We start from the raw sequence: 190,814 nt of genomic DNA on the forward strand, positions 1-190,814 counted from the left end.
GTTGGGGTGGTGGCGATGCGCGAGCATTTCAATGAGATTCGCGAACTGCGCGCGGCGCTGCCGGCTGGCCAATACCTATGGCTGAACGCCTACGACCGGCGGGGCCCTGGCTACTATGCGCCCGAAGACCTTGTCTGGCTGGAGGCCATCGACCCGTGGTTCCTCCATAACCGCCGGCCAGCGCCTTCGCGCGGCGCTCCCTGCGCCGCCGGCGAGGACTCTGTTACCGTGGATGGCGACGGCGAGGTGCAGCGCTGTCACTTCGTCCCGCAAAGACTGGGAAACCTGTACAGCGACTCGCTTGAGACGATGCTTGGAGAGCGCCCGTGCAGCCGCTTGAAATGCGATTGTTATATCGGATACGTGCACCGGCGCGATTTGCCGTTTCAGGCGGAGTTCGGGATCGGAACCCTGGCCCGAATCCCGCTACGATTGCAGGTGAACTTGGGCTAACGTAGACGACGGCTAAGGGTGTGGTGTGACCGTTTAAAAATCTAAATACTTGAAGATGTAGACCCCACGCACAATCTAAGTCGATGCCATTAGCCCAGGCTTGTGCCTCGGGTTTTGATCCGAAGGTTTTGCTGTGAACTGGAAATCCGCGCTTGCGGATGATCGCCTGCCACTGGTGGGGACCGCGTTTTCTGATTGTTGCCACATTTGCCTCACATGAAAGTGTGCCAGACGTGTGACAAAAACCAACTTGTCCGTGGGTGGGGAGACTCGCCTACTGGCGGGGTACCCAGCGGAGAACGGCTCAGATACTAGGTAGGAGACGAATTGTTTCTTGGTGCCCCGGGCCGGAATCGAACCGGCACGCCCTTGCAGGCAACGGATTTTAAGTCCGGTGTGTCTACCAATTTCACCACCGGGGCATGCTTGAAGCCCGCTATTATGACATGCCTATTCGTTAACTGCCAGTAATTGAGAATTTGGCAACGCTTGTAATCGGCCCGGAATGTTGTAGCATGCTGGTCGCAGAATTCCAGGAAAGACCCCATGCAAATCCAAATCAATGACGTCCTGCGGGACTATATCGAACCCTTGACCGAGGCTGAGCGCACCGCGCTGGAACGCAGCCTCCTGGCCGAGGGCTGCCGCGATGCGCTGGTGCTGTGGAACGATGTTTTGGTCGATGGCCATAACCGCTACTCGATCTGCCAGCAGCACGGTATTCCATTCAAGGTCACCCAGAACACGAGCTTCAAGAATATGGAAGACGTGATGCTGTGGATGATCGACAACCACCTGGGCCGCCGCAGCGTGTCGGACTTCCAGCGCGGCGTACTGGCTTTGCGCCAGCAGGAAATCCTGGCCAAGCGCGAGCAGGCGGTCAAGGAGCGCGCCCAGGCCGAAGATGCGGCGATTGCGCCGCCCGACCCCGAGAGCGAGGAGCCGGCTGCGCCGCCCAAACCGAAAGCCAAGCGCGAAGACATCGCCCGCGCGGCGCGCCTGAGCGCGAATACCCTTGGCCAAATCGAAAAGATCACCCGCAGCGCTACGCCGGAATTGGTGGAAGCGGTGCGCTCCGGTACGATTTCCATCAACGCCGCCGCGACCGTGGCCTCGCTGCCGGAAGAAGACCAGAAGTCGGCAGTGGCTGGTGGCCGCAAGTTCCTGCAGCAGGCCGCCCGCGAAATCCGCGAGCAGCGTGCCGCCAATCGTCCGGCAAAGCCGCCGAGAGACGATGCGGGCGCCTACGATGCCCCCGAGCGCCCGGCGCCGTTGACCGAAGTCGAAGTGCTGCGCCTGGAAATCTCGCAACTGAAGGAAAAGAATGCCGCGCTGCGCGCCGAAAATGCCGAACTGCGCGAGCGCATTGCACAACTCGTGGAGCAATAAAGCATGCAAAGACTGAGTGCCGCGCTGTTCGCCTGCTGTGCCATCCCTGCGATTGCCGCCCCGGCCGCGCCACAGGCGCCGGGGCAATTGAATCCCGCTGAAGTGCTGCGCCTGCAATCGGTTGCCAAGCGCGTCACCATCATGCGCGACAAATGGGGCATTCCGCATATTTATGGCAAGAGCGATGCGGACGCGGTATTCGGCATGATGTACGCCCAGTCGGAGGATGACTTCAAGCGCATCGAGCTGAATTTCATCAACGCCATGGGACGCCTGGCGGAAGTCGAGGGCGAAAAGGCGCTGTACCAGGATTTGCGCATGAAGCTCTTCATCACCCCGGATCAGCTGAAAGCGCAGTACAAGGCCAGCCCGGATTGGCTGAAGAAGTTGATGGGAGCATGGGCCGACGGCCTGAATTTCTACCTGCATACGCATCCGACAGTACAGCCACGCCTGATCACGCGCTTCGAGCCGTGGATGGCCTTGAGCTTCAGCGAGGGCAGCATTGGCGGCGATATTGAAACGGTCAATATCGAGCAATTGAAGGCGTTCTATGGCGAGCGCCCGGCGCCGTCGCTGGCTGCGCGGGGCAGCGACCTGGATAAGGAGTCAGCCGGTTCGAACGGCTTTGCCATTGCGCCGGCCTTGAGCAAGTCGGGACACGCGCTGTTGATGATCAACCCGCATACGTCGTTCTACTTCCGCCCCGAAATCCATGTGAGCAGCCAGGAAGGCCTGAATGCCTACGGTGCCGTGACTTGGGGCCAGTTCTTCGTCTACCAGGGCTTTAACGACCGCATCGGCTGGATGCATACCTCCGGCGGCGGCGACGTGATCGACGAATACCTGGAAACGGTGGTTGAAAAGAACGGCAAGTTCTTCTACCAGTATGGCAAGGAACTGCGTCCCTTCCGCACCGAGTATATTCGCTTGCCATACAAGGCTTCCGACGGCAGTGTGGCCGAGAAGACTGTGACCGCCTACTTCACGCATCGCGGCCCTGTGGTGCGAGAGAAGGATGGCAAGTGGGTGTCGGTGGCCATGATGAACGAGCCGTTGAAGGCGCTGACGCAGTCCTTCATCCGCACCAAGGCGCGCAATTATCCGGCTTTCTACAAATCGATGGAGTTGCGCACCAATTCCTCGAACAATACCGTGTACGCCGATGCCGACGGTAATATCGCTTATTTCCACGGCAATTTCATGCCTGTGCGCGATACGCGTTTCGACTATAGCAAACCGGTCGATGGCGCGGAGCCGGCGACTGACTGGAAGGGCTTGCACCAGGTGCGCGAGACCATCCAGCTGTTCAACCCGAAAAGCGGCTGGATCCAGAACACCAACAACTGGCCGTTTTCGGCGGCCGGCGCCTACAGCCCGCGTCCGGAAGACTATCCGGCCTATATGTCGGTCAATCCCGAGAATGCGCGCGGCATCCATGCTGTGCGCGTGCTGCAAGGGAAGAAGGACTTCACCATCGACAGCCTGATCGCCGCCGCCTACGACAGCCAGCTGACCGCTTTCGAGCCGCTGCTGCCGCTGCTTGTGCGTGCCTATGACGAGTCGCCGGCCAGCGACCTGGCCAAAGCCGCTGTGATCGAGCAGGTCACACTGCTGCGCGACTGGGATATGCGCTATTCGCTCGCGTCGGTGCCGACCTCGGTGGCGATCTACTGGCTGCAGGACCAGGTCAAGACATTCGGTCCGGCGGCGAAAGAGAAGGGCATGCCGGTGCTGGACTACCTGGCCAGTCAGCTGACGTCGAAGCAGCGCCTGGAGTCGCTGGTGCGTGCCTCCAACAAGCTGTCTTCGGACTTCGGCACCTGGAAGACGCCATGGGGCGAGATCAACCGCTTCCAGCGCCTGAGCGGCGACATCGCGCAGACCTTCGACGACACCAAGCCAAGCATTCCGGTGCCTTACGCTTCCGGCAACTGGGGAGCGCTGGCCGCCTTCGGCATGACCTCGCAGCAACGCAGCAAGCGCATTTATGGCGAACGCGGCAACAGCTTTGTGGCGGCCGTGGAGTTCGGGCCGAAGATCAAAGCGAAAAGCATCCTGGCCGGCGGCGAAAGCGGCGATCCGGCTTCGCCGCATTTCAACGACCAGGCCGAGATGTACGCGCGGGGCGAGTTCAAGGATGTGCTGTTCTACAAGGACGACATCGAAAAGAACCTGGAACGCAAGTATCATCCGGGCGAATAAGGCTCACGTTTGAGCTAGCGCAAAGTCCTTCCGGCATTGGCAGGCGCACAATGAAGTAACAAACTGCCAATTGGGGAGGCGCCATGTCTTCCGACGACGAGAACGGCAGCGCCGCCTGCCAAAGGATCGAAGACTTCATTTTCGTGCGCGAGCTGAATGAAGTCTTCCTGCTGCTCGACCACATCTCCGGACGCTGGGACAAGAGCTTCTACAACTTTCACAACCACGACGATGGCGAGCCGCACATCGACGAATTATGCGCCATCGGGCTGACGCCGCCCGACAACGACCAGCAGCGCGTGGCGCAGGCGGTCAAGGTGCTGTGCGCCAAAGACCGGCTGAATGCCGTGGCGCGCCCGGCCACCGGACTGACCATCGCCTTTACCCTGCTGGTGGTGGGGGAGGACAACCAGCGCGATTGGCGCAACTGGCTGCGTTCGGCGGTGCTGCGCGGAGCAGGGCATGGCCAGGCGCGGGCGGGGCATTTCGACAAGCCTACGCGCCTGACGCTGGCGCGCTATGCCTTTCCCGGCCTGGTGAAGGCGGCCGACCGTTTCAACCGGCGCGTATTCCGCATCGTGGTCCTGCTGCTCATCGGCCTGGTGCTGACTTGTCTGACGTCCTGGCACATCACCGGTGGCAATGCGATGTTGCAGCACCTCGATACTCTGCTGGCGCAGCAGGTGGCATTGTCCAAATCGATCGACGACGCCGAGATCAAGCATGCCGTCAACGTCGCGGCGCCTCCGGTGCAGTTTTGCAGCGAGGTCGACAAGGCGGGGCAGGTGCGCTTCCGCAGCACAGAGGAATATCAGCTCTGCACCCGGCGCCGCGTCTTGTCGGAGCAGGTGGGGATTGTCCGCCTGAATCTTGGCGATTGGCTGGCGCCCTGGCGCACTTGCTACGGCAAGGTGGCGGGCCTGTTCGGGCGCAGTCCGGACGCGCTGGCGGCTCAGGTCGAAACCTCGTCTGCGGGGCGCGAACGCTACCTGCGCGGCACCACGGAGGAGCAGGCGCGCGTGGTGACGCTGGTGGTGGGAACGGCCGTGCTGCCCCTATGCTATGGCATTCTCGGCGCCGGCGCGGCGGTGGTGCGGGGCTTGTGGGCGAAGATGCGCGAAAGCCTGCTCTCGCCACGCGACTATACCCTGGCCCTGCTGCAGCTGGCGCTGGGCGCCACCATCGGCGCCTGCATTGCCCTGTTCATCAATCCGTCCGGCCAGACGCCTGGCAGCGAAATCGGCCTGCTGGGAAACTGGGCGCTCAGCACGTCAGCGCTTTCCTTCATCGCAGGATTCGGGGTGGAGGGCGTGTTCGTGGCGCTGGAAAGCTTGGTGCGAAGGGTGTTCAATATTTCCGACCCGGCGCGCAGGCCGGCCGACTAGCGCGCATCCAATACTTCGATGATGTGAAAGCCGTCCTCGGCCAGCATGGGCGGGCTGATCTCATGGACAGGCAGGCAGAAGGCCGCGCGCTCCACGGCGGCCAGGGTTGCGCCGCGGCGGAAGAAATCGGATGGCATGCTGGCCGGCGTCGCGGTGGGGACGCCGTAGCGCTCCTGGAGCATGTCGAACGCGCCGCTATTGAGCCATTCGATGCGTATGGAAGCGGCGCCCGCGTAAGCCGCCTGCATTTCGCTGTAGGTGGCCATCCCCGTATTCGTCCCCGGCCTGCCCGGCACGATCAGCAACTGGCGCACCAGCGCTTCGCGGCGTACCGCCGAATTCGGGTCGCAGCGCATGGCAGCTTCGCGAAAGCGTGGAAAGTAGGACGCGAAAGGGGCCGCTTGCGCTGCCGGCTCGCCGCGCCTCGGTGGGCGATGCTGGGCCAGGAAACTCATGATGCACAGGGCGGCGATCAGCAGGCCCACCGACATCTTGAATTCGAAATTCGTCCTCCATTGACCGTGCCGGCCTTCCGCATAAGTATTCATGGCGAGCTGCATGGCCAGCGCATTGGCGGCACTGGCAGCGGCTTCCTGGCGCTTGCGGTGCGCCCGGTCGGCCGATTGCGCCAACTCCGATGCGTTCGCCGCCGCCGCCGCGGCATCGCCGGTATCGTGGCGCAGCACCGGCGCATGGCAATGCGGGCAGTAGATGTCGCGCGACTGGTCGATCGCGCCGCCGCAGGCATGGCATTTGTGCTGGTCGACCGCCGTCGACGCCGGCGGGCGCTGTTCATCGTGGCGGTCGATGGCCATGGCCAGCCGGGTCGGGTCGATGACCTCGATGGCGGATTTGCAGGCCGGGCATGCGTCGATGGGCCGGTCGGGCAGGGGATAGCCGCAATCGGCGCAGTAGAGCTTCTTGCCCGCTTCCAGCAGGGAGCGGATATCGGCCCAAGCCAGGGGCCGGACAAATCCTTTTTCGGCCAGGTAGAGAATGTAGGTTTGGTAATAGCCGTGCCCCGCCGGGCATTCCAGCTGAGTGGTGCGCCCGAAGCGGGTGCGGTTGGCCACGGTTTTCAGCGCGGCGCGGCATACCGGGCAGGTTTGAACGCTTGACAGCGAGACCGCTTGCGCGTGCTCCCCGCTGGCCTGCATGGCGAAATGGATTTCGCGCACGAATTCGGCGATGCCCGGCCCCGCCAGGCGCACCGATTCGGTGTCGTCGAACCACACCAGGCAGCAGTGGGGACAGGTATCGATCTCCACCCGCCGCTGGTAGTGGCCGGACAAATCGAGCACCCGCATGGGGCGCTCGCAGTTGCTGCAATGGCGTTCAGATGGCGTCAAGGGCATTGCGCAGGTCTTGGCGCAGGTCCTCGATATCTTCGATGCCGACGGACAGGCGGATCAAGCCGTCGCCGATGCCCAGCGCAGCGCGCTGCGCCGGCGGGATGGATGCATGGGTCATCAGGGCCGGATGCTCGATCAGCGACTCCACCCCGCCCAGGCTTTCGGCCAGGGCGAACACTTCGCAGCGTTCGAGGAAGCGGCGGGCGCCGGCCAGGTCCGTGTCAAGGTCGATCGATATGATGCCGCCGAAGCCGTCCATCTGGGCCTTGGCCAGCGTGTGCTGGGGATGCGACTCCAGGCCCGGATAGAACACCTTCTTCACCTTCGGCTCGCGCTCCAGCCAGCGCGCCAGTTCCAGGGCGCTCTTGCAGTGGCGCTCCATGCGGATCGCCAGCGTCTTCACGCCGCGCAGGGCCAGGAAGGCATCGAACGGACCGGCGATGGCGCCCACGGAATTCTGCAGGAAGGCCAGTTGCTCGCGCCATGCCGACTGGCGCTCTTCGCCGCCGACTACGGCGATGCCGCCGATGATGTCGGAGTGGCCGTTCAGGTATTTGGTTGTCGAGTGCACCACGATGTCGAAGCCCAGTTCCAGCGGGCGCTGCACGATCGGGCTGGCGAAGGTGTTGTCGGCCACCGCCAGGATACCGCGCTCGCGGCAGATGCGCGCGATGGCGGCCAGGTCGGCCAGCTTGAGCATCGGGTTGGTCGGGGTCTCGACCCAGACCATTTTCGTTTCCGGACGCAGCGCCGCCAGCAGGTTTTCCGGATTGGTCAGGTCGGCGTAGGTGAATTCATGGCCGGCGCTGCGGCGGCGCACGCGTTCGAACAGGCGGAAGGTGCCGCCATACATATCGTCGCCGGCCACGATGTGGGAGCCAGCATCGAGCAGTTCCAGCACTGTCGAAATGGCGGCCAGGCCGGAGGCGAAGGCGAACGCCTGGGCGCCGCTTTCCAGGTCGGCGACGCAGCGCTCCAGGGCCCAGCGCGTCGGGTTGTGCGAACGGCCGTAATCGAGGCCCTTGTGCACGCCCGGACTTTGCTGGACGAAGGTTGATGTGGCATAGATCGGCGGCATGATGGCGCCGGTCGATGGATCGGGCTGCTGGCCAGCGTGGATGACGCGCGTGGCCAGGCCGGCCTTGGTATCGGCTTTTTTCTTTTCGTGGTTCAAGATAAGGTCCTGCGCAAGTGGTTAAGTAAGTCGTAGCGGGTGATCAGGCCATAGAACTTTCCGCCTTCAGCAATAATAGCCGTTAAACCGCGGTCCAGCGTATCCCTGAGGGCGGGCATGCCGGCCGATGGGGCCAGGGTCTCGACCCGGGAGGTCATGGTGGCGCCGACTTCGCCCTTGAACTGGCCGGCGTCGCCGTCGACCTTGAGCAGGATGTCCGATTCGTCGATGATGCCCACCAGCTTGCCCTGCTCGATCACGGGCAACTGCGCCAGGTCGGCCGAGCGCATGCGGTTGAAGGCGATCAGAAGGGTATCGCCGGGCGCCACGCTGACCACGTCACCGTTTTCGAAACGGCGTCCGATCAGGTCGCGCAGGTCGCCTAGCTTCTGGCGCTGCAGCAGGCCCTGGTCGAACATCCAGCTGTCGTTATAGACCTTGGACAGGTAGCGCGTGCCGGTATCGCAGACGAAGGTCAGCACCCGCTGCGGCGTGCTTTGCTCGCGGCAGTATTTCAGGGCCGCGGCCAGCAGGGTGCCGGTCGAGGAGCCGGCCAGGATGCCTTCGGCGCGCAGCAGGGAGCGCGCGCTGTCGAAGCTTTCCTGGTCGGTGATGGTGTAGGCCTGCGAAATCGCGTCCATATTGGCGATGGCCGGGATGAAGTCCTCGCCGATGCCTTCCACCGCCCAGGAGCCGCTGGTATCGGATACCTTGCCGGTGTCCACGTATTCCTTGAGGATCGAACCCTTGGGGTCGGCCAGGATGAATTTGACGTGCGGCGCCACTTTGCGGAAGTAGCGCGACAGGCCGGTCAGGGTGCCGGACGAACCGACGCCGACCACGATGGCGTCGATCTCGCGCGCCATCTGCTCCCAGATTTCCGGACCGGTGGTGGTTTCATGGGCCAGGGGATTGGCCTGGTTGTTGAACTGGTCGGCAAAGAAGGCGCCCGGGATCTCGCTGGCCAGGCGGGCTGCATAGTCCTGGTAGTACTCGGGGTGGCCCTTGCCGACGTCGGAACGGGTGATGCGCACATCGGCGCCCAGCGCCTTCAGGTGCAGCACCTTTTCTGTGGCCATCTTGTCCGGCACCACCAGCAGCACCTTGTAGCCCTTGATGGCGCCGACCAGGGCCAGGCCCAGGCCGGTATTGCCGGCGGTGGCTTCGATGATGGTGCCGCCCGGCTTCAGCAAGCCGTCGCGTTCAGCCGCTTCGATGATGGACAGGCCGATGCGGTCCTTGATGGAGCCGCCGGGATTCTGGGATTCGAGCTTGAGGAATAACCGGCAAGGGCCGGTATCGAGGCGTGTGACTTCGGCCAGTGGCGTATTGCCGATCAGGCTGAATAGTGCTGCAGGGCGTTCGTTCTGCATTGTCTCTCCTTGCGAAAAGCGCGCATTGTGGAGCGCGCCGTGTGAACCAAGAAGGAATATCTTCGCGCTAGCTTATGCGGATCGCGCATGCTGGCAACAGCAGTATGCACCTTTTTTGGCGGATGGCGGCCGGCCCTTTATAATCGCGCAAGTCTGATACAAGATATTTCACTGTGGCAAAACTATACTTCCGCTATTCTGCGATGAACGCAGGCAAATCGACCTCCATGCTGCAGGTCGCCCACAACTATGAAGAGCAGGGCCTGATGGTGCGCCTGTTCACGGCCGCCATCGACGACCGTTACGGGGTCGGCAAGGTGACGTCCCGCCTCGGCCCGCAGCGCGAGGTCGAATTGTTCGATTCCCGCCGCAACTTCCTGGAAAATATGCAGAAAGTTGCTTGCGTGCTGGTCGACGAGGCCCAGTTCCTGCTGCCGGAGCAGGTCAAGCAGCTGCACCAGCTGGCCCAGGCCCAAGGCGTGCCGGTGATCTGCTACGGCCTGCGCAGCGACTTCCGCGGCGAGCCTTTCCCCGGCTCGGCCTACTTGCTTGCGCTGGCCGACGATATCGAGGAAATCAAGAATATCTGCACCTGCGGCAAAAAGGCCACCATGAATATCCGGGTGGACGAGAAGGGCGAGCGTATCCGCGAAGGCGAGCAAATCAGCATCGGCGGCAACGAAGCCTACCGCCAGGCCTGCGGCCGCTGCTTCTACACCGGCTAATTGGATAAGCTGTTTTACCTGATGCCGTCGCTGGCCCTGGCGGCGGCGATCTGGCTGCTGTCGCGGCGCTACATCATTTTCGTGCTGCTGCAGCTGCCCGGCACCTTGTGCCATGAACTGGTACGTGCAAGTAAATGGAAATTGACCATATCTGCAAGTGAACTTGAAATGGACTGCGCCTTTGCGCATTTCCCCGGATGGCATCACAAGATCTAGTTACCCCCGATTTCACAGCTTCAGCGATCTTGGTGTTCGGGTGGCTTTTGACGTTGTATTCCTTGAGGCGCTATGGCTTCGTATTAGCGCTATTTAGTCTTGGCGCAACGGTTCTTCATGAGGCCTGTCACTGGCTTGTTGGCCTATTGCTCAACGCGAAGCCCGTGTCTTTTTCGTTGTGGCCTAAGCGTCAGGGTAACGGTTGGCAATTGGGAGCAGTGACTTTCGCCCGACTCAATATTTGGAACGCGGCATTTGTAGCGTTCGCTCCACTTTGCCTGGCACCACTCGCGTGGTACGTGTTTAAGGGGGTGTCGATACCCGCATTTCAAAGTGGCTCTTTCATCGAGTGGATCGCGTCAGGCTACTTTGTCGCCTGTTGTGTCTTTGCCTCCTTTCCATCAGCTGCTGATGTTAGAGCCGGACTCCTTTCCGCGTTGATGTATGGCAGTAGCGCTATCTGCTTGGCGCTGCTAGCCTCGCATCGGTGGCAGTAAAGCTAATGGCCGTTTAAATTCAACTCTTCGATTTGTCTTTGATTTGATAAAAATCTGACACCAAACGTACTCGCGCCTTCACCAAACTTTTCATCCAAGTAGTTAGTTAGTTAGCTCTGACTCATTTTGCTCGGGAACTGCCTCTACGTCTTCAGCGTGAACGATTGTCACCTCGGGATTCGGCGTGGCCTGCCGCACCAGGAATGCGAAAGGTTGCCCGCGCGGCCAAGCGGCGGCATATGCGACCTGTAATTCAACGCCAAGAGCGTATCGTTCTTTAGGATACGGAGCTTTACCTTTGTTAATTTGCACTGAAAATTGACCCACTTGCCCACGAATTTGCAACTGAATCTGGCCCTCGTTCATAGCACAATCCTTCCTGTCTTTTCGGCAGGAGATCGGAGTGATCGACGTGGCTTTACTAGGCATAATTCGACGCTGGCACCTTCGTGACCAGGTCCCCCTCCGGGAGATCGCCAGGCGACTTGGCATCTCCCGCAATACGGTCCGGCGGTACCTGCGGTCGGAAACCACAGAGCCCTCCTACGCGGAGCGGCGATCATCAAGCCTCTCGGACAAATATTCGGTGCAGCTTTCAGCGTGGCTCAAGGCCGAGGCAAGCAAGCCCCGCAAACAGCGGCGCAATTTGAAACAGCTCCACTTGGACCTTAAGGAGCTGGGCTATGAAGGGTCATATGACCGCGTGGCTGCATTTGCCAGGCAGTGGAAGGTGGGTCAATTGGAGTGGGTCAATTCCCCGAGAGCAAACGAACGGCGAGGACGGCAGCGATGCTATGCGAGGACGCGCAGGGTAGGGCGCTGCGCCAGAACTCGCGATTTGGTCTCCTCTTGAACACGCGGTTCATTTCGCCGTAATTGAATCCAGGGGGCGACGGGTATGTTCACCTGTCCAGACTCGAATCGTGCGCCGATAGATAAAAAAACAATGTCATAATTATACTTTTGTCTAATTCTTCATCATGAGCGACGCGCTGTCACGCGTTGATCGCTCTTGAAATCAGCGATCAATAGATATTTTTATGGTCAACCGTCCGTTCATCGGCCAACATAACCGCCTTATCAAATTAACCACTCCACTCGGCCTGGATTCCCTGCTTCCCCAGCGTGTGTATGCGCGCGACCAGCTCGGCAGGGGGTATGAATACACAGTTGATTGCCTGGCGGTGCACGATCACATTGAGTTGAAAAAGCTGATTGCGCAACCGGTTACGCTTTGGGTAAAGCAAGCAAACCAGGACTACTTGCCAGTTCACGGCTATGTAAATACTGCGAAACGTTTGGGTAGCGACGGTCAATTCACGTATTGTCAGATTTCTTTCGCACCGTGGCTGCACTTTCTGAAGTTTCGCAAGGACGCGCGGATCTGGCAGGACAAAACCGCCGACGATATCCTCAGCGACGTTTTCAACGCCCATCCTCAGGCGCAGGGCAATTTCCGCTTTGAGGTCCGTGAACCTGCCGTCAAGCGCTCTTACTGCACGCAGTATGAAACGGATTGGCATTTCGCCCAGCGATTGATGGAGGAAGAAGGCTGGTTCGCCTATCATGAACAGCTAGCGGACGGCTCAGGCCACGTGCTGGTCATTGCCGACAACACTAACCAGCTCAAACCCATCGCCTTGGAAAGCATCCATTTCCACGGGGCAGGGACGGAAGACGAGCTGCATAAGATTGCACATTGGGGTGCTGGCCGAAGCCTGGGCTCGCGCACCTTTACTTCTCGAACTCACGACTACAAATCCGCAGCCTTGTTCAAGCAAGGCAGCGGCAGCGTCGATGCGGCACATGGCGACCTGCCTGCCCAGTTGGAAGTGTACGAGTATACCGGCGCCTATTCAATGCAGGAACAAGGTAACAAGCAAGCACTGATTCAGGTAGAACAAGCCGAATCAAGCATGAAAAGGTTTTCTGCCGTTTCTGGCGTCCGCTCCTTGCCGGTCGGCGCGTGGTTCACGTTTGAAGACCATCCAACACATCTGAGGGAGTCAGCTGAAGATCGCCAATTCGTTGTCATTGCAGCAGAATGGTGTATCGAGAACAACCTGCCACTATCAAACAAGGTTAAGGACTTTCCGGGCGACCTGGCATCCCAACTCGCTGCGGCAAAGATTGCGATGGGCCGCACCATGGCGGACTCCGACGCGACAGGAATGAGCGCACGTACAGGCCTTTGTTTGAACCGAATGGAAGTCCAACGACGGAAGGTAGCATTCCGCAGTCCGTTCGAGCACACGAAGCCAATGCTGCATCCACAGACTGCAGTCGTTGTTGGCCCAGCCAATGAAGAGGTCTACACGGACGCCCTGAATCGCGTCAAAGTCCAGTTCCGCTGGGACCGGCAAAACCCCGGCGACGAATGCGCTTCCTGCTGGGTGCGCGTCAGCTACCCCAACGCCGGGCAAGGTTGGGGGGCACTGAATGTACCCCGCATTGGCCAGGAAGTCATTGTCACGTTCCTCGACGGGGATGCAGATCGTCCCGTGATCACCGGACGGCTTTACAACGAGGATCAAGCGCCCAAATGGCATACGGACGGTAAGCTTTCCGGCTACAAATCCAAGGAATACAAGGGCAATGGATTCAACCAGCTTGTACTTGACGACACTACCCAGCAAAACCGGGTGCATCTCTATAGCACCAATACACATGCACAACTGAACCTCGGCTACCTTGTCACCCAGAATGGCAACAAACGTAGCAATTTCTATGGCTCAGGTTTCGCTCTCAGTACCGATGATTTCGGCGCGATCGTCACGCAAAAGGGGCTGTATCTCAGTACGTTTGGACGCCCCGGCCCGCAAGGAACGCAACTCGACTCAACGGAAGCTACCAGTCAGCTTAAGGCTAGTGCATCTCTCACCAAAAGCCTTTCTGATACGGCGCTCAAAGGAGGCGCGGAAGCACTTGCTGGACAGGATGCTCTCAACAACTTCATTGAGGCCACGGTAGACCGGTACGACGGTGAGGGGCAAGGCAATGCCAATCGATTCAAAGAACCGATTCTGTTGGTGGGTTCGCCGGCAGGTATCGGCTTGGCCACTCCTAAGGGCACACATGTTCATGCTGGAGCTGAGGTAACGGTGTCGTCGGGCCAGGACACCAACCTCGCCATCGGAAAGAGCCTGATTGCCAGCGTCGCTGAAAAGATAAGCCTATTCGCCTTCAATGCTGGCATCAAGCTGTTTGCATCCAAAGGAAAAGTGGAGGTACAGGCGCAAAGCAACGATCTTGACCTCATCGCAGAAAAAGTAGTTCGCCTGCTTTCAACAACTGCACGGATTGAGATTCATGCGAAGGAAGAAGTCATTATCTCCGCCGGAGGCTCATTCATCAAGATTGACGCCTCAGGCATCAGCAACGGAACACCTGGCAAGTGGAGCGCGAAAGCTTCGATGCACGAAATGCCGGGACCAACCAGCAATCCCTATGTAATGCCGCATGTGCTCAAACCTGAACTGGAGAAAACCGATCTGGAGTTCCGCCATCTCACCGATTGGGGCGCACCGTTGGCAGGCGCTGCGTATAAAGCCACATTAAGTGATGGCAGCGTACGCAAAGGCATGCTCGACGCGATGGGCATTGCCCGCATCAGCGGCCTTCCTCCTGGCGCGACGGCAAAGATCGAGTACGACTACAAGCCGCTACAGGCTAGCTCCACGGTAAGCACTGAAATGAATAGCGATGTGCAAGAACTTCTGAACTGGGCGCCGCTCATGGTTTCGAAAGGCAAAGCATGACCCAGCGAACTCCGGACCAGCAATCTATATTGGATGATGCCTGGGCACAGATCGTCGGCAGCATGGACTGGCTCAAATCGGTATTCTTTGGTGAATTTGCCGACCACCGCCCCCTGTCTGCGGTCGTTGCCGACATGCTGGTCAGCTTTATCCCAGGCGTAGTCATTGTCACGAGCGCACGCGATGCAGTCGCCGTCATTCTGAGACTGGCGAATCATCCAGAGAAGCGCGAAGAGCTCATGGAGTGGGTGTTACTCAGTGCCTGCCTGATCGTCATAGCCTTGCCATTGGCCATGGCCGCTGGCGGTTTAGCGGCGGCCGGTGTGGGAGCCATTGTTGGCGGTATCGCTGGCTCGGAACTCGGTGCAGCTCTGCGAGCTGTGATGCTCATGTTGATCAAGGAAGCGTCAAAGCTGGTAGAGCTGGTGCGCTTCCTGCAAAAATTCATCAAGGGAGATGTCCTCAAATTTTTGCGCGCAGTTAAGTTTGCCAAATACGAAAAACCGCTGATCCAAGCATTAAACAAGATTTCCGGAAAACTCGTCGACATCGTTAAGTCATTGCGCGCGCATCTGGAAAGCCTGCAGTACTTCGATACCGTCAAAGCCGCAATTCTCAAACTTATCGAATGGGAAAAGAAGTTTTACGCGGTACAGCAGGACGCTTTGAAGTATGTGCCCAAAGCCCTTGCTGAATTGGATGCAAGACTAGCGAAAGTTCTGGCGCAGACAGCACCGAAAGAAGGACACACGGTAGCAAGCGGGGTTCAAGCAGACAAAACTGCTGCGGCGGCACCAGCCCCACAGCGGATCAAAGACACGCCGGGAAAGGTACTCGCTAAGGTGGAGGAAGACGCGCCAAAGGCCGCTTCCACTCCGAAGAGTGAGCCGAAGCCCGAAACGCCCCCTGCGCCGCCGCCCAAAGATAATCCCGAGCCGCCGAAACCTCCAGATGAAGGGCCGAATTCTAAGAAGCAGGCGGCACAGGATGCACAGGCCGCAGCTAACCAGGAAAAGGCGGCAAGGATCAAAGAGCAGATTGGATCAGACATCAAGAACCATCCGCTACGGCAGGCTTACGAGGCGGAAGTTGCCGGACTCAAGGAAGAGGCTGAAGCAATGGCTAAATCAGGTGCCACAGACGAAGAGATAGCGAGGAAAATGTGGGCTCGCCGCCGGGAAATCGGGGTGAAATACAAAAACGTAACGCCGGAACCTCTGCGGGACTATATTTACGAAGTCAACACTGGCCGGTATAACGATCCACTTGGACCTTCTTTCGAAAGCCTTGTGAAGTCTGCGGAAAAGAAGATGCTGGATCCTTATAAGACGATCGCGGAATCCTCCTCAAGGCCAAACGGCGACGTAAACGGACTGCTGTCGAAGTTTGAAGAGTGGCTGAACACCAAAGACTCCTCTTATCTCGATGAAGCATTAAAGAAGATTGGGAACTGATATGACGGGTAAGACCATTGCAATCAGTCAATTTGACGGCACCGTCAAGCTGATGAAAATTGAACTGTCCACTGGGGCGAGAGAGATCATTCCAGCCAAGGACATAGGCGAGGACAAGGTTAGCTTCGGGCTTTTCGAGGTGGAGGAGAGCAACCACCACTCAGAATCCATTGCCTTGGTAGCGACTCCTAATGGCCCACTTTTGATCTTCAACGATACCCTGTACCGCCCCAACGCCGCAGAGACAAAAGTAGACATAAAGGATGACGGTGAATTCTCGCACTTCCGCATCCTTCACCAAGGTAAACCAATTTTCGGATTGTTTTACAAGGAAAAATTTGGTATCGGCCTACATCCCTACAATAGTGATCGAGAGGACATTGATTTCTATTTCTGGCTTAAGGGAAAAATCAACGAGCCAAAATTCTATAAGGCCTACACTCGAGAAATCGTGTTCTTGGATTAACATGCTGGCTGAGCGCAAAGCGTTTATGTAGATCTGCTGGCATGCGAGCGGACACTTCTTGCAATTTGATTTGTCATACGAGTAGAGCTAATGGCATTACCAATCATTCGTCTCGGCGACCTCACTTCACATGGGGGCAAAGTCATTACCGCTTCGCTTACTCACAGTATTGCAGGCATCGGCATTGCTCGCGTAGGTGATACTGTTTTATGTCCAATACCAGGGCATGGCGCGAATCCGATAATCGAAGGAGTGCCAACTTATCTGATTGGCGGGCGCATGGTCGCCTTGCAAGGCCATCGTAGCGCTTGCGGATGCACTCTGATTTCTACGCTTGTTACGGCAACGCATGGATGAACTGAGGCTGCCTGCAAATCAGCGGCAAGCGTGTATTGGCCAGATTCGTTAATTAAGTGTAGGGAGCGAACCGCATGGAAGTAGTCCATTCATACCGGTGAGAGATGGACTTCTCATAAAATGCTTTTTCCTTATAAATCAATGGGTTAGTGGGTCCATTTTTCTTGTTCTTGCACGTAAGTGGGCCCATTTTCTGGTCGGACTGCTCACTTTCGCCCGGCCTGCTTCGCTGTCCATTGTGCCCCGCCAGGGCCGGCTGGGGGAGGTCAAGCTGGCCAATGTGCGCTGGTACAACGCCGCGCCGACCGCGCTGGCGCCCCTGCTGCTGGCGCTGATTCCCTGGGCGATCGCGGTGCTGCGCACCCGCCAAGGATGGCATTTCACGCCGCTGGACGCCGGTCTGGCCTTCCTCATCGCCCCGCAATTCCTGGCCTGCTGGCCGTCGGCGACGGACTGGAAGCTGTCGCTGCGCTCCTGGCCGTTGTTGCTGCTGGGCGCCACTGCATGGTGGATCAAGCTTAATGGAATGGCATTTTTCAGGCTGGCTTAAGCATTCGTGTGCACGCACCCTGTTACCCTTACTTCCCAAGCATGTCCTATCCTGTAGAATGGAATGAGCAATATTCTTTTGGAATCACCAACGTTCGGAGCAAGCCGATGAAGAAGCACACCCTGTTGGCCACCATGTCCCTGGCACTGGTTACCGCGTATGCCAGCGCAACCCAGGCGGACAAGGCGACAGACGCACCCGTTAAGCCAGCAGCACAGCAGACGCAGGCCGCCCTGTGGGCTTCCCGCGTGCTGTCGCGCTATCATTACAAGGCTACGCCGCTGGACGATGCGATGTCGGAGAAAATCTTCGACCGCTATTTCAAGACGCTCGACAGCGAAAAGCTGTTTTTCACCCAGGCCGACGTGGATTCCTTCAACAAGGAGAAATCCCGCCTGGACGATGCGATCAATACAGAAAACCTGCAGACGCCTTTCTCCATTTATAACCTTTACCAGCAACGTTTCTCGGAGCGCATGGCTTATGCGCGCGAGCTGCTGAAGTCCAAGTTCGACTTCACCCAGGACGAGAGCTACCAGTTCGACCGCGAAAAGGCCGAGTGGGCGAAAACCGAAGCTGAAGTGAAAGACCTGTGGCGCAAGCGCGTGAAAAACGACTGGCTGCGCCTGAAGCTGGCCGGCAAGGAAGAGAAGGCGATCCGCGAAACGCTGGACAAGCGCTACGAGAACTATGTCACCCGCTCGCGCAAGCTGAATAGCGAAGACGTGTTCCAGACCTTCATGAACGCCTACGCCATGTCGATCGAACCGCATACCAACTACCTTGGTCCGCGCGCTTCCGAGAACTTCGACATCGCCATGCGCCTGTCGCTGGAAGGGATCGGCGCCGTGCTGCAAAACCGCGACGAATACACCGTGATCCGCGAGGTCGTGCCGGGCAGCCCGGCCGGTTTGTCCAACAAACTGAAGGTGGGCGACCGCATCATCGGCGTGGCCCAGGGCGATTCGGATAAATTCACGGACGTGCTGGGCTGGCGCATCGACGATGTGGTGCAGCAGGTGCGCGGCCCGAAAGATTCGACCGTGAAGTTGCAGATCCTGGGCGCCGACGCGGGCCCGGACGGCAAGCCCTTCGTGGTTTCGCTGGTGCGTAAGAAAATCAGCATGGAAGAACAGTCGGCCAAGAAATCCATCCTGGAAGTGAAGGATGGGGCGGTGAAACGCCGTATCGGCGTGGTCTCGCTGCCGACCTTCTACCAGGACTGGGATGCGCGCCGTAAAGGCGACAAGGACTACAAGAGCGCGACGCGCGACGTGGCCCGCCTGCTGGGAGAGCTGAAGAAAGAGAAGGTCGACAATGTGCTGATCGACCTGCGCAACAACGGCGGCGGTTCCCTGACAGAGGCGGTCGAGCTGACCGGCCTGTTCATCGATCGCGGTCCGGTGGTGCAGCAACGCAACGCCGAAGGCCGTGTCGAAGTGGAAGCGGACAATGTTCCGGGGCTGGCATGGGACGGTCCGGTCGGCGTGCTGATTAACCGCGGCTCGGCCTCGGCTTCCGAGATCTTTGCCGCCGCGATCCAGGATTACGGCCGTGGTCTGGTGATCGGTGAACCGAGCTTCGGCAAGGGCACCGTGCAGACCCTGGTCAACCTGGACCGCTTCGGGCAGAACGACAAGGCGCGTTATGGTGAGCTGAAGATGACGATTGCGCAGTTCTTCCGCATCAACGGCGGCACCACCCAGCTGCGCGGCGTGCTGCCGGACATCAAGCTGGCGGCCACCAGCGATGCCGATAGCTTCGGCGAGTCGAGCTACGACAACGCGCTGCCGTACACCCAGATCAAGCCTGCCGTGTACATCCCAGCCGGTGAGCTGAAAGAAATCGTGCCGATCCTGGATAAAAAGCACGAAGCGCGCATTGCCAAGGACAAGGACTACCAGTACCTGCTGGACGACATCAATTTCGTGAAGAAGCAGCGCAAGGAAAACCTGGTCTCGCTGAATGAAACGGTGCGCCGCAAGGAGCGCGACCAGCAGGAAGCCCGCGCCAAACTGCGCGAGCAGCGCCTGGCTGCCGGCCCGTCGCCGGACGACCCGATCCCGATGGCCGATCCGAAGGATGCGCTGAATAAGGCCATCGCGGCCAAACCGGCCAATCCGCGCGCGTCCCAGCGCCAGGCCGGCCAGGTGCGCGGCGCGATCCGTACCGACGATGGCCTGCAAGCGGATGAACGTTCGCTGTCGGCCGAGCTGGATGCGGAGAAGGCGGCCAAGAATGCCAAGGACGTACTGCTGAACGAAGCGGTGCACATCCTGGCCGACGAGGTGAGCGTACTGCGCACCGATACCCGCCTGGCCAGCCGCGTACTGCCCTATGTGAGCGACAAGTGATATTGCGAGCGGTTATATCTAGTATAACTACAATAAAGTAGACGGATATACCGCGCTGCAGCATAATTGCACCTGTCTCCTCTATTCTCCTCCAAGGAAATAGACTTCAACCCGCTCCCTGAGCGGGTTTTTTTTGCCCGGTGTATTGCTAATTTATTATTCTTGCTTGTGATGCCAAGCGGCGACGGGCTCCGAGAAAACCGGCGTTTGCGGCGCATTGGACCCGGGGTCGAAATGGTGCCGTTCTAATCGAGCCGGTGGAAGTACAATCCTGTCCGTGCCTACCTTGATCAAAATGACTGCTATCGGTGTTGCGGTGCTGGCGATTGCCGGCGCCAGCGGCTATTTCTACTTCTCTCCCGCTGCCCACAGTGTCGTGGAGCGCTTGCCGGTGCTGGTCAAGCGCGGCCCGGCTCCGACCGAGCGGGCCTGGCCTGCGCGCCTGGAGACCTTGCGCGATACCGGAATGGAAGACCCGTATGGGGTTGCCGTCGACGCCAAAGGCAATGTGTACTTCTCCGACGGCGGAGAGCAAAACACGGTGTCGGTGCTGGCGCTGGATGGCAGCGTACGCGTGGTGGCCGGCGGGACGGAGGGTTATCGCGACGGCGTAGGAGCCGCAGCCTCCTTCAACACGCCCTCCGGCATCGCGCTGGACAAGTTTGGCAGCCTGTACGTGGCCGACACCGGCAACCACGTCATCCGCAAGATTACTGCGGACGGCACCGTTACCACACTCGCCGGCAGCGGCGTTGCCGGATACGCCGACGGACAGGGCGCCCAGGCGCAGTTCAACGGCCCGGTCGGCGTGGCGGTCGGTTCGGACGGCTCGGTGTATGTCGCCGACACCTACAACGACAGGATTCGCCGCATCGCTGCCGATGGCAGCGTGACCACGCTGGCCGGTAGCGGGCAGCCCGGCTTTGTCGACGGCCTCGGCGCCGAGGCACAGTTCGACACGCCATGCGGCATCGCTGTCGGCAAGGACGGCATCTACATTGCCGACTCGCGCAATGATGCGGTGCGGCTGATCGGCGCGGACGGCGCTGTGGTGACGCTGGCTGTCGCGCCGGAACTGGAAAAGGAACCGCTGCTGCGCCGCCCGATGGCGCTGGCTGTCACGCATGACGGCTTCGTCTACATCGCCGTCGCCTCGCGTGGACGCCTGCTGCAATGGACGCCGGACGGCACGCTGGCCGGCTTGCCCGACGCCGCCCACCCCGCCGATCCGGCAACCGGGCTCGATGGCAATGTGCAGGTGTACGGGCCGCGCAGCGTGGCCCTGGCGCCGAACGGGACGCTGGTTCTCGCCGACGGTACGGCGCAGCGCCTGCACCGTGTCAGCCCGGCTTCCTCCCCGGTGCCGGCCAAGGCAGCTGCCGCGAGCCCGCTGATCGCCGCCGCGCACGCCACCGAACCTGATGCAACGGCCGCAACGGCCGTCCCGGATGGCGGCATGATGGCCCGGCGCAGCCAAGGCCCGATGCCCTGGCCTGTATTGCCGCAAAACCGCCCGCACGAAGTGGTCGGCCTGATGGGCGAAGTACGTGGAAGTTATGACGGCGACAGCCGCCACCACTTCCATGCCGGCCTGGACGTGCAAGCCGACGTTGGCAGTTCGGTGCATGTGGTCGAAAAGGCCAAAGTCAGCGACCCGCTTCCCAACTGGGCCTTTGGTTCGGTGGGCGAGGGGATCAACCTTGGCACCACCAGCTACATCCACATGAAGGTTGGGCGCGACCGGAAGAACCGTCCGCTCGACGAACGTTTCCAGCTCCTGCTGGACGCCAAGGGCAAGCCGGAGCGCGTACGTGTGCGCCGCGGCACGCGCTTCTACGTGGGCGAACAATTGGGCGTCGTAAACCAGATGGCGCACGTCCACCTCGACCTGTACGACCGTGGCCGGGTCGTCAACCCGCTGGCGCTGCCATTCCCCGGCCTGCGCGACACCATATTACCGACGATCCAGGGCATCGCCCTGTACGACGCCAACGACAAGCGCCTGCCCGGCAAGAAAGGCAAGCGCCTTGAAGTATCGCGCGAACTGGGCGAGGTCAATGTGGTGGTCGACGCCTTCGACCAGATGGACGGCAACCTGGCGCGCCGCCGACTCGGGCTATACGAATTGGGCTATCAGCTGCTGCAGACCGACGGCACGCCGCTGCCAGGCTACGAACAGCCGCGCATCATGCAAACCTACGACCAGCTGCCGAAGCAGCGGGAAGCGGTCAAAGTGGTGTACTCCGCCGACAGCGGCATTACCGTCTACGGCAGCAAGTCCACCCGCTTCACCTACTCGCTGCTAAGCCGCCTGTCGCATGGCGAAGTCACGCCCGGCCGCTGGAAGGTCAGCGAACTGGCGCCAGGCGACTACACCCTGCGCATCTATGCCGCCGACTACGCCGGCAACACGGCCGTCGCCGGCCGCGATCTCGCACTGACAATCAATTAGAAAGTCGTGGTCGGCTCTGGCCCCGACTTTTATTATTGAATCGACGTGTTGCGGCCGTAGATATTGCGCTGGACAGGGTTGCCGTTGACGGCGATACGGCCGGAGCCATTGGCGCGGGCTTCTACCTTTTGTAATACCCAGGCTTGTACTCCGCCGGAGCCGTTGCTGGTGATATTCGCTTCGTCGGCACGCAAGTCGCCCAACTGCACGCTGCCGGAACCTTGCAGCTGCACGTCCAGCATACGTACGATGCCGCGCGCGTAGATGCTGCCGGAACCCGTGGCCGAAACTCGCAGTGCGTCGCCGCGTACCGAGCCGATATTCACGCGTCCCGAACCCGTCCTATCCACCGTGGCCTCGCTGCTTTCCAGTCCATCCGCATACAGCTGGCCGGAGCCGGTATGGCGCACACCGAGCTTGCCGACATGCCCGTGCAATTCAATGTAGCCTGAGCCGGTCTGGGAAACTGTCAGCGGGCCGCCCGCCAGGCCTTGCACGTCGGCGCGCATCGGGCCCGAGGCATCAATGTTTTCCAGGCGCGGTGTGGTGTAGCGCACGCGGATTGGCTTGCTGCTTTCCAGGCGGTCGTCGGTCCAGACGCGCAGGGTGTCGCCTAGCACTTCGGTATGCACGCGCGGCACCAGATTGCCCTCACCCTCGATGGTCAGCGACGGTGCGCCGCCCACTCGCACGTCCACTTCCATCTCGATGCGGTGGCGGTTTTCGATGCGCAGGCCGCTGACGCTGGCGATGGAGCGCGTTTCAACGGTGGTCGATCCATTGCCCTTGACGTAGTCGCTGCTGTCGTTAACGACAATGACGCAACCAGCCAGGCTAAGAGAGATCAGGGCGGCGAGAGTAAGTTTGGTGCGCATTTGGCGTCCTTGTTCTGCGTGCTTGTTGGGATGTCGCCATCTTATCCATGCAGCGTCTTTACCCCAGCTGGAATGCGATGAACTGCAGAAATCAGGTATTGAAGTGTAAAAATTGATAAGATGAAAGTGTCGGCAAACGTCGGCCCGGCAGCGCGCCTGCTGAGCATAATCGAGTCAATACCCCTTATTGGCGCCGTGGATAGGCCATCTGCGGCGTTTCTTTTTTTAGCGTATTTTTCATCAATAAAATCAGTTACTTGGAATTTTGTGATTGATTTTTGATTAAGTCCGTGGGACACCTGTGGGACACTCTCTCGTAACAGGCAGCGCCGCCATGACGTAAACTATTCGCTTGAGTTCGCAACCAGGCGGGGAGTTATGGCAGTCATCGAAAAGCGCGCAGGCAGTGACGGTAAGGCTTCTTACCGCGTGAAAGTCCGGATTAAGGGCTTTGCGCCAGAGACAGCGACGTTCGAGCGCAAGACCGACGCGAAAGACTGGGCCACAAAGATCGAAGCTGACATGAAGGCTGGTCGACACTTCGGCCAGAGCAAGCGGCACACACTGAAGGATCTGATTGGCAAGTACGTCGACGGCCCGCTGCAAGCGCTCAAATCTAAGAAGTCTGTCGAGACACGGCTCAATTGGTGGATCGGACGCGATGGAGAGAAGCTGCTATCGGAGTTGACGCCAGATGTCGTCGCACAGGCGCGTGATGCGCTCTTGGCTACGCCCAAACAGCGAGGACAGGGCAAGCGCACACCCGCAGATGTGAATCGCACCTTGGCGGCGCTTTCGAGTGCCTGCCGATACGGCATCTTGGAACTAGGGTGGCTTGAACGGAACCCTGTTGACCGCGTATCGAAGGGCAAGGAGGGTAGGGGGCGGGTGCGTTTCTTAGACGAACAGGAGCGCGATGCATTCCTGAAAGCCTGCCGTGAATCGAAGAGTCGGCACCTCTACTTGGCCGTGGTACTTAGCCTGACAACCGGCGGGCGCGAGTCCGAGGTCATGGGATTGCGCTGGGCGCAGCTTGATCTGGTGCGCCGGACCGCGCTGCTTGGTGACACGAAGAACGGCGATGTCCGTGTGTTGCCACTGGCCGGCGAAGCGTTGGACCTGCTGAAGGCTCGCTCGAAGGTGAGGGCACTTGATGATGACCGCCTGTTCCCTCCGCGCGCCAAGAGCAAGGCGCCTTATGCTGAACTACGTGAGTCGTTCCGCAAGGCGCTCAAGACTGCCAACATCATCGACTTCCGTTGGCATGACCTTCGCCACACTGCTGCGAGCTACCTGGCAATGGCGGGCGTGTCGCCGCTCGAAATCAGCAAGATCCTGGGCCATCGCACGATGTCGATGGTCTCGCGGTAGCCAAAGTGCGAAAGCTGAGCAAAGGCCGGTGCCCCCTGGCTGATGCACTTTCCTGTCTGGCCACGCACTTTTCTCAGCGCGATAAAGCCGAACGATAATGCCGAACTCCGGTCGCCCGGCCTTGTCTCGCAAACCCTCCATCATTTCGTCGCCCCCCCAGGCTCGCTACTCCGACTACCGTTCCTTAACGGTGACACTACCGTAGCACTACGGTAGAACTCCAGAGTGAAACGGAACTAGTCCCGCTTCAGTGCCTGCGTCCCAAATCAGGGCACGCGTAACCCTTCCCGAAGGGTATCGAAAGGCTTTCGGTAAGCGTTGCTGCAAGTCTTCGGGGAAGGCTTTCGCTGTCCTGCCGTTGTCTATCGTGACATCGTAGAGACATCGAAGGGACTTCAGCAACCAAGGCCCAACCCAGGAAAACCCAGCCGGTTGGCGCTAGGATTCCGCCGTCGGGACGATTGGTTTCCGCCTGAATTCCAGCGGAAATAGCTGGCCGTGAAACGCATTTCCACGCTGTTTCGAAACGCAAAGGTAACGCCGCAATCGTTACTGGGAAAGTCCCTTCGAAGCCCCATCCAAGCCCCTCTCGGGGGCCTTCGAAGTTGGCGAGAACCCTCGCGAGCCCTCGCGAATGGGCCTTTGAGCATGCGTCCATCGCAATGCTGGAGATCGCGGGATTCGTGCTTGGCCTGAATTGCATCCTGGTGGGAGTATTGGTATGAATCGTATGCAGGCGGCCAGTCAGCGTTTGCGAACTGAACTCAGGACCCAAATCGCGCAACGAACCCGTTACCGCACCTGAGTTTGAAACCCAGTAAGCGCGTCAGGATTGTATCCAATCATAGTAAGTCCCGGGATATCTGTATGTGGCGACTCAACCAGTTCAGACGCAATGCGCCGTGCCGACGCCAAATTGACATGCCCTTTGACGTATGTGTCGATTGCTCTTCGAGTACCCCATCGTCGTGACAAAATCAGCGTGTCCGACTGAGCGTCATAAACGCTGAACTGAAATACCTCAACCGTATCTCCTTCAGTTAATATCGCAGGCATTTGGACTCCTTGAAGTTGGTAATTTGTTATTGCAATGGCTTTCTTAGAGTTCGCCTCATCTGTCATCGCCAACCAATACATCCAATTTAACTAGCCCAACGGACTAAAAAACCGTTGCGCTGGAGGTGGTGCCGGTTCGATTCCGGCCCGGGGCACCAGCGCAGTGCGAGGCGATATGACTCCAAGAAGCTGAAGGTGCTCAGGCGTGCAGGTTAGCTTAGAAAGCTTTTCGAGTATCAGATTCGCTCTTTGCTCCGTCGTATGTTTTGCATCGCACCTCCCGTTCATCGCGGCCAGTTGGCCTACTGTTTCATCTGATCGAGGACTTTTGCCGCGTTGGCATCGGCAGTCTCTCGCGCCGCGCGGCGTTCGTTCTCACGTGCGACCAGCTCCCTAACGTGCTCCGCTGACACCCGGTTAATGCTCGCAGTTTCGTTCTTCAGCGTAATCTCCACAAGCTCGTTGGGGTGCACATAGCGGTCGTAGCCACCTTTGCTCGTGCGGCCTAGCCACCCGGCGTCCTTGAGCCTTTGCGAGACATGCCCAATAGTGTTCTTGTTGACGATGCACGAAGCCGGCAGATCGTAGCCACCATTTTTCTCGCGATACTTCGCCGTGCATTTCAGGTCATAGTCAGAGATTGCGAACGTGAGTATGACATCGCGGTACGCGAGCTTCTCAGGAGGGAGCTGTCGCACGTCGCCATCGGGGCCAACCGGCGTCAGGTAGGCGTCTGCAAAGTAGTCGCCGCCGTCCATCTTCAGCGCGGCGCCAACCGCCTTGATGCCGAACAGGTCGGATGGTACGGCGCGCGAGCACTTGTACCCGTAATAGTCGGCTTTGCAATCGGTGAAGCCGGTTGCCTTCGCGTCAGCAATGCGACCAGGGACAGTGAAGCCTTGGAAAGACGCGGCCTTGAAGCGCCCCTTTTCGCCGGCACGCTCGGCATCTATGGTATTGGTTGGCCGAGTACTCGGTGCCGCTGCTGGCACAGTCTTCTCAACGGGGCCAAAGACCATCAGGCAGATGGAACCTACTGCAGCCGGAATGCCGTAGTACTTCGTGACCTTCTGCCGGGTGGCTGTCGGGCCGAGGAGCACCTTGGTGGGGAAAAGCTGGCCAACGGCCATCAAAAGCAGCAATGCAACGGTGCTAAGAACGACGAAAACGAGCATTTTAAGTAACTATTTTGTGAAAATTTCAATATACAGGAGTCAACAATCCTAGAAAAGCCCCGACGGGCGCAGACTCGTTCGGAAAGCATGTTATTTCCGGTTTTGGCCGATGCGTGGATTGGAGCAGGGGCTTGGCCAACTTGCATTCCGGCTCGATTCCAGTCGGGGGAATCGTACCGGCCTGTTACCATTGATTCAGACGAAGAATTTCTTGTAAACCCGCAAAGTTGTACTAGGCTGGAAGCGTCCCTAGAAAACGGGAACGGGTTTGGCGACCCGGAATACATACGGCGGACGACCGCCACCAGGCGGTATTTTTTTGTCCATGCACCATTCCTCCATGAGAGGCAGTGGTGGGGGCATCTTCGGATGCGCAGGTTGCCGTGTGTGCCTGTTCGCCAACCCTGCTATCTGCCTCTCCCCTCTTTTTGCGACGACGGGATACCAATGCGCTGATGGAGCGTCTCGGCGCAGGCAACCAAACGACTGAGCGGATTAACGCGGTTCGTGAGCACTCGTCCCGCATGGAGCGCGAGTTGCGCGAAAAGATCCTGCGCGAAACCACCAACAAGGAAAGTCACTTCGCCAGCAACGCGCTTCGTGAGCACGTGAGCCAGGGCGCCCGCGAACTTGGTGGCCCTGTGTCGGCCAATGCCGCCTACCGCGTCAACGAGCGCGGCCCTGAGCTGCTGAAGGTCGCGGACAAGGAATATCTCATGATGGGCAACCAACCAGGGAGCGTTAAATCAGCTAGTGAATCGGCGAATCGCGGACTTGGCCGGGTGCCGGAAAACGAACGATTTCCAACAGGCAGGAAAGGGAAAGTAAGTCTATGTTAGAAAAATATCCCTAGACATTTCTAACACATGAACTATTCTGACAGTGATTTCTAACAGTCTCTGTCGGGAGAACATCATGGCAACCTTTGCATACGGTCGGGTCAGCACCAGCGAGCAAAGCGCTGACAACCAACGCTTAGAGATCGAGAGCGCCGGCCACAAGGTTGATTACTGGTTCGCGGACACCATCAGTGGTAAGACCAGTGCAAGTCAGCGTCCGCAGTTTTCGAAGCTGCTCGACCAGATCCGTGACGGCGAAACGCTGGTGGTCGCCAAGCTGGATCGACTGGGCCGCGACGCCCAAGACGTCGGCGCCACCGTCAAACTCCTGGCGAGCCGCAAGATTGCTGTCATCGTTCTACAACTCGGCAAACTTGACCTCACCTCGCCAGCGGGTAAGTTGATGCTTACGATGCTGGCCGCCGTTGCGGAAATGGAGCGGGACTTGCTGGTAGAACGTACCCAGGCCGGGCTAACCAGAGCAAGAAGCGAAGGCAAGACGCTGGGGCGGCCCCTGAAGACAACCCCTGAACAGCGCGCGGATATCATCGCCAAATACACCGCCGGCGAAAGTATCAGCGCATTGGCTCGGCATTACAGCGTATCGCGGGCCAATATCCTCGGCGTGGTGACGCCCGCGAGAACATCGCTCCTTACTTAAGCTCAGCGCGATGCGCCCCGTCCAAGCGATACTGGGGAAAATGGGCCTGAGAACGACAAATTTACTGGTTGTCCATACAGTGTGTTGGCGGTTTTTGGGAAATTAGGGCAGTTCCCGTAAAGATTTCGTAAGATCCGACGTATATACTTACAACGTATGGCACTCGTATGGTTGCTATACATACTGAATCTGTTTAGACTGCCTCTAAGGCGCAACTTTATTGCCGGAGGGAATTATGGCTGTACGAAAAGTCACGTTTAACTTACCGCAGGAAATGATCGATTTCCTGCAAAAACAGGCGGAAGAGAATCACATCACCGTGACCGATGTGATTCGCCGTTCAATCAATTCCGAGCGCTTCTTTGTGGAGCAAGAGGCTGCCGGGCATAAGATCCTGATCGAGGACCAAGCGCAGAAGCAGCGTCAAGTTATGCGTATGAACCGATAGCATTGGGGGCTTACTTTGGAAGCAGCCAATGAAAAGCCAATTTCGGCGAGTAACGAACCACTAGACCTGTCGAATGAAATCCCCGTCGAGGGGGCGTCATACTCACCAGCGCCCTACAACCCCGCACCGCATGAGGATCGCGCAAGGCGCCACATCGCATACTTGCTGATCGGACTCCTGTGGGTCATCGTAGGGTCAATCTTCATCCTTGTCGCCTGCCATTCAGTAACGGTCGGAGACGTGAAGGAGTTTGCGGTGGTTTTAGGGCCTGTTGTGACGCTGGTATCAGCCGCAACTGGCTTCTATTACGGAACAAAGTCCAACAATAAGTAAATCGCGTCATTCGGCCCGCAGAGAGCGGGCTTTCTTTTTGCGCGCACATTACTCAACAGTAATTCGCGCGCACAATGTTCCGATCCGCGAGCGCACAGAAACGTTTTCGGAGTTCGGAGAGGATGCGGGATAACAATTAGGAATGGGATTTTGAAATGTGCTCTTCCATAGCCAAAACACCCAGGTCATGAGCATTGGTCGCGGCAGCCCGTTCGCTGTCATACGGATTCGCAACGGCTTTTTCGTCGACTACCACGGAGCCTTTGAGTAACTTGTAGGATCCTAACCATTTCCCTGGTTGTTTCGCTTCATAGGCTGCGTAAAGAATAGTGTAGTCACCTTCAAAAGTAGCCTTCTGGTAAGCGAGTTGTCGCGGGTAGCTCATGTTGCCTCCATAGAAAGTCGGAGGATAGCATGACCCGCGTTGCAACTTAAACGACGACCGGGCCTGCGAAATCCCCCACCCAATATCACCAGCATCGCGACGGTTACTGATTTACTAAGGTGGCGTCGCCGATCGACCGTTCTTGATGCGCTGAATGCGCGCCAATCAACTTGCTTTCAATTGATGTCTCGATCTTTAACGTCCATGTGCTTCGAAACAATTTCGAACAGTTCATCGACCTTATTGCAATGGATTAATATGTTTCGCTGTCGTACGTGAGGTGTCTCGTGGCTCATGGTTGGGTAGAGCGATCGAGACTTGAACTCGGGATCCTGATCGAGGTTATCAATTGCCTCGATCAAGAATCCACATTGAATTTTGATCTCCATAAAAGCGTTGATGGCTTCAGCGCTCCCTATTTCGTAAGCTGGCGCTGATTCCATACCGGTCAGGATACCGCGAATAAGATCGTGGTGGTAAAGACTGTATCGTGCGGCAAAGTCATATTCGGTCACGAAGACTTTGCGAACCAAATCGCTGCGACACTTAGCGGCGCGGCACAGCTCAAGGATGGCCTGGCGCTTGTGTTGCATCTCGATCCTTACAAGGTCAAGCGCATCCTTGCGAGCTTTCGCTGCTTGGCGTTCTCCGAGAATAAACGCCGAAAAGATCGCTATCACCGAGCCAATCGCTTGCGCCCAACCAGAATCGATGGTTGCCCAGGTAACGATTGTCACGGCTCCCCTTATCACCAGGAGCGTAAGGATAAAAATCACAAGGGCGAACAAACAAAATCCGAAAAAGTTCACGATTTTTTCGCGCATGTGCCTTTCCTGATTGATAAAAGAGGGATCGTAGCATGCAGCGCTCCAATCGCGATCTGAAGAATCGCCACCATCCAAAACCGTGGGACACTCATGGGACACTGTGGGACAAAAAAACAGCAAAATCCAGAGCAAAACAGAGTAAATGGAAGAGCTTAAGTCGTTGATTCCATTGCGCTGTTTTGTTCTGGAATCTTGCGATTTATCAACGCCCCACGATAGGCCATCTGCGGCGTTTTTCTTTTGGCATGGCCGTGCAATTTTCGCGTCCCCAAGCTTGTGCCACCACAACGCTAGCCACCGCTGGCTTAACTAAGCTGTTGAAAGGCGCAGGTTTTTTCGAAGAGGGACTTGATCATGTGTGCATTGGCAAGAAAATTAGCCCTGGCGGCTACGAGCCTGGTGTTGGCCGCAAGCGCTTGGGGCGCGACCACTCCAGGCAACATCTCGGCCGACGACGTCACGCTCGGCGGCTTCGATTCGGACGCTTATGTCTTTGCCGACGGCTGGAATCCGCATGCCGGACCGAATGGCGACACCAGCGGCTTCGGCACGGCGTTCGACAGCTACGGCAGCGGCCCTTGGAGCTTGCTCGACAAATACGATATGAGCGCGGCCTTCAACAATACCGGCGTGCTCAAATTCGGTTTTGCGATGAGCAGCGGTACCGCTGGTACCTGGTCGGTGCACAATAGCGGCGCCGCGAATATGGTGCTGGACCTGGTGTTTGCCATGCATGCCGGCGACGGCGGCGCAGGCTTCCTGTTCGATAACCAGGCCATTAATGGCGGGCAGACTTTGAACGGGACCTGGCGCATCGAATGGTTCACCGGGAATAATAACGCCAATCCGGACTTTTCCAACCTGAGTATGTTTGCCCGCGATATCGCAGCGGTGCCCGAACCGGGGGAATACGCGATGTTGATGGCGGGCTGTGGGGTGCTGGCTTGGCTGGCGCGCAGGCGCAGGGCGCAGTGACCGCTGTCCCCCAGGCACGGCATGGGGAGTGACCGCGTACTGAACACGGTGCGTTGCTGATTGGCCGAAGCGGCGCTATTGCTGAACGCAGCTGGCGACGCAGAAGCGATTGCGGCCGCTTTCCTTGGCCTGGTAGAGGGCATGGTCGGCGCTGCGCACCAGCGCGTCGGCGTCGCAATGGCCGTCGGCTGGCATGACGGTGGCCACGCCAAGGCTGACGGTGACGGTGTCGCTGGCCGAAGACATCCGGTGCGGGATCGCCAGCTCGCGCACGGACGCCAGGATGCGCTGGGCCACCGTTTCCGCGCCTTGCTGGCCGACCTGGGGCAGCAGGATCACGAATTCCTCGCCGCCATAGCGTGCCAGCAGGTCCGGGGTGCGGCCGGCGCAAGGCACCATCGCGTTGGCGACTTGCCGCAGGCAGATGTCGCCCGCCTGGTGGCCGTAGGCGTCGTTGTAGCGCTTGAAATGGTCGATGTCGATCATGATCACAGAGAGCATGGCCTGCGCGCGGGCGCAGCGGCGCCATTCGTTATCTAGCGTGTCGTTGAAGCTGCGGCGGTTGGCGACGCCTGTCAGCGCATCGGTCAGGGTCAGCTCGCGCATGGCGTCGGATTGGCGCTTCAGCGTCAGGTGGGTACGCACCCGTGCGCGGACGACCGCGATATTGAATGGCTTGGTGATGAAGTCGACCGCGCCGGCTTCCAGCGCCCGCGTCTCGTCTTCCGGCGTGGTCAGGGCGGTGACGAAGATGACCGGGATGCCCAGAACATCGGGCGATGCGCGCAGGGCGGCGCACACGTCGTAGCCGTCAAGGCCCGGCATGACGGCGTCCAGGAGGATCAGGTCGGGACGCTGCTCGTGCGCCAGTTCCAGCGCCTTTTCCCCGTTCAGGGCGAACAGCACTTCATGTTCTCCGCCCAGCGCATGGTTCAGGATCTGGATATTTTCCATGGCGTCGTCGACGATCAGCAGGCGTCCGTTGCGCGCCTGGTCGGTCCATGTCATGCGGTTTCCTCCCGTTTCAGGATCTCCTGCACCTTGTGTTCGGCGTTGGAGAAGTCGAGCGTTTCAATGGCATTGGCAAGCGCCGGCAGCAGGTCGGGGCAGCGCTGTTCCAGCAGCGGGCTGATGGCTTTGAAGGCGGCCAGGGCGCGCATATTGCTGTTGTTTAGCAGCATGAGCAAGTCCCCCAGGGCTTGCGACAGGCTGCCGGTGGGGATACTGTTGGCGACCGGCAGCACCGGCACCGGCAGTTCGCGCGCGGCGGTGGTGACCACGGCCAGCGCCTGTTCCAGCGACAGCAACAGGGCGGCGGCGGAACTGTCCTGTCCTTCCGCGAGCGCGGTCTCGGCCTGGGCGCTCAGCCTGGCCACCTCGGTGGCGCCAAGATTGGCGGAGACGCCTTTCAGTCGATGCAGCACGCGCGTGGCGGCATAACGTTTATCTTGGGCCAGGCATTCGCGCACTTCCTGCACGGCGTCGCCTTGGGAATTCTCGAAGCGCTTGAGCAGGCCGGCGAAGGCGGCATAGTTGCCGGCCACGCGGCGCAGCGCCGCCTCCAGGTCGATCCCCGCTACCGACGCGGGGCGGCCGTCGCCGCGGACGTCGCTGTGCACCGCGCGGGGCTGGCCGGTGGCCATTTCGGGATGCAAGGGCGCCAGGCGGGACAAGGTGGCGATCATTTCGTCGACGTCGATCGGCTTGGCGATGTGGGCGTCGACGCCCGCCTCGATGGCGCGCTGGCGGTCTTCCGGCATGACGTTGGCCGTCATGGCGATGATGGGCAGGCTGCGCAGGCCCATGGAGCGGATCGATTCGGTGGCCCGGTAGCCGTCCATCACCGGCATCTGCAGGTCCATCAGCACGGCGTCGAAGCGCTGCGGGTCGTCGCGCAGCAGGTCGAGCGCAATTTCGCCATTGGAGGCCACTTCCACCAGCGCGCCGCAATGGAGCAGGATGTAGCGCGCCATTTCCTGGTTGATCTCGTTGTCTTCGACCAGCAGCACGCGCATGCCGGCCAGGCTGCCCGACAGGCCGGCATGGTTGCTTCGATGCTCCGGCTGGCTGGCGCCGGTGAGCGCGGCCAGCGCCGCATCGCGCAGGCTGGCCGGGGTGAAGGGCTTGGCGAGGACGGCGTCGATTTGCAGGCTGTCGGCAAGCTGGAGCAGGTCTTCGCTGGAACGCTCCGAGGCCATCATCACCACTTTGGGCAAGGGCAGGGCGCCGCTGCGCGCTTCGACCAGCATGGCAATGCCGTCGGTGCCCGGCATGGCGCTGTCGGCCACCAGCAGGTCGAAGCGCTGGCTGCTCAGCGCTTGCAAGCCTTCGGCCGCATTGGCGGCGGCGACGACGGCCCATTGCATCGCTTCGCCGGCGCTGCGCAGCGCCTGGCGCACGCTGGCCCGGTCGTCCACCACCAGGACGGAGAGTGCCTGCAGGCTGGCGGGAACCGCGGGCGCTTCGCTGGCGGCGCAGCGCTGCATGGGGCAGACGAAGCGGAAGGTGGAGCCTTTGCCCAGCCGGCTTTCGACGCTGATCACGCCGCCCATCAGGTCGGACAGGCGGCGCGCAATGGCCAGGCCGAGCCCCGTGCCGCCATAGCGCCGGCTGGTGCTGCTGTCGCCCTGGGAGAAGGCGTCGAACATATGCTGCTGCTGTTCGGCGGGAATGCCGATGCCGGTATCGCGCACCGTGAATTCCAGCGTGAGCCAGTTGGCGCTGCTATGGGTTTCGCGCACGGACAGCAGCACTTCGCCCTGTTCGGTGAACTTGATGGCATTGCTCAGGAGGTTCAGCAGCACCTGCTGCAGGCGCATGGCGTCACCCGAGATTTCAGCGGGCAGCGCCGGCGCCAGGTCGAACACCGGTTCCACGCCCTTGTCCCAGGCGCTGTTGGCCAGGAGGACGGCGGTCCCGGCCAGCAGCTGGTCCAGGCTGAAGGGCGCCTGTTCGAGCTGCAGCTGTCCGGCCTCGATCTTGGAGAAATCCAGCACGTCGTTGACCACGCCGAGCAGGCTTTGCGTCGCCAGCTGGATCTTGCTGACGTAGCTGCGTTCGCGCCGCTCCAGGGGCGCTTCCTCGAGCAGGCGCGCCAGGCCGGTGATGGCGTTCATTGGCGTGCGGATTTCATGGCTCATATTGGCCACGAAGTCGCTCTTGGCCCGGCTGGCCGCCTCGGCGCGGTCGCGGGCCCGCACCAGTTGATCGTTTAGCTCCTGCAATTTCAATTCGCTGCGTTTGAGTTCCGATACATCCGAGCCTAAGGCAAAGAAGCCGCGTACGGCGCCCGAATCGCCGCGGTCGGGAATGAAGTTGAACCAGGCGTAGCGCAGCTCGCCGGACGGCAGTTCCAGCTCGCACAGAAAGTGCTGCGGGCTGCCTTCCAGTACGGCGCCGATCTGCGGGCGGATCTGCTCGAGCAGGCTGGCCGGCAGCACGTCGCCGATCGGCTCGGCCATGGCCTGATCCAGGGTCTTGCCGAACCAGTCGAGGAAGAATTTGTTGGCGAAGCGGCAGCGCAGATCGGTATCCCAGTAGGCCACCACGCCGGGCAGGTTTTCCGTCACCGTGTGCAGGAAGCTGGTGCTGCGCGCCAGGCTGAGCGAAGTCTGCTGCAGTGCTTCGTCGGCGCGCTTGCGGTCGGTGATGTCGAGCGCGATCCCGAGCAGATGGGTCGCCGTGCCGTTCTCGTCGCGCAGGGCGACCTTGCGGGTGGTCAGGTAGCGCGTTTCGCCGCCGGCGCCGCGCAGGGTTTCCTCGGCAATCTCCAGCACCTGTCCGGAAGCGAGCACCTTGCGGTCCGCCTCCTGGAAGGCGGCGGCTTGCTCGGGCGGGAAGAGATCGCGGTCGCTCTTGCCGAGCAGGTCTTCGCGGGGCCGGCCCAGCAGGAGCTCGCCCTGCCGGTTCAGCAGTTCAAAGCGCAGCTGCTGGGCATCCTTGACGAAGACCATGGCCGGCATATTTTCCAGCACGGACTTGAACAGCGCCTTGGACTGGCGCAGCGCCGCTTCAGTGTCCTTTTGCTGGGTGATGTCCATCAGCATGGCTGTGATCCCGACCATGACGCCGTCGGCGCCGAACACGGGATAATATCCGGCGATGAAATGGCTGGTGCGGCCGGGCCGCGAAGCAGGGACGCCGGTCAGCTCTGCAATGGGCACGGCCTGGCCGGTGTCCAGCACGCTACGGTACGCCTGGCTGACCTGGGCCACCAGGTCACGGTCGTTGATCACTTCATCGAAGCGGCGCCCGATATGTTCGTTGACCGGTAAGCCGTTCAGCGCCGCCAGGTAGTCGTTGATCATCAGGATGCGCAAGCGTGTATCGACAAAACTCAGGCCGACTGGCGCCGTGGCGTAGATGGTCTCGAGCAGGGCATTGGAATTTTCCAGCTGTTGCGTGCGCTCTTCCACCACCCGTTCCAGGTCTTGCCGGTGGCGGGTCAGGTCGCGGTCCAGTTGCTGCAAGGTGGCGCCGATCTGCTGCGCTTCCAGGAACTCGGCGCGCGGCAGCTCGACCGGCTTGCCGTCGGCCAGCGCCTGGGCCGGAAAATGCAGCGCTTCGACCGAACGCGCGATGCGGCGGGCGGCAACGGCGGCTGTCGCAAAGCCGGCCAGGATCAGCGCCGCCAGGAGCGCTGCCAGCCCGAGGAAGGCGCCGTCGAAGCCGCCCGCCGCAGCGTTGTCCGGCATGGCGACGGTCACCGTCCATGAGGTGTCGGGGCCGCGCAGGTAGCTGGATTGGAGTGGCAGCCCGCGCAAGGCTTCCGCTGCAGGATGGCCGCTACTGCGCCCATCGTCATTGCTGCGGGCGACCAGCTGGCCGCCGGGCGCCAGCACTGCAATCGCGGCGCCGGAAGGCAGGCGCATTTCCTCCGCCACCTTGTCCAGCGCATCGGCCGGCAGCAGCACGCTGAGGATGGCTGTCGGTTTGCCCGGCCGGGGCACCTGCACATCAACCGCCAAATGTGCCGGCTCCTTCCCGCTGGCGGGCAACAGGCTGGTAAGCGAACGGGCGTTGGGCGGGAATTTGAGGCGCTCCGCGTTGGCGGTGCGGTCGACCGGGAAAGGCCGGCCCGCGATCAGCTGCGGCGCGCCGTTCTCGGTGAGCAGGACATGCGATTGATGGGGTAAGCCAGGCGCCAGGGCCCCGGCCGCATGGCTGCGCATGGCGGCCAGGTCGCCGTTGCGGGCACTGGGGCTATTGGCCAGCGCGATGGCCGCGGCTTCGGCAGCCAGCAGCTGGCGGTCCACGACGGCGGCGGTGGCGCGGGCCAAACGCCCGGATTCCAGCTCGGCGCGGCCCAGGTCGCGCTGCTGGGAAAACACCAGTAATAAAGCAATTGCCAGCAGGGTAGGCGCAGCGCAAGCCACGGCCAGCAGCGCAATCTGCGACCGCAAGGGCGGCAAGGGCTTGCTGGAATCGTCCTGCACGGCACATCCTTTCGGGAAAGTGGCTGCAGGTCGATGATAGCTCAGCTTGTCTTGGACGAAAAGCGCGCAATCTCCAGCTTGGCAATGGCATTGCGGTGGACTTCATCGGGGCCGTCGGCCAGGCGCAGCGTGCGGTTGCCGGCCCATTGGTAGGCCAGCGGGAAATCGTCCGATACCCCGGCCGCGCCGTGCGCCTGGATGGCCCAGTCCAGCACCTGCTGCGCCACATTCGGCGCCAGCACCTTGATCATGGCGATCTCCGATTGCGCCACCTTGTTGCCGACCGTGTCCATCATATAGGCGGCTTTCAGGGTGAGCAGGCGCGCCGTATCGATGCGGATGCGCGCTTCCGCGATGCGTTCGCGCCACACGCCCTGGTCGGAAAGACGCTTGCCGAATGCAATCCTTGTCGTCAGGCGCTGCACCATCAGCTCCAGCGCCCGTTCCGCCACGCCGATCGCGCGCATGCAGTGGTGGATGCGGCCCGGGCCCAGCCGGCCCTGCGCGATTTCGAAACCGCGGCCCTCGCCCAGCAGGAGATTGGAAGCGGGGACGCGTACGTTCTCGAACACCATTTCGCAGTGGCCGTGCGGGGCGTCGTCATAGCCGAACACCGGCAAGGGCCGCAGTACGGTCAGGCCCGGAGTGCCGGCCGGCACCAGTATCATCGATTGCTGGGCATGGCGCGGCGCCGCGAAGTCGGTCTTGCCCATGGCGATATACACCTGGCAGCGCGGGTCGCCCGCGCCGGAAATCCACCATTTGCGGCCGTTGATCACGTAATCGCCGCCATCGCGCTCGATGCGGGTTTCGATATTGGTGGCGTCGGACGAGGCCACGGCCGGTTCGGTCATCGCGAAGGCGGAGCGTATTTCGCCGCGCAGCAGCGGTTCCAGCCAGCGCTGCTTATGCTCCTCGGTGCCGTAGCGCTCCAGCGTTTCCATATTGCCGGTGTCGGGCGCGGAGCAGTTGAACACTTCCGCAGCCCATGGCACGCGACCCATGATTTCGCACAGGGGCGCGTAATCGAGGTTGGTCAGACCTTCCGGCGCACGGCTGGAACGGGGCAGGAACAGGTTCCACAGCCCCTGCTCGCAGGCCAGCGGCTTGAGGCGTTCAATCAATCCGGTGGGGATCCAGCGGTTGCCTTGCTCGCGGCCGTTGCGGTCCACCTCTTCATGGAAGGCCTTTTCGTTCGGGTAGATGTGCTGGTCCATAAAGGCCAGCAGGCGCGCCTGCAGTTCCTTGGTGCGCGCGGAGTAGTCGAAGTCCATTGCGGTTCCCTTATTCGATTGCCTTGCCCTGGGCGTAGGCCCAGCCCATGGCCGCCATCGGGCGCGCCAGCTTGCCCGATTCCAGCGCCTGCGCACTGGAAGCCGTGCCGTCCACATAGCGCTTCATGATGCCCTGCATGATGCTGGCCAGGCGGAACATATTGAAGGCGAGGTAGAAATTGAAGTCTTCCAGGCGGATTGCCTTGCCGGTGCGTTCGGCATAGCGCGCAATATACTCGCGCTGCGACGGGATGCCGAGGGCTTTCAAATCCAGGCCCGCGATGCCGCGGAACTGGCCCGGCGCGATGTGCCAGCTCATGCAGTGATAGCTGAAATCGGCGAACGGGTGGCCCAGGGTGGACAGCTCCCAGTCCAGCACCGCCAGGATGCGCGGCTCGGTGGGGTGGAAGATCATGTTATCGAGGCGGAAATCGCCATGCACGATGGCGGTGGCTTCGCCGGGCGGGATATGGGCCGGCAGCCATGCGATCAGGCTGTCCATCGCTTCGATGGTTTCGGTTTCGGAGGCTTTGTACTGCCTGCTCCAGCGTTCGATCTGGCGCTGGAAGTAATTGCCCGGCTTGCCGTAGTCGCCCAGGCCGATGGCTTCGTAGTCAATGGTGTGCAGTTGCGCGATGACGCGATTCAGCTCGTCGTAGATCGCCGCGCGCTCGGCCGGTGTCATGCCCGGCAAGGACTGGTCCCACAGGACGCGCCCTTCGACGAATTGCATGACATAGAAAGCACGGCCGATCACCGCTTCGTCCATGCACAGGCAATACTGGCGGGCGGCCGGGAAGCCGGCTTTGTGCAGCGCGTCCATGACGCGGAATTCCCGTTCGATGGCGTGGGCCGATGGCAGCAGCTTGGCCGCCGGCGCCGGCTTGGTGCGCAGGACATAGTGCTGGTCGCCGACCGACAGCTTGAAGGTGGGATTGGACTGGCCGCCCTTGAACTGCTCGACCTTCAATTCCCCTTGCGGATAGCCGTCCACATGCTGGCGCAGGTAAGCGTTCAGCGCGGCGGTGTCAAAGCGGTGGCGCTCCGACACCTCCTTGGTGCCCATGAATTCTTCGAACATAAGTCCTCCTTGCGAACGATCGTACTATTTTTGTGGGCGGGAAAGCAAGCGCGATGTTGAATATTCCTTGAGCAGCTGTTCCATCGTGGTGCTGCGTGTGGCGGCCTGCAGGGGCGCGTGCGGCGCGTAGTTTGAGAAGCGTACGATCCAGTCGTGCGGCTGCTGGCCCACGTCGAGCGCATTGATGCAGCCGGCAGCCTGCGACAGATTGCCGAGGAAGAGGCGCTGGCCGCCCGTCAAGGCATAGGACAGGATGGCCCGATTGACCCCGCCGTGCAGGACCAGCAGTACGGTGTCCCAGCTCTCGTCGGCCAGCAGCCTGGCGATGGCGGGATGGATGCGGTCCATCAATTCGCCCACCGATTCGCCGCCCAGGAAGCGGCGCTGCTCGGGCACCACGCCCTCGAAAGCGCCGGTGAAAGCGTCGCGCAGCTTGTCGTCGGGGATGCCGGACAGCTTGCCGCCGCGGATTTCCGCCAACTCCGGCCAGGTTTCGAGCGCGATCCGCTGGCCGGTTTCCGCCAGCACGCCCATGGCAGTTTCCACGGTGCGCGGCAAGCCGGAAACGATGACGCGATCGAACTTGATGCCGTCGGCCGCGAACGCCTGGCCCGCCGCTGACGCCTGGGCGCGGCCCGCTTCGTTCAGGGGAACGGTTTCGGGAAGATGGGGCTTGCCGGCTTCGTCAAAGTAAGTGACGCTGCCGTGCCGCATCAGGAAGACGCGGCGTCGTTCAGGGTTTTCTGTCATGAGCTCTCAAAAAAAGATTGCCAGGCGCGTGATGATGGTTCCGTTATTAGTATAAGGCCCGGTTGCCCGCACGTTGCCGGAATCCGGTTTGCCGTCATCCAGCTTGGCATCGATCTCCTGTGCGAAGGTATCGGGCAGGTTGTCGAAACGGATGCCATTGCCGCCCCGGCCGCCCACCACATCGTTGTAGATGTAGACGGCGCCGCCCTGGGCGCTGGTCATGAAGTCCGTGCTTCCATTGTAGGAGCCGGTGATCAGGCCGGCCAGCGCGAGGTGCTGCGGCGCCAACTGGTATTCGCTGATCTGGCCGTCGCCGTTACCGTTGCCGGCGGCGCCGGGAACGTGGGTGGTGGCGAGGATATCGTCGCCGGGCAGGGCGCGGAAACGGTCCTGGTAGGCGTTGACGGCCGCCTGCAGTGCGGTCGCCTGCTGGATGATGCTCTTGACCTTGGCGTTGTCGATCAAGGCCTGGCCTTTGAGCACACCGCCCAGCAGCAGGCCGATGATCACAAGGACGATGGCGATTTCAACGAGGGTAAAGCCGCGGTGTCGCATGGCATTCTCCTTTCACGGCAAACGTTGGGCGGCAAGCATGCGGTTGAACAGGATGTTGGGGGATAGCCAGAGCACGATGTCATCATAGGCGCCGCCCGCCGCCGCGGGGTTGTCGGCCTGGCCGCGCGCGATGAAGATGCGGCCATCAGCCTGGAAGTTGGCTTTTTCATCGGCATTTCCCTGGCCCATGTCGGCGGCCTGTACCCCGGCATCGCTGAAGGCGCCGTAGCCATTGCGGCCTTGCGACAGCACCACGGCGGGAATGTCGTTCGGTGCGCTGGCCGCCACCAGGGCGCCGGCGGCATCGCGGCTGGCGATGCTGATATCGCGCGGCGTGTTGAGACGGAACGGCGCGCCGCTGTCGCTGAAGGCGGGCGTAACACTGTACAGGTAGAGGTGCTGCCAGGCGTCGAGCTTGGGCAGGCCCAGCGTCGCCCAGGGAAGGAAGCCGAGGCGGCGCTCGTTGCTGCAGCGCGTGCCGGTGCGGTCTTCCAGGCCGTTCGAGGCGGAGACGGCGGGACAAGGCAGGTAGCCATTACGGGCTGCGAAGCCGGCCAGCGCGTCGCGCGCTTCTTCCAGCGCTTTGCTGGTGTCCGCCACGCGGCGCTGCTCCATCTGGGCCGACAGCGGCGCCAGCATGCCGCCCAGCAGCAGGCCTACGATGACCAGCACAATCGCCATTTCGACCAGGGTGAAAGCTTTGTTCTTCATGGCAGTGTTTTGGCGGCCGCCATCCTGTCGTAAAGCGTTTGCAGGGGGATCGTCACCAGCAGGTCGTCGAATGCTCCCCCCGGGGCGTTCGCTTCGCTGCTGCGCGGGCGCTGCATGAAACTGGCGGTGGCCATCAGGTTGCCGGCCTCGTCCTGGCTGTCGGGCGCGTCGTTGCGTCCGCGCGAGAGGATCACGGCGGGAGCGCACTGGGCCGCCAGGGAGCAGGCATCCTGGCCGGCGACATAGAACAGCGCGCCGCCCGCATCGCGCGACAGCACACGCTTGGTGGCGATGGCGGCGGTCCGCGCCAGCGGAGCCGAGGTGAATTCCGGTGTCACGCTATAGCGCAAGGAGTGGCCCCAATTGTCCTGGGCCGGAAGGCCGAGATCGAGCCAGGGGAGGAGGCCGGTGCAATCCGCTTCGCTTGCGCACAACGCCTTTTTCTCCCGGCCATCTTCTCCCGGCGCCTCTGGGAGCGCCGGGAGCGCCGGGCGCGGCAGGCGGCCGTGCGTCGCGGCGAAGCCGATCAGCGCCTCATTCGCCTGCGCCATCAGGGCGTACGTCCGCTCTTCGCGTGCCCGTTCGATACGGCCGCCGCTGAAGGCGGACAGCAGGATGGCAGCGGTTGCCGCGACGGCAATCAGCAGCATCACCAGCAGTGTCGCGCCGCGTTGTCTAGCGATCCGGCTCATGGATTTCTCCCGAAGCGGAATCATAGCGCTGCCCCGGCTTGAGAACGACGGCATGTCCATCGGCCTGCAAGCGGACCGCGCCGCGCAAGACAGCGCTTGGCGGTGCGGCCTGGACTTCGCCATTCAGAATGAGCACGGCGCTGCCGTTGCCTCGCCGGATCAGCCCATCGAGCCGAAGTCCGGCCGCGTCGGGACCGTCCGCCGTGCCTGGCGCTTCCGCCGCGGGCGCGGTCTGTGGCGGGCATCCCGGTGCGGCCGCACCGGGCAGGCATCCGACCACCATGCCGGGGTTGGCGCCTTGCCCGCCGACCGCGGCGGCATTGGCTGCCGCCTGCGATGCCTGGCCGCGTAGCGCGTCGAGCTGGGCCCGTTCGCCCGGCGTGGTGAACAACCTTCCCATGCTGACGAAGTTCTGCGCATTGGCCTGGGCCGCCAGCATCATGAACAGCATTGGCATGGCGACTCTCATAGCGTCCCTCCGAGCGGGGCATGGGCCGGAGCGGGAGTCAAGGTCAGCCAATTCAGCGTGCAATCCGCATTCAAGGTCGGCGCCGGCGCGCCTGGTGCCGGCGCGGCGCCGGCCGAACGCCTGATCACGCAATCCTGCACGGCGAACGTTCCTGCCTGCCGCAGGTCGGCAAGAAAATTCAGTAAGTCCAGTTCATGCAGCAGATCCATATGCAGGGCCATGCGGCTGCCCAGCATGGCGTAGTCGCCGGTTGGCAGCGCGGTCTCAAGCTTGTACGGCTGCTGCACCTCGATCTCGTACGTCAGCGGCAGCAGGCGGCGCTGCTCCTGGATCTGGCGGATAGCCTCCACCCAGTCGAGCCGTCGTTCCGGTCCCACCAGGCCGCGGCGGCGCAATTCGATGAACTGCGGCTGATACAGGCGGATTTCCTCCTTCTCGGTTTCCGCGTGGGCGAGCCGCGAGCGGGCGCCGTCGCGTTCCAGCAGCGCCGCCGCCTCGCCGAGGTGCGCTTGCCGCAGCTGCCACCAGCTGGCAAAGACGGCGGCAAGCGAGATAGCAAGGGTGCCAAGGAATACCAGGGTCGCGTTACGCAACAGGGAATACTCGCGCAGGAGCATCATGGGGCCCACCTGACGTTCAGGGTGAACTTTGCCCGCTCGCCCAAGCCGGGTGCCGCCCCTGCCTTGCCGCTGAGTTTGACGTTCGGCCGCACGTCGAACGGCAATTGCTCGATTTCCACCTGCATGCCCGGCGTCCGGGCCAGCTCCTGTGCGAAGCGGTTCATGCTAAGCAGCACGCTGCGATAGTCGTCCTGCTCCACCAGGACTTCGGCCTGCAGGCGCAACTGCTGCGACGGCGCCTTGGGAATCCCGATCAGCATGGAAGACAGCGGCGCCAGCAGGGTCGCCGAGGCGGCCGCACCCGGCAGGGCGCTGCTGGCTGCCACTGGCACGATGCCGGGCGCATTGGCGCGCCAATCGAGCTGCGTCAGGCGGATCTGGGGAGATCGTTCCAATACTTCGCTGAGCATCGTCATTGCGGCCTGCGGCCAGGGGCCCTGGCGCGCCACCATTTGCGCAATCTGCACCGCCGCCTTCATATTCGCCGTCTTGTCGACGGCCGGAGGCATGCTGGACATGCTATTACGGTAAGCGCCGCCCAATCGCTCGGTTTCCTTGCGCAGCTCCTTCAAATGGCCGTTTGCCAGCATGGAGCCGACGAGATTCGCCGCTGTCCAAATCAGGCAGCAGGCGGCCATGACTGCGCTGGAGGCATACAAGGCCTGGCGCGTACGCCACAGGCTGTAATAGCGCTGTCGCGCGCCAAGCGGATAGTGGCCTGGCGGCGAAGTGCGCGCCGCCAGGCCGAGGAACAGGTCGTCCGGCTTATCCGCTGCGGCCAGGCGCTGCCGTGCCGCCGCCTCTTCCAGCGGAATGACCCGCCAATCGAGCAGCGGGGCGATGCTGGCCGCGGGTGGCGCGGCGATGCGTGCCAGTGGCAGCAAGGCCAGCACCCGCAACATGGCGTCGCGCTGGAGCATATGCGCGCCGGCCAGGAATTGCCGCGTCCTTTCCGCCTCCTGCTCTGCGCCCGCCGCCGATTGCGCCAGCCGTGAAAAGCGCACCTTGCCTCGTTGGAAGTAGGTCTGGCGTATTCCGGTGTCGTGCTGCGTGACCAGCAGCAGGTGCGGCTCTTCCAGCGCATCCTCAGGCAACAGGGCAGCGCTTAGCAGGGCGGGAGAGTAAAGAGCGGCCAGCGGCACGCGCTGGTTTTCGAGCGTATCGAGCCAGGGCCGCAGGATGTCCGGATTGGTCAGGGCCGAGAACAGCACAATATCATCGCGCCGGCCTTGATCTTCGCGGCCCTGGATGTGCGAGCTCCGGAACGGTGTGTCGCGATAGGACTGGGCCAGCCGCCGTTCGCGCATTGCCATGCCCGCGCGGCCGGCAACGTGGGGCAGCAGGAGGCGCTGGAAGTCCTCTTCCACCAGGTCGGCGAGCATCAAGGCCGGGGTGTCCTGGCGCTCCTGGAGCCAGGCGGCGAAATGCGCCGGGCCACCTGCGGCAAGCTCGAAGCACGGTCCGGCTGCCAGCCTGCCGCGCTCCCACAGGCGGCAGTAAAGACGTTCCGCTGTCAGGTGAAGCAGGATTTTTCGCGTCATGAGGTCAGATCCTGATTGAGCTGATGGTGTCGTAAATCGGCCCGAGCACCGAGAGCATGATCCAGCCCAGGAGGAGGCCAAGCACCACCGTCATCGCCGGTTCGATCATCGCCTGCATGCGCTCGATCCGCTCCCGCACTTCCCGGTTGTAGAAGTAGGCGACATTGCGCAGGGTTGCGTCGAGAGCTCCGGTCGATTCGCCCACGCGCAGCATGCGCACCACCAGGGGAGGGAACAGGCCGGCTTGCCTGAATGCAGCCGCCACGCCATGGCCCTCCGCAATCAGTTCCCTGGCGCGCCGCATGGCGGCTGCCACCACCCGGTTATTGGCAATGCCTTCCGACAGCCGGATGCACTCCAGGACGGGGATGCCGGCGGCATACATCAGGGCGAAATAGGTCGCGAAACGGGCCATGACCAGCTTGTGCAGCACCGGCACGATGCGCAGCAGCAGGCGATCGAAGGCGAAAGCGGTGCGTTCGCTGCGCCGCAATTGCCAGAGCGTGCCCTGCCAAAGCAGTACGGGCATCGCCAGCAGGAGGTACCAGTAGTGGATGAAGAAGTCGGAAAGGGCAATCAGCGCGCGCGTATGGAAAGGCAGCTCCTGTCCCATATTCTTGATGAAGGCGGTCAGCTGGGGCACCAGGTAGATCATCAGGAAAAACATCACGCCAACGACGACCAGCAACACGAAGGCCGGATAGGTGACCGCCTTGCGCGCCTGCGCCGCGAGTTCGTCCTGCCATTTGAGGTTTTCGGCAAGGTCGCGGAATATCTCGTTCACCTTGCCGCTTTGCTCCCCGGCGCGCACCAGGCTGGTGAAGCCCGGGTCGAAGATCTCCGGGTAAGCCGCCAGGGCGCTCGACAGCTGCAGGCCGCCTTCGATTTTCTCCACCAGGTCGGTGATGATTTCGCGCAGCCGCAAGTGGTCGGTGCTGTCGCGCAGGTCGCGCAAGCCGTCGAGAAGCGGGACGCCGGCGCTGCTCATTTGCTCGAGATGGAAGCACAGGTTGATCAGGTCGCGCCGCTTGACTGCGCGGCTGCCGAATAGCGGTTTGCGCTGGCGGGTTTCGCGGTAATCGATTAGGTCGAGCGCCATGCGCTGCAGGCGCAGCTCCAGATCGGGCGCGTTATGCGCGTCCATATTGCCCGGAATGATACTGCCGTCGGCATCCATGGCGCGATAGATAAATTGTGGCATATCAGTTCAACCTGTCGGTGAGGTCGACCACGCGCGATACTTCGTCCAGCGTGGTCAGTCCCTCCAGCACCCGCCGCATGCCGTCGTCGACCAGCGTACGGAAGCCGGCGGCACGGGCCGCATTGCGCAGTTCGCGGGCCGGCGCCCGGCGCGCGACCATTTCGTCGAATTCGGCATTCATGCGCAGCAGCTCCATGATGGCCATGCGGCCCTTGTAGCCCTGGTGGAGGCAGCGGTCGCAGGCACCGGCGCGGTAGATGGTGGGGGCTGGATCCTGGTCGCCCAGGCCGAGCAGGCGCCGCTCCAGTTCGTCCGCCAGGGCGGGCTGGCGGCAATGCGGGCAAACCTTGCGCACCAGGCGCTGGGCCACAATGCCGATGATGTTCCCAGCCAGGACGTCGGCCACCACGCCCAGATCGAGCAGGCGTGGAATGGCGCCGGCGGCAGAATTGGTGTGGAGCGTGGAATACACCTGGTGGCCGGTCATCGCCGCCGCCAAGGCCATGTCGGCGGTTTCCTTGTCGCGGATCTCGCCCACCAGGATCACGTCCGGATCCTGCCGCATCATGGAGCGGATGCCATCGGCGAAATCGAGTTTGGCCGATTCGTTGACGGACGTCTGGCGGATCTGGTGCATCGGGTATTCCACCGGATCTTCCATCGTCATGATGTTGATGGTTTCGGTGTTGATGTGGTTCAGGATGGAATACAGGGTGGTGGTCTTGCCGCTGCCTGTGGGCCCGGTGACCAGTATCAGCCCGTCGGGGCGGGCGATCATCAGCTTCAAGACGTCAAGCTCATGTTCGGCCAGCCCGAGCTGATCGAGCGGAACGATGCCTTTCAGCCGGTCCAGCACGCGCAGCACGACGTTTTCGCCGTGCGTGGTGGGCTGGGTGCTGGCGCGGAAATCGATCTGGCGCCCGGAGAACTGGATCGAGATGCGCCCATCCTGCGGCGCGCGCGTCTCGGCGATATTCATCTGGCTGATGACCTTCAGCCGCACCACCATGGCCGGCCAATAGGAGCGGTGCAGACTTCTTATTTGGCGCAGGATGCCGTCGATGCGGTAGCGGATGCGCAGGAAGCCTTGCTCCGGTTCGAAATGGATGTCGGACGCGCCGTTTTGCACCGCATCGGCCAGCAATGCATCGATCAGGCGCACCATGGGCTGGCTGTATTCGTCCGAAGCGGCGTCCAGCGCCACCTCGCCCGTTTCAATTTCATGCAGGATGCCGTCAATCGACAGCTCGAACCCGTAGTAATGGTCGATGGCGTGGGCGATATCGGAATCGTTGACCAGCAGCGGCAGCAAGGTGATGCCTTTGACCAGCATGGCGCTGATCTGGTCCAGCGCGACGATGTTCGTGGTGTCGGACATCGCCAGCACCAATTCGTCGGTCGCGCGCTCGTACACGATGGGGAAGACGCGATAGCGCTTGGCGACGTCCTTGGGAATCAGTTTGAGCGCAAGCGCATCGACCACCAGGCTTTTCAAGTCGGCCGAGCGTGTGTTGAGTTTTTCGCTCAGCGCCTCCCGCATGGTTGCCTCGGTGACGAAGCCGAGGGCAATCAGCAATCTGCCCAAAGGCTCGTTGCTGCGCTTTTGCTCGGTCAGCGCGATCCTGAGCTGGTCCTGGCTAATGACGCCTTTCTGGATCAGCAGTTTGCCGAGCAGGATTTTCTGGGTGTCGGCCATGATGCGTTACCGGGGCGGCGCTTCGAGGACTTGCAGTCGCCTGTGGACGGCATCGATGCTGAAGGCCGGCGGGGTGGATTGCGCCAGCTCCAGCGCACGCCGGTAATAGGTTCGTGCCAGGCGCGGCTGGTTCATGTGGTCCAGCCCGACCCCGAGATTGAAGGCGTAATCCGCGTTGTCCGGCATGGCATTGACGGCGCGAAAATAGCTTTGCTGGGCTTCCGGCCAGCGTCCCTGGCGCGCAAACAGGTTACCCAGGGCGAATTGCACGGGACCCGATTCGGGATGCTGCCGCGCCAGGCCACGCAGCCTGGTTTCGCTGGTCTGCAGGTCGCCGGGATGGAGTTCCGACAGCCCGGCCAGGGCATCCGGATCGTTGGGATCGAGCTCCAGCAAGCGCAAGTAGTTGCCGGACGCTTGCCTGCCATCGTGTTCGCGCAGCGCCACAGCGGCGGAACCGAGCAAGGCATCGCGGCTGTTCGGGTCTTCCAACAGGGCCCGGTCGTATTGCTGGCGAGCGGTTGCCAGGTCGCCCGACTTGAGCGCGGCATAGCCGTTCTGCACCGACGGAGCAATTTGTGCGGCTGCTCCGCCATGCACGAAGCGTACGTCGCCGCTTTCGCCGACAGCCGTTCGCAGCGGGCCAGTATCGTTCGAATGCATGCCCCCGGCGTTTGCAGCCGCGGCGCGGGTCGTGGGTTTGACAGGCTCAGCACCGGGCGGTCGGTGAATTTCTACAGGCGGAGCAGCTTCGCCCTGGACGCGGCTGGCCGGCGTGGATGCCGGCCCCGTCTCAGCGCGCAGGTTACGCGCCGCGCGTTCCGCGGCATCGCGCATGGCTTCGGCGCGGATCGCCGGGTCGGCAATGGCCGCCAGTTGTTCCGGCGAGGGAATTGTGACCTCCGCGCTGGGGCGCGTTGCCGGGGCGGGGGCCGCTGCCGCTGGTGCGGCGACCGCAACAGGGGCCGCAACGGGCGGCGCTTCGGCCACTCCCTGGAGGTCCGGCGGCGGGGCAGACGGCGTCACCGGGATGGCGGCCGCTTGCTGGGCAGTGGCCGGTGCCATTGCGGGGGCTCCCGCTGCTGGCATCGGTACCATGGGCAGCCGCGCGCCCGGCCCCGGCCCCGACACCGCGCGCCAATAGATAATCGCGAAGACCGCCAGCAGGACGACCAGCGCCCCGGCCAAAATTGGCAGCCTGCGTTGCGCTGTAACGTCAGGGCGGGCTTCAGGCTTGCGCGCGGCCGTCTCCTGCGGGCGCGCAGGCGCGGGTGTCTGTTGCGACGGGGACGGACGCAGCGGCTCATGGCGCGCCTGCGGCGGGACCGGATCGTGCACAGCCTCCTGTGCGGCGACCACGGGCGGATCGGCGTCCAGTGGTTCGAGCCGCCAGGCATTCGGCTCGTCCCCAAACGCGGGGCCGCCTTCCACCGGCGGCGATGGCAGGGATTCGGCGCCGACCTCGGCCGACTCCCGTTCCTCGTCCCGTCCGTGCCGGGCGCGTTCGGCCTTGCGCAGTGCCTGCATGAGCAAGCTCATAGTCCCTCCGCAGGCCGTGCAGGCAAAAGATTGCGGTAGTCGCGGTAATCTCCCGCCAGGCTGGCGTCTTTGACCACCACCGGGCGCAGGAAGATCACCAGCTCCGTCTTGCTGGCCGCTTCATTCCGGTAGGAGAACAGGTTGCCGACCACCGGCATTGAGCCCAGGAGCGGGATACTGTCCTTCTTGTTGTCGACCGAATCCTGCATCAAGCCGCCCATGACCGCCACCTGGCCGCTTTGGACCTTGAGGATGGATTCCAGCTCGCGGGCCTGGATCACGGGCACCCGGCTGATCACGTTCTGCTTACGCAATTCCGGATTCGGGTCTTGGACGTAATCGACAATCCGCGTAATGGTTGGCCGCACATTCAGCGTCACCTCGTCGTCGGCGGAAATCTGCGGCGTCACGCTCATGACGAAACCCACGGGCACCGTTTCGACCTTGGACTCGTAGGTCGCCGGCGTGGCGATGGTGCCGGTCGAGGTCAGTACCGCAGGCGTGACCTTGAGGGTGAAGAAGATGCTGTTATCCACGACCTTGAGCAAGGCGGTCTGGTTATTCAACACGCTGATTTTCGGGCTGCTCAAAACCTTCACCTTGCCGAACGATTCCAGCAGCTGGATGGTGGCGCTGATATTGCCGAAGCGGGTAGTGGGATTGGCGTAATCGAAAATGAAGAAGCCCGCGGAGCTGTTCGGCACCACGCCCGACGACAGCGGTGTCGTCCCCACCTGGCCTTGCCCCAGCTTGCCGTTGCCATTGATGCGCGACCAGTTGATGCCTTGCTGGTACTGGTCGCTCAGCTTGACTTCGATGATGGTGGCCTCGATCAGGACCTGCCGCTTGGCGGTCGACAGGATGATGTCGAGGAACTCCTGCACCTTCTCGTGCTGCCGGCTGGTGGCCCGCACCGACAGCAGGCCTCCTTCGGGATTGGCGATGACGGAGGCGGCGTTGCGCGCCTGGCCCGTTGCGCCGGGGCTGAATGCGGAAGCGGCGTTGCCTGCAGCCGGTGCGCGCGCCTGCGCCGCTGCGGCCTGTGCGCCCGGATAGCTCGATTCGGCCGGCGCGGCGGCTGTCTGCGCCTGCTGCAGCATGGCGCTGGCCTGTTCCCGCATCTGCGCCAGCGGGTCCGTGAGCGGATCGTTCAGGGTGGTGGGCCGCAGCATGTCGCGCACATTCTTCTCAAGGCTATACCAGAAGTTATTGTCGGAACGGTTGGCGACCGAAGTGGTCGAATTGTTGTTGCCGCCACTGACCAGCGAGGCGCTGGCAACCGGCATCGGATTCGACGGCGTGCCGCCGCCGGCCGCCGAGCCGCCCGTGGTCGAAATTTGGGTCGCAATACTCACGCTGCTGTTGGTGCTGCGCGCCATATTGACGTAATCGATCTTGTAGTGGTTCCAGTAAGGCAGGTCCGGCAGCACCACCAGGTTTTTCCCTTGCAGCTCGTAGCGCATGTCGACCTGTTTGCCTATTCTTGCAAGCAACTGCGGCAAGGTCTGGTCCAGCGCGTTCAGGGTCACGATGCCATCAATGGCGGGATGGACATCCACGTTCAAGCCGGCATCGCGCGCCAGCGCGAACAGAACGGACTGTACCGGTACGCGATGCACGGACACGCTGTAGGTTTCTTCGCGCGCGGCAGGGCGCGGCGGAGCGAGGGCGGTACTTTGCTGCACCGGTTCCGGAATGGCGCCGGGAACCGGTTCGGCTTCAGCCACATGGGCAGTCGACTGCGGAAGCCTCGGCGCAGCACAGGCCGCAAGCAGGACGCATAACAGGGAAGCCGCAAGGTTCTTCATGCCGATCGCCGCCTGAAGCAAGTTGCCAGGAATTTATCGAAAACGATCATACTGCGATTGCCACGCACCGCCGCGCACGAATAGCGGCTGTCTTCAATCGCCTGGCGCACGTGATACGAATTTACGAAAGGCAAATCCTCGGCGAAGGCCGCCATCAGCGATTTGTCGGCCAGCACGTTGATGCGCCGGACAATGCCCTGCGAGCCGCGCGCAATCAGCTTGACGGCGCCGCGACTGAACAGTTCCGGTCCCTGGTAGCCGGCGGCGCGCAGCCGGTGCGAAAGAAAGTAGGGAATCTGCTCGCGGGGCATGGGCGGCACCTTGAAGCTGTGCGTGATGCGCTCGCGTAGCTGGCGCATGCGCGGCAGGGAAAGATGCTCATCAAGCTCGGGCTGGCCGAACAGTACGATCTGCAGCAGCTTGCTGCGCTCGGTTTCCAGGTTGGTCAGCAGGCGCAAGGCTTCGAGCGTGTCGAGCGGCATTGCCTGGGCTTCTTCAACCAGCAGGACGACGCGCTGCTTTGCCGCGTGGCGGGCGATCAGGTCGGCATGCAAGGCGCGCAGGACTTCGTCGGCGCGGCGTCCGCCGGTATCGAGCCCGAGTTCGGCTGCAATGGCGTGCAGGACTTCGTGCGGGCCCAGCGTCGGGTTGACGAGGTAGAGCACCTCCACGCCGCGCGGCAGGCGCGACTCCAGCATGCGGCACAGCATGGTCTTGCCGCTGCCAACCTCGCCGGTCACCTTGACGATGCCTTCGCCCTGGGTGACAGCGTAGAGCAGGGCGGAGAGAATCTCGCCGCGCGTATTCCCGCTATAGAAGAACGCGGGGTTCGGCGTGATGCCGAAGGGGGCCTCTTGCAGGCCAAAATGTTGCTGGTACATGGCGGCGTGCAGGCATGATGTCGGGTGGATGGGACCACGCCATTGGATCACGTATCGCGGGAATTCGTCGCCCGTCAGCCACGCCCCGGGATCGTGGTGAATCTGGCAACGGGTTTTGCTATGCGTGCACGATTCGTTCGCATACAATTCCTACCACCAAGTGAAATCGGGGACGCGGATATGACGAGGCCGGAAAAGGTTCGTTTAGGTGAAATCCTGGTGCAGCAAAAGCTGCTGTCGGAAGAGCAGCTGGGCATGGCGCTGGCGGAGCAGAAACGCAGCGGCCGCAAGCTGGGGCGGGTCTTCGTCGAGCACGGGTTCGTCACTGAAGAGCAGATTTCGGGCGCCCTGGCGCGCCAGCTCAACATCCCCTATATCAACCTCAAGTTCTATCAGATCAATACCGACCTGGTGCGCCTGTTGCCCGAGACCCAGGCCCGCCGCTTCCGCGCCCTGGTATTGGAGGACCGCAAGGGTTCCATGCTGATCGGCCTGTCCGACCCGACCGACCTGTTTGCGTATGACGAAATCACCCGCCTGCTGAAGCAGAAGATCGAGCTGGCCGTGGTCAACGAGACCGAGGTGCTGGCTGCCATCGACCGCATCTACCGCCGCACGGAAGACATCTCGGGCCTGGCGCGCGAGCTGGAACAGGAGATGGGCGAGGCTTCGGTGGACTTCGGCGCGCTGGCCGCCGCCAGCCCGGGGCTGGAAGAGGCGCCGGTGGTCAAGCTGCTGCAATCGCTGTTCGATGATGCGGCCCAGGTGCGCGCTTCGGACATCCATATCGAACCGCAGGAAGCCCGGCTGCAAATCCGCTTCCGCATCGACGGCATGCTGCACCTGCAGACGGAAGCCGACATCAAGATCGCCCAGGCGCTTGCCTTGCGGCTGAAGCTGATGTCCGACCTCGATATTTCGGAAAAACGCTTGCCGCAGGATGGCCGTTTCGCCGTGCGCGTGAAAAACGCCCGGATCGACGTCCGTATTTCCACCATGCCGACCCAGTACGGCGAATCGATCGTCATGCGCTTGCTGAACCAGAGCGGAATGACCTTGCGCCTTGACGCGATCGGCATGCCCAAGCTGCTGCTGGACAAATTCCGCGCCGTTGTCGCGCGCCCGAACGGCCTGGTGCTGGTGACCGGCCCGACCGGGAGCGGCAAGACCACCACCCTGTATTGCGCGCTGGCCGAATTGAATTCGATGGAAAAGAAACTGATCACCGTCGAAGACCCGGTCGAATACCGCCTGCCTGGCATCAACCAGGTGCAGGTCAACGAAAAGATCGAACTCGATTTCGCCCGCGTGCTGCGTTCCGCCTTGCGCCAGGACCCGGACATCGTGCTGGTGGGCGAGATGCGCGACCAGGAAACCGCCCAGATCGGCCTGCGCGCCGCCATGACGGGCCACCTGGTGCTCTCGACCCTGCACACCAACGACGCCGCCAGCACGCCTTTGCGCCTGATGGACATGGGCGTGCCGCGTTATATGGTGGGCAGCTCGCTGCAGGCCGTGCTGGCGCAGCGCCTGGTGCGCGTGATCTGCGAATCCTGTACTACCCCGTACACCCCGACGCCGAACGAGCATGAGTGGCTTGGCCTTGAGCTGAAGGACAAGGTCGACATGGGCCGCTATTTCCACGGCAAGGGCTGCTCGCATTGCAACGGCCTGGGCTATCGCGGGCGAACCGGCGTATACGAATTGCTGGAGATGACGCAGGCGGTGGTGGATGCCGCCAACGACGTCGACCCGGCCGTGTTCCTGAAAGCGGCAGCGCAGCAGATGGAGGGGCAGACCTTGCGCCGCCATGCGGTGCAGCTGGTGATCCAGGGCCGGACCACCGTGGCGGAAGCCATGCGCATCAGCAGCCAGCTGGAGGATTGACGTGCCGCTGTTCGCCTACAAAGGCCGCAATGCGCGCGGCGAATTGATGCAAGGGGTGCTGGAGGCGACCGACAGTGGCGCGGTGGCGGACCAGCTGTTCAGCACCGGTGTGACGCCCATCGAAATCAACGTCACCAAGGCCGTCGCCAAACAGGGCGAAGACAGCCTGTGGGAACGCCTGACCGAGAAAAAGGTCACGTCCATGGACGTGCAGCTGTTCAGCCGCCAGATGTACACCCTGCTCAAATCGGGCGTGCCGATCATGCGCGGACTCGCGGGCTTGCAGGAGTCGGCGATCAGCAAATCGTTCGGGCGCGTGATCAAGGACCTGCGCGAGTCGCTCGATTCGGGCCGCGAGCTCTCGGCTTCGATGCGCCGCCATCCGGATGTATTCTCGGCCTTCTACCTGTCGATGATACGGGTCGGCGAAATGACCGGCCGCCTGGAAGAGGTTTTCCTGCGCCTGTTCGATCATATGGAGCTCGATCGCGACATGCGCGACCGCGTCAAAACGGCGCTGCGCTATCCGATGTTCGTGATTATCGCGATGGTGATTGCGATGATCGTGGTGAACGTCTTTGTGATTCCGGCGTTTGCCAAGGTGTTCGCCAGTTTCAATGCCCAGTTGCCCTTGATGACGCGCATCCTGCTCGGGACTTCGAATTTTGTGCAGACTTATTGGGCGCCGCTGCAGGGCGTTACCGTTGCGGCTTTCTTCGGCTTCCGCAGCTGGATCAAAACCGTCGATGGGCGTTACGAGTGGGACCGCCTCAAGCTGCGCATCCCGATTGCCGGCAAGATCATCCACAAAGCGACGATGGCGCGTTTTGCGCGCAGTTTCGCGCTGTCGGCGCGTAGCGGCGTGCCGATTGTGCAGGCGCTGACGGTGGTCTCGCAGACGGTCGATAACGCCTACCTGAGCTCGCGCATCGAACAGATGCGCGATGGGGTGGAGCGGGGCGAATCCATCCTTCGCACCGCGGTGACGGCGGCGGTGTTCACGCCGGTGGTGCTGCAGATGATCGCGGTGGGCGAGGAATCCGGTTCGCTGGACGACCTCATGGAAGAAATCGCCCAGATGTATGAGCGGGAAGTGGACTATGAATTGAAAACGCTCGCCTCGCAGATCGAGCCGATCCTGATTACCTTCCTCGGCGCGATGGTGCTGGTGCTGGCACTTGGCATCTTCCTGCCGATCTGGGACCTGGGCAAGACAGCGCTGCGGCGATGAACCACCCAAACCGCAAGTCATCTAATGTAGCTTTGCCGCAACAGCGATGGCAGCGTGGCTCGGGGTACTTCGAGTTCGCGGTGGCGGCGATCATTGTTGCTATCCTGGCAGGGGTATTGCTGCAAAAATTGCAGTTTTACCAGGAAGAGGCGGAGCGCCTTGCAGTACAGCAGGTAGTTACAAGTTTGCGTGCGGCCCTTGCGAGCCGAGCCGCTTCGTTATATTTAAGAGGCAAGGACGCGGAAATTGCGTTGCTGCTGAAGCAGAACCCGATGGACTGGCTCGAACGGCGTCCGCCAAACTATGCGGGCGAGTTCAGCGCCCCGAAACCGGGCGAAATGGCGGAGGGCCAATGGTATTTCGACCGGTCGGCTGAAACCTTGTCATATACGTTAAATACGCGCGAATTTTTTGGAGGAGGCATCGCGAGACGCTTGAATTTCAAGGTAAAATTTGTTCGAACCCCTCAAATTCTCACGAATTCCCACGAGGGGCCAGGGCCGGGCGGTGTGGCCTTGGAACAAATCGATTAATAAAAACCGCGACACTCACAGTATCTGGAGAAGCTTAATGAAACAGTCTCAGACCTCGAAGCAGTCTGGTTTTACCCTGATCGAATTGATCGTGGTGATGGTTATCCTCGGCATCCTGGCGGCGACTGCGCTGCCCCGCTTTATCAATATGGGCGGCGATGCGCGTGCAGCCAGCCTTGCGGGTGCCCGCGGTGCGCTGAATTCCACTGTTGCGATGGTTCATGGCCGTTGGCTGGCAACGGGTTCCGGCGCGGCAGGTAACGTGACAGTAGAGGGCAACCTGGCCGTACCGGTCGACGCCTTTGGCTATCCGACCGCCACCGCGGCGTTGCTGACCGCGGCAGGCATCGATGCAGCTGACTATACGATTTATGCAGCGAGCAATAATGCGGCGGGTACGCCCGCGAATAGCGCGAGCCAGATTTCGTTCGTTCCGCGCAGTGTCGTGGGCTCGGCCGCCGGTGCCACCTGCTTCATCCAATATACCGCTGCCGTTAATGCGAATACGCCGCCCGTGATTTCGGCTGCACCGGCCGCTGCCAACTGCGGCTGATCGTAGCGCGCTCAAAAAAGCCAGGCGTGTGCCTGGCTTTTTTATTTTTAGCAGGGCGTGCCGGTGGCCAGTCCAGCGGCGTTGTTCAGCGAACAGGCCGTCACGACGCGGCTGCGTTCCGTATAGTCGAGGCCGGTCACGCGCGCGATGTCGGGGCAGGCGGCTGAATTGCAGGCCACCGCTGTGATGGTGTAGGAGGTTTTTCCCTGCGGCAGAAATGCGCCCGGATTGGCCGGGTCCTCCATCTCGCCTTCAAAGAACACCGTCGATGCGCAGCTCACCGTGACGTTGAAGCCGTTACCCACATTGATGGTCGTCGCGGCCGCGCAGTTCTGACTGCGCAGGGCGCGGTACATGCCCCATTCGGTGCCTGCGCGCGCCGCTTGCCAGGCGCGCGACGAGAGCAGATCCTGGTTGGCGCCAGTTTGCTGCGTTGTCGACAAGCGCGCCGCCGCTACGCCGAGTGCGGCCAGTACGACCACAATCACGATCGCTGCGATATAGCCGAAGCCTTGTAGTTGCCGGTTCTTCACGGTGCGTTATCCACGATGACGCTGAAGTGCAGGCGGACATTCTCATTGGCTTCGGTGAGCGTCAGATCCACTTCTGCGAGGCCGCTTAATTGCGTCGCGCCCGGATTTGGCGTGAAGCTGATACTGCAGGCGGACACTTTGGTTGCGACGACCGGGGTAACGCCTTGCGTCGCGGTGGGGCAGGTCAAGGGGGCCGCGCCAATGGCATGTCCCCAAACGCGATAAAGGATGCCGCTACCATTGCCTTTTGCATCCAGGCCGGCATTGCTGCAAATGTAGGCGACCACCTGCTGCGCCGCGGGTACGACGAAGAAGCGTGCACCATCGTATCCCCTTGGAACTGGCATGGGGGTCTGAAGTGTTACGCGCCTGATGCCGAGGCGAGGATCCGGCGGCGGTCCGAGATCGGCGCTCAGACGGCCATGGTTGGCGACAGTGTAAACATCTGAGTAGTTCTGGTTGCCGATCAATATCCAGTCGTTTTGGGCGCCCTCAGCGGCAGTGGTCGCGTCGAATGCAGCGACAGTCATGCCTGGCGTGGCGGGCTTGGACTGGTCGGCTGCGGCGGGATGCGCATTGTCCCAGGCAACATCGCGATCAGTACGGAAGCGTCCTCCGCTCGAAGATGGAAGCATGCCGATGCAGGGCCCTTGGCTGCTGCTGCGTATGTCGACCGAATTCGGTACCGAAATCCGGATATCGCGCGACATGCGGCGCATCACGCCGTCCGCTGCGTCGGTCAGCATGGCGCGGCGCGAACTGGCGAAGTAGTTGTTCAGCGCTGGCATGAAGAAGACCACCAGGATGCCCGCCAGGATGCCGGTAACGACCATGACGACGATCAGTTCAACCAAAGTAAAGCCGTACTGCGATGACTTCATGCTTAAGCTCCGCCGAAATTGCTGCGCCAGCCGACAAGCTGGTAGCTGTTTCCGCCGTTCTGGACGGTGACCGTGATCTGCCGTGTATCGCTTGCTGGAATGCCGCCGCTCAGGATGCCGCCGGCGCCATTCACGACCTGCACGCGGACGGTGTATCCGGCAGGTCCAGGCGAACCGTCGATATTGCAAACGGGGATGCCGCTTGCGCCGCCGTAGCCGTTATAGTCGTCGACGTCGTCGAAGCTACTCCTGTTGCAGCCGTTTGCGGGCAGCCCGCCCGGGCCTGCCAGGAAAGGCTTGAGCTGGATTTCTTCCATCATGCCGTCCGCGATGGCGGTCATTTGCTTGGCGATCATCGGGTCCGTGCTCGTGACTGCGGTACGCGAAAGTACGCTGAGTACGCCCGCGAGGCCGACGCTGATGATCACCATGGCGATGATCATTTCCACCAAAGTGAAGCCGCGCCGGCGCTTATTCCACATGGCCGGTACTCCCGTCGATACCGACATCGGGCTGGCCGGTGATACTGATCAGGCCTGTCGCATATACAGTTCCTGCACCATTCATCGTAATTTCGCCGGACGGCTGGAAGAATATCGGTACACCGACCAATGGTCCGTTTTGCGCGCGTTCTGTGCCGTGGCTTGAGTATGGCGAGCCGTCAGGACTCGAAAATGTGCGCGCATTGGCGCCGCAAGCCTGGTCGCCGGGGCTCAGCGCAATCTGCAGCTGCACATTCTGGGCGTTGACAGTTGCACAGACCAGGCGGCGGTGGCTCACGGCGCTTTTCTGTGCGTGGTGCAGGGCGCTCAGCACTTCATTGCGGTAGGCTGAGGATGTGAATGCATCTAGCTGGCCGATGCGCGGCACGGCGATTGCCGCCAGGATGCCGATCACCACCATGATCGTCACCAGTTCGACGATGGTGAAGCCTGGCGCGCGGCGCTTCAATTGAACACCTCGCGGCCATAGATCGTCGAGCGGTTTTCAGGATTGGTCGCGCCGAATGTGGCGCGGGCTGATGGGTCCTGGGTCCAGTTGGCGTTGCATGAACCATACAGTGACCGCAGCCAGGACTGGTTGGCGCCCGTACTTGCCGGGCGCGGCGCCACCAGGCAGGAATTGTCGGCGGTGGTGGCACCGAGGTTGGCGGCAACGTCGATTGTCCCCGAGCCATTCTTGTCGTTGGCGGCATTGCTTGGCTTGCTCAGGCGGATACTGCCGCGTCCTGCTTTGATGCTGGCGCCGAGCGAAACGGAAACACCCGTCATCAGGGCGGGTGGGGACAGTGCAAACGCACCAGGCGGCAATACCGTCGTATCGTCTGCAAGGTGAAGCAGCCATGAATTACCCGAATAGTATTCGGCCCTTATCGGGACATCGAGATCCCGGCCACGGCTGCCAAAAGAGTTGCTGATCCGGATGCGCCCACTGCGGATTTCGATCTTCGCTTCGCTGAATCCTGATGAACTTGTACCGTCCGCGTCGGTGGCGCGAACGACTATTTTGGTCGGCTTGGTGAGCGGCGTAGCGAAGGTGTAGCGTGGGCTTCCGTTGGCCGTGCCTTCGCCCGCAAGCGTGAAGGCGCCTGCCAGCAGCGTGTCAGTGGTCATTGATCCCGGGCCGGGATTTGCGGTGCCTGCAGGCGCATCGCTCCATGCCGTGAAGCTAACGTCGCGCGAAAAGAGATCGCCGCCTTTGACGTAGTAGTTTTGTGTGGGGGAACCGGCCGCGTTCAATGCGTTCACCTTGACGCCGAAGGGCTGGCCGGAATAGGCCCAGGTGGCGGCAGGTTCCAGCACGGTGGTGAAATGGTGTGGGCGGAAGCGGCCGAACGCGCCGGTGCAACCACTGCCCGCTACATTGCTGCTGCCGGTGATCGTACGTCCAGTGGCAAGATAATTGGCGCTGGTTGCCACGATGTCGCCAGTTCCGGCTTCATCCCATGTACTGTCGGCCGAATCGGCGGAGCCGCCGCTGAAGGCGCCTAGTGTCCCGGAGAAGAGACCGCTGTCCCCGTCGACCGGCTTACATTTGATGAACGAAAGGTCCACGTGCGCAGGCGTCGATTCCCGGCCAAAATTCGGCGTGGCCGCCGGGCTGGCAGCACCATTTATTGCCACGACCCTGGCATTGAACGGGGCACCCGCAGCGATTGTTGCCGCATGCGGCGTCGGCCAGTTGACCTGGAAACTAGCCGGATAGGCGGTGAACGAGTCACTACCTTGCATGGATGCCGTGGCATATTGGGCGGAGAGCTGGATCTTGCCTGCATCAGGATAGGTCACGCCGATCTGCGCCTTGGCGCTGCTGTCGAAAGCCAGGTCGAGCGCTTGCGCGTTGCCGCTGTTGCAGGTCAACGACTTGCTTACGCCATTGCTTTCGACCAGGACACTACGGGTGTTTCCGGGGGCGGCGCTTGATGGATCGACGTACGTGCAGGTGAGTGCGACAGTTTTGGCGCCGGAGAATGCCGGGGCGCAGGAATTCGACCCCGCAAGCTTGATGGCCGAAACGGTAACAGTCTGCTTTACCGCTGCAACGTGATCGGGCACATTGAAATCGAAGCCTGAATCGTTGTAGACATGCTGGCAACTGGCCGTCGCACCGTTCCAGCATGCCGTGCCGGCAACGTCGGTGCCCAGCGTGATGCTCTTGGTGCCGCTGTATGGAACGGCGATTGTAGTCGATGTCTGCCCAGAAGGGATCGTAATGGCATAGCTTGCGATGACCGCGCCAGCGGCATTCTTGACCTGTAGCGTTCCGTTTGCACCGGACGTCGTTGTCGGGCAAGTGCCGCCGCTGGCCGCGCTTCCGCATGCCCAGACTGTAATTTGGGAGGGCGCACAGGTCAGGCCCGTGCCCGCATGTTCGACCAGGAAATGGTCTAACGATGAGGGCGGCGTGACCTTATGACAGTTGTAGTTGGTGGTCGTGTAGGAGCAATCGCCGGTGATACTGCTGTTTTTGTCTACCGTGAGGTCGTTCTTGGTAAAGACATCGCCGTCGATTAGGGAGTTTTTGTCGATGCTGATGTCGTCGCCCGAATTCAGGTCGCCATAAAGGATGGTGTTCATACCGAATTTCATGCTGCCTGTAGATATGATGTCCAGATAGCCGTTCATGTCTTTCGCAAAGGTCACCTTGCCTTTGACGTCAAGCAGCAAGGCTTTGCCCTGCGGGATGATGAAGTTTTTTGCAGCCGAAAAATCGCCATTGACGTGCACGGTGATCGGGGCCGCGATGACGATGTATGCGTCCTTGGAAAAATCCATGGCCGGGCAGTTGTATTGGCCAGCGGAAGCGAGGGTGCAATTGAAATCGGCGCCGGTCAGGTCTGCTGGCCACGTGTAGCTCTGCGCATGCGCCAACGTCGCTGCGCACCACAGGAAAATGGCGATGATCGCGCGGAAAATCATAAGCAATCAGACCATGTGGCAACAGAATGTGTCAAGACCGTAACACCACAGGAAAAATAAATTGATAATTGGTGAAAATTTGGTAAAAGTGTAATGTAATCTTGAATATAATCAATCGTCTACGTCGCGAAGCTCGCGTAACGTTTTCTTTCTAGATTGGCGGCATGCGTTTCTTCTCTAAGACAAGAAAAAAAGAAGGCATCCTTGTGACGTCATTCCACGCAGATGGCATCTGTGTGGCACGCGTCGAGCGGCAGCCTGCCGCCAAACCAATCGTCAAACTTGCAGCATTCCATCCCGCCGCACCGAGCCTGTCGGCCGACGCCTTGTCGCGCGCGGCACGCGATGCGCAGGCCAATAACTATGTGGGCTCGACCCTGCTGGCCGGCGGCGAATACCAGCTGCTGCAGGTGGAGGCGCCCAATGTGCCGCAGGACGAGTTGAAGACGGCCGTGCGCTGGCGCCTGAAGGACATGCTGGATTTCCATGTCGACGATGCCACGATCGATGTGCTGGACGTCCCGGTCGACAAGAGTGGCGGCAACCGCACGCATTCGATGTTCGCCATCGCAGCGCGCAATAGCCTGATCCAGTCGCGCCAGGATATGTTTGCCGAGGCCCAGGTTCCTCTCTCTGTGATCGATATTCCCGAAATGGCGCAGCGGAATATCTCCGCGCTCATGGAGCCGGAAGGACGCGGTCTTGCCATGCTGTCTTTCGATGCGTCGGGCGGCCTGTTGACGGTGAGCTTCAACAAGGAGCTGTACCTGGCGCGCCATCTCGATGTGACGCTGGAGATGCTGCAAGAGCATGACGTCGAGCGCCGCCATGCGGCCTTCGACAAGATCGCGCTGGAATTGCAGCGTTCACTGGATCACTTTGACCGCCAATACCACTTCATCTCGGTATCGCGCCTGATGCTGGCGCCGACCGGCGTCTCTTCGCTGCAGGATTTCCTGTCCGCCCAGGTGTATATGCCGGTTGAACCTTTCGGGCTGGACGAGGTATTCGACCTGTCCGAGGCGCCGGGACTGAATTCCCTGGAACAGCAGGTGCGGCATTTCCTGACGCTGGGCGCGGCCCTGCGCCACGAGGAGCTTGTGCTGTGAGCCAGCAGATCAACCTGTTCAATCCCATCTTCCTCAAGCAGAAGAAGATCTTCACCACCTCGCATATGGCGCAGACCCTTGGCCTGGTGGCGGCGGGAGCCTTGCTGCTGGCCGCCTACGGCGCCGTGAAGACCTCGCAGCTGGAAAAACATGCGGAGGCCGGCAAGGTGGCGTTGGCAGCGGCGGAAGCGCGCCTGGCGCAGGTGGGCAGGGAGTTTCCTCCGCGCCAAAAGAGCAAGGCGCTCGAGGCGGAAGTGGTGCGGGTGCAGGGCGAACTGAAATCCCTGCGCGAAGTGCAGTCGGTGCTGCAACGGGGCGAATTAGGCAATACCGCCGGCTACTCGGAGTATTTCCGCGCCTTTGCGCGCGAGACCATTCCCGGCGTGTGGCTCACCAATGTCAACGTTGTCGGCGCAGGGAAAGAAGTTGGGCTTGAGGGCAGGGCGCTGCAGCCCGAACTGTTGCCCGGGTATATCCAGAAGCTGACCCGCGAAGCCGTCCTGCAAGGGAAAACCTTCGGCAGCCTGGAGATTTCACGGCCGGGCGCGGTGGCGCGTGCCGGAACTGCGGCGGCGGGTGGTGCAGAGACTCCGTCCACGCCCTACGTTGAATTCCGGCTTGCGGCGCAGCCCGCGCAGGCGAAGGAGGCGGCGAAATGAAGGCGCAGTGGGCAAAAATCAGCGCTCGCATCGATGGCATGAGCCTGCGCGAACGCATTGCCATGTTCATTGCGGCCGTGGCGGTGGTACTGTTTGTGATCAATGCGCTCGTACTGGAACCGCTTTTCGCACGCAACAAGGGATTGGCGGAGCAGATCCAGCAGCAGAATGCGCAGCTGGAGGCGGCAAACGCCAGCGTGGCCGCGCAGATGGCTGCGTTCAATGAAAACCCGGATGCCGCCACGCAGAAGCAGTTGGCCGAGATGAACCGCGAAGCGGCTTCGTTGGCGGGAGGGCTGCGCGCCATGCAGCACGGCCTGGTCGCGCCGGAGAAAATGGGCCAGCTGCTGCAGCAGTTGCTGCGCTCCAATGGCAAGCTGAAGCTGCTCTCCCTACGGACGCTGCCGGTCAGCGGCATGGGCGGTGGATCCAGCGACCCGAAGGCCGCGCCTGCGCCGCGGGAACTGCTGTACCGTCATGGCGTGGAAGTGGTGCTGCAAGGCGGCTATCTCGATATGCTCGATTACATGGAAGCCCTGGAAGGCTCGCCGCAGCAAGTGTTTTGGGGCCGGGCGCAACTCGATGCGCGCACTTACCCGTCCTCCACCTTGACATTGACGCTGTACACGATGGGGCTGGACGAAAAATGGATGACGCTATGAGCGCGCGCCTGATTGCCGCGGCTTTGCTGGCTGCGCCATTGGCGGCGGCCGCACAATCGCACGTCGGCCTGGTCGACCCCACTCGGCCGCCGCCGGAAATCCTGCAACTGCAGTCGCCGGGTTCTGTTTCCGTGCCGAGCGGGCCGCATAAGCCGGTCTTGCAATCGGTCCTGGTCGGTAAAGGCCATGCGGGGCGCGAGGTTGCCGTCATCGATGGTGTAGTCGTGCGTAAGGGCGAAAAATTCCAGGATGCCGTGCTGGAGGAAGTGGGGGCGAATGTCGCAGTGCTCCGCCGCGGCAAAAAGACCGAGACGCTGATTTTATTTCCCCTTGCGGCAAGCGGCCGCAAGAAGTGAGAACGACAATGCGAAACTTCCTCAAGCAGGCAAGCATGCTCTCTGTAGCCATAGCGCTGGCGGGATGCAGCATGGACCCGCCGCGCGATACCTACAATAAGATCAACCAGGAGATGGCGGCCGTCAGCAAACAGGCAACGTCGGCGCCGGCGCAGCCCGATGCGGTGGCGAATGCCCTGGTGCCGCCGGTGAGCTCCCTGGCGGGGGCGCTGCCGCAGGCGCGCACGGTGATGGAAGAGCGTTTCAATGTCGCCTTCAATAATGTGCCGGCGCAGCAGTTCTTCAATTCCCTGGCGGCCGGTACGCGCTACAACATGCTGGTGCATCCCGAAGTGTCGGGAAACATCACCGCCAATCTGCGAGATGTGACCATGGCCGAGGCGCTGGACGCGGTCCGTGAGCTGTACGGCTATGACTACCGCATTGAAGGCACCCGCGTCTACATTCGTCCGCTGAATGTCCAGACCCGCATGTTCCAGGTAAATTACCTGACGGCGCAGCGCCTGGGAACGTCCAACTTGCGCGTGAGCTCGACGTCGGTGTCCGATGTCGCCGGCAACAATAGCGGCAATAGCGGCGGTAACGGCAACAATAGCGGCAACAACCAGCAGAATAATGGCCAGGACAGTGGCAATAACCAAGGCAATAGCGGCTCCGGGGGCCGCGTACGCGATGCCAGCAACGTCATGACGCGGACCGAGTCCGATTTCTGGAAGGAGCTCAAGCTTGCGCTGGAGTCCCTGGTGGGCGGCAAGGAAGGCGGCCGCTCGGTGGTGATCAGTCCGCAGTCCGGCGTGATCGTGGTGCGCGGCATGCCCGATGAATTGCGCGCGGTCGACCGCTACCTGCGTGCGACCCAGTTGTCGGTCGAACGGCAGGTGATCCTCGAGGCGAAGATACTGGAGGTGGAATTGAACTCCGGCTTCCAGTCGGGGATTAACTGGGCGGCCTTTGGCAGCGGTAATAACCATAAGATTTCGGGCGGCGTGGTGCAGCCTGGCACGGGCCTGGCCGCCTTGCCCCGCAACGGCGGGCGCAGTGCCACAGTGGACCCGATCGGCAATACCGTGAGCGGGCTGGCGGCGAACAGCGGAGTCAATCTCTCCAACGCGGCGGAGGCGGCCGGCACGTTGTTCGGCATGGCTTTCCAGACCAGTAATTTCGCGGCCCTGATTTCCTTCCTGGAGTCGCAAGGCACCGTGCATGTGCTCTCCAGCCCCCGCATCACGGCCACCAATAACCAGAAAGCCGTGCTGAAGATCGGCACCGATGAGTTCTTTGTCACCGGCGTGAGCACGACGACGACGACCAATTCCTCCGGCAACGGCACCGTATCGCCGAATGTGACGCTGCAGCCGTTCTTCTCGGGCGTGGTGCTGGATGTGACGCCGCAAATCGATGAACACGGCAATATCCTGATGCACGTCCATCCGTCGGTAAGCCAGGTCTCGACGGTCAACAAAAGCGTGAACCTGGGCAGTGCGGGCAACCTGAATCTGCCGCTGGCGTCGTCCACCACGTCGGAATTCGACAGCCTGGTGCGCGGCCAGGACGGCAAGGTGGTGGCGATCGGCGGCTTGATGCGCCAGGCGACCACCAGCGACCGTTCCGGCGTTCCCGGCGTGGGCGGCCTGCCGGTGATCGGCAACTTGTTCAGCAGCCGCCAGGAAGTGCTGCAGAAGCGCGAACTGGTGGTACTGATCAAGCCGACCATCGTGGAGGGCGAGGACAGCTGGAGCGACGACCTGGTGAATGCCGAGCGCCGCATCAAGGCCCTGGACCCGGCGCGCAGGGGAGAGCGCTGATGTACCGCCAGCACTTCGGCCTGCGCGAGCTGCCGTTCGGGATTACTCCCGACACCTCGTATTTCTTTACCAGCGCCCATTCGCAGGAAGCCTTGAATACGCTGCTCGTTGCCGCCCGCAGCGGCGAAGGCTTCATCAAGATCACGGGCGAGGTGGGCACCGGCAAGACCCTGTTGTGCCGCAAGTTCCTGGCAACGGTGGGCGAGGGCTTTGTTACGGCCTACATCCCCAATCCCTACCTCGAGCCGCGGACGCTGATGCTGGCCCTGGCCGACGAGCTGGAAGTGCCGCTGGAGCGCGATGTCGACCAGCACCAGATGCTGAAGGCGATCACACAGAAGCTGATGGAGCTCGCCGGCAGCGGCAAACAGGTGATCCTGTGCCTGGACGAGGCGCAGGCGATTCCGGTGCAGACCCTGGAAGCCCTGCGCCTGTTGACCAATCTCGAAACCGAGAAGCGCAAGCTGCTGCAGATCGTTTTGTTTGGCCAGCCGGAGCTGAACCGGCACCTGGAAGTGGAGTCAATCCGACAACTGGCCCAGCGCATCACGTTCCATTACCACATGGGCGCGTTGTCGCGCGACGACCTGGACTTTTATCTGGCGCACCGGCTGCGCGTTGCCGGCTTCACCGGAGCGCGGCTTTTCAGCCAGGCGGCGGTGAAGCGGATGTATGCTGCCAGCAAGGGCATTCCGCGTCTGGTGAATATCGTGGCCCATAAATCCCTGATGCTGGCTTATGGCGAGGGACGGCAGCGGGTTGAGAAGAAACATGTCGAGATGGCGGCCCGGGATACCGTCGGGCGGCCGGACGGCGCTGCCAGCCGACGACGGCGTTGGCCCTGGCTGGCTGCCGGCGCAGTAGCCTTGATGGCCGCGGGCGGTGTCGCGTGGGCGGTGCTGAAATGAGCTTGATTAACAAGATGCTGCAGGATCTGGATGCGCGCGGCGCGGATGGCGAGCGGAGCGCCGCATCGTCCATGGTGCGGCCGGTTGGCAACCGTTCAGGCGGGAGTCTTTCGCCGGCGGGCATCGGTGCTGGCGTTCTTGCGCTGGCGGTGCTGGTTGGCGGCGGATTCGCGGCATGGACGTATTTCCGTGGCGCTCAGCGGCCGCTGGCAGCGACAGCGGCCGCTCCCGCATCGTCTGTTATCAGGAAAAGCGGGCCTGTGGCCGCAGCGGCGGGCGACGAAGGACCGCCTGTGGTACCGGGCGACATAACGCCCGAGGCGCACCAGGCCGCCGGGGAAAAGCTGGCGCGCAAGTTGGAGGAACGCCACGCAGCCGCACAGCGCGCGGCCGAAGAAGTGGTGCGTCTCAACGATGCGCAGCCCCGCGCCGAGCGGCGCCAGGAGGTCCGGCGCGACACCGTTTCGCCCGCCAAGCCACAGCCCAAGGCACCGGCTGCGAGCGTGATCGCGGAGGGGGGGGAAGCGGCCCTGAACTCGCAGCAGCAGGCCGAGAATGAATATCGGCGTGCGCTGGTAAAGCTGCAGGAGGCGCGTGTCAGCGAAGCGCTGGCGAGCCTGGAGCAGGCGGTCTACCTTTATCCGCGCCATGAGGCGGCCAGGCAAACCCTGATCGGCTTGTTGTTGGAGGCGGGCCGCACGCAGGAAGCAATCCGTCACCTGACTTTCGCCACCAACCTCGATCCGCGCCAGGTGCATTTGGCGATGCTGCTGGCGCGGATGCAGCTGGAAAACGGCGGCAACGCGCTCGATACCCTGAAACGCAGCCTGCCTTACGCAGAATCGAATGCCGATTACCGGGCGCTGATGGCGGGCATCCTGCAGCGGGCGAATCGCCATGGGGAAGCTGTCGAGCACTACCAGGCGGCGCTCCGGTTGCAGCCGGCCAATGCCGTATGGTGGATGGGGATGGGTATTTCGTTGCAGGCCGAGCAGCGCGGCGCGGAAGCGAAAAGCGCATTCCAGCGCGCCGCCGATTCAGGCCGGCTGTCGCCGGAACTGCAGACTTTCGTAGAGCGCCGCCTGCAGCAGCTCAATTAAAGCGCCGCTTGCGCGCCCCAGATCTGCTTCATGCTGAAGCGCAGCTCCGCCTGGTCCTCGGTAAGGGCTTGGTGGATGGCGCAATCGGGTTCGTTGGTGCGGCGATGCACAGATGCGGGCAAGGTCTTGCCGGCCGCATCGCGCATGCAGTGCACTTCCAGCACGCCGTCGCCGTTGTCGCGGCAGGTGACCACGCCCAATTCCCCGTTGGCCAGCCTGACCAGGGCACCGGGAGGGAATCTGCCGACCTGGCGGTGGAACTGGTTCTGCAATTCGGGGTCGGCCGGGTGCGCTGGATCGTGCAGCAGCTTGTCGAGCGCCTCGTCGGGCAGCATCGAACAGCGGTAGTTGCGGGCCGAGACGCGTGCGCAATAGCGGTCCGCCAGGCTTAGCAAGCGCGCATTATGCGAGATCTGGTCGCGTGTGATGCCGGAAGGGTAGCCGGTGCCGTCGTCGTTCTCGTGGTGCATCAGCACGCAGGATAGCCACTCGTCGTCCTCGACGCCCGCGTATTTCAGCATTTCCGCGCTGTCTTCCGGGTGGCGCCGCACGATCGCCATTTCCTCGCTGTTGAGCAGGCCGGGTTTGCTCTGGAAATTATCATGGTGGCGTATCATGCCCACGTTCATGGTGAGCGCCGCCGCCGTCAGGGAAATCACTTCGTCGGAGGCCTTGTCCATGCCGCGTGCGACCAGCACCACCACGATGGCGGTCTCGATGCAGTGGCGCACCGCATAGGTGCCCGCAATCTGGTTCAGGAACAGGCAGGCCAGGGCCACATCCGGATTCAACTCGACCGCGCGCACCACTTCCCTGGCGATATTGCGCAAGTCGGCGTCCGCATTGCGCTCGTTGCGCAAATCCCCCAAGAGCTTTTCCAGGCGGCGGTTGGCCAGGTTCAGTTCATGCAGGACCGACGGCGGCGGTTCGAGCCGCGCGCCACCTTCCATGCCGAGGTCCTGCAGGCTGTTCATGTAGCGGTTCATGGTGATCCCCAGAATTTTTACACGCGCGCCAGTCGCTCCAATGCAAGCGCCAGCGTCTCGTCTTTCTTGGCAAAGCAGAAGCGCACAATGCCGGAATCCTTGCCGTCGCGGTAAAACGCCGAGACAGGGATTGCGGCTACTTTGATTTCCGCCGTCAGCCATTCGGCGAATTCGGCTTCGGTCTGGTTCGAAATCCGGTCGTAGCGCACGCACTGGAAATAGGTGCCGTCGGCTGGCAGCAGTTCGAAGCGGCTGTTGGCCAGCCCCTTGCGGAACAGGTCGCGCTTGCGCTGGTAGAAAGCGGGCAGGGCGGCATACGGGACCGGATCCTGCATATAGGATGCGATACCGTGCTGCATGGGCGTGTTGACCGAGAATACGTTGTACTGGTGGACCTTGCGGAATTCGGTCGTCAGCGCCGCCGGCGCGGCGACGTAGCCCACTTTCCAGCCCGTTACATGGTAAGTCTTGCCGAAACTGGAAACGATGAAAGAGCGTTCCGCCAGCTCCGGATAGCGGCACATGGACTCATGGCGCTCGCCATCGTAGACCATATGCTCGTAGACCTCATCCGACAGGATCAGGATGTCGGTGTCGCGCACGATTTCGACCAGCGCTGCCAGGTCGGAAGCGCGCAGCACGCTGCCGGTGGGGTTGTGCGGCGTATTGATGATGATCATGCGGGTGCTCTGCGTGATCGCAGCTTCCACACGGCTCCATGGCACGCTGAAGCCGCCGTGCTTCGCCACTTCCATCTGCACCAGCACCGGCACACCGCCGGCCAGCTCGATGGCGGGCAGGTAGCTGTCGTAGGCAGGCTCGATGACGATCACCTCATCGCCCGGATGGACGCTGCACAGGATGGCCGTGGTCAGGGCTTCCGTCGCGCCGGGGGTTACGGTGATTTCCGTATTGACGTCATAGCGGTGGCCGTAGATGCGCGCGATTTTTTCGGCGATGGCCTGGCGCAGCTCAAGCGCGCCGACACCGGTTGGATACTGGTTGAAGCCTTCGCGCATGGCGACGGTGACCATGTCGACCAGTTTCGGGTCGCAGGCGAAATCGGGGAAGCCCTGGCCAAGATTGACTGCGCCATATTGAGCGGCCAATGCCGACATGCGCGAAAAAATGGTGGTGCCGACGTGGGGCAGGCGGGAAGTCAGTTGTTTCATTGCGCTTGGAAAGTGGACATTTTTTCCATTCTAGCGCAGCCAAATAAAACAAGTGTTGCCCTAAGGTGAAAACGCAAATGTCAAGCGTCCAGGCTCCATTTTTCCGGCAGCATGACCTTGAACATGCCCGCTTTCGCCAACCGCTTGGCCAGTTTGAGCAGGGCCTTGTCCTTGGTGATCAGGATGTCGGCCTGGGCGTCGCGCGCCAGTTCGAGGAACTTCTGGTCGTCGCGGTCGGTGCATACCGGCAGTCGCACGCCGGATTCGGGCGGCTGGACCACCTTGATGTACTGGTCGAAGCGGGCCGCGCTTGCGGGGCGCGAGCTATCGTCCAGCGGCAGGTGCGGGTAGTTCAGGACGTACAGGTATTCGGCCCGGCAGTCGGCGCGGGTGATCGCTTCGACTGCGCCGCTTTCGATCGCCGCCAGCAGGGATGCCCAGCGCGGGTCCTGGAAAACAAACAGGTCGAGGCAGACATTGGTGTCGATGACGATGCGTTTTGGTGGAACAGGTATCATGTCGGGGTTTTTCGTTTGAATTTTGAATCTTATGCTGATTGTGCTGTCGCCTGCAAAAAGTCTTGACCTGGAAACCCCGCCCACCACCCAACTCGCAACGCAGCCCGCGTTCCTCGATCATTCGGAACAGCTGATCGAGCGCCTGCGCGTCTTTTCGCCCAACCAGCTGGGCGAGCTGATGGACCTGTCGGATGCCTTGTCCACCCTGAACGTGGCGCGCTACGCCACCTGGAGCAAGGACACCAGCGAAGCGCGGCAGGCGGTGATGACCTTCAACGGCGACGTCTACGACGGCCTGGATGCGCGCTCGATGTCGGCCAAACAGCTCGATTACACGCAATCGCGCATCCGCATCCTGTCCGGCCTGTACGGCATGCTGAAGCCGCTGGACCTGATCCACCCGCACCGCCTGGAGATGGGCACCCGCCTGCAGAACCCGCGCGGCAAGAACCTGTACGAGTTCTGGGGCGACATGATTACCGAAGCGCTCAACAAGGAAGGTTCGCCGGTGCTGGTAAACCTGGCCTCGGACGAGTACTTCAAGTCGGTCAAGCCGAAGAAATTGCGTATGCCGGTCATTACGCCAGTGTTCGAAGACTGGAAAGGCGGCAAATACAAGATCATTTCCTTCTTCGCCAAGCGGGCGCGGGGCATGCTGGCGCGCTATGCGGCGGTGAACGATATCACCGACCCGGAAAAGCTGAAAAAGTTCGATAGGGATGGATACAAGTTCGAGGCGGATGCGTCGAACGATACGACCTGGGTATTCCGGCGCAAGATCGCCGCGTGACGGAGGGCGCGCCCGCCCGGCGGGCGGACGCGCATGGCATTACCAGACGTGGTACCAGGGCGTCTTCTTGCTGCCGTCGTCGTCCAGCATCTTGCTGTCAGGGAAGTTCTTTACAAAGACGCGCTTGGTATCGTCGCGCAGGGTCGAATTGCCCATCTTGTCGTAGCCGCGGTACATGATGGCCAGTGCTTCTTCGATGGACGGCGAATCCGCGTAGTCCGTCAACACGCCCTGGGCCCGGTTGATGGCGGCCAGGTAGGCGCCGCGGCGGTAGTAGTAGCGCGCCACGTAGACTTCGTACTTTGCCATTGCATTGATCAGGTACTTCATGCGATCAATGGCGTCCGGCGTGTATTTGCTTTCAGGAAACTTTTCGACCAGGGCCTTGAAGGCGGCAAATGCTTCGCGGGTGGCTTTCGGGTCGCGTTCGGCCGGATCCTGCTCATACAGGAAGTTCAGCAGGCCGACCGAGTCGTTGAAATTGACCAGGCCGCGCAGGTAGTACATATAGTCAACATTCGGGTGGTTCGGGTGCAGCTTGATGAAGCGCTCCACGGCCGCCAGGGCCTGGGCCTGGTCGTTGGCCTTGTAGTGCGAATAAGCGATTTCCATCTGCGCCTGCTGCGCATAGGTGCCGAACGGGTAGCTCGATTCGAGGCGCTCGAACAGCTGGACAGCACGTTCATGGTTGCCGCTCGTCTGTTCGGACTTGGCCTCCGAGTATAATTTGTTTGCGGACCAGCCTCGAGTCTCGTCCACATGTTCTGGTAACAGGCCACAAGCTGACAAACTAAACAGAACGACTGTTGCTGCAACTACCGATAATTTTTTTTGCATGTTGATGTGCAAGGAATCGTTAACCAAAATACTAAACTTGGCTGATTATAGCCGATGGGAATGCTGTGATATTGAAACCTGAGATGAATTCGGCAGAACAATTGCCTGATAACGATTTTGACGCCGATTTTGAAGGTGAACTGGCGGGCGACCCGCTCGCCCCGATTGAACTCGAACTGACCAAGGAAGTCTGTGGCGAACGCCTGGACAAGGTGGTGGCGCGCCTGGTGCCACAGTTTTCGCGCGGCCGCCTGCAATCCTGGATTGAAGAAGGCCATATTACTGTCGATGGCAAGCCGGCCAAGATCCGCGCCACCGTGTATGGCGATGAAAAGATCCTGGTGATGCCGCAGCCGGCGCCGGAGGACGTGGCTTTCGCGCCGGAAGACGTGCCGCTGGACGTGGTGTTCGAAGACGACAACCTGCTGGTGATCAACAAGCCGGCCGGCCTGGTGGTGCATCCTGGCGCCGGCAACTGGTCCGGCACCATGCTGAACGGCCTGCTGCACCGCTGGCCCCAGCTGGGCGGCGTGCCGCGCGCCGGCATCGTGCACCGTCTGGACAAGGACACCAGCGGCCTGATGGTGGTGGGCAAGGACCTGCCGACCCAGACCGACCTGGTGCGCCAGCTGCAGGCGCGCAGCGTCAAGCGCGTCTACTGGTGCATCGTGTGGGGCACGCCGCGCATGAGCGGAACCATCGACGCTTCGATGGGCCGCGACCAGAAGGACCGCGTGAAGATGGCCGTGTCCACCAGCATGGGCTCGAAACCGGCCATCACCCATTACCAGCGTCTGGCTGAAGGTGTCCTGGACGGCCGTCCGGTGTCCCTGGTGCAGTGCCGCCTGGAGACCGGCCGCACCCACCAGATCCGTGTTCACATGGCGCACCTGGGCTTCTCGCTGATTGGCGACCAGGTCTATGGCAAGCAGCATATGACCAGCGTCTTCCCGCGCCAGGCGTTGCAGGCACGCCGCCTGGGCCTGGTGCATCCGTCAACCGGCGAGCAGATGGAGTGGGTGGTACCGCTGGCGGATGACTTCGCCGAGCTGATGGAACGCGCCGGTATCGAGGAGCCGGACGAGTCGGTCCTGTCCGCCGCCGCCGGCGAGCATGGCGAGTACGAAGACTACGATATCTACGACGACGAATTCGACGACGAATAAATGCAGCAAACTTTCCAAGGGGCGCAATGGCTGCTGCCCGACTGGCCGGGCGCGCCCGCCAATATCGGTGTTGTCTGCACCACCCGGCGCGGCGGCGTGAGCCCGGAGCCCTATGGCGCCGGCCCGCAGGCGATTGCCAATGCCGGCGGCGGCCTGAACCTGGGTGTCCATGTCGGCGACGATCCCGCCAATGTGGCCTTCAACCGGGCGATCCTGAAGGGGCGCTTGCCGTCTGAGCCGGCGTGGCTGTCCCAGGTGCACGGCACCGCGGTGGTGCGCGCCGACCTGCAGGGCCGCGGCAGGGCGCCGCAGGCCGATGCAAGCATTGCCCTTATGCCGGGCGCCGTTTGCGTCATCCAGACGGCCGATTGCCTGCCGGTGCTGCTGACCAACCGCGCTGGTACGGCGGTCGGCGCCGCCCACGCCGGCTGGCGCAGCCTGGCCGGCGGAGTGCTGGAGGCGACCGTCGCCGCCATGCGCGCCGAAGCAGGCGGGGACGAGATCGTTGCCTGGCTTGGCCCGGCGATCGGCCCGCAGGAATTCGAGGTTGGCGACGATGTGCTGGCGGCCTTCCTGCAAGGTGCGCCGGACGACGCTGCGGTGCGCGCCGCCTTCAAGGCGCGACCCGGATTGCCGGGCAAATACCTGGCCGATATTTACGCGCTGGCCCGCCTGAGGCTGGCCGGAATAGGGGTCAGGGACGTGGCCGGCGGGGATTTATGCACGGTCACGGACGCCAGCCGCTTCTATTCCTACCGGCGCGACAAGGTCACCGGGCGGCAGGCGAGTTTGATCTGGATCAAACAGTAGGTGGTTCATGACGACGGGCGGCTTCGGCTGCCCGTTTGCGTTTGCGGCGTTTGCCACCTGTTAGATAAAATAGTATTCCTAATGGCAACAAGCCATACAGCAGGAAGGTCATGATGCCGGCGACCACGGTTGGTTCCGTGAACGCCATCAGCACTGTGACGTAGAGCCAGGCAATAGCAACAATCAACATATGCAGTCTTTTTAAAATCTGAATGGACTCAAACATGAACATGCCCGACCCGCAAGCTTTCGCAAACGCATGGATGGCGCAAATCAGCGATCCGAACCAGTGGCAGTCCTGGATCAAGATGCTGCCGGAGATGGAGGCCGTGCCTGGCGCCGCGCTGTTGCGCGATGCCGGCGCCATCGTCCGTCCCGAGGCGATGGAGCAGATGCGTCACGATTACATGGGCGAGTTCGGTGCGCTGTGGCAGGAATTCCTGGCCGGCAAGGCGCCTTCGCTGAAGGACCGCCGCTTTTCGTCCGCAGCCTGGCAGGGCAACCCGGTGTCCGCCTTCAATGCGGCATCATACCTGCTAAACAGCAAATTCCTCATGCAAATGGCGGAAGCCGTTGACGCAAGCCCGCAGCAGAAACAGAAAATCCGCTTCGCCGTGCAGCAGGTGGTGGACGCCATGTCGCCCGCCAACTTCCTGGCCACCAATCCGGAAGCGCACCAGAAACTGCTCGAAACCAAGGGTGAAAGCCTGACCAAGGGCCTGGCCAACCTGCTGGGCGATATCAAGAAGGGCCATATTTCCCTGTCCGACGAGACGGCTTTCGAAGTGGGGCGCAACCTGGCCACCACCGAAGGCCAGGTGGTGTACGAGAACGAGCTGTTCCAGCTGATCCAGTACACGCCGCTGACCAAGAGTGTGCACGAGCGCCCGCTGTTGATGGTGCCGCCTTGCATCAACAAATACTACATCCTCGACCTGCAGCCGGAGAATTCGCTGGTGCGCTATGCGGTGGAGCAGGGCAATACCGTGTTCCTGGTCTCCTGGCGCAATCCGGACCAGTCGCTGGCCGGCACGACCTGGGACGATTACATCGAAAAAGGCACGATCAACGCCATCCATATTGCGCGCGAAATCACCAAGCAGGAAAAGCTGAATGTGCTCGGCTTCTGCGTGGGCGGCACCTTGCTGTCGACCGCGCTGGCCGTCATGGCGGCGCGCGGCGAACAGCCAGCGGCCAGCATCACCTTGCTGACCACCTTCCTCGATTTCAGCGATACCGGGGTGCTCAACGTGTTCGTCGACGAGCCGCAGGTGCAGCTGCGCGAGCAGACCCTGAAATCCGGCGGCCTGATGCCGGGCCGCGACCTGGCCAGCACCTTCTCCAGCCTGCGTCCGAACGACCTGGTGTGGAACTATGTGCAGTCGAACTACCTGAAGGGCAATGAACCGCCGCCGTTCGACCTGCTGTACTGGAATTCCGATTCGACCAACCTGCCGGGCCCGATGTTCTGCTGGTATCTGCGCAATACCTACCTGGAAAACAGCTTGAAAGTGCCGGGCAAGCTGACTGTCGCGGGCGAGCGGGTGGACCTGTCGAAGATCCATGCGCCAGCCTTTATCTACGCCTCGCGCGAGGACCATATCGTGCCGTGGAATTCGGCCTACCTGTCGACCCGGATTCTGAACAACAAGAATCCGGAGTTGAATAAGTTTATCCTCGGGGCGTCCGGCCATATCGCCGGTGTGATTAATCCGGCAGCCAAGAACAAGCGCAATTATTGGACCAATGCGGCCAGGCCGGCCTCGCATGAAGAGTGGTTCAGCGGCGCGACCGAGCATCCTGGCAGCTGGTGGGGCGAATGGTCCGAATTCCTGGCGGCGCACGGCGGCAAGGAGGTCAAGGCGCGCAGCAAACTCGGCAATACCAAATACGAACCAATCGAAGCAGCCCCTGGTCGTTACGTAAAAGTAAAAGCCGATTGATGCAAGGCAATATTAAGTTGCGTTGCAATATTGGCTACGATTGTCGCCCAACGTATAACATTGTCGTGCCAAAAGCTTTTTTTTCGCCCTATAATGGGGTCAAAAATATTATCAACGGCAGCTAAACGCGCTGCGGCGCAAAAATTGGATGAGTGATGAGTGGTGCAAAGAAAAGTACTGAACGTTTGATTAAGAAATACCCGAACCGCCGACTTTACGACACGCAGACCAGTTCCTACATTACCCTGACGGACGTAAAGCAGCTCGTGCTGGATGCCGAGGAATTCACCGTCGTGGATGCCAAGACGAATGAAGACCTGACCCGCAGCATCCTGCTCCAGATTATTCTGGAGGAAGAAGCGAGTGGCGTTCCCATGTTTTCAACGGACGTACTGGCCCAGATCATTCGTTTTTATGGCCACGCAATGCAAGGCATGATGGGTTCTTATCTGGAAAAGAATATCCAGGCATTTACCGATATCCAGCGCAAATTCACGCAAGGCGCCGCGACTTTCGATGGCAAGTCATTCAGCCCCGAAATGTGGACCCAGTTCATGAATGTGCAGGCACCGATCATGCAGGGCATGATGAATAACTATATCGACCAGTCGAAGAGCCTGTTTGTGCAAATGCAGGAGCAAATGCAAAACCAGAGCAAGAATATCTTCGGCACCTTCCCGTTCGGCGCGCCGCCGGGCGAGAAAAAGTAAGCTTTCAGCAAGCTAAAAAGGCGGGGGCAATGCCCCCGCTTTTGCTATAATGGTGGATTGCCCTGAATCATCAGCTCTCTGCCATGCAATCCAAGCCAATCACCCGCATCACTCCCACCGACGGTACCCCGGCACCAAAAGTAGGTTTTGTCTCCCTCGGCTGCCCGAAGGCGCTGGTCGACTCCGAACAGATTCTGACCCAGCTGCGCGCTGAAGGCTACGAAACCGCCAAGTCCTACGACGGCGCGGACCTCGTGATCGTGAACACCTGCGGTTTCATCGACGCCGCCGTGCAGGAATCGCTGGACGCCATCGGCGAAGCGCTGGCTGAAAACGGCAAGGTGATCGTGACCGGCTGCCTGGGCGCCAAGAAGGACAAGGACGGCGACGACATCATCCAGAAGGTGCACCCGAAGGTGCTGGCCGTGACCGGTCCCCACGCCGTGGGCGAAGTGATGGCGCAGGTGCATACCCACCTGCCAAAACCGCACGAGCCGTTCATCGACCTGCTGCCGCCGCAGGGCATCAAGCTGACCCCGAAACACTACGCCTATCTGAAGATTTCCGAAGGCTGCAACCATCGCTGCTCGTTCTGCATCATCCCATCGATGCGCGGCGACCTGGTATCGCGCCCGATCGCGGAACTGATGCTGGAAGCCGAAAACCTGTTCAAGGCCGGCGTGAAAGAGCTGCTGGTGATTTCGCAGGATACCTCCGCATATGGCGTGGACGTGAAATTCCGCTCCGGTTTCTGGAACGGCCGTCCGATGAAGACCCATATGACCCAACTGACCCAGGCCCTGGGCGAGCTGGCCAAGCAGTATGGCGCGTGGGTGCGCCTGCACTATGTTTATCCTTACCCGCACGTGGACGAAATCATCCCGATGATGGGCGACGGCCATATCCTGCCTTACCTGGACATCCCAATGCAGCACGCGCATCCTGACGTGCTGAAGCGCATGAAGCGCCCTGCATCCGGCGAGAAGAACCTGGAGCGCATCCTGAAATGGCGCGAGATGAATCCTGATCTGGTGATCCGCTCGACCTTCATCGCCGGCTTCCCTGGCGAGACCGAGGCCGAGTTCGAGTATTTGCTGGACTTCCTGAAGGAAGCGCAGATCGACCGCCTGGGCTGCTTCGCCTACTCGCCGGTGGAGGGCGCCACTGCCAATGAGTTGGCGAACCCGGTACCGGATGAAGTGCGCGAAGAGCGCCGCGGCCGCGTGATGCTGCTGCAGGAGGAGATTTCGCGCAAGCGCCTGAAGGCCAAGATCGGCAAGACCGTCAAGGTGCTGATCGATGAGCTGACGCCAAGCGGCGCGATCGGCCGCTCCGCCGCGGATGCGCCGGAGATCGATGGCGTGGTGCATGTGAAGCGTCCGTTCGATCCGAAGAAGAAGCTGGCTGTGGGGCAGTTCTTTGACGTGGAGATCACCACTGCCGATGCGCACGACCTGTGGGGCGAGGCGCAGTAAAACCGGTAAGCCGGTGTCGGGCCTGCGGGGCCTGACACCCTCCGGGTTAGAATAGGTGCCATGACCAAAAAGCACCTCCAAACCCAAATCATCCACACGGACTACGTGCCGCCGGAAGGCTTCGCCGCCTTCCCCAGTGCGATCCACCACGCGTCCACCGTCCTGTTCAAGAACGTCGCCGCCATGCGCTCGGGCGACTGGAAAGAAAAGAACGCCTATACCTACGGCCTGCACGGCACGCCCACCACCTTCACCCTGGAAGCCCGGCTGGCTGAAATCGAAGGCGGCACGCATTGCCTCCTGGCCCCAAGCGGCCTGGCAGCCATCGCCATGTGCGACTTCGCGCTGCTGAAGTCTGGCGACGATGTTCTCCTGCCCGACAATGTCTACGGCCCAAACCGCGACTTAAGCAGGTGGTTGACCGCCGATTTCGGCATCACCGCGCGCCTGTACGACCCGATGATCGGCGCCGGCATCGAGCAATTGATCCAGCCCAACACCAAATTGATCTGGACCGAAGCCCCCGGCTCGGTTTCGATGGAAGTCCCCGACCTGCGCGCGATCTGCGGCGTGGCAAAGCGGAAGGGTGTGCTGGTCGCACTCGACAACACCTGGTCCGCGGGCCTGGCCCTGCGCGGATTCGACTTGGGCGTCGACATCGTGATGCAGGCGCTGACCAAGTATCAGTCAGGCGGCTCAGACGTGCTGATGGGGGCCCTGGTGACACGCGACGTGTTACTGCACGAACGCCTCAGCATGGCGCATATGCGTCTGGGCATGGGCGTTAGCGCCGACGATACCTATCTCGTGCTGCGCAACCTGCCGACACTTAAGCTGCGCTTCGACGCCCACGATGCCGCTGCGCGCAAGGTTGCCGCCTGGTTGAAGGCTCGCCCTGAAATCACCAAGGTCCTGCACCCGGCATTCGAAGACTGCCCTGGCCACGAACACTGGAAGCGAGACTTCACCGGCGCCGGCGGTCTGTTCTCCGTGCTGTTTGACGAGAGGTTCACGGAAGAGCAAACGGACCGTTTCGTCGACTCTTTAAAACTGTTCGGCATCGGCTACAGCTGGGGCGGGGCGCACAGCCTGTGCATTCCCTACCGCATCCAGGCCATGCGCAAGCACTGGAAAGAGCAAGGCACCCTGGTGCGTTTCAACATCGGCCTGGAAGACCCGGACGACCTGATTGCCGATATCGAAATGGCCTTGGCAGGAATGGCGGCTCGCTGAACGCTAGTCAGCTATCCATGCGATTGATCAATACAATGGCGTGCGCGTATTGATCGGACTTCCCTATATGCTTACAGTGGTTGGACATTGAGCAGGGGAGACCGTCATGCAAATTCTGAAGATTGCAGTGGGCGCCGTGCTGGGTGGCGCAGCGTGTTTGATTTTTGCCGCGCCGCCTACCAGCTATATGCCGGTGGTGGCGAAAGAAGACTTCCAGACGACGTACGAGCGGATGAAGGCAGCGCGCGCCGGCTTGATGCGTGAGCAGGCGGCCTTCCTGGAAAGCCGGTATGACTTGTCGAATCGTCCGGCCAAGGGAGTCACCATGTTTCGCGGCAAGCCGGTGCAGGAAGGTATCAGAGCCAAACTTCCGCGTGGCACCACATGGGAAAAGCTCGGATCAATGAGCCCGGACGAAATCCGCGAGAAAGGCCTGTACCCGCAAGGCTTTCTGCCGCTGCCGCACCCGAATCACCCTGAAGGCGGGATGCTGTTCCCGCAGTTCCATATCGACGAAATCAAGAAGCAGGAGCAGCGCGACTTGAACCGCTTCGACCTGGCTTTCGACTTCCCCGATCACCTGCTGCCGGAATTTCCCGCGCCGATTTTCCTGACCACGCGCCCTGACTTGGGGGATGTCTCAAAAGGCAGGCTGCTGACCATCGACAATTTCCACGAGATGTTCAACGGCATCCTCAACCCCAAGCAGCTGGAAGGCTTGCGCTTATTGCTGACACCTTTCCCGCAGCAGCAATTCAACCAGACCGAAGACAGGCGGTCGGAGCGTCCAAGTCGCGGGGTGAGCTGCTTTGACTGTCATTCGAATGGCCACACCAACGCTTCCACCCACCTGGTAGGCGACATCAGGCCGCAAGAATTCAGGCATCGGCTCGATACGCCGACGCTGCGCGGGGTAAACCTGCAACGCCTGTTTGGCTCGCAGCGTGCACTGAAATCGGTGGAAGACTTTACGGAATTCGAGCAAAGAGCTGCCTACTTTGACGGCGATCCGGTGATCGCCACGAAAAAGGGGGTAAATGTGCTGGAACGCGGCAGCCAGGTGCATTTTATGGGCGAGTTCCAGAACATCCTCGACTTCCCACCGGCCCCGAAACTGGGCGTGATGGGCAAACTGGACCCGCGCAAGGCCAACGAGCAAGAGCTGCGCGGCCAATCCATCTTCTTCGGCAAAGCCCAATGCGCGAGCTGCCACATGCCGCCGCACTACAGCGACAACATGATGCACGACCTGCACACGGAACGCTTCTTCAAGCCGCACCAGGCCAAAGGGGCGATGATGGTGGGAGATGGCCCGATCAAGACTTTCCCGCTGCGTGGCATCAAGGAATCGCCGCCGTATCTGCACGATGGCAGGCTGCTGACGCTCGAGGATACGGTGGAATTCTTCAACCTGATCCTCGAGACGAAGCTGACGTCGGCGGAAAAGGCCGACCTGGTGGCGTTCCTGCGAACCTTATGAGTTACCGACCGGGACGTTGCTGTTGAGTGCAGTAATGCCCCGGATCAGGCGGTAGATCTTCCACAGCCAGGCGCCGACCCACACCAGGTAGGCGAGTGGAATGCCCAGCAATGTGGCGAACAGCGCCCAGCCGACGCAGGCCCATGCCAGGTACCACCAGAACGAGCGGATCATCCAGCGATGGTGACTGTGAATGAAGGTGCCGGCACTATCGTCGCTCTTGATGTAGTTAAGGATGACGGGGATGAAGGACGCCAGGCCAAGTGTGAAAAACATGCTCAGGCCGTGGCCGAGGTAAAGCCAGAAGGCCCAGTCTTTGGCAGACTGGGCGCGTTCGTCGAAAATCAGTTCTTGAGCCATATGCGCTCCTTAGAGTTTGCGTCCGTCGTAATGATGGACGGCAAATGAATCGAGATCGATGTCTTCCAGCACGCGCGCATTGACGGCCGCCACAGCATTGCCTTTCGGGTCCGTGCCTTCGCCGTAGGTGTGAATGCCGCATTTCGGGCAGAAGCGGTGTTGGATGACGTGCTTATTGAAGACGTAGCTGGCCTGGTCTTCCTCCTGCGTGAGCAGTTTCAGCTGGCCGCGGGGAATGAACCACATCAGCGCACCCTTGCGCTGGCAAATCGAGCAGTTGCAGGCCGTCAGTCCTTCGATAGAGCCCTCAGCTTCAAACTTCACATTGCCGCAATGGCAGCTTCCTTTGTACAGCATTTTGCGCCTCCGGTTAGAATAATTGGCTACGCGCTAATGATAATGTAAATGCAAGAGGAGTGTGCAAATGGCGGGTCCGTTGCAGGGAATCAAGGTTATCGAGATTGGGACGCTGATCGCAGCGCCGTTTGCCGCCCGCCTGATGGCGGAATTCGGCGCCGACGTGATCAAGATTGAAGCGCCGGGCGAGGGCGATCCGATCCGCAAATGGCGCAAGCTGCACAAGGGAACCTCGCTGTGGTGGTACCTCCAGTCGCGTAACAAGAAGTCGATTTCGATCAACCTCAAAGCGCCCGAAGGCATTACGCTCGTCAAGCAGCTCTGCGGCGACGCCGACGTGCTGGTGGAGAACATGAAGCCGGGCGCGCTGGAAAAGCTGGGCCTTGGCTGGGATGTGCTGCATGCGCTCAATCCCAAACTGACCATGGTGCGGATTTCCGGCTACGGCCAGACGGGGCCCTACAAAGATCGTCCCGGCTTTGGCGCCATTGGCGAAGCGATGGGCGGCATCCGTTATACCACCGGCGAAGCGGGTGGCGTTCCGGCCCGCGTCGGTGTCAGCCTCGGCGATTCGTTGGCCTCGCTGCACGCGGTAATGGGGGCATTGATGTCGGTGCTGCGCGTGAAAATGGGGAAGGGCGACGGGCAAGTGGTGGATGTCTCACTGGTCGAAAGCGTGTTCAACCTGATGGAATCGCTGGTGCCGGAATACGACCTGCTCGGGCATGTGCGTGAACGCAGCGGCGGTGCGCTGCCCGGCATTGCGCCATCCAATACTTATCCGACACGCGATGGCTCTTATGTCGTCATCGCGGGCAACAGCAACCCGATCTACAAGCGCCTGATGCATGCGATCGGCCGGGCCGACATGGCCGAAGATCCGCAATTCGCCCAGAACGACGGCCGTGCCGCGCAGGAAAAGCTGATCGACGCCGCGATTGCCGGCTGGACCTCGGCGCACACGATCGAAGAAGTCCTGTCGGTGCTGGAGCAGGCCGAAGTCCCTGCTGGCCGCATCTATTCGGTGAAGGACATCGTCTCCGACCCGCATTACCAGGCGCGCGAGATGCTGCTGGATACCGAACTGCCGGACGGCGTGCACGTCAAAATGCCAGGTATCGTGCCGAAGCTGTCCGAGACACCCGGCGAAGTACGCTGGCAAGGGCCAACCCTTGGCGAGCACACCGACAGCGTATTGTCCGCATTAGGCATGGCGGCTGAGCAGATTGCAGCCCTGCGTCAGCGCGGGGTCGTAGCTTAGTTTATAAAAGCCGGGGTCAGCTCTGGCAATCGGACATTTTAAGGTCAACGCGCAGAGGACAAGCCTCCGCTTTACACCTGTTGATTGCCAGTTTTGATTTTCCATGAGCGGATTATCAGCGATAGATCGAAATACCGCAGATTCAGGAAGCAGGTAAGCCAGCGGTGGACCATGGCGAGATAACGCTCCAGCCAAGGCGCGTATAAAGTGCACGCCCATCCTCAGTGGCGACGAGCAGTCGCTCGTTCACACCGGCCTGGGCGGCCATGGAATCGAGCGCCTGCATGACGACACTTCCAAGCCCGCGCCGGCGATGGGATTCCGCGGTCTCGATCTGGTCAAACACCGCGCACCTGCCATGGATGGCCATGCGGCCGGACGCTGCCAGGTCTTCATCGCCGTGGATCACTCGTACGACGTGAACCCCTTGCTGTGTATCCAAAAGCAGCCGATACCCTGGCGGAATAGCCAGGTGCTGGCTCGCTTGTGAAGGGCCGATCATGAGGTAGCCGGGACTTTCGATCTTCCACCGCGAAGGCAGCGCCCGGCGCAGGGTTTCGGGATCGACTGCCGCTTTGAGGAAGATATAGGGGTCGCGTATGCGCTCGGCGCAGGCCCGGAGTGCGAGGCCGGCATCGACAAAGACAAAGCGCCTTATTTGCTCCGGCTTTCCCACTTCCACGAGCAGGCCGCCGTCGTACGGGAGCGGCTTTGAAACGCCGCGGGATAACGTCCAGCCCGTGAGCCAGCGTTCGGCAAGCGCAAGGTCAATTGTCTTCAATCGGTGCTCTCTGCATATGTCGGGACCGACAGGCTAGCACCAATTGCCAAGCGTTGCAGACGGAGGCTCAAAGTCAGAGGAAGGTCGGGGCTTTTAATGCGATAAGAGGTTGAGGATGCCGTCCAGGCCGACGTGGTTGAGGGCTACGCTGGCTTGCTCGCGCACGACCGGTTTGGCGCGGAAGGCGACCGAGAGGCCGGCGATGCTCATCATCTTCAGGTCGTTCGCGCCGTCGCCCATGACGATGGCTTGCTCGGTCCTGATCCCCATGGCGGCGCAGACGTGTTCCACCGTCTTGCGCTTCACGTCGGCGTCGACGATTTCGCCGATCACCTTGCCGGTCAGCTTGCCGTCCACGATTTCCAGTTCGTTGGCGCGCGTGTAGTCGAGCTTGAGGCGCGGTTTCAGGCGTTCGGTAAAGAAGGTGAAGCCGCCCGAGACCAGCAGGGTTTTCAGGCCGGCTGCCTGCACCGCCTTCAGCATTTCTTCGGCGCCCATCGACAGGCGCAGGCGTTCTTCGTACACGCGCTCCAGCGCCGATGCGTCGAGGCCTTCCAGCAGCGCGACGCGGCGTTTCAGGCTTTCCGAAAAATCGAGCTCGCCGCGCATGGCGGCTTCGGTAATTTCCGCCACCTGCGGCTTCAATCCCTGCATGTCGGCGATCTCGTCGATGCATTCGATGGTGATCAGGGTCGAATCCATATCCATCGCCACCAGCTTGAATTCGTCCAGGCGGCGTACGCCCATCATGTAGGTGGCGTCCAGCTGGGCGGCTTCGGCGGCGATCTCGATGGTCTGGCGCAGGGCCGGCGTGTAGCTGATGCCTTCGCAACGCACGGCGTTGGCGGATATCGTGATGACGCGCTTCGGTGCCGTCAGGGCGGCGATGCGCTGCAGGCGGGCGGCGCAATCGCCGACGCCTTGCAGCACAATGTTCATGGTCATGTCGTTGTTCATGTCAGTTGTTTGATGGCGGTCTTGATCTGGTTCACGCGGGCCGCCAGGTCGGGCATATTAGCGGTGATCTTGAGCTTGTCCTGGCCATTCAGCTTGATGTGGCGCTGGTTCTGGATCAGGTGGATGATGCGCATCGGGTCGATCGGCGGCTGCGGCATGAACTGCAGGTTGACCGCTTCCGAGTGGGCGTCGATTTTCACGATGCCGACGGTCTTGGCGGCGATGCGCAGGCGGTGGGTTTCCACCAGGGCCTTGGCAGGGTCGGGCAGTTTGCCGAAGCGGTCGATCAGCTCCTCTTGCAGATCGTCGATTGCGTTTTGGGTTTCGCAGTTGGCCAGGCGCTTGTAGATCGACAGGCGTTCGTGCACGTCGCCGCAGAAGTCCGCGGGTAGCAGGGCAGGCGTGTGCAGGTTGATTTCGGTGGTGCTGGCCAACGGGGCCGCCAGGTCGGGTTCCCGGCCGGCTTTCAGGGCGCGCACGGCTTCGTTGAGCATGTCGGTGTAGAGCTGGAAGCCCACTTCCAGCATTTCGCCGGACTGGTTTTCGCCCAGGACTTCGCCGGCGCCGCGGATTTCCAGGTCGTGCATCGCGAGATAGAAGCCGGATCCCAGTTCTTCCATCTGCTGGATGGCATCCAGGCGGCGCTGCGCCTGCTTGCTCAGGCCTTGCACGTCGTTGACCAGCAGGTAGGCGTAGGCCTGGTGGTGCGAGCGGCCCACCCGGCCGCGTAGCTGGTGCAGCTGCGCCAGGCCGAATTTGTCGGCGCGGTGCATGATGATGGTGTTCGCGGTCGGCACGTCGATACCGGTTTCGATGATCGTGGTGCACAGCAGGATGTTATAGCGCTGCGCTACGAAGTCGCGCATCACTTTTTCCAGGTCGCGTTCGTGCATCTGGCCGTGGGCCACGGCGATGCGCGCTTCGGGCAGCATTTCGGTCAGCTTGGCCAGGCGGTTCTGGATGGTTTCCACTTCGTTGTGTAGGAAGTAGACCTGGCCGCCGCGCTTCAGTTCGCGCAGCACGGCTTCGCGGATGATCGAATCGTTTTCGCTGCGCACGAAGGTCTTGATGGCCAGGCGCTTTTGCGGGGCGGTGGCGATCACGGAAAAGTCGCGCAGGCCTTCCAGCGCCATGCCGAGGGTACGCGGGATCGGCGTTGCCGTCAGGGTCAGCACGTCCACTTCGGCGCGCAGCGATTTCAGCGCTTCCTTCTGGCGCACGCCGAAACGGTGCTCTTCGTCGATGATGACCAGGCCGAGGCGGGTGAACTTGACGTCGTCCGAGAGCAGCTTGTGGGTGCCGATGACGATGTCCAGGGTGCCGTCCTGCATGCCTTTGATGGCGCTGGCGATCTCTTTTCCGGTGCGGAAGCGCGACATTTCGGCGATGCGCACCGGCCAGTCCGCGAAGCGGTCGGCGAAGGTTTGCGCATGCTGTTCGGCCAGCAGGGTGGTCGGGGCCAGGATGGCGACCTGCTTGCCGCCCATGACGGCGATGAAGGCGGCGCGCAGGGCTACTTCGGTCTTGCCGAAGCCGACGTCGCCGCATACCAGGCGGTCCATCGGTTTACCCGAGGTCATATCCTTGATCACGTTGCCGATGGCGGCTGCCTGGTCCGGCGTTTCGTCGAAACCGAAGCTGTCGGCGAAGCGCTCGTAATCGTGGGCCGAGTATTCGAAGGAATGCCCCTGGCGTGCGGCGCGGCGGGCATACAGGTTAAGCAGTTCGGCGGCGGTGTCGCGCACCTGCTCGGCGGCCTTGCGCTTGGCTTTGTCCCACTGGCCGGAACCGAGGGTGTGCAGCGGTGCGTCGTCCGGCGAGGCGCCGGAGTAGCGCGAAATCACATGCAGTTGCGAGACCGGCACATACAGCTTGCTCTCCTTGGCGTATTCCAGGTGCAGGAATTCGGTCTCGCCTTCGCCCAGGTCCATGCTGATCAGACCCATATAGCGGCCGATGCCGTGGTTGATGTGCACCACCGGGTCGCCGATCTTGAGCTCGGACAGGTCGCGCACCATCGATTCGACCTGCGTGACCGCTTCCTGCTTCTTACGCCCGGCGCGGCGACCGCTGCCGGCATATAGCTCGGTCTCGGTGATGAAGGCGATGCCCTCGTCCAGCTCAAAGCCGGCATGCAGCGGGGCGACGCCCAGCACCAGCTTGGCGTCGCTGGCGAGGAAGCCCGCAAAGCCCTCGATCAGGGCGGGCGACAGGTCGAATTCGGCGAAATACTGCTGCAGGGTCTCGCGGCGGCCGTTGGTTTCGGCGCAGATCATCACGCGGCGGCCCGACTGCATCAGGTAGGCGCGCAAGTTGGTCAGCGGGTCGTCCAGGTGGCGGTTCACCGCGATGTTCGGGATCGGCGCCGACAGCTCGGAGGCCGGCAGCGACATGTCGCGCGAGATGGCGATGCGCGGGTGCGGTTTGGCCAGGACAAAGAACTGTTCGTCGCCAAGGAAGATTTCCTGCGGCGGCAGGATAGGCCGTTCGCGGTCGGCCTTCAGGAATTTGTAGCGCGATTCGGTGTCGGCCCAGAAGCGCTTGATGGCGCCGTCGATGTCGCCCACCATGGCCACGCTGGCTTCCTCCGGCAGGTAGTCGAAGAAGGTGGCGGTTTCGTCGAAGAACAGCGGCAGGTAATACTCGATGCCGGCCGAAGCGATGCCGCTGCTGATGTCCTTGTAGACGACGGAGCGCGACGGGTCGCCTTCGAAAGTCTCGCGCCAGCGGCTGCGGAAGGCGGTGCGCGAGGCTTCGTCCATCGGGAATTCCCGGCCCGGCAGCAGGCGCACTTCGCGCACCGGATACAGGGAGCGCTGGGTGTCCGCGTCGAAGGTGCGGATGGTTTCGATGGTGTCGCCGAACAGGTCCAGGCGGTAAGGCAGGGCGGATCCCATCGGGAACAGGTCGATCAGACCGCCGCGCACCGAATATTCGCCGGGCGACATGACCTGGCTGACGTGGGTGTAGCCGGCCAGCGTCAGTTGCGACTTCAGTTTGGCCTCGTCCAGCGACTCGCCCTGCTTGAAGAAGAAGGTGTAGGCGGCCAGGAAGGAGGGCGGCGCCATGCGGACCAGGGCTGTGGTGGCCGGGATGATGGCGACGTCGCACTGGCCGTTCTGGATTTCGTGCAGAGTGGCCAGGCGTTCGGAAACCAGGTCCTGGTGCGGCGAAAACGCGTCGTAAGGCAGGGTTTCCCAGTCCGGCAGCAAATGGCAGCGCAAGGCGCCGTTGGCGAACCATGGGATTTCGGCCAGCAGGCGCTGGCCGTCGCTGGCCTGGGCCACGACCACGGCCAGCATCTGGCCGCGTGTCTTCAATTCGAGCGCGGTTTGCGCCAACACATAGGCGTCACCGGAGCCGAACAGGTTGGGCAACGCAAATCGGTTGCCGGGCTTGGGGATTGCTTTTTTGAAGTCGAAAGGCATGCAAACGTGGCGCTAACAGGGGACAAAGATGCTGGCCCCACATTATAGTGCAAGCCTTTATTCGTAGGCGCCCAGCCGTTTTTGCTCGCCTGGCGTGAACAGGCTGTCCCGTAGTTGCTGGATGGCGGCCGGATTTTCGCCCAGGTTGCCGCTTGCGGAACGGTAGGCGGCGATGCGGCGCAGCCAGTCGGCCTGTTCCCGGTCCAGTTGGGCCAGGCGTCCGGCGGCGACCGGGCCGGTGGCCGCTGCCCGCAGGCGGAACACGTCGTCGTCGCTGGCGCCGGCGGCACGGGCGGCGTCGACCTGCTCCTCCAGCTTCAGGACCCGTTGCGGGGCCGTCCGCTCTTCCTGCAGTGCTGCCGGCAGCTTGCGGTCCAGTTCCCGCATGCGCGCCTGGCGCTCGGTGTCGGCCAGCGATTGATCGTCCGCCAGCTCCAGGCGGGCGATCGCGTCCTGGTCGCGGGCGTCGGCGTCGCCGAACAGGCCTGCCGCCTCGGTGGGCGTGAAATACCGAGTGCGGAGGGTTTGCATGGCACGCAGGCGGCCGCGGGCCGCGGCGGCGAGGGTGGCGCCGGGGGCGGTGCCCGGGGCAGTTTCCGCTTGCGCCAGGGCGCGCTTGTAGGACAGGTATTGGCCCAGCAGCCGCTTGGCTTGGGCGGCGGCCGCCGGTGTCAGGCGCCGCGCCAGTTCCTGCTCGATGCCGGCGCGGATGGCGGGCAGTTCCGCCTCGCCCAGCGCCGAGAGGTAGTAGTCGAACAGGTGCCGCAGTTCGGCGTCGATGCGCAATTGGTCGCCGGTGGCATGCAGACGTCCGTCGGGCTGCGTGCCGGCCATCGAGGGCACAAAGGGCGCTGTGGGCGGGGCCGTCGCCGGCATGGCCGGACTGACATCCGGGCCGGGGCGCTGTGGCGGCGGATCTCCCGCGCCAACACTCCAGAGCGCAGCCAGTCCTGCCGCTGCCAGGGCGGCCCCCCACAGCGCCCGCGCGCTCACAGGCCCATTCCCTGCAGACGGTTGGCGTGCTGGCGGAACAGCGTCACCGGGCTGGTTTCGAACAGGTGTGTGATGCCGACCATCTGGTTGACCTCATCCAGGTGGTTCATCCGGTAGTCGTCGCGGATCACGCGGCCAAGGTGGCTCGAGCAGCTGGCCACCAGGCCGTCGTTTTTCGCGCCGCCGAAGGCGAGGGAGGTGACAGCCAGGAAGGGATCGGCCGGGTCGAAGATATTGGTATAGGAGTTCGCCCCGCTCCAGGAGAAGTAATACACGCCGTTGGCCTGGTAGGCGCCTTCGCCGCAGTCGCTCGAGGGCAGGCCGGCGGGATGGCGGGCGTTGAATTGCGCCGTGCCGGCGGTGCTGAGCGACTGCGCCGCGGCGCGCGCGTTCTGGGGCAGCGTCGGGCTGCCGGAAATCAGGCCGAGGAAGCCGCCCAGCGCGTTGCCAACTGAGTACAGCACATCCGGCGCCGCGCCGACCAGGGCGTCCGCCACCCTTGACCCCTTATTGACGCCGCCGATGCTGGTCACCGAAGCGACCAGGTCGGGCCGTACCGAGGCGACATAGCGCGAGGTCGGGCCGCCATGGCTATGGCCGATCAGGTGGACTTTTTCCGCGCCGGTGGCGGCAAGAATCTGGCGCACCTGGAACAGCAGTTGTTCGCCGCGCACTTCGGTGCTGTTGGCGGCCGAAACCGACGTCACATACACCTGGGCCCCGCCGCTGCGCAGCGCGCCGGGGATGCCGTAGAAGTATTCAAGGGGGCCGAGATTGTCGAAGCCGAACAGGCCGTGGACCAGGACGATGGGGTAGCGGGTTTGCGTGTAGCCGGTGGCGGAAGCGGGAAGTGCGGTAATTGCGATGACCAGGACCGTTAACAGCTGCCAGACAAGCTTCTTCATGGGGCCTCCCGTGCTGATTGGTTGATGGAGCGTCCAATCTAGCATTGGCTGCGCCGCGCAAAACGCGATTGCTCAAATAGCACGGTGGGTTCCTTCAGTAGCAAAGCGCTTTGTTGTATGGATGGCGCGCACCATATGGCAGTTGTTGACGCACGGTAAAGAACCTTCGATATTTGTTCGGCAGGGGCACAATCTCACCAAATATAACAAGTTATACAAAGTTGTTTAAGATGAAAGGCGTGGTGCGATGTTCAAAAACCTTCTGATTAAGTGGAAACTCGCCGTGCTGGTGGCGGTAATGCTGCTGGCCCTGGCCGTCCTGGGCATGTCCGGCTACCGCGGCATTTCCAACGTGGGCGCGTCGGTCAATGAAATCGGCATTGTGCGCCTGCCATCGATCTACGGGCTGCTGGTCATGAGCGAAGGCCAGACGGCGATCGACAAGGCGACGCTGCAAACGGCCATCTTCGAAAACGATTACAAGGCCCAGGCGATGTTCGCGCAGGTTGCCAAGGCGCGCGATGCGGCATGGGCCAAGGCCATGTCCGGCTGGAAGAAGTACGAGCCGCTGCCGCAAACCGACGAGGAAGCCGTGCTGTGGAAGCAGTTTGTCGGCGAATGGGAAGCCTGGAAGGCGGCCGATGCAAAGCTGGGCGGCACCGTGTCCTCCCTGGCCGGCAATAGCGACGAGGCCAAACAGAAGGAGCTGTTCGCCCAGTTCTTCCAGCAATACCACGCATCCGAGCCGCTGTTCGCCAAGGCGGAACAGACGCTGAACAAGATCATCGACCTGAACGACCGCGTCGCCACCGATTCCATCAAATCGGGGGCCGAGGCCGTGGTCTCGGCGGAGCGGGCCATGGTGGTGACGGTATTGGCGGCCATGGCGCTGGCGATCGTGATTGCCTGGTATATCGCGATGGCGATCACGCGCCCCATCGAAGCGGCCGTGAAAGTGGCCCAGACCGTCGCGGCGGGCGACCTGACCAGCGATATCCCGGTCGAGACCAGGGAGGAAACCGGCCAGCTGCTGCAGGCATTAAAGGACATGAACGGGAGCCTGATTCGCGTGGTCGGCCAGGTGCGCAAGGGCACGAACACAATCGCGGGCGCGACCTCGGAAATCGCCAGCGGGAACATGGATTTGTCGAGCCGGACCGAGGAGCAGGCCAGTTCGCTCGAAGAAACCGCGTCGTCGATGGAGGAATTGACTTCCACCGTGCGTCATAACTCGGACAATGCGCTGCAGGCGAACCAGCTGGCCAAGACCGCTTCCGCTGTGGCGGCAAAGGGCGGCGAGGTGGTGGCGCGCGTGGTGGAAACCATGGATTCCATCAATGAATCGTCCAGCAAGATCGTCGATATCATCAGCGTGATCGACGGGATTGCCTTCCAGACCAATATCCTGGCCTTGAATGCTGCGGTGGAAGCGGCGCGCGCCGGCGAGCAGGGGCGCGGGTTTGCGGTGGTGGCGTCGGAAGTGCGCAACCTGGCGCAGCGCTCGGCGGCTGCGGCGAAAGAGATCAAACAACTGATCGGCGACTCGGTCGAAAAGGTCGGGGCGGGCAGCAAGCTGGTAGGCGAGGCCGGCGCCACCATGGGCGAGGTGGTCACCAGCGTGCAGCGGGTGACCGATATCATTTCCGAAATCAGCCTGGCCACCCAGGAGCAAAGTTCAGGCATCGACCAGATCAATACCGCGATCAGCCAGATGGATCATGTGACGCAGCAGAACGCGGCGCTGGTCGAGGAAGCCGCGGCGGCGTCGGCGGCGCTGGAAGAACAGGCGGCGCGGCTGATGGACGTGGTCAGCGTCTTCAAACTGGATGCCGCGGCGCTGGCGGCCGAAGATGTGCAGGTGCGGCGTCCTTCGACGCAGGCGAGGGCGCTGGCGGCGGCGCGGCCTGCGCGCGGCGCCGCACAGCGTGCGGTGCCGCGCGGATCGGCCGATGCGGGCGCGGGGAAGGCGGCTGAAGCGCCCGCTGTGGCCAAAGCGCCAGCGGTCGCAGGCACGCGCCGCCCGGCGGTGGCAGTGTCCAAGCCCGGCGACGACTGGGAAGAATTTTAAGCGGCTGGGCAGAGCAGCAGGACGGCCGTGATGTTATCGCGGCTGCCGTCCTGCTTGGCCTTTTCCACCAGTTCCACACAGCTTTCCGGCAGGTTGTCCGGTCCTGCGCCTGCCAGGATGGCGGCCAGGGTCGCATCGTCGGATGCACCGTACAAGCCGTCACTGCACAGCAGGTAGATGTCGCCCGGCGCCAGCGGATGGGCGAAGACGTCGGGCCGTACATCCTGCGCCGGTCCGATCGCCTGCAGCAGCAGGTTGCGTGGCGGGAGGACGCCCGTCATACCCGCCTCCAGCGCCTGCTGGTACAGGGTCTGGTCATGGGTCAGCTGCGCCAGCTGGCCGTTGCGGTAGCGGTAAATGCGGCTGTCGCCCACGTGGAAAAGCAGCGCCGGGCCGCCGCCTTGCGGCTGCCACATGCCGGTCAGCGTGGTTCCCATGCCGTAGCCGTCCGCCAGTCCAGCGGCCGCATTGTTGCGGAACAGGGTGGCGTTGGCGAAAAGGACCGCATCCTGCAATTGACTCAAGGCCTCGGCCTCGCTGGCGGCGGGCGGCAGGGCGCGTAAATGCTTCCACACCAGGGTCAGCGCTTCCGTGCTGGCGATATCGCCGCCCACGTGGCCGCCCATGCCGTCGGCGACGGCAAGGAAATTCAGTTCGGGCAGCAGCAGCAGGTTGTCCTGGTTGCTCGGCCGGACTGTGCCGACATCCGTCAGGCCATAGGCCAGGCCCATGGGCATTTGCTGCAATACCGGCGGCGACAGCGGGATCATCGTATTTGCTCCGCAATCTGCAGCACGCGGCCCGGCGGCATCATGCCGAGCTTGCGCGCCACGTCCATGTTGACGAGGTAGGAGTAGCTGCCCGGCGTTTCAATCGGAAGCGCGGCGGGCTTGACGCGATGGTACAGGATTTGCGCGGCTTTATGGGCGGTAAGACGGCCCACGTTGGCGTAGCCGGCCACCAGCCCGAACAGGGCGCGGCCGTCGCGCAGGGCCGCTTCGACGGACGAGAAGACCGGCAGCCCGAGTTCCACGGCGGCTTCGGTCAGCAGTTTGCGCTGCGATGCGAGGAAACTGTCGGGCCCCACATACACCAATTGGGCGCCCTGTTCGGCAAACTGCTTGATGATGTCGGGGATGGCGTCGGCGCGCGGATGTCCGTTGTCATCCAGGGGCAGGGCTTTGACGGTGAATTCGGTTCCCGTGCGTTCCGCCTCGGCGCGCATCTCGCGCATGCTGACCTGGGCATTGATTTCATTCGGCGTGAAGATGCCGGCGATGCGGGCAAAGGGGCGGTAATTGCGGATCGCAATCATCTGCTGGCGCGCCGGGACGACGTGGCTGACCCCCGTCAGGTTGCGCTGCGAGGACGCGAGGTTGGGCACCAGCCCCGCCGCCACCGGTGTCGAGACCATGGTGAACACGATGGGGATATTGAATTCCTTTGCGGCCACGGCCACGCTGACCGGCGTGCCCCATGAGTAGATCAGGTCCGCGCGCCAGGCGCGGGCCTCGTCCAGCAGGGCCGGCACGCGGGCCACATCCATGTCCACGCTGCGCACCAGGAATTCCGCATCCATCCGATTATCCCTGAACCACTGGCGGAAGCCGGTTTCGACATCGGTCTCGCCGCGGAACAGGATCATGTAAATGCGCGGCGGGTGGCCGCTGGTGTGCATGGCCAGCGCCGGCGTTGCGGCCGCCAGCAGGGCCGTGGCCCCAAGCAGGCGCCGGCGCCGCATGGAAGACGGTCGTTGTTCCGGCATGGTCAGGCGCCCACCGGCGCTTGCGCTTGCGGGACCGGCTGCAACGGCGGCTGTCCCGGCGCCGGCTGCTGCTGCGGCGCCGGCGCCGTACCGTCGGCCGGGGCGGGCTGCTCTTCGTCGCCCGGCGCGGCGTCCATGTCCACGGCCAGCACGGTCGGATCGTTGGCGTATTCCTCCAGGACCCAGTCGCCGCGGATCTGCACCACGCCCTCGGGCGCCGGGCGGTCGATCGGCGGATGCTTGGGCAGTGCCACCCGCATATAGTCCATCCAGATCGGCAGCGACAGCGTGGCGCCGAACTCGCGCCCGCCGAGCGACTTCGGCTCGTCGTAGCCCATCCAGGCCACTGCCACCACGCCGCCGCCGTAGCCGGCGAACCAGCCGTCGAAGGCATCGCTGGTGGTGCCGGTCTTGCCGGCCAGGTCAGGGCGGCCAAGGCGGCCAGCTGCAGCGCCGGTACCGCTGCGGGTCACGTCGCGCATCATATTGTCCATGATGAAGGCATTGCGCTGGTCGATCACGCGCTCGCCCGCGTTGGCAGGCGAAGGCGGGTTGACGTCCATGATGGCGGCGCCCTTGGCGTCGGTGACGCGGGAAATCAGGTAAGGCGTCACCTTGTAGCCGCCGTTGGCGAAGACCGCATAGGCGCCTGCCAGTTGCAGCGGCGTGACGGCGCCGGTGCCGAGCGCCATGGTGAAGTTCTTCGGATGGCGCGGCAATTCAAAGCCGAAGCGCGCCAGGTAGGCGTGCGTGTCATCCAGCCCGGCGGCGCGCAGCAGGCGCACCGATGGCACGTTTTTCGACGCTGCCAGGGCGCGGCGCATGGTGACGGAACCGTCGTACTTGCCGTCGTCGTTCTGCGGCTTCCATGGCTGGCCGAAGGCGCTGCCGGGCAGTTCCAGCGGCTCGTCGGCGATCAGGGTACCCGGGCCGAAGCCCTTGGCGACGGCGGCGGAATACACGAACGGCTTGATCGAGGAACCCGGCTGGCGCCAGGCCTGCGTCACGTGGTTGAACTTCTGCAGACCGAAGTCGAAACCGCCGACCATGGCCTGGTAGGCGCCGGTATTGGCGTCCAGCGATACGAAGGCCGCCGCGACTTTCGGCACCTGGGTGATGGCCCAGGACTTCTTGTCGACCTGCATGACGCGCACCACGGCGCCCGGACGGATGGCGATCTCCGGCTTGGCCTTGTCGGACAGCGCCGATGCGACCAGTTTCAAGCCTTCGCCGCTGATGGAGAACACGTCGCCATCCGACGTCTCGACCTTGACCAGCTTGGGACTGGCCTGCACCACCACGGCCGGGGTCAGGCCGTCGCTGACGACGCGCTTTGAGAGCACTTCGTCGATGGCGTCATCGCGTTCGTCCTCGTCGGCCGGCAGCTCGATAAAGGCTTCCGGGCCGCGGTAGCCGTGGCGCTGGTCGTAGGCCACCACGTTGCTGCGCACGGAGGCATAGGCCGCGTCCTGGTCTTTCGACAGGATGGTGGTGTAGACATTGATGCCGCGCGTGTAGGCTTCTTCCTTCAATTCCGCGAAGACGGCCTGGCGCGCCAGTTCGGCCACGTATTCGGCATGGGTGTCGAATTCCTGGCCGCGGTGGTTGATATGCAGCTGTTCCGTCTTGGCTTTGTCGTATTGCGCCTGGGTGATGTACTCAAGTTCGAACATCCGCTTCAACACCACTTGCTGGCGCGAGCGCGCCTTCTTCGGATTGACCGCGGGATTGTGGCGCGAAGGGTTCTGCGGCAAGCCGGCCAGCATCGCCGTTTCCGCGACCGACAGTTCCTTCAGCGACTTGCCGAAGTAAGCCTGGGCGGCGCTGGCGAAGCCGTAAGAGCGCTGGCCCAGGTAGATATTGTTCATGTACAGCTCGAGGATCTTGTCCTTGTCGAGCGCCGATTCGATGCGGTAGGCCAGCATCACTTCGGCCAGTTTGCGCGAAATGAATTTGTCTTTGCTGAGGTAGAAATCGCGGGCGACCTGCATGGTGATGGTCGAACCGCCTTGGCGGAAGCTGCCGCGCAGGTTGGCGCGCACGGCGCCCAGGGCGCGGATCCAGTCAATGCCGCCGTGTTCGTAGAAGCGCGTGTCTTCAATGGCCAGCACGGCTTTCTTCATCAGGTCCGGCACTTCGCCGATCGGGGTGAAGTCGCGGTGTTCTTCGCCGAATTCGCCGATCAGCACTTTGTCGGCGGTATAGATGCGCAGCGGGATTTTGGGGTGGTAGTCGGTGACAGCTTCCAGCGTCGGCAGGCTGGGGCGAATAACGAAGGCCGCGTAGCAGGCCAGGGCGATGCCGCCTGCGAGGGCGGTGAGACCCGCACCGATGCCGGCGCGGAAGATGTTTCGGCGGTTCAGCCAGGAAGGACGATTGATCAAATCAGCTCTCAAGGTTGCTAGATCGGGCAATTATAGACTATGCGGTAGTTGCTACTTCATTGCTAGATATGCCATAGTCCTAGGTGTTTCAGTCTAAAAGGATTTACGTGTTCCGTCCCTATATCCCCGATGCGGCGCGGCTGCCGGAAATGACGTTCCGCGCCTTGTTCCTCGGAACCTTGCTGGGCATGGTGTTTGGCGCTTCCTCGCTGTACCTGGTGCTGAAAGTCGGCCTGACCGTCAGCGCATCGATTCCCGTGGCGGTGATCGCCATCACGTTCTTCGGCCTGGCCAAAAAAATGGGCGGCAAGGACGCCAGCATCCTGGAAAACAGTATTGCGCAGACGGCCGGCTCGGCCGGCGAATCGATTGCCTTTGGCCTTGGCGTCACCATGCCGGCCATCCTGATCCTGGGCTTTGAGCTGGAAATCTGGCGCGTGATGCTGGTGGGCGTGCTGGGCGGCCTGCTGGGCATCCTGATGATGATCCCGATGCGCCGCACGATGATCGTGGACCAGCACGGCGAACTGAAATTTCCGGAAGGGACGGCGTGCGCCGAAGTACTGAAGGCCGCGGCCAGCGATTCCTCGCGCGTGGCGGCAGGCGAGCCGCTGCAAGGCGAATCGGAAGCGGCGCGCGATGCACGGCGCCGCGCGCGCCTGATCTTCAGCGGTTTCGGCGTCGGGCTGCTGTACAAAGCGCTCAACGTGTCGCTCAAGCTGTGGAAGGATACGCCGGAAACCGTGCTGGGTGCGCCGCTCAAGGGCGGCTCGATCGGCGCCGAGGTATCGCCCGAGCTGCTGGGCGTGGGCTATATCATCGGGCCGCGTATCGCGCTGACCATGACGGCGGGCGGCGTGCTGTCCTACCTGCTGCTGATCCCGATGATCAAATTCTTCGGCGGACCGCTGACCACCATCCTCGCCCCCGGCACCAAACTGATTGCCGAGATGGCGCCGGACGAGGTGCGCGGCGCCTACATCCTGTATATCGGTGCCGGCGCGGTGGCGGCCGGCGGCCTGATTGCGCTGCTGCGCGCGATGCCGATGATCTGGAACAGCCTGGCGGCCGGCCTGTCGAGCGTCGGAAAAGGCAGCAAGGCCGATGCCACGCGCCGCACCGAGCAGGACATCCCGATGAAGTGGGTGGTGATCGGCTGCCTGGGCCTGATCGCGGTGATCACCGCATCGGCGCCGCTGCATATGAATTTGCTGGGCGCCTTGCTGATCCTGGTGTTCGGCTTTCTGTTTTCCACCGTGTCGTCGCGCCTGACCGGTGAAATCGGCTCGTCGTCGAACCCGACTTCGGGCATGGCGGTGGCGACGCTGCTGTTCACCTGCCTGATTTTCCTGATGGTCGGCTGGACTGGGGGGCAGTATTACGTGACGGCGCTGTCGGTGGGCGCCATTGTCTGCATTGCTTCGGCCAATGCGGGAACAGTGTCGCAGGACTTGAAGACCGGCTTCCTGGTCGGCTCTACGCCGCGCTTGCAGCAGTACGCGATGCTGGTCGGTTCGCTGGCTTCGGCGCTGCTGCTTGGCCCGATCCTGCTGCAGCTGAATACCGCCAGCACGGTGTACGTGCCGGCGGCCCAGGTGGCGCCGGGCCTGGCAACCGACGCATCCCGGCTGACGGCGACGGCGCGGCTGGAAGGCCCGCAGTCTGCCGGCGACAGCGCAAGCTACAAGGTCTGGCAGAAAGCGGACGCCCAAGGCGGTCCGGAAGGCAAATACCTGGTCGGCCCGGACGGCCGCGCCGTCTGGTATGTCGACCCCGGCATCAACGGCACCCACAACCAGCGGCCGGACGGCACCGAGGTGCGCAAATACGATGCGCCGAAGGCTGTGCTGGTTTCCTACATCATCAAGGGCATCCTGGACCAGCAACTGCCCTGGACCCTGGTCATGCTGGGCGTGATGATCGCCGTGGTGCTGGAAATGTCGGGTGTGCAGTCCTTGTCGTTCGCCGTGGGTGTCTACTTGCCGCTGTCGGCGACGCTGCCGATTGCCGTCGGCGGGGTGCTGCGCTGGCTGGCGGACCGCCGCAACAGCCAGCTGCCGCAATACCAGGGACTGGACGAGGAAGGGCGGCAGGCCGCGGGCGACCGCAGCGAGGGCGTGCTGCTGGCATCCGGCTATATCGCTGGCGGCGCCCTGGCGGGCATCGTGATCGCGATTACGGCCGGGGTAATGACCAATTTCGACGCCGCGGTCAGCGCCTGGGCGGAAAGCAGCAACCCTTTCTTCAGCGGCGCGCGTGCGGATTTGCTGTCCTTGCTGCCTTATGCTGTAATCATGGGATTGTTACTCTGGGTGGCGAGGGAAAGACCCGCACGTTAAAGGAGGCAGGGCGATGGTGAAACTGGGGGCAGCGAGCCTGGTGCTGGTGGCTGGAACGGCGGGTGCGGCGACGCAAACGGTCGACTGCGGCCGCCTGCTGGACGTCAAGGCCGGGGTGTGGCGTGAAAGCGTCACTATCCAGGTCGAAAACGGCGCCGTCAAGTCGATCGAAGCGACCACGGGCAAGGGCGATGTCGATTTGAGCGGCATGTCCTGCATGCCGGGATTTATCGACATGCACGTGCACCTGACCACCCAGACCAAGCCCCAGATCGATGTGTTGCGCGGGCAGGTGACGCTTGACGCCATCGACCGTGCCTACGATTCCGTCGCCTACGCCGAGCGGACCCTGAAAGCGGGTTTCACCACGGTGCGCGACCTGGGCGCCAACGAAGGCCTGAATATTGCCATGAAGCGCGCCATTAATACCGGCGCCATCGTTGGCCCACGCATGTTCACCGCCGGGAAAACCATCGCCACCACGGGCGGGCACGCCGACCCGAGCAACGGCCAGTCGCGCGAACTGCGCCACCTGCACGGGACGCCGGGGCCGCAGGAAGGCGTCATCAACACCCCCGACGAGGCGCGCCAGGCCGTGCGGGCCCGCTATCAGGAAGGCGCGGACGTGATCAAGATCACCGCGACCGGCGGTGTGCTGAGCCAGGCCGCCAACGGCATGAACGCGCAGTTCGACGACGCCGAGCTGAAAGCGCTGGTCGCCGCCGCCAGGGATTACGGCTTCAAGGTGGCGGCCCATGCGCATGGCGCGGAAGGCATGAAGCGCGCCCTGAAAGCCGGCGTGGACTCGATCGAGCACGGCACCTTCATGGACGACGAGGCGATTGCCTTGTTCAAGAAGACCGGCGGCTGGTATGTGCCGACCATCAGCGCCGGCCGCTATGTGGCGGACAAGGCCAAAGAGCCCAACTACTATTCGCCGCTGGTGCAGCCCAAAGCCGCCGCCATCGGCCCCCAGATCCAGGGAACCTTCGCCCGCGCCTACAAGGCCGGTGTGAAGATCGCGTTCGGCACCGATGCGGGCGTATTCCCGCATGGCGAGAACGCCAAGGAATTTGCCTATATGGTGGAGGCGGGCATGCCGGCGCTGGAGGCGATCCGCGCCGCCACGCTGGGCGCCGCCTCGCTGCTGGGGCAAGCGAACCGGCTTGGCTCGCTCGAGGCGGGTTACGCGGCGGATATCGTGGCAGTTGCCGGAGATCCGCTGAAAGACATCACCCTGCTGCAAAAGGTCGGCTTCGTGATGAAAGACGGCGTCATTTATAAACAGTAATCGGAAAGCGCATGGCGGACGTAGATTGTGATGTACTGGTAATTGGGGGCGGCATCAACGGTGCGGGCATCGCGCGCGATGCGGCGGGCCGCGGCCTGTACGTCGTTTTATGCGAAAAGGACGACCTAGCATCGCACACCTCGTCCGCCTCCACCAAGCTGATTCACGGCGGCTTGCGCTACCTGGAATACTATGAATTCCGGCTGGTGCGCAAGGCGCTGGCCGAGCGCGAAGTGCTGTTGCGCAGCGCCCCCCACATCATGTGGCCGATGCGCTTCGTAATGCCGCATAACGAAGGCCAGCGCCCGGCGCTGCTGATCCGCGCCGGCCTGTTCCTCTACGATATGCTGGCCAAGCGCGAACTGCTGGCCGGCTCGCGCGGCATCAACCTGCGCTGCCATCCTGCCGGGCGTCCGCTGAAAGAGAGCTTTCGCGCAGGTTTCGAATACTCGGACGGCTGGGTTGACGATGCCCGCCTGGTCGTCTTGAACGCAATGGACGCCAGCGCCAAAGGCGCCTGCATCCTGACCCGCACCACCTGTGTCGGTGTCGAGCGCCGCGAGGATCACTGGGTGGCGACGCTGCGCAAGGCCGACGGCACTGAAAAGCGCCTCACCGCGCGCTCGCTGGTCAATGCGGCGGGTCCATGGGCGCAGGAGTTCCTCCAGTCGGCGGGAGCCAAGCAGGAGTCCCGCCACCTGCGCCTGGTGAAAGGCAGCCATATCGTCGTGCGCCGCATCTTTGAGCACGACCAGGCATATATTTTCCAGAACAAGGACGGGCGCATCGTCTTCGCCATTCCTTATGAGCGCGATTTCACGCTGATCGGCACCACCGACCTGGAATACACGGGCGATCCGCAGCACGTAGCGATCGAGGAGAGCGAGATCCGCTACCTGTGCGAGCTGGCCAGCGACTACTTCCGCGAACCGGTGCGTCCGGCCGACGTGGTGTGGACCTATGCCGGCGTGCGTCCGCTGCTGGAGGACGCCGCAGCCGATGCGAAAGCCGTGACGCGCGACTATTTCCTGGAACTGGACAAGGAGGGTGCGCCGCTGCTGAATGTCTTCGGCGGCAAGATCACCACCTTCCGCAAACTGGCGGAAGACGCCGTCGACTTGCTCGGCAAGTCGCTCGGCAAGCCGGCGAAAGCCTGGACCGAGAACGCCTGCCTGCCGGGCGGCGACCTGTTCGGCGCCGTGCCGCAGAACCGTTCAGTGCAGGAATTTTGCCAATGGGCCGCCGCCGTCCAGGTGAAGTACTCCTGGCTGCCGCAAGAACTGGTGAAACGCTATGTGCGCGCCTACGGCACGCGTGTGCATGTGCTGCTTGACGGCTGCGCCTCGCTGGCCGACTTGGGCGAGGAAATCCTGCCCGGCCTGTACGCCGCCGAAGTGAACTACCTTCGCCGTAAGGAATGGGCGGTCACCGCGGCCGACATCCTGTGGCGGCGCTCCAAGCTTGGCCTGCATTTAGCGGCGGGAGCCGAAGCCCGGCTCGATGCCTGGCTCTCGTCACAAGCATAAAGAAAGCCGAGCTCTGGCAAACGGACAAAAGGCGCACGAATGTGCGCCTTTTGTCCGTTTGCCAGAGCTGACCCCGGCTTTTAAGATGCGACTTAAGCTTCTTATTTCACGCCGTGCATCAGTTTCTGGATCTGCGGCGCCAGGAGGAACAGCAGCACGCCGCCGCCGATCAGGATGAAGAAGCCCTGGGTGTAGCCGGTCAGTGCCGATTGCACGGTCATGCCGTGCTCACCGGACATCATCGAGGCGACGATGCCAGACAGGTTATTGCCGATACCGGTGGACAGGAACCAGCCGCCCATGCCCATGCCAACCAGGCGGGTCGGGGCCAGCTTGGTCACCATCGACAGGCCGATCGGGGACAGGCACAGTTCACCGATGGACTGGATCACGTACACCATGAACAGGGTCCAGAACGGGATCATTTTCTTGTCGTCGACCAGGTAGGTCAGCGCGTACATCAGCAGGCCGAAGGCCAGGCCGTTGCCGATAATACCCAGAGCGAACTTGCGCGGGATCGAAGGATTCTTGCCGCGCTTGCCCATCCAGACCCATACCGCTGCCACAACAGGCGCGAAGAAAATGATGGCGAGCGAGTTCACGGATTGGAACCAGGCTACCGGGAAGTTCATGAAGCCCAGGTCGCGGTTCACGATCTGGTCAGCCAGGAAAGTGAACGAGGAGCCAGCCTGCTCGAAGAAGCACCAGAACATGATGTTGAAGGCGAAGATCACCATCATGGCGATGGTCTTGTCGCGGGCCACAGGGCCGTTGCGTACGCCTTCGACGATCAGCATCACCACCAGGATCAGGAACAGCACCGACAACACGCCTTGCAGGGCGGCTGCACCGACTGCCAGCAGGGCGTAGACGACAGGGATCACGGCCAAAGCGCCCAGCGCCACGTAAGCGATACGCTTTGGGTCTTTGGCTTCCGGTGCCGGTTCGCCAATGCCTTTCAGGCCGCGGCGTCCCATGTAGAACCAGAACAGCGAAATGATCATGCCGACGCCGGCGGAGATGAACACGATGTTGTAAGCCGGGGTGTCGCCGGTGGCGAACACTTTTTGTGCCAGCAGCTGGGTGAAAATCGGGGCCAGGAAGCCGCCGACGTTAATGCCCATGTAGAAGATGGTGAAGCCGGAATCGCGGCGGGTGTCTCCCAGCGAATACAGCTTGCCGACCATGGTCGAAATGTTCGGCTTGAACATGCCGTTACCGACGATGATGGTGGCCAGGCCGAACTTGAACACTGTCGGATCGGGGATGGCGATCATGAACAGGCCGGCCGCCATGAAGCTTGCGCCAACCAGGATGGAGCGCTGGTAGCCCAGAACGCGGTCGGCGACATAGCCGCCGAACAGGGCGCCCGCATATACCAGCGCCAGGTAGGAGCCGTAGGTCAGGTTGGCCGCAGCCTGGCCCGAAGCGTCGCCGTGGTAGAACTGCGACACGATGTACAGCACCAGCGCCCAGCGGATTCCGTAAAACGCAAAGCGTTCCCAGAACTCAGACATAAACAGCATCCAGAGCGGAGCAGGGTGACCCATGATCTGCTTGAATTCGGGGATTTTAGCCTCGGTGGTTTGCGTGATAGGACCGCCCATGCGGTTTCTCCTGGTCGAAAAAAAGCCGAATTGTAATCCACCCCGCGCGCTTGAAGGACAATTTCGCGTGCTGCACAGCAGCAATGTGGTATGTTTGCCAAGCTTGCGCCTGTGAATCGGCACATCAAAAGCGTATATTGAAGGTGCAGTCCCCGAAAAGTTCAATAAAAGGATTTACGTATCATGGACAGCAACGTTGTCGATACTCTTATCGCTCCGGAGGGCAGGCTGGAAGTCCTGTCCAAGGCGGAGGTGGTCCAGCTGCTGGATTCGGGCAAGGGCGGCCTCTATAACATCTTCCGCAACTGCGCCCTGGCGGTGCTGAATTGCGGCAGCACGATCGACGATGGAAAGGAATTGCTGGATCGTTTCAAGTCGTTTGACATCACCATCATGCAGCGCGAGCGCGGCATCAAGCTCGATATCAAAGGGGCTCCGGCCATCGCCTTTGTCGACGGGAAGATGATCAAGGGCATTCACGAGCACCTGTTTGCCGTGCTGCGCGATATCGTATTTGTCAGTAATGAAGTCACCGGCAATCCCAAGTTCGACCTGGCCCGCAGCGAAGGCATCACCGACGCGGTCTTCCATATCCTGCGCAACGCCAATGTGCTCAAGCCGCAGCTGAACCCGAACCTGGTGGTGTGCTGGGGCGGCCACTCGATCAATCGCGCCGAATATAACTATTCGAAGGAAGTAGGCTACCAGCTTGGCCTGCGCGGGCTGGATATCTGCACCGGCTGCGGCCCCGGTGCGATGAAGGGGCCGATGAAGGGCGCCACCATCGGCCACGCCAAGCAGCGCTTCACCGGAGGACGCTATCTGGGCATCACGGAGCCCGGCATCATTGCGGCGGAGTCGCCCAACCCCATCGTCAACGACCTGGTGATCATGCCGGATATCGAGAAGCGCCTGGAAGCGTTCGTGCGCGTGGGCCATGGCATCTGCGTCTTCCCGGGCGGCGCCGGCACGGCGGAGGAGATCCTGTATATCCTCGGCATCCTGCTGCACCCGGACAATGCGGACATCCCTTTCCCGCTGATTTTTACGGGCCCGGAAACTGCGCGCGACTATTTTGTGCAGATCAACGAGTTCATTGGCCTGACGCTGGGCGCCGAAGCGCAGAAACGCTACAAGATCATCGTCGACGATCCGGAACTGGTGGCGCAGGAGATGCAGGAAGGGATGAAGCAGGTGCGCGAATACCGCAAGTCGCGCTCGGACGCCTATTACTTCAACTGGGCACTGAAGATCGACGACGAATTCCAGCGCCCATTCGCGCCGACGCACGAAAACATGCGCAACCTGAGCCTGCACAAGAACCAGCCTGTGCATGTACTGGCGGCCAATTTACGCCGTGCGTTTTCAGGAGTGGTGGCGGGGAATGTGAAGGAAGAGGGGATCCGCACCATTGAAAAGTACGGCCACTTCGAAATCCACGGCGACAAGGAAATCATGGGGCCGATGGATGCGCTATTGGCATCCTTCGTCGCGCACAGCCGGATGAAGCTGGCGGGCAAGGCCTACACACCTTGCTACCGCGTAATCCAATAAAGCGTAGGCTTCAAGCATAAAAGCCGGGATCAGCTCTGGCAATCGGACATTTCGCTGCGCGTCGCGCAGCGAAATGTCCGATTGCCAGAGCTGACCCCGGCTTTCGAATTGCTTGTCTTAGCCTGCCTTGGCTTAGTCTTCTTTACGCAGGTGCGGGAACAGCAGCACGTCGCGGATGTTCGGCGAGTCGGTCAGCAGCATCATCAGGCGGTCGATGCCGATGCCGCAGCCGCCGGCTGGCGGCATGCCGTATTCCAGCGCGCGAATGAAGTCGGCGTCGTAGTACATCGCTTCGTCGTCGCCGGCTTCCTTGGCTTTCATCTGGGCCAGGAAACGCGCCGATTGGTCTTCCGCGTCGTTCAGCTCGGAGAAGCCGTTGGCGATTTCGCGGCCGACCATGAACAGTTCGAAGCGCTCGGTGATGCCTTCGCGGGTGTCGGAAGCGCGGGCCAGCGGCGATACTTCGATCGGGTAGTCGATGATAAAGGTCGGTTCCCACAGCTGCGCTTCGGCGGTTTCCTCGAACAGCGCCAGTTGCAGCGCGCCCAGGCCGGCGGTGGCGAACGGCTTGACGCCGAACTTGAGCAGTTCGGCTTTCAGGAAGGCCATGTCGTTCAGCTGCGCTTCGGTGTAGCCCGGTGCGTATTTGTTGATGGCGCCGCAGATGGTCAGGCGCTGGAACGGCTTGGACAGGTCCAGCTCGCGGCCGCCATAGGTCAGCACGGCGGTGCCCTTGGCGTCGATCGCCGCCTGGCGGATCACTTCTTCGGTGAAGTTCATGATCCACTGGTAGTCGGTGTAGGCCGCGTAGAACTCCATCATGGTGAATTCAGGGTTGTGGCGGACCGACACGCCTTCGTTGCGGAAGTTGCGGTTGATCTCGAACACGCGGTCGAAGCCGCCCACCACCAGGCGCTTCAGGTACAGCTCGGGAGCGATACGCATGTACATCTGCATGTCCAGCGCATTGTGGTGGGTGATGAAAGGCTTGGCCGATGCGCCGCCCGGGATCGGGTGCAGCATCGGGGTTTCGACTTCCATGAACTCGTTCTTTTCCATGAAGCGGCGGATCGAGGAGATCGCAGCGGTGCGCGCCTTGAAGGTGCGGCGGGTTTCTTCGCTGGTGATCAGGTCGACATAGCGCTGGCGGTATTTGGTTTCCTGGTCGGCCAGGCCGTGGAATTTGTCCGGCAGCGGGCGCAGGGCCTTGGTGATCAGTTTGATCTCGCTGACTTTGACGGTCAGTTCATCGGTCTTGGTCTTGAACAGGGTGCCGGTCACGCCCATGATGTCGCCCAGGTCCCAGCCGCGGAAGGCTTCCATCGCCTCCTCGCCGGTGGTGTCCACGGTCACGTAGATCTGGATGCGGCCGTCGGCCTTCTGGCCGGAGGAATCCTGCAGGGTGGCAAAAGCGGCTTTCTTGCCGGCTTCGCGGCGCAGCATCATGCGGCCGGCGATGGCGACGGGGACCGGTTCCGCTTCCAATTCTTCGCGGGTCTTGTCGCCATACTGCACGTGCAGGTCGGCAGCCTTGTGCTGGGGGCGGAAATCGTTAGGGAAGGCGACGCTCTGTTTCTCGCGGATGGCGGCCAGCTTGGCGCGGCGCTCGGCGATGATTTTGTTGTCGTCCTGGCCTGGTGCCTGATCTTGCACTTGGTTTTCCGTAGTCATGGTTTTATTCAGTTGTCAGTGTATTGATATCGATTTCGCTGAAGTCGCGTGCAATGCAAATCACATTGTCGAAGGACTTAAACGCTTCAGCAGGCAAAGTGGTTGTCAGGACGACGCAGCGCATGCCGGCTCGGCGCGCTGCTTCCACGCCCAAAGGCGCGTCCTCGAACACGATGCAGTGCGCCGGATCGGCGCCGCAGCGTTCGGCGGCCAGCAGGAACACGTCCGGTTCCGGCTTGCCGCGTTTGACGTCGGCGGCGCCGACGACTGTGTCGAACAGGTCGCGCACACCCAGGCCATCCAGCGTGAAGTCCACGTTGCAGGGCGGGGCGGCGGTGCCGACCGCCAGGCGGATGCCGGCGGCCTGCGCTGCACTGACCAGGGCGCCGAAGCCTTCCACGGCGCGCAGGTGCGGTGCATAGATTTCGCGGTACAGCACTTCCTTCTCGTCGATCAGGGATGCGACGTCGTCCTGCGCCAGCTCCTCGCCGAGGTATTGGCGCATGATTTCGTGGCCGGTGCGGCCGGCGGTGGCGGCAAAGAATGCCGCTTCGTCGACCGCATGGCCGCGGCGGCTGAAAAATTCCAGCCACGAGCGGGTGTGGAAACCCATGTTGTCGACGATGGTGCCATCCATGTCGAAGATGAAGGCGCGCTGCGGCATAGGATTCATGCCTTAAATGCCTTGCTTCAGGGACGCGGAGATGAAGTCGTCCAGGTCGCCGTCCAGCACGCCCTTGGTATTGCCGGTCTCGAAGTTGGTGCGCAAGTCCTTGATGCGGGACTGGTCCAGCACGTAGGAGCGGATCTGGTGGCCCCAGCCCACGTCGGTCTTGGAGTCTTCCAGCGACTGCTGCTCGCTCATGCGCTTGCGCAGTTCCAGTTCATACAGCTTGGCCTTCAGCATGTCCATCGCTTCGGCTTTGTTGCGGTGCTGCGAACGGTCGTTCTGGCACTGCACCACAATACCGGACGGGCCGTGCGTGATACGCACCGCGGAGTCGGTCTTGTTGATGTGCTGGCCGCCGGCGCCGGACGCGCGGTAGGTGTCGATGCGCAGGTCGGCCGGGTTGATCTCGATCTCGATCGAGTCATCCACTTCCGGATAGACGAACAGCGACACGAAGGAGGTGTGGCGGCCGCCGGACGAGTCGAACGGCGACTTGCGCACCAGGCGGTGAACGCCGGTTTCGGTACGCAGGTGGCCGTAGGCGTATTCGCCCTCGATCTTCAGGGTGGCGGTCTTGATGCCGGCAACCTCGCCCTCGGATTCTTCCAGCACTTCGGCCTTGAAGCCTTTGCGGTCGCAGTAGCGCAGGTATTGGCGCAGCAGCATGGACGCCCAGTCCTGGGCTTCGGTACCGCCGGCGCCGGCCTGGATGTCGACGAAGCAGTTGTTCGGGTCCATCGGATTGCTGAACATGCGGCGGAATTCCATCTGTTCGATGGTCTTCTGGATTTCCGCGGTATCGGCGATCACGGCTTCGAGCGTGTCGTCGTCGCCTTCTTCCTTGCCCATCTCGAACAGTTCGTTCATGTCGCGCAGGTCGCTCTCCGCCTTGAGCAGGGTGAGGACTACGCCTTCGAGGGCTTTTTTCTCGCGACCCATGTCCTGGGCCTTTTTCGGGTCATTCCAAACAGCCGGATCTTCCAGTTCGGCGTTCAGTTGTTCCAGTTTCTCCGACTTCTTATCGAAGTCAAAGATACCTCCGAAGTTCGGCTTCGCGGGTGGTCAGGTCCGCGAGCAGGTTGGCGAGGGAATTGATGCGTTCAGCTTCCATGGTTTTTCAGGCCTGATAGTTGTTAAATCGAACCTGAAATTATACCTCAGTGGCCGCCGCATCGGGCAGCTCAGACAAGCAGGCTGAAATCGGCCCGGTAAAGGGCGCCGCGCCGGTCTTTTCCCGCCGGGATCATATAGACGGAAAGGCGTCCCGAAGCACTGTTGTCGATTTCATAAATCCCGTCATCCAGGTCCTGCGTCCCGGCGAAGAACAATGTGAACTGGTCCTGGTGCGGTGCCGCTTTGCCGGAGCGTACGGCCACCAGTTCCAGTGCCGTGCCGCGCTTGCCCTGGTAGGCGATGAATTGCTGGCCCAGTAATTTACTGAATCCGGCCATGCCGATGGTGGACGGGGTGGGCGGCAGAGCGGCCAGTGCGGCGGCGCGGGCCAATGCCGGCGCGGCAAGCAGGCCGCCGGCGGAGAGGACGAAGTTGCGACGTTCCATGACTTATTCCTTTGGTAAGGTTGGATGCCATTCCATGGCCAGGTACATGCCTTCCTCCTCGCCAGGCCGGAAACCGAGGCGGCGGTACAACTCTTCCGCGGGATTGCCTTGCAGGACATGCAAGCGCAAGGGCAGTCCCGCGCCGGCGCTTTCATCCTGCAGCCGGGCCAGCAGCTGGCCGCCGATGCTGCAGCCGCGGTAGGCGGGCAGCAGGCTGATGTCGACCAGGCGGATTTCGGCCCGCGAACGCGCCACGTACAAACGGCCGGCCGTAACGCCATCAACCAGCACGATGCTTTCCTCCATGCCGGGGAAACGGCGGCGGTAATCGCTGACCTGGGCGTCGTATTGCATGCGCACCAGCATTTCGCCGATGGCGCGGTCCAGGATCGACAAATCCGGGCGCGTGCTGGCCACCAGCTCCCGCAGGAAGGCCTGGTCGCCGGCTACAACGGGTCGCAAGGAAAGCTGGCTGCCCATATTGTCAGCTGCGCGGAGGGAAGACCCCGGTCAGCGCGATGATGAAATTCACCACCAGGTAAGGCTGCCAATTGTTATGCGCAGCCCCGCCGCCGGTGACGCCGAGCGGGCCGGCCGGCGACGGCGCGATCGCGGCGGGATCGTGGTAAGGCGCGCTGATCGTGACCGGTTTGGCAAGCATGGCGTTGGCCGGCGACTGGACCGAGGCCGTCGCATTTGCCGCGGTCATGCCGTGGCTGTGCGACGGCAGCTGCAGTCCATCCAGCGTGGTGACCGCTTCGCCGCCTTGCTCGCCCAGGTCGCGCTGGTTCAGGCCAGGCCCCGTTCCCGCGTGGAGCGGCATGCGCTGGCGCAGGTCGGGCAGGGCGAAGGTGACCTTTCCATCGCCGCCGTAATAGGTGCCCAGAAGGGAAAACAGGGCGGTGTTCTGGGCAATCGGCATCAGCTGGCCATTGCACAAGGCCCAGCCAAACGGCGCGAAATTGCCACAGAACATACGGATCTCGCCTACGTAACGCTCTGCCATGTTGGGCTCCTCGACTAGGCCTGCGAAGGGAAAATGCCTTGCAGCGCAATGATGAAACTGAGCGCCAGGAAGGGCGCCATATTATTGTGCGGCTGGTTGCCTCCGCTGGGCTGGATGGCCTGCGGCGCCATAGCGGCGGGGCTCGAGCCTGCCGGCGCATAGAACCTGGGCTTGGCCGGCGCTGCGGGCACATAGGCGTTCGGCCCCGTCAGGCCGATCCCGGTGCCGGTGGCTGGCGGTTGCGCGGTACTGGCGCTCGCGCTGTGGCTGTGGGCTGGAATCTGGCCGCTGGTCAGGGTCACGCTTTCCACGCCTGCGCGCTGGCCGATGACATAGTTGTTGCCGGACAGGGTGCCCTGGTGCACAGGCACCCGGCCGCGCAGGTCGGGCAGGGCGAAGGTGCTCTGGCCGTCGCCGCCATAGGTGGTGCCGATCAGGGCAAACAGGACGTCGTTCTGCGCGATCGACAGCAGGGCGCCGTCGCAGAAAGCCCAGCCCAGGGGCGGGAAATTACCCGCGAACAGGCGAATCTCGCCGAGGAAGTTTTCCATACGCCGGCTCCGGGTTGGTTCAGCTCTGCGAAGGGAAGATGCCCTGCAGTGCAATGATGAAGTTGATGGTCAGGTAAGGCTGCATATTCTCGTGAGGCTGGCCGCCGCCGGCGCTGGCGACTGTATTCGGCGCCAGGGTGGCGCTGCCGTCCAGCGGCGCGTAGTAGTTCAGCGCCCCCGCCTCCACATTGCCTAATACCCGGTTCGCCGGATCGGCCTGGTGGCTGACGGCCGTGGAGATGCCCAGGCGGTGCGTGTGGGCCGGCATCTCGCTGGAGAGCAGGGTGTGGCTGGCTTCTCCTCCTTGCTGGCCCAGGCCGAAGCCCTGGCCGACGTGGGCGGGCGCGCGGCCGCGCATGTCCGGCAGCGCGAAGGTGGTTACGCCGTTGCCGCCATAGCTTGTGCCAAGCAGGGCAAACAGGGCCTGGTTCTGGTTGATCGGCAGAAGCTGGCCATTGCACAGTGCCCAGCCCTTGGGCGCGAAGCTGAAACTTGTCAGGCGGATTTCGGCGAGATACGGATCGGACATGTAGCCTCCATATAGTTGCAAGCACCCCTGCCGGGGTGTTGCGGCCGTTTCAGTGGGGGGGAAGGTTCAGGAGCGCGCGCTGCGCCGGCGGCTCAGGCCCAGGGCAGCCAAGCCGCCCGCCAGCAAGGCCAGCGCGGCGGGCTCGGGGATGCCCGGGTCGTTCGGGCCGCGCAGGAATTCAAGGCTGATATTATCGAGCTGGTTCCAGAAGGTGGGATCGCCGTTGAAGTTGCCGAATTCGAGGACCGTGCTGTTCTTGCTTGCGGTGACGATCAAGGTGTGGCTGACCCAATCTCCGGCGACGTCGATTTCATCGAAGACGTTTTTGCCATCGAAATTCACCTGGGCTTCGTTCTGCGGAGGGAATTGCGGGTCGCCGGTCCAGCGTTGCAAGTCGAACTTGAGCTGGTAGGTCGCGCCGGCGATGGTGCCGATGGTCTGGCTGAGGAAGCCAAGCTGGGCGGTGTTGAGGTCACCAAAGACGAGATTGCTGGACACCGCCAGCGGCGAACCGGTATTGTCCGTCCCGAAGGCTTGTCCGCCGCCGCCGGGGCTGCTCATCGTCCACATGCTGTAGTCGAGGTTTTCGAAATCTCCGTTCAGGACCAGATTGGGCCCCGCCTGCGCGAACGATGCCGTCAGCAGGAGGAGCGAGGTGAGCGCGGCGCGGATCTTCATGGTCTTTTCCTTTTAGCGGATGGCTGGAAATTGATGTGGATCATACGTCCAGGAATTGCCAATCAAACATTTATTTCAGGCAATGTGGCGCTTCTGCAAAGATTCCATATAATTTTGCAAGCCGCTCTGCCGCGGACCAGAGTGCAATTCGCAATTCTTTGGATTGCAAGTGTTATGTCAGTGGCGCCTGGCAATATTCATCGATAAATTTCAATTAAGAAGATAGCTAATGCGTATCCTTTTTCTCGTGCCGGCAACGGCCATGCTGGCGGCGTGCAGCAGCAATCCCGTGCAGACGCCGGAAGGCGCCCACGCCACGCTCGCCATCCTGGAAACGACCGACCTGCACGCGAACGTCCTCAGCTACGACTACTACAAGCTGGCGCCCGACGCCTCGCTCGGGCTGGAGCGGACCGCCACGCTGATCCGTCAGGCGCGCAAGGAATTCGCGAATACGCTGCTGCTGGATAATGGCGACACCATCCAGGGCACCGCGCTTGGCGACTACCAGGCGCTGGTGGCGCCGGTGGGCTGCGGCCAGCCGCTGGCGATCCATAAAGCCATGAATGCGCTGGGTTTTGAAGGGGGCTCCGTTGGCAACCATGAATTCAATTGGGGCCTGGGCTTCCTGGGCCAGGTCACGGCGAGCCGCTTCGGCGAAGAGGGCAAGCCGTCGCGCACGCAGCCTTGCGCGGGCCCGGCTTTCCCGATCGTGCTGGCGAACGTGGTCAACGCGCAGACCGGTGTGCCGATCTTTGAGCCTTACCGCATCCTGGAAAAACGCGTGGCGGCTACCGGCCCCGATGGAAGGCCGGTCTCCGCAACGGTCAAGGTAGGCATCATCGGCTTCACGACGCCCGCCATCATGGGCTGGGACAAGCGTTGGCTGGATGGCCGTGTGCGCACCGAAGGCTGGCGCGAGACAGCGGAACGCTACGTCCCCGAGATGCGGGCGAAGGGCGCGGAAGTGATCGTGGCAATTTCGCATGGCGGGCTGGATGGCGCGCCGTATGCGCCGTCGATGGAAAACGGCAGCTGGCACCTGGCCCAGGTGCCGGGAATCGACGCGCTGCTGCTTGGCCATTCGCATGAGGTCTTCCCGAACGCCGCCAGTAAATCGGCCGGCTTCAATTTGCCCGATGTGGACAAGGTGCAGGGCAGGGTGCATGGCGTGCCGGCCGTGATGCCCGGACTGTGGGGCAAGTACCTTGGCGTGATCCAGCTGGCGCTGCGCCACGATGGCAAGCGCTGGGTTGCCGATGCCGCTGCGGCGCGCGTGGAAGCCAGGGGCATCCAGCGCCCGGACCGCAGCTTTGTCGAGCCCGACGCCGGGATTGCCGCCCTGGTGATGGCGGAGCATGAGGCGGCCATTGCCTACGTCAGGACGCCGATTGGCGATACGGACTTCCGCATGTCGGCCTATTTCGCCGATGTGGGCGACGTGTCGGCGATTCAGGTGGTGAACCAGGCGCAGGCCGACTACGTGCGCCGTCACGTGCAGGCTAATCTGCCGCAGTATGCCCGACTGCCCGTGCTGTCGGTGTCGGCGCCATTCAAGACCGGTGCGGCCGGCGTGGCGGATTACACGGATGTCGCACCCGGCAGCATGGCGCTGAATAATGCGGCCGACCTGTACCTGTACCCGAACGACCTTCATGCCGTGAAGGTTGATGGCGCCGGCCTGAAAGCCTGGCTGGAGCGCGCCGCGGGGCGCTTCAACACCATCGACCCTGCGCGCAGCGAGCCGCAGGACTTGGTGAATCCGGGGTTCGCGGGCTTCAATTTCGATATGCTGAGCGACCCTGATGTACGCTACCAGATCGATGTAACGCAGCCGCCGGGCCAGCGTATCAGGAAATTGTCATGGCGCGGCCAGCCGGTGCGGACGGAGCAGGAGTTCATCGTGGCGACCAATAACTTCCGCGCCAGCGGCGGCGGCGGGTTCCCGGGGCTGGACGGCAGCAAAACCATTTTCGCTTCGCCTGACAATAACCGGACCGTGCTGATCGCCTACGTCAAGTCAGTCCAGCACTTGACGCGTGCAGCCAATGGCTCCGCACGCAGCTGGAGCTTTGCGCCGGCCAAGACGCGTGGCCCGGTCATATTCCGGTCCGCTCCCGGCAAGCTGGCGCTGGCGTGCGAAGCCGGCCTGGGGTTTGTGCGGGAGCTGCCAGGCGAAGGGCAGTATGAGATTGTGCTGGATGGGCGTTAGCCTGTCGTCCCCGAAATCTCGCCGATGGTCGCGCGCCGTTTAGTGCGGCTTGCGCTTTTCCTGCTGCACGAGAATGAAGGGGCTGACGACGCTGGCCCACAGGTTGGCGTCGCTGGCGATCCATTCCTGGCACTGCTGGTCGGAGACCTTGGCGATCTGGCCGGCATTCATCCAGGCGGAAATGCTGGTCTTGTCGTCGTGGGCGATGCGCACGGCCACCTCGACCAGGTCCAGTTCATCGGCCACCCACACCACATTGCCCTGGGCGAAGTGCTTGAGCAGTTCGCTCCATGGCAGGCGGGCGGTTTCGCGGTTGACTTTGTCGCGGAGTTCCGCGTCTTTTTCTGGTTTCAGCTGCATGGTGTACTCTTAAATCGGGGGAATCTGCTCGACGATGGCCGCCGGCGAACCCCGCCATGTTAACCGATACGCCGGGCCTTTGCGAACATTGCCCACCAACGCTGGGCGGAAGCAGGCCAGGTTGGTGCCGCCCGGGCGGCGCACGCTCGGGTAGATGATGCCCGTCGAGCCTTCGGCCAGCAGCTCGCGCGCCAGGCGCTGCGAAGCGACGTAGCTGTCCGGATCGAGGCTGGCGGCGTACTGGGGCAGGCCGCAGATATCGTGGAACTGGGCGCTGAAGTCGGACAGCAAGGCCTGATAGGTCACGCTGTCGTCGAAGCGGTTGATCTCCGCGTACTCCACGGTCTTGTGGAAGATGACTTCCGCCAGCGACGTCTCATGCTCGAAGCCGCAGTACCAGGCACCCCGCTGGCCGTCGTTGAAGCGGCTGCCTTGCGGGCGTGCATAGGTGAAGGCGGCATTGATGCTGCGGTAATTGGGGACGTAATAGACCAGTTCTTCGATGCCGATGCCGAGGGCGCCGCCATGTTCGGCGCGCAGGCGGGCATTGGTGGCGTTATCGAGCTCGAACAGTTGGCGCAACTCGGCGTCGTTATCGGCGAGGGCGGACAGCACAGAGTCTTCCTTTTCCACGAAGCGCGAAGGGATCAGGCGGACGGTGTCGAATTGGCGCAGCAGGCGGAATGGCGGCAATTACAGGCCTCCGCGACGGGCGTCGAGTAGTTGGCGCACGGTTTGCATGGCGAGGATGCCGCCCGCTTCCATGTAGTCGAGCGGCGTACGGCCGCCGAAAATGCTGTTGGTGTTGGCGAGGCTGACCCAATCGTCGGCCAGCTTGTCGCCGTAAATGATGTGCAGCGATTTATAGATACCCAGAAGGTAGGAAATGCGGGTGATGCGGTCGACTTCCAGCACCCGGTCGGGGTGTTTTTTCCATTCGTAGAAGGCGCTGCTGGACAGGCCGCCCAGCAATTCCCGCGCGTCTTCGTCGCGCAATTTCCAGGCGGCGGCCAGTTTGAAAAATCCCTTGAGGGCGACGTGCGACAGGCGCTCGCGCTCTTCTTTCCGGCTCAGGTCGACTGGCTGCGGGATGACGTATTCGCTATTGGGGTAGGCAAAGGCGGGATGCATATATCCTCCGTTTATGGATTATTTATACTCCATTTCCGTGCTCGTTGCAAGTGTTTGCGGGGTGTCAAAGCGAAGGTTGCTGCCTGGTGTCAATATTGCATCACGTCATCTACGAGGGGGCGCGATGGAGCAGATACTGCCGGCGCTGGAGGGGCAGTTGCGGCGTTTTCGCCTGAATGCGGCCTATCTGGCGGCGCTGCACCCCCGCCTGGCGAGCCAGCTCGGGCGGAATGGCAGGCATGCTGACGCTCATGTTGACCGTCTGGTGCAAGGCGTCGCCATGCTCCACGCCCGCACTGCGCTGACGATGCAGAGAGCGCGCCGCCAGCAGGATGAACACCTGCTCGAATTGCACTATCCCGGCCAATTGCCCCCCTTCCCGGAGTGCCGGATCGAGGCTGGGGACGCCAGCGTTGCGGTCACCACTGCCCGCTATCGTCCGGGGCCTGACGCGGCGATTGAGCTGGAACTCGAATTGGACGGGGTTGAACCGCGCCGCGCACTGGATGTCTTCATCGATGGCGAGGCTGCCTTCAGCGCCGCGCTGCGTAGCGCCTTGCTGTCAGCGGACGGCCATGTGGCGCTTGCCCGCCCGGCAATAGGCGGCGAATGGCTGGAACTTCCGCGATGGCCGTTCGCACCGACGGGACTCGATCCCGATGAGGGATTGCTTCCCCGGCCACCTGGAGCACATGCCGGGCTGGCGCTGCTGCGGGAGTTCTTCACCTTTCCGGCGCGTTTTAATGTCATCCGTCTCGACCTGTCCTCGTTTGCCGGGGCCGGGCGATGGGCGCTCCGGCTGCCAATCCGTGGCGCCAAAGCGGCCCAATCATGCCTGCTGCAAGCGCTGCATGCCAGTCATCTGCGTGCCGGGTGGACGGCGCGGGCCTGCCTGCAGCGTATTGCCGCTGCTCCGGTAATTTTGAATGGCCAGCAGAGCGAATACCTGGTTTCGGTGCCGCCGGAACTGGAAATCTTCAGCCTCGACCGCGTCCAGGTGGACGGCGCCGCAGGCAGCGGCTGGGTCGCTCGCCGCGTAGAGGGCGCAGTCCCCGGGCACGAATGGCGAATCGCATTCCGTGCCGAATGTGCCTGGCGGGTTGGCGCCGTCGCTTCGATTGAGACGAGTTGCTGCCGGCGGAACGCCGTCCTTGGACGGGCCGCACGCGGGGCCGGCTGCCGCTGGCAGTTGAATTCACTGCTCGCGCTGGACCATTCGCCGCTGGGCACCGCGGCGCTGCGCGAGCTGATGGCGACGCAGGCGATCAGCAATGCGCCGGCATCGCAGGCAATCATCGATGCCGTCCAGGGCCTGGAAGTGCAGCCTGCGCTGCTTTGCCCCAGCGGCGCGGCGCCGTTGCAAGGCGCCGGCATCCGGCTGCACGTCGATGTGGCCGCGTTTGCGGGCTGCGGCCTGCTGCTTTTTGCGCAGGTCATGGATCGCTTCTTTGCCGAATGCGCCCATATCAATACATTTACCCGGCTGGCGCTGGTGTCGGCCACTACCGGCGAGGAGCTGATTCGATGCAAAGCGAGGAACGGCGGCATTTTGCTGGAGTGAATCCGGACGATGTGCACCGGTATGACATCTTCCGGTTGGCGGCAGCACTACCGGCTCCCGAATGGAGGAACAGCGTATCGCTGGCTTTCCCGCCGAGCGACGCCGCTGCGCTGGAGGGCAACGCGGTAACGCCTGCCAGCATCGGATTGCTCGGTATGGCCGGCGCGCTGCCTTATAGCTATACGGAGGCGGTTGCCCGCTCCGGCGGCACGGCGGCGCGGGCCTTCATGGATCTGTTGTCGGCGCCGGCTATCGGCTTGTTCTGCCGTGCATGGCAGCAGGCGCGCCCCGAGTGCACGCCACTGCCGGCCATGCCAGTCCTGCGCGGGCCCCTGAGGGCAAGGGCGGTCGGCGAGATCCTTTCGCAGGCTCTCGGCGTGCCGGTGCATATCGAGCAGTTCTCCGTTCTCAGGGCTAGCCTGGCGCGCGACCAATGCACGACGCTGGGAGCCGGCAATGCGCACTGCGGGCAGGGGGCGCTGCTCGGCGGGAGCCTGCGGCGCCTCGATAGCGCAGTACGCATTCATATAGGCCCGCTGGATCGGCAGGCCGCCCAATTTTTCCTGCCCGGCGCCCGCGGCGCCTTGTCCTTGGCACAGCTTTGGCGCGGCACCGCCGGCGACGCGGGACTGCGGGCCGAGGCCTGTGTCCACCTGCTGCCCGGGGCGGGCGAGGGAGCAACGCTGGGGGCGTCTGCGAGGCTGGGGTACGACGCGCTGGTGGCGGCGCGGCCGCTCGGCGAGAGGGATGACTTGCGCTACCGCCTTTGCTAGTATGGGCCACCCATGATGGCAAGGAGTTAATATGAAGAAGACGGCCCTGCTGGCGCTCGCGATGTCCCTGGCTTGTACAGGCGCGTTCGCGGCACCCTCCAATGCGGAATTGAAGCAGCAGGTTACGGAGACTGAGCGCGCCTTCGCAGCCACGATGGCGAAGCGCGACCACCAGGCCTTCACGTCCTTCCTGGCCGATGAAGCGGTCTTCTACAACGGCAGCAAGGTCCTGCGCGGCAAGGACACCATCGCAGCGGAATGGAAGGCGCTGTATGAGAAGCCCGAAGCCCCATTCAGCTGGGAGCCGGACCAGGTCGACGTGCTGGATTCGGGCACCCTGGCGCATTCTTCCGGCCCGGTGCGCGATCCACAAGGCAAGGTGATGAGCCGCTTCAACTCTGTCTGGCGCCTGGAGGCTTCAGGCAAATGGCGCATCGTGTTCGACAAGGGCGAACGGGTTGGCGACTGCAAGAAGCCGTAATCAGGCCGATTCGGCGTGTTCCACCAGCAGCTGGACGCGGGTGACGCCGTTGTATTCATTGGCATCCAGGCGGAAGGCCACGCGGGCGCGCTCCCCCAGCGCGTCGGTATGGCCGAACCAGATGGCGTCGAAACGTATGCCGTTCTTTTCCAGCATCAGCTTGAGATGGCGGTCTTTCAGGATGCGCTGGCTTAGCACGCGGAATTCATCGCAGAACACCGGCGGCGCAAAGCCCTGGCCCCAGACCTGCCCATCCAGCAGCTCGATGAACTGGGTGGTGTAGCAGCCGTCTTCCAACGGACCGTCGGTTTCGACCACGCGTTCCAGTTGCGACTCGCTCAGCCAGGCCTGGCCGACCGCTTCGAATGCGGCGCAGAAATGTTCGAACGCTTCGGCGCGCAGGCTCAGGCCCGCCGCCATGGCGTGGCCGCCGAATTTGTCGATCACGCCGGGGGCCCGTTTTGAGACCAGGTCCAGCGCATCGCGCAGATGGAAGCCGGGAATCGAGCGCCCGGAGCCCTTGATCATGCCGTCGCCGGCCGGGGCGAAGGTAATGGTCGGACGGTAGAAGCGTTCTTTCAGGCGCGAAGCGACAATCCCGATCACGCCCTGGTGCCAGCTGTCGTCGTAGACGCAGATGGTGGTGCTTTCGGCCGGCTGGAAATCGTCCAGGTGCAGCAGCGCGCCATCCTGCATCTCCGCTTCGATTTCGCGGCGCTTCAGGTTGATGTCGTTGAGCTGCTGCGCCAGTTCCCAGGCGCGGGTTTCATCGTCGGTCAGCAGGCATTCGATCCCGAGCGACATGTCTTCCAGCCTGCCGGCTGCGTTCAGGCGCGGGCCGAGGGCGAAACCCAGGTCGAAAGGCGAGGCGCTGCGCGTGGCACGGCCGGCAACGCGGAACAGGGCGGCGACGCCGGCGTGCATGCGGCCGGCGCGCATGCGCCGCAGGCCCTGCGCAACCAGGATGCGGTTATTGGTATCGAGCCGCACCACGTCGGCCACCGTGCCAAGCGCCACCAGGTCGAGCAGGGAGTCGAGCTTGGGCTGGTTCTGGGCGTCGAATACCCCGCGGCGGCGCAGCTCGGCGCGCAGGGCCAGCAGGACGTAAAACACCACGCCGACGCCGGCCAGGTGTTTGGACGGGAAGCCGCAGGCCGGCTGGTTCGGGTTCACGATGACGCGCGCATCGGGCAGGCTGTCGCCGGGCAGGTGGTGGTCTGTCACGACAACGTCGATGCCGCGCCGCTTGGCTTCCTCCACGCCTTCGATACTGGCGATGCCGTTATCGACGGTAATGATGATGTCGGGCGACTTCTCGCGGGCGGTCAGTTCGACGATTTCCGGGGTCAGGCCGTAGCCGTATTCGAAGCGGTTGGGGACAATGAAGTCCACTTTGGCGCCCATGGCGCGCAGGCCGCGAATGGCTGTTGCACAGGCGGTGGCGCCGTCGCAGTCGTAGTCGGCCACGATGACCATGCGCTTACCGGCCGCTATCGAGTCGGCCAGGAATTCAGCTGCACGGTCGATGTGCAGCAGGCCGGATGGCTGGATCAGGGCGGCCAATTCACTGGACAGGTCGGCCGGATCGTTCAGACCGCGGGCCGCATACAGGCGGGCCAGCACTGGGTGGATGCCGCCTTGGCGCAGCTTTTCAGCGTCCTGCGGCGGGCAGGGACGGATGGCGATACGGGTCATTGCGTGAGATTCTTCAGGTTCTGTGCGCGCCAGAATTTGCGCAGGGCAGATTTGGTGCAGCGGATTTCGGTCCAGCCGTCGCGGTCCGTGAGGATTAATGCCAGTTCGGAGATTCCCCCGCCGCGCAGCGCGGCCAACAGGGGGGCGAACCATTCGTGTTCGAGCTGCCGCATGGCGCCCAGCCAGGCGCCCCAGTCGTTGCCGGCCCCCATCGGAATCAGATGGGGCAGGACGATGGTTCCTTGTTCACCGGGGGCAGCCTTGGCACCCGGCGCGGCCAGGGAGGCGAGCCAGGATGGGAGCATGCCTGCCGCGGGAATTGCGGCGACCGCGATTGGATTTGTCGCTGCCGCCGCCTGGCTGGGCGCAGGCGCCGAAGCGCCACCCCACATCCAGAAGGAATTCACCGGCGCCAGGCCGCGCTGCTGGCGGGCCTCGTTGACGGGATGCTCGTGCCACAGCATCTGAATTTCGTTTTGCAGCTTCTTGAACGCGAGGGCGGTTGGTCCGGCAGGCATCCAATCGGCCAGGTTGCTGCCCATGGCGGCGTCCGGCGACGCCGTTTCCAGGCCCTGCCAGCCGTCCGCGCGCATGAACCAGGTCTGGGCGTCGCCCCACACCAGTTCCTCAAAATAGGGCTTGGCCAGCTCGAACAGCACGCGCGCATCGGCGTCGTCCAGGTGCAGGCGGCGCGGGTCGGCCAGCACCAGGTGGTTGCGCGCCAGCTGGATGTGCACCGGATGCACGATGAACCAGTGTCCCGCGTCCGGCTTCAGACCGAATCCGCGCAGGACAGCCGCCGCCAGCGGCGCGCCAAGGGCCTGCGCCAGCCATGTTTCGTGCGGCAAAAGGCGGCTGTCCTCGCCGCTGCGATGCCTTTTAAGCAAACTATTGCGCGAAAGCAATGCCGCCAGGGCGGGGGCCTGCAGGTGGCGGGTGAGTTCCGAAGCCAGTTCGGCGGGCGGCAGTGAAAAGGGGATAACGACGGTCGTGGAAGCCATGCGGCATTGTAGTGGAATCTCTTTATATGGCAAACTGCGTGCTTTACTGTGTCAATTTATTAAAAATGCCGTTTGAATGGCTGGTTGGCCTGCGCTACACGCGCGCGGGCAGGCGCAATGGGCGCAATAGCTTCATCTCATTTATCTCCGCGATTTCGATGGCAGGCATCGGGCTAGGCGTCACGGCCCTGATCGTCGTGCTGTCCGTCTACAACGGCTTTCAGACGGTGGTGACCGAACGCATGGTGTCGGTGCTGGGCCATGTGGAAATCTACGATCCGCGCGGCGTCGGGCTGGAAGACTGGCATGCGGTTGCGGCCGATGCCGCCCGCAACCGGCAGGTGACGGGGGCCGCGCCATTCCTCGAACTGCAAGGGATGCTGGTGCATGGCGGCGACCGGCTGCAGCCGTCCATCGTGCGTGGCGTCCTGCCGGGCGAAGAGCCCAAGGTGTCCGACATCGGCATGCGGATCACAGAGGGCAGCCTCGATGACCTGAAACCGGGCGCTTTCAATATCATCCTCGGCGCCGAACTGGCACGCGAGCTCGATGTGAAACCGGGCGACCGGGTGGCGCTCGCCATCTCGCAAGGGAATTCGGTCTCGAATATGGCGCCCACCATGCGCTCCTTTACGGTGGCGGGCACTTTCGAGGTAGGGCACAACCAGTTCGACGCCGGCCTGGCCCTGGTCCACATGCAAGATGCCCAGGAAATCATCAACGCCTCCGGCCCGTTCGGCATCCGCCTGCGGTTGCAGGATATGCAGAAATCGCGGGCGGTGGCGGATGAACTGCGCACCGTATTGCCGGCGAACCTGGTGATCTACGACTGGACCAAGCTGAATACGGCCTGGTTCGCGGCCGTCAAATCGCAGAAGAACATGATGTTCATCATTCTGACCCTGATTATCGCTGTGGCGGCCTTCAACCTGGTCGCCACGCTGGTCATGACCGTCACCGACAAGCAGGCCGACATCGCCATCCTGCGCACGCTGGGCGCCTCGCGTTTCTCGATCATGAAGATTTTTGTGGTGCAGGGCGCCCTGGTCGGCGTGTTCGGCACGGCCATCGGCGTTGTTTGCGGCGTGCTGCTGGCGCTGAATGTCGGCCACATCGTGGGCGGGATCGAGAAAACGTTCGGCATTCACTTCCTGGCCAAGGAAATCTACTTCATCAGCGCCGTGCCTTCCGATCTGCGTTGGAGCGATGTCGGCGCGATTGGCGCGACTTCCTTGCTGCTGGCGCTTGTCTCAACCCTGTATCCAAGCTGGCGGGCCTCCCGCGTGAAACCCGCGGAGGCCCTGCGTTATGAGTAAAAACCTTCCTTTCGAATGGTTCGTTGGCTTGCGCTACACCCGCGCCGGCAAGCGCAGCGGCCGTAACAGCTTCATTTCCTTCATTTCGCTGATCTCCGTCGGCGGCATCGCCCTGGGCGTGGCGGCCATGATCATCATCCTGTCCGTGATGAACGGCTTCCGCAAGGACGTGACCGGGCGCATGCTCTCGGTGCTGGCCCACGTGGAAGTCTTCGAGCGCGGCGCCAGCCTGCCTGACTGGCAGGGGCTGGCTGCCAAGCTGCAGTCCAATCCGGAAGTGACCGGCGCGGCGCCGTTTGTGCAGGCCCAAGCCATGCTCTCCCACGGCGGCGAAGCCCTGCGGCCGGCCGTGGTGCGCGGCGTTCTTCCCGCCCAGGAGCCAAATGTGTCCGATCTTGCGCGCACCACGCGCTACGGCAGCTTCAATGATCTGCAGCCGGGCGAATTCCGCATCGTGCTAGGGATCGACCTGGCGCGCGCGCTGCAAGTCAACCTGGGCGACAAGGTGACCATGGTGCTGCCACAGGGGACCGTCACCCCGGCCGGGATCGTGCCGCGCATGCGCAGCTTCACGGTGGCCGGCGTGTTCGTGGCGGGACACCAGGAATTCGACAGCAACCTGGCTTTCATCCACATCGAAGACGCGCAAAGGCTGCTGCGGCTGGACGGCCCAGCGGGCCTGCGCCTGCGCCTGGCGGACATGAACCGTGCGCCGGAAGTGGCGCAAGCGCTGCAAAAGCTCGTCCCGCAAGAACTGACTGTACGGGATTGGTCAAAACTCAATGCGAACTGGTTTGCGGCAGTGCAAACTGAGAAACGCATGATGTTCATCGTGCTGGCGCTGATTGTTGCGGTGGCGGCTTTCAACCTCGTTTCGACGCTGGTCATGACCGTGACCGACAAGCAGGCCGATATCGCCATCCTGCGCACGATCGGTGCTTCGCCGCGTTCGATCCAGAAGATCTTCGTGATCCAGGGCGCCCTGGTCGGTTTGCTGGGCGCGCTGCTCGGCGTGGGCGGCGGCGTGCTCGTTTCGCTGAATATCGATGTCATTGTTCCATTTATTGAAAACCTCTTGGGAGTGCAGTTCTTGCCGAAAGATATCTACACAATCAGCACCGTGCCATCGGACATGCATTGGTCCGATGTCGGCGTGATCGGCGTGGTTGCCGTGCTGCTGGCATTCGCGGCGACCTTGTATCCAAGCCGCTGGGCTGCCAACGTCAAACCTGCGGAGGCCCTGCGCTATGAGTAATGTGCTGAACTGCCGCAACCTCGGCAAAACCTTCACCCAGGGCAGTTATTCCGTCAAGGTGCTGGAAAAGATCGACCTGTCGGTGCAGCGCGGCGAGCGTGTGGCGATTGTGGGCGCTTCCGGCTCCGGCAAATCGACCCTGCTGCATTTGCTCGGCGGCCTGGATACGCCCAGCTCGGGCAATGTGGTCCTGAAGGGCAGCGATTTCGCTTCGCTCAACGAAACGCAGCGCGGCGACCTGCGCAACCAGGAGCTGGGCTTCGTCTACCAGTTCCACCACCTGTTGCCTGAATTTTCGGCACTGGATAATGTGGCGATGCCTTTGCTGATCCGCCGCATGAAGCGCGCCGAGGCCGAGCGCAGGGCGCAGGAAATGCTGGCCCGGGTCGGCCTGGCCAAGCGTGTGACCCACGTGCCGGGTGAATTGTCCGGCGGGGAGCGCCAGCGCGTGGCCCTGGCGCGTGCGCTGGTGACCGAGCCGGCCTGCGTGCTGGCCGACGAGCCGACCGGTAATCTGGACCATACGACTGCGGAACAGGTGTTCGATCTGATGCTGGAGCTGTCGCGCACACTGGGCACGGCCTTCGTCATCGTGACCCACGATTCCGGCCTGGCAGGACGCTGCGACCGCATGCTGCGCCTGACGGACGAAGGCTTAAATCCTGCCTGAGGCTAGCGCCATGTGGATCGATACCCATTGCCACCTCGATGCCCACGAATTCGGCGAGCAGTCGCTGGCGCTGGCGGCCCGGGCGCAAGAGCGTGGCGTGGACATGGTGGTGATTCCAGCGGTCGAGCGCGGGAACTTCACGGCGGTGCGCGCGCTGGCGCACCGGGCGCCCAATGCCTCATACGCGTTGGGCATCCACCCGATCTATATCCCGCATGCCGTGGAGGACGACCTGCTGTTCATGCGCGACGCCGTGGCCCAGGCCATGGCGGATCCGCGCTTCGTTGCGATCGGGGAGATCGGACTCGATTTCTTCATTCCCATGTTGTGCGAACCCGCCATGCGCGAAAAGCAGGTGTTTTTCCTGCGCGAGCAGTTGAAGATCGCCCGCGACTTCGGCTTGCCGGTGCTATGCCATGTGCGCAAGTCGCAGGACCAGGTCTTAAAGCATGTGCGGCAGGTCGGTCCGGCCGGTGGCATCGCGCATGCATTCAATGGCAGCTTCCAGCAGGCGCAAGCCTATATCGACGCCGGCTTCAAGCTGGGCTTCGGCGGTAACCTGACCTTTACCCGCGCGCTGCAGATCCGGCGGCTGGCCGCTGAACTGCCGATTTCCGCCATCGTGGTTGAAACGGATGCGCCAGATATATCACCGTCCTGGGTGCACCCTGGTGTGAACACGCCCGCCGAAGTAGCAGGGATCGGCGAGGCACTGGCCGGCCTGCGCGGCGAAGCCCCGGAGCAGATCGCCAGGGCGACCACGCAGAATGCTTTGGATGTAATGCCGCGCTTGCGGGCCTTGATGGCCGCCTGACCGGCCAGCCAACCGGGGAGGGGAGATGCGCTGCGCAATCCTCGGCCTGATCGGTGGCGTCGCCTGGCTCCACACGCAATCCCTATTGCCCGGCGAAGGTTTGCAGGCAGCCTGCGCAGGGGCAGCTCTGCTTGCCGCATGTCTTGCCGCGCGTGTCGGCAGGCTGCGGCGCGCGGTCTTTGCTGCGATTGCGGGCGCGCTGGCCGGCTTCGCATGGGCCGCCTTCGTGGCGCAAGGCGCTTTGTCGAACGAGTTAGCGAAGGCTGATGAAGGGCGCGACTTCGAAGTGGTCGGCACGATCAATAGCCTGCCAGGCAAGCAGGATGGGGGCACACGCTTCAATTTCTCGGTGGAGTCGCCATCGGAGGTGCCGCCGCTGATTGTGCTCTCATGGTACGCCGCTACCCGGCCTGGCAGCGGTCCGCCGCCTCCCGATGTCCTGCCTGGAGAGCGCTGGCGCTTGAAAGTCCGTCTCCAGCGCCCGCACGGCAACGCCAACCCATATGGCTTCGATTATGAATTGTGGCTGCTTGAGCAGGGCATCCGCGCCACCGGATACGTGCGGGCGGAGGGCGCCAATGAGCGTCTGTCCGGTTTCGTGCCGACCGCCCACAATATCGTCGAACGCGCCCGCTACGCTATCCGCGACCGCATCAACGCGGCACTGCCTGGGGCGCATTATGCAGGCGTGATCGCCGCGCTGGCCATGGGCGACCAGCGCGGTATCCCGCAGCAGGATTGGCAGGTCTTCAACCGCACCGGTATTTCGCACCTGATTTCCATTTCGGGCCTGCACATCACCATGATCGCGGGGCTGGCTGCAGGGTTGGCGGGCTGGCTTTGGCGCAAATCGTTCTTTGTGCCGGCATGGCAGCTGCCCTTGCTGCTTCCGGCGGCCCGCCTTGCGGTGATCGCCGGCTTCCTGGCTGGATGGGGGTATGTCGCCTTGGCCGGTTTCGGCGTGCCGGCCCAAAGGACTTTATATATGCTGGCAGTCGTCGCGGTTTCGATCTGGCTCGATCGCCAGTCCGCGATTTCGCACATTCTTGCGCTGGCGGCCGGCGTGGTCGTGGTCCTCGACCCGTGGGCGGTCATGTGGCCGGGTTTTTGGCTGTCGTTCGGCGCGGTCGCCGCCATTCTCTACGCCACAATGGGGAGGATGACGCTGGCGCCCAGCCAGCAGGCCGTTCCAGGCATGGTCCGCAGCCCGGAGCGTCTGGAACGCTGGCGCCACAATCTGCGCCTGGCGGGTCTTACCCAGTTTGCCGTCACAGCCGGTCTTGTGCCATTGACAATACTGCTGTTTTCGCAAGTTTCGTTGGCCAGCCCGCTCGCCAACGCGGTTGCCATTCCGCTTGTCAGCTTGCTGGTCACACCGCTGGCGTTGTTGGGGTGTGTCCTGCCCGATCCTTTGGCCGGGCCGGTGCTGCAGTTCGCGCACTGGCTGCTGGAAGTCCTGCTCACCGGGCTGCAGTGGCTTTCGGACCAGCCGCTGGCCGTGTGGGCCGCCCCGGCGCCGGGCTGGCCAGTGTTTGCCTTCGCGCTGGCCGGTACGATGTGGTTACTCGCGCCGCGCGGCTGGCCCTTGCGCTGGCTGGGATTGGCCTGCTGGCTGCCGCTGCTGGCTGGGCGGCCTGAAAGCCCGCCGGCTGGCGTGTTGCGGGTCATTGCGTTCGATGTCGGGCAGGGCATGGCCCTCTTGGTAGAAACCAGCACACACCGCCTGCTGTACGATACCGGCCCCGCCTACACGCCGGAGACCAATGGCGGCAATCGTGTCATCCTGCCTTACCTGCGGGCGCGCGGCATCAACGCATTGGATGGCATGATCGTTACCCATAGCGACAGTGACCACTCGGGCGGCGCCTTGTCGATATTGAACGATATCCGCATCGGATGGGTGTTGTCTTCCTTACCGGCGGGGCATCCGATTGTCACAACGGCGGCGCAGCACGCGCATTGTGTTACAGGACAGGCCTGGGAGTGGGATGGCGTGCGCTTTGAAATGCTGCAGCCGACAGCCGCCAGCTACGCCGATCCGGGTCTCAAGACCAATGCGCGCGGATGCACGCTGCGCATCGCCACGACAGGCGCCAGCATGCTGCTGCCCGCCGATATCGAGGCGCCGCAGGAGGCTGCGCTGGTGGCAACAATGCCCGAAAAACTACGCGCCAATATCCTCCTGGCCCCGCATCATGGCAGTGCCACCTCGTCCACCCCGGCTTTCCTAGCCGCGGTACATCCCCAACATGGCATCTTCCAGGCCGGCTACCGGAACCGTTACCACCACCCGCGCGCCGACGTGCTGCAGCGTTACGCTGACTTGGGGGCGGTGACCTGGCGCACCGACGAATTGGGCGCAATCTCCGTGGAGTTGGGTGCCGCGATGCAGCTCAGCGCCTTCCGCACGATACACGCCCGTTACTGGCACGGGCGTTGAACCTGAGCGATAATTAGAGGTTTTGTACGAAACAGTTGTTGCCATAGCTTTTAGAATAAGTTGATGACGAAACCGAAAGTCCATTTCGCCCACGCGAACAGTTATCCGGCGGGCACCTACCGCCAATACTTCGAATTCCTGGGCCGGGATTTCGAAGTGCAGGCGCTCGAGATGCACGGCCATAACCCCCGCTACCCGGTGGAAGACGGCTGGGCCAAGCTGGTGGAAGAATTAATTGCCGAACTTGAAACCCGCTACCGCAAGGAGCCGGTGATCCTGGTCGGCCATTCGCTGGGCGGGATGCTCAGCCTGATGGCGGCGGCCCAGCGCCCGGAGCTGGTGCGCTGCGTGGTCATGCTCGATTCCCCCGTGGTGGCCGGCTGGCGCGCCAATTTCTGGCGCTTGTTCAAAGGCACGCGCTTCGCCGACCGCTATTCGCCAGCGCGCTTCTCCGTCAAGCGCCGCAACGTGTGGCCGGACTACAAGGAGGCCATGCGCCACTTCGCCAGCAAGGAAGTCTTCGCCGCCTGGGCGCCGGGCGTGCTGCAGGATTACCTGGACAACGGGCTGGTAGAGCATCCGGAAGGCCTGCAGCTGCGCTTCCGCCGCGAGATCGAGACGGCCATCTACCGCACCCTCCCGCACCATATCGGTACGCTGGTGAAAGACGGCTTACCGGTACCGGTGGCCTACCTGGCGGGCGATAATTCGGTGGAAAACCGCCAGGCCGGCCTGGAACACACGCGCAAGCTGGTGGGGCGCAATTTCCGCATGATGCGAGGTTCGCACCTGTTCCCGATGGAGATGCCGCGCCATGCAGCGGAAACCACGGGCGAACTGATTCGCCAGATGCTAGGCAAGGAGCTGCAAGCGGCCGAGGCGCCCCAGCTCAAGCGCGCCTGATGTAAAATCCGCACCATTAAATAAAATAGAAAGTCCTGCGATGACGATTAAAAGCGATAAATGGATACGCCGTATGGCGGAACAGCACGGGATGATCGAGCCTTTCGAGCCCGGCCAGGTACGCTCCGTGGATGGCCGCAAGGTGATTTCCTACGGCACGTCCTCCTACGGTTACGACATCCGTTGCGCCGACGAGTTCAAGGTTTTCACCAATATCAACAGCACCATCGTCGATCCGAAGAACTTCGATTCGAACTCCTTCGTCGACGTGAAAAGCGATGTTTGCATCATCCCGCCGAATTCCTTCGCGCTGGCCCGCACCATCGAGTACTTCCGCATTCCGCGTAATGTGCTGACCGTCTGCCTGGGCAAGTCGACCTACGCCCGCTGCGGCATTATCGTCAATGTAACCCCGTTCGAACCTGAATGGGAAGGCTATGTGACCCTGGAGTTCTCGAACACCACCCCGCTGCCGGCCAAGATCTACGCCGGCGAAGGCTGCGCCCAGGTGCTGTTCTTCGAAAGCGATGAAGTCTGCGAAACCTCGTACAAAGACCGCAACGGCAAGTACCAGGGCCAGCACGGCGTGACCCTGCCGAAGGCTTAAGCAGCAGGCAGCGGGAGAGCAAGCTCCACACAAAGTCCGCCGCCGATACGATTGGCGGCGGCGATGCGGCCGCCGTGCTGCTGCACCACCTGCTGGGCGATCGCCAGGCCCAGTCCATGCCCGTCCACGTCCTTTTCCGTGCCGATGCTGCGGTAGAAGGGCTGGAAAATCTTCCCCAGGTCTTCCTGCGCCACACCAGGTCCGTGATCCATTACGCGGATGCGGATGAAGCGCGCGTCCAGTTCTGTCTCCACCTGTACTTTGCCACCGTCGGGGCTGTGCTTGATCGCATTGCGCACCACGTTTTCGATGGCGCGCGCCACGAGCTCGGGCTGGCCGTTCAGCTGGGCGTCGGCGTCGCCGCGATAGGCGACTTCGCGGCCGTTGGTGGCCGCTTCGAACTTGGCGTCCTGCAGGACTTCATCCAATAGTTCGCCAATGCTGAATTGCTGACTAGGCGCGTCGACAGCGCCCGCTTCCAGGCGCGACAGCGTCAGCAGCTCGCCGACCAGTTTGTCCATACGGACGCTTTCCCGTTCGATGCGCTCCATCGAAGTGGCGGCTTTTTCCGGCTGCTGGTGCGCCAAGCCGATCGCTGCCTGGAGGCGGGCCAGCGGGGAGCGCAGCTCGTGCGAAACGTCGTGCAGCAGGTTTTTCTGGCCATCCAGAAGGGCGCGCAGGCGGGCCGTCATGCGGTCGAAATCGCAGCCCAGTGTGGTGAGCTCGTCGCCTCCGGCCCGCTGCTTGGCGGGGAAGCGGGGCGCCAGGTCGCCGCTGGCGGCGGCGTCGAAGGCTTGCCGCAATGCGCGGATCGGCCGCGCGAAATACCAGGCCAGTAAGGCCGCGAACAACAGGCTGGCCACTACCGCCGCGGCGATTGGGATGAAGGGCGTCAGCGGACGGAAACGGGGCGGCGGGCCGCCTGCTTCCCCGCGCCCAGGCTCTCCCGGCGGTGGGGGCGCGGCATCGCCCGGCGGCGGCGGGCGGCGGAAGTCGTGGCGCCGATAGACTTGCGGATCAAGCCCGGGAATTCCCGAGCCGGCCAGGAGTGGGCGCGAATCCGGGCCATCCAGCGCGCCAAGATGGCGGCGGGAGGGGAGGAACAGCAGGTAGCGCTTGCCATCGGGCGCGCTGACGCTCCTGACGCCGCGCGGGTCGGGGCCGGCCAGCATCTTCTGCGCCTCGGAAATCATGCCCGGGCTGGCGATACGTCCGAGCAGCTCCTTGCCGTCGTCCCCCACCGCATAAACGCGATGGCGCGGCATATTCTCCAGCAGCTGCCGCAAACCATCGGTGCCACCGAAGGCCAGTGTGGCAGCTGCGGATTCAATCGACATTTCGGCCGGCGGGCCCGTTTCAATGTCGGAAGCGCGGGTTTCGGCGGCCGCGCGCGCCTTCAGCCAGACTGCACCGCCAATCGCCGCGGTGGCCGCCAGCTGCGCCAGCAGGATCGAAAAGAAGAACTTCCAGAATAGACGCCCCACGGCTTACTCCCGAATCAGCTGGTAGCCCAGGCGGTAAACGGTCTGCAGGCAGGAGCGGCCGTCCGCGATGGCGCCCAGTTTGTGGCGCAGGCTGCTCATATGGACATCGATATTGCGGTCGAAGCGCGCCATCGGCCGTCCCAGTCCTTGTTCCGACAGGATGTTCTTGCTGACAGGCTTGCCCGCGTTGCGCGCCAGGACTTCCAGCAGGTTGAATTCAGTGCTGGTCAGGTCCAACGGCACGCCGGCCCAGGCCGCACGCCGCTGATCCGGCCACATGCTCAACTGGCCGACCATCAGCGGGCCGTTGCCCGTGTCGGGTGTCGCCTGGGTGCGGCGCAGGATGGCGCGGATGCGCGCCGTCAGCTCGCGCGGCGTGCAAGGCTTGGTGACGTAGTCGTCGGCGCCCAGTTCAAGGCCGACAATGCGGTCGGTATCGTCGCCGCGCGCAGTCAGCATCAGGATTGGCATCTGGCTCACGGCCCGGATGCGGCGCAGTGTTTCGAGCCCGTTCATGCGCGGCATCATCACATCGAGGATGGCGATGGCGTAAAGGCCGGTGAGGGCGGCCGCGGCGCCGGTTTCGCCATCGTGGGCGGTGGCGACATCGAAGCCTTCCTGCGCCAGGTATTCCTGGAACATACCGACCAGCTCGACGTCGTCATCAATCAATAGGACCTTGTTCATGCGGCCATGATAACAAATCGCCCCAGCCGGGTTCCTCCATCTTTACACGGTTTTACCGCCTACTTACGGCGCTTTACAACCCGTAGCCAGAGAATGGAATTTCACAAACTTCCCTGGAGATTCACGATGAACAAGAGCACATTGATCCCGCTGATGCTGGCCTCCGTCCTGGCGCTGCCCCTGCTTGGCCGCGCGCAAGAGGGCATGCCGCTTGAGGGCGAGCGTCCGCCGCATGGCGCGGGCTTCGGCGGTCGGCATGGCGAAATGCATGGGGGCCGGGCGGGCATGCATTTTCTGCATGGCCTGGAGTTATCGGAGAGCCAAGAGGACAAGCTGTTCCAGTTGATGCATAGCCAGGCGCCGTACCTGCGCGAACAGGAACGCGCCCATGACAAGGCAGTGCGAGCCCTGCACGAGATGGGCAATGCCGACAAATTCGACGATGCCGCCGCGGCCAAGCTGGCGCAGGCGGCAGCGCAGGCACAGGCGAACCTGATGCTGGCCCATATCCGCTCGCACCAGAAAGTACTGGCCCTGCTGACTCCTGAGCAGCGCAAGCAACTCGATGAGCGCAAGGCGCACCCGCAACGAGGAGGCTTCCATGAACGTTAATTCAATCAACAGCAGCAGCTTCGCCAGCCAAGTCGCTTCCGGCGGTGGCGCCGATAAGACGCGCCAGGCGCCGCCACCGCCGCCTCCCGGCCCGCCGCCGGGCGAGGGCGGTTTTGTCAGCGCCATCGGTGCGGCGCTGGAATCCCTTGGCGTAAGCGAGGTGGCGGCCAGCGACAAGGACAATGCCGCATCGGCGATCGGCAGCTTCCTGCAGGAGCTGATGGCCTCCTTGCATAAGCAAGGTGAAGCCAAAGGCGCCCAGCCTGGTGACGGCTTTGGACGTGGGGGCCCGGGCCGCCTGGCGGACGACTTGACTAGCCTGGTCTCTTCGCTGCAAAGCGATTCGCCGGAGTCCGCAGAGGCATCATCGCTGGAGACGTCATTTTCCTCGCTGCTCGAATCGCTGGGCGCGGACAGCAGCGACTCCCAGTCCAAGCTGGCCGGCTTCCTGCAGACCCTGGCCGACAAGCTGCCGCAATCCGGCAGCAGGGGCAACCTGGTTAACACCACGGCCTGATCCTCGCAGCGGCGCCGCTGAACCTGGCGGTCGCTGCCTGATCCTGACCGGGCGAAGTACGTTTCGCCCGATTTCCCCCTTTTCGGCTCCGCGCGAAACGCAGTTCGCCGTGAGGGCCCCCGCGCCCCGGGGCCGCGCTGGCACGCGCCTTGCACTAGTCCTCGTGTGGCCTAGGCATGGAGAAAGCATGGACCGTCTGATCAGCTATCGACCGGAAGTGGAGCTCGCGCCGGCGGCAGCGCATGCCGCCTGGCGCGACGACAGCCTGGCGCAAGCGGCCGAGCTGCTGTCGGCGCACCGGGAAGGGCGCTTGCCGGCCTGGTTGCGGCGCGCGGCGCCGGGCCTGGACAGCGTCCTGCCCGCGCTCGCGCAGCAAGTGTTGGCTGCCGGGCCCAAAGCTGGCCGCCTGCTCGGCATGGAGCTCGAAGGCTTGAGCCCCGAGGACCGCGAATTCGAAACCGCGCGCCAGTTCATGCGCTTCGCCGGCCTGGCGGCGCGCCGCGCACGCCAGGCAGCCCGGGGCGACCCGCGCCAGGTGCGGCGCGCCGCGCTCAATCTGGCGGCCAGGCAGTATGCGCCGGGCTTGCTGCCCGCCATCGTCAATATCATGGAACGGAGTCCCGTTCCAACATCCGCAGTATCACATCAAAGGGGGCTAATCATGCACGACACCGACCGTACCACCCTGGAATTCGGCAACGAGACTTCCTATGAAGGGGAATATGAGTTTGGCGAATCCGAATGGGGCGGCGAAATGGGCCAGCAGGGCATGCTGACCGAAGCCGAGGAAATGGAACTGGCCAGCGAGCTGCTGTCGGTGACCAATGAAGCGGAGCTGGAACAGTTCCTGGGCAGCTTCCTGAAAAAAGCGGCATCGTTCGCCGGCAATGTGATCCGCTCTCCCATCGGCAAGGCCATCGGCGGCGCGTTGAAAGGCGTGGCCAAGAAGGCGCTGCCGCTGGCCGGCGGCGCGATCGGCGGCTATTTCGGCGGCCCGCTGGGCGCCAAGATCGGCAGCGGCCTGGCGTCGGCGGCAGGAGGTGCCTTGGGGCTGGAGGCGGAAGGCGAGCTGTCCGGCGAGGACCGTGAATTCGACGGCGCGCGCACCTTCGTCAAGGTGGCGGCCGATACCGTCAATCGCGCCGCCCAGGCCCGCGGCGGCGATCCGCGCCAGATTGCCATGCAGGCCGCCACCGCCGCCGTGCGCCAGCACGCCCCAGGCTTGCTGGCCAGGGCGGGCCAGCAATTCGGCCAGGGTGGCCAGCAATTCGGCCAGGGCGGGCAGCAGTGTGGAGCCGGGCGCGGCGTGGCCGGCGCATCCCATGGCAACACCGGACGCTGGGTACGCCAGGGCCGCAAGATCGTGCTGTACGGAGCCTGAGCGGTATGAGCCCCTACGCCGCCTGGATGCTGGCACAGGAGGCGCGCTCCTTGCTGGCGCGCCTGGCCCGTGTGCTGCCGTTTGCCCTGATCGAGCCGATGGTGCCGGCGGCCGCGCTGCAGCCTGCGGCCCAGCTGGGCATCGAACGGCAGCTGTTGTCCGGGCGGCGTGAGTTGCGGGTCATGGTGCGCGGTTTCCTGCGCTGGCTTGGCAGCGCGGCGGGGCGGCGCGCCAGCGCTGCCGATGCGCAGCGCCGCTTCACTTTCTTGCGCATGAAGTTCAATGCCGCTTTGATCCAGTTCGACTTGTTCAACGACGTGATCACCCAGCGCAGCGAGCACCGCAACGGCGTCTGGCTGGCGGGCCTGGACGTGGCGTCGGCCGATGCCCTGGCGCTGCGCGGCGGCTACTACAACGCGCCGCCGGTGATCTGTTATCTCGACCGCGGGCCGGGCGCGGCGATCCGGCGCGCGCGCACCCGCCTGCCCGGCGGCGGCGACAACCCGGTGGCCATCATCCGCGTGCCGCGCGAGCGGATGGTCGGCGCCAGTATCGCCTCGTCGCTATTCCACGAAGTGGGGCATCAGGGCGCCGCCTTGCTGGACCTGGTCAACTCGCTGCGACCGGTATTGCAATCGCTGCAGTCCGGCGCCACGGGGCCGGTGCGGGTCTGGAAGCTGTGGGAACGCTGGATCTCGGAAATCGTCGCCGACTTCTGGTCGCTGGCCAGGGTCGGCGTGGCGGCGACCCATGGCCTGATCGGGGTGGTCAGCCTGCCGCGCGTGTTCGTCTTCCGCATCAACGCAGACGACCCGCATCCGGTGCCGTGGATACGGGTGCTCCTGAGTTGCGCCATGGGCGAGCGCCTGTTTCCCCACCCGCAGTGGCAGCGCATGGCGCGCCTGTGGGAGTCGTACTACCCGCTGGAGGGCCTGCCCGAGGGCGACCGGCGCTTGCTGCTGGAGCTGCGCGCCTCGATGCCGGCCCTGGCTGGCCTGCTGGCGAACCACCGGCCGGCCCTGCTGCGCGGGACGTCGCTACCGCAGGCGCTGCAGGTGACGCAACGCCAGCCGGCCTACCTGGCGCTGCTGTTCCGCGTGTGGCAGCGCAAGCCCGAACGCATGTACCAGGCGGCGCCGGTCCTGGTTTTCGCGGTGATCGGGCAGGCGCGCGCGGACGGCATCCTGGGCCCGGAACACGAAAGCATCCTGCTGGCGCGCCTGTTGACCCACTGGGCGCTTCGCAACACCTTGACCGACCTTTGAGGAGAGCATCATCATGGCAAAGAACGTAACGCAGGCGAAGCCCGCTGGCGGGCATGGCCGGATCGACGTGCATGTGCGCGCACTGACGCCGGCGCACGGCGCGGTGCCGGTCGTGCATGCAAAGCTCAACTTGTACCAGCTGACCCAGGGCGAGGCCGACGCGCTGAGGGCGACCAGGCGCGTCGAAGGCCAGAAAGCCGCGGTCGACGTCAACCCGGCCTGGACGCTGGCCGGCCACGCCCACACCGGAGCGTCCGGCGATGCGCACTTCGGCAGCCTGGAAAACGCTGCCTATATCGTGCTGTATATGAACGTCAGCCCGTTCGACAAGAACATGGTGCGCGGGCGCCTGATCGTCATCAGCGACGGCGACACGCGCGGGGAATGCGGTTATGAACTGGACACCAAGTTCCGCCTGGAGACCGAGTTCTACGCCAACGGGGAAAAGCAAAAGCGCCTGCACGGCCTGGTCGGCGACCATGCATGGGTCACCGTCAAGCATGATGCCAACGACACCAATCCGATGCCGGACATGTACTACGTGCCGGAAGCGCCTTTGCAAAGCCAGGGGAAGGATGGGGTGGAGTCCAGCGCGCGCCTGAATGCGATAGGCGCCACCGAAGTGGCGGTCAACGTGCATATGCGCGCCTATGGCGACGACGGGACGGTCGACGTGGGCGATACCGCACACTACCGCAATGCCAAGGATGTGATTGTCGATGAGGCCAGCCCATTGCAGGTGGCCGGCAACATCACGACCCATGCTTCGCGCACCGAAGCCGAATGGCGCCCCGTCATCGCGCACTGGACGCTGATCCGCAACAGCGCGGAGGCGCTCTCTTACAACAACTACCAGCTGTTCATCGAACACCTGTTCTGCCACGCCTCAGGCGCGGTGGTGCCGGACTTTGAACGCGACCGCTTCCGCGACAAGGAGCAGGCGTTCCACGCCTTGGAAAAGCGCCGGGCCTTGCCGTTCAGCGATACCGATTCCTACCGCGTGCTGAAAGCGGCCACCGAGGCGTTCGTCATGGTCAACTGCGGCGTGCTGCGCACCCCGTATGCCTTCCGCCCCCAGGACGACGCCGAATACCTGGACCGGCGCGACCTGCCCGACGACCGCAAGCTGGAAGATGAGCTGGTCAGGCGCTACCTGACGTCGCTGGACCAGAAATCCCGCATCCTGCCTTACCTGGCCCTGATCCGCAGCAAGCTGCCCGATGTGCGGATCCAGATGGAGCACAAGGACGAACACGACGCCGAGCTGTGCGCGGGCTTCATCCGCGAACGCCTGGTCAATCCCTGCATGATGGAGCTGATCTGGGCGTATTGGCAGGAGGAGGGCATGCTGGTGCAGACCATGAACGCCATCACGCGCCGCTTCCAGAACGTGCGTGCCCTGGCCCACGGCAACGGCCCCGACCCGCTGGCCAATATGGAAGTGGACATGCTGCGGCCGTTGAACAATCTGCTGTGGGGCTATATCCAGGACGAGCAGCACCGCCTGAGCGTGGTGCGCCGCAACTACGAGTACGACCACCACTACGGCATCCACCTGGATGGCCGGGCGGTGCGCGACTTCCGCCCGGCCGACAGCCGCTCAAAATTCATCGAGGCCTTCCACAACCTGCTGCGCCAGTTGATGCCGTTCTACCGCCAGGACGACGACACCACCGTCAAGGCCGACGCCTTCCCCATCCTGAATGCGCTGAAGGAAGTGCACCTGATCCTGTCGCAGGGCGCGCACAACCAGTTCGGCGACCTGCCGTCGACGGCGCGCATCGAAATGCTGATGCAGCAATGGCTGCTGGCGCGCCCCGAATTCCGTGAATTCCTGCCGACGCGGTTGATGGTGGCCCACCCGGAACCCTGGATGGACCGGGTCGACGCGATGAAGAAAGTGCAGGGCTGGAGCGACACCAGCATCGCTCATTTCCGCGATCTGGCCATGTTCGGCGAACAGCTGCTGCTGTCGATCCGCTTCAGCCATTGGAGCGAGGTGTACGACCCGACGGAGGCCTTTGCCTGGGCGCGCTTCTGGCGCCCGCAGGCGCAGGGCTATATGCACGCCTACCGTGCCGTCACCGGTGTCGACCTGACGGCCGAGACGGCGAACCCGAAACTGGAGTCGACCATGCCGTCGGTGCTGCTGCGACAGCGGCTGGAGGCCATGCTGCGCACCGCGTGAGGCGGCGGTGCGCGCCGACTTTACCAGCGCGCTGTACCTGGGCATGCGGCATGGCGCGCGCTCGCTGCCGGCCTGGGATGCACTGACGCTGGGCAAGCCGGCGGCGCTGGAGCCGGTGCCCGGCGAGACGGAACTGGGCGCCGCCCTGGCGCGGCTGATGGACTGCGAGTCGGCCTGCCTGCTGCCGTCCAGCCTGCACCTGTTCTGGGACCTGTTCGGCTGGCTGGCGGCGGCGCCAGTGGCGCTGCTGCTGGACGGCGCGGCCTATCCGGTGGCGCGCTGGGGCGCCGAACGCGCCCGCGCGCTCGGGACGCCGCTGGCCTGTTTTGGCCACGGCAACGCGGGCCAGGCGGCGCGGCTGGCGCGGCGCTGGCGGGCTGCGGGACGCCAGCCGGTGATCCTGGCCGATGGCTATACCCCGGGCGACGAAGGTGCGCCGCCGCTGGCCGCCTACGCCGACATCGCGCAAGCGCACGGCGGCCTGCTATTGCTGGATGACACCCAGGCGCTTGGCGTGCTGGGCCCGGCCGGCGGCGGCTCGGTGGCGGCGCACGGCCTGGGCGGCGCGCCGGTGCTGGCGGGGGCCTCGCTGGCCAAAGGTTTCGGGGCGCCGCTGGCGGTGCTGGCCGGGCCGCGCGCGCTGCTGGGCAGCTTCATGGCAAGCAGCGCGACGCGTGTGCATTGCAGTCCGCCGTCGGTGGCGGCGATTGCCGCCGGCAGCAGCGCACTGGCGGCCAATCGCCGGGCCGGGCGCGGCTTGCGCAAGCGGCTTGGCGAGCGCGTGGCGCAATTGCAGTCGGCGCTGGCGGACGGCGGGCTGCGCTGCGCGGGCGGCGCGTTTCCGGTCCAGCGCATCGTGCTGCCGCCCTCATGCGACGGTCCAGCGCTGCGGCGCGACCTGTCGCTGGCCGGGGTGGACGTGCTGTTGCAGGGGAGCCGGGCCAGGCCGGTTCTGACGCTGTTGCTGCGTGCGGACCACAGCGCGCAGCAGGTCGCGTTTGCCGCCCGCTTGATCGTACAACTCGTGGAGGTACAGCATGTTTGAGACCATGGAATTCGAATGGCGGCCCAAAGGGGGCCGCCCGGTGGGACGGCCGCGTGCCCGTCCACTGCGCAAGCCGCGCCGTGCCCCTGGCTATGGCGTCTGGCCCTACCGGCTGCCGGTATTCGAGCCGCTGCCGCTGCTGGAGCCGCCCGCCGGCGATGCGCCGGACCCGGACGAGGGGGCGGACGGGGACGAACTGCCGCCCACCATCGCGCATGCCGTGGGGCAGATGCCGCATGCCCTGCAGCCGGCGTACGCGCCGATTGCAGCGCTGGACCGGGCGCCGGGCGACGTGCGCACCCACGGCCCCGGCCTGTATTACCTGGAATTTACCGTCAACGGGCGGCGCCGCGGCTACAGCGGCCAGGCGGGGCATATGGGACAGCGTTTGGCCCAGCATCGGGTCTGCGCGGCCATGATGGGGATCCGTCCGGCCGACGTCAGCGTGTATATCGCACCGAACCTCGCGGATGGTGTCGACCGCAGGAACCGCGAACGGACCCTGCATGACACGATGTTCCGGCGCTTCCCGGGCGTGCTGACCAACCAGCGCCGCGAACTGGAGTTCGAGGTGCTGGGCGAAGAGCATGAAGCGCCGTGCGGCTGCAAGCGCTGCCGCCAGGCCCCCTTCAGCGACGAGCAGGAAACCGCGCTGGCAATGGAGCTGCTGGCGGTACAGAGCGAAGCGGAACTGGAGCAATTCCTGGGCAAGGTGTTCAAAGGCGTCTGGAACGGCATCAAGAAGGTGGCCAAGCCCCTGGGCGGTATTCTGAAAGGGATCGCCAAGAAGGCCTTGCCCTTCGTCGGCGGGGCCCTCGGCTCCTTCATCCCGATACCGGGCGTCGGTACGGCGCTCGGGCGCGCCCTGGGCGGGGCGCTGGGCAATGCGCTCGAGCTGGAAATGCAGGAAATGCCGGAAGTGGACCGCGAGCTGGAAGCGGCGCGCCGCTTCGTCCGCATCGCCGGCAGCGCGGCGCAGGCGGCCGGCGACAGCGACGGCAGTCCGCCAGCGGTGCGGCGCGCGGTGCTGCAAGCCTTGCTCGCCCATGCGCCGCGCTTTGGCCAGTCATGATCATCGACTGCCATTGCCATGCCGGCCCCGGCGACGGCTTGACCGGCCCGTGGGACAGCAACGCCGCGCTGGGCCGCTACGCCCAGCGCGCGCGCGAAGCCGGCATCGACGGCACGGTGCTGCTGGCGGCCTTCCACTCCGACTACGCCGCCGCCAACGCCGGCGTGGCGCGGCTGGTCGCGGCCGATCCGCAGCGCTATGTCGGCTTTGCCTTTGTCCACGCGCGGCGCGATGCGGGCCGCATCGCGCAACTGGTGCGCATCGCGGTGGAGCAGTACGGTTTTGTCGGCATCAAGCTGCACCGGCACGACGCGCCGATCAGCGGCGAAGTGTGCGAGGTGGCGCGGCACTTCGGCCTGCCGGTGCTGTACGACCCGGTCGGCGAGGCGTCGGTGGCGGAGCTGCTGGCGACCCAATATCCGGACGTGAATTTCATCCTGCCCCATCTTGGCAGTTTTGCCGACGACTGGTCGGCCCAGTTGGCCTTGCTCGACCACTTGGCACGGCACCGCAATATCTACACCGACAGCGCCGGCGTGCGCCGCTTCGACCTGCTGGAACAGGCGGTGCGCCGCGCCGGAGCGCATAAAGTGCTGTTTGGCAGCGACGGGCCGTGGCTGCATCCGGGCCTGGAGCTGGAAAAGATCCGCCTGCTGCGGCTGGGGGCGGGGGATGAAGCGCTGGTCCTGGGCGGCAATCTGCTGCGCCTGATCGGACGGGGCTAGGCGGCGGCGCCGCGCGCCTTGCGGCGCAGCTGCAAGGTGCGGTCGGTGACACCCAGGCGCAGCGCGGCGCGCTGGTTGTTGTCGCCTTCCTGCTGCAGCACCAGCTGGATGGCGGTGTCGGTGGCGGCCTGGCCGATGCGTGCCAGGCTCATTCCCAGGTCCACCGCGCGCCCGATGGCGTTGGCAAAGGCGTCGTCGGGCCAGCACGGCAGGCAGTCGGGCCGGTCGTCCGGCGGCACGTCGCCGATGGTGAGCGGGCCGGGGCCGATGTGGCGGTGCCAGATGCGCGCCACGGTCTGGCGCAGCTCGCGCACATTGCCCGGATAGCTGCGCGTGAGCAGGTAGTGGCGCACGGCGGGATCGAGTTCGAGGTCCTGGCAGCCCAGCTGGCGCAGGAAGTGCTGGACCAGCGGCAGGATATCGGCCTGCCGCGCGCGCAGCGGCGGCGTGCGGCAACGCCAGGCCGCAATACGGTAATACAGGTCGGCGCGAAAGGCGCCGCGCTGCACTTCGGCTTCCAGGTCGCGGTTGGTGGCGCAGACCAGCCGGAAGCGGCAGGGGTGCCAGTCGTTGCTGCCGATGCGCCGGTATTGCTGCTCCTGGATGACGCGCAGGAGCTGGGCCTGCAGTGGCAGCGGCAATTCGCCCACCTCGTCCAGGAACAGGACGCCGCCGTTGGCCGCGGCAAATGCGCCGTCGCGCGCGCTGTAGGCGCCGGTGAACGCCCCGCGTTCGTGCCCGAACAATTCGCTGCCGGCCAGTTCCGGCGACAGCGTGGTGCAATCGACGATCGTGAGCTCGCCCGCGCCGTTGTGCAGGCGCTGGACGGCCTGCGCCAGGAGGTCTTTGCCGGTTCCGGTTTCGCCGGTGATCAGCACCGGCGACTGGGTGAAGGCCGCGACTTCCACCAGGCTTTGCAGCATGCGGCGCCAGGGCTCGCTGTGCCCGACCAGGAAGTCGCCGATGCCCTCCGAGGACATCAGCTGGCCCACCTCATGCCAGCGCTGCAAGCGGGCGCGTACCTGCGGCAGGATCGCATCGCCGCCGCGCCACAGGAGCAGGTCGGCGGCGCCGGCCGCGAGCACTTCCCAGGTGGCATCGAGCGCCAGGCTCTCGGGCTCGCAGCAGATCGCCAGCAGGTGCTGGGAATGCGCGGCCTGCACATGCCCGGCGAGCTCAGTGTTCCATCGGTTGAAAAGGAAAATGCAGGCGCCGCCTTCTTGCGGCGCCTCGGTGACGGCGATTCCAGCTGCGCAGAGTTCGCGACGCAGCGCGTCGCAGGCATTGGCCGGCGCAACTTCGCTAGCCATGATGCAGGCTGAAAGCACCATTTGGCCGTCCCTCCGATTGGGCTGGAGGTCAACTATAGTGCCGTTTTATGATAACCCGCTTTGCGCAGGCTCAATCGCGCACCGCTTGCACGGCACGCGAATTTGGGCTTACTGCCTGACGCAGTCGACGAAGTAGTCTTTGCGGCCGTTGACTTCGCGCTTGACCAGGCCGTGCACGTCGGTTTCGAAGCCAGGGAAGCGTTCGTTGAAGTCGCGTGCGAAGCGCAGGTAGTCCACGATGGTCTTGTTGAAGCGCTCGCCCGGGATCAACAGCGGGATGCCCGGTGGGTAAGGCGTCAGCAGGATCGAGGTGATGCGGCCTTCCAGATCGTCCAGTTGCACGCGTTCGATTTCGCGGTGCGCCATCTTGGCGAAGGCGTCCGATGGCTTCATTGCTGGCACCATGTCCGACAGGTACATCTCGGTGGTCAGGCGCGCCACGTCGTAGGCCTTGTAGAAGTCGTGGATCTGCTGGCACAGGTCGCGCAGGCCCATTTGTTCGTAGCGCGGGTTGGCGGCCGAGAACTCCGGCAGGATGCGCCACATCGGGGCATTCTTGTCGTAGTCGTCCTTGAATTGTTGCAGGGCGGTCAGCAGGGTGTTCCAGCGGCCTTTGGTAATGCCGATGGTAAACATGATGAAGAAGGAGTACAGGCCGCACTTCTCGACAATCACGCCGTGTTCGGCCAGGTATTTGGTCACGATCGAAGCCGGGATGCCGGTTTCGCCGAACTGGCCGTCCAGCGACAGGCCCGGGTTGACGATGGTCGCCTTGATCGGGTCGAGCATGTTGAAGCCCGCTTTCAGGTCGCCGAAGCCGTGCCACTTCTTGCTGTCCTCGGTGAAGATCCAGTCTTCCTGCGAGCCGATGCCTTCTTCGGCGAAGGTGTCCGGACCCCAGACCTTGAACCACCAGTCCTGGCCCCATTCCTCGTCGATCTTCTTCATCGCGCGGCGGAAGTCCAGCGCTTCCAGGATGGATTCTTCCACCAGGGCGGTGCCGCCCGGTGCTTCCATCATGGCCGCGGCCACGTCGCACGATGCAATGATCGAGTATTGCGGCGAGGTCGAGGTGTGCATCAGGTAGGCCTCGTTGAAGGCATCCTTGTCCAGCTTGACGGTCTCGGAATCGCGCACCAGCACCTGCGACGCCTGCGACAGGCCGGCCAGCAGCTTGTGGGTCGACTGGGTCGAGAAGATCATCGACTCCTTGGCGCGCGGACGGTCCTTGCCGATCGCGTGCATATTCTTGTAGAAGTCGTGGAAGGTGGCGTGCGGCAGCCAGGCTTCGTCGAAGTGCAGGGTGTCGATTTTCCCGTCCAGCATTTCGCGCAGGGTTTCCACGTTGTAGACCACGCCGTCGTAAGTCGACTGGGTGATGGTCAGGATGCGCGGCTTCTTGTTTACCGCCGCTTGCGCGAACGGGTTGTTGGCGATCTTGCGCTCGATGCTCTCCATGGAGAACTCTTCCAGCGGGATCGGGCCGATGATGCCGAGGTTGTTACGCGTCGGCATCAGGAACACCGGAATCGCCCCGCACATGATGATCGAGTGCAGGATCGACTTGTGGCAGTTGCGGTCGACCACGACGATGTCGCCCGGCGCCACGGTCGAATGCCACACCATCTTGTTCGAGGTGGAGGTGCCGTTGGTGACAAAGTAGGCGTGGTCGGCGTTATAGATGCGCGCAGCGTTGCGTTCGGACGCGGCCACCGGGCCGGTGTGGTCCAGCAGCTGGCCCAGTTCTTCCACCGCGTTGCAGACGTCGGCGCGCAGCATGTTTTCGCCGAAGAACTGGTGGAACATCTGGCCGATCGGCGACTTCAGGAACGCCACGCCGCCGGAGTGGCCAGGGCAGTGCCAGGAATAGGAGCCGTCGTTCGCATAGTGCACCAGGGCGCGGAAGAACGGCGGCGCCAGGCTGTCCAGATAGGACTTGGCTTCGCGGATGATGTGGCGCGCCACGAATTCCGGCGTGTCCTCGAACATGTGGATGAAGCCGTGCAGCTCGCGCAGGATATCGTTGGGGATATGGCGCGAGGTGCGGGTTTCGCCGTACAGGTAAATCGGGATATCGGCGTTCTTGTAGCGGATTTCTTCGATAAAGGTGCGCAGGGAGGCCAGCGCGAAGTCGGTCTCCTCCGGCGAGCCGCCGCCGAATTCTTCGTCGTCGATCGACAGGACGAAGGCGGAGGCGCGCGACTGCTGCTGGGCGAACTGGGACAGGTCGCCGTAGCTGGTCACACCAAGGACCTCCATGCCTTCCTTTTCCATCGCCGCTGCGAGGGCGCGAATGCCCAGGCCGGAGGTGTTCTCGGAACGGAAATCCTCGTCAATGATGACGATGGGGAAGCGGAATTTCATTGATGGTCTCCCGGCGCGACCAAGCGCCGCAAAAAAATAAGACCGGGAGTATCTCAGAAATTCCCGGTGCAAGGTAAATTATTTCGGGGATGGGCATCCAGCCCCGACTGCGCGCCTCAAATCATGGCGAACACGCCCAGGCCCAGGCCCACGGCGGCCACGCCATAGGTGGCCCACATCAGCCATTTACGGTTGGTCAACAGGGTGATCGCGGCCAGCGCGATGGCGATTTGTTCGGCGGTGGTGGCCAGCGCCCACTGGTGATGCTTGTGCATGGAATGGTCCGACTTATGGTCCCATTCGGTCGATTTGGCTTCCCACTCCTCGGCATCCTTCTTGATGGCGTCTTTTTCTTCCTTGTAGCGCAGCACTTCAGCCTTGTACTTTTCCACTTCCGCGTTCGGCAGCAGCATGGCCAGTTCGGCCAGGTTCTGTTTGGACGACTTGGCCTGGTAGTAGTTCCAGCGGTTCGATGCCTCGGTCTTGGCGATGGCGGCATTGTTCTTGAACAGGGCCGCGTCGTTCTGCGTGGCGCCGCCCTGGTAGCCGAAGATGGCGCCCACCGTGGCCAGGATGGCTGTCGTCACGGCGATATTGCCGGAGAATTTATCGTTGCTGTGTGCTGCGTGTTCCACGGCGTGATCGTGCGGGCCGTGGACGTGGAAACCGTGTCCGGACATTGTTTAGTTCCTGTGATAGCTGATAAAAGCGTAAGGCAGCCCTGCTGCCGAAATGTGTTCTTCACGCGCGACTTCCTGCCATTCGCCGGCCGCCAGCGCCGGGAAGAAGGCATCGCACTCGAAGCTGCGGCCGATGCGGGTGATTACAAGCTTGCCCACCAGCGGCATGGCTTGCTCGAAAATCTGGCCGCCACCGATGACGAAGGCTTGTCCGGCGCCTTCGACGAGATCGAGCGCCTGTTGCAGCGAAGCGGCCCGCTCCACGCCTTCATGCCGCCATTCGGCGTTGCGGCTGATGACGATATTGCGGCGGTTCGGCAATGGCCTGCCGATCGAATCGAAGGTCTTGCGGCCCATGATGATCGGGTGGCCGGAAGTCAGGCGCTTGAAATGCGCCAGATCCTCCGGCAAATGCCACGGCAGGGTGTTGTGGATGCCGATGCCATTGTTGGCATCCGTCGCGACGATGATGGTCAAATTTGTCATGGCCGACATTATATATCGGAGCACTTTTCAATCCGGTCATGTTGCGGAATTGTGGCAGCGCCAGTATTTTCTTCGTAGTTTGGGGGCTTGTGACGTTTGGAGAGTTTCTAAGCGGGGTCACTGTCGTATCTTGAATTCAGCGCGCCAGGAATTGCCACTCGGTAATTCCGTTTGTTGGTTTCATAACGATATTGAGGCAGGAGACCCCCTGATGAAACACCCCCTTAAGCATTCCTCCGGGCACGCCGTGCGCGCAGTGCTCGCCCTGGCGGACGGCACGCTGTTCGAAGGCATCTCCATCGGCGCCAGCGGCGCCACGGCTGGCGAAGTGGTATTCAATACCGCGATGAGCGGCTATCAGGAGATCCTCAGCGATCCAAGCTACAGCCGCCAGATTGTCACGCTGACCTATCCCCATATCGGCAATACCGGCGTCAATCGCGAAGACGCCGAAGCGTCGCGCATCCACGCCGCCGGCCTGGTGGTGAAAGACCTGCCGTTGCTGGCGTCGAGCTTCCGCAGCGAGCAAGACCTGTCGTCCTGGCTGGCGGAGCAGGGTGTGGTGGCCATTGCCGGCATCGATACCCGCAAGCTGACCCGCATCCTGCGTGAGAAAGGCGCCCAGTCCGGCGCCATCGTGAGCGGCGCCGCGGCGGACCAGGCGCTGCAGCTGGCGCGCGATTTTCCCGGCCTGGCCGGCATGGACCTGGCGCAAACGGTAAGCACCGCGGTCGCGTACGAGTGGAGCGAGACCGAATGGATGCTCGGCCACGGCCATGGCCGCCAGTTGCAGCCGCGCTGCCATGTGGTGGCGTATGACTTCGGGGTGAAAGCCAATATCCTGCGCATGCTGGCCCAGCGCGGCTGCCGCGTGACGGTGTTGCCGGCCAAGGCCGGCGCCGCGGCGGCCCTGGCGCTGCAGCCGGACGGCATCTTCCTCTCCAACGGGCCGGGCGATCCGCAGCCATGCAGTTACGCCATCGAAGCGGCGCGCGAACTGATCGAGCGCGGCATCCCGACCTTCGGCATCTGCCTGGGCCACCAGATCATGGCGCTCGCTTCCGGTGCGCGCACCGTGAAGATGAAGTTCGGCCACCACGGCGCCAACCACCCGGTGCAGGATCTTGAAACCGGCCGCGTGATGATAACCGCCCAGAACCACGGCTTTGCGGTGGATGCGGATTCGCTGCCACCCACTTGCGCCGTCACCCATATTTCGCTGTTCGACGGTTCGCTGCAAGGCTTCCGCCGCACCGATAAACCCGCCTTCTGTTTCCAGGGGCACCCCGAAGCGTCGCCCGGCCCGCACGACCTCGCGCCGCTGTTCGACCGCTTCGTTGGCATGATGGAAGAGGCCCGCCATGGCTAAACGCACCGACATCCAGCGCATCCTGATCATCGGCGCCGGCCCGATCGTGATCGGCCAGGCCTGCGAATTCGACTACTCCGGCGCCCAGGCCTGCAAAGCCTTGCGCGAGGAGGGCTACCAGGTCGTGCTGGTCAACAGCAACCCCGCCACCATCATGACCGACCCGGGCATGGCCGACGTGACGTATATCGAGCCGATCACCTGGGAAACCGTGGCCCGCATCATTGAGAAGGAAAGGCCGCAGGCGGTGTTGCCGACCATGGGCGGCCAGACCGCGCTCAATTGCGCGCTCGACCTGCACCGCCATGGCGTGCTGGAACGCTTCAATGTGGAGCTGATCGGCGCGACGCCGCAGGCCATCGACCGCGCCGAAGACCGGGCCAAGTTCAAGGCCGCCATGGAAGGCATCGGCCTTGAATCGGCGCGCTCCGGCGTTGCGCATACCATGGCCGAAGCCTGGCAGGCGCAGGAGCGGCTGGGCTTCCCGGTCATCATCCGTCCTTCGTTCACCATGGGCGGCAGCGGCGGCGGCATCGCCCGCAATGGCGATGAATTCACCGCCATCTGCCTGCGCGGCCTGGAACTGTCGCCGACCTCCGAATTGCTGATCGAGGAGTCGCTGATCGGCTGGAAGGAGTTCGAGATGGAGGTGGTGCGCGACCGCAAGGACAACTGCATCATCGTCTGTTCGATTGAAAACCTGGATCCGATGGGCGTGCACACAGGCGATTCGATCACCGTGGCCCCGGCCCAGACCCTGACCGACAAGGAATACCAGCTGATGCGCGACGCCTCGCTCGACGTGCTGCGCGAAATCGGCGTGGACACGGGCGGCTCGAATGTGCAGTTCGCGGTCAACCCGCAGGACGGCCGCATGATCGTGATCGAAATGAACCCGCGCGTATCGCGTTCCTCGGCCCTGGCGTCCAAGGCCACCGGCTTCCCGATCGCACGGGTCGCGGCCAAGCTGGCCGTGGGCTTCACCCTGGACGAGCTGCAGAACGAAATTACCGGCGGCGCCACGCCCGCCTCGTTCGAACCGGCCATCGACTACGTGGTCACCAAGATCCCGCGCTTCGCCTTCGAGAAATTCGCCGGTGCAAACGACCGCCTGACCACGCAGATGAAATCCGTGGGCGAGGTGATGGCCATGGGCCGCACCTTCCAGGAATCGTTCCAGAAGGCGCTGCGCGGGCTCGATATCGGGGTGGACGGCTTGCAGCGCATCGCCACCGGGCGCGACGTGATCGAACAGGAATTGCGCCTGCCCGGCCCGCAGCGCATCTGGTATGTGGGCGAGGCCTTTGCACAGGGCATGTCGCTGGTGGAAGTGAACCGCCTGTCGCACATCGACCCCTGGTTCCTGGCGCAGATCCAGGACCTGGTGGAAGTCGAGGAATGGGTCGCGTCGCAGCAGCTGGGCGGCTTCGACCGCCACGTGTTGCGGCGCCTGAAGCAGCAAGGTTTCAGCGACCGCCGGCTGGCGGCCCTGCTGGGCGTGACGGAAGGCGCGGTGCGCGCCCAGCGCCACGCCCAGGGCATCCGCCCGGTCTATAAGCGCGTCGACACCTGCGCCGGCGAGTTCGCCACGCGCACGGCCTATATGTACTCGACCTACGACGAGGAATGCGAAGCCCAGCCGAGCGCCGCGCGCAAGATCATGGTACTGGGCGGCGGCCCGAACCGGATCGGGCAGGGCATCGAATTTGACTACTGCTGCGTGCATGCCGCGCTGGCCATGCGCGAGGACGGCTACGAAACCATCATGGTCAACTGCAATCCGGAGACGGTGTCGACCGACTATGACACCTCGGACCGCCTGTATTTCGAGTCCCTGACGCTGGAAGATGTGCTGGAAATCGTCGCTCTCGAGAAGCCGGAAGGGGTGATCGTGCAATATGGCGGGCAGACGCCGCTCAAGCTGGCGCTTGAGCTGGAAGCGAACGGTGTGCCCATCATCGGCACGTCGCCCGACATGATCGATGCCGCCGAGGACCGCGAACGCTTCCAGAAACTGCTGTTCGAACTGGATCTGCGCCAGCCGGCCAACCGCACCGCGCGCAACGAGCAGCAGGCCGTGGCGATGGCCGAGGAAATCGGCTACCCGCTGGTGGTGCGCCCTTCGTACGTGCTGGGCGGACGCGCCATGGAGATCGTGCACGAGCGCGCCGACCTGGAACGCTATATGCGCGAGGCGGTCAAGGTTTCCCATGATTCGCCGGTGCTGCTGGACCGCTTCCTGAACGACGCCATCGAGGTGGACGTCGACTGCGTCAGCGACGGCAGCGAAGTCGTGATCGGCGGCGTCATGGAGCACGTTGAGCAAGCCGGCATCCATTCCGGCGACTCGGCCTGCAGTCTGCCCCCTTACTCGCTGGCGGACGGCACCGTCGAGGAGATCAAACGCCAGACCGAACGCCTGGCGCGCGGCCTCAATGTGGTGGGCCTGATGAATGTGCAGTTCGCGGTGCAGCGGCACAAGGCCGACGGCCGCATGCAGGACCGTGTATTCGTGCTGGAGGTGAATCCGCGCGCCTCGCGCACCGTTCCCTTCGTGTCGAAAGCGACCGGCGTCCAATTGGCCAAGGTGGCCGCGCGCTGCATGGCTGGCCGGTCGCTGGTGGAGCAGGGCGTCACGGCCGAAGTCATTCCGCCTTATTACAGCGTCAAGGAGGCGGTCCTGCCGTTTGGTAAATTCCCCGGCGTGGATCCCATCCTCGGGCCGGAAATGAAGTCTACCGGCGAAGTGATGGGGACCGGCGCAACCTTCGGCGAAGCCTTCCTCAAGGCCGAACTGGGCGCCGGCGTGCGCATTCCGGCGCAAGGCCATGTGTATATGCGGGTGCGCAAGGCCGACCAGGCGCGCGCCGTGGCGCTGGCCCGGGAGCTGGCCGATGCCGGCTACTCGCTGTGCGCCAGCGAAATCACCGCGGCCGTGCTGGAAGCGGGCGAGGTGCCGGTCAATACCATCGAAGACGAGACCCTGCTTGGCCTGTTGGCCCTGCGCGAGATTGCCATGGCCGTGGTCACTGTGGACGAGAAGCGTACCGCGGTCGCCGCCACGCGCGGGCTGCGCGTCGCGGCGCTCGCTTCCGGCACGCTGCTGTTTACCACCATCGCCGCAGCCGAAGCGGCGGCCGAAGCCGTCAAGCATGCCGGCGGCACGGCGGTGCGCTCGCTGCAGGAATTGCACGCCTTGCTGGACCACGAGCGGCGCCAGGTGCCGCCGGCCGCGCCGCGCCCGGTGCCCGGCGCCGCGGACCTGGCGGCCGCCGCATGGCAGATGCCGGAGCGCCGCACCGCATCGCGCCAGCGCAGTGTCGGCGGCGCGCCGCTCAAGCTCTTCATTCGCCAGCCTTTCACCGAATCGGACGAGCGCGAGCAGCGCATGATCGGCGAGATCATGGAAATGATCGACAGCGCCAACGGCTTGCCGCACGCCTTCGACTACCTGACAGGCTTGCAGGCCGAGAGCGCGGACACCTTCCGCGCCTCGTTCGAGCGCAGCCAGGGCCTGCCATTCACGCCGCAGAATTTCCGCCGCCACCGGCTTGCATTGCTGGAGCAGGCGGACGCAATGATCAACATTCGTGTTGGAATGAGTGAGAGCAGTGCATTCGAGTTGAGCTATCACATATTCAAGGGGCGCAGAACACCTATCCTGTTCCTGGTGTGGAAAGGGGCGCCAATCAAGACCACGCTGCTGCGCGAACTCGACGACCTGGTGGATATCACCTATATCGAGTTCGACGACGTATCGGAGTTGCGGGGCCGGTTGCATCAGTTCTTCAAATGTCTGGTAAAGGAGTAAGCGATGTTCAATAATTTCAAGATCAAAACCCTGCTGGTTGGCGTGCTGGGTTTGCTCATTGGCCTGCTGGCGATCATCGGCGGCCTCGGCATCCTGAGCGCGCAGCGCTCGGTCGGACTGGTGAAGGACGTTACCGTCGTCAACCAGAAGAACATTGCGGAACGCAGTGCGATCCGCCTGGACATGGAAACGGGCCGCAGCCAGATTCTGCAGGCCTTGCAGCATAACCCGGACCTGGGCTGGAGCAAGCTGCACGACCACCCGCTGACCAACCACTTCAACATCGTGGATGACGTGACGGATCGCGTGAGCAAGCGCTGGGAGGTCTACCTGGCCAGCATCAAGCTGCCGGAAGAGCGCAAGCTGGCCGAAGACTGGTACGCCAAGAGCGATGGGCTGGGCATCGAGCATATCCGCGCCGCCGCCGTGGCCGTCCGGGAAAACCGCTGGGACGATGCGGAAACGGTGCTGATCAAGAAGGTCAACCCGTCCTACCGCATCGGCGACGCCGCCCTGAAGACGCTGACCGAATACAGCGACAAGCGCATCGGGGAAGACGATGCCGCCGTGGCGTCGAGCCTGAGCCGCAACAGCACCACCGTCACCCTGGTCCTGGCCGGCGGCCTGGCCTTGAGCGTCTTTGCGGGTCTGGTGCTGATGAAGGCGATCTCCGAACCGCTGGCCGAGGCCATGGCCGTGGCCCACCGGGTCGCCGACGGCGACCTGAAAGGCAAGTCCACCGTGCATCCGAAGAACGAATTCGGCGAGCTGCTGGACGCCCTCGACAAGATGCGCGACAACCTGGCCGCCATCGTGGCCGAGGTGCGCAGCGGCAGCGACACCATTTCCAGCGCCTCGGGTCAGATCGCGGCGGGCAATATGGACTTGTCCGACCGCACTGGGGAACAGGCTGCCTCGCTGGAGGAAACCGCTTCGTCAATGGAGGAGCTGACCAGCACCGTGCGCCAGAACGCCGATAATGCGCGCCAGGCCAACCAGTTGGCCGTGTCGGCATCGGCGGTGGCGTCCAAGGGCGGTGAAGTGGTCGAGCAGGTGGTCGAAACCATGGGCTCGATTAATGAATCTTCGAACAAGATTGTTGACATCATCGCAGTCATCGACGGCATCGCCTTCCAGACCAATATCCTGGCCCTGAATGCGGCGGTGGAGGCGGCGCGGGCCGGCGAGCAGGGCCGCGGCTTCGCCGTGGTGGCCACCGAAGTACGCAACCTGGCGCAGCGCTCGGCCGCCGCCGCCAAGGAAATCAAGCAATTGATCGACGACTCGGTCGGCAAGGTGGAAAGCGGCGCCAAGCTGGTGAACCAGGCCGGCAGCACGATGAAGGAAATCGTCAACAGCATCCAGCGCGTGACCGATATCATGGGCGAAATCACTGTCGCCACCCAGGAACAGACCGCCGGATTGGAACAAATTCACCAAGCCATCACGGAGATGGATACAATTACGCAACAGAACGTGGCATTGGTCGAAGAAGCCGCTTCGGCTTCCGGTGCGCTGCAGCAGCAGGCCAGCAGTTTGTCGCGCGTGGTCAGCGTGTTCCAGGTGGATGTACAGCACCGCGAACATCCGGCCGCGGTGCAGGCGCGCGCGGTCATCCAGGCGGTGCGCGCCAAGCCGGCCGCGCCGGCCAAGGCCCAGGCCAGGCCGGCCCTGCGTGATGCCCGGCCGGCCGCCGCGCGCAAGGTCGCCAATAGCCAGGTGGGAGATTGGGAAGAGTTTTGAATGAGGATAACGATTGGATCACGAAGAGTTTGAGCACTTAGTCCGACGGTTGGAGAATGACTCCTATGCCAACCCGGAGGCTTTCCGCCGCAAAGTGCTGGCAATCAGCCTGGCGGCCTATGTCGCGCTGTTTGGCGCATTGGCCGGGCTGGTTGCCTTGTTCGTCACGCTTATGCAATGGGCAGTGGAATCGCAGCGCGTTTTCACGACCATCAAGGTCGGCCTGTTTGGCCTGTTCCTGCTGCCGCTGATCTTTGTCGTCCTGCGGTTCATGTTCATGCGCCTGGACCGGCCGAGCGGCCGCGAACTGGAGCGCGACGAAGCGCCCAAGCTGTTCGATATCGTCGACAAGCTGCACAGCAAGCTGCAAGGTCCGGAGATCCACCATGTGCTGGTGACGGACGACTATAACGCCGCTATTTGCCAGCACGCGCGCTACGGCATCTTCGGCGGCTACCGCAATTACCTGATCGTCGGCCTGCCGTTCCTGCTTGGCACGACGCCGAAGGAAATGCTGTCCGTGCTGGCGCACGAATATGGGCACCTGTGCGGGGACCACAGCAAAGGCGCCGCCTGGGTCTACCGCCAGCGCCGCCTGCTGGTCGGCTTTTACGAGCATTTCCGTGACGGCGCCGAGGATAATGTGGTCAGCGCGGCGATGGCGGGCATGCTGAAGCGCTTCTTCCCTTATTACAGCGCCTATACCTTCGTGCTGGCGCGCCAGTTCGAGTACGAGGCCGACCAGATCGCCAGCGAAATGGCCGGCCATACCGCGACCGGGCAGGGCCTGGTGCGCAGTCACCTGCTGGGCGACTGGGTCGGCCGGACCTTCTGGCCGCGAATGTACGAGAACGCCGACCGGGCGGAACGTCCGCCCTTCATGCCCTACGCTTCGATGCGCATGGCATTCAAGGCCAATTACGATGAATGGGCCAACCAGAAGGCGATGGACGCCGCCTGGGCCGAGAGTTCGGATGTGGACGATACCCATCCCTGCCTGCGCGAGCGCCTGGATGCGATCGGGGCGCCGCCCGGCTTGCCGCCGCCGGTCGAGACGCCGGCGGCCGACGTCATGCTGGCAGCGGGCGTGGGCAAGAAGCTGGAATCGGAACTGGACAAGCAGTGGTGGGATGCCAATGGCCGCAGCTGGCGCGAGCGTTATCGCCATGTGACGCTGTCCCAGTCGCGCATTCGCGAACTGGATGCGCAGCCGCTGCCGCAGTTGTCGGTGCAGCACCTGCAGGAACTGGCTTCGCTCAAGCTGGAGTTTGAGAATGCCGCTGCCGCCAAACCGGCGCTGCAGGAGCAGTTGAAACGGTCCGGCGGGCCGTTCCCGAAAGCCTCGCTGATGTACGGCCAGGTGCTGCTGGCGGAAGGCGACCGCAAGGGCGTCGATTTCCTGCGCGACGCCGCGCTGAACGACCCAAGACTGCTGAATGAAGCCGCGGAGCGCGGCTATCACTACCTGCTGTCGAAAGAGGGGGAAGACTCCGCCAACCTGTGGTGGAGCAGTGTCGTCCCCGAGGAAATGCCGGCTTAAACGGCCATGGGCGCCGTCAGCGGCGCATGGTGCTGGTAGCCTTCCAGCGTGAAATCGGAAGGCTCGATCTTCTCCAGCCATTCCGGTTCGTAGTGGCCGGTTTCGGCGAACGATGGCACGCGGCTGTTGATGTGCAGCCGCGGCAGCGGCAGCGGTTCGCGCTTCAGCTGCTCCTGCACCATCTCCATATGATTTTCGTAAATGTGGGCGTCGCCGATGAAGTAGCTGAACCAGCGCGCCTTGTAGCCCGTCAGGCGTGCCACCAGGTGCAGCAGGGCGGCGCCTTCGGCGATATTGAACGGGGTGCCGAGGCCGATATCGTTGCTGCGCACGTACAGGCACAGCGAGATCTCGCGCGTCGAGGCGTTCGGGATGAACTGGTACAGCAGATGGCAGGCCGGCAGTGCCACCTGGTCCAGTACGGCGGGATTCCAGCCGTGGAACAGGATGCGGCGGCTGGCGGGATTGTTGACGATGGTGTCGAGGCACTCGCGCAGCTGGTCGATGGCCTTGTACATCAGTACTTTCTGCACGCCGTCTTCCTGCAGCGGCGCCACCTGGCGGAAGCCGTTGCGTTCCGCATCGGCGATCTGCGCCGTCGCTGCCGCGTCCAGCACCTTATAGCCCGGCCATTCGCGCCATTGCACGCCATACACGGGGCCCAGGTCGTCGGTGCCGGTGCGGTGCGGGTTGGCCAGCCATTGCTGGTTTTCGTTGGCGTTCTGGTCCCAGACCTTGCAGCCCAGGGCGCGGAAATCGGCGGCGCTACGGGATGCGCGCAGGAAGGCGCACAGTTCACCGACCACGGATTTGAAGGCCAGCTTCTTGGTCGTCACTGCCGGGAAGCCGTCGTTCATATCGAAGCGCATCATGGCGCCAGGCACGCTCAGGGTGCGGATGCCGGTACGGTTGTCCTGCCAGCTGCCCTGTTCCAGCACGGTGCTGATTAATTCCTTGTACTGCTTCATGCATTTCTCCGTTTATCGTTTGTTGCCACGGCCGCCGGTCTTGGCCGCCGCGCGGCCGGCGGCGCGGGCGGTCGACTTGGCGCCGCGCGTCGCAGTCACCATCACCTTGCCGCCAGCGGCGCCGTCGCGGCCGCGCTGGCCGCCGGTCCCCGCGCCGGGACTGCCGGAGCGCGCGCCGTAGATCGGGCCGCGCGGGCGCTGTTTTTCCTTGGGCGGCAGATCTTCCTTCAGGCCGCCAAAGCCGCCGGCAGGGCGCGGCGTATCATCCTGCTTTGGCGCCGGCTTGGCTGGCTTGGCCGGCTTGGCTGTGTTCACCGGTTTGGCGGCGCTGCGGGCCGGCTTTGTGGTGCCGCGCACTGCCTGTGCCACCGCAGTGCCCGTGGACGGGACCCGGTGATCGGCTTCAAAGCCCGCTTCCTCTGCGCGCGGCAGCACCGCGCCGGTCAGTTTTTCGACGGCGCGCAGCAGTTCCACCTCATCGGCGCACACCAGCGAGATCGCCTGGCCCGTGGCACCGGCGCGGCCGGTGCGGCCGATGCGGTGCACATAGTCTTCCGCCACGGTCGGCAGGTCGAAATTGACCACCAGCGGCAGGGCTTCGATATCCAGGCCGCGGGCGGCGACATCGGTCGCCACCAGCACCTGTACAGCGTTGGCCTTGAAGCGCTTTAGTGCCTTGATGCGGGCCAGCTGCGGTTTGTCGCCGTGGATCGAATCGGCCGCGATGCCTTCGCCCTGCAGCAGCCCGACCAGTTGCTCGACACCCTTGCGCGTCTTGACGAAGACCAGGACCTGGCCCCAGCCTTGCTTGCGCAGCAGGTGCAGGAACAAGTCCGGCTTATGGCGCTTATCGGTCGTGAAGACCATCTGCCGCACGGTGTGGGCGGCGGTGTTGGGCGCGCTGGCCTGGACCGAGAGCGGTTCGCGCAGCAGCTGTTTTGCCATGGCGCGGATGGTGTCCGGCATGGTCGCCGAAAAGAGCAGCGTCTGCCGCACGGCGGGTAGGGCGGCGAACAGCAGGTCGAGGTCGTCCGCAAAGCCCAGGTCCAGCATGCGGTCCGCTTCATCCAGCACCAGGGCCTGCAGCTGGGTGAATTCCAGCGCTCCCTTGCGATGCAGGTCGAGCAGGCGGCCAGGCGTGGCAACCAGCACGTCCACGCCCTTGCGCAGCTTGGCCAGCTGCGGCTCCATCGGCACACCGCCGTAGGCTACGGCGGAGCGTAGCGGCAGGTTGAAACCATAGGTGTGGAAGCTCTGGTACACCTGGTCGGCCAGTTCGCGTGTCGGTACCAGCACCAGGCAGCGTATATGGTTCGGCGCGGCCTGGCCGCCTTCCATCGCCAGCCGCTGCAGCAGCGGCAAGGCGAAGGCGGCGGTCTTGCCGGTGCCCGTTTGTGCCGCGGCCAGCAGGTCGCGGCCCGCCAGGATGGCCGGGATGGCTTGTTTTTGTACAGGGGTCGGCGTCTTGTAGCCGATGGATTCGAGTGTGCGAAGGAGCCCGTCGATCAGGTCCAGCGAGGCGAAACTCATAGTGCGTCGCTCCAAAGAGTCAGGGCTTGGCGGACTTGTTCGTCCGCCAGTGAAAGTAAATGATCGCCAACATACCATTCGGTATAGCTGGCGCCGGGCAGTTGGGCATGCGCCACCCGGTTCAGCAGCCATACGCCATGCCGCGCGGCCACCTCATTGCGGATCCGCAGCAGGCGGTCGCGGTCGACCGGTACGTGGATATGCAGCATATTGGCATGCGGCTGCGCAGGGTTGGCGCGCAGGCGCGGGAAGTCGCGCAAGGTCTGGTACAGCCATTGCGTACGGCGGAAATACTCCGGCATGGCCGCCAGCCGCGCATCGAACTGCATCGCGGCGGCCACAATATACGGGGTGCGGTGAATGACATTGCCACCCTGGCGGCGGAACCATTCCTGGGCGCGGGCGACAAACGCGGCGCTGCCCAGCAGCATGGCGCCGCCCAGGCCGCCGATGCCCTTGTACAGGGAAACATACACGCTGTCGAAGCCTGCGGCGACGTCGGCCGGGGGGCGGCCATACGCCGCGGCAGCTTCCCACAGGCGTGCGCCGTCCATATGCAAATGGATGCCCTGCTGGCGGCAATGGGCCTTGATCGCTTCCAGGTCGTCCCAGCGCGGCGACTGCCCGCCCAGCTCGCGGGCCGGCAGTTCCAGCGACACCGCCGCCAGCCGGTCCGGCACGGCCTGCAGGTCTTCCAGCGTAAAGGGCCGGTGCGGATCGCCCACCTGCAAGGACTGGAAATGCTCCAGCAACTGGTGGTTGCTGCGTTCGTGCTTGAAGATATGGGCGGTCGGGTGCAGCGCCACCAGGCGGCTGCCGCGCTCCATGCAGGCCAGGCGCAGCGCCGTGACCTGGGTCATGGTGCCGGTAATGCAGAAGGCGGCAGCCTCGAAGCCCAGCAGGCCGGCAAGCTTGCGCTCAAACGATTGGATCAGCTCACCCTCGCCATACACGTCATGCGCGACGCCATTGGCCTGGCACCAGGTCGACATGGCGGCAAAGGATTCCGCCGGCGTGGGCTGGCGATGGCCCGGCAGGACGGTATGGCAGCTCTGGCGCAGTTCGGCGTCGGTCACAATCGCCTCACTGGGTCACATGCACATGGTGGAACTGCAGCGCCGCCAGGTTGGCGTAGATGCCGCCCAGGGCCACCAGGGACTGGTGGGTGCCGGTTTCCACAACCTTGCCGTCTTCCATGACGATGATGCGGTCGGCGCGCTGCACCGTGGCCAGGCGGTGGGCGATGATGATGGTGGTGCGGCCCACCATGGCCGCCTCCAGCGCACCCTGCACCAGGCGTTCGGATTCGGCGTCCAGCGCGCTGGTCGCCTCGTCGAGCAGCAGCAGCGGCGGGTTTTTCAGCAGTGCGCGGGCGATGGCGATGCGCTGCCGCTGGCCGCCGGACAGGCGCACCCCGCGTTCGCCGAGGAAGGACTTGTAGCCGTTCGGCAGGCGCTCGATGAATTCATGGGCCGCGGCCAGGCGCGCGGCCTGGATCACTTCCAGGTCGGTGGCGTCGGCGCGGCCGTAGCGGATGTTTTCCATTGCATCGGCCGAGAAGATGACCGTATCCTGCGGCACGATGCCGATGGCGCCGCGCAGCGTGTGCAGGTCGAGCAGGCGGATATCGCTGCCGTCCAGGCGGATCGCGCCCGATTGCGGGTCGTAGAAGCGCAGCAGCATCTGGAACAGGGTGGTCTTGCCGGCGCCGGAAGGGCCCACGACCGCGATGGTTTCGCCTGGTTTGATTTCCAGCGTCACATGGTCCAGTGCCAGTGTGTCGGGACGGGACGGGTAGCTGAAGTTCACGTCGACCAGGCTCAATGCGGCGCCGTTGGCGGCGCGCGGCGGCAGGGCCTGCGGTTTGGCGGGGTTCTGGATGTCCGAGCGCACCGCCAGCAGTTCCAGCAGGCGCTCTGTGGCGCCGGCCGCACGCTGGGCTTCGCCCATCACTTCGGACAGGGCGCCGATGGCGCCTGCGACAATGGAGGCGTACAGGATGAACTGGCCCAGGTCGCCGCCTGTCATCGAGCCTTCCAGCACGGCGTGGGCGCCCAGCCACAGTACAAAAACGATGGTGCCGAACACCAGCACGATGGCCAGCATGGTCAGGAAGGCGCGCGCCTGGATCCGGCGCATGGCGGTGCTGAAAGCGCCTTCGACGGAGCCGCCGAAGCGCGCAGCTTCCAGGTTTTCATGGGTGAACGCCTGCACCGTGGGCATGGCATTCAGGATCTCGCCGGCCATGGCGGAGGCATCGGCCACGCGGTCCTGGGAATCGCGCGAGAGCTTGCGCACGCGGCGGCCGAACATCACGATCGGCAGCACGGTCAGCACCAGCAGGCCGATGATGATGGAGGACAGTTTCGGGCTGGTCACAAACAGCATCACCAGGCCGCCCAGGAACAGCAGCACGTTGCGCAGCGCCATCGAGATGCTGGTGCCAACCACGCTCTGGATCAAGGTGGTATCGGTGGTCAGGCGCGACAGCACTTCGCCGGTTTTGGTGGTTTCAAAGAATTCCGGGCTTTGCTGCACCACATGCGAATACACGGCATTGCGGATGTCCGCCGTCACGCGCTCGCCGAGCCAGGACACGCTGTAAAAGCGCGCCGCCGTGGCCAGCGCCAGGATGGTGGCTACTGCGAACAGTGCCAGGAACACCTGGTTCACATGCGCCGCGCTGCGCACGCCGGCATTGGCGCCGAAGCCCAGGTCGATCATCTGCTTGAAGGCGTACGGGATGGCCAGGGTGGCGCCGGCGGCGACCAGCAGGGCGATGCCGGCGACGAGGAAACGCTTGCGGTAAGGCTTGAGGAAGGGCAGCAATCCTGTGAAGGCGGCCAGGCTGCCTTTCTCGAGTTCCCGGACTGCGGGTTGACCATTGTCGGTGGTGCTCATTGCGTATTCTACGTTCTTGTTCAAAGTTTCATCGGACGGACATAGCCCGTCAACTCCAGATAGCCGCGTCCCGCCGGCTTGCCTTCCCGCTCGACCGTCACCGCGCCTTCCCAATACGCGCCGCCGGTGGAACGGCGCGAATCCATCTCCTGGTCCCGCTGCAAGGGACTAAGCAGCCAGCGTTCGGAACCGGTGGCGATCTGGATGGCGACGGGATACTCGGCGTGGGTGCGCGGCGAACGCCAGCGCACCTGCGGGGTAAAACTGACCTGGTCCTGCGAATAGTGCGTGATCTTACCGGATGCATCGCGCCATGTCGCGTGGGCCCATAGTTTACCACCTTGCAGGTCTCTTATCTGGAACGCCATGAGGGCGCCGCCGTCGGCGAGGTTGATGCCGGTCCAGTCCCAGCCCGCGGCGCCCGGGTCGAGCACCTGGCTGGACCACTCGTGATCGAGCCAGGTCACGCCCTGCACGGCCTGCGGCGCGGCGCCGCGGCGGGCCACCGTGCCGCTGGTGCGCAGCTGGGGCTTGCTATAGTAATAACTCGCCTGGCTGGGTTGGGGACCTTTGCGCGAATATCCGGCCTCGCCTTGCAGCAGGACCGGCTGGGTAGGCTGCAGCCGCAGCGCAAAGGTGAATTCCGCGGCATCGATGTCCAGTTGATAAGCGCCGTCCGCGCTGCGCCGCATGCTCCAGCTGTCCAGGCGCAGGTCGGTGTCTTCAGTCGACGCGCCGGCCAGCCCAAACCCCGCGCGGACCGTGCGCTGGTCGTGCAGCAGCTTGCCTTCGGCCGGATCGGACAGCGCGACGTGGGCGACGATGATGTCTTTCGGCGAGAATTTGCTGGGATTGTCGCGGCCATGGCCGGTGCTGCTGCGGAAAAAGGTGACCTGGTAGCCGAGCTGGCGGCCGTCCGGCGTGGACAGCCAGCCGGTGGCATACCACCATTCCGTCTTGAAGCCGGGGTGGGCGCCGAAGTCGCGCGGGAACTGCAGTTGCACGCCGGGCTTGACGGGCGTGAATTCGGCCGCGCGCAAGGGTAGGGCCAGTGCCAGCAGCAGGTACAGCAGGGCGCGCATCACCAGTCCTCCCTGACAGCGCGGATCGGCCCCGCCGAGAGGGCCCTGCGGCCCGACGCCAGTGCCGTGGCGGCGGCGGAAAGCAGCAATGCTGCGGTGACGATGGCGAGCAGGCGCCACGGATAGTGCATTTGCATGGTCCAATGGAAGGATTGCGGGTTGATGACATGGACCAGCACCAGGCTGATGGCCCAGCCCAGGGCAAAGCCGGCCAGGATGCCCAGCAGCGTCAGGGCCGCGCCTTCCAGCGCGAGGATGCCGAGGACCTGGCCGCGGGTCACGCCGACGTGGCGCAGCATGCCGAATTCGCGGCTGCGCGCCAGGGTTTGCGCCGAAAAGGTGGCGGCCACGCCGAACAGGCCGATGACGATGGCGATGCCCTCCAGCAGGTAAGTCACGGCGAAGCTGCGGTCGAATATCTTCAGTGTCAGGTTGCGGATTTCGGACGGGACGCTGATCTCGAGCAGGGCGCCGAAGGGGAGTTGGCGTATGCCTTCCTGGACCTGGGCGGCGGTAGCGTCCTTGGCAAGCCAGATCGCCGCGTCGCCGGCTTCGCGGTCGCCCGTCATGGCCATATAGTCCGCGCGGCGGACGATCACGGCGCCGCCCGCGCGGGCGTAGTCGCGCCATACTCCGGCCACCCGGAACGCGCGTAGCTCGCCTTGCAGCGGCAGCCGCAGCGTGCTGCCCAATCCGGCACCGTATAAATCCACCATGGCTTCCGATACCCAGGCCGGCGGCAGGCCGGATGCCGCGCCGTGTTCCGCGCCGGCGGGCAACTGCTCGCCCACCAGGACCATGGCCCGCCCGGGATCGGCAGGGTCGACGTCGCGGGCGAGCACCTGGACGTTTGGGCGGCCCGCAGCGAGCGACACCGAGCGCACGCGCAGGAATTCGATGCGCGCGACGCCCGATACCTTGCCCAGCGCGTCCTGCTCGGCCGGGCCGAGGCCCCCGGTGGCGCCGGACGAAGCGCTGCGCGCATAGACGTCGGCGGGCAGGATACTCAACACCCACTGATCGACCGATGTGCGGAAGCTCGCCACCATGATCGCCATGGCGACCATCAGGCTGAAACTTGCCAGCACGCCGCCCAGCGCGATCCCGGCCTGGCCGGATGCATTGGCCAGGCGCGCCAGTGCCAGGGCAGGAACGGCGGGCCGCGTCGCACCGTCCGGTGTCGCTCGGCGCGCCAGGGCGCGGAATGCCATGCCGGAGAGCCGTGGCATGAGCGCAATGGCACCCACCAGGAGCAGGGCAATCGACAGGTAGCCGAACAGCGGCAGTTCGAACGCCGGCGGCGCGAATGCCATGGCGCCGGCTGCCGCGAGGCAGACCAGGCCGGGCCAGGCGCGCGCCAGGCGGCGCAGCGCCACTTCGTCGCTGCCGGCTTTGAGCGCGACAGCGGGCCGCGCCCGGGCGGCGTCCAGGGCCGGGGCGAGCCCGCCCAGCAGTGCCACAGCCAGGCCGAGGACGAAGTAGGCCAGCGCCGCGCCTGGCGCCCATTGCACGCTGGGCTGGACACCGGCGAAATAGCCCGCGCCCAGGTCGCCGCCGAACAGGCGCAGGACGGCCGCTGCCAGCAGGTAGCCGCCGGCCACGCCCAGTGCCGACCCGGCGCAGCCTAACAGGCCGCCTTCCAGCAGTACCTGGCTGACCAGCTGGCGGCGCTCGAGCCCCAGTACGCGCAGCAAGGCGAATTCGCTGCGGCGGCGCAGGACGGACAGGGCTTGCGAGGAAAACACCAGGAAGGCGCCCGTAAACAGCGCCACCAGCGCCAGGACGCTCAGGTTGACGCGGTAGGCGCGGCTAAGGTTGGCGTTGCGGCTTTCCTGCTCCTCATCGTTCGGCTGGCCGACGCGGAAGCGGCCGGGGTACTCGCGTTCCAGCCTGGCTGCCAGCGCGCGTGCGAAGCCGTTGCGATCAACGCCGTCGCGCAGCTTCAGGTCAAGCCGCGACAGCTGGCCAAGCCGCTTGAATTGCCACTGTGCGGCTCCGATATCCATAACGGCGAAACGCTGGCCGACCCGCGCCCGCTGCAGCGAACCCGCGACCCGCAGCACCGCCACCTGGGCGCCGGACTGCAGGCGCAGCTCGCCGCCCGGCCTGGCCTGCAGCCAAGCCAAGGCGGCCGGCGAGAGGAAAATCGCGTCGTCCGCCACCGTGTCGTAGGGATGATCCTCGTCCGGTGCGCCGACCAGGTCGGGCGAGATGAAGCCGGCCCGGAACACATCCAGTCCGATAATTTTCAGTGCCTGGTGCGCTCCCGGCAGCGAGGCGTCGAGCTCGAGCACCGGCGAAGCGATCGCCACCTCGGGCAGGCGTGCCAGCACGGGGTAAATGGATTCGTCGAAGGTGGCTTCGGTGCCGCCGACCTGGATGTCGGCCTGGCCGGAAAGGCTGTGTATCGCGCCGGCGAACTCGTTCAGGGCGGCGGCGTTGACAAGGTGGATGGCGAAACCGAGCGCCACGCCGATGGCGATGGCCGCGATGGCGGTCAGCGCGCGCACCGGGTGCGCCCGCCATTCGCCGCCCGCCAGCCAGCGGGTCAGCCGCCGCATTCCATCTGGGCCATGTCCGCGGCGCGCTTCGCCTTCTGCTTTGCGCGCTCAGAGTTCTGCAGCGTGGCGCCGCGCGCGTCTTCCTCGGCCCATTTCTGCTGCATCTGGAGTTTCTTGCATTTCTTGTTATGGTTGGCGACGGCTCGGGCTCCGGCCAGTTCTTCGCGCTCTTCGCGGGCTTCGCGTTTGCGGCGCTCGGTGGCCATTTTGTTCGCCTCGCGTTCCTTGCGCTTGAGCTCCGCTGCCGCCGACGGATCGGCTTTGGGCGGGGCGGGCACGTCGATCATGCTGGCTACACCCTTTTCGCAAGGCTGTTGCGAATAGCTTAATTTTCCATCGACGCTGCATTTGTACAGTGCTTGCGCTCCTGCGGGGAGCGAAACAGCCAATAGCAGCACACACAGGAGTTTCATAAGATTTTCCCCGGATTCATCAGCCCCAAAGGATCCAATGCGTTCTTGATGGCCCGCATCAGGTTTAACTCCACCGGCGATTTATAGCGCGCCAGTTCGTCGCGTTTCAGCGCCCCGATGCCGTGTTCGGCCGAGATCGAGCCGCCAAACGCCGCCACAGCGTCGTGTACGACGCGGTTGACCGCGTCCTGGTTGCGCAGGAAATCTTCGTGCGCCACGCCAGAAGGGGGGGCCACATTGAAATGCAGGTTGCCGTCGCCGAGATGGCCGAAACACACCAGCCGGCAGCCGGGGAAGGCCGCTTGCAGCTGCGGTTCGGTGCTGGCGATGAAGGCCGCGATTGACGACACGGGCAGTGAGATATCGTGCTTGATGTTCTTGCCGTCGGCCGCCTGCGCCAGCGGGATATGCTCGCGCAAATCCCACAAACCGCGCGACTGCGCGACGGATCCGGCGACCACCGCATCCTGCGCCGCGCCTTCGCCGAGGGCCGCGCCGAGGGCGCGTTCGAGCAGGGCGGCCCCATGTTGTTCGGATTCGCTGCTGGACAGCTCCAACAAGGCATATTGTGCATGCCCGCCGGCCAGCGGCAGTGCCAGCGCGGGGAAGTGCCGGGCGACCAAGTCCAGGCAGTGGGACGACATCAGCTCGAACCCGGTCAGGCTGGCGCCGCAATGGTCCTGCATGATGGACAGCAGGCGCAAGGCGGCGGCCGGGGTCTCCATCGCGGCCAGCGCCGTGACCGATGCCTTCGGCTGCGGGTAGAGCTTGAGCACCGCCCCCGTAATGATGCCCAGCGTGCCCTCGGCGCCGATGAACAGGTCGCGCAGGTCGTAGCCGGTATTGTCCTTGCGCAGGCCGCGCAGGCCCGACCAGACGTCGCCCTGCGCAGTGACGACTTCCAGTCCAAGGCATAGTTCGCGCGCGTTGCCGTAACGAAGAACGCCGGTGCCGCCGGCATTGGTGGAGAGGTTGCCGCCGATAGTGCAACTGCCTTCGGCCGCGAGCGATAGGGGGAACAGGCAGCCTTGCGCCGCCGCCGCTTCCTGGGCGCGCTGCAGGATGACGCCCGCGTCCACGGTCATGGTGCGGTTGATCGCATCGACCTGCCGCACCTTCTGCAGGCGCGCCAGGGACAGCACCACGGCGCGGCCGCTGGCGTCGGGCACGCTGCCCAGCACCAGGCCCGTATTGCCGCCTTGGGGGACGATCGGGATGCGCGCCTCCACGCATAGCCGCACGGCGGCAGCGACCTGGCCGGTATCGGCTGGCCGCAGCACCGCCAGTGCGCGCCCGGTGAAACGTCCGCGCCAGTCGCGCAGGTAAGGGGCCATGCCCGCTTCATCCGAAATGACATGCGCCTCGCCGAGCAGGGCGCGGCAGGCGCCGAGGAAAGCGGAAGTATCCATTGTGTTATTCGGTTTTGCTGGTGTTGACCTTTTCCAGCAACTCCTTGGCCGCCTGTTTGGCGGCTTTCTTGTAGGGCTGAACGTAGAGGATGGCGCACAGGAAGTAGACCACCACGATGGCGACCTCGCCCCAGCCCAGCCACGGTGTCAGCTTATCGCCCCAGGCGCGCACCACGCCCTCGGTGAAGTAGAGCAGGATCATCATCGAGGTCCACTGCAGCGTGTAGATATCGCGCTTGATCACGCCCAGCAGGGGGAACAGCAGGGGCACCGCTTTCAGCACCAGCCACGATCCGCCCGGTTTATAGGGCGAGATCCACATTTCCCAGGCCACGCACCAGATAATGAGCAAGGCCAGGCTGCCGATCGCGCCCCAATGGAAAAGTTTATGCTTGGTGCTGTTCATTTGTTCTATCCCCGCAGCTTGACGGCCGCTTCAGCCAACCGGCGTCCCAGCGCGAGCGCCAGGCGTTTTTCATCTTCCGTGAACGGCTTCTTGCCGTCCAGTCCCGACCAGTGGGAGGCGCCGTACGGGGAGCCGCCGCTGGTCGTCGTCATCAATTCCGGATGGGTGTACGGCAAACCCATCACCATCATGCCGTGGTGCAGCAAGGGCACCATCATTGTCAGCAGCGTCGACTCCTGGCCGCCGTGCTGGCTGCCGGTGGCGGTGAAGACGCAGGCCGGCTTGCCGGACAGGGTGCCGGACAACCATTGCGCCGACGTCCCGTCCCAGAAATACTTCATGGCTGCGGCCATATTGCCGAAGCGGGTCGGGGAGCCCAGCGCCAGGCCGTCGCATTCCTCCAGGTCCTGCAACTCGACATACGGTGCGCCGTCCAGCGGCACTTCCGGTTCGGTCGCCTCCGTCACGGTGGACACCGCCGGCACGGTGCGCAGGCGGGCGTCGCATCCCGGCACGGATTCGACGCCTTGGGCGATCAGTTCCGCCAGTTTGCGTACGGATCCATGCCTTGAATAATACAAAATTAGAATTGTGAGGTGAGTTTTGTTCATCATTGCTATTATATGGCCCTTTACTAAATAGCATTACCAAAACAGCTTTATCGATGGTCTTCAAGTCTCTCTATACGAATGTTGTTCGCACCTGCACCAAGGGCGTGGCCGAATTGCGCGCGCTGTCCTGGGGTGAGATGCACGACCTGCTCCAGTTCGGGCGCCGCCGCCTGCGCGAAGAAAGCCTGCCCCAGGTCGCGGGCGGCCTGACCTTCACCACCGTATTTGCCCTGGTTCCGGTATTGACGATCGCGCTGGCGATTTTCACCACGTTCCCGATGTTTAATACCTTCCGCACCGCGCTGGAAGCGTATTTCATCAAGAGCGTGATGCCGAAGGCGATTTCCAGCACGATCCTGAGTTACCTGACCACGTTCGCGGCCAAGGCGACCCGGCTGTCGGCGGTCGGCGCGGTGACCCTGGTCCTGACATCGGTCACCATGCTCAGCATGATTGAGCGCGCTTTCAACCGGATCTGGCGCGTCAAGGCCGAACGGCGCCTGGTCCGCCGCGTGCTGGTGTATTGGGCGCTGATCACGCTGGGGCCTTTGCTGGTCGGTGTTTCGCTGACGCTGTCGGCCCACCTGTTCGACGCCACCAGCGATATGGTGGGGGCGGTGACCGGGCCGATTTTCTATACGCTGCTGTCGGTCCTGCTGACGACCCTGACTTTTACCTTCCTCTATATCTCGGTGCCGAACCGGATGGTGGACTGGCGCGACGCGATCTGCGGCGGCGCCCTGGCGGCGGTGGCGTTCGAATTGGCGAAGCGCGGATTTGCGGTCTTTATCACCCAGGTACCAACGTATTCGAAGATTTATGGGGCACTGGCGGCGCTGCCGCTGTTCCTGCTGTGGATTTATGTCTCCTGGCTGATTACGCTGCTGGGCGCCTTGCTCACTGCCGCGCTGCCGGTGGTGAAATATGAGCGCTGGTGGCACGAAGCGGTGCCGGGCGGCGAGTTTGTCGACGCCATGGCTGTGCTGAAAGTACTGCATGAGGCGCGCGAACGGGGCGATAACGCCGCCGTCAGCTCGGCCGAAATGCGCGGCCGCACCCGCCTCGGCTTCGACGAAATGGATAAACTGCTGGAGAAAATGCTGGTGCCAGGCTGGGTGGCAAAGGTGAAAATCCCGCCGCCGTCGCGTGTGCAGTTCGGCAAACGGGTCAGTGAAGGCGCCGACAACTGGGTGCTGCTGGCCAATGTCCACAAAGTGACCCTGGCCGATGTCTACCGCCTGTTCGTGTTCGGCGGCATGCCGGTGAATGCCGGCGTGCTGGCCGATTCCGATGATGAATTCGACCGCCGCGCCAGCCTGGATGCCGCCATCCTGGCGCGCGAGGTGGAAACCGCGGTCGAAGCGGGGTTGGGCACGAGCCTGGCCGATCACTTCTCCGCAGCCTGAACCTCAGCGCAGGAAGGCCAGCAGCGCATCCAGGACCGCGTCCGGCTGCTCGGCCATCATCTGGTGGCCGGCGTCCACCGTCACGCTGCGGGCGCCCGGCAGGGCGGCCAGCAGCGCCTTGGTGCTGCGCGGGGGCGTCATCATGTCCTTGCTGCCGAAGATGAACTGCACCGGGCAACGCACGCCGGCTGCTGCCGCGTCGCCGTTGGCATAGCTGTTGCAGGCCGTAAAATCGGTGTGGAACAGGTTTTCCTCGCCGCGTGCGGAAACGCGCTGCATCAGCCGCTTCGACATGCCGCTTACATAGAAGCCCGGCCCGGGACAGGAGGGCTTCTGGGCGTAGGAACTGTGCGACCAGATATTGACCATGTCGACCGCATCTTCCTCGGCATGCAGGGCGGCGTCGAGCAGGGTGTCGGAGACCTTCATCGGATAAGTCGCGCCCAGCAGCGCCAGGCGCGCAATGCGCGCCGGTGCGCGATACGCCGTTTCCAGCGCGATCAGGGCGCCCATGCTGTGGCCCACCAGGGTGGCGGACGCCGCCTCGGCCGAATCGAGCAGCTGCAGCAGCCAGTCGGCCATTTCCTCGACACTGCGCAGGGCAGGCCCGCGGCTGCGGCCATGTCCCGGCAGGTCCACAGCCAGCACGCCGAAGCCGTGGTGCGCCAGGTAGCGCGACTGCAGGCCCCAGATGGAATGGTCGTTCTGGGCGCCATGGATCATGACGACAGCCGGCAGCGCCGGGTCGAATGCCTTGCCGCCCGTGTAGCAGTAGGAGTCTCCGAACATCATGCTCAAGCTCCCTTCTGCGAGGCTTTAAGCCCGCGTGCAAGGTCTTCGAGCAGGTCGTCCGCGTCCTCCAGGCCGACCGACAGGCGCATGGTGCCTTCGGCGATACCCGATGCCGCCAGTTGTTCGGCCGGGACGCGGAAGTGGGTGGTGGACGCAGGGTGGATCACCAGCGAGCGCGCATCGCCGACGTTGGCCAGGTGCGAGAACACCTTCAGGCTGTCGACAAATCGTTTGCCTGCCGCGCGGTCGCCTTTGAGGGTGAACGACAGCACCGCACCGGCGCCTTTCGGCAGCAGGCGCGCAGCCAGGGCGCGGTCGGGATGGGTGTCGAGCTCCGGGTAAATCACCGATTCGACGGCCGGGTTGGCGAGCAGGAATTGGGCCACGCGGCGGGTGTTGGCCACATGCCGGTCCATCCGCACCGCCAGCGTTTCCACGCCTTGCAGGATGGCGAAGGCATTGTGCGGGCTCATGGCCGCGCCGAAATCGCGCAGTCCCTCGCGCCGGGCCCGCAGCGCGAAGGGCGCCACCGTGGACTCCTCGGCGAAGACCATGCCGTGGAAGCCGTCATAGGGTTCGCATAGCTCGGCAAAGCGGCCGGTGGCCGCATATGCCAGCTGCCAGTCGAAAGTGCCGCCATCCACCAGCACGCCGCCAATGGCAGTGCCGTGGCCGCACAAGAACTTGGTGGCCGAGTGGAAAACCAGGTCCGCGCCGTGCTCGAAGGGGCGCAGCAGGTAAGGGGTGGTAAAGGTGGAATCGACCATCAGCGGCAACTGGGCTTCGTGGGCGATGGCCGCAATATTCGGTATGTCCAGCACGTCCAGGCCCGGATTGCCCAAGGTTTCGCCGAACAGCACCTTGGTCTCGGGACGGATGGCGGCGCGCCATGCGTCCAGGTCGCGCGGGTCGACAAGGGTGGTTTCGATGCCGAAGCGCTTCAAGGTATAGGCAAGCAGGTTGTGCGAGCCGCCATACAAGGCGCGCGAGGCCACGATATGCGAGCCCGCTCCGGCGATGGTGGCCAGCCCGAGGTGCATGGCCGCCTGTCCGCTGGCGGTGGCGATGCCCGCTACGCCGCCTTCCAGCGCGGCCATGCGTTCCTCCAGCACCGCATTGGTCGGGTTCGAGATACGTGAGTAGACATGGCCGGCGCGCTCCATATTGAACAGGGCAGCGGCATGGTCGGAATCGCGGAAAGCGAAAGACGACGTGAAATGGATTGGGGTAGCGCGGCTGCCGGTAACGGGATCTGGCGCGGCGCCCGCGTGCAGGGCGAGGGTATCGAACCCCGGATAAGTTGGCTTTGTCATGCTGACATGCTATCTTGTTATTTAGCTCGTGAATACTGTTGCGTTTTGATTAATCCGTAACTGGATTTTTCGCTTGGCATACGCTAAATTCGATGGTAAGGCTTACAATAAAACCATGATCATCACCACCGGACAGGACGGCCCAAAATGAAAGTATCTGAAATCCTCCAAGTCAAAGGGAACATCCTCTACACGATCACTCCGGACCAGCCGCTGGTCGAAGCGGCGAACACCATGGCCGAAAAAGACATCGGTTCGCTGGTGGTGATGGAATACGGCGATCTGGTCGGCATGCTGACGTTCCGCGAGGTGCTGAAGGCGCTGCACGCGAACCAGGGCTCGGTCGGCGGCGGCACCGTGCGCAAGCACATGGACGACCATCCGATCACCGTCACGCCCGACACCGAAGTCAATGAAGTGCGCCGCATCATGCTGGAAAAGCATGCGCGCTATCTGCCTGTGATGAATGCCAAGACGCTGCTGGGCGTGATCTCCTTCTACGACGTGGCGCGCGCCGTGCTGGAAGCGCAGAGCTTCGAGAACCGCATGCTGAAGGCGTATATCCGCGACTGGCCGGCGGAAGAAGAGGAAAAATCGGAAGGCTGATCCAGCCCCGCCAAGCAAAAAAGCCACCGGAAGGTGGCTTTTTTCATGCGACGCCGGCCAAGGCGTCGTCGCTGAGCCATCCGAGCAAGGCCTGCCCGGTCATCGGGCGCGCGAACAGGAAGCCCTGGCCCAGCGGGCATCCCAGGTTGTGCAGGATCTGCGCCTGGCGCTCGTCCTCCACACCTTCGGCAATCACCGCCAGTCCCAGGTTGCGGCCCAGCTGCACCACCATTTCGGCGATGCTGCTGCCGCGCGCGGAATTGGTAATCTCGGTGACGAAGGCGCGGTCGATCTTCAGCCGGTCGATCTGCAGGCGCTGCAGGTAGGACAGCGACGAGAAGCCGGTGCCGAAATCGTCGATCGCAATGGTGACGCCGGTCTGCTTGATCTGCGCCAGCATCTTGATCAGCATGTCCGGTTCTTCCATCGCCATCGATTCGGTGATTTCCAGCTCCACGAATTCCGGCGGCGCGCCGGTATCGTGCAGGGCGTTGCGCAGGGTGTCCATGAAATGCGGATGGCGGAACTGCACCTGCGAGACGTTGATCGACATGGTGAAGCCGGTATGGCCGGCGGCGCGCAGCGCCACCAGCTCCTGCATCGAGGTGCGCATCACCCATTCGCCCAGGTCGATGATCAGGCCGGAATATTCGGCGATCGGGATGAAGCGGTCCGGCGAGACGAATTTGCCGTCCGGCGTTTGCCAGCGCAGCAGCGCTTCGGCGCCCATCGGCCGGCGCGTCGCCAGGTCCACTTGCGGCTGGTAGACCACGAACAGCTGGTTTTGGCTGAAACCGGTGCGCAGGGCGTGCATCATGCGGACCCGCTCGCGGATTTCCACGCCCATGCTGCGCGAGAAGTAGAAGTGGCCGGCGCGCTGCTGCGTCTTGGCCCGCTTCAGGGCGATATCGGCATCCTTCAGCGCATCGGCGCCGCTGCCGTCGTGCTCCAGCAGGCGCACCAGGCCGAGGGTGGCGGAAAGCTGGACATCCTGGCCATCGATGCTGAACGGGGTCGAGAACAGGCCCAGGATATTGGCCGGGTTGACTTGTCCCGCGTCGCCCAGCACGCAGAAGATGTCGCCGCCGATGCGCGCCACCGTCAACTGTTTGCCCAGGCTGTTTTGCAGGCGGGCGGCGACGGCCGACAACAGCAGGTCGCCGAATTCGTGACCCAGCGCGTCGTTGGTTTCGGCAAAATGATCGAGGTCGACCAGGCAAAGCGTGGCGTCCTGCTTGGCCGGGCCGGCCAGCGTGGCGTCGAGGATTTCGATCAGGCGGGTGCGGTTGGGCAGCTTGGACAGGCCATCGTAGAAGGCGGCCGTATGCAGGTGCGACACCAGTTCCACATTATCCAGCCCGACCGCCACATTGCTGCAGAAGACTTCCAGCAGGCTTTCTTCCAGGGGGCTTGGCGCGCGCGTGACGTCAATAAAGGCGATAAACGTGCGGCTTGCCTTGCCGGCAAAATGCAGTGTAATACTGTCCGCGCAGTAGATGTTGCGGTGGGCGGCCAGGCATTCTTCCATGGCCTTGTGCACGCGCCCATCGTCGCGCGCCGTCAGCTGGCTGTTCGACAGGTTATGGTGGTTGCCGGTGGCGGCCATCACCACCAGTTCATGGCAGCCCGCATCTGGGCATTCCTGCACGCACAGCACGCCGTGCGCTTCCTGCCCGAGCAGCTCGGCGATCTGGGACAGCACGCCCGAGGCGAAGTTCTGCACCCCGTGCAGCGCCATCAGCTCGGTGCTCGAATGGACGATGCGCGCCAGGCCACGCCGGCTCTCATTGATATTGCGGATTTGTTCATAGGAGCGGATCGCGGCCGTCACGGTGGTGAACAGCTTGATGCGCGTCAGCTCGGACTTGGTCTTGTAATCGTTGATGTCGAAATCGCGGATCGCGTCGATTTCCGGCGCATAGCCCGGCTGGCCGGTGCGCAGGATGATGCGGACGTCGGCCAGCTTCAGGGTTTCGCGGATATAGCGCACCAGGTGCAAGCCGGCATCGTCCTGCTCCATCACGACGTCGAGCAGGATCACGGCGATTTCCTCTTCGTGCTTGAGCATTTCGCGTGCCTGGGCGGCGGAATAGGCGTGCACGAATTCCAGGGGGCGGTGCTGCATGTCGAGATTACCGAGGGCGAACGTGGTCGTCGAATGGACGTCTTCGTCGTCATCGATAATCATCACGCGCCAGACATTGCGCTGTGCCGGGAGAGCTGGCTGAGCCGAATGCTCTTCTAAGAAAACCAGATCGTCCTGATCGTCGTGGCTACCCTCAGGCGCCGTGATCGAAGGGGGCATGTGTCGCTTCTCCAAGGGGTCTCGGTGTTCTTACAACTTAGTATATAGCGAATTATTCCTGAGAACGACCATTAAAACACTTTCATGGAAGTTAACGAATAGCAGAGTGCTAGTTTTGCCATAGTTGTGGTCAAAAAAACCATTCGATGCGAGTTTTGCCATAAAGCGTTAGAATGGGGAGTTTCTTCCGCTAACATTCATCTTCTTCATCATGTCCGGCAATTCCTTTGGCAAGCTGTTTACCGTTACCACTTTTGGCGAGTCCCACGGCCCTGCGATTGGCTGCGTGGTTGACGGCTGCCCTCCAGGGCTGGTGCTGTCGGAAGCCGACATTCAGCCGGAGCTCGATCGCCGCAAACCGGGTACGTCGCGCCATGTGACGCAGCGCCAGGAACCGGACACGGTGCAGATCCTGTCCGGCGTATACCAGGGCGTGACCACCGGCACCCCGATCGCGCTGCTGATCAAGAACGAAGACCAGCGCAGCAAGGACTACGGCAATATCGCCGAAAGCTTCCGCCCGGGCCACGCCGACTATACCTACTGGCATAAATACGGCGTGCGCGATCCGCGCGGCGGCGGCCGTTCCTCGGCGCGCCTGACCGCACCGGTGGTCGGCGCCGCGGCCATTGCCAAAAAATGGCTGAAGGAGAAGTACGGCACCGAGTTCGCCGGCTGCATGAGCCAGTTGGGCGAAATCGAAGTGCCGTTCGAAAGTTTTGAGCACGTTCCTTCCAACCCGTTCTTCGCCGCCACCTCCGACGCGGCCCTGATTGAGCGCATGGAAGACTATATGGACAGCCTGCGCAAGGACGGCGACTCCATCGGCGCCCGCATCGACGTGGTGGCGCGCAATGTCCCGGTGGGCCTGGGCCAGCCGATCTACGACAAGCTGGATGCCGACATCGCCTACGCCATGATGGGGATCAATGCGGTGAAGGGCATCGAAATCGGCGCCGGCTTCGACAGCGTGGCCCAGCGCGGCTCCGAACACGGCGACGAGCTGACGCTGGAAGGCTTTGTCGGCAACAACGCCGGCGGTGTCTTGGGCGGGATTTCGACCGGCCAGGATATCGCGGTGTCGATCGCCATCAAGCCGACTTCCTCGATCCGCACGCCGCGCCGTTCGATCGACAAGGACGGCAACCCGGTGATGGTTGAAACCTTCGGCCGCCACGATCCATGCGTAGGCATCCGCGCCACGCCGATCGCCGAGGCGATGCTGGCCCTGGTCCTGATGGATCATGCGCTGATGCACCGCGCCCAGTGCGCCGACGTGAAAGTAGCGACGCCGGACATCAGTAAAGCGTGATTCCGCCGCAGGCTTTCGGCTTCGCGCTTTTCCTCTTCTGCTATTACGCTTACGCCGGTACCTTTTCGACTTACGCCAGCCTGTATTTCCAGGGCAAGGGGATGTCGGTGGCGCAGATCGGCGTTCTGATGTCGCTGATCCAGGTGCTGCGCATCTTCGGCCCCAATGTCTGGGGCTATGTTGCGGACCATTCCGAACGGCGCGTCGTCGTCTTGCGCCTGACCGGCGCCGCGGCGCTGCTTGCCTATTCAGGCTTCATTTTCGGTTTCACATTCGCCCACTTCTTTGCCGCCATGGTGCTGGTCAACCTGTTCACCAGCGCGCAAGGGCCGATGTGCGAAGCCTTGATGCTGTCGGAAATGCGCGGCGACCTGACTTACTACGGGCGCATCCGCCTGTGGGGCTCGATCGGCTTCATCGTCACGGTGATGCTGGCATCCTTCCTGATGGATTGGCAGGGCACCGGCGCCCTGGTCTGGTTCTGCGCCGTGTTGCTGGTGTTCGTACTCGGCGCGGCTTTCCGCTTGAAGGATGTCCCGCGCCTGTCCCATTCCGGCAAGCCGCCGGCCTTGCTGGCGGTGCTGCGCAAGAAGGAGGTACTGGCCTTCTTTGCATCCACGGCGCTCATGGTGTCGGCCCACGCATCGCTGTACACCTTTTATTCGCTCTACCTGGAAAAGCAGGGCTACAGCAAGACGGTGACCGGTATGATGTGGTCCGCCGGCGTGGTGGCCGAGGTGCTGTGTTTCTACTACCAGGCGCCCTTGTTCAAACGCTGGGGCGTAAAGCGCCTGATGTATGCCTGCTTCGGCATCGGCGTGCTGCGCTTTGCGCTGATCGGCGTGGGCGCCCAATCGCTGGCGATCCTGGTGCTGGCGCAAATCATGCATGCGGCAACGTTCGCGCTGCACCACTCGGCATCGGTGCAGACCATGCAGCGCTGGTTCAGCGGCCCCTTGCAGGCGCGCGGCCAGGCGCTGTACATCAGCATTTCGTATGGTGTCGGCGCCACCATCGGCAGCCTGTCGCTGACCAGGGTCTGGCAGGCAGCCGGGCCGCAAAGCATCTATTACGTCGCGTCGGGACTGGTGGCGGCGGGCGGCGTGGCGGTCGCCCTGAGCTACCGCTGGCAGCGGTGATCAGGCGGCGCGGTTGACGGTGCCGGCCTGGTGGCGGCGCTCGGCCGCCTTGACCACCACGGCGCGGATATCGTTGAGCAGCGAGAATTCGGCCGGACTGAGCTGAATGGCTGGGAAGGAGTCGTCCCAGTCGCCATACAGGAAGCCGGTCGGCTGGCCGTTGGAGCAGAGCGGCAAAACCACGAAGCTGCGCGCGTCATTGAGTGTGTCGCGCCACCATGCCGGCAGCTTGGCCGCGAATTTGGGATCGGCCGCGTTGTCGATGAAGATCACGCGGTCGTTGCTCAGGGCTGCATGGAAGACGTTCGGCTCGTAGGCGTCCACGAAATGCATCGCCGGCAAATGCTGGCGCACGCCTTCTCCCAGGCACATGCGCGCCGCGTACTGGCTTTCGCGGCGGTTGCGCACGAAGGCCACGGCGCGCGAGAACTGTAAGCCTTTGAAGATGGTTTCCAGGGCCATCGAGACCATCTGCCCGGCGCTTGCCGAGTCCAGCGAATTGCGCATTTCGGACAATCCGCTGAGCAGGATATTGTTGCCTGCGGCCCGCTGGCGCGTCTGCGCCAGCTGTTTGGCGCGGCGTTCGGCTGGTTTGGACAGGGGCGCGATCGTCAGGTCGCTGGCCGCGGCGACTTTGGCGTGTTCAATGACTTGCGCCAGCTTGTCCGCACTGACGCCGATCATGCTGGCATAGCGCGCCGAGATGCGCTTTACTTCCGCCGCGCCCTCGGCGTCGTCATTCCACAGCGCCCCGGCGCACAGATTGGCCATGGTCGAAACGCTTGCAACCCAATCCTCCCGCCCCAGGGGATCGGAAGGCATGCCGTCGGCAGGCGGCTCGATGGTGCGCATGCCGGCCAGCAGGCTGTCCGGCAAGCCCCATTGCGCGGCGGCCTCGCGGCCGATGTCCTGCAGGCTGAGGCCCAAAATCTCCAGCGCGGCCTCGTCTTCCTTGCCTTCGCCGGCGGCCAGTTGCATGGCGGTCCAGCGCTCCGGCATATAAAAGGTCACCAGCATCCTTCCCAGCGCGTGCAGCATGGAGCAGACCACCGCCTCCTCGCCGTGGCGGCTTTCCGCCGTCGCCGCCACTTCGCGCGCGACCATGCCGGCCAGGACGGCTTTTTCCATTTCGATATGCGCCAGGCCGGAGTCCGGCGACGCCACCGACAGCTCCTCGATCAGCTTGAGGCCGAGCGCAAGATGGCCGATGGCTTCCGTGCCCAGTATGAGCATGGCCTTGCTGACGGTGTTGATCTTCTGGCCGAAGGCAGAGTACATGCCGCTATTGGCCAGGCGCAGCACCTTCTGGGTCAGCACGGGATCGGACAGCACGGTGCGCGTCAGGTCGAACCCCTTGTCGTCTTCTCCGCGCATGACGCTCAGGATGGCGGTGATGGCCTTGGCAAAACCGGGCATATCGCCTTGCTGGCGCGTACGTTCCCATAGCATTGCCAGGGTCTGTTCGGCCAAGGCGGTCATTGGACCACCTGCCGCGCTTCATCGGTCATCAGCGCCGCATAAGTGCGTTCCTTCAGTGCGGCCATCGCGGTGTGGGCCGCCATCGGGCGCCCGGTCAGGAAACCCTGCACATACTGGCAACCGTTCTGTTCGACGTAAAGCATCTGTTCTTCGGTCTCGACGCCTTCCGCCACCACGGACAGGTCGAGATGCCTGGCGAGATCGAGGACCGCGTTGCAGATGGCGCCGTCCTTTTCCGAGCCCGGCAGGTCGCGGATGAAGGTCCGGTCGATCTTCAGCACTGAAATCGGGAAGCGCTTCAGGTAGGACAGCGAGGAGTAGCCGGTGCCGAAATCGTCGATCGCAATCCGGGCCCGGCGTTCCGCCATCCTGGACAGGATTGTTTCGGCATGGGCGGGATCGATCATCAGGGTCCCTTCCGTGATTTCCAGCACGAGCTGGTCTCCGGCCAGGCCGGAGAAAGCCAGGGCGTCGTCGAGCACGTCGAGGAATTTATCGTTGCGGAACTGGCGCGGGCTGATGTTGACGGAAATGTAGAGCGGCCGCTGGGCCACTTCCTGGAACTGCTTCAATTGCACGCAGGCCGACTTCAGCGCCCATGCGCCCAGCAGGTTGATCAGGCCATTGGTCTCCGCGATCGGGATGAAGCGCGCCGGGGGCACCATGCCGAGGGCGGGGTGCTTCCAGCGCATCAGGGTCTCAAAGCCTTCGATTTCGCGCGTGGCGGAATTGACGATGGGCTGGTAGTACAGCAGGAATTCGCCTTCGCGCACTGCCTGGAACATGGCCGCTTCCAGTGAAATATCGTGCTCCGGCGGGCCGCTCTGGCGCTGGCTGTAGACCACGCAGCGCGCTTTGCCGGTTTCCTTGGCGCGCGACATCGCCGTATCGGCAAGGGCCACCAGGCGCGCTTCGTCTTCCGCATGCTCCGGGTAGACGGCGACGCCAAGCGAAGCGCTGACGTGGATGGTGTGCTGCTCGACCTCGAAGGGCGATTGAAGCGTCGCCAGCAGGCGCCCGGTGACCAGCTTGATCTGGGCCGCGTTGCAGGAGCCCGGCAGAATGGCCACGAACTCGTCGCCGCCGACGCGCGCCAGCGTGTCGCTGTCGCGCAGCGTCTTGCGCAGGCGGGCCGCGGCCATCTTCAACACGGCGTCGCCGACCGGGTGGCCCAGGCCGTCGTTGACCTTTTTGAAGCTGTCCAGGCCAATGGTGGCGACCGCGAACCCCTGGCCCGAGCGGCGCGCCTGGGCGATGGTCTGGCGCAGGCGATCTGTCAGCAGCAGGCGGTTGGGCAATCCGGTCAGGCCGTCATGGGTGGCCATGTGGCGCAGGCGTTCTTCGGTGGCATTCTGGACCGTCATATCGCGGCCGACCACGAGCAGTTCGTAAGCTTTGCTGGCGGTGGCGTAGCTGCTGATGCGCAGTTCGAAGCAGATTTCCTGCTCGGGAGCCTTGAGGCGCACTGCAGCGCGATTGGCGCCGCGCGCCTGGATGGCGGCGGACAGGCTGGACTTCAGTGCCGCGTGATCGAGGTCACACACGAAGGAGGCAAAATACTGCCCTTCAAGTTCCTCACCATTGCGCAGCAGGTTGGCCGCGCGCTGGCTGGCAAAGAGAATCTGCCCCATCAGGTTGAGCCGGAACACAATGTCGCCCGCTTCCTCCAACAGGAGGTTTACCTCATGGTCCAATGTCGGTAAAGACTCGGTCGTGGAGCTGGGAAGCATTGTTGCGCTCGATTCTTTCTCTTCGGGTCGTAACCACTGAGAAATGTATCACCTAAACCTCATGCTTCACATGAAAAACGACAACATTAGTCCATGTTTTTAGGAAATTTGTTGCCCTAGATCATTTTTAAATGAAAGTCGCAAAAGCGGGACCCTTTTGAACGCAAATTTTCGCCGTGCCGTTCCTTGCTTGAGCTGAAAGTTTGCGCTAGCCTCGCGTTAAAGAGGCAGCCGAGGAGAGCGAAATGAACCGTTTCGACACGCACGAGGTCTTCAACCAGGTGGCGCCGTTTGCAAACGTAAACCTGTTCACCTGCGACACGGCCTTGCGCGAAGCCCTGGAGCGCGAAGGCGGCGCATTCGCCACCGCATCGCTGATGGAGCTGGGCGCCGAGCTTGGCACTACCGCCATGCAGGACCTGGCACGGCAAGCGAATCAGCATCCCCCGGTGCTGAATAGCTTCGACCGCAGCGGGCGCCGCGTCGACGAGATCGAATTCCACCCCGCCTGGCATACGCTGATGGCGAAGCTGATCGCTTCCGGCGCCCACGCCTCGCCATGGGAAGGCAAGCATCCGCATCATGGCGCGCAAGTAGCACGCGCGGCGCGCTACATCCTGTTCGGTCAAGTGGAGAACGGTTCGCAATGCCCGATCACCATGACCTACGCCAGCGTGCCGGCGCTGCGCCAAAGTCCCGCGCTGGCGGCGCGCTGGCTGCCCAAGATTCTGTCGCGGATCTATGACCCGAGCCCGCTGCCGATCGACGAAAAGCGGGGCGCCCTGATCGGCATGGGCATGACGGAAAAGCAAGGCGGCTCCGACCTGCGCGCCAACACCACATACGCCGAAGCCGTGGCGTCCGATGAGGCGCGTGCGCTGTTCGGGGACGACGGCGACGCCGTCTACAGGCTGACGGGCCACAAATGGTTCTTTTCTGCGCCGCAATGTGATGCCCACCTGGTGCTGGCGCAAACCGGCGACGCCGGCCTGAGCTGCTTCCTGCTGCCGCGCTTCCTTCCCGATGGCGCGCGCAACCAGGTACGCATACAGCGCCTGAAGCACAAGCTCGGCAATCAGTCGAATGCCTCGTCCGAAGTCGAATTCACCGGCGCCTACGGCTGGCTGCTCGGGCCGCTGGGCCGCGGCGTGCCGACTATCCTGGAAATGGGCAATCACACCCGCCTCGATTGCGTACTGGGGACGGCCGGCATCATGCGCGCCGCGCTGACCCAGGTGCTGCACCACGCGCGCCGCCGCAGCGCCTTCGGCAAGCCGCTGGCGGAACAGCCCCTGATGCGGAACGTGCTGGCCGACCTGGCGCTCGAATCCGAGGCCGCCACCGTATTCGCCATGCGCCTGGCGCGCTGCTTCGATCACATGGACAATCCTGCGGAAGCGCAACTGGCGCGCCTGCTGACGCCGGCCGGCAAATACTGGATCTGCAAGCGCGGCCCGGGCTTTGGGGCGGAGGCGATGGAAGTGCTGGGTGGCAGCGGCTATGTGGAGGACAGCTCGCTGGCCCGCCTCTACCGGGAACTGCCGGTCAATTCGATCTGGGAAGGATCCGGCAACGTCATGTGCCTTGATCTGCTGCGCGCGCTGTCGAAATCCGGCCAGGCGCAGGAAGTGCTGGCGGCCGAACTAGGGCAGGGCAGCCGCGCCGATCCGGACTATGTGCGGTTTACCGGCCAGTTGCTGGCCGACCTGCCGCATGCCCGCGAAGACGAATTCGGTGCGCGCCACCTGGCCGAACGGATCGTATTGGCGATCCAGGCCGGTTTGCTGCTGCGCCACGCGCCGTCCTTTGTCAGCTCCGCCTTCGTCGCCACGCGGCTGGCGCGGGAGCCGGGCGGGGCGTATGGGCGGTTGCCGGCAGGAACTAACTGCGAAGCGATTCTACAGCGGGCGCTGGTGGAAAACGCCTGAGGCTGGGATAATGCGCCTTACACATACACTTTTAGACATATGAAACAAGATCCGCGCTTTCCCAACCTGTTCATTACCGATCACCCGCTGATTCAGCACAAGCTGAGCCATATGCGCGACAAGTCGACGTCCACGCGCACCTTCCGCGAACTGCTGAAAGAAATCACCCTGCTGATGGGGTACGAAATCACCCGCGACCTGCCGCTGACCACCCGCGAAATCGAAACCCCGCTGGAAACCATCCAGGCCCCGGTCATCGCCGGCCGCAAGCTGGCCGTAGTGCCGATCCTGCGCGCAGGCGTGGGCATGAGCGACGGCCTGCTGAACCTGGTGCCGTCGGCGCGCGTGGGCCATATCGGCGTGTTCCGCGATCCGGAAACCCACCAGCCGGTGGAATACCTGGTACGCCTGCCCGACCTGGTTGACCGCACCTTCATCCTGTGCGACCCGATGGTTGCAACCGGCAACTCGGCAGTGCACGCCGTGGACGTGCTGAAGAAACGCGGCGTTCCCGACGACCAGATCATCTTTCTGGCCCTGGTGGCCGCACCGGAAGGCATCGAAGTGTTCCAGAAGTCGCACCCGAACGTGAAGATCTTCTGCGCCTCGCTCGATTCCCACCTCAACGAACACGCCTACATCATTCCTGGTCTGGGCGACGCGGGCGACCGCATCTTCGGGACCAAATAAGCCATGGCGACGCCGGTCGACTCGGAATTCCAGGACCGGCTGCAAGCCTTGCGCGACAAATACGCCGCCAGCGTGCCCGAACGCATGGCGGCCATCCGCGATGCCCTGGTGCTGTGCCAGGGCAGCCTACTGCCGCCGCATATCGAACAGCTGCACCACGCGCTGCACAGTGTGGCCGGTTCCGCCGGTTCTTTCGGCCTGCACGCCCTTGGTGCCGAGTCGCGCCGCATCGAACAGCTGGTGCGTGGCGTGATGGAAGAGGGCGCGCCCTGGGACGGTATCGATGCCGCAGTGCTGGCGCTGTTGCATTGGGCCGACAAGGACTTTACCGCTGGTAATTTTGCAACGCACGATTGATATTTATCAAACAAGACTGATAAATCTTGTCTATAGTTACATCACATGTGCGGATCCTGTGGATTACAAGTGATTTTATTTTCGAGGTCACGTGTTTTTAACAGGTATTTCGGTATAATGCGGGATCGTTTAGATTCAGGAGACTGGATTCAAACGGTATCACGGGCGTAAAGCTCATTTAACTGTAATAGGAATTGTAATGGCAACTGGTATCGTAAAATGGTTCAACGACGCAAAGGGTTTTGGCTTCATTACCCCTGATGAAGGCGGCGAAGATCTGTTTGCTCACTTCTCGGCTATCCAAAGCAACGGCTTCAAGTCGCTGCAGGAAAACCAACGCGTGTCCTTCGACGTGACCTCCGGCCCAAAAGGCAAGCAGGCGTCGAACATCCAGCCTCTGTAATCGAGACGGATCAAAACGATAAAAATCCTCCGCTTCGGAGGATTTTTTTTGCCCTTAATGTTGCCAAATTGAACCAACAATAGAGTTTTATGTAACGCTAATTGTTAACTGGCATCCTGATGGGTTTATTCCGCCGCGCAGCTTCGGCAAACACTCGGCCAGCTGTCAGCCTTTGCGCCAGTAGCCGGGCTGGCCGTAGGTGTGGCGCAGGAAATCCACGAAGGCGCGGATGCGCAGCGGCAGATGGCGCCGCTGCGCGAAGACTGCGTAAATGTCGTTGCCAGGTGCGGAATACTCGTTGAGCACGGGTTTCAAACGGCCCGCCTCGATATCGGCCCCCACTTCCCACATCGAGCGCCACGCAAGGCCCTTGCCGGCCAGGACCCAGTCGTGCAGGACGGCGCCGTCATTGCAGCTCATATTCCCGGCAATCTTTAAAGTCACATTCTTGTCGCCGTCGCGGAAGGTCCAGCCGCGCTGGCTGCCTTCGCTACTGATGGTCATGCAGTTGTGCCTGGACAGGTCATCCAGCGTTTTCGGCACGCCATGGCGTTTCAGGTAGGCCGGCGTGCCGACCACGACGCGGTGGTTGTCGGCCAGCTTCACGCTGACCAGGTTGGAGTCCGACATGGAGGCGATCCGGATCGCCAGGTCCACGCCTTCGCCGATCAAGTCCACCATGCGGTCGTTCAGGTTCAATGTCACCGTCACGTCACGGTGCTCGGCTAAAAAGGAAGGGATCATCGGCGCGACGTGCAGGCGGCCGAATCCAGCCGGTGCGGAAATCAGCAAGTGCCCCGTGGCACGTGCGCTACGCTCGGCGACAGCCGCCTCGGCGCTTTCGAGTTCAGAGAGAATGCGTTGGCAATCCTCAAGGAAGGCTGCCCCTTCGTCCGTCAGCGCAAGCTTGCGCGTGGTACGCTGGAGCAGTTTGACGCCAAGCCGCTGTTCGAGCGCGTCGAGCCTGCGACCGATTACCGCCGGCGCAATGCCTTCAGCGCGCGCTGCGGCCGACAGGCTGCCGCGGTTGACCACTTCTACAAAGGTGGAGATTTGCCTGAACTGACCCATATGACCTCATTTATGACTAAAACGCACAGATGAAGTGCGTTTTAGTCTTGTTTCTCTACGTTTTTAGTCAATATACTGGAAAACATTCAATCACAACACTAATCATCTACGGAGAAAGACTATGAGCATTACTCTGCCAGCAGGTATGCAGATTACCGGCGCAATCAAGCCGGGTTTCGAGCGCGTCCTGACGCCCGAAGCGTTGGCCTTGGTGGCCAAGCTGAGCCGCGAATTCGAGCCGCGCCGCCAGGAATTGCTGGCCAAGCGTGTCGAGCGCGCCAAGCGTCTGGATGCCGGCGAGCGCCCGGACTTCCTGGCCGAAACCGCGCATATCCGCAGCGGCGACTGGAAAATCGCACCGATCCCGAAGGCACTGGAATGCCGCCGTGTTGAAATCACCGGCCCTGTCGATCGCAAGATGGTCATCAACGCGCTGAACTCCGGCGCGGATTCCTACATGACCGACTTCGAAGATTCGAATTCCCCGAACTGGGACAATCAGATCTCCGGCCAGATCAATATGCAGGACGCCGTGCGCAAGACCATCTCGCTCGAGCAGAACGGCAAGTCCTACAAGCTGAACGAAAAGACCGCCACCTTGGTGGTGCGTCCACGCGGCTGGCACCTCGATGAAAAGCACGTCACCGTCGACGGCAAGCGCGTTTCGGGCGGCATTTTCGACTTCGCACTGTTCATGGTCCACAATGCGAAAGAGCAGTTGGCGCGCGGCGCCGGCCCGTTCTTCTACCTGCCGAAAATGGAATCGCATCTGGAAGCGCGCCTGTGGAACGACATCTTCGTGATGACTCAGAATGAACTGGGCCTGCCGCGAGGCACCATCAAGGCCACCGTCCTGATCGAGACCATCCTGGCCGCCTTCGAAATGGACGAAATCCTGTACGAACTGCGCGAGCACAGCTCCGGCCTGAACGCCGGCCGCTGGGACTACATCTTCAGCTGCATCAAGAAGTTCAAGCTGGACAAGGACTTCTGCCTGGCTGACCGCGCCAAAGTGACCATGACCGCGCCGTTCATGCGCGCCTACGCGCTGCTGCTGCTGAAAACCTGCCACAAGCGCAATGCGCCGGCAATCGGCGGCATGGCCGCGCTGATCCCGATCAAGAACGATCCGGAAAAGAACGAAGTCGCCATGGGCGGGGTGCGCAACGACAAGGCGCGCGACGCAACCGACGGCTATGACGGCGGCTGGGTGGCTCACCCAGGCCTGGTGGAACTGGCCATGGGCGAGTTCAAGAAAGTGCTGGGCGATGCGCCGAACCAGATTTCGAAGCAGCGTCCGGATGTGGACGTCACGTCGGCGGAACTCCTGGACTTCAAGCCAGAGGCGCCGATTACCGAAGCCGGCCTGCGCTACAACATCAATGTTGGCATCCACTACCTGGGGAGCTGGTTGAATGGCAATGGCTGCGTGCCGATCCATAACCTGATGGAGGATGCGGCGACCGCCGAAATCTCGCGTTCGCAGGTGTGGCAGTGGATTCGTTCGTCCAAGGGCGTGCTGGAAGATGGCCGCAAGGTGTCTGAAGCCATGGTGCGTGCGATGATTCCAGAGGAACTGGCGAAAGTGAAGGTCACCGCCCCGGATGGCGCCACGCCTGCGTACGAACGCGCCGCGCAGATCTTCGAGAAGATGTCGACGTCAGAGGCGTTTGAAGAGTTCCTGACGCTGCCGCTGTACGAAGAGATTTAAACTGGGGCGGGTTGTGCGCCCTTGATTTTCGTGGAAAATCAGAGACCTTAACCCGCACCAGTCCGCGCCGAGACCGTACGGGGTCTGACCCTTGGGTCGGACCCTGGTTTACCGGTTTTGGCGCGAAGCCAACGCAGGCCGATCAAGAAACGCCTGCAAGCGGTATTCATCGATGCGATGTCCCGCAACCCTGCGCAGCAAGCTGTCGACCCGGTCCGCGCCCCAGAACAGCTCCCCCTCATACACAAAGCTCGGCACACCGAAAACGCCATCAGCAATAGCCTGCTCGGTCGCCCGCGCCAATGCCGCCTTCACTTCCGGCGTGCCCGCCGCGGCAACCAGCGCCTCCCCATCCAGCCCGCAATCCCGTGCCACGCGCGCCAGCACCCCGAAATCCTGCGCATCCTGCCCCTGTTCCCAGGTTGCAGCCATCACGGCCGACACGAAGGCAATCCGATCCGTCCGCCCGGCAATCGCAGTCGCGATACGCAGCATCGGCAAAGGATTGAAAGGATGCCCTGGCGGCCCAACGAATTCCAGCCCCTGCGCCGACGCCTGCCGCATCACATCGCGGAAAGTCAGCACGCGCTTGGCTGGAACCTCGGCCGGCCCCACCAATCCATGCTTGTTCAGCATGGCGGCGAACAAAACAGGGATCATTTCAACCTGCACGCCGGCAGCTTCAATACGGGCGATCTGCTTGGTTGCCAGCCACACGAAGGGGCTGATGGGATCAACATACATACGGACGGTCTGCATACATCTCCTTAGGTCAGAAGTTATTCTTCCACTCCCTTAGCGCGGCAAAGACGGCAAGCGGCGGCTCTCCGCCATGCAACTTGCCGGCTCCGCGAAGCTGGGAAGCGATTTCAGGCTCACGATAACGCAGGAAAGGATTGGTGGCCCGCTCCAGGCCAATGGTGCTTGGCACAGTGGGCTGGCCGCGCTCACGGGTGGCAGTATCGGCGGCAACGCGCGCATGCAATGCCACGTTGGCCGGTTCCACTGCACTGGCAAAACGGAGGTTGGAAAGCGTGTATTCATGGGCGCAGAAGACCTTGGTCGCTTCCGGCAGCGCCGCCAGTTTGCCGAGCGACTCGGTCATCTGTGCCGGCGTGCCTTCGAACAGGCGCCCGCAGCCGCCGGCAAACAGGGTGTCGCCGCAGAATACCCAGGGCTCGGCACCATCCCGCACGTAGGCGATATGGCCGCGCGTATGCCCCGGGACGTCAAGTACGCGCATTTCCAGGTCCAGCCCGGGCACCTGAACGCGGTCACCTTCGCCAAGCGCTACGGTCACGGCTGCGATACCGTCATTGCGCGGTCCGAATACCGGAACCTGGAATTGGGCTAAAAGCCCGGGTACGCCGCCAATATGGTCAGCATGGTGATGGGTGAGTAGAATGGCGGTAAGCGTCAGGCCGTGCTCGTGCAGGGCGGCAAGGATGGGGCCCGCGTCGCCGGGGTCGACCGCCGCCGCGTTGCGGCCATCGTGGATCAGCCACAGGTAGTTGTCCTTGAAAGCAGGGACGGTCAGAACGGAAACAGGTTGGCTCATAAGCTCAGTAAAGGGAATGCATGGATAGCGCAACATCCGACGAATCCATTATAGCGTTCGATAAATGGCTTGAAACACCGCCAGGCGCATACGTGCGCGCCTGGGAGCAGGCGTGCCTGGACAAGATGGTGGCGGATATCTTCGGATTCAACGCCGTGCAGATCGGGATGCCCCAGATTGATGCGCTGGCCGCTAATCGCATGCCGCATCAATGGCTGGCCGATATCCGCCTGCGCCCACGTAAATCGGGCGGTGGGCGCGCGGTGGCAGTCACCCTGGACAGCGTCGAGCTGCCTTTTGCCTCCAACAGCATGGATCTGGTGGTGCTGCCGCATGTGCTTGAGTTTTCGGCTGAGCCGCACCAGGTGCTGCGTGAAGTGGAGCGCGTGCTGATCCCTGAAGGCCAGGTAATCGTGTGCGGCTTCAATCCGATCAGCCTATGGGGGCTGCGCCAGGTGCGCGGGCGGCTCACGGGATCGCATTATCTGCCGAAGGCGGGGGAGTTTATCTCCATGCCGCGCATCAAAGACTGGTTAAAATTGCTGAATATGGGCGTCAGCCACACGCACTTGGTCTGCTACGCCCCGGCGTGCCGCACGGAGCGCTGGCTGGCGCGCTATGGCTTCATGGACAAGGCAGGCCCCGATTACTGGCCGTATTTCGGGGCCGTGTATATGGTGCAGGCGATCAAGCGCGTAAAAGGCATGCGCCTGATCGGCCCTGCATGGAAGCAGAAACCGGTCAAGGCGCCCGTCGCGGTGCCGGCCGCTAACAAACACAAAGAAAGTCTAGATGGACAAAGTTGAGATTTACACCGACGGCGCTTGCAAAGGCAATCCTGGTACCGGCGGCTGGGGCGCGCTGATGGTTGCTGGCGACGCCCAGAAGGAACTGTTCGGCGGGGAGCTGAATACCACGAATAACCGTATGGAGCTGACCGCGGTGATCGAGTCGCTCAAGGCGCTGAAGCGTCCCTGTGAAGTGACCCTGCACACCGACAGCCAGTACGTCCAGAAAGGGATCAGCGAATGGATCCACGGCTGGAAAGCGCGCGGCTGGAAGACATCGACCAAGGAGCCGGTCAAAAACGCCGACTTGTGGCAGGCGCTGGATGCCGCCCAAGCCGCCCACACCGTCGACTGGCGCTGGGTGCGCGGCCACAACGGCCATCCAGGCAATGAGCGTGCCGACCAGCTGGCCAACCTGGGCGTGGAATCGGTGCGCCGCAAGTAAGGCCTGATATACTTCGCCGCTTGCTACGAACACTTTCGTGAAGATTTATGCGTCAACTTGTACTCGATACCGAAACTACCGGCATTAACCCGAAACAGGGTAACCGGATCCTTGAACTTGGCTGCGTCGAACTGATCGACCGCAAGCTGACCGGGAATAACTTCCACCGCTACATCAATCCTGAGCGGGATTCGGAAGAGGGCGCATTGGCGGTGCACGGGCTGACCACTGAATTCCTGCGCGATAAACCGCGCTTCCACGAAGTGGTGGAGGACTTCCGCGAGTTCGTCAGAGGCGCGGAAATCATCATCCACAACGCACCGTTCGACCTGGCCTTCCTGAACCACGAATTCGGCATGCTGAAGCTGCCAAGCTTTGAGTCCCATATCGTTGGTGTGATCGACACCCTGGCCCAGGCCAAGGAAATGCGTCCAGGTAAGCGTAACTCGCTGGACGCGCTGTGCGATCACTTCGGCATCTCCAACGCGCACCGCAAGCTGCACGGCGCGCTGCTGGACGCGGAATTGCTGGCCGACGTCTACCTGTCGATGACGCGTGGGCAAAACAGCCTGGGCATGGACATCGTTGTCGAAGATAGCGGCAGCGGCTTGCAGATGGCGGAAATCGCGCTGGCGGAGGTGCTGGTATTGCGCGCCAGCGAAGCCGAGGCTGCAGAGCATACCGCGCTGCTGGACGGACTGGACAAGGCGGTTAAAGGAACTTGTATTTGGCGTGCCCCTAGTCTATAATAGCGCCACTCGGGAGGTTAGCTCAGGGGTAGAGCACTGCATTCACACTGCAGGGGTCGCAAGTTCGAAACTTGCACTTCCCACCAGGATTAAGTAATAAAAACAAGGGCTTGCGATGATCGCAGGCCCTTTGTGTTTTATGGTCCGGAAAAAGTCCGGAAAGTCGTTTTAACACCACATTTGCAGGTATTAGTTCCGCTCCTGGTGCTTTTCGGCCCACTCGATGATTTCCTTCGCCTTGTAAAGCGGCTGTGTACGACAATTCTTCGTCGGCAGTCTTATCGCCCTTGGGAAGGAAGGCATACACGCGATACGCTCGCGGACTACCTGTGGTTCGCGCTTCAGGAATGTCGCGATGATCCCAATGTCCCAAAGATCGACAGAAAGTGGAATAGGCGGCGGTTTTAAGTGTGTGCTGATTGCCAGCGCCAGCTTGTCGATGAGATCGACTTCGATGATCTCAGTCGGCGAGCAGACAATCGGCTTAGAACGCTGAATACTCTTAGCCAAGTCCATTTGCGCTTGTACTTCGATCGCTCGTAGCGTTGCGGCCCTTCGATCCGCGGCCAGAGATCGAAAAGCCGCAATGAGTCTCTCTTCCTCGGTATCGCTCATTTTGGTCACTATTCGTCAAATGTTTTTGGAAGGCAGTTTTAAGGGCTGCGCACGACGATCTACACCAAGTGGAGTTCCGGTGCCTTGCGGCGGCGCTGCGGCGTTTTGGGCTGGTCATCGCCCGCTACTACCTTAAGCCGTGGCGGCGGTGGTGGCCTGGGGTGATCACGAGCCTGAAGTTGTGCTGCCCTCATGATCCAATCTTGCCCGCGATCATCAGTGGTTCTGAACCACGCAATTAATTGCTGCTCGGCCGATGAAAGGCAGTCAGGTTTGACCGATTTCATGATTTGCCTCCCTTAACCATCTGGGGGCGCACTGGCTTCCGCATCGGATGGGCATCGGCCATGTTCTCCATATGGCGCAGGATTTCTTCCTGCCTGCGCTGGTCCATGTGCCTGAAGGCGTAGATTGCGCGCTCCTCTTCGGGCGTCTTGAGGTCGGTCATCACGACTGCCCCCGATCACGCAGTTCTGCCGCGATTTTGTTCACGTCCTTCAGGCTACCCTGGAGCAGGAATAGCGTGGATGCCACATGCTCGTACTTCTCTGGGAGCGCATTGATCGCCAAGTCAAGCGCTTGGCTGATGTGGCATGTCTTGAGAGTCAAATCCTCGTAAATATCGTCCGGGTCACGGGCGTCGGCGGTGGTGTTCATGCTGATTCTCCTTTGTAAAAGATCAGAGAGTCATTCATCGCTTCAGCGTCCTCCAAGAAGCGTTTGGCCGCCCTGAGCGCGGTTTCGGCAAGCCTGACTGTTTGCTCGTCTTGCATCTGATCCAAGCTGATTCGGATGAAGTCATGCAACTGAGCGAAAATCAATTGCATTGCCTCGGCGGTATCAGAGACTTCCCTTGCATTCTTGGCTTTTTCGACTTTGGACATGATCGGCTCCCAGAGTTGGGCCGCACCCGAAGGAGGGGGGCGGCAAATGGCGGGGTTGGAAGACCGGCGACAAAGGCAACCGGCAGGCCGAAGCCTCCCACACCATCGCCACCCATTGGGAGCGTGGTACGGACGAAAAAAATCCGCCGGTTGGCGGTTGTCCGCCTTTGTCAGTTCGGGCTTCCAAACCCGGCCGAGAATGTGTCTCGGCTCTTTCACTATAGGCGGTTCCAGGTCGTTTACAAGACCAGTTTCGTCGGTTACATCGTACTTTCTTTTGGCGTTTTGGTGTCGTTTTACCACCTTCGCTGCGGTCCTACATCGCTTATTATTCAAGACGTCGATCGATCAGGAAAAATTCATCGAAGTGTAATTTTTTCATAAGGATTCCCTATGACTACCAATTTTAGAAACGCAGCGTACCGTTTGATGAATACGGGGCGCACTCAGACGGCCATCTTTTCATCACATAAGGTGGTCGGGAAGAGATACAAGGTCGACGTTAAGAACTCCGTCGCACCGTATGACGCCCTTGTGGTTGATGGGTGGACGTGCAAGGACAGGTATGGCGTGTGGCGATTCCGCTTTGACGACGGTGATCTAGGGACGGTCGTTGAACTGCCCCTTTGGATGGCCGAACATCAGATGCTCAATCCGACCTGACGATCTCCCTCACATATTCCTGCGCTTATTCCGCTCAAGGGCGATTGTCGTCTGCCTGGCGATATCGCTCGCGCTGGCCTGGGTGTCTAACTGCTCTGGAGCGCTTATCCAGGCATGCAAGCGGAAGGGGCGCAGGACAAGATCCTGCATGCGTGGACGGCCGGACCGCAAACGGTTGCCCTGCGTTTGCAGTTGGAGGCGATGGCGGACGGAGGCGTGTGCGTGCTGAGTATTCCCGCCGCACCGTATCGCGGCCCCTCGGCGCCTTATGAGCGGGCCTGCCAGATCGCCCACTACTTCAGCCGCCATAAGTCGAAATCCAAGCTTCTGCTACTGGATGCCAATGCCGACATTGGCAGCGAGGGCGCGCTCTTCAAAAAGGTCTGGCGTGAGCGTTATGCTGGCATCATCGAATATCGCCCCGGTTTCAATACAACCGATGTCGATGTTGGCGCCAATACCGTCATCCCTCTCGGCATCGGGCGACAAGGTCAAGGACGACGTGCTGAACGTAGTGCCGCCACAGCGCGCGGCAGCCATTGCCGTACAAACGGAACTGGCCAACGCCGACAAGCGCTGGTGCGAAGTAGACTTGCTGACGTTTGAGTCGACGCAGGCCAAATATGTCCATGTGCTTGGCGATGCGATTAAAACCTCGCCATTGATGCGTAAGTCGGGTCACATGGCCAATCAGCATGCCAAGGTCTGCGCAGCTGCCGTGGTTGATCTTCTGCAGGCGCGAGCTCCCTCGCAGCAGGCGCTATGGAGCAATGCCTGCTGCAGCTTCATCAATGAGAATGAAGTGATCCGTTCCGCTTCTGTCCTTACCTATAGCGCAGCGAGGAAGCGTCATCAGCTAGTACCCGGTAGCGAGGGAATATCGGCCGGCCCCAGCCAGCAGGAATGTATTCACGCCCATGACTGGGCCAGTAATATCTGGAGCGATATGTTGAGTTGAGCGCGACATCGTGGGACTTTAGGCTATAGTGCACATCGAAATGAAGGCTAGGAAAATGCAAGGCAATGAACAAATTTGACGCGGGATACTACTTTCTAGGCAGGCCCAAAAAGCGGGAGGATCTGCCTTCGCTCACCCCCGATGAAGTGACAAGTGAGCGCGACTTTCGATATGCCCCGCAATCACTGTCATCCCCACCACTAGTGTTCTTCAGCGGAGCAAGGGAATACAACGCAAGGCACGGGGGCGCAGCGATCAAATCACCACCAGCAATCTTGTTCGAGGGCTCGAATATGCTGGTGCGCGATGAACTGCGACAGGCGCTCTTGGCACTTGCTGTTCCGGACTTGCATATGCATCCGGCCCATTACGTCCACGATGATGGCAGGACGTACGATGGCTATTGGTACCTGGCCTTCGCCGCCCGCTTTGATTGCTGGGATAGGGAGCATTCGGATTACGATCGCGAAGAAGACCCCGTGTCATTGGGCGGACACCTTTTGGAACAGGTGTACTCATACAGCCTGAATGCAGCACTGCTGGAAGAAATGCCGTTACAGCAGCGCCTGTTCTTCCAGCTGGGTGGTGCGCTGAGCGCTTCCTTCATCTGCCATGCCTCGTTGTGCAGCTTATTTCACGATGCCGGGGGCAATGCGATTCAGCTGACACTGGTCACAGAATACTGACCTTAACTGTTAAAGACCTTCAATTCATTCTCGGAATCTAGTTGAGCGCCCGATGAGCAACACTGGCTGAAATCATCTTGGCCAACTCAAAGAAGTCGCTTTTTGACATTGGCTGTATTCCCTTGTCTCTTGCGCTCTTAGCATTCTGGATGACATACAGCATAAGGTCCGGCGTATCGATTTTGGCATCTGGATTGCCGCGCGCTACCACGAGGTAGCCAAAATCTACGGGGGGTGTTAAGTTTCTCAACTCGTCATAGTTCTATTGATCTACGCTCGATGTTGGTGGGAAATGTAATAGGGGCTGTAGGTACTGCTACTGCGGTGGACTTTGCTTTGGTTCGAAAAAGGTAGGGGCTTCACCTCGCGGCTACAGCTGGTACGCGCATTTCCCGTGCCTCAGTGCCGCGATCCCAACAAAACAATACGACCCCGGCCAATACGCCCCATCCAACGACATTGCAATCTTTGAAAACTTGCAGTTAAAATAAGCCTCAGCAACAGTGTCGTCGCCATGCCATTGATGGAGGGGGCCGCTGGCAAAAAATTCGAGAATTGCAAAGAACAGCGGAATTGCTTTGTATTGAAGCAGCCGAGGATGTTTTTTTGAACAACCGACCCTAGCCAAGGTCTGGAGAAAAGGAATCTAGGAAATGATCAAGGTGATCGGAATTGCACTGTTTCTCTTCAGTTGTTTCGTTTTCTACTGGCTTGGAAACCGTGCGTTCATGCGCCGCAATCAGTTCGGCTTGGAGGGATTCGAGACCTATGGCAAAGCTCTGGCGATCAGGGCATTTGAAAAGATCGTGAGGATTGCAGCGATGTTAGGTCTGGTTATCGGCGTCATTATGTTCTTCGCTGGATAATAGCGCTTTACTGAAGGCGCGCATCTTATACGTGCCGCAGACGCGAGGTTGAAACCTACGCGGTTACGAGTCGGTTGCATTGTTCGCGGCAACCTCTCAGCCAAGAGATGAGCGGGCTTATGGGGAACCGGGCACTCGTGCCAGCAAGGCAGGCACAGCATTCGCTATACCGCCACGAGGGGGCTTCATACAATGGCGTGCCCCCGATCAAGGAAACCAGGTGGGACTGGCCTCCGCTAGTCGTGAATCTGCCTTCTGCCCGGCAACTAGTGGACTGTAACAGTTGAATCCGTAGTGATGCGCCGTTTGGCGTCGAAGTATTTCCACTTCACAGGCTTAGGCGCTTCGTTGTATTTGCGGATATAGCGCATGAGCTTGGCCTTGAGATCCTTGACTGAAGTGAATACGCCACGTGCTATCACGTCACGTTCGATCTTGGCGAACCAAAGTTCAACCTGATTCAACCAGGACGAGTAGGTCGGGGTGAAGTGCATGTGGACGTTCGGATGCTGTTCGAGGAAGGCGGTGACCAGCTTGGTCTTGTGGGCGGAGAGGTTATCTGCGATGACGTGGATTTCTTTGCGCCTGGGTTGGTTGGCAACGATA

Annotated in this window: 172 protein-coding genes, 2 tRNA genes and 1 pseudogene (1 of these 175 running past the window's edge); 85 read left to right on the top strand and 90 right to left on the bottom strand. The window is 62.7% G+C overall.

Annotation, left to right across the window (positions count from 1 at the left end):
• A protein-coding gene (locus H597_RS0112445) for an STM4011 family radical SAM protein (protein ID WP_028102440.1) crosses the window boundary here: on the top strand, positions 1-453 show its 3' portion. The gene continues 435 nt to the left of window position 1, outside the view; 453 of the gene's 888 nt are visible here — the last part of the coding sequence; its start codon lies off the left edge, out of view; its stop codon occupies positions 451-453.
• Positions 454-788: 335 nt separating this feature from the next.
• Here the strand turns inward: H597_RS0112445 and H597_RS0112450 are convergent.
• Positions 789-875: transfer RNA gene (locus H597_RS0112450), tRNA-Leu, on the bottom strand.
• A gap of 124 nt (positions 876-999) precedes the next feature.
• Between H597_RS0112450 and H597_RS0112455 the strand changes: the two genes are divergently transcribed.
• The 3 genes from H597_RS0112455 to H597_RS0112465 all read left to right on the top strand — a co-directional run bounded on the left by H597_RS0112455 (position 1,000) and on the right by H597_RS0112465 (position 5,432).
• On the top strand, positions 1,000-1,842 hold the full coding sequence (locus tag H597_RS0112455; protein ID WP_028102441.1) for a hypothetical protein: 843 nt from the start codon (positions 1,000-1,002) through the stop codon (positions 1,840-1,842).
• Between the two features lie 3 nt (positions 1,843-1,845).
• On the top strand, positions 1,846-4,047 hold the full coding sequence (locus tag H597_RS0112460; protein ID WP_028102442.1) for a penicillin acylase family protein: 2,202 nt from the start codon (positions 1,846-1,848) through the stop codon (positions 4,045-4,047).
• Between the two features lie 83 nt (positions 4,048-4,130).
• Positions 4,131-5,432, top strand: coding sequence for a hypothetical protein (locus H597_RS0112465; protein WP_028102443.1), 1,302 nt, complete (start codon positions 4,131-4,133; stop codon positions 5,430-5,432).
• Here the strand turns inward: H597_RS0112465 and H597_RS0112470 are convergent.
• From H597_RS0112470 to H597_RS0112480, 3 genes are read right to left on the bottom strand one after another with little or no spacing between them, the layout of a single operon-like run.
• Positions 5,429-6,781 (bottom strand): zf-TFIIB domain-containing protein, encoded by a 1,353-nt coding sequence (locus H597_RS0112470; RefSeq protein WP_161630604.1) that lies wholly within the window; start codon positions 6,779-6,781, stop codon positions 5,429-5,431. The two genes, H597_RS0112465 and H597_RS0112470, sit on opposite strands and share 4 nt — an antisense overlap.
• Positions 6,768-7,958 carry a trans-sulfuration enzyme family protein gene (locus tag H597_RS0112475; RefSeq protein ID WP_028102445.1) on the bottom strand — a complete coding sequence of 397 codons (1,191 nt, stop codon included), beginning with the start codon at positions 7,956-7,958 and terminating at the stop codon, positions 6,768-6,770. Before H597_RS0112475 ends, H597_RS0112470 begins: the two co-directional genes overlap by 14 nt.
• Positions 7,955-9,331, bottom strand: a complete 1,377-nt coding sequence (locus tag H597_RS0112480) for a pyridoxal-phosphate dependent enzyme (RefSeq protein WP_028102446.1) — start codon at positions 9,329-9,331, stop codon at positions 7,955-7,957. The genes H597_RS0112475 and H597_RS0112480 overlap by 4 nt, the downstream gene beginning before the upstream one ends.
• A gap of 173 nt (positions 9,332-9,504) precedes the next feature.
• On the opposite strand from H597_RS0112480, the gene H597_RS0112485 reads away from it, so the two are divergent.
• Both H597_RS0112485 and H597_RS0112490 read left to right on the top strand, forming a co-directional pair.
• Entirely contained in the window at positions 9,505-10,056 is a 552-nt protein-coding gene (locus tag H597_RS0112485; RefSeq protein ID WP_028102447.1) for a thymidine kinase, read from the top strand.
• Positions 10,057-10,272 (top strand): hypothetical protein, encoded by a 216-nt coding sequence (locus H597_RS0112490; RefSeq protein WP_028102448.1) that lies wholly within the window; start codon positions 10,057-10,059, stop codon positions 10,270-10,272.
• A 599-nt stretch (positions 10,273-10,871) separates the two neighbouring features.
• Here the strand turns inward: H597_RS0112490 and H597_RS0112495 are convergent.
• Positions 10,872-11,135, bottom strand: a complete 264-nt coding sequence (locus H597_RS0112495) for a hypothetical protein (RefSeq protein ID WP_028102449.1) — start codon at positions 11,133-11,135, stop codon at positions 10,872-10,874.
• Positions 11,136-11,172: 37 nt separating this feature from the next.
• On the opposite strand from H597_RS0112495, the pseudogene H597_RS34090 reads away from it, so the two are divergent.
• The 8 genes and pseudogenes from H597_RS34090 to H597_RS0112530 form a co-directional block, all read left to right on the top strand.
• A pseudogene (locus tag H597_RS34090) lies at positions 11,173-11,496 on the top strand (helix-turn-helix domain-containing protein); the annotation flags it as partial.
• Between the two features lie 313 nt (positions 11,497-11,809).
• Positions 11,810-14,527 (top strand): type VI secretion system Vgr family protein, encoded by a 2,718-nt coding sequence (locus H597_RS30690; protein WP_083941065.1) that lies wholly within the window; start codon positions 11,810-11,812, stop codon positions 14,525-14,527.
• Positions 14,524-15,981 (top strand): hypothetical protein, encoded by a 1,458-nt coding sequence (locus H597_RS35700; protein WP_211232040.1) that lies wholly within the window; start codon positions 14,524-14,526, stop codon positions 15,979-15,981. The genes H597_RS30690 and H597_RS35700 overlap by 4 nt, the downstream gene beginning before the upstream one ends.
• A 1-nt stretch (position 15,982) precedes the next feature.
• Entirely contained in the window at positions 15,983-16,447 is a 465-nt protein-coding gene (locus H597_RS0112515; RefSeq protein ID WP_028102450.1) for a hypothetical protein, read from the top strand.
• A 90-nt stretch (positions 16,448-16,537) separates the two neighbouring features.
• Positions 16,538-16,804, top strand: a complete 267-nt coding sequence (locus H597_RS34095) for a PAAR domain-containing protein (protein ID WP_083941066.1) — start codon at positions 16,538-16,540, stop codon at positions 16,802-16,804.
• Positions 16,805-17,042: 238 nt separating this feature from the next.
• Positions 17,043-17,354: a hypothetical protein gene (locus H597_RS33255; RefSeq protein WP_051293740.1), complete on the top strand. Its 312-nt coding sequence runs from the start codon at positions 17,043-17,045 to the stop codon at positions 17,352-17,354.
• A gap of 107 nt (positions 17,355-17,461) precedes the next feature.
• Positions 17,462-19,708: a carboxy terminal-processing peptidase gene (locus H597_RS0112525; RefSeq protein WP_028102451.1), complete on the top strand. Its 2,247-nt coding sequence runs from the start codon at positions 17,462-17,464 to the stop codon at positions 19,706-19,708.
• A gap of 295 nt (positions 19,709-20,003) precedes the next feature.
• Positions 20,004-22,160 (top strand): NHL repeat-containing protein, encoded by a 2,157-nt coding sequence (locus H597_RS0112530; protein ID WP_035374092.1) that lies wholly within the window; start codon positions 20,004-20,006, stop codon positions 22,158-22,160.
• Between the two features lie 32 nt (positions 22,161-22,192).
• Here H597_RS0112530 and H597_RS0112535 read toward each other — a convergent pair whose 3' ends face one another.
• Entirely contained in the window at positions 22,193-23,035 is an 843-nt protein-coding gene (locus tag H597_RS0112535; protein WP_028102453.1) for a GIN domain-containing protein, read from the bottom strand.
• Positions 23,036-23,413: 378 nt separating this feature from the next.
• Here H597_RS0112535 and H597_RS30705 point away from each other — a divergent pair, with 378 nt between their 5' ends.
• Entirely contained in the window at positions 23,414-24,406 is a 993-nt protein-coding gene (locus H597_RS30705; protein ID WP_035374094.1) for a tyrosine-type recombinase/integrase, read from the top strand.
• A 1,358-nt stretch (positions 24,407-25,764) separates the two neighbouring features.
• Here H597_RS30705 and H597_RS0112545 read toward each other — a convergent pair.
• Entirely contained in the window at positions 25,765-26,637 is an 873-nt protein-coding gene (locus H597_RS0112545) for a hypothetical protein (RefSeq protein WP_028102454.1), read from the bottom strand.
• Positions 26,638-27,092: 455 nt separating this feature from the next.
• Here H597_RS0112545 and H597_RS35485 point away from each other — a divergent pair, with 455 nt between their 5' ends.
• From H597_RS35485 to H597_RS34100, 4 genes are all read left to right on the top strand, one after another.
• Entirely contained in the window at positions 27,093-27,476 is a 384-nt protein-coding gene (locus H597_RS35485) for a hypothetical protein (protein ID WP_028102455.1), read from the top strand.
• Positions 27,477-27,552: 76 nt separating this feature from the next.
• Positions 27,553-28,137, top strand: coding sequence for a recombinase family protein (locus H597_RS0112555; protein WP_028102456.1), 585 nt, complete (start codon positions 27,553-27,555; stop codon positions 28,135-28,137).
• 235 nt (positions 28,138-28,372) lie between these two features.
• A complete protein-coding gene (locus tag H597_RS0112560) occupies positions 28,373-28,585 on the top strand; it encodes a CopG family transcriptional regulator (RefSeq protein ID WP_028102457.1) in 213 nt (70 codons plus the stop codon).
• 15 nt (positions 28,586-28,600) lie between these two features.
• Entirely contained in the window at positions 28,601-28,918 is a 318-nt protein-coding gene (locus H597_RS34100) for a hypothetical protein (RefSeq protein ID WP_211232041.1), read from the top strand.
• Positions 28,919-29,054: 136 nt separating this feature from the next.
• On the opposite strand, the gene H597_RS34815 is transcribed toward H597_RS34100, so the two are convergent.
• Complete coding sequence (locus tag H597_RS34815) at positions 29,055-29,303, bottom strand: hypothetical protein (RefSeq protein ID WP_154668083.1); 249 nt, start codon at positions 29,301-29,303, stop codon at positions 29,055-29,057.
• Between the two features lie 176 nt (positions 29,304-29,479).
• Positions 29,480-30,127 (bottom strand): hypothetical protein, encoded by a 648-nt coding sequence (locus tag H597_RS0112570; RefSeq protein ID WP_028102458.1) that lies wholly within the window; start codon positions 30,125-30,127, stop codon positions 29,480-29,482.
• Between the two features lie 405 nt (positions 30,128-30,532).
• Here H597_RS0112570 and H597_RS0112575 point away from each other — a divergent pair, with 405 nt between their 5' ends.
• Complete coding sequence (locus H597_RS0112575; RefSeq protein ID WP_051293741.1) at positions 30,533-31,105, top strand: PEP-CTERM sorting domain-containing protein; 573 nt, start codon at positions 30,533-30,535, stop codon at positions 31,103-31,105.
• A 75-nt stretch (positions 31,106-31,180) separates the two neighbouring features.
• Here the strand turns inward: H597_RS0112575 and H597_RS0112580 are convergent, their stop codons facing one another.
• Genes H597_RS0112580 through H597_RS30720 form a run of 16 tightly spaced genes read right to left on the bottom strand, consistent with a single transcriptional unit; the run spans position 31,181 to position 51,358 of the window.
• Positions 31,181-32,113: a diguanylate cyclase domain-containing protein gene (locus tag H597_RS0112580; RefSeq protein ID WP_028102460.1), complete on the bottom strand. Its 933-nt coding sequence runs from the start codon at positions 32,111-32,113 to the stop codon at positions 31,181-31,183.
• Complete coding sequence (locus H597_RS0112585; RefSeq protein WP_028102461.1) at positions 32,110-36,540, bottom strand: PAS domain-containing protein; 4,431 nt, start codon at positions 36,538-36,540, stop codon at positions 32,110-32,112. Before H597_RS0112585 ends, H597_RS0112580 begins: the two co-directional genes overlap by 4 nt.
• Before the next feature lie 41 nt (positions 36,541-36,581).
• Complete coding sequence (locus tag H597_RS0112590; RefSeq protein ID WP_028102462.1) at positions 36,582-37,814, bottom strand: acyl-CoA dehydrogenase family protein; 1,233 nt, start codon at positions 37,812-37,814, stop codon at positions 36,582-36,584.
• 10 nt (positions 37,815-37,824) lie between these two features.
• Entirely contained in the window at positions 37,825-38,895 is a 1,071-nt protein-coding gene (locus H597_RS0112595) for a phosphotransferase (RefSeq protein WP_028102463.1), read from the bottom strand.
• 24 nt (positions 38,896-38,919) lie between these two features.
• Positions 38,920-39,645: a histidine phosphatase family protein gene (locus H597_RS0112600; RefSeq protein WP_028102464.1), complete on the bottom strand. Its 726-nt coding sequence runs from the start codon at positions 39,643-39,645 to the stop codon at positions 38,920-38,922.
• Between the two features lie 6 nt (positions 39,646-39,651).
• Positions 39,652-40,200, bottom strand: coding sequence for a prepilin-type N-terminal cleavage/methylation domain-containing protein (locus H597_RS0112605; RefSeq protein WP_028102465.1), 549 nt, complete (start codon positions 40,198-40,200; stop codon positions 39,652-39,654).
• A gap of 12 nt (positions 40,201-40,212) precedes the next feature.
• The gene (locus H597_RS0112610; protein WP_028102466.1) at positions 40,213-40,911 is read right to left on the bottom strand and encodes a type II secretion system protein; all 699 of its coding nucleotides are present in this window, start codon (positions 40,909-40,911) and stop codon (positions 40,213-40,215) included.
• A complete protein-coding gene (locus H597_RS0112615) occupies positions 40,908-41,603 on the bottom strand; it encodes a type II secretion system protein (protein WP_028102467.1) in 696 nt (231 codons plus the stop codon). The genes H597_RS0112610 and H597_RS0112615 overlap by 4 nt, the downstream gene beginning before the upstream one ends.
• Positions 41,587-42,060 (bottom strand): hypothetical protein, encoded by a 474-nt coding sequence (locus H597_RS0112620; RefSeq protein WP_028102468.1) that lies wholly within the window; start codon positions 42,058-42,060, stop codon positions 41,587-41,589. The genes H597_RS0112615 and H597_RS0112620 overlap by 17 nt, the downstream gene beginning before the upstream one ends.
• Positions 42,061-42,068: 8 nt before the next feature.
• A complete protein-coding gene (locus H597_RS30710) occupies positions 42,069-42,692 on the bottom strand; it encodes a hypothetical protein (protein WP_051293743.1) in 624 nt (207 codons plus the stop codon).
• Positions 42,689-44,233 carry a hypothetical protein gene (locus H597_RS0112630; RefSeq protein WP_028102469.1) on the bottom strand — a complete coding sequence of 515 codons (1,545 nt, stop codon included), beginning with the start codon at positions 44,231-44,233 and terminating at the stop codon, positions 42,689-42,691. The genes H597_RS30710 and H597_RS0112630 overlap by 4 nt, the downstream gene beginning before the upstream one ends.
• A gap of 4 nt (positions 44,234-44,237) precedes the next feature.
• Complete coding sequence (locus H597_RS0112635; RefSeq protein ID WP_028102470.1) at positions 44,238-45,434, bottom strand: type II secretion system F family protein; 1,197 nt, start codon at positions 45,432-45,434, stop codon at positions 44,238-44,240.
• A 1-nt stretch (position 45,435) separates the two neighbouring features.
• Positions 45,436-47,130 (bottom strand): GspE/PulE family protein, encoded by a 1,695-nt coding sequence (locus tag H597_RS0112640; RefSeq protein ID WP_028102471.1) that lies wholly within the window; start codon positions 47,128-47,130, stop codon positions 45,436-45,438.
• Positions 47,131-47,136: 6 nt separating this feature from the next.
• Entirely contained in the window at positions 47,137-48,669 is a 1,533-nt protein-coding gene (locus H597_RS33260; protein WP_051293744.1) for a tetratricopeptide repeat protein, read from the bottom strand.
• Positions 48,666-50,477 carry a pilus (MSHA type) biogenesis protein MshL gene (gene mshL / locus H597_RS0112650; protein ID WP_028102472.1) on the bottom strand — a complete coding sequence of 604 codons (1,812 nt, stop codon included), beginning with the start codon at positions 50,475-50,477 and terminating at the stop codon, positions 48,666-48,668. Before mshL (H597_RS0112650) ends, H597_RS33260 begins: the two co-directional genes overlap by 4 nt.
• The gene (locus H597_RS30720) at positions 50,474-51,358 is read right to left on the bottom strand and encodes an ExeA family protein (RefSeq protein ID WP_083941067.1); all 885 of its coding nucleotides are present in this window, start codon (positions 51,356-51,358) and stop codon (positions 50,474-50,476) included. The genes mshL (H597_RS0112650) and H597_RS30720 overlap by 4 nt, the downstream gene beginning before the upstream one ends.
• A gap of 180 nt (positions 51,359-51,538) precedes the next feature.
• Here H597_RS30720 and H597_RS0112660 point away from each other — a divergent pair, with 180 nt between their 5' ends.
• From H597_RS0112660 to H597_RS36175, 4 genes are read left to right on the top strand one after another with little or no spacing between them, the layout of a single operon-like run.
• Entirely contained in the window at positions 51,539-53,245 is a 1,707-nt protein-coding gene (locus H597_RS0112660) for a GspE/PulE family protein (RefSeq protein WP_028102473.1), read from the top strand.
• Position 53,246: 1 nt separating this feature from the next.
• Positions 53,247-54,476, top strand: a complete 1,230-nt coding sequence (locus H597_RS0112665; RefSeq protein WP_028102474.1) for a type II secretion system F family protein — start codon at positions 53,247-53,249, stop codon at positions 54,474-54,476.
• Positions 54,473-55,009 (top strand): hypothetical protein, encoded by a 537-nt coding sequence (locus tag H597_RS0112670; RefSeq protein ID WP_154668084.1) that lies wholly within the window; start codon positions 54,473-54,475, stop codon positions 55,007-55,009. Before H597_RS0112665 ends, H597_RS0112670 begins: the two co-directional genes overlap by 4 nt.
• 37 nt (positions 55,010-55,046) lie before the next feature.
• Positions 55,047-55,562 carry a prepilin-type N-terminal cleavage/methylation domain-containing protein gene (locus tag H597_RS36175; RefSeq protein WP_035374043.1) on the top strand — a complete coding sequence of 172 codons (516 nt, stop codon included), beginning with the start codon at positions 55,047-55,049 and terminating at the stop codon, positions 55,560-55,562.
• 47 nt (positions 55,563-55,609) lie between these two features.
• Here the strand turns inward: H597_RS36175 and H597_RS33265 are convergent, their stop codons facing one another.
• Genes H597_RS33265 through H597_RS0112700 form a run of 5 tightly spaced genes read right to left on the bottom strand, consistent with a single transcriptional unit; the run spans position 55,610 to position 60,395 of the window.
• Complete coding sequence (locus H597_RS33265; protein ID WP_051293745.1) at positions 55,610-56,095, bottom strand: hypothetical protein; 486 nt, start codon at positions 56,093-56,095, stop codon at positions 55,610-55,612.
• Positions 56,092-56,976, bottom strand: coding sequence for a prepilin-type N-terminal cleavage/methylation domain-containing protein (locus tag H597_RS0112685; RefSeq protein ID WP_035374046.1), 885 nt, complete (start codon positions 56,974-56,976; stop codon positions 56,092-56,094). The genes H597_RS33265 and H597_RS0112685 overlap by 4 nt, the downstream gene beginning before the upstream one ends.
• A gap of 2 nt (positions 56,977-56,978) precedes the next feature.
• Positions 56,979-57,458, bottom strand: a complete 480-nt coding sequence (locus H597_RS0112690) for a prepilin-type N-terminal cleavage/methylation domain-containing protein (protein WP_028102477.1) — start codon at positions 57,456-57,458, stop codon at positions 56,979-56,981.
• A complete protein-coding gene (locus H597_RS33270) occupies positions 57,448-57,927 on the bottom strand; it encodes a pilus assembly FimT family protein (RefSeq protein WP_051293746.1) in 480 nt (159 codons plus the stop codon). The genes H597_RS0112690 and H597_RS33270 overlap by 11 nt, the downstream gene beginning before the upstream one ends.
• Complete coding sequence (locus H597_RS0112700; protein ID WP_028102478.1) at positions 57,924-60,395, bottom strand: DUF6701 domain-containing protein; 2,472 nt, start codon at positions 60,393-60,395, stop codon at positions 57,924-57,926. Before H597_RS0112700 ends, H597_RS33270 begins: the two co-directional genes overlap by 4 nt.
• A 206-nt stretch (positions 60,396-60,601) precedes the next feature.
• Here H597_RS0112700 and H597_RS0112705 point away from each other — a divergent pair, with 206 nt between their 5' ends.
• From H597_RS0112705 to H597_RS0112735, 7 genes are read left to right on the top strand one after another with little or no spacing between them, the layout of a single operon-like run.
• Entirely contained in the window at positions 60,602-61,504 is a 903-nt protein-coding gene (locus H597_RS0112705; protein ID WP_307579671.1) for a type IV pilus biogenesis protein PilM, read from the top strand.
• A complete protein-coding gene (locus tag H597_RS0112710; RefSeq protein WP_028102480.1) occupies positions 61,501-62,163 on the top strand; it encodes a hypothetical protein in 663 nt (220 codons plus the stop codon). The genes H597_RS0112705 and H597_RS0112710 overlap by 4 nt, the downstream gene beginning before the upstream one ends.
• The gene (locus tag H597_RS0112715; protein WP_028102481.1) at positions 62,160-62,825 is read left to right on the top strand and encodes a type II secretion system protein M; all 666 of its coding nucleotides are present in this window, start codon (positions 62,160-62,162) and stop codon (positions 62,823-62,825) included. The genes H597_RS0112710 and H597_RS0112715 overlap by 4 nt, the downstream gene beginning before the upstream one ends.
• Positions 62,822-63,181 carry a hypothetical protein gene (locus H597_RS0112720; RefSeq protein WP_051293747.1) on the top strand — a complete coding sequence of 120 codons (360 nt, stop codon included), beginning with the start codon at positions 62,822-62,824 and terminating at the stop codon, positions 63,179-63,181. The genes H597_RS0112715 and H597_RS0112720 overlap by 4 nt, the downstream gene beginning before the upstream one ends.
• 35 nt (positions 63,182-63,216) lie before the next feature.
• Entirely contained in the window at positions 63,217-64,986 is a 1,770-nt protein-coding gene (gene mshL / locus H597_RS0112725; protein WP_083941069.1) for a pilus (MSHA type) biogenesis protein MshL, read from the top strand.
• Positions 64,986-65,894, top strand: coding sequence for an ExeA family protein (locus H597_RS0112730; RefSeq protein WP_028102484.1), 909 nt, complete (start codon positions 64,986-64,988; stop codon positions 65,892-65,894). The genes mshL (H597_RS0112725) and H597_RS0112730 overlap by 1 nt, the downstream gene beginning before the upstream one ends.
• A complete protein-coding gene (locus H597_RS0112735; protein ID WP_028102485.1) occupies positions 65,891-66,994 on the top strand; it encodes a tetratricopeptide repeat protein in 1,104 nt (367 codons plus the stop codon). Before H597_RS0112730 ends, H597_RS0112735 begins: the two co-directional genes overlap by 4 nt.
• Here the strand turns inward: H597_RS0112735 and H597_RS0112740 are convergent.
• The 3 genes from H597_RS0112740 to H597_RS0112750 all read right to left on the bottom strand — a co-directional run bounded on the left by H597_RS0112740 (position 66,991) and on the right by H597_RS0112750 (position 69,670).
• A complete protein-coding gene (locus tag H597_RS0112740) occupies positions 66,991-67,980 on the bottom strand; it encodes an HD-GYP domain-containing protein (protein ID WP_051293749.1) in 990 nt (329 codons plus the stop codon). The two genes, H597_RS0112735 and H597_RS0112740, sit on opposite strands and share 4 nt — an antisense overlap.
• A gap of 17 nt (positions 67,981-67,997) precedes the next feature.
• Complete coding sequence (locus tag H597_RS0112745) at positions 67,998-69,152, bottom strand: pyridoxal phosphate-dependent aminotransferase (protein WP_028102487.1); 1,155 nt, start codon at positions 69,150-69,152, stop codon at positions 67,998-68,000.
• Positions 69,153-69,232: 80 nt separating this feature from the next.
• Positions 69,233-69,670 carry a putative toxin-antitoxin system toxin component, PIN family gene (locus H597_RS0112750; protein ID WP_028102488.1) on the bottom strand — a complete coding sequence of 146 codons (438 nt, stop codon included), beginning with the start codon at positions 69,668-69,670 and terminating at the stop codon, positions 69,233-69,235.
• Positions 69,671-69,701: 31 nt separating this feature from the next.
• Here H597_RS0112750 and yaaA point away from each other — a divergent pair, with 31 nt between their 5' ends.
• Entirely contained in the window at positions 69,702-70,460 is a 759-nt protein-coding gene (yaaA, locus tag H597_RS0112755) for a peroxide stress protein YaaA (protein WP_028102489.1), read from the top strand.
• 39 nt (positions 70,461-70,499) lie between these two features.
• Here the strand turns inward: yaaA and H597_RS0112760 are convergent, their stop codons facing one another.
• Positions 70,500-71,297, bottom strand: coding sequence for an outer membrane protein assembly factor BamD (locus H597_RS0112760; RefSeq protein WP_028102490.1), 798 nt, complete (start codon positions 71,295-71,297; stop codon positions 70,500-70,502).
• A gap of 83 nt (positions 71,298-71,380) precedes the next feature.
• On the opposite strand from H597_RS0112760, the gene H597_RS30740 reads away from it, so the two are divergent.
• Both H597_RS30740 and pgeF read left to right on the top strand, forming a co-directional pair.
• Positions 71,381-72,463 carry an RluA family pseudouridine synthase gene (locus H597_RS30740; RefSeq protein ID WP_035374050.1) on the top strand — a complete coding sequence of 361 codons (1,083 nt, stop codon included), beginning with the start codon at positions 71,381-71,383 and terminating at the stop codon, positions 72,461-72,463.
• A complete protein-coding gene (gene pgeF, locus H597_RS0112770) occupies positions 72,464-73,273 on the top strand; it encodes a peptidoglycan editing factor PgeF (RefSeq protein ID WP_028102491.1) in 810 nt (269 codons plus the stop codon).
• On the opposite strand, the gene H597_RS0112775 is transcribed toward pgeF, so the two are convergent.
• Positions 73,263-73,499, bottom strand: coding sequence for a hypothetical protein (locus H597_RS0112775; RefSeq protein ID WP_307579681.1), 237 nt, complete (start codon positions 73,497-73,499; stop codon positions 73,263-73,265). The two genes, pgeF and H597_RS0112775, sit on opposite strands and share 11 nt — an antisense overlap.
• Between H597_RS0112775 and phaC the strand changes: the two genes are divergently transcribed.
• The 5 genes from phaC to H597_RS0112800 all read left to right on the top strand — a co-directional run bounded on the left by phaC (position 73,498) and on the right by H597_RS0112800 (position 80,114).
• On the top strand, positions 73,498-75,216 hold the full coding sequence (gene phaC / locus H597_RS0112780) for a class I poly(R)-hydroxyalkanoic acid synthase (RefSeq protein ID WP_028102493.1): 1,719 nt from the start codon (positions 73,498-73,500) through the stop codon (positions 75,214-75,216). The two genes, H597_RS0112775 and phaC, sit on opposite strands and share 2 nt — an antisense overlap.
• Before the next feature lie 155 nt (positions 75,217-75,371).
• Positions 75,372-75,926, top strand: coding sequence for a polyhydroxyalkanoate synthesis repressor PhaR (gene phaR, locus H597_RS0112785; RefSeq protein ID WP_028102494.1), 555 nt, complete (start codon positions 75,372-75,374; stop codon positions 75,924-75,926).
• An 83-nt stretch (positions 75,927-76,009) separates the two neighbouring features.
• A complete protein-coding gene (gene rimO, locus H597_RS0112790; protein ID WP_051293750.1) occupies positions 76,010-77,401 on the top strand; it encodes a 30S ribosomal protein S12 methylthiotransferase RimO in 1,392 nt (463 codons plus the stop codon).
• 60 nt (positions 77,402-77,461) lie between these two features.
• Positions 77,462-78,634: a cystathionine beta-lyase gene (locus H597_RS0112795; protein WP_028102496.1), complete on the top strand. Its 1,173-nt coding sequence runs from the start codon at positions 77,462-77,464 to the stop codon at positions 78,632-78,634.
• A gap of 106 nt (positions 78,635-78,740) precedes the next feature.
• Positions 78,741-80,114 carry a cytochrome b6 gene (locus H597_RS0112800; RefSeq protein ID WP_028102497.1) on the top strand — a complete coding sequence of 458 codons (1,374 nt, stop codon included), beginning with the start codon at positions 78,741-78,743 and terminating at the stop codon, positions 80,112-80,114.
• Here the strand turns inward: H597_RS0112800 and H597_RS0112805 are convergent.
• Positions 80,109-80,474 carry a DUF4870 family protein gene (locus H597_RS0112805; RefSeq protein WP_028102498.1) on the bottom strand — a complete coding sequence of 122 codons (366 nt, stop codon included), beginning with the start codon at positions 80,472-80,474 and terminating at the stop codon, positions 80,109-80,111. The two genes, H597_RS0112800 and H597_RS0112805, sit on opposite strands and share 6 nt — an antisense overlap.
• 9 nt (positions 80,475-80,483) lie before the next feature.
• A complete protein-coding gene (locus H597_RS0112810) occupies positions 80,484-80,831 on the bottom strand; it encodes a GFA family protein (RefSeq protein WP_028102499.1) in 348 nt (115 codons plus the stop codon).
• A gap of 67 nt (positions 80,832-80,898) precedes the next feature.
• Here H597_RS0112810 and H597_RS0112815 point away from each other — a divergent pair, with 67 nt between their 5' ends.
• Entirely contained in the window at positions 80,899-82,092 is a 1,194-nt protein-coding gene (locus tag H597_RS0112815) for a CaiB/BaiF CoA transferase family protein (RefSeq protein WP_028102500.1), read from the top strand.
• Positions 82,093-82,234: 142 nt separating this feature from the next.
• Here the strand turns inward: H597_RS0112815 and H597_RS0112820 are convergent, their stop codons facing one another.
• The 5 genes from H597_RS0112820 to H597_RS0112840 form a co-directional block, all read right to left on the bottom strand.
• On the bottom strand, positions 82,235-82,873 hold the full coding sequence (locus H597_RS0112820; protein WP_028102501.1) for a GNAT family N-acetyltransferase: 639 nt from the start codon (positions 82,871-82,873) through the stop codon (positions 82,235-82,237).
• A gap of 93 nt (positions 82,874-82,966) precedes the next feature.
• Entirely contained in the window at positions 82,967-83,812 is an 846-nt protein-coding gene (gene serB, locus H597_RS0112825) for a phosphoserine phosphatase SerB (RefSeq protein ID WP_035374116.1), read from the bottom strand.
• A 14-nt stretch (positions 83,813-83,826) separates the two neighbouring features.
• Positions 83,827-87,258: a transcription-repair coupling factor gene (mfd, locus tag H597_RS0112830; RefSeq protein WP_028102503.1), complete on the bottom strand. Its 3,432-nt coding sequence runs from the start codon at positions 87,256-87,258 to the stop codon at positions 83,827-83,829.
• A 57-nt stretch (positions 87,259-87,315) separates the two neighbouring features.
• A complete protein-coding gene (locus tag H597_RS0112835; RefSeq protein WP_028102504.1) occupies positions 87,316-88,251 on the bottom strand; it encodes a lipase secretion chaperone in 936 nt (311 codons plus the stop codon).
• Positions 88,248-89,156 carry a lipase family alpha/beta hydrolase gene (locus H597_RS0112840; RefSeq protein ID WP_028102505.1) on the bottom strand — a complete coding sequence of 303 codons (909 nt, stop codon included), beginning with the start codon at positions 89,154-89,156 and terminating at the stop codon, positions 88,248-88,250. The genes H597_RS0112835 and H597_RS0112840 overlap by 4 nt, the downstream gene beginning before the upstream one ends.
• A 247-nt stretch (positions 89,157-89,403) precedes the next feature.
• Between H597_RS0112840 and H597_RS30745 the strand changes: the two genes are divergently transcribed.
• Complete coding sequence (locus tag H597_RS30745) at positions 89,404-91,224, top strand: methyl-accepting chemotaxis protein (RefSeq protein ID WP_051293751.1); 1,821 nt, start codon at positions 89,404-89,406, stop codon at positions 91,222-91,224.
• On the opposite strand, the gene H597_RS0112850 is transcribed toward H597_RS30745, so the two are convergent.
• The 3 genes from H597_RS0112850 to H597_RS30750 are packed head-to-tail and all read right to left on the bottom strand — an operon-like array spanning position 91,221 to position 95,373.
• Positions 91,221-91,994, bottom strand: a complete 774-nt coding sequence (locus H597_RS0112850) for a PP2C family protein-serine/threonine phosphatase (RefSeq protein ID WP_051293752.1) — start codon at positions 91,992-91,994, stop codon at positions 91,221-91,223. The two genes, H597_RS30745 and H597_RS0112850, sit on opposite strands and share 4 nt — an antisense overlap.
• A complete protein-coding gene (locus H597_RS0112855; protein ID WP_083941070.1) occupies positions 91,991-92,989 on the bottom strand; it encodes an ABC transporter substrate-binding protein in 999 nt (332 codons plus the stop codon). Before H597_RS0112855 ends, H597_RS0112850 begins: the two co-directional genes overlap by 4 nt.
• 2 nt (positions 92,990-92,991) lie before the next feature.
• Positions 92,992-95,373, bottom strand: coding sequence for a penicillin-binding protein 1A (locus H597_RS30750; protein WP_154668085.1), 2,382 nt, complete (start codon positions 95,371-95,373; stop codon positions 92,992-92,994).
• A gap of 107 nt (positions 95,374-95,480) precedes the next feature.
• Between H597_RS30750 and H597_RS0112865 the strand changes: the two genes are divergently transcribed.
• From H597_RS0112865 to glpD, 3 genes are read left to right on the top strand one after another with little or no spacing between them, the layout of a single operon-like run.
• Positions 95,481-97,712, top strand: a complete 2,232-nt coding sequence (locus tag H597_RS0112865) for an OPT family oligopeptide transporter (RefSeq protein ID WP_229632162.1) — start codon at positions 95,481-95,483, stop codon at positions 97,710-97,712.
• Positions 97,713-97,725: 13 nt separating this feature from the next.
• The gene (locus H597_RS0112870; RefSeq protein WP_028102509.1) at positions 97,726-99,003 is read left to right on the top strand and encodes a metal-dependent hydrolase family protein; all 1,278 of its coding nucleotides are present in this window, start codon (positions 97,726-97,728) and stop codon (positions 99,001-99,003) included.
• 11 nt (positions 99,004-99,014) lie between these two features.
• On the top strand, positions 99,015-100,529 hold the full coding sequence (gene glpD, locus H597_RS0112875) for a glycerol-3-phosphate dehydrogenase (RefSeq protein WP_035374053.1): 1,515 nt from the start codon (positions 99,015-99,017) through the stop codon (positions 100,527-100,529).
• 101 nt (positions 100,530-100,630) lie between these two features.
• Here the strand turns inward: glpD and H597_RS0112880 are convergent, their stop codons facing one another.
• On the bottom strand, positions 100,631-102,136 hold the full coding sequence (locus tag H597_RS0112880; protein ID WP_035374055.1) for a peptide MFS transporter: 1,506 nt from the start codon (positions 102,134-102,136) through the stop codon (positions 100,631-100,633).
• Positions 102,137-102,319: 183 nt separating this feature from the next.
• On the opposite strand from H597_RS0112880, the gene ppnN reads away from it, so the two are divergent.
• Complete coding sequence (ppnN, locus tag H597_RS0112885; RefSeq protein WP_028102512.1) at positions 102,320-103,690, top strand: nucleotide 5'-monophosphate nucleosidase PpnN; 1,371 nt, start codon at positions 102,320-102,322, stop codon at positions 103,688-103,690.
• A 132-nt stretch (positions 103,691-103,822) separates the two neighbouring features.
• Here ppnN and lysS read toward each other — a convergent pair whose 3' ends face one another.
• From lysS to H597_RS0112930, 9 genes are all read right to left on the bottom strand, one after another.
• Positions 103,823-105,361 carry a lysine--tRNA ligase gene (gene lysS, locus H597_RS0112890; protein ID WP_028102513.1) on the bottom strand — a complete coding sequence of 513 codons (1,539 nt, stop codon included), beginning with the start codon at positions 105,359-105,361 and terminating at the stop codon, positions 103,823-103,825.
• A 4-nt stretch (positions 105,362-105,365) separates the two neighbouring features.
• Positions 105,366-106,025, bottom strand: coding sequence for an HAD family hydrolase (locus tag H597_RS0112895; RefSeq protein ID WP_154668096.1), 660 nt, complete (start codon positions 106,023-106,025; stop codon positions 105,366-105,368).
• 12 nt (positions 106,026-106,037) lie between these two features.
• Positions 106,038-107,142 (bottom strand): peptide chain release factor 2 gene (prfB, locus tag H597_RS0112900; protein WP_154668086.1). Its coding sequence is split into 2 segments (ribosomal slippage): positions 106,038-107,060 and positions 107,062-107,142, totalling 1,104 coding nucleotides; the frame shifts between segments, so codons are not numbered across the junction.
• A gap of 70 nt (positions 107,143-107,212) precedes the next feature.
• Positions 107,213-107,590, bottom strand: a complete 378-nt coding sequence (locus H597_RS0112905; protein WP_028102516.1) for a DUF6916 family protein — start codon at positions 107,588-107,590, stop codon at positions 107,213-107,215.
• Positions 107,591-107,593: 3 nt separating this feature from the next.
• The gene (locus tag H597_RS0112910) at positions 107,594-108,052 is read right to left on the bottom strand and encodes a GNAT family N-acetyltransferase (protein WP_161630606.1); all 459 of its coding nucleotides are present in this window, start codon (positions 108,050-108,052) and stop codon (positions 107,594-107,596) included.
• Between the two features lie 22 nt (positions 108,053-108,074).
• The gene (locus H597_RS0112915) at positions 108,075-108,596 is read right to left on the bottom strand and encodes a phage tail protein (RefSeq protein WP_028102518.1); all 522 of its coding nucleotides are present in this window, start codon (positions 108,594-108,596) and stop codon (positions 108,075-108,077) included.
• Between the two features lie 14 nt (positions 108,597-108,610).
• Entirely contained in the window at positions 108,611-109,147 is a 537-nt protein-coding gene (locus tag H597_RS0112920; RefSeq protein ID WP_028102519.1) for a phage tail protein, read from the bottom strand.
• A gap of 19 nt (positions 109,148-109,166) precedes the next feature.
• The gene (locus tag H597_RS0112925; RefSeq protein ID WP_028102520.1) at positions 109,167-109,676 is read right to left on the bottom strand and encodes a phage tail protein; all 510 of its coding nucleotides are present in this window, start codon (positions 109,674-109,676) and stop codon (positions 109,167-109,169) included.
• 66 nt (positions 109,677-109,742) lie between these two features.
• Positions 109,743-110,354, bottom strand: coding sequence for a PEP-CTERM sorting domain-containing protein (locus H597_RS0112930; protein ID WP_028102521.1), 612 nt, complete (start codon positions 110,352-110,354; stop codon positions 109,743-109,745).
• Positions 110,355-110,583: 229 nt separating this feature from the next.
• On the opposite strand from H597_RS0112930, the gene H597_RS30755 reads away from it, so the two are divergent.
• The gene (locus H597_RS30755) at positions 110,584-112,566 is read left to right on the top strand and encodes a bifunctional 2',3'-cyclic-nucleotide 2'-phosphodiesterase/3'-nucleotidase (protein WP_083941072.1); all 1,983 of its coding nucleotides are present in this window, start codon (positions 110,584-110,586) and stop codon (positions 112,564-112,566) included.
• A gap of 39 nt (positions 112,567-112,605) precedes the next feature.
• Here the strand turns inward: H597_RS30755 and H597_RS0112940 are convergent, their stop codons facing one another.
• From H597_RS0112940 to H597_RS0112950, 3 genes are read right to left on the bottom strand one after another with little or no spacing between them, the layout of a single operon-like run.
• Positions 112,606-112,926 (bottom strand): DUF2288 domain-containing protein, encoded by a 321-nt coding sequence (locus H597_RS0112940; protein ID WP_028102522.1) that lies wholly within the window; start codon positions 112,924-112,926, stop codon positions 112,606-112,608.
• 9 nt (positions 112,927-112,935) lie between these two features.
• Positions 112,936-113,619: an RES family NAD+ phosphorylase gene (locus H597_RS0112945; protein ID WP_035374056.1), complete on the bottom strand. Its 684-nt coding sequence runs from the start codon at positions 113,617-113,619 to the stop codon at positions 112,936-112,938.
• Positions 113,620-114,057 (bottom strand): MbcA/ParS/Xre antitoxin family protein, encoded by a 438-nt coding sequence (locus tag H597_RS0112950; RefSeq protein WP_028102524.1) that lies wholly within the window; start codon positions 114,055-114,057, stop codon positions 113,620-113,622. It lies immediately after the preceding gene.
• 124 nt (positions 114,058-114,181) lie between these two features.
• Here H597_RS0112950 and H597_RS0112955 point away from each other — a divergent pair, with 124 nt between their 5' ends.
• The 3 genes from H597_RS0112955 to H597_RS0112965 are packed head-to-tail and all read left to right on the top strand — an operon-like array spanning position 114,182 to position 116,872.
• Positions 114,182-115,618 carry a type VI secretion system baseplate subunit TssF gene (locus H597_RS0112955; RefSeq protein ID WP_028102525.1) on the top strand — a complete coding sequence of 479 codons (1,437 nt, stop codon included), beginning with the start codon at positions 114,182-114,184 and terminating at the stop codon, positions 115,616-115,618.
• A complete protein-coding gene (locus tag H597_RS0112960; protein ID WP_154668087.1) occupies positions 115,513-116,391 on the top strand; it encodes a type VI secretion system baseplate subunit TssG in 879 nt (292 codons plus the stop codon). The genes H597_RS0112955 and H597_RS0112960 overlap by 106 nt, the downstream gene beginning before the upstream one ends.
• A 31-nt stretch (positions 116,392-116,422) precedes the next feature.
• Positions 116,423-116,872, top strand: a complete 450-nt coding sequence (locus tag H597_RS0112965) for a YybH family protein (RefSeq protein ID WP_028102527.1) — start codon at positions 116,423-116,425, stop codon at positions 116,870-116,872.
• Here H597_RS0112965 and recJ read toward each other — a convergent pair whose 3' ends face one another.
• On the bottom strand, positions 116,873-118,567 hold the full coding sequence (gene recJ, locus H597_RS0112970; RefSeq protein ID WP_028102528.1) for a single-stranded-DNA-specific exonuclease RecJ: 1,695 nt from the start codon (positions 118,565-118,567) through the stop codon (positions 116,873-116,875). It abuts the gene before it with no gap.
• Positions 118,564-119,568, bottom strand: a complete 1,005-nt coding sequence (locus H597_RS0112975; RefSeq protein WP_028102529.1) for a hypothetical protein — start codon at positions 119,566-119,568, stop codon at positions 118,564-118,566. Before H597_RS0112975 ends, recJ begins: the two co-directional genes overlap by 4 nt.
• A 65-nt stretch (positions 119,569-119,633) precedes the next feature.
• Here H597_RS0112975 and H597_RS0112980 point away from each other — a divergent pair, with 65 nt between their 5' ends.
• The 7 genes from H597_RS0112980 to dcd all read left to right on the top strand — a co-directional run bounded on the left by H597_RS0112980 (position 119,634) and on the right by dcd (position 127,573).
• Complete coding sequence (locus H597_RS0112980) at positions 119,634-120,884, top strand: lipoprotein-releasing ABC transporter permease subunit (RefSeq protein WP_035374057.1); 1,251 nt, start codon at positions 119,634-119,636, stop codon at positions 120,882-120,884.
• On the top strand, positions 120,877-122,139 hold the full coding sequence (locus H597_RS0112985; RefSeq protein WP_028102531.1) for a lipoprotein-releasing ABC transporter permease subunit: 1,263 nt from the start codon (positions 120,877-120,879) through the stop codon (positions 122,137-122,139). The genes H597_RS0112980 and H597_RS0112985 overlap by 8 nt, the downstream gene beginning before the upstream one ends.
• Positions 122,132-122,809: a lipoprotein-releasing ABC transporter ATP-binding protein LolD gene (gene lolD, locus H597_RS0112990; RefSeq protein WP_028102532.1), complete on the top strand. Its 678-nt coding sequence runs from the start codon at positions 122,132-122,134 to the stop codon at positions 122,807-122,809. The genes H597_RS0112985 and lolD overlap by 8 nt, the downstream gene beginning before the upstream one ends.
• 10 nt (positions 122,810-122,819) lie before the next feature.
• Positions 122,820-123,623: a TatD family hydrolase gene (locus tag H597_RS0112995; protein ID WP_028102533.1), complete on the top strand. Its 804-nt coding sequence runs from the start codon at positions 122,820-122,822 to the stop codon at positions 123,621-123,623.
• Between the two features lie 25 nt (positions 123,624-123,648).
• Positions 123,649-126,063 (top strand): DNA internalization-related competence protein ComEC/Rec2, encoded by a 2,415-nt coding sequence (locus H597_RS0113000; protein WP_028102534.1) that lies wholly within the window; start codon positions 123,649-123,651, stop codon positions 126,061-126,063.
• Between the two features lie 63 nt (positions 126,064-126,126).
• Complete coding sequence (locus H597_RS0113005) at positions 126,127-126,966, top strand: alpha/beta hydrolase (RefSeq protein ID WP_028102535.1); 840 nt, start codon at positions 126,127-126,129, stop codon at positions 126,964-126,966.
• A gap of 40 nt (positions 126,967-127,006) precedes the next feature.
• Positions 127,007-127,573: a dCTP deaminase gene (gene dcd, locus H597_RS0113010; protein ID WP_028102536.1), complete on the top strand. Its 567-nt coding sequence runs from the start codon at positions 127,007-127,009 to the stop codon at positions 127,571-127,573.
• Here the strand turns inward: dcd and H597_RS0113015 are convergent.
• Both H597_RS0113015 and H597_RS0113020 read right to left on the bottom strand, forming a co-directional pair.
• Positions 127,570-129,057, bottom strand: a complete 1,488-nt coding sequence (locus tag H597_RS0113015) for a HAMP domain-containing sensor histidine kinase (RefSeq protein ID WP_028102537.1) — start codon at positions 129,055-129,057, stop codon at positions 127,570-127,572. The genes dcd and H597_RS0113015 overlap by 4 nt on opposite strands.
• Before the next feature lie 3 nt (positions 129,058-129,060).
• Entirely contained in the window at positions 129,061-129,744 is a 684-nt protein-coding gene (locus H597_RS0113020; protein ID WP_028102538.1) for a response regulator transcription factor, read from the bottom strand.
• Between the two features lie 126 nt (positions 129,745-129,870).
• On the opposite strand from H597_RS0113020, the gene H597_RS30760 reads away from it, so the two are divergent.
• The 8 genes from H597_RS30760 to H597_RS0113060 all read left to right on the top strand — a co-directional run bounded on the left by H597_RS30760 (position 129,871) and on the right by H597_RS0113060 (position 138,549).
• Entirely contained in the window at positions 129,871-130,356 is a 486-nt protein-coding gene (locus H597_RS30760) for a Spy/CpxP family protein refolding chaperone (protein WP_051293756.1), read from the top strand.
• Entirely contained in the window at positions 130,346-130,873 is a 528-nt protein-coding gene (locus H597_RS0113030) for a hypothetical protein (RefSeq protein WP_028102539.1), read from the top strand. Before H597_RS30760 ends, H597_RS0113030 begins: the two co-directional genes overlap by 11 nt.
• A gap of 187 nt (positions 130,874-131,060) precedes the next feature.
• The gene (locus H597_RS35705; protein ID WP_051293757.1) at positions 131,061-132,254 is read left to right on the top strand and encodes a hypothetical protein; all 1,194 of its coding nucleotides are present in this window, start codon (positions 131,061-131,063) and stop codon (positions 132,252-132,254) included.
• Positions 132,255-132,259: 5 nt separating this feature from the next.
• On the top strand, positions 132,260-133,519 hold the full coding sequence (locus tag H597_RS30770; RefSeq protein WP_051293758.1) for a hypothetical protein: 1,260 nt from the start codon (positions 132,260-132,262) through the stop codon (positions 133,517-133,519).
• A gap of 13 nt (positions 133,520-133,532) precedes the next feature.
• Positions 133,533-135,707: a hypothetical protein gene (locus H597_RS33280; RefSeq protein WP_051293759.1), complete on the top strand. Its 2,175-nt coding sequence runs from the start codon at positions 133,533-133,535 to the stop codon at positions 135,705-135,707.
• A 7-nt stretch (positions 135,708-135,714) separates the two neighbouring features.
• Positions 135,715-136,752, top strand: a complete 1,038-nt coding sequence (locus H597_RS30780) for an aminotransferase class I/II-fold pyridoxal phosphate-dependent enzyme (protein ID WP_051293760.1) — start codon at positions 135,715-135,717, stop codon at positions 136,750-136,752.
• A complete protein-coding gene (locus H597_RS33285; RefSeq protein WP_051293761.1) occupies positions 136,745-137,824 on the top strand; it encodes a hypothetical protein in 1,080 nt (359 codons plus the stop codon). The genes H597_RS30780 and H597_RS33285 overlap by 8 nt, the downstream gene beginning before the upstream one ends.
• Positions 137,821-138,549 carry an amidohydrolase family protein gene (locus H597_RS0113060; protein ID WP_028102540.1) on the top strand — a complete coding sequence of 243 codons (729 nt, stop codon included), beginning with the start codon at positions 137,821-137,823 and terminating at the stop codon, positions 138,547-138,549. Before H597_RS33285 ends, H597_RS0113060 begins: the two co-directional genes overlap by 4 nt.
• Here the strand turns inward: H597_RS0113060 and H597_RS30790 are convergent.
• The 4 genes from H597_RS30790 to H597_RS0113080 form a co-directional block, all read right to left on the bottom strand.
• A complete protein-coding gene (locus tag H597_RS30790; protein WP_229632163.1) occupies positions 138,546-139,859 on the bottom strand; it encodes a sigma-54-dependent transcriptional regulator in 1,314 nt (437 codons plus the stop codon). The genes H597_RS0113060 and H597_RS30790 overlap by 4 nt on opposite strands.
• A 129-nt stretch (positions 139,860-139,988) precedes the next feature.
• Positions 139,989-142,244 carry an arginine/lysine/ornithine decarboxylase gene (locus H597_RS0113070; RefSeq protein WP_028102541.1) on the bottom strand — a complete coding sequence of 752 codons (2,256 nt, stop codon included), beginning with the start codon at positions 142,242-142,244 and terminating at the stop codon, positions 139,989-139,991.
• A 116-nt stretch (positions 142,245-142,360) separates the two neighbouring features.
• Positions 142,361-142,924, bottom strand: coding sequence for a DUF4337 domain-containing protein (locus H597_RS0113075; RefSeq protein ID WP_028102542.1), 564 nt, complete (start codon positions 142,922-142,924; stop codon positions 142,361-142,363).
• A 3-nt stretch (positions 142,925-142,927) separates the two neighbouring features.
• Positions 142,928-143,410 carry a dihydrofolate reductase gene (locus H597_RS0113080; RefSeq protein ID WP_154668088.1) on the bottom strand — a complete coding sequence of 161 codons (483 nt, stop codon included), beginning with the start codon at positions 143,408-143,410 and terminating at the stop codon, positions 142,928-142,930.
• A gap of 211 nt (positions 143,411-143,621) precedes the next feature.
• On the opposite strand from H597_RS0113080, the gene carA reads away from it, so the two are divergent.
• Genes carA through H597_RS0113100 form a run of 4 tightly spaced genes read left to right on the top strand, consistent with a single transcriptional unit; the run spans position 143,622 to position 151,873 of the window.
• Positions 143,622-144,779, top strand: coding sequence for a glutamine-hydrolyzing carbamoyl-phosphate synthase small subunit (gene carA / locus H597_RS0113085; protein ID WP_051293763.1), 1,158 nt, complete (start codon positions 143,622-143,624; stop codon positions 144,777-144,779).
• Positions 144,772-148,590 (top strand): carbamoyl-phosphate synthase large subunit, encoded by a 3,819-nt coding sequence (gene carB, locus H597_RS0113090; RefSeq protein ID WP_028102545.1) that lies wholly within the window; start codon positions 144,772-144,774, stop codon positions 148,588-148,590. Before carA ends, carB begins: the two co-directional genes overlap by 8 nt.
• 3 nt (positions 148,591-148,593) lie before the next feature.
• Positions 148,594-150,333: a methyl-accepting chemotaxis protein gene (locus H597_RS0113095; protein ID WP_028102546.1), complete on the top strand. Its 1,740-nt coding sequence runs from the start codon at positions 148,594-148,596 to the stop codon at positions 150,331-150,333.
• Positions 150,334-150,382: 49 nt separating this feature from the next.
• On the top strand, positions 150,383-151,873 hold the full coding sequence (locus H597_RS0113100; protein WP_028102547.1) for a M48 family metallopeptidase: 1,491 nt from the start codon (positions 150,383-150,385) through the stop codon (positions 151,871-151,873).
• Here the strand turns inward: H597_RS0113100 and H597_RS0113105 are convergent.
• The 10 genes from H597_RS0113105 to wrbA are packed head-to-tail and all read right to left on the bottom strand — an operon-like array spanning position 151,870 to position 163,754.
• Positions 151,870-152,841: a thymidylate synthase gene (locus H597_RS0113105; RefSeq protein WP_028102548.1), complete on the bottom strand. Its 972-nt coding sequence runs from the start codon at positions 152,839-152,841 to the stop codon at positions 151,870-151,872. The genes H597_RS0113100 and H597_RS0113105 overlap by 4 nt on opposite strands.
• 12 nt (positions 152,842-152,853) lie before the next feature.
• A complete protein-coding gene (locus tag H597_RS0113110) occupies positions 152,854-154,371 on the bottom strand; it encodes a DEAD/DEAH box helicase (protein ID WP_028102549.1) in 1,518 nt (505 codons plus the stop codon).
• The gene (locus tag H597_RS0113115) at positions 154,368-155,447 is read right to left on the bottom strand and encodes a threonine aldolase family protein (protein WP_028102550.1); all 1,080 of its coding nucleotides are present in this window, start codon (positions 155,445-155,447) and stop codon (positions 154,368-154,370) included. Before H597_RS0113115 ends, H597_RS0113110 begins: the two co-directional genes overlap by 4 nt.
• A gap of 7 nt (positions 155,448-155,454) precedes the next feature.
• Entirely contained in the window at positions 155,455-157,272 is a 1,818-nt protein-coding gene (locus H597_RS0113120) for an ABC transporter transmembrane domain-containing protein (protein ID WP_028102551.1), read from the bottom strand.
• Positions 157,273-157,292: 20 nt separating this feature from the next.
• Positions 157,293-158,354 (bottom strand): lipocalin-like domain-containing protein, encoded by a 1,062-nt coding sequence (locus tag H597_RS0113125; RefSeq protein WP_028102552.1) that lies wholly within the window; start codon positions 158,352-158,354, stop codon positions 157,293-157,295.
• A complete protein-coding gene (locus tag H597_RS0113130; RefSeq protein ID WP_028102553.1) occupies positions 158,354-160,915 on the bottom strand; it encodes an FtsX-like permease family protein in 2,562 nt (853 codons plus the stop codon). The genes H597_RS0113125 and H597_RS0113130 overlap by 1 nt, the downstream gene beginning before the upstream one ends.
• Positions 160,903-161,328 (bottom strand): DUF4124 domain-containing protein, encoded by a 426-nt coding sequence (locus tag H597_RS0113135; RefSeq protein ID WP_028102554.1) that lies wholly within the window; start codon positions 161,326-161,328, stop codon positions 160,903-160,905. The genes H597_RS0113130 and H597_RS0113135 overlap by 13 nt, the downstream gene beginning before the upstream one ends.
• Positions 161,325-162,737 carry an FAD-binding oxidoreductase gene (locus tag H597_RS0113140; RefSeq protein ID WP_028102555.1) on the bottom strand — a complete coding sequence of 471 codons (1,413 nt, stop codon included), beginning with the start codon at positions 162,735-162,737 and terminating at the stop codon, positions 161,325-161,327. Before H597_RS0113140 ends, H597_RS0113135 begins: the two co-directional genes overlap by 4 nt.
• Positions 162,738-162,741: 4 nt before the next feature.
• The gene (locus H597_RS0113145; RefSeq protein WP_028102556.1) at positions 162,742-163,143 is read right to left on the bottom strand and encodes a DUF2069 domain-containing protein; all 402 of its coding nucleotides are present in this window, start codon (positions 163,141-163,143) and stop codon (positions 162,742-162,744) included.
• 5 nt (positions 163,144-163,148) lie between these two features.
• Positions 163,149-163,754 (bottom strand): NAD(P)H:quinone oxidoreductase, encoded by a 606-nt coding sequence (gene wrbA / locus H597_RS0113150; RefSeq protein WP_028102557.1) that lies wholly within the window; start codon positions 163,752-163,754, stop codon positions 163,149-163,151.
• 53 nt (positions 163,755-163,807) lie between these two features.
• Between wrbA and H597_RS0113155 the strand changes: the two genes are divergently transcribed.
• A complete protein-coding gene (locus H597_RS0113155) occupies positions 163,808-165,160 on the top strand; it encodes a YihY family inner membrane protein (RefSeq protein ID WP_028102558.1) in 1,353 nt (450 codons plus the stop codon).
• A gap of 3 nt (positions 165,161-165,163) precedes the next feature.
• On the opposite strand, the gene H597_RS0113160 is transcribed toward H597_RS0113155, so the two are convergent.
• Together H597_RS0113160 and H597_RS0113165 are read right to left on the bottom strand one after the other, a co-directional pair.
• Complete coding sequence (locus H597_RS0113160; protein ID WP_028102559.1) at positions 165,164-165,952, bottom strand: alpha/beta fold hydrolase; 789 nt, start codon at positions 165,950-165,952, stop codon at positions 165,164-165,166.
• A 2-nt stretch (positions 165,953-165,954) separates the two neighbouring features.
• Complete coding sequence (locus H597_RS0113165; protein WP_028102560.1) at positions 165,955-167,265, bottom strand: O-acetylhomoserine aminocarboxypropyltransferase; 1,311 nt, start codon at positions 167,263-167,265, stop codon at positions 165,955-165,957.
• A gap of 147 nt (positions 167,266-167,412) precedes the next feature.
• Here H597_RS0113165 and H597_RS0113170 point away from each other — a divergent pair, with 147 nt between their 5' ends.
• Positions 167,413-167,871, top strand: coding sequence for a CBS domain-containing protein (locus H597_RS0113170; protein ID WP_028102561.1), 459 nt, complete (start codon positions 167,413-167,415; stop codon positions 167,869-167,871).
• A 43-nt stretch (positions 167,872-167,914) separates the two neighbouring features.
• Here the strand turns inward: H597_RS0113170 and H597_RS0113175 are convergent, their stop codons facing one another.
• On the bottom strand, positions 167,915-170,176 hold the full coding sequence (locus tag H597_RS0113175) for a GGDEF/EAL domain-containing response regulator (RefSeq protein ID WP_028102562.1): 2,262 nt from the start codon (positions 170,174-170,176) through the stop codon (positions 167,915-167,917).
• Between the two features lie 211 nt (positions 170,177-170,387).
• Here H597_RS0113175 and aroC point away from each other — a divergent pair, with 211 nt between their 5' ends.
• Positions 170,388-171,488, top strand: coding sequence for a chorismate synthase (gene aroC / locus H597_RS0113180; RefSeq protein ID WP_028102563.1), 1,101 nt, complete (start codon positions 170,388-170,390; stop codon positions 171,486-171,488).
• Entirely contained in the window at positions 171,485-172,627 is a 1,143-nt protein-coding gene (locus H597_RS0113185; RefSeq protein WP_229632164.1) for an MFS transporter, read from the top strand. Before aroC ends, H597_RS0113185 begins: the two co-directional genes overlap by 4 nt.
• Here H597_RS0113185 and H597_RS0113190 read toward each other — a convergent pair whose 3' ends face one another.
• Complete coding sequence (locus H597_RS0113190) at positions 172,628-174,106, bottom strand: HDOD domain-containing protein (RefSeq protein WP_028102565.1); 1,479 nt, start codon at positions 174,104-174,106, stop codon at positions 172,628-172,630.
• Positions 174,103-175,836 carry a sensor domain-containing protein gene (locus H597_RS0113195; RefSeq protein ID WP_028102566.1) on the bottom strand — a complete coding sequence of 578 codons (1,734 nt, stop codon included), beginning with the start codon at positions 175,834-175,836 and terminating at the stop codon, positions 174,103-174,105. The genes H597_RS0113190 and H597_RS0113195 overlap by 4 nt, the downstream gene beginning before the upstream one ends.
• A 245-nt stretch (positions 175,837-176,081) precedes the next feature.
• On the opposite strand from H597_RS0113195, the gene H597_RS0113200 reads away from it, so the two are divergent.
• From H597_RS0113200 to H597_RS0113215, 4 genes are all read left to right on the top strand, one after another.
• On the top strand, positions 176,082-177,764 hold the full coding sequence (locus H597_RS0113200) for an isovaleryl-CoA dehydrogenase (RefSeq protein ID WP_028102567.1): 1,683 nt from the start codon (positions 176,082-176,084) through the stop codon (positions 177,762-177,764).
• A 39-nt stretch (positions 177,765-177,803) separates the two neighbouring features.
• Positions 177,804-178,454 carry a uracil phosphoribosyltransferase gene (upp, locus tag H597_RS0113205; RefSeq protein ID WP_028102568.1) on the top strand — a complete coding sequence of 217 codons (651 nt, stop codon included), beginning with the start codon at positions 177,804-177,806 and terminating at the stop codon, positions 178,452-178,454.
• A gap of 3 nt (positions 178,455-178,457) precedes the next feature.
• Positions 178,458-178,811, top strand: a complete 354-nt coding sequence (locus H597_RS0113210) for an Hpt domain-containing protein (RefSeq protein ID WP_028102569.1) — start codon at positions 178,458-178,460, stop codon at positions 178,809-178,811.
• A 199-nt stretch (positions 178,812-179,010) separates the two neighbouring features.
• Positions 179,011-179,214 carry a cold-shock protein gene (locus H597_RS0113215; RefSeq protein WP_028102570.1) on the top strand — a complete coding sequence of 68 codons (204 nt, stop codon included), beginning with the start codon at positions 179,011-179,013 and terminating at the stop codon, positions 179,212-179,214.
• Between the two features lie 165 nt (positions 179,215-179,379).
• On the opposite strand, the gene H597_RS0113220 is transcribed toward H597_RS0113215, so the two are convergent.
• Positions 179,380-180,285 (bottom strand): LysR family transcriptional regulator, encoded by a 906-nt coding sequence (locus H597_RS0113220; protein ID WP_028102571.1) that lies wholly within the window; start codon positions 180,283-180,285, stop codon positions 179,380-179,382.
• A 121-nt stretch (positions 180,286-180,406) separates the two neighbouring features.
• On the opposite strand from H597_RS0113220, the gene aceB reads away from it, so the two are divergent.
• Entirely contained in the window at positions 180,407-181,996 is a 1,590-nt protein-coding gene (gene aceB / locus H597_RS0113225; RefSeq protein WP_028102572.1) for a malate synthase A, read from the top strand.
• 108 nt (positions 181,997-182,104) lie between these two features.
• On the opposite strand, the gene H597_RS30795 is transcribed toward aceB, so the two are convergent.
• Together H597_RS30795 and gloB are read right to left on the bottom strand one after the other, a co-directional pair.
• Positions 182,105-182,755, bottom strand: a complete 651-nt coding sequence (locus tag H597_RS30795; protein WP_051293765.1) for a 2-hydroxychromene-2-carboxylate isomerase — start codon at positions 182,753-182,755, stop codon at positions 182,105-182,107.
• Positions 182,756-182,768: 13 nt separating this feature from the next.
• Positions 182,769-183,590, bottom strand: coding sequence for a hydroxyacylglutathione hydrolase (gloB, locus tag H597_RS0113235; RefSeq protein ID WP_229632165.1), 822 nt, complete (start codon positions 183,588-183,590; stop codon positions 182,769-182,771).
• On the opposite strand from gloB, the gene H597_RS0113240 reads away from it, so the two are divergent.
• From H597_RS0113240 to H597_RS0113255, 4 genes are all read left to right on the top strand, one after another.
• On the top strand, positions 183,575-184,360 hold the full coding sequence (locus H597_RS0113240; RefSeq protein ID WP_028102574.1) for a class I SAM-dependent methyltransferase: 786 nt from the start codon (positions 183,575-183,577) through the stop codon (positions 184,358-184,360). The genes gloB and H597_RS0113240 overlap by 16 nt on opposite strands.
• Positions 184,347-184,787, top strand: a complete 441-nt coding sequence (gene rnhA / locus H597_RS0113245) for a ribonuclease HI (RefSeq protein ID WP_028102575.1) — start codon at positions 184,347-184,349, stop codon at positions 184,785-184,787. Before H597_RS0113240 ends, rnhA begins: the two co-directional genes overlap by 14 nt.
• 47 nt (positions 184,788-184,834) lie before the next feature.
• A complete protein-coding gene (gene dnaQ, locus H597_RS0113250; protein ID WP_028102576.1) occupies positions 184,835-185,536 on the top strand; it encodes a DNA polymerase III subunit epsilon in 702 nt (233 codons plus the stop codon).
• 11 nt (positions 185,537-185,547) lie between these two features.
• Positions 185,548-185,622 (top strand) — tRNA-Val (locus H597_RS0113255).
• 103 nt (positions 185,623-185,725) lie between these two features.
• On the opposite strand, the gene H597_RS33290 is transcribed toward H597_RS0113255, so the two are convergent.
• The 5 genes from H597_RS33290 to H597_RS34830 are packed head-to-tail and all read right to left on the bottom strand — an operon-like array spanning position 185,726 to position 187,035.
• Positions 185,726-186,151 carry a hypothetical protein gene (locus H597_RS33290; RefSeq protein ID WP_051293766.1) on the bottom strand — a complete coding sequence of 142 codons (426 nt, stop codon included), beginning with the start codon at positions 186,149-186,151 and terminating at the stop codon, positions 185,726-185,728.
• A gap of 59 nt (positions 186,152-186,210) precedes the next feature.
• Positions 186,211-186,438, bottom strand: coding sequence for a hypothetical protein (locus H597_RS34820; RefSeq protein WP_154668089.1), 228 nt, complete (start codon positions 186,436-186,438; stop codon positions 186,211-186,213).
• A complete protein-coding gene (locus tag H597_RS34825; RefSeq protein WP_154668090.1) occupies positions 186,435-186,599 on the bottom strand; it encodes a hypothetical protein in 165 nt (54 codons plus the stop codon). The genes H597_RS34820 and H597_RS34825 overlap by 4 nt, the downstream gene beginning before the upstream one ends.
• Positions 186,599-186,808, bottom strand: a complete 210-nt coding sequence (locus tag H597_RS0113270; RefSeq protein ID WP_028102578.1) for a hypothetical protein — start codon at positions 186,806-186,808, stop codon at positions 186,599-186,601. The genes H597_RS34825 and H597_RS0113270 overlap by 1 nt, the downstream gene beginning before the upstream one ends.
• Positions 186,805-187,035 (bottom strand): hypothetical protein, encoded by a 231-nt coding sequence (locus tag H597_RS34830; RefSeq protein WP_154668091.1) that lies wholly within the window; start codon positions 187,033-187,035, stop codon positions 186,805-186,807. The genes H597_RS0113270 and H597_RS34830 overlap by 4 nt, the downstream gene beginning before the upstream one ends.
• Before the next feature lie 864 nt (positions 187,036-187,899).
• Here H597_RS34830 and H597_RS36230 point away from each other — a divergent pair.
• From H597_RS36230 to H597_RS0113300, 4 genes are all read left to right on the top strand, one after another.
• Positions 187,900-188,304, top strand: a complete 405-nt coding sequence (locus tag H597_RS36230) for a hypothetical protein (RefSeq protein WP_371850729.1) — start codon at positions 187,900-187,902, stop codon at positions 188,302-188,304.
• Between the two features lie 76 nt (positions 188,305-188,380).
• Positions 188,381-188,656, top strand: coding sequence for an FCSD flavin-binding domain-containing protein (locus H597_RS36235; RefSeq protein ID WP_371850730.1), 276 nt, complete (start codon positions 188,381-188,383; stop codon positions 188,654-188,656).
• Between the two features lie 65 nt (positions 188,657-188,721).
• The gene (locus tag H597_RS0113290; RefSeq protein ID WP_154668092.1) at positions 188,722-189,342 is read left to right on the top strand and encodes a hypothetical protein; all 621 of its coding nucleotides are present in this window, start codon (positions 188,722-188,724) and stop codon (positions 189,340-189,342) included.
• Positions 189,343-189,995: 653 nt separating this feature from the next.
• Positions 189,996-190,208 (top strand): hypothetical protein, encoded by a 213-nt coding sequence (locus tag H597_RS0113300; RefSeq protein WP_028102581.1) that lies wholly within the window; start codon positions 189,996-189,998, stop codon positions 190,206-190,208.
• A 266-nt stretch (positions 190,209-190,474) separates the two neighbouring features.
• Here the strand turns inward: H597_RS0113300 and H597_RS0113305 are convergent.
• A partial coding sequence (locus tag H597_RS0113305; RefSeq protein WP_028102582.1) for an IS630 family transposase occupies positions 190,475-190,814 on the bottom strand: 340 nt, incomplete at its 5' end.

Origin of the sequence: Pseudoduganella violaceinigra DSM 15887 (assembly GCF_000425385.1) — a bacterium.
Taxonomy (GTDB): domain Bacteria; phylum Pseudomonadota; class Gammaproteobacteria; order Burkholderiales; family Burkholderiaceae_D; genus Rugamonas; species Rugamonas violaceinigra.

Excerpts from the sequence above, each read along its gene's own strand:
- H597_RS0112455 (WP_028102441.1), top strand. The coding sequence starts at position 1,000 with ATGCAAATCCAAATCAATGACGTCCTGCGGGACTATATCGAACCCTTG.
- H597_RS0112460 (WP_028102442.1), top strand. The coding sequence starts at position 1,846 with ATGCAAAGACTGAGTGCCGCGCTGTTCGCCTGCTGTGCCATCCCTGCG.
- H597_RS0112465 (WP_028102443.1), top strand. The coding sequence starts at position 4,131 with ATGTCTTCCGACGACGAGAACGGCAGCGCCGCCTGCCAAAGGATCGAA.
- H597_RS0112480 (WP_028102446.1), bottom strand. The coding sequence starts at position 9,331 with ATGCAGAACGAACGCCCTGCAGCACTATTCAGCCTGATCGGCAATACG.
- H597_RS0112495 (WP_028102449.1), bottom strand. The coding sequence starts at position 11,135 with ATGAACGAGGGCCAGATTCAGTTGCAAATTCGTGGGCAAGTGGGTCAA.
- H597_RS30690 (WP_083941065.1), top strand. The coding sequence starts at position 11,810 with ATGGTCAACCGTCCGTTCATCGGCCAACATAACCGCCTTATCAAATTA.
- H597_RS35700 (WP_211232040.1), top strand. The coding sequence starts at position 14,524 with ATGACCCAGCGAACTCCGGACCAGCAATCTATATTGGATGATGCCTGG.
- H597_RS0112515 (WP_028102450.1), top strand. The coding sequence starts at position 15,983 with ATGACGGGTAAGACCATTGCAATCAGTCAATTTGACGGCACCGTCAAG.
- H597_RS34095 (WP_083941066.1), top strand. The coding sequence starts at position 16,538 with ATGGCATTACCAATCATTCGTCTCGGCGACCTCACTTCACATGGGGGC.
- H597_RS0112525 (WP_028102451.1), top strand. The coding sequence starts at position 17,462 with ATGAAGAAGCACACCCTGTTGGCCACCATGTCCCTGGCACTGGTTACC.
- H597_RS0112530 (WP_035374092.1), top strand. The coding sequence starts at position 20,004 with ATGACTGCTATCGGTGTTGCGGTGCTGGCGATTGCCGGCGCCAGCGGC.
- H597_RS0112535 (WP_028102453.1), bottom strand. The coding sequence starts at position 23,035 with ATGCGCACCAAACTTACTCTCGCCGCCCTGATCTCTCTTAGCCTGGCT.
- H597_RS30705 (WP_035374094.1), top strand. The coding sequence starts at position 23,414 with ATGGCAGTCATCGAAAAGCGCGCAGGCAGTGACGGTAAGGCTTCTTAC.
- H597_RS0112545 (WP_028102454.1), bottom strand. The coding sequence starts at position 26,637 with ATGCTCGTTTTCGTCGTTCTTAGCACCGTTGCATTGCTGCTTTTGATG.
- H597_RS35485 (WP_028102455.1), top strand. The coding sequence starts at position 27,093 with ATGGAGCGTCTCGGCGCAGGCAACCAAACGACTGAGCGGATTAACGCG.
- H597_RS0112555 (WP_028102456.1), top strand. The coding sequence starts at position 27,553 with ATGGCAACCTTTGCATACGGTCGGGTCAGCACCAGCGAGCAAAGCGCT.
- H597_RS0112560 (WP_028102457.1), top strand. The coding sequence starts at position 28,373 with ATGGCTGTACGAAAAGTCACGTTTAACTTACCGCAGGAAATGATCGAT.
- H597_RS34815 (WP_154668083.1), bottom strand. The coding sequence starts at position 29,303 with ATGAGCTACCCGCGACAACTCGCTTACCAGAAGGCTACTTTTGAAGGT.
- H597_RS0112570 (WP_028102458.1), bottom strand. The coding sequence starts at position 30,127 with ATGCGCGAAAAAATCGTGAACTTTTTCGGATTTTGTTTGTTCGCCCTT.
- H597_RS0112580 (WP_028102460.1), bottom strand. The coding sequence starts at position 32,113 with ATGACATGGACCGACCAGGCGCGCAACGGACGCCTGCTGATCGTCGAC.
- H597_RS0112590 (WP_028102462.1), bottom strand. The coding sequence starts at position 37,814 with ATGGACTTCGACTACTCCGCGCGCACCAAGGAACTGCAGGCGCGCCTG.
- H597_RS0112595 (WP_028102463.1), bottom strand. The coding sequence starts at position 38,895 with ATGTTCGAAGAATTCATGGGCACCAAGGAGGTGTCGGAGCGCCACCGC.
- H597_RS0112600 (WP_028102464.1), bottom strand. The coding sequence starts at position 39,645 with ATGACAGAAAACCCTGAACGACGCCGCGTCTTCCTGATGCGGCACGGC.
- H597_RS0112605 (WP_028102465.1), bottom strand. The coding sequence starts at position 40,200 with ATGCGACACCGCGGCTTTACCCTCGTTGAAATCGCCATCGTCCTTGTG.
- H597_RS0112610 (WP_028102466.1), bottom strand. The coding sequence starts at position 40,911 with ATGAAGAACAAAGCTTTCACCCTGGTCGAAATGGCGATTGTGCTGGTC.
- H597_RS0112615 (WP_028102467.1), bottom strand. The coding sequence starts at position 41,603 with ATGAGCCGGATCGCTAGACAACGCGGCGCGACACTGCTGGTGATGCTG.
- H597_RS0112620 (WP_028102468.1), bottom strand. The coding sequence starts at position 42,060 with ATGCCAATGCTGTTCATGATGCTGGCGGCCCAGGCCAATGCGCAGAAC.
- H597_RS30710 (WP_051293743.1), bottom strand. The coding sequence starts at position 42,692 with ATGATGCTCCTGCGCGAGTATTCCCTGTTGCGTAACGCGACCCTGGTA.
- H597_RS0112630 (WP_028102469.1), bottom strand. The coding sequence starts at position 44,233 with ATGACGCGAAAAATCCTGCTTCACCTGACAGCGGAACGTCTTTACTGC.
- H597_RS0112635 (WP_028102470.1), bottom strand. The coding sequence starts at position 45,434 with ATGCCACAATTTATCTATCGCGCCATGGATGCCGACGGCAGTATCATT.
- H597_RS0112640 (WP_028102471.1), bottom strand. The coding sequence starts at position 47,130 with ATGGCCGACACCCAGAAAATCCTGCTCGGCAAACTGCTGATCCAGAAA.
- H597_RS33260 (WP_051293744.1), bottom strand. The coding sequence starts at position 48,669 with ATGAGCTTGCTCATGCAGGCACTGCGCAAGGCCGAACGCGCCCGGCAC.
- mshL (WP_028102472.1), bottom strand. The coding sequence starts at position 50,477 with ATGAAGAACCTTGCGGCTTCCCTGTTATGCGTCCTGCTTGCGGCCTGT.
- H597_RS30720 (WP_083941067.1), bottom strand. The coding sequence starts at position 51,358 with ATGTACCAGCAACATTTTGGCCTGCAAGAGGCCCCCTTCGGCATCACG.
- H597_RS0112660 (WP_028102473.1), top strand. The coding sequence starts at position 51,539 with ATGACGAGGCCGGAAAAGGTTCGTTTAGGTGAAATCCTGGTGCAGCAA.
- H597_RS0112670 (WP_154668084.1), top strand. The coding sequence starts at position 54,473 with ATGAACCACCCAAACCGCAAGTCATCTAATGTAGCTTTGCCGCAACAG.
- H597_RS36175 (WP_035374043.1), top strand. The coding sequence starts at position 55,047 with ATGAAACAGTCTCAGACCTCGAAGCAGTCTGGTTTTACCCTGATCGAA.
- H597_RS0112685 (WP_035374046.1), bottom strand. The coding sequence starts at position 56,976 with ATGAAGTCATCGCAGTACGGCTTTACTTTGGTTGAACTGATCGTCGTC.
- H597_RS0112690 (WP_028102477.1), bottom strand. The coding sequence starts at position 57,458 with ATGTGGAATAAGCGCCGGCGCGGCTTCACTTTGGTGGAAATGATCATC.
- H597_RS0112700 (WP_028102478.1), bottom strand. The coding sequence starts at position 60,395 with ATGATTTTCCGCGCGATCATCGCCATTTTCCTGTGGTGCGCAGCGACG.
- H597_RS0112715 (WP_028102481.1), top strand. The coding sequence starts at position 62,160 with ATGAAGGCGCAGTGGGCAAAAATCAGCGCTCGCATCGATGGCATGAGC.
- H597_RS0112720 (WP_051293747.1), top strand. The coding sequence starts at position 62,822 with ATGAGCGCGCGCCTGATTGCCGCGGCTTTGCTGGCTGCGCCATTGGCG.
- mshL (WP_083941069.1), top strand. The coding sequence starts at position 63,217 with ATGCTCTCTGTAGCCATAGCGCTGGCGGGATGCAGCATGGACCCGCCG.
- H597_RS0112730 (WP_028102484.1), top strand. The coding sequence starts at position 64,986 with ATGTACCGCCAGCACTTCGGCCTGCGCGAGCTGCCGTTCGGGATTACT.
- H597_RS0112735 (WP_028102485.1), top strand. The coding sequence starts at position 65,891 with ATGAGCTTGATTAACAAGATGCTGCAGGATCTGGATGCGCGCGGCGCG.
- H597_RS0112740 (WP_051293749.1), bottom strand. The coding sequence starts at position 67,980 with ATGAACCGCTACATGAACAGCCTGCAGGACCTCGGCATGGAAGGTGGC.
- H597_RS0112745 (WP_028102487.1), bottom strand. The coding sequence starts at position 69,152 with ATGAAACAACTGACTTCCCGCCTGCCCCACGTCGGCACCACCATTTTT.
- H597_RS0112750 (WP_028102488.1), bottom strand. The coding sequence starts at position 69,670 with ATGATACCTGTTCCACCAAAACGCATCGTCATCGACACCAATGTCTGC.
- yaaA (WP_028102489.1), top strand. The coding sequence starts at position 69,702 with ATGCTGATTGTGCTGTCGCCTGCAAAAAGTCTTGACCTGGAAACCCCG.
- H597_RS0112760 (WP_028102490.1), bottom strand. The coding sequence starts at position 71,297 with ATGCAAAAAAAATTATCGGTAGTTGCAGCAACAGTCGTTCTGTTTAGT.
- H597_RS30740 (WP_035374050.1), top strand. The coding sequence starts at position 71,381 with ATGAATTCGGCAGAACAATTGCCTGATAACGATTTTGACGCCGATTTT.
- pgeF (WP_028102491.1), top strand. The coding sequence starts at position 72,464 with ATGCAGCAAACTTTCCAAGGGGCGCAATGGCTGCTGCCCGACTGGCCG.
- phaC (WP_028102493.1), top strand. The coding sequence starts at position 73,498 with ATGAACATGCCCGACCCGCAAGCTTTCGCAAACGCATGGATGGCGCAA.
- H597_RS0112775 (WP_307579681.1), bottom strand. The coding sequence starts at position 73,499 with ATGTTTGAGTCCATTCAGATTTTAAAAAGACTGCATATGTTGATTGTT.
- phaR (WP_028102494.1), top strand. The coding sequence starts at position 75,372 with ATGAGTGGTGCAAAGAAAAGTACTGAACGTTTGATTAAGAAATACCCG.
- rimO (WP_051293750.1), top strand. The coding sequence starts at position 76,010 with ATGCAATCCAAGCCAATCACCCGCATCACTCCCACCGACGGTACCCCG.
- H597_RS0112795 (WP_028102496.1), top strand. The coding sequence starts at position 77,462 with ATGACCAAAAAGCACCTCCAAACCCAAATCATCCACACGGACTACGTG.
- H597_RS0112800 (WP_028102497.1), top strand. The coding sequence starts at position 78,741 with ATGCAAATTCTGAAGATTGCAGTGGGCGCCGTGCTGGGTGGCGCAGCG.
- H597_RS0112805 (WP_028102498.1), bottom strand. The coding sequence starts at position 80,474 with ATGGCTCAAGAACTGATTTTCGACGAACGCGCCCAGTCTGCCAAAGAC.
- H597_RS0112810 (WP_028102499.1), bottom strand. The coding sequence starts at position 80,831 with ATGCTGTACAAAGGAAGCTGCCATTGCGGCAATGTGAAGTTTGAAGCT.
- H597_RS0112815 (WP_028102500.1), top strand. The coding sequence starts at position 80,899 with ATGGCGGGTCCGTTGCAGGGAATCAAGGTTATCGAGATTGGGACGCTG.
- serB (WP_035374116.1), bottom strand. The coding sequence starts at position 83,812 with ATGAACATTGTGCTGCAAGGCGTCGGCGATTGCGCCGCCCGCCTGCAG.
- mfd (WP_028102503.1), bottom strand. The coding sequence starts at position 87,258 with ATGCCTTTCGACTTCAAAAAAGCAATCCCCAAGCCCGGCAACCGATTT.
- H597_RS0112840 (WP_028102505.1), bottom strand. The coding sequence starts at position 89,156 with ATGAAGAAGCTTGTCTGGCAGCTGTTAACGGTCCTGGTCATCGCAATT.
- H597_RS30745 (WP_051293751.1), top strand. The coding sequence starts at position 89,404 with ATGTTCAAAAACCTTCTGATTAAGTGGAAACTCGCCGTGCTGGTGGCG.
- H597_RS0112850 (WP_051293752.1), bottom strand. The coding sequence starts at position 91,994 with ATGATCCCGCTGTCGCCGCCGGTATTGCAGCAAATGCCCATGGGCCTG.
- H597_RS0112855 (WP_083941070.1), bottom strand. The coding sequence starts at position 92,989 with ATGCCGGAACAACGACCGTCTTCCATGCGGCGCCGGCGCCTGCTTGGG.
- H597_RS0112870 (WP_028102509.1), top strand. The coding sequence starts at position 97,726 with ATGGTGAAACTGGGGGCAGCGAGCCTGGTGCTGGTGGCTGGAACGGCG.
- glpD (WP_035374053.1), top strand. The coding sequence starts at position 99,015 with ATGGCGGACGTAGATTGTGATGTACTGGTAATTGGGGGCGGCATCAAC.
- H597_RS0112880 (WP_035374055.1), bottom strand. The coding sequence starts at position 102,136 with ATGGGCGGTCCTATCACGCAAACCACCGAGGCTAAAATCCCCGAATTC.
- ppnN (WP_028102512.1), top strand. The coding sequence starts at position 102,320 with ATGGACAGCAACGTTGTCGATACTCTTATCGCTCCGGAGGGCAGGCTG.
- lysS (WP_028102513.1), bottom strand. The coding sequence starts at position 105,361 with ATGACTACGGAAAACCAAGTGCAAGATCAGGCACCAGGCCAGGACGAC.
- H597_RS0112895 (WP_154668096.1), bottom strand. The coding sequence starts at position 106,025 with ATGCCGCAGCGCGCCTTCATCTTCGACATGGATGGCACCATCGTCGAC.
- H597_RS0112905 (WP_028102516.1), bottom strand. The coding sequence starts at position 107,590 with ATGGAACGTCGCAACTTCGTCCTCTCCGCCGGCGGCCTGCTTGCCGCG.
- H597_RS0112915 (WP_028102518.1), bottom strand. The coding sequence starts at position 108,596 with ATGGCAGAGCGTTACGTAGGCGAGATCCGTATGTTCTGTGGCAATTTC.
- H597_RS0112920 (WP_028102519.1), bottom strand. The coding sequence starts at position 109,147 with ATGGAAAACTTCCTCGGCGAGATTCGCCTGTTCGCGGGTAATTTCCCG.
- H597_RS0112925 (WP_028102520.1), bottom strand. The coding sequence starts at position 109,676 with ATGTCCGATCCGTATCTCGCCGAAATCCGCCTGACAAGTTTCAGCTTC.
- H597_RS0112930 (WP_028102521.1), bottom strand. The coding sequence starts at position 110,354 with ATGAAGATCCGCGCCGCGCTCACCTCGCTCCTCCTGCTGACGGCATCG.
- H597_RS30755 (WP_083941072.1), top strand. The coding sequence starts at position 110,584 with ATGCGTATCCTTTTTCTCGTGCCGGCAACGGCCATGCTGGCGGCGTGC.
- H597_RS0112940 (WP_028102522.1), bottom strand. The coding sequence starts at position 112,926 with ATGCAGCTGAAACCAGAAAAAGACGCGGAACTCCGCGACAAAGTCAAC.
- H597_RS0112950 (WP_028102524.1), bottom strand. The coding sequence starts at position 114,057 with ATGCATCCCGCCTTTGCCTACCCCAATAGCGAATACGTCATCCCGCAG.
- H597_RS0112955 (WP_028102525.1), top strand. The coding sequence starts at position 114,182 with ATGGAGCAGATACTGCCGGCGCTGGAGGGGCAGTTGCGGCGTTTTCGC.
- H597_RS0112960 (WP_154668087.1), top strand. The coding sequence starts at position 115,513 with ATGCGCCCATATCAATACATTTACCCGGCTGGCGCTGGTGTCGGCCAC.
- H597_RS0112965 (WP_028102527.1), top strand. The coding sequence starts at position 116,423 with ATGAAGAAGACGGCCCTGCTGGCGCTCGCGATGTCCCTGGCTTGTACA.
- recJ (WP_028102528.1), bottom strand. The coding sequence starts at position 118,567 with ATGACCCGTATCGCCATCCGTCCCTGCCCGCCGCAGGACGCTGAAAAG.
- H597_RS0112975 (WP_028102529.1), bottom strand. The coding sequence starts at position 119,568 with ATGGCTTCCACGACCGTCGTTATCCCCTTTTCACTGCCGCCCGCCGAA.
- H597_RS0112980 (WP_035374057.1), top strand. The coding sequence starts at position 119,634 with ATGCCGTTTGAATGGCTGGTTGGCCTGCGCTACACGCGCGCGGGCAGG.
- H597_RS0112985 (WP_028102531.1), top strand. The coding sequence starts at position 120,877 with ATGAGTAAAAACCTTCCTTTCGAATGGTTCGTTGGCTTGCGCTACACC.
- lolD (WP_028102532.1), top strand. The coding sequence starts at position 122,132 with ATGAGTAATGTGCTGAACTGCCGCAACCTCGGCAAAACCTTCACCCAG.
- H597_RS0112995 (WP_028102533.1), top strand. The coding sequence starts at position 122,820 with ATGTGGATCGATACCCATTGCCACCTCGATGCCCACGAATTCGGCGAG.
- H597_RS0113000 (WP_028102534.1), top strand. The coding sequence starts at position 123,649 with ATGCGCTGCGCAATCCTCGGCCTGATCGGTGGCGTCGCCTGGCTCCAC.
- H597_RS0113005 (WP_028102535.1), top strand. The coding sequence starts at position 126,127 with ATGACGAAACCGAAAGTCCATTTCGCCCACGCGAACAGTTATCCGGCG.
- dcd (WP_028102536.1), top strand. The coding sequence starts at position 127,007 with ATGACGATTAAAAGCGATAAATGGATACGCCGTATGGCGGAACAGCAC.
- H597_RS0113020 (WP_028102538.1), bottom strand. The coding sequence starts at position 129,744 with ATGAACAAGGTCCTATTGATTGATGACGACGTCGAGCTGGTCGGTATG.
- H597_RS30760 (WP_051293756.1), top strand. The coding sequence starts at position 129,871 with ATGAACAAGAGCACATTGATCCCGCTGATGCTGGCCTCCGTCCTGGCG.
- H597_RS0113030 (WP_028102539.1), top strand. The coding sequence starts at position 130,346 with ATGAACGTTAATTCAATCAACAGCAGCAGCTTCGCCAGCCAAGTCGCT.
- H597_RS35705 (WP_051293757.1), top strand. The coding sequence starts at position 131,061 with ATGGACCGTCTGATCAGCTATCGACCGGAAGTGGAGCTCGCGCCGGCG.
- H597_RS30770 (WP_051293758.1), top strand. The coding sequence starts at position 132,260 with ATGAGCCCCTACGCCGCCTGGATGCTGGCACAGGAGGCGCGCTCCTTG.
- H597_RS33280 (WP_051293759.1), top strand. The coding sequence starts at position 133,533 with ATGGCAAAGAACGTAACGCAGGCGAAGCCCGCTGGCGGGCATGGCCGG.
- H597_RS33285 (WP_051293761.1), top strand. The coding sequence starts at position 136,745 with ATGTTTGAGACCATGGAATTCGAATGGCGGCCCAAAGGGGGCCGCCCG.
- H597_RS0113060 (WP_028102540.1), top strand. The coding sequence starts at position 137,821 with ATGATCATCGACTGCCATTGCCATGCCGGCCCCGGCGACGGCTTGACC.
- H597_RS30790 (WP_229632163.1), bottom strand. The coding sequence starts at position 139,859 with ATGGCTAGCGAAGTTGCGCCGGCCAATGCCTGCGACGCGCTGCGTCGC.
- H597_RS0113070 (WP_028102541.1), bottom strand. The coding sequence starts at position 142,244 with ATGAAATTCCGCTTCCCCATCGTCATCATTGACGAGGATTTCCGTTCC.
- H597_RS0113075 (WP_028102542.1), bottom strand. The coding sequence starts at position 142,924 with ATGTCCGGACACGGTTTCCACGTCCACGGCCCGCACGATCACGCCGTG.
- H597_RS0113080 (WP_154668088.1), bottom strand. The coding sequence starts at position 143,410 with ATGACAAATTTGACCATCATCGTCGCGACGGATGCCAACAATGGCATC.
- carA (WP_051293763.1), top strand. The coding sequence starts at position 143,622 with ATGAAACACCCCCTTAAGCATTCCTCCGGGCACGCCGTGCGCGCAGTG.
- carB (WP_028102545.1), top strand. The coding sequence starts at position 144,772 with ATGGCTAAACGCACCGACATCCAGCGCATCCTGATCATCGGCGCCGGC.
- H597_RS0113095 (WP_028102546.1), top strand. The coding sequence starts at position 148,594 with ATGTTCAATAATTTCAAGATCAAAACCCTGCTGGTTGGCGTGCTGGGT.
- H597_RS0113105 (WP_028102548.1), bottom strand. The coding sequence starts at position 152,841 with ATGAAGCAGTACAAGGAATTAATCAGCACCGTGCTGGAACAGGGCAGC.
- H597_RS0113110 (WP_028102549.1), bottom strand. The coding sequence starts at position 154,371 with ATGAGTTTCGCCTCGCTGGACCTGATCGACGGGCTCCTTCGCACACTC.
- H597_RS0113120 (WP_028102551.1), bottom strand. The coding sequence starts at position 157,272 with ATGAGCACCACCGACAATGGTCAACCCGCAGTCCGGGAACTCGAGAAA.
- H597_RS0113125 (WP_028102552.1), bottom strand. The coding sequence starts at position 158,354 with ATGCGCGCCCTGCTGTACCTGCTGCTGGCACTGGCCCTACCCTTGCGC.
- H597_RS0113130 (WP_028102553.1), bottom strand. The coding sequence starts at position 160,915 with ATGCGGCGGCTGACCCGCTGGCTGGCGGGCGGCGAATGGCGGGCGCAC.
- H597_RS0113135 (WP_028102554.1), bottom strand. The coding sequence starts at position 161,328 with ATGAAACTCCTGTGTGTGCTGCTATTGGCTGTTTCGCTCCCCGCAGGA.
- H597_RS0113140 (WP_028102555.1), bottom strand. The coding sequence starts at position 162,737 with ATGGATACTTCCGCTTTCCTCGGCGCCTGCCGCGCCCTGCTCGGCGAG.
- H597_RS0113145 (WP_028102556.1), bottom strand. The coding sequence starts at position 163,143 with ATGAACAGCACCAAGCATAAACTTTTCCATTGGGGCGCGATCGGCAGC.
- wrbA (WP_028102557.1), bottom strand. The coding sequence starts at position 163,754 with ATGAACAAAACTCACCTCACAATTCTAATTTTGTATTATTCAAGGCAT.
- H597_RS0113155 (WP_028102558.1), top strand. The coding sequence starts at position 163,808 with ATGGTCTTCAAGTCTCTCTATACGAATGTTGTTCGCACCTGCACCAAG.
- H597_RS0113160 (WP_028102559.1), bottom strand. The coding sequence starts at position 165,952 with ATGATGTTCGGAGACTCCTACTGCTACACGGGCGGCAAGGCATTCGAC.
- H597_RS0113165 (WP_028102560.1), bottom strand. The coding sequence starts at position 167,265 with ATGACAAAGCCAACTTATCCGGGGTTCGATACCCTCGCCCTGCACGCG.
- H597_RS0113170 (WP_028102561.1), top strand. The coding sequence starts at position 167,413 with ATGAAAGTATCTGAAATCCTCCAAGTCAAAGGGAACATCCTCTACACG.
- H597_RS0113175 (WP_028102562.1), bottom strand. The coding sequence starts at position 170,176 with ATGCCCCCTTCGATCACGGCGCCTGAGGGTAGCCACGACGATCAGGAC.
- aroC (WP_028102563.1), top strand. The coding sequence starts at position 170,388 with ATGTCCGGCAATTCCTTTGGCAAGCTGTTTACCGTTACCACTTTTGGC.
- H597_RS0113190 (WP_028102565.1), bottom strand. The coding sequence starts at position 174,106 with ATGACCGCCTTGGCCGAACAGACCCTGGCAATGCTATGGGAACGTACG.
- H597_RS0113195 (WP_028102566.1), bottom strand. The coding sequence starts at position 175,836 with ATGCTTCCCAGCTCCACGACCGAGTCTTTACCGACATTGGACCATGAG.
- H597_RS0113200 (WP_028102567.1), top strand. The coding sequence starts at position 176,082 with ATGAACCGTTTCGACACGCACGAGGTCTTCAACCAGGTGGCGCCGTTT.
- upp (WP_028102568.1), top strand. The coding sequence starts at position 177,804 with ATGAAACAAGATCCGCGCTTTCCCAACCTGTTCATTACCGATCACCCG.
- H597_RS0113210 (WP_028102569.1), top strand. The coding sequence starts at position 178,458 with ATGGCGACGCCGGTCGACTCGGAATTCCAGGACCGGCTGCAAGCCTTG.
- H597_RS0113215 (WP_028102570.1), top strand. The coding sequence starts at position 179,011 with ATGGCAACTGGTATCGTAAAATGGTTCAACGACGCAAAGGGTTTTGGC.
- H597_RS0113220 (WP_028102571.1), bottom strand. The coding sequence starts at position 180,285 with ATGGGTCAGTTCAGGCAAATCTCCACCTTTGTAGAAGTGGTCAACCGC.
- aceB (WP_028102572.1), top strand. The coding sequence starts at position 180,407 with ATGAGCATTACTCTGCCAGCAGGTATGCAGATTACCGGCGCAATCAAG.
- H597_RS30795 (WP_051293765.1), bottom strand. The coding sequence starts at position 182,755 with ATGCAGACCGTCCGTATGTATGTTGATCCCATCAGCCCCTTCGTGTGG.
- H597_RS0113240 (WP_028102574.1), top strand. The coding sequence starts at position 183,575 with ATGGATAGCGCAACATCCGACGAATCCATTATAGCGTTCGATAAATGG.
- gloB (WP_229632165.1), bottom strand. The coding sequence starts at position 183,590 with ATGTTGCGCTATCCATGCATTCCCTTTACTGAGCTTATGAGCCAACCT.
- rnhA (WP_028102575.1), top strand. The coding sequence starts at position 184,347 with ATGGACAAAGTTGAGATTTACACCGACGGCGCTTGCAAAGGCAATCCT.
- dnaQ (WP_028102576.1), top strand. The coding sequence starts at position 184,835 with ATGCGTCAACTTGTACTCGATACCGAAACTACCGGCATTAACCCGAAA.
- H597_RS33290 (WP_051293766.1), bottom strand. The coding sequence starts at position 186,151 with ATGAGCGATACCGAGGAAGAGAGACTCATTGCGGCTTTTCGATCTCTG.
- H597_RS34820 (WP_154668089.1), bottom strand. The coding sequence starts at position 186,438 with ATGAAATCGGTCAAACCTGACTGCCTTTCATCGGCCGAGCAGCAATTA.
- H597_RS34825 (WP_154668090.1), bottom strand. The coding sequence starts at position 186,599 with ATGACCGACCTCAAGACGCCCGAAGAGGAGCGCGCAATCTACGCCTTC.
- H597_RS0113270 (WP_028102578.1), bottom strand. The coding sequence starts at position 186,808 with ATGAACACCACCGCCGACGCCCGTGACCCGGACGATATTTACGAGGAT.
- H597_RS34830 (WP_154668091.1), bottom strand. The coding sequence starts at position 187,035 with ATGTCCAAAGTCGAAAAAGCCAAGAATGCAAGGGAAGTCTCTGATACC.
- H597_RS36230 (WP_371850729.1), top strand. The coding sequence starts at position 187,900 with ATGGCGGACGGAGGCGTGTGCGTGCTGAGTATTCCCGCCGCACCGTAT.
- H597_RS36235 (WP_371850730.1), top strand. The coding sequence starts at position 188,381 with ATGGCCAATCAGCATGCCAAGGTCTGCGCAGCTGCCGTGGTTGATCTT.
- H597_RS0113290 (WP_154668092.1), top strand. The coding sequence starts at position 188,722 with ATGAACAAATTTGACGCGGGATACTACTTTCTAGGCAGGCCCAAAAAG.
- H597_RS0113300 (WP_028102581.1), top strand. The coding sequence starts at position 189,996 with ATGATCAAGGTGATCGGAATTGCACTGTTTCTCTTCAGTTGTTTCGTT.